Source organism: Vitreoscilla sp. C1 (assembly GCF_002951955.2).
Taxonomy (GTDB): domain Bacteria; phylum Pseudomonadota; class Gammaproteobacteria; order Burkholderiales; family Neisseriaceae; genus Vitreoscilla; species Vitreoscilla stercoraria.
In genome coordinates, this window is the sequence record NZ_CP019644.2 from 743,667 (window position 1) to 974,352 (window position 230,686).

215 protein-coding genes, 20 tRNA genes, 2 rRNA genes and 2 pseudogenes (2 of these 239 only partly in view) are annotated in these 230,686 nt (G+C 44.4%); 148 read left to right on the forward strand and 91 right to left on the reverse strand.

The window, feature by feature from the left end:
* The 4 genes from ADP71_RS03590 to ADP71_RS03605 all read left to right on the forward strand — a co-directional run.
* Positions 1-2,357 (forward strand): 23S ribosomal RNA (locus ADP71_RS03590); it begins 534 nt to the left of the window's first position.
* Between the two features lie 144 nt (positions 2,358-2,501).
* Positions 2,502-2,615 (forward strand): 5S ribosomal RNA (rrf, locus tag ADP71_RS03595).
* A 127-nt stretch (positions 2,616-2,742) separates the two neighbouring features.
* Positions 2,743-4,032, forward strand: a complete 1,290-nt coding sequence (gene brnQ, locus ADP71_RS03600) for a branched-chain amino acid transport system II carrier protein (protein ID WP_171460894.1) — start codon at positions 2,743-2,745, stop codon at positions 4,030-4,032.
* A 101-nt stretch (positions 4,033-4,133) separates the two neighbouring features.
* A complete protein-coding gene (locus tag ADP71_RS03605; RefSeq protein ID WP_019958348.1) occupies positions 4,134-4,685 on the forward strand; it encodes a DUF4822 domain-containing protein in 552 nt (183 codons plus the stop codon).
* A gap of 53 nt (positions 4,686-4,738) precedes the next feature.
* Here ADP71_RS03605 and prmB read toward each other — a convergent pair whose 3' ends face one another.
* Complete coding sequence (prmB, locus tag ADP71_RS03610; RefSeq protein ID WP_425316044.1) at positions 4,739-5,644, reverse strand: 50S ribosomal protein L3 N(5)-glutamine methyltransferase; 906 nt, start codon at positions 5,642-5,644, stop codon at positions 4,739-4,741.
* A gap of 188 nt (positions 5,645-5,832) precedes the next feature.
* Entirely contained in the window at positions 5,833-6,033 is a 201-nt protein-coding gene (locus tag ADP71_RS03615; protein WP_019958350.1) for a hypothetical protein, read from the reverse strand.
* Between ADP71_RS03615 and recG the strand changes: the two genes are divergently transcribed.
* Positions 6,032-8,071, forward strand: a complete 2,040-nt coding sequence (gene recG / locus ADP71_RS03620) for an ATP-dependent DNA helicase RecG (protein ID WP_171460895.1) — start codon at positions 6,032-6,034, stop codon at positions 8,069-8,071. The two genes, ADP71_RS03615 and recG, sit on opposite strands and share 2 nt — an antisense overlap.
* Positions 8,072-8,130: 59 nt before the next feature.
* Here recG and ADP71_RS03625 read toward each other — a convergent pair whose 3' ends face one another.
* The gene (locus ADP71_RS03625; protein ID WP_158667099.1) at positions 8,131-8,340 is read right to left on the reverse strand and encodes a hypothetical protein; all 210 of its coding nucleotides are present in this window, start codon (positions 8,338-8,340) and stop codon (positions 8,131-8,133) included.
* A 323-nt stretch (positions 8,341-8,663) separates the two neighbouring features.
* Here ADP71_RS03625 and rarD point away from each other — a divergent pair, with 323 nt between their 5' ends.
* Positions 8,664-9,611 carry an EamA family transporter RarD gene (gene rarD / locus ADP71_RS03630; RefSeq protein WP_019958353.1) on the forward strand — a complete coding sequence of 316 codons (948 nt, stop codon included), beginning with the start codon at positions 8,664-8,666 and terminating at the stop codon, positions 9,609-9,611.
* A 40-nt stretch (positions 9,612-9,651) separates the two neighbouring features.
* Here rarD and ADP71_RS03635 read toward each other — a convergent pair whose 3' ends face one another.
* The 9 genes from ADP71_RS03635 to ADP71_RS03675 form a co-directional block, all read right to left on the reverse strand.
* Complete coding sequence (locus ADP71_RS03635) at positions 9,652-10,038, reverse strand: hypothetical protein (RefSeq protein ID WP_019958354.1); 387 nt, start codon at positions 10,036-10,038, stop codon at positions 9,652-9,654.
* A 438-nt stretch (positions 10,039-10,476) separates the two neighbouring features.
* Positions 10,477-11,445: an SPFH domain-containing protein gene (locus tag ADP71_RS03640; RefSeq protein WP_019958356.1), complete on the reverse strand. Its 969-nt coding sequence runs from the start codon at positions 11,443-11,445 to the stop codon at positions 10,477-10,479.
* A gap of 68 nt (positions 11,446-11,513) precedes the next feature.
* Positions 11,514-11,942, reverse strand: coding sequence for an NfeD family protein (locus tag ADP71_RS03645; RefSeq protein WP_104931527.1), 429 nt, complete (start codon positions 11,940-11,942; stop codon positions 11,514-11,516).
* 152 nt (positions 11,943-12,094) lie between these two features.
* Complete coding sequence (locus ADP71_RS03650; RefSeq protein ID WP_019958358.1) at positions 12,095-13,033, reverse strand: MetQ/NlpA family ABC transporter substrate-binding protein; 939 nt, start codon at positions 13,031-13,033, stop codon at positions 12,095-12,097.
* Between the two features lie 24 nt (positions 13,034-13,057).
* Positions 13,058-13,729 (reverse strand): methionine ABC transporter permease, encoded by a 672-nt coding sequence (locus ADP71_RS03655; protein ID WP_019958359.1) that lies wholly within the window; start codon positions 13,727-13,729, stop codon positions 13,058-13,060.
* A 2-nt stretch (positions 13,730-13,731) separates the two neighbouring features.
* Positions 13,732-14,469 carry a methionine ABC transporter ATP-binding protein gene (locus ADP71_RS03660; protein WP_019958360.1) on the reverse strand — a complete coding sequence of 246 codons (738 nt, stop codon included), beginning with the start codon at positions 14,467-14,469 and terminating at the stop codon, positions 13,732-13,734.
* Positions 14,470-14,716: 247 nt separating this feature from the next.
* Positions 14,717-15,478 (reverse strand): endonuclease/exonuclease/phosphatase family protein, encoded by a 762-nt coding sequence (locus ADP71_RS03665; RefSeq protein WP_019958361.1) that lies wholly within the window; start codon positions 15,476-15,478, stop codon positions 14,717-14,719.
* A 130-nt stretch (positions 15,479-15,608) separates the two neighbouring features.
* Positions 15,609-16,079, reverse strand: a complete 471-nt coding sequence (nudB, locus tag ADP71_RS03670) for a dihydroneopterin triphosphate diphosphatase (protein ID WP_019958362.1) — start codon at positions 16,077-16,079, stop codon at positions 15,609-15,611.
* Positions 16,080-17,585: a mechanosensitive ion channel family protein gene (locus ADP71_RS03675; protein WP_019958363.1), complete on the reverse strand. Its 1,506-nt coding sequence runs from the start codon at positions 17,583-17,585 to the stop codon at positions 16,080-16,082.
* Positions 17,586-17,922: 337 nt separating this feature from the next.
* On the opposite strand from ADP71_RS03675, the gene rpsF reads away from it, so the two are divergent.
* The 8 genes from rpsF (at position 17,923) to recR (ending at position 23,362) form a co-directional block, all read left to right on the forward strand.
* The gene (gene rpsF, locus ADP71_RS03680) at positions 17,923-18,300 is read left to right on the forward strand and encodes a 30S ribosomal protein S6 (RefSeq protein ID WP_104931528.1); all 378 of its coding nucleotides are present in this window, start codon (positions 17,923-17,925) and stop codon (positions 18,298-18,300) included.
* Positions 18,301-18,597 carry a primosomal replication protein N gene (priB, locus tag ADP71_RS03685; RefSeq protein ID WP_019958365.1) on the forward strand — a complete coding sequence of 99 codons (297 nt, stop codon included), beginning with the start codon at positions 18,301-18,303 and terminating at the stop codon, positions 18,595-18,597. It abuts the gene before it with no gap.
* 5 nt (positions 18,598-18,602) lie between these two features.
* Positions 18,603-18,833: a 30S ribosomal protein S18 gene (rpsR, locus tag ADP71_RS03690; protein ID WP_019958366.1), complete on the forward strand. Its 231-nt coding sequence runs from the start codon at positions 18,603-18,605 to the stop codon at positions 18,831-18,833.
* Positions 18,834-18,853: 20 nt separating this feature from the next.
* The gene (gene rplI, locus ADP71_RS03695; RefSeq protein WP_019958367.1) at positions 18,854-19,306 is read left to right on the forward strand and encodes a 50S ribosomal protein L9; all 453 of its coding nucleotides are present in this window, start codon (positions 18,854-18,856) and stop codon (positions 19,304-19,306) included.
* 109 nt (positions 19,307-19,415) lie between these two features.
* Positions 19,416-20,489, forward strand: coding sequence for a lytic murein transglycosylase B (mltB, locus tag ADP71_RS03700; protein ID WP_019958368.1), 1,074 nt, complete (start codon positions 19,416-19,418; stop codon positions 20,487-20,489).
* A 3-nt stretch (positions 20,490-20,492) separates the two neighbouring features.
* A complete protein-coding gene (gene dnaX, locus ADP71_RS03705; RefSeq protein WP_171460896.1) occupies positions 20,493-22,382 on the forward strand; it encodes a DNA polymerase III subunit gamma/tau in 1,890 nt (629 codons plus the stop codon).
* A gap of 24 nt (positions 22,383-22,406) precedes the next feature.
* Positions 22,407-22,748, forward strand: coding sequence for a YbaB/EbfC family nucleoid-associated protein (locus ADP71_RS03710; RefSeq protein ID WP_019958370.1), 342 nt, complete (start codon positions 22,407-22,409; stop codon positions 22,746-22,748).
* 2 nt (positions 22,749-22,750) lie between these two features.
* On the forward strand, positions 22,751-23,362 hold the full coding sequence (gene recR / locus ADP71_RS03715) for a recombination mediator RecR (protein WP_443089126.1): 612 nt from the start codon (positions 22,751-22,753) through the stop codon (positions 23,360-23,362).
* 73 nt (positions 23,363-23,435) lie between these two features.
* On the opposite strand, the gene ADP71_RS03720 is transcribed toward recR, so the two are convergent.
* The 3 genes from ADP71_RS03720 to ADP71_RS03730 all read right to left on the reverse strand — a co-directional run bounded on the left by ADP71_RS03720 (position 23,436) and on the right by ADP71_RS03730 (position 24,951).
* Positions 23,436-23,981, reverse strand: a complete 546-nt coding sequence (locus ADP71_RS03720) for a lipocalin family protein (RefSeq protein WP_171460897.1) — start codon at positions 23,979-23,981, stop codon at positions 23,436-23,438.
* Positions 23,982-24,112: 131 nt separating this feature from the next.
* Positions 24,113-24,205 (reverse strand) — tRNA-Ser (locus ADP71_RS03725).
* 398 nt (positions 24,206-24,603) lie between these two features.
* The gene (locus ADP71_RS03730) at positions 24,604-24,951 is read right to left on the reverse strand and encodes a RidA family protein (protein ID WP_019958373.1); all 348 of its coding nucleotides are present in this window, start codon (positions 24,949-24,951) and stop codon (positions 24,604-24,606) included.
* Between the two features lie 50 nt (positions 24,952-25,001).
* Between ADP71_RS03730 and ybaK the strand changes: the two genes are divergently transcribed.
* The 4 genes from ybaK to ADP71_RS03750 all read left to right on the forward strand — a co-directional run bounded on the left by ybaK (position 25,002) and on the right by ADP71_RS03750 (position 30,103).
* Positions 25,002-25,487, forward strand: coding sequence for a Cys-tRNA(Pro) deacylase (ybaK, locus tag ADP71_RS03735; RefSeq protein ID WP_104931530.1), 486 nt, complete (start codon positions 25,002-25,004; stop codon positions 25,485-25,487).
* Between the two features lie 77 nt (positions 25,488-25,564).
* Positions 25,565-26,782 (forward strand): efflux RND transporter periplasmic adaptor subunit, encoded by a 1,218-nt coding sequence (locus tag ADP71_RS03740; RefSeq protein WP_237343037.1) that lies wholly within the window; start codon positions 25,565-25,567, stop codon positions 26,780-26,782.
* Positions 26,783-26,787: 5 nt separating this feature from the next.
* Entirely contained in the window at positions 26,788-28,725 is a 1,938-nt protein-coding gene (locus ADP71_RS03745; RefSeq protein ID WP_019958376.1) for a MacB family efflux pump subunit, read from the forward strand.
* Between the two features lies 1 nt (position 28,726).
* Positions 28,727-30,103, forward strand: a complete 1,377-nt coding sequence (locus ADP71_RS03750; RefSeq protein ID WP_026353556.1) for an efflux transporter outer membrane subunit — start codon at positions 28,727-28,729, stop codon at positions 30,101-30,103.
* Positions 30,104-30,194: 91 nt separating this feature from the next.
* Here ADP71_RS03750 and ADP71_RS03755 read toward each other — a convergent pair whose 3' ends face one another.
* Positions 30,195-30,482 (reverse strand): YchJ family protein, encoded by a 288-nt coding sequence (locus ADP71_RS03755; RefSeq protein ID WP_237343038.1) that lies wholly within the window; start codon positions 30,480-30,482, stop codon positions 30,195-30,197.
* Between the two features lie 253 nt (positions 30,483-30,735).
* Here ADP71_RS03755 and ADP71_RS03760 point away from each other — a divergent pair, with 253 nt between their 5' ends.
* Entirely contained in the window at positions 30,736-30,939 is a 204-nt protein-coding gene (locus ADP71_RS03760) for a hypothetical protein (RefSeq protein ID WP_155970476.1), read from the forward strand.
* 79 nt (positions 30,940-31,018) lie between these two features.
* The gene (locus tag ADP71_RS03765; protein WP_019958380.1) at positions 31,019-31,351 is read left to right on the forward strand and encodes a hypothetical protein; all 333 of its coding nucleotides are present in this window, start codon (positions 31,019-31,021) and stop codon (positions 31,349-31,351) included.
* A 159-nt stretch (positions 31,352-31,510) separates the two neighbouring features.
* Here ADP71_RS03765 and ADP71_RS03770 read toward each other — a convergent pair whose 3' ends face one another.
* The 6 genes from ADP71_RS03770 to ADP71_RS03795 form a co-directional block, all read right to left on the reverse strand.
* Positions 31,511-32,983, reverse strand: a complete 1,473-nt coding sequence (locus ADP71_RS03770) for an alanine/glycine:cation symporter family protein (RefSeq protein ID WP_019958381.1) — start codon at positions 32,981-32,983, stop codon at positions 31,511-31,513.
* A 740-nt stretch (positions 32,984-33,723) separates the two neighbouring features.
* Positions 33,724-34,305 carry a 1-acyl-sn-glycerol-3-phosphate acyltransferase gene (locus ADP71_RS03775; protein WP_104931533.1) on the reverse strand — a complete coding sequence of 194 codons (582 nt, stop codon included), beginning with the start codon at positions 34,303-34,305 and terminating at the stop codon, positions 33,724-33,726.
* A gap of 160 nt (positions 34,306-34,465) precedes the next feature.
* Positions 34,466-35,776, reverse strand: coding sequence for an NAD(P)/FAD-dependent oxidoreductase (locus ADP71_RS03780; protein ID WP_171460898.1), 1,311 nt, complete (start codon positions 35,774-35,776; stop codon positions 34,466-34,468).
* Between the two features lie 60 nt (positions 35,777-35,836).
* Positions 35,837-36,730 carry an ABC transporter permease subunit gene (locus ADP71_RS03785; protein WP_019958385.1) on the reverse strand — a complete coding sequence of 298 codons (894 nt, stop codon included), beginning with the start codon at positions 36,728-36,730 and terminating at the stop codon, positions 35,837-35,839.
* Positions 36,727-37,692, reverse strand: a complete 966-nt coding sequence (locus ADP71_RS03790; protein WP_019958386.1) for an ABC transporter permease subunit — start codon at positions 37,690-37,692, stop codon at positions 36,727-36,729. The genes ADP71_RS03785 and ADP71_RS03790 overlap by 4 nt, the downstream gene beginning before the upstream one ends.
* A gap of 10 nt (positions 37,693-37,702) precedes the next feature.
* The gene (locus tag ADP71_RS03795) at positions 37,703-38,824 is read right to left on the reverse strand and encodes an ABC transporter ATP-binding protein (RefSeq protein WP_019958387.1); all 1,122 of its coding nucleotides are present in this window, start codon (positions 38,822-38,824) and stop codon (positions 37,703-37,705) included.
* A gap of 395 nt (positions 38,825-39,219) precedes the next feature.
* Here ADP71_RS03795 and ADP71_RS03800 point away from each other — a divergent pair, with 395 nt between their 5' ends.
* From ADP71_RS03800 to ADP71_RS03835, 8 genes are all read left to right on the forward strand, one after another.
* Positions 39,220-40,377: a benzoate/H(+) symporter BenE family transporter gene (locus ADP71_RS03800; protein ID WP_171460899.1), complete on the forward strand. Its 1,158-nt coding sequence runs from the start codon at positions 39,220-39,222 to the stop codon at positions 40,375-40,377.
* Between the two features lie 72 nt (positions 40,378-40,449).
* On the forward strand, positions 40,450-41,031 hold the full coding sequence (locus ADP71_RS03805; protein ID WP_019958389.1) for a LemA family protein: 582 nt from the start codon (positions 40,450-40,452) through the stop codon (positions 41,029-41,031).
* 44 nt (positions 41,032-41,075) lie between these two features.
* The gene (locus ADP71_RS03810; protein WP_171460900.1) at positions 41,076-41,981 is read left to right on the forward strand and encodes a TPM domain-containing protein; all 906 of its coding nucleotides are present in this window, start codon (positions 41,076-41,078) and stop codon (positions 41,979-41,981) included.
* Complete coding sequence (locus ADP71_RS03815; RefSeq protein ID WP_019958391.1) at positions 41,981-42,496, forward strand: TPM domain-containing protein; 516 nt, start codon at positions 41,981-41,983, stop codon at positions 42,494-42,496. The genes ADP71_RS03810 and ADP71_RS03815 overlap by 1 nt, the downstream gene beginning before the upstream one ends.
* A gap of 84 nt (positions 42,497-42,580) precedes the next feature.
* Positions 42,581-43,885, forward strand: a complete 1,305-nt coding sequence (locus tag ADP71_RS03820) for a DUF445 domain-containing protein (RefSeq protein ID WP_104931538.1) — start codon at positions 42,581-42,583, stop codon at positions 43,883-43,885.
* Between the two features lie 149 nt (positions 43,886-44,034).
* On the forward strand, positions 44,035-47,151 hold the full coding sequence (locus ADP71_RS03825; protein WP_171460901.1) for an efflux RND transporter permease subunit: 3,117 nt from the start codon (positions 44,035-44,037) through the stop codon (positions 47,149-47,151).
* A gap of 54 nt (positions 47,152-47,205) precedes the next feature.
* Entirely contained in the window at positions 47,206-48,204 is a 999-nt protein-coding gene (gene bioB / locus ADP71_RS03830; protein ID WP_104931539.1) for a biotin synthase BioB, read from the forward strand.
* 49 nt (positions 48,205-48,253) lie between these two features.
* Complete coding sequence (locus tag ADP71_RS03835; protein ID WP_019958394.1) at positions 48,254-48,580, forward strand: DMT family transporter; 327 nt, start codon at positions 48,254-48,256, stop codon at positions 48,578-48,580.
* Positions 48,581-48,645: 65 nt separating this feature from the next.
* On the opposite strand, the gene ADP71_RS03840 is transcribed toward ADP71_RS03835, so the two are convergent.
* The 7 genes from ADP71_RS03840 to dapA form a co-directional block, all read right to left on the reverse strand.
* Complete coding sequence (locus tag ADP71_RS03840; RefSeq protein ID WP_171460902.1) at positions 48,646-49,128, reverse strand: copper resistance protein NlpE N-terminal domain-containing protein; 483 nt, start codon at positions 49,126-49,128, stop codon at positions 48,646-48,648.
* 133 nt (positions 49,129-49,261) lie between these two features.
* The gene (locus tag ADP71_RS03845) at positions 49,262-49,645 is read right to left on the reverse strand and encodes a RidA family protein (RefSeq protein ID WP_104931541.1); all 384 of its coding nucleotides are present in this window, start codon (positions 49,643-49,645) and stop codon (positions 49,262-49,264) included.
* 21 nt (positions 49,646-49,666) lie between these two features.
* The gene (hemW, locus tag ADP71_RS03850; protein WP_104931542.1) at positions 49,667-50,836 is read right to left on the reverse strand and encodes a radical SAM family heme chaperone HemW; all 1,170 of its coding nucleotides are present in this window, start codon (positions 50,834-50,836) and stop codon (positions 49,667-49,669) included.
* Positions 50,829-51,473, reverse strand: coding sequence for an RdgB/HAM1 family non-canonical purine NTP pyrophosphatase (gene rdgB, locus ADP71_RS03855; RefSeq protein ID WP_019958398.1), 645 nt, complete (start codon positions 51,471-51,473; stop codon positions 50,829-50,831). Before rdgB ends, hemW begins: the two co-directional genes overlap by 8 nt.
* Entirely contained in the window at positions 51,457-51,705 is a 249-nt protein-coding gene (locus ADP71_RS03860) for an NGO_0222 family membrane protein (RefSeq protein WP_019958399.1), read from the reverse strand. The genes rdgB and ADP71_RS03860 overlap by 17 nt, the downstream gene beginning before the upstream one ends.
* 49 nt (positions 51,706-51,754) lie before the next feature.
* Positions 51,755-52,870 carry an outer membrane protein assembly factor BamC gene (bamC, locus tag ADP71_RS03865; RefSeq protein WP_019958400.1) on the reverse strand — a complete coding sequence of 372 codons (1,116 nt, stop codon included), beginning with the start codon at positions 52,868-52,870 and terminating at the stop codon, positions 51,755-51,757.
* Positions 52,871-52,889: 19 nt separating this feature from the next.
* Positions 52,890-53,765: a 4-hydroxy-tetrahydrodipicolinate synthase gene (gene dapA, locus ADP71_RS03870; RefSeq protein WP_104931543.1), complete on the reverse strand. Its 876-nt coding sequence runs from the start codon at positions 53,763-53,765 to the stop codon at positions 52,890-52,892.
* 276 nt (positions 53,766-54,041) lie between these two features.
* Here dapA and ADP71_RS03875 point away from each other — a divergent pair, with 276 nt between their 5' ends.
* Together ADP71_RS03875 and ADP71_RS03880 are read left to right on the forward strand one after the other, a co-directional pair.
* Positions 54,042-55,670 (forward strand): ABC-F family ATPase, encoded by a 1,629-nt coding sequence (locus ADP71_RS03875; RefSeq protein ID WP_019958402.1) that lies wholly within the window; start codon positions 54,042-54,044, stop codon positions 55,668-55,670.
* Between the two features lie 62 nt (positions 55,671-55,732).
* Positions 55,733-56,539 (forward strand): siderophore-interacting protein, encoded by an 807-nt coding sequence (locus ADP71_RS03880; RefSeq protein ID WP_104931544.1) that lies wholly within the window; start codon positions 55,733-55,735, stop codon positions 56,537-56,539.
* Between the two features lie 75 nt (positions 56,540-56,614).
* Here the strand turns inward: ADP71_RS03880 and ADP71_RS03885 are convergent, their stop codons facing one another.
* Positions 56,615-57,259, reverse strand: a complete 645-nt coding sequence (locus ADP71_RS03885) for a ParA family protein (protein WP_216604034.1) — start codon at positions 57,257-57,259, stop codon at positions 56,615-56,617.
* 271 nt (positions 57,260-57,530) lie between these two features.
* On the opposite strand from ADP71_RS03885, the gene ADP71_RS03890 reads away from it, so the two are divergent.
* Genes ADP71_RS03890 through ADP71_RS03900 form a run of 3 tightly spaced genes read left to right on the forward strand, consistent with a single transcriptional unit; the run spans position 57,531 to position 59,365 of the window.
* Complete coding sequence (locus ADP71_RS03890) at positions 57,531-58,100, forward strand: mechanosensitive ion channel family protein (RefSeq protein WP_019958405.1); 570 nt, start codon at positions 57,531-57,533, stop codon at positions 58,098-58,100.
* Between the two features lie 34 nt (positions 58,101-58,134).
* Positions 58,135-59,103, forward strand: coding sequence for an agmatinase (gene speB / locus ADP71_RS03895; RefSeq protein WP_019958406.1), 969 nt, complete (start codon positions 58,135-58,137; stop codon positions 59,101-59,103).
* Between the two features lie 25 nt (positions 59,104-59,128).
* Positions 59,129-59,365: a hypothetical protein gene (locus ADP71_RS03900; RefSeq protein ID WP_019958407.1), complete on the forward strand. Its 237-nt coding sequence runs from the start codon at positions 59,129-59,131 to the stop codon at positions 59,363-59,365.
* On the opposite strand, the gene ADP71_RS03905 is transcribed toward ADP71_RS03900, so the two are convergent.
* The 3 genes from ADP71_RS03905 to ADP71_RS03915 form a co-directional block, all read right to left on the reverse strand.
* Entirely contained in the window at positions 59,352-60,143 is a 792-nt protein-coding gene (locus tag ADP71_RS03905; protein WP_158667106.1) for a TatD family hydrolase, read from the reverse strand. The two genes, ADP71_RS03900 and ADP71_RS03905, sit on opposite strands and share 14 nt — an antisense overlap.
* A 4-nt stretch (positions 60,144-60,147) precedes the next feature.
* The gene (locus ADP71_RS03910) at positions 60,148-60,573 is read right to left on the reverse strand and encodes a ProQ/FINO family protein (RefSeq protein WP_019958409.1); all 426 of its coding nucleotides are present in this window, start codon (positions 60,571-60,573) and stop codon (positions 60,148-60,150) included.
* Positions 60,574-60,733: 160 nt separating this feature from the next.
* Complete coding sequence (locus ADP71_RS03915) at positions 60,734-62,392, reverse strand: hypothetical protein (protein WP_171460903.1); 1,659 nt, start codon at positions 62,390-62,392, stop codon at positions 60,734-60,736.
* Positions 62,393-62,572: 180 nt separating this feature from the next.
* On the opposite strand from ADP71_RS03915, the gene ADP71_RS03920 reads away from it, so the two are divergent.
* The 3 genes from ADP71_RS03920 to dapC all read left to right on the forward strand — a co-directional run bounded on the left by ADP71_RS03920 (position 62,573) and on the right by dapC (position 65,236).
* A complete protein-coding gene (locus ADP71_RS03920; protein WP_019958412.1) occupies positions 62,573-63,193 on the forward strand; it encodes a flavin prenyltransferase UbiX in 621 nt (206 codons plus the stop codon).
* A gap of 315 nt (positions 63,194-63,508) precedes the next feature.
* Complete coding sequence (locus tag ADP71_RS03925) at positions 63,509-64,039, forward strand: hypothetical protein (RefSeq protein ID WP_019958413.1); 531 nt, start codon at positions 63,509-63,511, stop codon at positions 64,037-64,039.
* 6 nt (positions 64,040-64,045) lie between these two features.
* Entirely contained in the window at positions 64,046-65,236 is a 1,191-nt protein-coding gene (gene dapC / locus ADP71_RS03930) for a succinyldiaminopimelate transaminase (protein ID WP_171460904.1), read from the forward strand.
* Here dapC and ADP71_RS03935 read toward each other — a convergent pair.
* Positions 65,211-66,098, reverse strand: coding sequence for a LysR family transcriptional regulator (locus ADP71_RS03935; protein WP_171460905.1), 888 nt, complete (start codon positions 66,096-66,098; stop codon positions 65,211-65,213). The two genes, dapC and ADP71_RS03935, sit on opposite strands and share 26 nt — an antisense overlap.
* A 301-nt stretch (positions 66,099-66,399) precedes the next feature.
* On the opposite strand from ADP71_RS03935, the gene ADP71_RS03940 reads away from it, so the two are divergent.
* The 5 genes from ADP71_RS03940 (at position 66,400) to ADP71_RS03960 (ending at position 71,409) form a co-directional block, all read left to right on the forward strand.
* Positions 66,400-66,792 carry a DUF485 domain-containing protein gene (locus tag ADP71_RS03940; protein ID WP_171460906.1) on the forward strand — a complete coding sequence of 131 codons (393 nt, stop codon included), beginning with the start codon at positions 66,400-66,402 and terminating at the stop codon, positions 66,790-66,792.
* Complete coding sequence (locus ADP71_RS03945; RefSeq protein ID WP_019958417.1) at positions 66,793-68,475, forward strand: cation acetate symporter; 1,683 nt, start codon at positions 66,793-66,795, stop codon at positions 68,473-68,475. It begins immediately after the preceding gene.
* Between the two features lie 92 nt (positions 68,476-68,567).
* On the forward strand, positions 68,568-70,532 hold the full coding sequence (acs, locus tag ADP71_RS03950) for an acetate--CoA ligase (protein ID WP_171460907.1): 1,965 nt from the start codon (positions 68,568-68,570) through the stop codon (positions 70,530-70,532).
* Between the two features lie 109 nt (positions 70,533-70,641).
* Positions 70,642-70,950, forward strand: coding sequence for a hypothetical protein (locus tag ADP71_RS03955; RefSeq protein ID WP_019958419.1), 309 nt, complete (start codon positions 70,642-70,644; stop codon positions 70,948-70,950).
* Positions 70,951-70,998: 48 nt separating this feature from the next.
* On the forward strand, positions 70,999-71,409 hold the full coding sequence (locus ADP71_RS03960) for an HNH endonuclease (protein ID WP_019958420.1): 411 nt from the start codon (positions 70,999-71,001) through the stop codon (positions 71,407-71,409).
* A gap of 84 nt (positions 71,410-71,493) precedes the next feature.
* Here ADP71_RS03960 and ADP71_RS03965 read toward each other — a convergent pair whose 3' ends face one another.
* On the reverse strand, positions 71,494-71,997 hold the full coding sequence (locus ADP71_RS03965) for a tetratricopeptide repeat protein (RefSeq protein ID WP_019958421.1): 504 nt from the start codon (positions 71,995-71,997) through the stop codon (positions 71,494-71,496).
* A gap of 130 nt (positions 71,998-72,127) precedes the next feature.
* Here ADP71_RS03965 and ADP71_RS03970 point away from each other — a divergent pair, with 130 nt between their 5' ends.
* Positions 72,128-72,934 (forward strand): alpha/beta fold hydrolase, encoded by an 807-nt coding sequence (locus ADP71_RS03970; protein ID WP_019958422.1) that lies wholly within the window; start codon positions 72,128-72,130, stop codon positions 72,932-72,934.
* A gap of 413 nt (positions 72,935-73,347) precedes the next feature.
* Here ADP71_RS03970 and ADP71_RS03975 read toward each other — a convergent pair whose 3' ends face one another.
* The 4 genes from ADP71_RS03975 to ADP71_RS03990 form a co-directional block, all read right to left on the reverse strand.
* On the reverse strand, positions 73,348-73,692 hold the full coding sequence (locus ADP71_RS03975) for a zinc ribbon domain-containing protein YjdM (RefSeq protein ID WP_019958423.1): 345 nt from the start codon (positions 73,690-73,692) through the stop codon (positions 73,348-73,350).
* A gap of 127 nt (positions 73,693-73,819) precedes the next feature.
* Complete coding sequence (locus ADP71_RS03980; protein ID WP_019958424.1) at positions 73,820-75,457, reverse strand: acyl-CoA synthetase; 1,638 nt, start codon at positions 75,455-75,457, stop codon at positions 73,820-73,822.
* A gap of 426 nt (positions 75,458-75,883) precedes the next feature.
* Complete coding sequence (locus tag ADP71_RS03985) at positions 75,884-76,726, reverse strand: IS3 family transposase (protein ID WP_104931415.1); 843 nt, start codon at positions 76,724-76,726, stop codon at positions 75,884-75,886.
* A complete protein-coding gene (locus tag ADP71_RS03990; protein WP_104931416.1) occupies positions 76,702-77,016 on the reverse strand; it encodes a transposase in 315 nt (104 codons plus the stop codon). Before ADP71_RS03990 ends, ADP71_RS03985 begins: the two co-directional genes overlap by 25 nt.
* 413 nt (positions 77,017-77,429) lie before the next feature.
* Here ADP71_RS03990 and ADP71_RS03995 point away from each other — a divergent pair, with 413 nt between their 5' ends.
* The gene (locus ADP71_RS03995; RefSeq protein ID WP_019958425.1) at positions 77,430-78,347 is read left to right on the forward strand and encodes a LysR family transcriptional regulator; all 918 of its coding nucleotides are present in this window, start codon (positions 77,430-77,432) and stop codon (positions 78,345-78,347) included.
* A gap of 84 nt (positions 78,348-78,431) precedes the next feature.
* Here ADP71_RS03995 and ADP71_RS04000 read toward each other — a convergent pair whose 3' ends face one another.
* Complete coding sequence (locus ADP71_RS04000) at positions 78,432-79,727, reverse strand: replication-associated recombination protein A (RefSeq protein ID WP_104931550.1); 1,296 nt, start codon at positions 79,725-79,727, stop codon at positions 78,432-78,434.
* A gap of 315 nt (positions 79,728-80,042) precedes the next feature.
* Here ADP71_RS04000 and ADP71_RS04005 point away from each other — a divergent pair, with 315 nt between their 5' ends.
* From ADP71_RS04005 to ADP71_RS04050, 10 genes and pseudogenes are all read left to right on the forward strand, one after another.
* Positions 80,043-81,548 carry a succinate CoA transferase gene (locus ADP71_RS04005; protein ID WP_019958427.1) on the forward strand — a complete coding sequence of 502 codons (1,506 nt, stop codon included), beginning with the start codon at positions 80,043-80,045 and terminating at the stop codon, positions 81,546-81,548.
* A 125-nt stretch (positions 81,549-81,673) separates the two neighbouring features.
* A complete protein-coding gene (gene rfaQ / locus ADP71_RS04010; RefSeq protein ID WP_019958428.1) occupies positions 81,674-82,729 on the forward strand; it encodes a putative lipopolysaccharide heptosyltransferase III in 1,056 nt (351 codons plus the stop codon).
* 12 nt (positions 82,730-82,741) lie between these two features.
* Positions 82,742-83,137 (forward strand): hypothetical protein, encoded by a 396-nt coding sequence (locus tag ADP71_RS04015; RefSeq protein ID WP_019958429.1) that lies wholly within the window; start codon positions 82,742-82,744, stop codon positions 83,135-83,137.
* A gap of 8 nt (positions 83,138-83,145) precedes the next feature.
* Positions 83,146-84,561, forward strand: a complete 1,416-nt coding sequence (gene thrC / locus ADP71_RS04020) for a threonine synthase (RefSeq protein ID WP_171460908.1) — start codon at positions 83,146-83,148, stop codon at positions 84,559-84,561.
* A 138-nt stretch (positions 84,562-84,699) separates the two neighbouring features.
* On the forward strand, positions 84,700-86,472 hold the full coding sequence (gene msbA, locus ADP71_RS04025) for a lipid A export permease/ATP-binding protein MsbA (protein WP_171460909.1): 1,773 nt from the start codon (positions 84,700-84,702) through the stop codon (positions 86,470-86,472).
* Between the two features lie 43 nt (positions 86,473-86,515).
* The gene (locus ADP71_RS04030) at positions 86,516-87,292 is read left to right on the forward strand and encodes a ferredoxin--NADP reductase (RefSeq protein ID WP_019958432.1); all 777 of its coding nucleotides are present in this window, start codon (positions 86,516-86,518) and stop codon (positions 87,290-87,292) included.
* Positions 87,293-87,358: 66 nt separating this feature from the next.
* Positions 87,359-88,270, forward strand: coding sequence for a lysine exporter LysO family protein (locus ADP71_RS04035; protein ID WP_171460910.1), 912 nt, complete (start codon positions 87,359-87,361; stop codon positions 88,268-88,270).
* 89 nt (positions 88,271-88,359) lie between these two features.
* A pseudogene (locus ADP71_RS04040) lies at positions 88,360-88,839 on the forward strand (DeoR/GlpR family DNA-binding transcription regulator); the annotation flags it as partial.
* Between the two features lie 100 nt (positions 88,840-88,939).
* Positions 88,940-90,193 carry an IS256 family transposase gene (locus ADP71_RS04045; protein ID WP_104931213.1) on the forward strand — a complete coding sequence of 418 codons (1,254 nt, stop codon included), beginning with the start codon at positions 88,940-88,942 and terminating at the stop codon, positions 90,191-90,193.
* 22 nt (positions 90,194-90,215) lie between these two features.
* A pseudogene (locus tag ADP71_RS04050) lies at positions 90,216-90,530 on the forward strand (DeoR family transcriptional regulator); the annotation flags it as partial.
* Between the two features lie 93 nt (positions 90,531-90,623).
* Here the strand turns inward: ADP71_RS04050 and ADP71_RS04055 are convergent.
* The 3 genes from ADP71_RS04055 to ADP71_RS04065 all read right to left on the reverse strand — a co-directional run bounded on the left by ADP71_RS04055 (position 90,624) and on the right by ADP71_RS04065 (position 94,323).
* Positions 90,624-92,405 carry an ABC transporter ATP-binding protein gene (locus ADP71_RS04055; protein WP_171460912.1) on the reverse strand — a complete coding sequence of 594 codons (1,782 nt, stop codon included), beginning with the start codon at positions 92,403-92,405 and terminating at the stop codon, positions 90,624-90,626.
* Between the two features lie 102 nt (positions 92,406-92,507).
* Positions 92,508-92,771 (reverse strand): hypothetical protein, encoded by a 264-nt coding sequence (locus tag ADP71_RS04060; protein WP_019958436.1) that lies wholly within the window; start codon positions 92,769-92,771, stop codon positions 92,508-92,510.
* 133 nt (positions 92,772-92,904) lie between these two features.
* Complete coding sequence (locus ADP71_RS04065) at positions 92,905-94,323, reverse strand: DHA2 family efflux MFS transporter permease subunit (protein ID WP_019958437.1); 1,419 nt, start codon at positions 94,321-94,323, stop codon at positions 92,905-92,907.
* Between the two features lie 227 nt (positions 94,324-94,550).
* On the opposite strand from ADP71_RS04065, the gene putA reads away from it, so the two are divergent.
* From putA to ADP71_RS04085, 4 genes are all read left to right on the forward strand, one after another.
* On the forward strand, positions 94,551-98,135 hold the full coding sequence (putA, locus tag ADP71_RS04070; RefSeq protein WP_171460913.1) for a bifunctional proline dehydrogenase/L-glutamate gamma-semialdehyde dehydrogenase PutA: 3,585 nt from the start codon (positions 94,551-94,553) through the stop codon (positions 98,133-98,135).
* 500 nt (positions 98,136-98,635) lie between these two features.
* Positions 98,636-99,703: a tRNA (uridine(54)-C5)-methyltransferase TrmA gene (gene trmA, locus ADP71_RS04075; RefSeq protein ID WP_216604036.1), complete on the forward strand. Its 1,068-nt coding sequence runs from the start codon at positions 98,636-98,638 to the stop codon at positions 99,701-99,703.
* 19 nt (positions 99,704-99,722) lie between these two features.
* Positions 99,723-101,189: an anthranilate synthase component I gene (gene trpE / locus ADP71_RS04080; RefSeq protein ID WP_104931555.1), complete on the forward strand. Its 1,467-nt coding sequence runs from the start codon at positions 99,723-99,725 to the stop codon at positions 101,187-101,189.
* Between the two features lie 24 nt (positions 101,190-101,213).
* Entirely contained in the window at positions 101,214-102,080 is an 867-nt protein-coding gene (locus tag ADP71_RS04085) for an alpha/beta hydrolase (protein ID WP_171460915.1), read from the forward strand.
* Between the two features lie 76 nt (positions 102,081-102,156).
* On the opposite strand, the gene aroC is transcribed toward ADP71_RS04085, so the two are convergent.
* The 9 genes from aroC to ADP71_RS04130 all read right to left on the reverse strand — a co-directional run bounded on the left by aroC (position 102,157) and on the right by ADP71_RS04130 (position 112,622).
* Complete coding sequence (gene aroC, locus ADP71_RS04090; protein WP_104931558.1) at positions 102,157-103,251, reverse strand: chorismate synthase; 1,095 nt, start codon at positions 103,249-103,251, stop codon at positions 102,157-102,159.
* A gap of 44 nt (positions 103,252-103,295) precedes the next feature.
* Positions 103,296-103,826, reverse strand: coding sequence for a hypothetical protein (locus ADP71_RS04095; protein WP_019958443.1), 531 nt, complete (start codon positions 103,824-103,826; stop codon positions 103,296-103,298).
* Positions 103,827-103,846: 20 nt separating this feature from the next.
* Positions 103,847-104,698, reverse strand: coding sequence for a KPN_02809 family neutral zinc metallopeptidase (gene ypfJ, locus ADP71_RS04100; protein ID WP_019958444.1), 852 nt, complete (start codon positions 104,696-104,698; stop codon positions 103,847-103,849).
* A 172-nt stretch (positions 104,699-104,870) separates the two neighbouring features.
* Positions 104,871-105,833, reverse strand: a complete 963-nt coding sequence (miaA, locus tag ADP71_RS04105; RefSeq protein ID WP_019958445.1) for a tRNA (adenosine(37)-N6)-dimethylallyltransferase MiaA — start codon at positions 105,831-105,833, stop codon at positions 104,871-104,873.
* Between the two features lie 114 nt (positions 105,834-105,947).
* The gene (phbB, locus tag ADP71_RS04110) at positions 105,948-106,688 is read right to left on the reverse strand and encodes an acetoacetyl-CoA reductase (protein WP_104931560.1); all 741 of its coding nucleotides are present in this window, start codon (positions 106,686-106,688) and stop codon (positions 105,948-105,950) included.
* 34 nt (positions 106,689-106,722) lie between these two features.
* Entirely contained in the window at positions 106,723-108,261 is a 1,539-nt protein-coding gene (locus ADP71_RS04115) for a phospholipase D-like domain-containing protein (RefSeq protein WP_019958447.1), read from the reverse strand.
* A gap of 68 nt (positions 108,262-108,329) precedes the next feature.
* A complete protein-coding gene (mnmC, locus tag ADP71_RS04120) occupies positions 108,330-109,562 on the reverse strand; it encodes an FAD-dependent 5-carboxymethylaminomethyl-2-thiouridine(34) oxidoreductase MnmC (protein ID WP_104931563.1) in 1,233 nt (410 codons plus the stop codon).
* A complete protein-coding gene (locus ADP71_RS04125; RefSeq protein WP_019958449.1) occupies positions 109,559-111,670 on the reverse strand; it encodes an AsmA family protein in 2,112 nt (703 codons plus the stop codon). Before ADP71_RS04125 ends, mnmC begins: the two co-directional genes overlap by 4 nt.
* Positions 111,671-111,761: 91 nt before the next feature.
* Complete coding sequence (locus ADP71_RS04130) at positions 111,762-112,622, reverse strand: phosphoribosylaminoimidazolesuccinocarboxamide synthase (RefSeq protein WP_019958450.1); 861 nt, start codon at positions 112,620-112,622, stop codon at positions 111,762-111,764.
* Between ADP71_RS04130 and ADP71_RS04135 the strand changes: the two genes are divergently transcribed.
* From ADP71_RS04135 to ADP71_RS04155, 5 genes are all read left to right on the forward strand, one after another.
* Entirely contained in the window at positions 112,621-112,812 is a 192-nt protein-coding gene (locus tag ADP71_RS04135; RefSeq protein ID WP_104931567.1) for a hypothetical protein, read from the forward strand. The genes ADP71_RS04130 and ADP71_RS04135 overlap by 2 nt on opposite strands.
* The gene (gene thiL / locus ADP71_RS04140) at positions 112,809-113,762 is read left to right on the forward strand and encodes a thiamine-phosphate kinase (protein WP_019958452.1); all 954 of its coding nucleotides are present in this window, start codon (positions 112,809-112,811) and stop codon (positions 113,760-113,762) included. The genes ADP71_RS04135 and thiL overlap by 4 nt, the downstream gene beginning before the upstream one ends.
* Positions 113,746-114,249: a phosphatidylglycerophosphatase A family protein gene (locus tag ADP71_RS04145; RefSeq protein WP_019958453.1), complete on the forward strand. Its 504-nt coding sequence runs from the start codon at positions 113,746-113,748 to the stop codon at positions 114,247-114,249. Before thiL ends, ADP71_RS04145 begins: the two co-directional genes overlap by 17 nt.
* 5 nt (positions 114,250-114,254) lie before the next feature.
* Entirely contained in the window at positions 114,255-114,626 is a 372-nt protein-coding gene (apaG, locus tag ADP71_RS04150) for a Co2+/Mg2+ efflux protein ApaG (RefSeq protein ID WP_026353565.1), read from the forward strand.
* 81 nt (positions 114,627-114,707) lie between these two features.
* Positions 114,708-115,868, forward strand: coding sequence for an MFS transporter (locus ADP71_RS04155; RefSeq protein WP_171460916.1), 1,161 nt, complete (start codon positions 114,708-114,710; stop codon positions 115,866-115,868).
* A gap of 117 nt (positions 115,869-115,985) precedes the next feature.
* Here ADP71_RS04155 and ADP71_RS04160 read toward each other — a convergent pair whose 3' ends face one another.
* Positions 115,986-117,893: an aminotransferase class I/II-fold pyridoxal phosphate-dependent enzyme gene (locus ADP71_RS04160; protein WP_104931569.1), complete on the reverse strand. Its 1,908-nt coding sequence runs from the start codon at positions 117,891-117,893 to the stop codon at positions 115,986-115,988.
* 161 nt (positions 117,894-118,054) lie between these two features.
* Between ADP71_RS04160 and ADP71_RS04165 the strand changes: the two genes are divergently transcribed.
* The 4 genes from ADP71_RS04165 (at position 118,055) to ADP71_RS04180 (ending at position 118,471) form a co-directional block, all read left to right on the forward strand.
* A tRNA-Thr gene (locus ADP71_RS04165) sits at positions 118,055-118,130 on the forward strand.
* Positions 118,131-118,169: 39 nt separating this feature from the next.
* Positions 118,170-118,245, forward strand: a tRNA-Thr gene (locus tag ADP71_RS04170).
* Between the two features lie 37 nt (positions 118,246-118,282).
* Positions 118,283-118,358 (forward strand) — tRNA-Thr (locus ADP71_RS04175).
* Between the two features lie 37 nt (positions 118,359-118,395).
* Positions 118,396-118,471, forward strand: a tRNA-Thr gene (locus tag ADP71_RS04180).
* An 85-nt stretch (positions 118,472-118,556) separates the two neighbouring features.
* On the opposite strand, the gene ADP71_RS04185 is transcribed toward ADP71_RS04180, so the two are convergent.
* Positions 118,557-118,961, reverse strand: coding sequence for a hypothetical protein (locus ADP71_RS04185; RefSeq protein WP_019958457.1), 405 nt, complete (start codon positions 118,959-118,961; stop codon positions 118,557-118,559).
* A 245-nt stretch (positions 118,962-119,206) separates the two neighbouring features.
* Between ADP71_RS04185 and ADP71_RS04190 the strand changes: the two genes are divergently transcribed.
* Complete coding sequence (locus tag ADP71_RS04190; RefSeq protein WP_104931570.1) at positions 119,207-120,073, forward strand: chorismate mutase; 867 nt, start codon at positions 119,207-119,209, stop codon at positions 120,071-120,073.
* Between the two features lie 71 nt (positions 120,074-120,144).
* On the opposite strand, the gene ADP71_RS04195 is transcribed toward ADP71_RS04190, so the two are convergent.
* From ADP71_RS04195 to ADP71_RS04205, 3 genes are read right to left on the reverse strand one after another with little or no spacing between them, the layout of a single operon-like run.
* Positions 120,145-121,617 (reverse strand): efflux transporter outer membrane subunit, encoded by a 1,473-nt coding sequence (locus ADP71_RS04195; protein ID WP_104931571.1) that lies wholly within the window; start codon positions 121,615-121,617, stop codon positions 120,145-120,147.
* The gene (locus ADP71_RS04200; protein ID WP_171460917.1) at positions 121,610-124,945 is read right to left on the reverse strand and encodes an efflux RND transporter permease subunit; all 3,336 of its coding nucleotides are present in this window, start codon (positions 124,943-124,945) and stop codon (positions 121,610-121,612) included. The genes ADP71_RS04195 and ADP71_RS04200 overlap by 8 nt, the downstream gene beginning before the upstream one ends.
* Positions 124,946-124,957: 12 nt before the next feature.
* Entirely contained in the window at positions 124,958-126,232 is a 1,275-nt protein-coding gene (locus ADP71_RS04205; RefSeq protein WP_171460918.1) for an efflux RND transporter periplasmic adaptor subunit, read from the reverse strand.
* Positions 126,233-126,487: 255 nt separating this feature from the next.
* Between ADP71_RS04205 and ADP71_RS04210 the strand changes: the two genes are divergently transcribed.
* The 5 genes from ADP71_RS04210 to ADP71_RS04230 all read left to right on the forward strand — a co-directional run bounded on the left by ADP71_RS04210 (position 126,488) and on the right by ADP71_RS04230 (position 134,031).
* Positions 126,488-127,129, forward strand: coding sequence for a TetR family transcriptional regulator (locus ADP71_RS04210; RefSeq protein WP_019958463.1), 642 nt, complete (start codon positions 126,488-126,490; stop codon positions 127,127-127,129).
* Positions 127,130-127,246: 117 nt separating this feature from the next.
* On the forward strand, positions 127,247-128,158 hold the full coding sequence (locus tag ADP71_RS04215) for an AAA family ATPase (protein WP_019958464.1): 912 nt from the start codon (positions 127,247-127,249) through the stop codon (positions 128,156-128,158).
* Complete coding sequence (locus ADP71_RS04220; protein WP_019958465.1) at positions 128,142-129,095, forward strand: DUF58 domain-containing protein; 954 nt, start codon at positions 128,142-128,144, stop codon at positions 129,093-129,095. Before ADP71_RS04215 ends, ADP71_RS04220 begins: the two co-directional genes overlap by 17 nt.
* Positions 129,068-131,065, forward strand: a complete 1,998-nt coding sequence (locus ADP71_RS04225) for a transglutaminase family protein (RefSeq protein ID WP_155970488.1) — start codon at positions 129,068-129,070, stop codon at positions 131,063-131,065. The genes ADP71_RS04220 and ADP71_RS04225 overlap by 28 nt, the downstream gene beginning before the upstream one ends.
* Positions 131,066-131,091: 26 nt before the next feature.
* Entirely contained in the window at positions 131,092-134,031 is a 2,940-nt protein-coding gene (locus ADP71_RS04230; protein WP_171460919.1) for a hypothetical protein, read from the forward strand.
* Here the strand turns inward: ADP71_RS04230 and ADP71_RS04235 are convergent.
* Positions 134,028-134,882: an RnfABCDGE type electron transport complex subunit B gene (locus ADP71_RS04235; RefSeq protein ID WP_171460920.1), complete on the reverse strand. Its 855-nt coding sequence runs from the start codon at positions 134,880-134,882 to the stop codon at positions 134,028-134,030. The genes ADP71_RS04230 and ADP71_RS04235 overlap by 4 nt on opposite strands.
* Positions 134,883-135,089: 207 nt before the next feature.
* Here ADP71_RS04235 and ADP71_RS04240 point away from each other — a divergent pair, with 207 nt between their 5' ends.
* Positions 135,090-135,389 (forward strand): I78 family peptidase inhibitor, encoded by a 300-nt coding sequence (locus ADP71_RS04240; protein WP_019958469.1) that lies wholly within the window; start codon positions 135,090-135,092, stop codon positions 135,387-135,389.
* A 196-nt stretch (positions 135,390-135,585) separates the two neighbouring features.
* Here ADP71_RS04240 and glnA read toward each other — a convergent pair whose 3' ends face one another.
* Positions 135,586-137,004, reverse strand: a complete 1,419-nt coding sequence (glnA, locus tag ADP71_RS04245; RefSeq protein ID WP_171460921.1) for a type I glutamate--ammonia ligase — start codon at positions 137,002-137,004, stop codon at positions 135,586-135,588.
* Positions 137,005-137,262: 258 nt separating this feature from the next.
* Here glnA and aroE point away from each other — a divergent pair, with 258 nt between their 5' ends.
* Both aroE and mtgA read left to right on the forward strand, forming a co-directional pair.
* Positions 137,263-138,090 (forward strand): shikimate dehydrogenase, encoded by an 828-nt coding sequence (aroE, locus tag ADP71_RS04250; RefSeq protein ID WP_019958471.1) that lies wholly within the window; start codon positions 137,263-137,265, stop codon positions 138,088-138,090.
* Complete coding sequence (gene mtgA, locus ADP71_RS04255) at positions 138,075-138,812, forward strand: monofunctional biosynthetic peptidoglycan transglycosylase (protein WP_019958472.1); 738 nt, start codon at positions 138,075-138,077, stop codon at positions 138,810-138,812. Before aroE ends, mtgA begins: the two co-directional genes overlap by 16 nt.
* A 214-nt stretch (positions 138,813-139,026) precedes the next feature.
* On the opposite strand, the gene dapB is transcribed toward mtgA, so the two are convergent.
* Both dapB and ADP71_RS04265 read right to left on the reverse strand, forming a co-directional pair.
* Positions 139,027-139,839, reverse strand: a complete 813-nt coding sequence (dapB, locus tag ADP71_RS04260; protein WP_104931580.1) for a 4-hydroxy-tetrahydrodipicolinate reductase — start codon at positions 139,837-139,839, stop codon at positions 139,027-139,029.
* 86 nt (positions 139,840-139,925) lie between these two features.
* Entirely contained in the window at positions 139,926-140,285 is a 360-nt protein-coding gene (locus ADP71_RS04265) for an outer membrane protein assembly factor BamE (RefSeq protein WP_104931581.1), read from the reverse strand.
* Between the two features lie 152 nt (positions 140,286-140,437).
* Between ADP71_RS04265 and fur the strand changes: the two genes are divergently transcribed.
* From fur to dapD, 3 genes are read left to right on the forward strand one after another with little or no spacing between them, the layout of a single operon-like run.
* Positions 140,438-140,872, forward strand: a complete 435-nt coding sequence (gene fur, locus ADP71_RS04270) for a ferric iron uptake transcriptional regulator (protein WP_171460922.1) — start codon at positions 140,438-140,440, stop codon at positions 140,870-140,872.
* A gap of 2 nt (positions 140,873-140,874) precedes the next feature.
* Complete coding sequence (gene aat / locus ADP71_RS04275; RefSeq protein WP_104931583.1) at positions 140,875-141,606, forward strand: leucyl/phenylalanyl-tRNA--protein transferase; 732 nt, start codon at positions 140,875-140,877, stop codon at positions 141,604-141,606.
* A gap of 8 nt (positions 141,607-141,614) precedes the next feature.
* Entirely contained in the window at positions 141,615-142,436 is an 822-nt protein-coding gene (gene dapD, locus ADP71_RS04280) for a 2,3,4,5-tetrahydropyridine-2,6-dicarboxylate N-succinyltransferase (protein WP_104931584.1), read from the forward strand.
* An 89-nt stretch (positions 142,437-142,525) separates the two neighbouring features.
* On the opposite strand, the gene ADP71_RS04285 is transcribed toward dapD, so the two are convergent.
* Positions 142,526-143,632: a polyamine ABC transporter substrate-binding protein gene (locus ADP71_RS04285; protein WP_211206676.1), complete on the reverse strand. Its 1,107-nt coding sequence runs from the start codon at positions 143,630-143,632 to the stop codon at positions 142,526-142,528.
* A gap of 31 nt (positions 143,633-143,663) precedes the next feature.
* A complete protein-coding gene (locus ADP71_RS04290; RefSeq protein WP_040755798.1) occupies positions 143,664-145,058 on the reverse strand; it encodes an NAD(P)/FAD-dependent oxidoreductase in 1,395 nt (464 codons plus the stop codon).
* Positions 145,059-145,496: 438 nt separating this feature from the next.
* Between ADP71_RS04290 and trxC the strand changes: the two genes are divergently transcribed.
* The gene (trxC, locus tag ADP71_RS04295; RefSeq protein ID WP_425316043.1) at positions 145,497-145,934 is read left to right on the forward strand and encodes a thioredoxin TrxC; all 438 of its coding nucleotides are present in this window, start codon (positions 145,497-145,499) and stop codon (positions 145,932-145,934) included.
* A 314-nt stretch (positions 145,935-146,248) separates the two neighbouring features.
* Positions 146,249-146,659, forward strand: coding sequence for a hypothetical protein (locus ADP71_RS04300; protein WP_019958481.1), 411 nt, complete (start codon positions 146,249-146,251; stop codon positions 146,657-146,659).
* 100 nt (positions 146,660-146,759) lie between these two features.
* Here ADP71_RS04300 and ADP71_RS04305 read toward each other — a convergent pair whose 3' ends face one another.
* Positions 146,760-147,659 carry a pirin family protein gene (locus tag ADP71_RS04305; RefSeq protein ID WP_019958482.1) on the reverse strand — a complete coding sequence of 300 codons (900 nt, stop codon included), beginning with the start codon at positions 147,657-147,659 and terminating at the stop codon, positions 146,760-146,762.
* An 87-nt stretch (positions 147,660-147,746) separates the two neighbouring features.
* Here ADP71_RS04305 and ADP71_RS04310 point away from each other — a divergent pair, with 87 nt between their 5' ends.
* The 7 genes from ADP71_RS04310 (at position 147,747) to ADP71_RS04340 (ending at position 153,783) form a co-directional block, all read left to right on the forward strand.
* Complete coding sequence (locus ADP71_RS04310) at positions 147,747-148,295, forward strand: DUF924 family protein (RefSeq protein WP_019958483.1); 549 nt, start codon at positions 147,747-147,749, stop codon at positions 148,293-148,295.
* Between the two features lie 466 nt (positions 148,296-148,761).
* Entirely contained in the window at positions 148,762-150,543 is a 1,782-nt protein-coding gene (gene ilvB, locus ADP71_RS04315) for a biosynthetic-type acetolactate synthase large subunit (RefSeq protein ID WP_104931585.1), read from the forward strand.
* On the forward strand, positions 150,543-151,034 hold the full coding sequence (gene ilvN / locus ADP71_RS04320) for an acetolactate synthase small subunit (protein ID WP_104931586.1): 492 nt from the start codon (positions 150,543-150,545) through the stop codon (positions 151,032-151,034). Before ilvB ends, ilvN begins: the two co-directional genes overlap by 1 nt.
* Positions 151,035-151,124: 90 nt before the next feature.
* On the forward strand, positions 151,125-152,141 hold the full coding sequence (ilvC, locus tag ADP71_RS04325; RefSeq protein ID WP_104931587.1) for a ketol-acid reductoisomerase: 1,017 nt from the start codon (positions 151,125-151,127) through the stop codon (positions 152,139-152,141).
* 224 nt (positions 152,142-152,365) lie between these two features.
* Positions 152,366-152,518, forward strand: a complete 153-nt coding sequence (locus ADP71_RS04330) for a hypothetical protein (RefSeq protein ID WP_158667112.1) — start codon at positions 152,366-152,368, stop codon at positions 152,516-152,518.
* 233 nt (positions 152,519-152,751) lie between these two features.
* Positions 152,752-152,907: a hypothetical protein gene (locus ADP71_RS04335; RefSeq protein WP_158667113.1), complete on the forward strand. Its 156-nt coding sequence runs from the start codon at positions 152,752-152,754 to the stop codon at positions 152,905-152,907.
* A 159-nt stretch (positions 152,908-153,066) separates the two neighbouring features.
* Positions 153,067-153,783 carry a methyltransferase domain-containing protein gene (locus ADP71_RS04340; RefSeq protein ID WP_237343041.1) on the forward strand — a complete coding sequence of 239 codons (717 nt, stop codon included), beginning with the start codon at positions 153,067-153,069 and terminating at the stop codon, positions 153,781-153,783.
* A 128-nt stretch (positions 153,784-153,911) separates the two neighbouring features.
* On the opposite strand, the gene ADP71_RS04345 is transcribed toward ADP71_RS04340, so the two are convergent.
* Positions 153,912-154,514, reverse strand: coding sequence for a 2OG-Fe(II) oxygenase (locus ADP71_RS04345; RefSeq protein ID WP_104931589.1), 603 nt, complete (start codon positions 154,512-154,514; stop codon positions 153,912-153,914).
* 387 nt (positions 154,515-154,901) lie between these two features.
* Between ADP71_RS04345 and trmB the strand changes: the two genes are divergently transcribed.
* The 20 genes from trmB to ADP71_RS04445 all read left to right on the forward strand — a co-directional run bounded on the left by trmB (position 154,902) and on the right by ADP71_RS04445 (position 162,709).
* The gene (gene trmB, locus ADP71_RS04350) at positions 154,902-155,630 is read left to right on the forward strand and encodes a tRNA (guanosine(46)-N7)-methyltransferase TrmB (RefSeq protein WP_051083017.1); all 729 of its coding nucleotides are present in this window, start codon (positions 154,902-154,904) and stop codon (positions 155,628-155,630) included.
* Positions 155,631-156,032: 402 nt separating this feature from the next.
* Positions 156,033-157,742 (forward strand): proline--tRNA ligase, encoded by a 1,710-nt coding sequence (locus ADP71_RS04355; protein ID WP_104931590.1) that lies wholly within the window; start codon positions 156,033-156,035, stop codon positions 157,740-157,742.
* Between the two features lie 85 nt (positions 157,743-157,827).
* The gene (locus ADP71_RS04360) at positions 157,828-159,177 is read left to right on the forward strand and encodes a deoxyguanosinetriphosphate triphosphohydrolase (protein WP_171460923.1); all 1,350 of its coding nucleotides are present in this window, start codon (positions 157,828-157,830) and stop codon (positions 159,175-159,177) included.
* Between the two features lie 46 nt (positions 159,178-159,223).
* Complete coding sequence (locus ADP71_RS04365; protein WP_019958493.1) at positions 159,224-159,958, forward strand: pseudouridine synthase; 735 nt, start codon at positions 159,224-159,226, stop codon at positions 159,956-159,958.
* Positions 159,959-159,967: 9 nt separating this feature from the next.
* A complete protein-coding gene (locus ADP71_RS04370; RefSeq protein ID WP_104931591.1) occupies positions 159,968-160,624 on the forward strand; it encodes a hypothetical protein in 657 nt (218 codons plus the stop codon).
* Between the two features lies 1 nt (position 160,625).
* Positions 160,626-161,255, forward strand: coding sequence for a GTP cyclohydrolase II (gene ribA / locus ADP71_RS04375; RefSeq protein WP_019958495.1), 630 nt, complete (start codon positions 160,626-160,628; stop codon positions 161,253-161,255).
* A gap of 165 nt (positions 161,256-161,420) precedes the next feature.
* Positions 161,421-161,496: transfer RNA gene (locus ADP71_RS04380), tRNA-Val, on the forward strand.
* Positions 161,497-161,504: 8 nt separating this feature from the next.
* Positions 161,505-161,581 (forward strand) — tRNA-Asp (locus ADP71_RS04385).
* A gap of 27 nt (positions 161,582-161,608) precedes the next feature.
* A tRNA-Val gene (locus ADP71_RS04390) sits at positions 161,609-161,684 on the forward strand.
* A gap of 8 nt (positions 161,685-161,692) precedes the next feature.
* Positions 161,693-161,769 (forward strand) — tRNA-Asp (locus ADP71_RS04395).
* A 27-nt stretch (positions 161,770-161,796) separates the two neighbouring features.
* Positions 161,797-161,872 (forward strand) — tRNA-Val (locus tag ADP71_RS04400).
* A gap of 8 nt (positions 161,873-161,880) precedes the next feature.
* Positions 161,881-161,957, forward strand: a tRNA-Asp gene (locus tag ADP71_RS04405).
* 27 nt (positions 161,958-161,984) lie between these two features.
* Positions 161,985-162,060, forward strand: a tRNA-Val gene (locus tag ADP71_RS04410).
* Between the two features lie 8 nt (positions 162,061-162,068).
* A tRNA-Asp gene (locus ADP71_RS04415) sits at positions 162,069-162,145 on the forward strand.
* 27 nt (positions 162,146-162,172) lie between these two features.
* A tRNA-Val gene (locus ADP71_RS04420) sits at positions 162,173-162,248 on the forward strand.
* 8 nt (positions 162,249-162,256) lie between these two features.
* Positions 162,257-162,333 (forward strand) — tRNA-Asp (locus ADP71_RS04425).
* Positions 162,334-162,360: 27 nt separating this feature from the next.
* Positions 162,361-162,436, forward strand: a tRNA-Val gene (locus ADP71_RS04430).
* An 8-nt stretch (positions 162,437-162,444) separates the two neighbouring features.
* Positions 162,445-162,521 (forward strand) — tRNA-Asp (locus ADP71_RS04435).
* A gap of 27 nt (positions 162,522-162,548) precedes the next feature.
* Positions 162,549-162,624, forward strand: a tRNA-Val gene (locus ADP71_RS04440).
* A gap of 8 nt (positions 162,625-162,632) precedes the next feature.
* Positions 162,633-162,709, forward strand: a tRNA-Asp gene (locus tag ADP71_RS04445).
* A 120-nt stretch (positions 162,710-162,829) separates the two neighbouring features.
* On the opposite strand, the gene ADP71_RS04450 is transcribed toward ADP71_RS04445, so the two are convergent.
* From ADP71_RS04450 to ADP71_RS04460, 3 genes are all read right to left on the reverse strand, one after another.
* Positions 162,830-163,816, reverse strand: a complete 987-nt coding sequence (locus ADP71_RS04450) for an LLM class flavin-dependent oxidoreductase (RefSeq protein WP_171460924.1) — start codon at positions 163,814-163,816, stop codon at positions 162,830-162,832.
* An 81-nt stretch (positions 163,817-163,897) separates the two neighbouring features.
* Positions 163,898-165,025 carry a M14 family metallopeptidase gene (locus ADP71_RS04455; RefSeq protein WP_026353646.1) on the reverse strand — a complete coding sequence of 376 codons (1,128 nt, stop codon included), beginning with the start codon at positions 165,023-165,025 and terminating at the stop codon, positions 163,898-163,900.
* Positions 165,026-165,143: 118 nt separating this feature from the next.
* Positions 165,144-165,695, reverse strand: a complete 552-nt coding sequence (locus tag ADP71_RS04460) for a phasin family protein (RefSeq protein ID WP_019959000.1) — start codon at positions 165,693-165,695, stop codon at positions 165,144-165,146.
* A gap of 378 nt (positions 165,696-166,073) precedes the next feature.
* Here ADP71_RS04460 and phaR point away from each other — a divergent pair, with 378 nt between their 5' ends.
* The 5 genes from phaR to era all read left to right on the forward strand — a co-directional run bounded on the left by phaR (position 166,074) and on the right by era (position 171,326).
* A complete protein-coding gene (gene phaR / locus ADP71_RS04465; protein WP_171460925.1) occupies positions 166,074-166,562 on the forward strand; it encodes a polyhydroxyalkanoate synthesis repressor PhaR in 489 nt (162 codons plus the stop codon).
* 212 nt (positions 166,563-166,774) lie between these two features.
* Positions 166,775-168,568 (forward strand): translation elongation factor 4, encoded by a 1,794-nt coding sequence (gene lepA / locus ADP71_RS04470; RefSeq protein ID WP_019959002.1) that lies wholly within the window; start codon positions 166,775-166,777, stop codon positions 168,566-168,568.
* Between the two features lie 3 nt (positions 168,569-168,571).
* Positions 168,572-169,621 carry a signal peptidase I gene (gene lepB / locus ADP71_RS04475; protein WP_026353647.1) on the forward strand — a complete coding sequence of 350 codons (1,050 nt, stop codon included), beginning with the start codon at positions 168,572-168,574 and terminating at the stop codon, positions 169,619-169,621.
* A gap of 85 nt (positions 169,622-169,706) precedes the next feature.
* Positions 169,707-170,420: a ribonuclease III gene (gene rnc, locus ADP71_RS04480; RefSeq protein WP_019959004.1), complete on the forward strand. Its 714-nt coding sequence runs from the start codon at positions 169,707-169,709 to the stop codon at positions 170,418-170,420.
* The gene (gene era / locus ADP71_RS04485; RefSeq protein ID WP_019959005.1) at positions 170,421-171,326 is read left to right on the forward strand and encodes a GTPase Era; all 906 of its coding nucleotides are present in this window, start codon (positions 170,421-170,423) and stop codon (positions 171,324-171,326) included.
* 75 nt (positions 171,327-171,401) lie between these two features.
* On the opposite strand, the gene ADP71_RS04490 is transcribed toward era, so the two are convergent.
* The 6 genes from ADP71_RS04490 to ADP71_RS04515 all read right to left on the reverse strand — a co-directional run bounded on the left by ADP71_RS04490 (position 171,402) and on the right by ADP71_RS04515 (position 175,695).
* Positions 171,402-172,013, reverse strand: a complete 612-nt coding sequence (locus ADP71_RS04490) for an MlaC/ttg2D family ABC transporter substrate-binding protein (protein WP_104931594.1) — start codon at positions 172,011-172,013, stop codon at positions 171,402-171,404.
* A 104-nt stretch (positions 172,014-172,117) separates the two neighbouring features.
* Positions 172,118-173,437 (reverse strand): aminopeptidase P N-terminal domain-containing protein, encoded by a 1,320-nt coding sequence (locus tag ADP71_RS04495; RefSeq protein ID WP_019959007.1) that lies wholly within the window; start codon positions 173,435-173,437, stop codon positions 172,118-172,120.
* Positions 173,434-173,811, reverse strand: coding sequence for a VanZ family protein (locus ADP71_RS04500; RefSeq protein ID WP_171460926.1), 378 nt, complete (start codon positions 173,809-173,811; stop codon positions 173,434-173,436). The genes ADP71_RS04495 and ADP71_RS04500 overlap by 4 nt, the downstream gene beginning before the upstream one ends.
* Positions 173,808-174,020, reverse strand: coding sequence for a hypothetical protein (locus ADP71_RS04505; protein WP_026353648.1), 213 nt, complete (start codon positions 174,018-174,020; stop codon positions 173,808-173,810). The genes ADP71_RS04500 and ADP71_RS04505 overlap by 4 nt, the downstream gene beginning before the upstream one ends.
* A 65-nt stretch (positions 174,021-174,085) precedes the next feature.
* Positions 174,086-174,874, reverse strand: coding sequence for a DUF4377 domain-containing protein (locus ADP71_RS04510; RefSeq protein WP_019959010.1), 789 nt, complete (start codon positions 174,872-174,874; stop codon positions 174,086-174,088).
* Between the two features lie 95 nt (positions 174,875-174,969).
* On the reverse strand, positions 174,970-175,695 hold the full coding sequence (locus tag ADP71_RS04515; protein WP_019959011.1) for a YebC/PmpR family DNA-binding transcriptional regulator: 726 nt from the start codon (positions 175,693-175,695) through the stop codon (positions 174,970-174,972).
* 298 nt (positions 175,696-175,993) lie between these two features.
* On the opposite strand from ADP71_RS04515, the gene ADP71_RS04520 reads away from it, so the two are divergent.
* The 5 genes from ADP71_RS04520 (at position 175,994) to ADP71_RS04540 (ending at position 179,737) form a co-directional block, all read left to right on the forward strand.
* Positions 175,994-176,236, forward strand: coding sequence for a YdcH family protein (locus tag ADP71_RS04520; protein ID WP_019959012.1), 243 nt, complete (start codon positions 175,994-175,996; stop codon positions 176,234-176,236).
* Between the two features lie 397 nt (positions 176,237-176,633).
* A complete protein-coding gene (locus ADP71_RS04525) occupies positions 176,634-176,978 on the forward strand; it encodes a hypothetical protein (RefSeq protein ID WP_019959013.1) in 345 nt (114 codons plus the stop codon).
* A 183-nt stretch (positions 176,979-177,161) separates the two neighbouring features.
* Complete coding sequence (locus ADP71_RS04530; RefSeq protein ID WP_019959015.1) at positions 177,162-177,914, forward strand: metal ABC transporter ATP-binding protein; 753 nt, start codon at positions 177,162-177,164, stop codon at positions 177,912-177,914.
* Positions 177,915-178,781 carry a metal ABC transporter permease gene (locus ADP71_RS04535; protein ID WP_171460927.1) on the forward strand — a complete coding sequence of 289 codons (867 nt, stop codon included), beginning with the start codon at positions 177,915-177,917 and terminating at the stop codon, positions 178,779-178,781.
* Positions 178,778-179,737: a metal ABC transporter solute-binding protein, Zn/Mn family gene (locus tag ADP71_RS04540; RefSeq protein ID WP_171460928.1), complete on the forward strand. Its 960-nt coding sequence runs from the start codon at positions 178,778-178,780 to the stop codon at positions 179,735-179,737. Before ADP71_RS04535 ends, ADP71_RS04540 begins: the two co-directional genes overlap by 4 nt.
* Positions 179,738-179,798: 61 nt before the next feature.
* Here ADP71_RS04540 and hemF read toward each other — a convergent pair whose 3' ends face one another.
* Complete coding sequence (gene hemF, locus ADP71_RS04545) at positions 179,799-180,713, reverse strand: oxygen-dependent coproporphyrinogen oxidase (RefSeq protein ID WP_019959018.1); 915 nt, start codon at positions 180,711-180,713, stop codon at positions 179,799-179,801.
* Positions 180,714-180,963: 250 nt separating this feature from the next.
* On the opposite strand from hemF, the gene ADP71_RS04550 reads away from it, so the two are divergent.
* Complete coding sequence (locus tag ADP71_RS04550) at positions 180,964-182,238, forward strand: glycerate kinase type-2 family protein (RefSeq protein WP_019959019.1); 1,275 nt, start codon at positions 180,964-180,966, stop codon at positions 182,236-182,238.
* A 17-nt stretch (positions 182,239-182,255) separates the two neighbouring features.
* Positions 182,256-183,008 carry a hydroxyacylglutathione hydrolase gene (gloB, locus tag ADP71_RS04555; protein ID WP_026353650.1) on the forward strand — a complete coding sequence of 251 codons (753 nt, stop codon included), beginning with the start codon at positions 182,256-182,258 and terminating at the stop codon, positions 183,006-183,008.
* A 228-nt stretch (positions 183,009-183,236) separates the two neighbouring features.
* On the opposite strand, the gene ADP71_RS04560 is transcribed toward gloB, so the two are convergent.
* Complete coding sequence (locus ADP71_RS04560) at positions 183,237-183,782, reverse strand: NADPH-dependent FMN reductase (RefSeq protein WP_019959021.1); 546 nt, start codon at positions 183,780-183,782, stop codon at positions 183,237-183,239.
* 212 nt (positions 183,783-183,994) lie between these two features.
* Here ADP71_RS04560 and ADP71_RS04565 point away from each other — a divergent pair, with 212 nt between their 5' ends.
* On the forward strand, positions 183,995-184,498 hold the full coding sequence (locus tag ADP71_RS04565; RefSeq protein ID WP_155970549.1) for a hypothetical protein: 504 nt from the start codon (positions 183,995-183,997) through the stop codon (positions 184,496-184,498).
* 40 nt (positions 184,499-184,538) lie between these two features.
* On the opposite strand, the gene ADP71_RS04570 is transcribed toward ADP71_RS04565, so the two are convergent.
* Positions 184,539-184,622, reverse strand: a tRNA-Tyr gene (locus tag ADP71_RS04570).
* A 323-nt stretch (positions 184,623-184,945) separates the two neighbouring features.
* Between ADP71_RS04570 and gshB the strand changes: the two genes are divergently transcribed.
* The 3 genes from gshB to ADP71_RS04585 are packed head-to-tail and all read left to right on the forward strand — an operon-like array spanning position 184,946 to position 186,808.
* Entirely contained in the window at positions 184,946-185,899 is a 954-nt protein-coding gene (gene gshB, locus ADP71_RS04575; RefSeq protein ID WP_104932370.1) for a glutathione synthase, read from the forward strand.
* The gene (locus tag ADP71_RS04580; RefSeq protein ID WP_019959024.1) at positions 185,896-186,309 is read left to right on the forward strand and encodes a diacylglycerol kinase; all 414 of its coding nucleotides are present in this window, start codon (positions 185,896-185,898) and stop codon (positions 186,307-186,309) included. The genes gshB and ADP71_RS04580 overlap by 4 nt, the downstream gene beginning before the upstream one ends.
* A gap of 13 nt (positions 186,310-186,322) precedes the next feature.
* The gene (locus tag ADP71_RS04585) at positions 186,323-186,808 is read left to right on the forward strand and encodes a copper chaperone PCu(A)C (RefSeq protein ID WP_019959025.1); all 486 of its coding nucleotides are present in this window, start codon (positions 186,323-186,325) and stop codon (positions 186,806-186,808) included.
* Between the two features lie 15 nt (positions 186,809-186,823).
* On the opposite strand, the gene ADP71_RS04590 is transcribed toward ADP71_RS04585, so the two are convergent.
* Together ADP71_RS04590 and plsY are read right to left on the reverse strand one after the other, a co-directional pair.
* Positions 186,824-188,050, reverse strand: a complete 1,227-nt coding sequence (locus ADP71_RS04590; RefSeq protein ID WP_019959026.1) for a uracil-xanthine permease family protein — start codon at positions 188,048-188,050, stop codon at positions 186,824-186,826.
* A gap of 137 nt (positions 188,051-188,187) precedes the next feature.
* Positions 188,188-188,793 carry a glycerol-3-phosphate 1-O-acyltransferase PlsY gene (gene plsY, locus ADP71_RS04595; protein ID WP_026353651.1) on the reverse strand — a complete coding sequence of 202 codons (606 nt, stop codon included), beginning with the start codon at positions 188,791-188,793 and terminating at the stop codon, positions 188,188-188,190.
* Between the two features lie 63 nt (positions 188,794-188,856).
* Here plsY and ADP71_RS04600 point away from each other — a divergent pair, with 63 nt between their 5' ends.
* The 13 genes from ADP71_RS04600 (at position 188,857) to phnP (ending at position 199,191) form a co-directional block, all read left to right on the forward strand.
* Positions 188,857-189,204: a dihydroneopterin aldolase gene (locus ADP71_RS04600; RefSeq protein WP_019959028.1), complete on the forward strand. Its 348-nt coding sequence runs from the start codon at positions 188,857-188,859 to the stop codon at positions 189,202-189,204.
* Positions 189,205-189,521: 317 nt separating this feature from the next.
* Positions 189,522-190,328: a phosphonate ABC transporter ATP-binding protein gene (phnC, locus tag ADP71_RS04605; RefSeq protein WP_237343042.1), complete on the forward strand. Its 807-nt coding sequence runs from the start codon at positions 189,522-189,524 to the stop codon at positions 190,326-190,328.
* 30 nt (positions 190,329-190,358) lie between these two features.
* Positions 190,359-191,309, forward strand: coding sequence for a phosphonate ABC transporter substrate-binding protein (gene phnD, locus ADP71_RS04610; RefSeq protein ID WP_019959030.1), 951 nt, complete (start codon positions 190,359-190,361; stop codon positions 191,307-191,309).
* Positions 191,310-191,330: 21 nt separating this feature from the next.
* A complete protein-coding gene (phnE, locus tag ADP71_RS04615) occupies positions 191,331-192,119 on the forward strand; it encodes a phosphonate ABC transporter, permease protein PhnE (protein WP_104931599.1) in 789 nt (262 codons plus the stop codon).
* Positions 192,120-192,161: 42 nt separating this feature from the next.
* Positions 192,162-192,629: a phosphonate C-P lyase system protein PhnG gene (gene phnG, locus ADP71_RS04620; RefSeq protein WP_019959032.1), complete on the forward strand. Its 468-nt coding sequence runs from the start codon at positions 192,162-192,164 to the stop codon at positions 192,627-192,629.
* Positions 192,629-193,240 (forward strand): phosphonate C-P lyase system protein PhnH, encoded by a 612-nt coding sequence (gene phnH, locus ADP71_RS04625; RefSeq protein WP_019959033.1) that lies wholly within the window; start codon positions 192,629-192,631, stop codon positions 193,238-193,240. Before phnG ends, phnH begins: the two co-directional genes overlap by 1 nt.
* Positions 193,231-194,334: a carbon-phosphorus lyase complex subunit PhnI gene (locus ADP71_RS04630; protein WP_104931600.1), complete on the forward strand. Its 1,104-nt coding sequence runs from the start codon at positions 193,231-193,233 to the stop codon at positions 194,332-194,334. The genes phnH and ADP71_RS04630 overlap by 10 nt, the downstream gene beginning before the upstream one ends.
* Complete coding sequence (locus tag ADP71_RS04635; RefSeq protein ID WP_104931601.1) at positions 194,331-195,179, forward strand: alpha-D-ribose 1-methylphosphonate 5-phosphate C-P-lyase PhnJ; 849 nt, start codon at positions 194,331-194,333, stop codon at positions 195,177-195,179. The genes ADP71_RS04630 and ADP71_RS04635 overlap by 4 nt, the downstream gene beginning before the upstream one ends.
* A gap of 2 nt (positions 195,180-195,181) precedes the next feature.
* Positions 195,182-196,012 (forward strand): phosphonate C-P lyase system protein PhnK, encoded by an 831-nt coding sequence (gene phnK / locus ADP71_RS04640; protein WP_019959036.1) that lies wholly within the window; start codon positions 195,182-195,184, stop codon positions 196,010-196,012.
* 6 nt (positions 196,013-196,018) lie between these two features.
* On the forward strand, positions 196,019-196,729 hold the full coding sequence (phnL, locus tag ADP71_RS04645) for a phosphonate C-P lyase system protein PhnL (protein WP_104931602.1): 711 nt from the start codon (positions 196,019-196,021) through the stop codon (positions 196,727-196,729).
* Positions 196,719-197,861, forward strand: coding sequence for an alpha-D-ribose 1-methylphosphonate 5-triphosphate diphosphatase (phnM, locus tag ADP71_RS04650; protein WP_019959038.1), 1,143 nt, complete (start codon positions 196,719-196,721; stop codon positions 197,859-197,861). The genes phnL and phnM overlap by 11 nt, the downstream gene beginning before the upstream one ends.
* Complete coding sequence (locus ADP71_RS04655) at positions 197,861-198,433, forward strand: hypothetical protein (protein WP_019959039.1); 573 nt, start codon at positions 197,861-197,863, stop codon at positions 198,431-198,433. The genes phnM and ADP71_RS04655 overlap by 1 nt, the downstream gene beginning before the upstream one ends.
* Positions 198,430-199,191, forward strand: a complete 762-nt coding sequence (gene phnP / locus ADP71_RS04660; RefSeq protein WP_019959040.1) for a phosphonate metabolism protein PhnP — start codon at positions 198,430-198,432, stop codon at positions 199,189-199,191. Before ADP71_RS04655 ends, phnP begins: the two co-directional genes overlap by 4 nt.
* A gap of 45 nt (positions 199,192-199,236) precedes the next feature.
* Here the strand turns inward: phnP and ADP71_RS04665 are convergent, their stop codons facing one another.
* The 3 genes from ADP71_RS04665 to pncB form a co-directional block, all read right to left on the reverse strand.
* Positions 199,237-199,863: a TetR/AcrR family transcriptional regulator gene (locus ADP71_RS04665; protein ID WP_104931603.1), complete on the reverse strand. Its 627-nt coding sequence runs from the start codon at positions 199,861-199,863 to the stop codon at positions 199,237-199,239.
* A 176-nt stretch (positions 199,864-200,039) separates the two neighbouring features.
* Entirely contained in the window at positions 200,040-200,489 is a 450-nt protein-coding gene (locus ADP71_RS04670) for an META domain-containing protein (RefSeq protein WP_019959043.1), read from the reverse strand.
* 55 nt (positions 200,490-200,544) lie between these two features.
* The gene (gene pncB, locus ADP71_RS04675; RefSeq protein ID WP_216604038.1) at positions 200,545-201,759 is read right to left on the reverse strand and encodes a nicotinate phosphoribosyltransferase; all 1,215 of its coding nucleotides are present in this window, start codon (positions 201,757-201,759) and stop codon (positions 200,545-200,547) included.
* Between the two features lie 305 nt (positions 201,760-202,064).
* Here pncB and trhP point away from each other — a divergent pair, with 305 nt between their 5' ends.
* From trhP to argS, 4 genes are all read left to right on the forward strand, one after another.
* The gene (gene trhP, locus ADP71_RS04680) at positions 202,065-203,420 is read left to right on the forward strand and encodes a prephenate-dependent tRNA uridine(34) hydroxylase TrhP (protein WP_104931604.1); all 1,356 of its coding nucleotides are present in this window, start codon (positions 202,065-202,067) and stop codon (positions 203,418-203,420) included.
* 114 nt (positions 203,421-203,534) lie between these two features.
* Positions 203,535-204,941, forward strand: coding sequence for an amino acid permease (locus ADP71_RS04685; RefSeq protein WP_019959046.1), 1,407 nt, complete (start codon positions 203,535-203,537; stop codon positions 204,939-204,941).
* Between the two features lie 22 nt (positions 204,942-204,963).
* Positions 204,964-206,163 carry an MFS transporter gene (locus ADP71_RS04690; protein WP_211206685.1) on the forward strand — a complete coding sequence of 400 codons (1,200 nt, stop codon included), beginning with the start codon at positions 204,964-204,966 and terminating at the stop codon, positions 206,161-206,163.
* 57 nt (positions 206,164-206,220) lie between these two features.
* The gene (gene argS / locus ADP71_RS04695) at positions 206,221-207,948 is read left to right on the forward strand and encodes an arginine--tRNA ligase (protein ID WP_019959048.1); all 1,728 of its coding nucleotides are present in this window, start codon (positions 206,221-206,223) and stop codon (positions 207,946-207,948) included.
* A gap of 76 nt (positions 207,949-208,024) precedes the next feature.
* Here argS and ADP71_RS04700 read toward each other — a convergent pair whose 3' ends face one another.
* Positions 208,025-208,411: a lysozyme inhibitor LprI family protein gene (locus tag ADP71_RS04700; protein ID WP_019959049.1), complete on the reverse strand. Its 387-nt coding sequence runs from the start codon at positions 208,409-208,411 to the stop codon at positions 208,025-208,027.
* Between the two features lie 278 nt (positions 208,412-208,689).
* On the opposite strand from ADP71_RS04700, the gene ADP71_RS04705 reads away from it, so the two are divergent.
* The 4 genes from ADP71_RS04705 (at position 208,690) to ADP71_RS04720 (ending at position 211,754) form a co-directional block, all read left to right on the forward strand.
* A complete protein-coding gene (locus ADP71_RS04705; protein ID WP_104931605.1) occupies positions 208,690-209,139 on the forward strand; it encodes a tetratricopeptide repeat protein in 450 nt (149 codons plus the stop codon).
* 183 nt (positions 209,140-209,322) lie between these two features.
* Entirely contained in the window at positions 209,323-210,165 is an 843-nt protein-coding gene (ygiD, locus tag ADP71_RS04710; RefSeq protein WP_237343043.1) for a 4,5-DOPA dioxygenase extradiol, read from the forward strand.
* 167 nt (positions 210,166-210,332) lie between these two features.
* Positions 210,333-210,767, forward strand: a complete 435-nt coding sequence (locus ADP71_RS04715) for an OsmC family protein (protein WP_104931607.1) — start codon at positions 210,333-210,335, stop codon at positions 210,765-210,767.
* 42 nt (positions 210,768-210,809) lie between these two features.
* Positions 210,810-211,754 (forward strand): hypothetical protein, encoded by a 945-nt coding sequence (locus ADP71_RS04720; RefSeq protein ID WP_019959053.1) that lies wholly within the window; start codon positions 210,810-210,812, stop codon positions 211,752-211,754.
* A gap of 74 nt (positions 211,755-211,828) precedes the next feature.
* Here the strand turns inward: ADP71_RS04720 and ADP71_RS04725 are convergent, their stop codons facing one another.
* From ADP71_RS04725 to ADP71_RS04745, 5 genes are all read right to left on the reverse strand, one after another.
* Positions 211,829-212,809, reverse strand: coding sequence for a siderophore ABC transporter substrate-binding protein (locus ADP71_RS04725; RefSeq protein ID WP_019959054.1), 981 nt, complete (start codon positions 212,807-212,809; stop codon positions 211,829-211,831).
* 15 nt (positions 212,810-212,824) lie between these two features.
* Positions 212,825-213,589: an iron ABC transporter ATP-binding protein gene (locus tag ADP71_RS04730; RefSeq protein ID WP_019959055.1), complete on the reverse strand. Its 765-nt coding sequence runs from the start codon at positions 213,587-213,589 to the stop codon at positions 212,825-212,827.
* Positions 213,580-214,533 (reverse strand): iron chelate uptake ABC transporter family permease subunit, encoded by a 954-nt coding sequence (locus tag ADP71_RS04735; protein ID WP_019959056.1) that lies wholly within the window; start codon positions 214,531-214,533, stop codon positions 213,580-213,582. Before ADP71_RS04735 ends, ADP71_RS04730 begins: the two co-directional genes overlap by 10 nt.
* Positions 214,520-215,479 carry an ABC transporter permease gene (locus tag ADP71_RS04740; protein WP_019959057.1) on the reverse strand — a complete coding sequence of 320 codons (960 nt, stop codon included), beginning with the start codon at positions 215,477-215,479 and terminating at the stop codon, positions 214,520-214,522. The genes ADP71_RS04735 and ADP71_RS04740 overlap by 14 nt, the downstream gene beginning before the upstream one ends.
* A gap of 319 nt (positions 215,480-215,798) precedes the next feature.
* Positions 215,799-217,805: a TonB-dependent receptor domain-containing protein gene (locus ADP71_RS04745; RefSeq protein ID WP_171460929.1), complete on the reverse strand. Its 2,007-nt coding sequence runs from the start codon at positions 217,803-217,805 to the stop codon at positions 215,799-215,801.
* 210 nt (positions 217,806-218,015) lie between these two features.
* Between ADP71_RS04745 and ADP71_RS04750 the strand changes: the two genes are divergently transcribed.
* Entirely contained in the window at positions 218,016-218,801 is a 786-nt protein-coding gene (locus ADP71_RS04750; protein ID WP_104931611.1) for a hypothetical protein, read from the forward strand.
* A 234-nt stretch (positions 218,802-219,035) separates the two neighbouring features.
* Entirely contained in the window at positions 219,036-219,476 is a 441-nt protein-coding gene (gene vhb, locus ADP71_RS04755; RefSeq protein ID WP_019959060.1) for a hemoglobin Vhb, read from the forward strand.
* Between the two features lie 64 nt (positions 219,477-219,540).
* On the opposite strand, the gene uvrA is transcribed toward vhb, so the two are convergent.
* The gene (gene uvrA / locus ADP71_RS04760) at positions 219,541-222,387 is read right to left on the reverse strand and encodes an excinuclease ABC subunit UvrA (protein WP_171460930.1); all 2,847 of its coding nucleotides are present in this window, start codon (positions 222,385-222,387) and stop codon (positions 219,541-219,543) included.
* Positions 222,388-222,651: 264 nt separating this feature from the next.
* Here uvrA and ADP71_RS04765 point away from each other — a divergent pair, with 264 nt between their 5' ends.
* Entirely contained in the window at positions 222,652-223,788 is a 1,137-nt protein-coding gene (locus ADP71_RS04765) for an FRG domain-containing protein (protein ID WP_237343054.1), read from the forward strand.
* A gap of 85 nt (positions 223,789-223,873) precedes the next feature.
* On the opposite strand, the gene hrpA is transcribed toward ADP71_RS04765, so the two are convergent.
* The gene (gene hrpA / locus ADP71_RS04770; RefSeq protein ID WP_171460932.1) at positions 223,874-227,887 is read right to left on the reverse strand and encodes an ATP-dependent RNA helicase HrpA; all 4,014 of its coding nucleotides are present in this window, start codon (positions 227,885-227,887) and stop codon (positions 223,874-223,876) included.
* Between the two features lie 239 nt (positions 227,888-228,126).
* Between hrpA and ADP71_RS04775 the strand changes: the two genes are divergently transcribed.
* Positions 228,127-229,725: a vWA domain-containing protein gene (locus tag ADP71_RS04775; protein WP_019959065.1), complete on the forward strand. Its 1,599-nt coding sequence runs from the start codon at positions 228,127-228,129 to the stop codon at positions 229,723-229,725.
* A gap of 103 nt (positions 229,726-229,828) precedes the next feature.
* Here the strand turns inward: ADP71_RS04775 and ADP71_RS04780 are convergent, their stop codons facing one another.
* Positions 229,829-230,686, reverse strand: the 3' portion of a protein-coding gene (locus ADP71_RS04780) for an NAD(P)/FAD-dependent oxidoreductase (RefSeq protein ID WP_019959066.1). The gene runs 357 nt beyond the window's last position; only the last 858 of its 1,215 coding nucleotides appear in the window; its start codon lies off the right edge, out of view; its stop codon occupies positions 229,829-229,831.

A 230,686-nucleotide genomic window follows, 5' to 3' on the forward strand; every position in this document is an offset into this window, starting at 1 on the left:
GGAGCGGACTTGTTCCGTGACTGCGTACCTTTTGTATAATGGGTCAACGACTTACGTTCAGTAGCAAGGTTAACCGAATAGGGGAGCCGTAGAGAAATCGAGTCTTAATAGGGCGATTAGTTGCTGGGCGTAGACCCGAAACCAAGTGATCTATCCATGGCCAGGATGAAGTTGCCGTAACAGGTAATGGAGGTCCGAACCCACTAATGTTGCAAAATTAGGGGATGAGCTGTGGATAGGGGTGAAAGGCTAAACAAACTTGGAGATAGCTGGTTCTCCCCGAAAACTATTTAGGTAGTGCCTCGAGGTACACTCATGGGGGTAAAGCACTGTTATGGCTAGGGGGTTATTGCAACTTACCAACCCATGGCAAACTAAGAATACCATGAAGTGATTCCTCGGGAGACAGACATCGGGTGCTAACGTCCGGTGTCAAGAGGGAAACAACCCAGACCGCCAGCTAAGGTCCCAAATGATAGATTAAGTGGTAAACGAAGTGAGAAGGCCCAGACAGCTAGGATGTTGGCTTAGAAGCAGCCACCATTTAAAGAAAGCGTAATAGCTCACTAGTCGAGTCGTCTTGCGCGGAAGATGTAACGGGGCTCAAATCTATAACCGAAGCTGCGGATGTGCACTTAGTGCATGTGGTAGGGGAGCGTTCTGTAGGCCTGCGAAGGTGGATTGTGAAGTCTGCTGGAGGTATCAGAAGTGCGAATGTTGACATGAGTAGCGATAAAGGGGGTGAAAAGCCCCCTCGCCGAAAACCCAAGGTTTCCTACGCAACGTTCATCGGCGTAGGGTGAGTCGGCCCCTAAGGCGAGGCAGAGATGCGTAGTCGATGGGAAACAGGTTAATATTCCTGTACTTGATTTAAGTGCGATGTGGGGACGGAGAAGGTTAGGTCAGCAAACTGTTGGAATAGTTTGTTCAAGCCAGTAGGTGGAATTCTTAGGCAAATCCGGGAATTCATTCAACACCGAGAAGTGATAACGAGGTTCTACGGAACCGAAGTGACCGATACCACGCTTCCAGGAAAAGCCACTAAGCTTCAGCTTAAATCGAACCGTACCGCAAACCGACACAGGTGGGTGGGATGAAAATTCTAAGGCGCTTGAGAGAACTCGGGAGAAGGAACTCGGCAAATTGATACCGTAACTTCGGGAGAAGGTATGCCTGGTATTGTGAAGGATTTACTCCGTAAGCAACGCCAGGCCGCAGAGAATCGGTGGCTGCGACTGTTTATTAAAAACACAGCACTCTGCTAACACGAAAGTGGACGTATAGGGTGTGACGCCTGCCCGGTGCTGGAAGGTTAATTGAAGATGTGCAAGCATCGGATCGAAGCCCCAGTAAACGGCGGCCGTAACTATAACGGTCCTAAGGTAGCGAAATTCCTTGTCGGGTAAGTTCCGACCCGCACGAATGGCGTAACGATGGCCACACTGTCTCCTCCCGAGACTCAGCGAAGTTGAAATGGTTGTGAAGATGCAATCTACCCGCTGCTAGACGGAAAGACCCCGTGAACCTTTACTGTAGCTTTGCATTGGACTTTGAAGTCACTTGTGTAGGATAGGTGGGAGGCTTTGAAGCACAGACGCTAGTCTGTGTGGAGCCGTCCTTGAAATACCACCCTGGTGACTTTGAGGTTCTAACCCAGGTCCGTTATCCGGATCGGGGACCGTGCATGGTAGGCAGTTTGACTGGGGCGGTCTCCTCCCAAAGAGTAACGGAGGAGTTCGAAGGTTACCTAGGTCCGGTCGGAAATCGGACTGATAGTGCAATGGCAAAAGGTAGCTTAACTGCGAGACCAACAAGTCGAGCAGGTGCGAAAGCAGGACATAGTGATCCGGTGGTTCTGTATGGAAGGGCCATCGCTCAACGGATAAAAGGTACTCCGGGGATAACAGGCTGATTCCGCCCAAGAGTTCATATCGACGGCGGAGTTTGGCACCTCGATGTCGGCTCATCACATCCTGGGGCTGTAGTCGGTCCCAAGGGTATGGCTGTTCGCCATTTAAAGTGGTACGTGAGCTGGGTTTAAAACGTCGTGAGACAGTTTGGTCCCTATCTGCAGTGGGCGTTGGAAATTTGACGGGGGCTGCTCCTAGTACGAGAGGACCGGAGTGGACGAACCTCTGGTGTACCGGTTGTCACGCCAGTGGCATAGCCGGGTAGCTAAGTTCGGAAGAGATAAACGCTGAAAGCATCTAAGCGTGAAACTCGCCTGAAGATGAGATTTCCCTTGTGGTTTAACCACACTAAAGAGTCGTTCGAGACCAGGACGTTGATAGGTGGGGTGTGGAAGAGCGGTAACGCTTGAAGCTAACCCATACTAATTGCTCGTGAGGCTTGACTCTATCATTTGAAGAACTTCAATGATAATGCTTACTACATAAAGCATACAATTATTACCCAGTTGATTAAGATTGAAATAGACAGTATAATACAGCCCTATTTCAAAGCTCTGTAATACAGACGGCTTTCTGATTTTAAAGTTTATGTTTGACGACCATAGCGAGTTGGTCCCACGCCTTCCCATCCCGAACAGGACCGTGAAACGACTTAGCGCCGATGATAGTGTGGATTACCCATGTGAAAGTAGGTCATCGTCAAACGCCCCATTCTAAAGCCCTGATGCAAACGCATCAGGGCTTTATTCTATTTATTTTTTCAAATATTCATAATAAATAAAATATATATTGAAGATATTGAAGAGTTTTTTTAAATAACTGATTGTGCACCATGAAGAAAATATTACCTATAGGCTTTACTTTATTCGCACTGTTTTTTGGTGCGGGTAATTTAATTTTCCCTTTAAAATTGGGTTATGAAAGTGGTCCATATTTTTGGCCTGCATTGATTGGTTTTTTAATTACAGGGGTAGGTCTGCCTTTATTAGGTTTGATTGCAGGCTCTTTATCAGGTAAAAGTATTGCTGAAACCCTATCTGAACGTGTTCATCCGTGGTTTTCTGTGGTGTTTATGGTTGCCATTTATTTGACCATCGGCCCATTGTTTGCCATTCCTCGTACAGCCACTACTTCGTATGAAATTGGTTTGGTTCCAAGCTTTGGTTCATCACCATTGGGTTTGTTTTTGTTTGCCTTAGGTTTTTTTGCAGTGGTTTTGGCATTGAGTTTGAATCGCTCGAAAATGGTCGATATTATTGGCAAATGGTTGACACCTGCTTTATTAATCACCATTGCAATATTGTGTGCCACTGCATATTTCCAGTTTGATCAGGCAGTGTCTGATTCTACGCCTATATTTGTTGAACAATCACCTTGGGGAGTAGGCTTTTTAGAGGGTTACTTGACCTTAGATGCAATTGCAGCGATTGCATTTGCCATGATTGCTTTGTCTGCAGTGAAGGCTGTGGGTATTCATGATAAAAAAGATGTAGTACGTTATTGTTCATTGGCTGCCATCATTGCAGGTGTTGCTTTGGCTGCGGTGTATTTGGCTTTGGGTTGGGCTGGCAATCATTACCCAATTGATGCGGCAACCATGTCCCAAATTGAAGCTGATGGTACGCATTTAGGTGTATATTTATTGGTGAATATTGCCTCAGCGACATTTGGTGTTTTTGGTCCTATTTTGGTTGCCGTTATCGTATTGTTGGCTTGTTTGACAACGGCAATTGGCTTAGTCATTGCTGTTGCTGATTACTTCCATACTCAGTTTCCTGCGGTCTCTTATAAAGCTTATGTGTGGATTTTTACCATCATCAGTTTTGTGTTGGCGAACCAAGGTTTGGCACAAGTCATCAGTTTGTCCATTCCCGTATTGTTGATTTTATATCCAATCGGTATGACAGTGATTGTATTGTTATTGTTGCATCCAGTATTGAATTCTAGTCGCTGTGTGTATCAAGTCACGGTTGCTACAGCGGTAGTGGTGAGTTTGGTGAGTCAATTTGCACCAAATGTGGTGGCATCTTGGCCTATGGCTTCTGCTTCACTGGCTTGGTTATTGCCTGTGGTGGTGGTCTTTGTATTAGCGCAATCATTGAGTAAACTGATGAAGAAGTAAGCATTTGGCTTGATTGTGAACTTTTAAAGCGTTCTGGTTTCTTACAGGACGCTTTTTTATTGTTAAAGGCGCGACTGATGACCATAAACAGGAGTACAAAAATGAACAAATGGGCTAAAGCTTATATTTTAGGTTTAAGTTGTATGTTAGCGCTGGGTGCTTGTAGCAATGTACAAACCAAGGCGATTGAAACCAATGTGACTCAAGCAGATTTGAATCCTTATGAGCGTTGGGTACTGAAAACAGGGACTTGGGTGACTCGCAGTTTGACCAATGTGGACGGCCGTATGTACAGTGGCAAAGAAGAGGCTGTTGCTCGTTTGGCAGGTGTGACTCGTTTTTATAATAATGGTACGTTTCGTATGGTGACGATGGATACGTCTTTGACGTATGAAGGCAATTGGTCGATTTCCGATGATGGTAAGATTTTGACCTTAGTCGGACTGGGCACAGAAGGTCGTCCAGGTTTTCGCATTCAGTCTGAATTGTTAACACTCAATGATGTCGAGTTCAGTTATCGTACTTATCCTGATGCTAATAAACCTCGGCAATATGTGGATGTAAAAATGGCGCCTGCAAGTATTGCAGAGACCCGTATTTTGACCAGACAATCTTCGGTTAATCCGAACAGTTTTTCATCTAGCGCTAATTAAATACCTATGTAAAAGCGTCCTGTAAGAAGTTTACAGGACGCTTTGTAATGCGCCTATTCTTGACCTAATAATTGCTCACGGGTCAATAAGAAGACAAAACCATCGCCGCCACTGGTTTCCATCCACATGAATGGCAATTCAGGGTAAGCGGCTTCTAAGACTTCGCGATTGTGTCCCATTTCTACCAATAATACCCCATGAGGATTCAGGTATTTAGCGGCCTGTAATAATATTTGGCGTGTGGCATCCAAGCCGTCTTCGCCAGAGCCCAAAGCCATTTCTGGCTCATGTAAATATTCTTCAGGCAAAGCTTCAACGCTTTCAGCATCCACATAAGGTGGATTTGAAATAATCAAATCATATGTTTTGTCGATGCCTTCAAATAAATCAGTGTGTATCAATTGCACGCGATCTTCTAAGCCATAACGTTCGATATTAATTGCCGCCACTTCTAAGGCATCTAAGCTTAAATCGACCGCATCGACTTGTGCAGCAGGGTAGTGATGTGCCATTTGAATGGCCAAACAGCCACTGCCAGTACACAAGTCCAAAGCATTGTGTACCAATTCAGGGAATTCAATCCAATGTGCTAACGGCTCACCTAATAATTCATATATGAATGAACGAGGTATCAGAACACGTTCGTCGACATAAAAATCAAACTCGCCTTGGAATGCTTCATTGGTCAAATAAGCCAAAGGCTTGCGTGTATCGATGCGTTCTTGCGCCAAATCTAAAATGGCTTGCTTTTCTTCAGGTAACAATTTGGCATCATAGAAGGTGTCCAAAGTATCCATCGGCAAATTCAAACTGTGTAAAACCAAGTAAGCTGCCTCATCAAAAGCATTGTCATTGCCATGGCCATAGAATAAATCAGCAGCATTGAAGCGGCTGATTAAAAAACGAAACACATCTCGTACTGTGTGTAAGTGCTCAGCAGCAGAAGAGTACATATTCATCAACTTGGTTAATTTTTAGAAGTTCGTATTATAGCTGATGACAAGCTGAGACTCTATCTGAGATTGTTATCATCTTATTTAAATAAATGCAATACCTTTTAGGTTCCATAATTATGGTAATTTTTGTGTTATCTCAATGTTAATGACATGAAAATTAGGTATACTAAGGGCATAAAATTTGAATATCATCACAATCTATCATGTTGCCAAAGCAATGGGTTTTGTGAAAATAAGGGAAAAAAGCGCTCTAAGCAATTAGAGCGCTTTTTATTTATTAAAATTTGATTTTGATGCTTTTCAGAGCGCGTGTCATGCGTAAATGCTAACGCTGATGGCTTAGGCTCTATTATAATCTGAATGTCTTTTTTGATTTGAAAAGTGGTATCCATGCCAATTCCGACATTGACAGATTTGGGTGTTACCGACAAATGGCAGCAAAAGCTGGCCAAATTGCACATCCATAATGCATGGGATGCCATCTTGCACCTACCTTTGCGTTATGAAGATGAAACCAAAATTACAGCGATTGCTCACGCTAAAATCGGTGAGTCGGTGCAAGTAGAAGGGATTGTTTTACAGCAAGAAGTTCAATTTCGTCCTCGTAAGCAATTGTTGGTACACATTCAGGACGGTATGGGGGCGACTTTGTTTTTGCGCTTTCTTAACTTCTATCCCAGTCAGCAGCAGCAAATGGCCAAAGGACAACGCATTCGTGCATTGGGTGAAATCAAACACGGATTTTATGGCGATGAAATGATTCATCCTAAAATTCGTGCGGCAGAGGGGGCTGTTTTATCCGATACTTTAACGCCTGTTTATCCAACAGTCAGTGGCTTGACACAGCCGACTTTGCGTCGCTTTATACAAACGGCTTTGGAAAAAGTAGACTTGTCTGACACCTTACCTAAAGCCTTATTGCATCGTTTGAATTTACCTGATGTGGCTGCCAGTTTGCGTTTATTACATCAACCTCCATCCAGCATGAACAGTGCACAATTGCACAATGGTCATTTGCCTGCATGGCAACGTTTAAAATTTGACGAATTATTAGCACAACAATTGTCGATGAAGCTGGCTTATCAGCAGCGTTGCCAAGGTTCTGCCACACCTTTAATTGGTAATGGGCGTTATACACCCATTTTGTTAGAGGCATTGCCGTTTGCGTTGACTGCGGCACAGCAACGTGTGGTGCAAGAAATTGGGCAAGATTTGCAGCAAACCTATCCTATGCTCCGTTTGTTGCAGGGCGATGTGGGTAGCGGTAAAACGGTTGTGGCGGCATTAGCCGCGTTACATGCATTGGAAGCTGGGGCACAGGTCGCGATTATGGCTCCGACTGAAATTTTGGCGGAGCAACATTTTCAAAAATTCAAGCAATGGCTAGAGCCTATGGGTATTGAAGTGGGTTGGTTGGCGGGCAGTACGCGTAAAAAGGCCAAAGACCAAATCAAAACAAGTTTGGTTGATGGTTGTTTGCGCGTGGTGGTGGGAACGCATGCTTTGTTTCAGGACGATGTGGTTTTTGCGCAATTGGGTTTGGTGATTGTCGATGAGCAACACCGTTTTGGTGTAGGGCAGCGTTTGGCCTTGAAAAGCAAAGGTCAAGATGTGCATCAATTAATGATGTCTGCCACACCGATACCAAGAACTTTAGCCATGAGTTTTTTTGCAGATTTGGATGTGTCTATTATTGATGAATTGCCACCGAACCGAACACCCATCAAAACCAAATTGATTAATTCAGGGCGGCGTGCAGAAATTGAAGCTTTTGTTCGCCATACGATTAAGCAAGGGCATCAAGTATATTGGGTATGTCCTTTGATTGAGGAAAGTGAAACTTTACAGTTGCAAACTGCGGTAGACACGCATGTGCAGTTACAGGCCGCTTTTTCTGAATATGCCGTGGGTTTATTGCATGGTCGAATGAAAGCAGCAGACAAAGCCGCACAAATGGAAGTTTTCAAAGCCAATGAAATGCAGATTTTGGTGGCTACGACTGTCATTGAGGTGGGAGTCGATGTGCCAAACGCCAGTTTGATGGTGATAGAGCATGCTGAGCGTATGGGTTTGGCACAATTGCATCAGTTGCGTGGGCGTGTTGGGCGTGGACAAGCTGCTAGTGTCTGTGTGCTGATGTTTACTGAGCCTTTGAGCGATTTGGCTAAAGCCCGTTTGAAAGTGATGTATGAATATACCGATGGCTTTGAAATTGCCAGACAAGATTTGGCTATTCGTGGTCCTGGTGAGTTTTTAGGCGCCAAACAAAGCGGTGTGCCTTTACTAAGATTTGCTAATTTAGAAGATGATTTGGAGTTATTAGAGCAAGCGAGAGATGTTGCACAGTATTTAATTATGCATGATCAAAAAGTGGTTGAAACCCATTTAAATCGTTGGCTGGCCAGCCGTGAGGCATTTTTGGGTGTTTAGTAAAATTAATTTTATTCATATATCTGATATAAAAAAATAATTAAAATAAAGATGTGTTTTTATGCAGCAGCAATATTATTGTGACCTAAGTGATTCATAGCGACCATAAATGCATTTAAAAATATGATGCGCTCATCCGCTTCTAGTAACATAATCAGTTCTAAGCAATATTTTTTATTACCTTCATTTAAGCGTTTGATTTGTTTATAAATAATCTCTTGTAAGCTGAGTTCAGCTTGTTTACCTTGAGTTAATTGTAAGTGGTTCATGACATTATCCTCTAAGAGCTTTGGTATTGAGTGATTCTTTTGTTTGTATAGAGCAAAAGCCATGCCAAATTTTTTTATAATGGTTTTTTGATTTGAATCAAGATGTATAAATTCATTTGTGATAAATGATAAATGATTTTTAAGATTTAGAGTGAATATTTTGATATTGATTTAACAAAGGATAAACTACTGTTTAAGTGGCAATCATTGATGCATAAACCACACATTGATCAATAATTTTGTTTCGTATGGAAGAGACAGAATATTGTAGGCTCGACTCGGATATAATCGAAATCTTTGCTTGAAATAAAGGTTTTGAATTCATGGTGATTTCGCGTCGCGGTGTGGTGGCGGTGTTGACGGCCAATGTGTTGTTTGGTGTGATTTATTTATATGGTTCATTCATGCAACCTATGCTTGGAACCGATGTTTTTGCGTGGCGTATGGTGTCGATGTTAGTGGCATTAACAGCATTGATGTTTATGCTGAAAGCTTGGCCAGAAGCTAAGGCGTTTATTGTACGCATGAATGAAAAACCAGTGCAGTGGTTGTTGTTTTTACTGTCAACCGCAGTGGTGGCTGTGAATTTTTGGATATTTATGTGGGGACCTGTCAACGGCTACGGTATTGATGTAGCCTTAGGTTATTTTTTGTTACCATTGACGACTATTTTGATGGCTTTGATGGTGTTTGGTGAGAAATTAAACACTTGGCAAAAATGGGCGATTACATTTGCTGCGATGGGCGTAGGACATGAGTTGTGGGTGGCACAATCTTTGTCTTGGGTCGCGATGTTGTGTTGTTTGTCTTATCCTTTTTATTATGGTATTCGTCGGCATTTGGCAGTGCCTGCATTGGTGGGTTTGTGGTTGGATTTGGTGTTGATTGCACCAGTGGCCATGGTGTATTTGCTGGTATATTCGGATAGCTTTACTTTGTTGGCGGCACAATGGAAATTTATTCCTTTGATTGTCAGCTTGGGCATTATCAGTGCTTTGGCAATGTTTGGCTTGTTGTATGCCATGCGTGCATTGCCCATCACTTTGTTCAGCATGCTGACTTATGGTGAGCCTATTTTGCTATTTGTATTGGCCATCTTATTTATGGGTGCACCATTGACAATCGATGCGATGATGACTTATGGCATGATTTGGTTGGGTTTGTCTTTGATGATGTGGGACAGTTATTTGCAAATGCGCAAATCTACTGGCACAGAAACATTGAAAACCGATGAAGAAGATGATGATTCAGTCGTTGTGGGTTCTAATTGATTATCGAATACAGAAAATAATGGCGGTCTGAAAGCTGCCATTATTTTTTGATGGCAGCTGCAAAAGGTAAAATCCAGATACCTGAAGAGACTAAAGCCATTGTGCCTAAATAGCCACCAGGCAAAGGCAAATAATGGTAAGACAAAGCAAATAAAATGGTATAAATGAGCCAGATGATGTTCACGCTGCGCATATTGACCCATTTGTTATTATTCATGCCACAAAAACTACTGCCTAACCAGAATGCTTGCCAAGTGGTATCGAGTAATTGCCATGAGTTAGGTAATAAAGATGCGATAGCAATAGCACTTAATGTGGCACCCGCTGATGCTGCAACGGGCACGATTTGGTGGCGGTGAATGGCATAGTAACAGCCCAAATTGGCCAAAAATCCCAATAAAGCGATGCTTAAATAAGGTATAAGCATGAGTGTAATCCGATTAATAGACAACAAGTCATAAAAGCTTGCGTACCCAAACGCCCACCCAAACCGACCAAGTAGTGGTTGCTCAACAAGTAAATGCTGCTTGCCAGCATGGCTGCAATGATTAAAATATATGGTTCTTGTAAAGAGACATCCAGCGCGATGAAAGCACCGATATAAGCACAATCTAAAAACAATAAGCGGCTGATTGGGATAAAATTTAACAGTGATATTGGAATGATAAACCAAATCAATGCATTGAGAACGACGCAAGTAATGATATTGAGAGAAGTCAATAAGTGTAATTGGCGTGTGGACAAGCAAGCTATATAAATCAGTAAAGACAAAAGTCCAAATAGCCGCAACGATTGGACACGAGATAAATTAGATATCATGTAAATAAGTATAGCACGCCATAAGGCGTGCCAGTGGTTAAAATGCTTATGATTGAATAGATGAAGTCGTTTTTTGTCCTTGCACAATGTGCATGCCCGCACTGACCAAAGAGCCAATATCCGCCACGTTAGACGGCATGATCAATGTGGTGGATTCTTGAGCTAATTTACCAAATTGTTCCACATATTGTTCTGCAACTTTCAAATTCACCGCCTCCATACCACCGGGTTGACGTACTGCTTCGGCAATCAAATTGATGGATTTGGCTGTGGCTTCAGCGACCAATAACAATGCGTGTGCTTCACCTTCTGCTCGGTTAATTTGGGCGACTTTGTCGCCGTTAGATTCATTGACTGAAGCTTGGGCATCGCCTTCTGATTTTTTGATTTCAGCTTGACGTTGACCGTCTGCCAAGTTGATTTGTTCGATTTTACGACCTTCAGATTCGGCAATGCGTGCACGTTTTTCACGTTCGGCAGTAATTTGCTGCTGCATCGAGCGCAAAATTTCTTGCGGTGGCACCAAATCTTTGATTTCGTAACGCAAGACTTTCACGCCCCAAGACACAGCAGCTTCATCTAAAGCTGCCACCACAATACGATTAATGTCATCACGCTCTTCAAAAGTTTTGTCCAATTCCATACGACCAATCACAGAGCGCAGCGTGGTTTGTGCCAATTGGGTAATGGCTAAAATGTAGTTGCTGCTGCCATAAGATGCCAATTCAGGATCGGTCACTTGAAAATACAGGACGCCATCTACCGTTAATTGGGTGTTGTCACGTGTGATACACACTTGGCTAGGCACATCTAATGGAATTTCTTTCAAAGAATGGCGATACGCCAATTTGTCCATGACTGGTATTAAAAAGCGCAGACCAGGTTCTAAAACGGTATGAAATTGTCCCCAACGCTCGACCACAAATGCTTCTTGTTGTTGCACGACTTTGAAACTTTTGAGACCTAAAAAAACCACGACAGCCGCAATAATCAATAGAAAAATAGAGAAATCCATGTGCAACACTCCTTATGATGTAGAAGAGGGATAGAGGGTGATTGGATGATATTGGTATACAGACTTTATCATGGTGTTTGATGAACAGGTTCGATGAGTTGAATGTATAACAGATTGCCTTGGCGAGTATAAATATAAGCTGTTTGATTGGCTTCCGCCTCGCCTTCATTTAATTGTGCTTGCCAAGTGGTACCTCGGTATTTGACTTGATAAATTTGGTGATGCAAATGTTTTTCTATGATGACAGTTTGACCGATGTCCAAAGGTAAGTTAACGGCTTTGGTGCGTTGAGAGCGGTTTTTTTGAAAGCGGCGTGCCAAAGGAATGCCTAGCAAACACAAAACGGCAAACAAACTTAAATTAACGCTCAATGGTGTGCCAAACAGCCATTCGGTCAATCCTACACTGGCCAAAGCGGCAGCGACAACCAAGAGATAAAATGTTCCTATCATGACTTCTAACACAATCAAGACCACTGCTGCGATGAGCCAATACATGATTTCTCCTTTGTGATGGAAGTGACTTTATTTGAGTAGATTGTCGCATAAAATGAGCGATATGCGTTGATTTTCTCAATATCTTAATATTTTTTTTGCATAAACAAGCGTCCTGTAAATAGTTACAGGACGCTTGTTAGACCATATGGTTTTTATTGTGCTGCAGAAGCTGTTGATGCTGCTACTGGCGCAGCAGGGCCGCTGCCTGAAGCGCCATTGTTGGCAATATTCCATTCCACTGGATATTTATAACCTGCAAATTTGACCAAAGCGTATTTTTTGAACTCTTCAGATTTATAAGCATTCACAACATCTTGTGCCCATTTGCTGTCTTTATCTGCGGTACGGAATGCACCCCAGTTGACATAAGCATAGCTTGGCTCTTGGTACAAAGCTTCGGTCAATTTCATGCCGCTAGACATGGCATAGTTACCATTGACAATTGCAAAATCAACGTCTTGGCGTGAGCGTGGCAAGTTGGCCGCTTCCATTTCTACCAAATTGATTTTTTTGATGTTTTCAGCGATATCAGCTTTAGAAGCTTTTAAAGGATCAACATTGTCTTTCAATTTAATCCAGCCCAACTCGTTCAACATCACCAATGCGCGCGCAAAATTAGATGGGTCGTTAGGCACGGAAACAGTCGAACCTTCTTTGACATCGTTCAAAGAAGCCACTTTGCCTGGATACAAACCTAAAGGTGCGGTTGGCACTTGGAAACCTGTAACCAAATCCAATTTGTGTTCTGCAATGAAACTGTCAAAATAAGGTTTGTGTTGGAACACATTGACGTCTACCGCACCTTCAGCCAAAGCTTGGTTAGGAGTCACGTAGTCAGTGAATTCGGTTAAAGTGACTGTATAGCCTTCTTTTTCCAAAATCGGTTTGATGGACTCTTTCACCATATCACCAAAGTCGCCTACGGTCGTACCAATTTTGATGTCTTTTTTCTCAGTATCCACGCTCACAGAGCTGGCTGCGCCAGAAGCGGCAGCAGGTGCAGCTGGAGCGGCTTTTTCACCACCACAAGCGGCCAAAGCCAAAGTGATTAAAGCAGCGCTTACAGTCCAAGTTGTTTTCAAGCTCAACATCTTTTATTTCTCCTAAGTCACGTTTTAACGTTTGTTCAATGCTTTAGATAAACTGTTGCCAGCGGTTTGAATCACCACTACCAAGAATGTCAATAAAATCAATACTGCATACATCACTTCTGGCATGTAACGTTGGTGGCCATAGCGTATGCCCAAGTCACCAATACCACCACCACCAATCAAACCCGATGCAGCGCTTTCGCCCAATACGGCAATGATTAAAATGGTGACGCTTAAAACCAAACCTGAGCGGGCTTCATTCAGCAACACTTTGGTTACGATTTGGCGTGGTGGTGTGCCCATTGCTTCTGCCGCTTCAATCACACCGCGCGGTACTTCATTCAAATTTTGTTCTACCAGTCGCGCAAAATAGAAAATGGCGGCAAGACTTAAGGCCACGGAGGCGGCAAAAGGACCAAACGAAGTGCCGACAATGGCACGAGTCACTGGCATCAACGCAATCATCAAAATCACAAATGGGAAAGCACGCATAAAACTGATGATCCAGTTTAAGCTTTCATTTAAAAGGCGATTTTGAAATAATTGTCTGTCACCTGTTAAATACAACCACACACCCAAAGCACCACCTAAAATAATGCCAATACTAGAGGCGATGCTGACCATAATGGCCGTTTCTGTCATGGCTTTGATGAATTCTTCTCGCAAAGCCCACACGCTGTCCCAACCTGAACCCATAATCAATCCTCCCGTACCAATTCTTGACCCACAGGCGATTGTGGATACAATTGGTTGTTTTCCACATTCACCACTTCCACCAAATGACCATTGTCCAATAAGGCAACACGGTTACAAATACGGCGAATCACGCTCATTTCATGAGTCACGATAACGATGGTAACGTTAAAGCGTTGGTTGATGTCTTGTAGACACTCCAATACGCTGCGTGTGGTAATCGGGTCTAAAGCAGAAGTGGGTTCGTCTGCCAAAATGACGTGCGGACGAGGTGCCAAAGCGCGGGCAATGCCCACACGTTGTTTTTGACCACCTGATAATTGCGATGGGTATTTGTCTGAGTGTTCAGACAAGCCGACAATATTCAAACATTCTTGCACGCGTACATCGATGTCAGCTTTGCTCCAACCAGCTATTTCCAGAGGAAACGCGATGTTGTCGGCAATGCTGCGATTGGACAATAAATTGAATTGTTGAAACACCATGCCAATATTTTGACGGGCTTGGCGTAGGCCTGAAGCACTTAAAGCGGTTAAGTCGTGTTCATCAATGAGCACACGACCATTATCAGGACGCTCAAGCAAGTTGATGAGGCGCAATAAGGTGGATTTACCTGCACCAGAATAACCCATCAGGCCAAAAATTTCGCCTTGTTCAATGGTTAATGACAAAGGATGCACAGCATCGAACCAAGATTTATCACGGCGTTGAAACCGTTTGCTAACTTGGTCTAGAACTATCATGTTGACTCCAAAAATATAGCCCGTTGGGTAAGCAACGGGCTAAAGCAATTGAATTTGCGACACAAATTCAGTCGCTTTAGCAGTTTTAACGCCCGCAAGCTGAATTCAAATCGGCGTTTTAAAAAATTAGACCGATATTAAACAATGGTTAAGGTGTCTTCGTCAATTACCAATTTGTTCTAAGGGATACAATCAATGGTTATATCTTTAATGATATTCTTTAAGCATATCAGCAAAAAATAGCGTTTTAATCTGCAAATTTGGGTTTTAATACAGCGCTGATAGGAAGGTGATCAGACAAACCACTCCAAGGTTCTCCATCATGCACCACGGCTTTGACTACTTCTAAATGGCGCACATACAAACGGTCTAAACTCAAAACAGGCAGTTTGGCAGGGAAGGTTTTAGCCAAATGACCACAATGGCTGACATAGGCTTCGGTTAAACCCAAATGGTGGGCAATGAGGTGGTCGGATTTGAATTTCCAATCATTGAAATCCCCGCCTAAAATCAATGGCCAAGATGGGTCTATGGTATTTAAAACATAATCGGCAATGGCTTGGTATTGCTTGATGCGGTCGTGTTCCAATAAATTCAAATGTGCACACAAAACCACCAGCGGTTTGCTCCAATTGGGCGGATAAATTTCACAATGCAAAACGCCACGGTGTTCGAGGCGGTTAACGCTGATATTGACATTGTGTTTGGGGTCTAGAGGAAAGCGGCTTAAAACAGCATTGCCATGATGGCGATTGGGGTGGATGGCATTTTTGCCATAACTGCTGTTGAGCGATAAAAATTCACCAAAAAATTCATGTTGCGATTGATCGGGAAAATCATTGAATTGTAAAGTGCGTTGCAAATGTTGCCCTTGTACTTCTTGCAACAATAAAATATCTGGATTCAATTGCTTTAAGGCCGCTGCAATACCATTGACTTTGGCATAACGGTTCAAAGGCGACATGCCTTTGTGTATGTTGTAAGTGGTGACGGTGAAAGTATCGCTCATAGCTTGCCTATTGAGAATGGTAAATACTGCTGTGCGTTCGCGCTGAAAATATAAAACATGGCATTGATTGGCATCATCACGTTGGTTTGATATGAAAGCGTCCTGTAAACATTTTACAGGACGCTTTGGATTATTGTGACACCTTATTTTTGCCTTGTTGGATTAATGCGGCAATGGCTTGTTGGTTAGAAGGCGAATAAGCCATGCTTAAAGCTGTGTCGGCATCGACCCATTGGTAGGCGCTGTGTTCGCGTGGGGCAATGGTGATGGTGGCGTTTGGAGCGATATTGACTGAAAAAACATGTTCGGTATTGGTGCGGACATTGGGTGCATAACGATACCAATATTCAGGGTAAATATCATAATCATAGCTTAAATGCCAATCGTCTATGTCCGATGCACTTAAACAGACACCTGTTTCTTCGCACAATTCTCGTACTGCTGTTTGCAGCGGGGTTTCATCCGTTTCCAAGCTGCCGGTAACCGATTGCCAAAATAAAGGATTGTCGCTGCGTTGCAATAATAAAAATTGTTGGTATTGATGGTGGATGACCACCAATACCGATACAGGCCGCTTGAAGGGTTTTGGGGTGGGATTCATTTATTCTTTCGGTGCCTCAGGTTTTTGTTGGATGGCGGCAGGCTCATTGGAAATGGCACTTTCTTTAGAAGTGGGAATAGACACTTTTTGCATCAATTCCAATTCATGTTCATTGTCTTTGACAATGCGCACTTCGCGTTGAGGATAAGGAAATTGAATATTAGCGGCATGAAATTGTTGCCAAACATCCAATAAAATATTGGAATTTAATGCGCCAAAACCATTTTCAGGGTCTTTTACCCAAAAGCCGACATTTAAATTAATGCCGTTTTCTCCAAAATTCACCACAGTGGCCGATGCCTCACCTTCGACACGCTCTTGTTTTTCGACAGCATGTTTTAAAATATTCAAAGCTTCGACCACATTGGTGTCGTAAGTGACTTGAATCGGAATCGAGCGCCACAAAGATTTGCCACTGAAAGATTCGTTAATCACCATGCTGGCGATGAAATTCTCATTAGGCACCAAGGCTTCCGCACCATCGGAATTTTTCACAACAGTATAGCGGGTGGTGATGCGTGTGACATAGCCTGTGAAGTTGTTGACATTGATACGATCGCCCACACGCACCGAACGGTCAAATAAAACAATAAAACCAGATACATAATTACTAGCGACTTTTTGTAAACCAAAGCCCAAGCCTACACCCAACGCACCACCAAATACGGACAAAATGGTTAAATCAATGCCGACCAAAGGCAGGGCAATTAAAAACGACAACACAATTAAAAAGGCTTTGGCAATATTGGACAATGCAATGCGCAAACTCATGTCCATACGCGTGAAGCCCATCAAGCGGTTTTCCAATATTTTGGCCAACCACATCGCCAAAACCATGATGATGGCGAGCCATAAAAGACCATTGAATATATTAAATAAACTCAAGCTGTTTTCGCCCACGCTGAGTTTGATGCTTTGCGTCCAATTGATGGCCACTTCGGTGATGCCTGTAATCCACATCAGGAACAATACCCAAACGGTGGATGAAAAAATGGTTTCGTAGCGTGGACCAAAAAATTTTAAGGGTAAGGTAAAGTGCAATATCGCCGCAATCAGACGAATCATCCCCATCCAAGCTGCCGCGATGATGATAAGACCAAACCACAATAATTGATGGTTAAAATATTCACCGACTTTGAGAACGATGGAGGCGGTCATGCCTAACAATAACGGCCATGCAAGTCGATTGGCCAAATGTCGGAAAAAACTGATTTTAACGGGACCTGCTTGCCCTACATTGGCATCGTTAAGGTGTTTTTTTTGTGCGCGGTCGATTAAAAAATAACCTAGAAACATCAAAGCAGCTGCACACAGAAATTCAATCCAGCCGTGAGTGGAACTCAAGCTGCGCTCAATCAATTGACTGGTCCAATCTCTTCTGGCGATAGAAGAGGTGAATAAATCAAAAATACCCCATTCGCTGATTTGTCGGGTGATTTCACCGAGTTGTTCCGGAATATTTTCAATATTTTCTTGTAAAGTAGGAGGGGTATTGGGTTCAGCCATGTGTAGAATGCCTTTGAGATACGGTAAAACTGGGTCAAAACCAACTAGGAGAGGGCAAAGCCATCGCTGTTGGGAAATGAAACATACATCATTTTAGCAGTGTTTAACCAGGTTCTGTTTGAGGAGCTAGCCAATTAACACAGGCTTACAGGACGCTTTGATAATCAGGTTTGGACAAAGTTCGAGACAAATTGGGTATCAAATAGGGCGAATAGGTCAATTTTATGTGTTCAAGTCTTGTGTTAATTGAGAAGGGGCGCTATAATTTTCGGCTTTACTAACCTTGCCCGCTGCTGAAACGCATGGAAGCGGGATTAAATAGCCACAAGGAGTTAACATGCGTCATTACGAAATCGTGTTTATCGTTCATCCAGATCAAAGCGAACAAGTACCTGCGATGGTTGAGCGTTACAAAAACATGGTGACTGAAGCCTCTGGCGTCATTCACCGTTTGGAAGACTGGGGTCGTCGTCAATTGGCTTACCCAATCGACAAAATCCACAAAGCTCACTACGTTTTGATGAACATCGAAGCGACTCCAGCTGTTGTAGAAGAAATCGAAACTGCTTTCCGTTTCAACGATGCTGTATTGCGTCATTTGACCATCAAAACCAAACACGCTGTGACTGAAGCATCTCCAATGATGAAAGAAGAAAAAGCGAAGAATTTGTTGGACACTTCAGCTAAAACTGAATCTGAGTCTTCTGAAGCGTAAGTGTTCAATCAGCTGACGCTCAGTGCCGAAGTGGGTGAGGCTGCTGATATTCGATATACCCCTGCGGGTATACCGATTTTGATGATGAAGTTAACGCATCAATCCCAGCAGCAAGAAATGGACATCTTAAGACAAGTGACTTGTGAAATAGATGCCAAAATCACCGGCGACATGGCATTGAAATGGCAAAATTCAGTTGGTCAAGTTGTTGAAGTTCAAGGTTTCTTGGCCAAACGCAGTTTGAAAAACAACCAATTGGTTTTGCACATACAACATATTGAAATGAAAAAAGGTTAACGACAATGGCTCGTAATACATTCAAACGTAAAAAATTCTGCCGTTTCTCGGCTGAAGGCATCAAAGAAGTAGATTACAAAGCAGTAGATATCTTGAAAGATTTTGTTGCTGAAAATGGCAAAATCATTCCAGCTCGTATCACTGGTACTAAAGCTAACTACCAACGTCAGTTGTCAACTGCTGTGAAACGTGCTCGTTTCTTGGCTTTGTTGGCTTACACTGATCAACATAAATAAGAATAAAAAGGAATTTAAACATGCAAATTATTCTTCTTGAAAAAGTTGGTAACTTAGGTGGTTTGGGCGATGTAGTAACTGTTAAAAACGGTTATGCTCGTAACTTTTTGATTCCTACTGGTAAAGCTCGTCGTGCTAATGCAGCTAACTTGGCTGAATTTGAAGCTCGTCGCGCTGAATTGGAAGCAAAACAAGCTGAAATCTTGGCTGCTGCTCAAACTGCTCAAGCTCAAATCGACGGTAAAGAATTCACCGTTGAGCAAAAAGCAGGTGTTGATGGCCGTTTGTTCGGTTCAGTAACCAATGCTGACATCGCTGAAGCGATTACTGCTGCTGGTGTTGAAGTGGCTCGTTCAACTGTACGTTTGCCAAACGGCCCATTAAAAGCGGTTGGTGAGTACGAAGTTGAAGTGGCTTTGCACCATGATGCTGTTGCAACTGTAAAAATCATCGTAGCGCCTTTGGCTGCGTAATTTTATTGTTGTGAATTCAAGGCTGCCTGATGATTCAGGCAGCCTTGTTGTTTGTTTGGCGGGCAGATTTTGGTACACTGTCTGACAAGAATGTCTGAAGGTTAATCCGATGAAAAAAATTGCAATTTTAGTCTCTTTGTTGGCCTTGGCTGCTTGTGCGCCAAGAGCAGTCGAAACCACGCAAAGTGGTTCAACTGTCAAACCAGCCCCTCAAATAAACCAACAGCCTGAAATTTTTTCAACGGTGACGTATCCCGCAGGCACTTCATTTTTAAGCCGTCCTGATGTACAGCGTTATATTGACCGCAAAGTCGCATCAGGTCAGTTTTCACGCGAGGAAATGGAAGCATTTTTCGCCAATGTGGAAAACAAACCCAATATTATCAGTATTATGGACAAGCCAGGTACTTCGCGCCCATGGTATGAGTTTCGTAAAAACAATGTCGCTGGCAATCGCATTTCTGGCGGCGTCAAATATTGGAATGCCAACGAATATGCAGTCACGCAGGCCAGCCGTGTATATGGTGTAGCGCCTGAAATATTGGTGGCGATTGTCGGTATTGAAACCAACTATGCCAGCAATATGGGCTCGTTCCGCACAGCTGATGCCTTGGTGACGTTGGCGTTTAATTATCCACGTCGTGCAGAATTTTTCCGCAAAGAGTTGGATGAATTTTTATTGATGGCGCATGAAGAGCGCCGCGATATGTTCACCTTTAAAGGCAGTTATGCAGGCGCAATGGGTGTGCCGCAATTTATGCCGTCTAGTTTCCGAAAATGGGCAATCGATGCCGATCATGATGGTCAGCGTGATATTTGGAATAACCAGCAAGATGTGATGGCATCTGTCGCTAATTACATGAAACAACATGGTTGGAAAACGGGTGGTAAGATTTCTGTACCCGTAACTTTCCAAATGACCGAAGCCTTGCAAGCCAAATTGGATGAAAACACTCAGTTAACTCACACTGTTGGTGATTTTAAGCGTTTGGGCATGTCTGTTCAGGACGCTTCTGTGTCTGATAATGAAAAAGCGTTTTTATACCGTTTGGAAGTGGCACCGGGTCAATACGATTATTATTTGGGTTTGAACAATTTTTATACCATTTGGCAGTATAACCACAGCCGTTTGTATGTTTCAGCAGTGAAAGAAATTGCTGAAACTGTGGCTCGGAGTCGTTAATCGGTGGCTTATCAAGTTTTAGCCCGTAAGTGGCGTCCGAAAAAATTTGCCGATTTGGTGGGTCAAGAGCATGTGGTCGGGGCTTTGCGCAATGCTTTGGCGCAAGGTCGTTTGCATCATGCTTATTTGCTCACGGGTACGCGCGGTGTGGGCAAGACCACTATCGCTCGTATTTTGGCAAAAAGTCTGAATTGTGAACATCCCAATCAAGGTGAGCCTTGTGGCGAATGTGGGCAATGCGTGCAAATCGATACAGGCCGCCATGTGGATGTGGTGGAAATTGATGCGGCATCGAATACGGGTATTGATAACATCCGTGAAGTCTTAGAAAACGCCCAATATGCGCCAAGTATGGGGCGTTACAAAGTTTACATCATCGACGAAGTACACATGTTGTCTAAGTCGGCTTTCAATGCGATGTTGAAGACTTTGGAAGAGCCGCCTGAGCATGTTAAATTCATTTTAGCGACTACCGATCCGCAAAAAGTACCCGTAACGGTATTGAGCCGCTGCTTGCAATTTGTGCTGCGCAATATGACGCCGCAACAAGTGTTGAGCCATTTGCAATATGTTTTAGAGCACGAACATATTGCCTATCAAGGCGATGCTTTGAATTTGTTGTCGCGCGCTGCCAATGGTTCTATGCGTGATGCTTTGAGTTTATTAGACCAAGCCATTGCCTTGGGCAGTGGCCAAGTACAAGAGGCGACGGTTCGCCAAATGCTCGGAGCGGTCGATCGCCAATTTGTTTATGCGTTATTAGAAGTATTGGCTCAGGGCAATGCGCAAGCTTTGATGCAGCAAGTGCAAGCGATTTTGAGCGAAGGTGCGGGTTTTGCACAAGTATTGCAAGAAATGGCCTTGGTGTTACAGCAAGTGGCGATGGTGCAATTGTTGCCTAGCAGTGTGAATGAGTTACAGGACGCTGTGGCGTTGCAATATTTGGCGCAGCAAATGAGTCCTGAGCAAGTACAATTGTTTTACCAATGCACCATTCATGGTAAAAAAGATTTGCCTTTGGCGCCAGACGAACAAGCAGGCGTGATGATGACGATGTTGCGCATGTTGGCGCTGCGTCCGTTGGGCATGAATGATGTTAAAACCACGCAACAAGTGGTTGTGCCTAATCAGACCGCCGTTCAGATTGAAGCTGCTGTGCCTGAGGTGGTAGCGGAAGTTGAGCCTGTAGCGTTTGCGACACCTGCAACTCATGTCCATGCGGTATCTGTGGTTGAGGCAAAAGCGCCTAGCCCAGAAACTGCAACGATGCCAACATCTTTACAGGCCGCTTTAGAGCCTGATATGGATGAAGTCAACAGCATGTTGAGCGATAGCCATGAGGACAGACCGTGGGAAGACATGTCGTGGCATGAGACGCAAATAGAGTCTGTGCAGGCAGCTGATACACCGCCTTGGGAGGATGAGCGTCCTGTAAAAAAGTCTGAAACAGTAGAAATGGTTGAAGTTGTGGCCACTACACCTGTATTGGCTTTAAATGCAGACAATTGGCCCCATATCGTTCAACATATCGCTCCGCAATTAAGTGTTGCGCGTATGTTGGCACAACATGCCGCTTTTATTGGCTTTGATGACAGCAGTGCCCAATTGCAATTGCAAATTGCCCAAGGTGGTAAATTGATAGAAGAGCGTCCTTATATTGCCAAATTGGCGGAGGTATTGAGCGCTTATTGTGGGCGTGCGATTCATGTGGTGTTGCAAGATTGGCAAGACACAGCGGAAACGCCGCATGCCATGGCATTGCGGCAAGAACAAGAAGCTATTGCACAGGGTTTGGCGATTTTGGCACAAGATGCGACAGCACAACAATTAAGTACTTTGTTTGAGGGCAATTGGTTGCCTGAGAGCGTTCATTTGAAATCGTCATCTCATTAACAGATGACTTGAAGGAGTTAGAGTATGTTTGGTAAAGCAGGTATCGCTGGTTTGATGAAGCAAGCGCAGCAAATGCAAGACAAGATGAAACAAGCCCAAGCTGAATTGGGCAATGTGGAAGTAGAAGGCGAAGCGGGCGCTGGTTTGGTGAAAGTGACCATGACTTGCCATTATGGTGTGAAGCGTTTGAACATTGACCCATCTTTGTTGAGCGATGCGGCTGATGACAAAGAAATGTTGGAAGATTTGATTGCTGCTGCTGTGAACGATGCGGTGCGCAAAGCGGAAGCGACCACACAAGAACGCATGTCTAAATATACCCAAGGTTTGAATTTGCCTGCGGGTATGGGTGATTTCTTTAAGTAAGCATTATGGCCCAACAGGATGCGTTTTCACGTTTGATTGAAGCGTTGAAAGTTCTGCCCAATGTCGGCCCTAAGACAGCACAGCGCATGGCGTACCAATTGTTGCAAAACAATCGGGACGGTGCGCTGTTCTTGCAACAGGCTTTGGCAGATGCTTTGAGCGCCGTACAACATTGTCGCTGGTGCAATACTTTGTGCGAGGGAGAGGTGTGCGCTTTGTGTAGCGACACCAATAGACGCAGCGATGTCTTGATGATTGTGCATCATCCTGTGGATGTGGCAAGCATGGAGGCGGCACATTGTCACGATGGTCTGTATTTTGTGTTGATGGGCATGGTCAATCCAACGCAAGGCATGGATTTGAAAAACATTGCCATAGCCCCATTGGTAGAGCGTTTGAAACACAGCCACATTAATGAAATCATCATTGCGACCAATTTTACCGCTGAAGGCGATGCGACCGCTTATGTCTTGCATCAATTGTTGAAGGATTTGCCATATAAAATCACTCGTTTGGCACGAGGCATGCCTTTGGGTGGTGAATTAGAGTATGTGGATGCAGGGACTTTGGCGCAAGCTGTGTATGAGCGGCGCCATTTAAATCAAGACAATTAATGTCTATACAATACGCGTGAGGCGATTGAAAGCGTCCTGTAATCTTTACAGGACGCTTTGTTATGTGACGATATCAGTCTTGTTGCGTCCACACCAAACGGTTCAAATCATAACCTGATTGTTGCGCAAAGTTGAGGTATTTTTGTTTGACTGAATCAGGCATGGTTTTTTCACGCGATAACAGCCACATATAGTCATTGTTTTCGCCAAAAATCAGCGCATAGCGGTAATCGGGATCCAATTGAACCACATTGTATTCTGAATAAAATGGACCAAAGAAAGACACTTTCAAAGCGCCATTGTTTGCATTGCCATTGGATTTGGCTTTGCCAATACTTTGCTTGCGTTCCAAAGTGGTGATGTCGCTACCTTGATTATCGACTTGAATGCTGCCATCGTTTTGTAAAGTGTAATCTGCGGTAACATTTTTAAGATTTTTTTGCCATTTGAAGTCAAACCGAGCCACTTCATACCATTTGCCCATATAACGCTGGACATCAAAATCCTCTACGGCCAAGGTTTTGAAATCTGTTTTTTGCCTGTTGGTTTGTGTGGATTGGCAAGCACTTAATCCAATGAAAGCCACTGTTGCAATGAGAATGAAAGTAGGAAGTTTCATGGTGACACCTTTATCGTCTGTGATATAGATGGAGTGTGCGAGCGTGAAATAATTTCGTTGTCAGGATAAATTGTAGTGGAAAGAACATATGTAAAAAAGCCTCTTGATTTCTCAAGAGGCTTTTTAAATCTTGGCGGAGAACGAGGGATTCGAACCCTCGATACAGGTTTTGCCCGTATGCACCCTTAGCAGGGGTGTGCCTTCGACCACTCGGCCAGTTCTCCATGTCGCTGTTGGTATTTGCCGTCAGGACAGGTATGCATAATAAGCATTTGCGCCATTTGCGTCAAGTGCTGTGTTGATTTAATTTAAGTGAATGTATTTAACTTACTCATAAATAAAAGAATTAAATTTTAATATTTTGCCATTTTAACGCTTTAAACACTGTGAATTTTGGATAATTGACAGGCGGAGCATGATTGGATTGGACAGAAAATCACAAATAAAGTGTTTTGGCTTGTCAAAATAGCTTCATCATAAGCAATATTGGAGCTGGCTTTGAAAATGGGCGGCTTGAATAGCATTGGTAAATGTATTGGATGAAGTGCCTAATGTTGCATAATCACAAAAAAGCGTCCTGTAAAGATTACAGGACGCTTTAAAATGTGCTGCTCAATGAGTATTAAGCCACAGCCGATAATTTGATTTCAACCAACCATTCAGGATTGGCCAATTGCGCTTGTACGCAAGCACGAGCTGGTGCATGACCTTCAGGAATCCACGCATCCCATGCACGGTTCATCGCATCAAAGTTGGCCAAGTCGGTGATGAACAAAGTGGCTTCCACCAATTTGGTTTTGTCTGAGCCGAAATGTGCTAACAATTCATCTACTTGGCGTAAGATGTCAGCCGTTTGTGCTTCAGCATCTTGTACGGTGATGGTGGGTACTTGGCCTGCCAAGAAAATGAAACCATTGGCTTGAACGGCTTCAGATAAACGGTGATTGGTGATGTGACGTTGAATGCTCATACAATAACTCCTTACAATAGGAGCTTGATATTAGCAGATGAAAGCAGCATATGGCGAAAAATGATTATCCTGTGACACAAGCCGTGCGATTTTTGCGCAGCAAACAAGTCATATTTACCCCACATTTATACGATTATGAAGAACGAGGCGGAACGGCACATTCGGCAGCTTGTTTGGGTGTAGACGAACACATTGTCATTAAGACAATTGTATGTGAGAACGAAAAAAAACAAGGTTTAATCGTGTTGATGCATGGTGACAAACACATTTCCACACGTCAATTGGCACGCGAATTGGGTATGAAACACATTGAACCAGCAGATTCTAAGCACGCGAACAAATGGACGGGTTATTTGGTCGGAGGGACAAGCCCGTTTGGCAGTAAAATGGTTTTGCCTGTGTATGTGGAGGCGAGTATTTTGGATTTGGATACGATTTATATCAATGGTGGCAAACGTGGATTTTTGGTGGCGATGCAAGCGCAAGACTTGGCAGTTTTGAACCCCCAAGCGGTGAATGTGGCGGTGGATGCTTGAAACTGAGGGCTTACTAAGTTTACGCTAAGTTTGCTGAGGCATAATCACAGTCGACGAGATGCGCCCATGCTGGGTGCATGATGACAAATCAAATAGGTTTCTTTGCGATGAAGAAAAAAATCAAATGGTTGGTGTTAGCAGTGCTGATTGTGGCAGGTGTTGCGGCGTATTTTTTGTGGTTCAATCAACCTGAAAAAGTGGAATACATTACAGAGCCAGTACAAAAAGGCAATGTTAGTATGACGGTCAATGCCACAGGTGTGGTATCGGCGGCGCAAAAAGTGACGGTGGGTGCACAGGCTTCAGGACAAATTAAAAATTTGTACATCAAAGTGGGTGATGAAGTGCAAAAAGGCGATTTGATTGCACAAATTGATCCGACCACGCAGCAAAATACCTTACAAACGCGTCGCGCGGAATTGTCAGCACAAACGGCACAATTGGAAAATCAGAAAATCCAATTGGAAATTGCCACCAAGCAATACAAACGTGAGCAAAGCTTGTTGGCTGAAGACGCCAGTTCGGCTGAAGCCGTGGAAAATGCCAAAGATGCGTGGTCGGCAGCCAAAGCCGCAGTGAAACAAACCGAAGCATCAATGAAGCAAACCAATATTGCGATTAATACAGCGGAAGTGGAATTGGGCTATACCAAAATCATTGCACCGTTTACAGGGACGGTGGTGTCGGTGCCTGTGGAGGAAGGGCAAACAGTCAATGCCAATCAAACCACGCCGACGATTGCGGAAATCGCCGATTTAAGTCAAATGGAAGTGAAGTTGGAAATTGCTGAGGGTGATATTACCAAAGTGGCGGCAGGCATGCCTGTTGAATATACGATTTTATCGGAACCGACTGCCAAATTCAAAACCACTTTGCAATCCATTGATCCGGGTTTGACCAGTTTGACCGATGGCAATTATTCTGAAACTTCTAGCAGTGATGCTGCGGTGTATTATTATGCCAAATTATTGGTACCCAATGAAGAGGGCAAATTGCGCATTGGTATGACCACGCAAAACACCATCATTGCTCAAGAAGTCAAAGATGTATCGGTAGTGCCAACCATGGCTGTACGCAATATCAAAGGCAAAAAAATAGTCCGTGTGCTTAAAAAAGACAATGAAGTTGTCGAAACCGAAGTACAAACTGGTTTGAATGATGGTTTGAACATAGAAATCAAAAGCGGCCTGAAAGAGGGCGATTTGGTGGTAATGGGCAGCATGAATGCTTCTGAGAAATCCCAAGCCGTTGCACAAGGACAAAATCGTCGTCCTAGCGGCATGGGTCCGAGGTAAGCAGCATGGCGATGATTGAAATCAAAAACCTCAACAAATATTTTGGTGAGGGTGACAATCGGGTACAAATTCTCAAAGACATCAATGTGTCTATTGAACAAGGTGATTTCATTGCGATTATTGGACAATCAGGTTCAGGAAAATCGACGTTGATGAATGCCATTGGTTGCTTAGATACGCCTACTTCAGGCTCGTATCAAGTGGATGGCATTGAAACTTTGAATATGGAAGCCGATGATTTGGCGGCTTTGCGACGCAAAAAATTTGGTTTTATTTTTCAGCGTTACAATTTGCTGTCGAGTTTGTCGGCACGTGACAACGTGGCTTTGCCTGCGGTGTATGCGGGAGTCGATGAGAGTGAGCGCAATGAGCGGGCTGTAAAACTCTTGACTGATTTGGGCTTGGGAGATAAAACTGACCACAAGCCAAGTGAATTGTCTGGCGGTCAGCAACAGCGGGTATCGATTGCACGAGCATTGATGAATGGTGGTGAAATCATCTTAGCCGATGAGCCTACAGGCGCATTGGATTCTGCTTCTGGTGTGATGGTGATGGGCATTTTGCAAGAATTGTATGCCAAAGGTCATACCATTGTCTTGGTGACACATGACCCTAAGATTGCTGATTATGCCAATCGTGTTATTGAAATCAAAGATGGCATCATCATTTCTGATATCAGTAAACAAACAGTCAAAACCCAAACAGCTGAGCCTAAATTAAAAGAAAAGTCCACATTTGGTTTTTACAAAGACCAAGTCATGGAAGCGTTCAAAATGGCGGTTCAGGCGATTGTGGCGCATAAAATGCGTTCGTTGTTGACCATGTTGGGCATCATTATTGGTATTGCTTCGGTGGTGTCGGTGGTGGCGTTGGGGCAAGGCTCTCAACAACAAATTTTGAATAATATTTCTTCTATGGGTACCAATACCATTTCCATTTATCCGGGCAGTGGTTTTGGTGATCGTACCAGCAACCGTATCAGAACTTTGAATGTGGCCGATGCACAAGCTTTGGCGGGACAATCGTATGTAGACAGCGTGACACCGAGCATGTCTTCTAGTGGTTTATTGGTGTTTGGAAACAAATCTTTGAATGCTTCTTTAACGGGTGCTGGATCACAGTTTTTTGATGTCAATGGTAAAAAATTGGCCGCAGGACGCTTTTTTACTGAAGACGATGTGCGCAATAATGAATCTGTCGTGGTCATCGACCCTAATACTGTCAAACAGTTATTTGGCGAAGGAGAGCGACCTTTGGGCAAAGTGATTTTGTTTAAAAATGTGCCTTTAAAAGTGATTGGTATTACTGAGGCGGACACAGGTTTTGGTGGTGCGAGTGAGAACTTGAATTTGTGGACACCATACACCACGATGATGAACAAAATCACTGGCGCACGCCACATTGGCTCGATTACTGTCAAAATCAAAGATGACATTTCCACTCAAGTAGCAGAACAAAGCATTACCGCTTTGATAGAAGCACGTCATGGTAAAAAAGATTTTTATACCCGCAACAGCGATTCCATCAAACAAACCATTGAATCGACCACAGGCACGATGACGATGTTGATTTCCAGCATTGCATTGATTTCTTTGGTGGTCGGTGGGATTGGTGTGATGAATATTATGTTGGTGTCGGTGACTGAACGTACCAAAGAAATTGGTGTGCGTATGGCGATTGGTGCGCGACAAATGAATATCTTGTCACAATTTTTGATTGAAGCGGTATTGATTTGTTTGTTGGGCGGCTTGATTGGCATTGCTTTGTCCGCAGGCATTAGTTTTATGTTCAATCAATTTGTCGAAAACTTCCCGATGAGTTTGTCCAGTAGCTCCATTATTTTAGCATTGGCTTGCTCTACCATTATTGGTGTGGCATTTGGTTTTATGCCCGCACGCAATGCTTCCAAATTGAATCCGATAGATGCTTTGGCACATGATTAATATGCAAAAATTTTCTCGTTTACAGGCCGCTTGTGCGGCAGCCTCGATGGCTTTGTTTTTAAGTGCTTGCCAAACAGCACAAATGCCTGCTCCAACCACAGTGAAAGCTGCGGTGGCATGGCAAGAAGATGTGGCAGCGCAATATTCGGTGGATGAAGCGTGGTGGCAACAATACCAAGACACGCAATTAAACCAATTGGTCGATGCGGCGCTGCGCAATAATGTGGATTTGCAACAAGCGGCTTTGACCGTACGTCAAGCCATGTATCAGGCTAATGCCGAAGGGGCGGGTTTGTTGCCATCGGTTTCGGGCAGTTTGTCAGGCTCGACTTCTAAAAATATCAAAGAAGGTGGTTCAAGTGGTCGCAGCTATGGCGGTCAGTTGGGTGTGAGTTATGAAATTGATTTGTGGCAGCGTTTGCGTGACAGTGCGGATGCCAAAGTATGGCAATTTCGTGCGACAGAAGCCGATTTGGCGACCGCTCGCTTGAGCTTGATTAACAGTACAGTCAATACGTATTTTGAATTGGTGTATTTACAGGCCGCTATTGATCATGCGCAAAACAACATTCGCTCTTATCAACAATTGTTGAATATTAGTAACAGTAAATACCGTCATGGCAAAGTGGCATCCATTGAGCCTGCACAAGCTCAGCAAGCTTTGAGCAATGCTGAGGCAAGTTTGCTGAATTTACAAAGCCAACAGCAAGCCGCTGAACAAACTTTGCGCACATTGCTTCATCTTAAGCCCAATCAAGCTTGGAATCTGAATGTGGCCAAGCTAGACCAAATCAAGGCTTTGGGGGTGAATACCCATGTGCCTTTAAGTGTCTTGGCCAATCGTCCTGATTTGCGTGCAGCCGAATACCAATTGCGTGCTTCATACAAAGATTGGGCAGCGATGCAAAAATCAGTGTATCCAAGTGTGACATTGGGTGCGAATTTGTCCTCATCGTCTAGAAACATAGGACAAGCTTTGAATGTGCCGATTTTAGGTGGCAATGTGGGTATTTCGTTGCCATTTTTAAATTGGAATGAACTTAAATGGAATATTCGTATTTCAGAAGTGCAATATCAAAGCCAATTATTGGCGTTTGAACAAAGCATCAACCAAGCTTTGAATGAAGTCGATGGTTTGTATTTTGCTTATCAACAAGCCTTGCAAACTGAAAAAAATACCGCTGCCAAATTGGCAGCTGAGGCCAAAATCAGACACTATTACCAAACCCGTTATGAGCGAGGTGCGGCTGAATTCAAAGACCATATCAATGCACAATCTTCTTACGACAGTGCTTATTTGGATTGGTTAAACAGTCGTTATGTGAGATTGCAGGCTGAAAATAAGGTCTATCAATCGATGGCTGGCTATTATCGTTAAGCAATGATACGCAAAATACAGTAGAAATAAAAAGCATTACAATATGATTTTGTAATGCTTTTTGATATTATTTCATCATATTGATTATTCTTTAATAATCGCCATCAATATAAAACCATTGTCCATATTCTTGGATAAATGAGCTGCATTCATGCATTTTAAAGGCCTTGCCATTGACTTTATAGCGGGCACTGAATGTCACTTGAGCGTGGGTTTCATCCGATTGTGTATGAGAATGAACGGTTAATCCTATCCACTTGGTAGGTTCAAAATCCAATTGCATAGGACGGGTAGATGGATGCCAAGTCTGTAATAGGTATTCTTGGTTTTCCATGACATAAGCGGTATATCTGGAACGCATTAATATTTCTGCATTCATCGGTATTTGTTTTTGATCAATATAAAGCCCACAACAATGAGGATATTCTAAATTAGTGTCTTTTTGACAAGGGCAGTGGGTATGGTGTGATTTTTGGCTCATTGATCAACTCGCTTAAATAATAAATCTTATTATAAATTTTTTTATATCAGGGCGTACTGGTTTTAAGGTCAGATTCATTGTGCAAGATGGTATTGTAGGTAGGCATTAAATATATTTTTTGGTAATAAGGGGATTAAAGATGGAATGGGGGATGTATACGTTGACAATGGCTGATAAGGAACGTTTGAAAGATTATGCTTTAAAGCTAATTGGTACTGATAAGGTTAATACCAAAGAGCAGTTGTATACAAGAATTCGTACAGTGGCAAAATTATTGAGTGATATTAATGAAACCCAAGTGAAAGAGATGCATGGGTCAGCCGTAGCCAGCTCGCGTACTGACAAACCTAGATAAATAATTTTTAAGATGCCATATAGGTAGATTGATATAGCATACGATTTTGTTATTCATTGACCAATACTAAGGAAATAACATGCAAAAATATATTTTGATGAGTATGACTATGATGCTTTGTGGTCATGTGGCTTGGGCGAGCCCTTTATCTAATTTTGGTAAGCAAGCGTGTTTGGATGCGGTGAATGGAAAAATATCAGGATTTGACAGTGCACAATATCGAAAAAATCTTGCAGAAGATGGTTTGAGTCGGGACGAGTTTTGCCGCTGTACAGGGACTCATTTTGAAAACAATGCACTGTATCAAATGCCATTATTGCAGCAAGCCCAAAATGAACAAGAAGAAGCGCAAGTTATGGCGGATATTTTAAAAACCAATATGGCAGGTTGTTTTGTATCGCGTGGTGGCTAACGCGATTGCTTGACAGAGGAATATTGAAAGCGTCCTGTAGTGTTTACAGGGCGCTTTGTGATGATATACAAATCGTATATTGAATCTTGCCACATGCCTCTATATAACAAAACACCTGAGAAGTCTCAGGTGTTTTTTAGTCTGGCAAACGGATGAAAATCACTGTTTGTTGCGGAACTCTTCACCAATTTCTTTCCAGATTGGCGCATTGTCCACGCCGTTTTCTTCTGGAACATAGATTGGATCTTTACCTTGTGCTTTTTGACGTTCATAGTCTTTCAAAGCGGCGATGGCTGGTTTTTGCAAAATCAAGATGGCAATCAAGTTCAACCATGCCATCAAGCCTACGCCCACGTCACCCAAGGCCCAAGCCAAGTCTGCACTTTTGATACAACCAAATACCACCATGACAATCATCGCCAATTTCAAAACTTGCATCAAAAGAGAGCGCAATTTGGCATTGTTTTTAACCAAGTAAGAAATGTTGGTTTCTGCAATGTAGTAGTACGCAATGATGGTGGTGAAAGCGAAGAACAACAAAGCAAAGGCCACAAACAATGAACCAAAACCTGGCAATACGCTTTCCATTGCCGTTTGCGTATAGCCTGCACCTGTCACACCTGGTACACCATGGTGTAAGAACACACCTTCATTGACTGGGTCTTGTGTGTTGTACATGCCAGTGATGATCAACATGAAGCCTGTTGCAGAGCATACCAATAAAGTGTCTACATACACAGAGAATGCTTGCACCAAACCTTGTTTTGCAGGGTGAGATACGTTCGCAGCACCTGCAGGATGAGGGCCTGTACCTTGACCGGCTTCGTTTGAGTAAACACCGCGTTTCACGCCCCATTCAACGGCCAAACCTAATACTGCACCAAAAGCGGCTTCTGCTCCGAACGCTGATTTGAAAATCAAAGCCAATACATTTGGTAATTCACCGATGTTCATGATAACAATCACCAACGCGATGATGATGTAAGCCAATGCCATAAAAGGTACAACGATTTCGGCAAATTTGGCAATGCGTTTGACACCACCAAAAATGATGAAGCCTAAAATGACTGCTAAAATAGCAGCAGTGACCGCAGTATCAACGCCTATAGCGTTGTTAATGGCTCCAGCAATAGAGTTGGCTTGAATGCCGGGTAATAACACACCACAGGCTAAAATGGCAGAAAAAGCAAATATGATGGCATATATTTTACCAAAACCTTTGTTTTTAAAACCTTTTTCGATATAGAAAGCCGGGCCGCCACGGAATTGACCATCATGACGTTCTTTGTAAATCTGTGCTAAGGCTGACTCAATATAAGCAGTACTTGCACCTAGGAATGCCACCGCCCACATCCAAAACAAAGCACCAGGACCGCCGAAAGTAATGGCTGCTGCCACGCCTGCAATATTACCTGTACCGACACGACCTGCCAAAGCCATGGTCAAGGCTTGGAATGATGACACACCTGCATCAGAACTTTTACCGTCCATCATTAAGCGCAACATGCCAAAAAAATGTCGCACCTGCGCAAAGCGGGTACGAATGGAAAAGTAAAGGCCAATGAGCAAACAACCGTAAATCAACGGCAAGCTCCAAATCAGCCCATTGAGAAAATCAACAATTGCTTGCATAAATCTGACTCCTTGAAGTATGTAATGGCGACTACTTTTTTAATTGTGACATTGATCCGTGATACAACTGATAATTTACAAGCTCATTGTAAAGTCATATTTACAAAAATTAAAACATATTTTTTCATGTTTTTACGTATAACGAAATTATGTGCCAATTATTTGGATTTTTGTTAAATTTAAAACTATAAATATTGCATGAGTGGTTGTGATTCAGCAATTTTTTGCCAATTTAATCATTTAATTGTTTAAAAGCGACATATATTAATAATTTTATAATTTTATTCTATATTTTTTATAAAAATTAATATTTATTAGGTTAATTTATATTAATTATGAATTTTTAATTCAAATTAATTTTTTTGTCATTTTTCGTATGTGTGTTTTGTTTGGTTGTCAGCATGGTTTTTAATTTAGTGTTAATATTTTTTGTCAAAATCATGTCTTTAAATATTTATCTTAATAAAAAGTGACTTATAAGATTATTATGAGATTTTAAATTTTAAATTTGATATTAATAAGTGAGTTTGTGATTTTTAGATGATGGATGGTGTGAATACGGTAAGTCGTTTTTAGAACATTTTTTCTATGTTAATAAAATAATGGGTCTAAGCTATTAAAAAATGATATTTAAGCCTAATAGCAGCAGATTGTGGCTTAATGACAGTGTTTACCATAAATAAAGCGCCATTAAGGCGCTGAGTCAAGATAACCGTAGAGTGATGGCTCTGTGATGCATTTTAAGGCTTGTAGCGTTGGTCTATGCTGAAACACTCAGGATATTTGGGATGGATATTTTGGTAAAAAGCCATGATTTCGCGCATATCGGCTTCAAAGTCCCCGCTTGGATAAATGATTTTACCCACGCCTGCAATTTTCTTTTCATAATCCATATATGCCAAAGCAATTGGTACACCTGCACCGATTGCCACGTAGTAAAAACCAGTTTTCCAATTTTCTTGGCGCGCGCGCGTGGCTTCTGGTGTCACCAACATACATAATTTGGGATGTTCTTGAAACAAGTTAATCATCACTTGTACCATGCTGGGACGTTCTTCGCCAGCTTGCTTGGGACGGCGATCGATGCCAATACCACCTAATGCACGGATGAATGGACCCATCGGGAATTTCATATAGCTGTCTTTGATGGTGATGCGCACGTTGATGCCCATGGCTTTTAAAGTGAGGCGAGCGTACAAAGCATCCCAATTGCTGGTGTGAGGCGCAGCAAGCATCACACATTGTTGAATGTCGCTTGGAAATTGATTGTCGATAGACCAGCCTAAGGCTTTAACACTGCTTGCTGCAAGAGATTCTAACATCGGCAAATACCACTAAAAAAGACGCCAATTGTAGCAAAATTGCGATTTTTTTGTTTTGGTTTATCGGCAAAACAATATGAAATATAGATTGAGAGAGTTTCTTTTAAAATAAGCGTCCTGTAACTTTTACAGGACGCTTGAGCAGCATTGCATCATAAGTTTATTGTAAACAATCTTTTAAACGATACCAACCCATACCCAAAACCAAAGACGGTGTTCTAAAGACAGGACCGCCGGGGAAACTGCGATGTGAAATGCGACTGAAAGCATTCAAACGTTCCGTATTGCCCAAGATGTTTTCTGCGGCCATTTGTCCTGCCAAACCTGTTAATGCCACGCCATGACCTGAAAAGCCTTGTAAAAAAGTGAGGTTGGGGGCAAGTTGACCAAAATGCGGTGCGCGGTTCATGGTGATGTCGACAAAGCCGCCCCAAGCGTAATCGATTTTGACATCGGCCAAATGTGGAAATACCCGCAACATGTCGCTGCGCATGGCGTTGGCCAAATCTTTTGGCGTTTGTCCTGAATAGCTGACTTTGCCACCAAACAACAAACGTGTGTCACCGCTCAAGCGGTAATAATCCAATACAAAATTGGTGTCACACACTGCCATATTGTTGGTAATCACATCTTGGCTGCGTGCACCCAAAGGCTCTGTGGCGATGACATAAGTGCCTACGGGCATGATTTTGTCGGACAAGGTTTTTAAGTATTCAGATTGTTTCAGGACGCCTGCAAACACATTGCAAGCCAAAACCACATGTTTGGCTAAAACTTCGCCTTGCGCGGTTTTAATCAGCCATTTGTCGCCTTGCGGTTGAAAATCGGTGACAAAGGATTGTTCAAAGATGTGTACGCCATGTTCAGCGGCAGCTTTTGCCAAACCCAAACAATAATTCAATGGGTGAATATGCCCTGAATCGGTGTCAAATACACCCCCTACATAACGATCGCTTTTGAGATGTTGTTTGAGTTGTGCGCGGGTTTGTTCTTGATAACCCGTATAACCATAGTTTTGACGCATATACTCGCTGTATTCAAGCAAAGCATCGAGTTTTTTGGGGCTGACGGCAACTGAAGCATAACCACGTTGCCAATTGCAATCGATTTGGTAATCTTGTACTTGTTTTTCAACCAAATTGACCGCATCAACCGACCATTGCCACATTTTTTGTGCGGTCTCTAAACCCAATTGATGGTGTAAAAATTCCATTTCGCATGCGTAAGAGGTGATGACTTGACCACCATTGCGTCCTGAAGCGCCAAAACCAATGCGTGCAGCTTCTAAAACAGCCACGTTTTGCCCTGCTTGCACCAAAGGCAAAGCCGTTCCAATTCCAGCCAAGCCGCCACCAATGATGCAAGTATCAACTTCGATTTTTTCTGTTAGGGTGGGGTATTGCTGGTGCAAAGTGCGTGTGGCGGCATAATAAGAATCAACGTGTTCAGCTTGTGCAGGAGAGGTCAACATAAATAAGCCTTTAAAATAGAAAAAGCCCTGTATCGGTTGATACAGGGCGCATGAGTCCAATCAAGCAGTTTTCTTTTCTTGCTCTGCTACTTGGCGATAAGCATTGGCCATTTCACGCTCACGGCGTGTGGTTTGGCGCATCATCAACCAATTGAGCAAAATCACAATCGTACCAACAATGGCAATCATGATGGTTGCCAAGGCGTTCATTTGTGGATCCAAACCCAATTTGATTTTGGAGAAAATCACTTGTGGCAAGGTGGAAGAACCTGGACCTGACAAGAATGAAGTGATGACCACATCATCTAAAGACAAGGTCACGCCCAATAAAAAGCCCGAAGCCAAAGCAGGTGCAATCAATGGCAAAGTAATCAAAAAGAAGATTTTAAATGGACGTGCGCCCAAGTCCATCGCCGCATCTTCTAAGTTTTGATCCAATTCCATCAAGCGGGCTCGAATGACGACTGTGACATAAGCCAAACACAAAGTGGTGTGTCCCAACCAAATGGTGAATAAGCCGCGGTCAAAATACAACCATTCTAAAGCAGGTGTTGATTGCAACAACATTTGCACTTGAATAATCAAGAGCAACATCGATAAGCCTGTAATCACATCAGGCATCACCATCGGTGCTGAAACCATACCAGCAAACAAGGTAGAGCCTTTAAAACGCTTAATTCGTGCCAAAGCATAAGCGGCCAAAGTTCCCAAGATGACTGCTGCCAAAGACGAGAAGGCTGCCAATTTAACCGATAACCACGCGGCGTTTAAAATGACATCGTTTTGCATCAAAGTGCCATACCATTTGGTTGAAAAGCCGCCCCAAATGGTCACCAATTTGGAATCATTGAACGAGTACACCACCAAAATAATCAATGGAATATACAAGAACAATAAGCCTAAAAACAACGATGCTTTCAAGAACCAAGAGAGTTTTCCTGTGCTCGCACTCATACAGATTCTCCCTCAATTTCACGGTTTTCATAATGGTGGAAGATGGCAATCGGTACCACTAACAGCAATACCATAATGACCGCCACGGCTGATGCCAAAGGCCAGTTGTTTTGGTCAAAGAACGCTTGCCACAACACTTTACCAATCATTAAATTTTCAGGACCACCGACCAATTCTGGAATCACATATTCACCCACCGATGGAATAAATACCAACATCGAGCCTGCAATGATACCAACTTTGGACAAAGGCAAAGTGATGGTCAAAAACGCTTTGATAGGAGAGGCGCCCAAATCATTGGCCGCTTCCAATAAACGTCCATCCAGTTTTAACAATTGTGTGTATAAAGGCAAAATCATGAATGGCAAATAAGCGTATACCATCACCAAAATCAATGAAAATTGGTTGTAAAACAAATCCAACGGTGCATTGATGATGCCTAATTTTTGCAACCAAGTATTCACCAAGCCTGTGGTACTTAAAATGCCCATCCACGCATAAACACGCAATAAAAACGATGTCCAAAATGGCAACATGATGAGTAATAACACGCCATTGCGAATGTCTTCACGCATGCGTGAAATCGCGTAAGCAATCGGGTAACCAAAAATCAAACACAAAATGGTTACAATGACTGCGGTTTTCAAAGACGACCAATACGTTTGTAAGTAAATATTGTCGCCATTGCCTGAATGAAATGGATTCAAAATTTGCATCAATGAAGAGCCAAAATCTTTGAAGATGTCAGCGTAATTCATATAAGACGCTTGAACAATGACACGTCCCATATCGCTGTCAGTGGTGACCAATGGCGTATAAGGTGGAATGGCAATTTCTTGCTCGGCGAAACTGATTTTGAAAACAATCAAAAAGGGAATCAAAAATAAAATCAACAGCCACACATAAGGCACGGCAATGACAAACCAGCGACCTAATGCGCTGCTTATATTGAGTGGCTTCATGACGCAGCTCCTAACGGGTTAATGGTACAGGCAAATTGTCGCGCCAAGTCACATATACGGTTTCATCCCAAGTGGGTGCAGTTTCATCTGCCAGATACCAACGAGAAGAAGCAACAGTGGCTTTGATGACTTTGCCGCTAGGCAACAACACATGGAAAATAGCGAAACTGCCCAAATAAGCAATTTCTTTGACCTTGCCTTCAGCCCAGTTAAAGTCTGCTGTTGGTTTATTGCGTGTTAAACCCACATCTTCAGGACGCAAGCTGACCCAAATGTCTTGGTCGCTAGGACCTGTAATGCCATGACCTAAGCGAATTGGGTGGGCTAAATCAGGGCTGTTGATGATGCAATAATCTGGTGCATCTTCGACCACTTCGCCAGCAATGATGTTGGTTTCACCAATAAATTCAGCCGTAAATCGGCTGTTTGGGTAATCGTAAATTTCGCTTGGTGTTCCGACTTGGCGAAGTTTACCGTCCGACATGATGGCAATTCTGGTTGCCATTGTCATGGCTTCTTCTTGGTCATGCGTCACCATAATACAGGTCGCACCGACTTGCTCTAAGGTGTTGACCAACTCTAATTGGGTTTGTTGGCGCAATTTTTTGTCCAATGCACCCAAGGGTTCATCCAATAACAATAATTTTGGACGTTTGGCCAAAGAGCGTGCCAAAGCAATACGCTGTTGTTGACCGCCAGATAATTGATGCGGTTTGCGTTTGGCGTATTTGGTCATTTGTACCAATTTCAACATGTCTTCGACGCGCGCATCGATTTCACCTTTGGCCATTTTGTCTTGCTTTAAGCCAAAAGCAATGTTTTGTTCTACTGTCATGTGTGGAAACAAGGCATAGCTTTGAAACATCATGTTGATTGGGCGCTCGTAGGGTGCTTGGTAAGTCACGTCCAAGCCGTCCAGTAAGATTTTACCTGCGCTTGGCTTTTCCATACCTGCTAACATGCGCAGCAAAGTGGATTTACCACTGCCTGAGCTGCCTAATAATGCAAAAATTTCGTTGCGTTCAATGTTCAGGTCTACATGATCAACAGCGAGGTTGTCGCCGAATTTTTTTACCAACCCTTGTATTTGTAAATACGGTTGTTTGGTGGTTTGAGTGACAGTATCGGTCATAATCGGGCCATGCTCCAGTTTATGCGTCAATGACAAAGTAATAAATTTAAACAATCAAAAGATGCTTGTCTTGCTCGTTATCATATATTCTATATATGTTTTCAGAGCGGATTGTATGCGACCCCGCTAGACAGGGCAATGCACAAATCCCAATCGTTTGGCTAAATAAAGCGCTTAAAAATCACCACCATTAAAAAGTTGAATAATATGAAAACATTATCAAACAGCTTCTGTAAATCACAATACACGAAATTTATGCTTATTTGCCAATGAAATCGGTGTTGCGTAGCACAATGACCACAAGCCAAACCACATCTTGAATGATTTGGTATTTGTGTTCAAATTGACTAAAAAATATAGGATTGAAATAGAGGCGTATGACTGGGTTAAATAATATGGTTGGAAAACCGTCACATTGGGCAGCAGCGGTGTCGATGATGATTGTGTCGTGGGGCAGTGCCGTTGTCATTATTTTTCAGGCCGCTCAAGCTTTGGATGCCACAGAGGCTCAAACGGCATCTTGGTTGACCATCATTGCTTTGAGCAGCGGTGTGTTGAGCATGGCATTGTCTTGGCGTTATCAAACACCAATTTATATTGCTTGGTCGACGCCCGGTGCTGCGATGATAGCATTGACCACTGATATCGCTTTGTCGGATGCCATTGGTGCGATGATATTTGCGGGCTTACTGAATGTGGTTTTAGGGGTCAGTGGCTTGTTTGCATGGATGGTCAAACACATTCCAGCGAGCATTGCTTCAGCGATGCTGGCGGGTATTTTGATTGGTTTTGGTACCAATGTTTTTGTCAGTATGCAAACGGATTTGATTTTGGTTGCCTTGATGTTGTTCGCGTTTTTAATCAGTAAAGCGTATGCGCCTAAATACAGTTTGTTGTGGATGTTGGCTTTGGGTTGTGTTTATGCCTATTGCAGCGGTCATTTCACAGTGGATGCTGTGCAATGGCAATGGCCAGCATTGCAATGGATTGATCCTACTTTCAATTGGCAAACGATTATCAGTTTGGGTATTCCCTTATTTTTGGTGACTTTAAGCACACAATACATTCCGGGGGTAGCGGTATTGCATGCACATGGTTACAGGCCGCCTGTATCTCCCATTATTGGCAGTACAGGACTGGCAACGGTTTTATTGGCACCTTTTGGCTTGTTCATGTCTAATTTAGCGGCTATCAGTGCCGCCATTTGTATGGGAAATGATGTGGATGAGCGGCCTGAAAAACGTTATCAAGCTGTGATGATTCATGGTGTGTTGAGCTTGGGCTTGGCGGCGATGGGTGCGATGGTGGTGGTGGTGTTTGGCGCTTTACCTAAAGCGTTGTTGGTGACATTGGCGGGTATGGCCATTTTGGGCACTTTGACCGACAATTTGGTGACCGCCATGAGTGATGCAAGGGTCAGAGATGCGGCAATATTGACTTTATTGGCATCGGCTTCAGGCATACAATTGTTTGGTATCAGCAGTGCGTTTTGGGGCTTGCTCATCGGCATGAGCGTCTACCATTTTAATATTAGAGTGGCTTTAAAAAAATGAGCTTGGCATTGAAATAATCGGTATGATGTTGGGCTTAATAACGGCCAGCGTATTTTGAAAAAGGATAAAAAAATGATCAAACAATGGGCAGCGGCGGTATTGATCGCCATCAGTTTGTCAGGTTGTGGCTACAACACCATGCAAAGCCAAGATGAGGCAGCCAATGCCGCTTGGGCGGATGTGTTGAACCAATACCAACGCCGTGCAGATTTAATTCCGAATTTGGTTGCGACGGTACAAGGCTATGCCAAACACGAACAAGAGGTGTTGACTGAAGTTACCGAAGCGCGTGCCAAAGTCGGTCAAGTGCCAGTGAGTGCGGATATGGCCAATAACCCAGAACAACTGAAGGCTTTTAGCGATGCACAAGGTCAATTGACAGGGGCTTTGTCGCGTTTGATGGTGGTGGTGGAAAAATACCCTGATTTAAAAGCCAATACCAATTTCTTGGATTTGCAAAAGCAATTGGAAGGTACAGAAAACCGCATTTCTGTGTCGCGCAATACGTATATTGCATCTATTCAAGCTTATAACACCACAGTACGCACGTTTCCGAATAATTTGACTGCCAAGGTTTTTGGTATGACCGTGCGTCCGAATTTTAGTGTTGAAAACGAAAAAGCCATCAGCACTGCGCCGAAAGTGGCATTTTAAAGTTGCGGACAATTTATTGGTTCTCTTGGACAATAGGGTACAACATGGCACAAATCATGGATGTCAGAGTGTGGCAACAAGGCTGGGTACGGCTTTTTTTGAGCGTCTGTTTAGTGATGGTGATGCCTTGGGCTTGGGCAGACAATTTGCAACCCATACCTGATTTAACAGGTCCTGTGATTGATCAAGCCCAAATCATGTCGCCTGAAAGGCGTGAGCAATTGAACCAAGAGTTGCGCCAATATACACGCGAAAAAGGCAGTCAGGTGGTGGTGTTAACTGTCAATACTACGGCGCCTGAGGATGTGTTTTCTTATGGCATCCGTGTCGTTCAAGCTTGGAAATTGGGACGTGCGCAAGAGCAAGATGGGGTGTTATTGCTGATTGCCAAAGACGACCGCAACAATCAAATTTTGGTGGGACGTGGTTTGGAAGGGGCAATTACCGATGTGGATGCGCACCGTATTTTAAGCGAAGTGGTGCGCCCACAATTTCAACAAGACAATTTTGACCAAGGTATTGTCGATGCTGTTGCCAAAATCCAAGGCTTGATTGCAGGTGAGGCTTTGCCTGAAGCGAGTATGGAAGAGAGCTTTGGGTCTACTTGGGATATTTTGTTGGCCTTGTTGTTGCCTTTGTTAATTTTTACCACTGTGATGAAGAAAATATTTGGCAAACAATGGGGCAGCTTGCTCAGTGCAGTTTTGGTTGTCGGTTTGCTAAGTTTGTTTGAGCTCAGTTGGTTGCTGTTGTTGGCAGTGAGTGCGGGCGTATATTTGTTCAGTATTTTGGTGAATGTGAATTTGGCCAATAGCGGTGGCGGTGGTTGGCATGGTGACAGCGGCGGTTGGCATGATAGCGGTAGCAGTGGTGGCGGTTGGAGTAGTAGCGACAGTTATAGTGGTGGTGGCGGTGGCTTCAGTGGTGGTGGTGCTTCGGGAGATTGGTAATGCACACAACAAATCGTTTTCAACGTTTGTGGCGTCATGCCACAGCATCTCATAAAAAATGGCAACAACAGTTTCCCAAGTCGCTTTTAACACGCATTGAAACCTTGATTGCGGCGTCTGAACCAAAACATTTGGGTCAAATACGGGTGGTGATTGAAAACAATATGCCTTTGTCCGATGTGTGGGCGAACGTGTCACCACGTGAGCGAGCATGGCAATGTTTTGGTGAATTGGGCGTATGGGATACGGAATACAATACAGGTGTGTTGCTGTATATTGGTTGGAGCGATCGTGCTTTGGAAATTGTGGCCGACCGGGGCATCGCTCGCCAAGTGGATGAGCAAGTTTGGCAAAAAATTTGCCAACAATTGTCACAAGCTTTTGTCGCGCAACAATTTGAAACGGGTACTGAAACCGCGTTGCAACAATTGACCGATGTCTTGCAAGCACACATTCCACGCGATGGCAGCCATATAGCGGACAATGAACTGAGTGATGAAGTGGTGGTTCGTTAAACATTTACAGGACGCTGTGATAAGCGTCCTGTAAAGTTTCAGATAACTGTTACAATAGCGATTCATGAATACCATGGCACCCACATGAAGTACGATGCAGCCACACCAGAAGCCCGTTTGAAAAAAGCCCGTACCATTGCCACATCTTTATTGGTTTTGGCGGCGATTATCTTTGTCATCAGCACCTTATTGTTGAAGCAATATCCGTGGCTTGCGTATGTGAAAGCGTTTTCAGAGGCGGCGATGGTGGGTGCTTTGGCAGATTGGTTCGCTGTGGTGGCATTGTTTCGGCATCCTTTGGGCTTGCCGATTCCGCACACGGCGATTTTGCCAAAAAACCAAGAGCGAATTGCCGATAATTTGGGGCAATTCATCCAAAATAATTTTTTAGACCAAAAAGCGATTGCCAAAAAAGTGTATTTTTTAGAACCCAGCCGCAAAGGTTTGGATTGGCTGTCTAAGCCAGAAAACCAAGCTTTCATTGCGCCATTCATTGTGAAGCAGATTCCTGCTTTGCTCAAATCTGTCAAACCAGAACAAATGGCACTGTTTTTAGGGCAATTGCTACAACGCCAATATGATGGCAAAAGCATAGGCACCACTTTGGCGCAAATGCTGAGCATGTTGCAAGCCAATGGTTACCATCACATTGCTTTGGTAGGTGTGTTGGAGCAAATTCGAGCATGGTTGAAAAATGAGCACACGCGAACATTGCTTGAAGACAATATCAATGCGTGGGCAGCCAAAATCAAAAGTGACAGCCCATCCAAATGGGACAAATTGGTTGCTGCTTTCAAAGGCAGTGCGGTCGAAATGGTGGATGGTTGGGTCGCGCGCAAAGTGCTCGATTGGGCGGATGATTATTGCCAAGAAGTCATCAACAACGATGACCATGCGATGCACCAAAGTATGGACCGCAAAGTCAGCCAATTGGTGTGGGCTTTGCAGCATTCAGACATCATGCACCGTCGCTTAAATCAAGTCAAAGATGGTTTGATTGAATCCGAAGCGGTACAAGGTTTTATTCAACATTCATGGCAAGGTTTGCAAAATTGGGCGCAAGAAGACGCCGAGAAAAACGATTCGATGTTGATGCAACAAGTGTTGAAAGTGTTGAATCAAATGTTGATTCAAGGCGCGGCACAGCCTGAAGTGTTGAGACGTTTTGATGCGCAATTATCATTGTGGGTGCGCGAATTGGTGGAGCAATACAAATTCAAAGTGTCTGATTATGTGGCCGATAAAGTCAAATCTTGGGACAGCGAGGAGTTGGTGGAAAAATTAGAGCTTAGCGTGGGTAAGGATTTACAATATATTCGCATCAATGGCACTTTGGTGGGTGGTTTGGTGGGATTGATCATTCACACCGTATCGGTTTGGCTCAGCTAATGAGGCGTCCTGTAAGTATTTGGTATAAAAATTTGGTAAAAATACGATTAGCCATGATGATGTAAATGAGAATAGGTTACAATTGGTGACAAACAGTCGTGTGTTGGCGGCTTGTTATTTTCTCATTTCATGAAACGACACGATTGATTATGGCTTTATTTTTCATCAAAAGACCGGTTTTTGCGTGGGTATTGGCAATTTTTATCACATTTGCAGGTGCCCTTTCTATTTTCTCATTGCCTTTAGAGCAATATCCCGACATCGCACCACCACGAATTTCTATTTCCGCCAACTACAATGGCGCCTCTGCTGAAACGGTTAATGACTCAGTTGTACAAGTGATAGAGCAGCGTCTCAAAGGCTTAGACAACTTGATGTACATGCAGTCAACCAGTGATTCTTCAGGACGCGCACGCATCACTTTAACTTTCTCTCCGGGCATCGATATCGATATTGCCCAAGTGCAAGTACAAAACATGTTACAACAAGCCGTTCCGCGCTTGCCTGAATCGGTGCAAAGCCAAGGCGTGACCGTGACCAAAGGTGGCCAAGACAGCTTGATGACCTTGGTGTTCACATCGGACGACCCTAAAGTGAGCAAAGTCGACATAGGCGATTATTTGTCGAGCAATGTCAACGATGTGATTGCTCGAATCGATGGCGTGGCGGAAGTTGAGCTTTATGGCAGTCCTTATGCCATGCGAGTGTGGTTAGACCCCAACCGTTTAGAACAATACCAATTGATGCCATCGGATGTCAGTGCTGCGATTAATGTGCAGAACAATCAAGTTTCTGCTGGCCAATTAGGACAATTGCCATCGCTGGCTGAGCAAATGTTGAACGTGCCCATTCAAGCACGTACCAAATTGCAAACAGTCGACCAATTTGAAAACATCATTTTAAAAAGCAAGCCAGATGGTTCTGTGGTGACAATTAAAGATGTTGGGCGTGTGGTTTTGGGTGCAGAATCTGAAAACGTCCAAACCAAAATTAATGGTCAAACGGGCGCATCAGTAGGCATTATTTTGGCAGATGGTGCCAATGCTTTGGATGCATCGGACGCCATCATGCAAAAAATTCAAGCATTGGAACCCAATTTTCCTTTGGGTATGAAAACATATGTCAGCCAAGACTCGACGCCTTTTGTGCGTGCTTCTGTCAATGCGGTAATCAAAACCTTGTTGGAAGCCATCGTTTTGGTGGTGGTGGTGATGTATGTGTTCTTGCAAAATTGGCGCGCCACTTTGATTCCGACTATTGCCGTGCCTGTGGTATTGATGGGAACATTTGGCGTGTTGGCGCTGTTTGGTTATTCCATCAATACGTTGACCATGTTTGCTTTGGTGTTGGCAATTGGCTTGTTGGTTGATGATGCGATTGTGGTGGTGGAAAATGTGGAGCGGGTGATGCATGAAGAGGGTTTAGATGCCAAAGCTGCCACGCAAAAATCCATGCAAGAAATTTCATCGGCTTTGATTGGTGTGGGCATGACTTTGTCGGCAGTATTTGTACCGATGGCATTTTTCCCCGGCTCAACAGGTGTGATTTATCGTCAATTTGCAGTGACCATCATTGCTGCGATGGCGTTTTCGGTACTGGTGGCGTTAACGCTGACACCTGCCATGTGCGCGACCATGCTCAAAGCCAAAGCACATTCGCATCATTCTTATGGTTTGTTTGGACGCTTTTTCATATGGTTCAATCGCATGTTTCACAATGTGTCTGTGCGTTATCAAACGATTGTTCAGGCATTGCTGCAGCGCTCTAAACTGATGTTTGCCGCATTTGTCAGTATTTTAGCCTTGTGTGCAGGGCTCTTTTGGTATTTGCCATCTTCGTTTTTACCGGAAGAAGACCAAGGCTCTTTGAGTGTGAACATCACTTTGCCCGCAGGTGCAACCGATGTCCGTGTGCAGCGCGTTGTGTCTGAAGTCAGTACTTATTTGGAAGCGCAGCCTGAAGTGGAATTGGTACATGCCATTACTGGTTTGGGCGGCAATCAAGGTTCGGCTCGTTTGTATGCCCGTTTGAAGTCTTGGGATGAACGTACAGGCAAAGACCAATCGGCTTCTGCTTTGGAGCAACGTGTTAGCCGTGAATTGAAAAAACGCAGCGATGCCAAAATTTTTGTCAGCTTGCCATCGACAGTGCGAGGTTTGGGCTCAGCAACGGGCGTGAGTTTTGTGATTAAAGACATGAATGGTGGGGGCTATGAAGCTTTGGTCGCGGCGAAAGACCAATTCATTGCGTTGAGCCAACAAAGCCCATATTTGCGCGGTGTGCGTGCGACCAACCAAGATGACCGTACCCAATTGCAAGTGATTTTTGATGATCAAAAAGCCGTTGCCCATCAAATTAACACACAAGATGTGAATCGTTTGCTCAGTGAAGCTTTGGGTGGCTCTTACGTGAATGACTTCATTCACAATGGCCGTATCAAACGGGTTTACATTCAAGCCGATGCACAGTATCGCATGGCGCCTGAAGACATTGGGCAATGGAAAGTACGCAATGCCTTGGGACAAATGATTCCTTTGTCGACTTTTACCCATTTAGAATGGACGCTTGCACCGCCACAATTGATGCGTTTCAATGGCAATTTGTCTATGGAAATGATGGGCAATATTGGTGAGGGCGTGAGTTCGGGTGAGGCGATGGCAGAAGTGGTTCGCATCATGGCGCAATTGCCTAATGGTTTTGATTTTGAATGGATAGGCGGCTCTTTAGAAGAGCAAAAAGCAGGCAGCCAAGCGCCATTGTTGTATGCCTTGTCGATTGTATTTGTGTTTTTATGTTTGGCGGCTTTGTATGAAAGTTGGAGCATTCCATTGGCCGTGATTTTAGCGGCGGCTTTGGGTATTTTAGGTGCGCTGCTGGCAACGTTTGTGCGTGGCTTACATAATGATGTATTCTTTCAAGTCGGTTTGTTAACCACTGTGGGATTGGCGGCAAAAAATGCCATTTTGATTGTAGAATTTGCCGTGCAATTGCAAGAACGTGGTATGAAACTGTGGGAGGCAACAACCGAAGCTGCCCGCTTGCGTTTGCGTCCCATCATCATGACTTCGCTGGCGTTTGGCTTGGGTGTGTTGCCTTTAGCAATCAGCACAGGACCAGGGGCTGCCAGTCGCATTGCTATTGGTACAGCGGTTTTAGGGGGTACGGTAGTTTCTACCCTATTAGGCTTATTGTTTGTGCCTTTGTTTTTTGTGTGGATCAGAAGTCTAATCAAGCGTCCTGAAAGCAAGGTGTCTTCGTCATCATAATCATTTGGATACTGAGCTTGGACTTATTTTGAATGAACAGAGGAAGTGTGGTCAATGCAGTCTGAAGTGAAATTACATTTGCAGTCTCCAGCTCATTTTCATGCCCGTGCGCAATATTGGCGGGTGTGTGAAGTGGAATCATTGTATGACTTGCCGTTCATGGATTTGGTGTTTCGTGCCGCGCAAGTGCATCGTGAACATTTCAATCCCAATGAAATTCAATTGTCCAGTTTGTTATCCATCAAAACTGGGGGTTGCCCTGAGGACTGTGCTTATTGCCCTCAGTCTGCACATCACGATACTGGCTTAGAAAAACAAGCTTTTTTGCCTGTGGATGATGTGGTGGCCAAAGCCAAAATTGCCAAAGAACGCGGTGCAAGCCGTTTTTGTATGGGCGCAGCGTGGCGCGGACCACACCAACGAGACATGTCGCGATTGACCGAGATGATTGCAGCGGTCAAAGCTTTGGGTTTGGAAACATGTGGGACGTTTGGGTTGCTCAAAGAAGATATGGCGGCGCAGTTACAAGCCGCAGGTTTGGATTATTACAACCACAATTTGGACACCGCGCCAGATAAATATGCTGATATTATTTCCACTCGCCAATACGAAGACCGTTTGGATACCTTAGGGCAAGTCAGACATTCGGGTATGAAAGTGTGTTGTGGTGGGATTATTGGTATGCAAGAAATGCGCAAAGACCGTGCGGGCTTGTTAGCCAGTTTGGCCAATTTAGAGCCGCAGCCTGAATCGGTACCGATTAATCAATTGGTCAAAGTCGAAGGCGTGCCATTGGCGGACGCTGACGATTTGGATTGGACCGAATTTGTGCGCACCATTGCTGTGGCACGCATCATCATGCCAACAAGTTATGTGCGTTTGTCGGCAGGTCGCAGTGGCATGTCAGAATCCACACAAGCTTTGTGTTTTATGGCGGGCGCCAATTCTATTTTTTATGGCGATGTATTGTTGACCACAGAAAATCCTGCGGACGATGTGGACAGAATATTGATGGACAAATTGGATTTGCAGCCACAAACCAGAACTGAGTGATGTTGGCAGCAAACAAGATAATCTGTAAACGCAAATCATGGAGCAAACAATGGCATGGGTATTATTGACAGTGGCAATCATCGCTGAAGTGATTGCGACTTCGGCTTTGAAAGCCTCCAATGGCTTTAGCAATTTGTGGCCATCGATTTTGGCGGTTGTTGGCTATTGTGTGTCGTTTTACTTTTTGTCTTTGACGATGAAAACCTTGCCTACAGGTGTGATTTATGCCATTTGGTCGGGCATGGGCATTGTCTTGATTTCAGCGGTGGCGTGGGTTTTTTTCAAACAACGCTTGGATTTACCTGCTTTGCTGGGCATGGGCTTGATTTTGGCGGGCGTCATTGTCATTCAATTGTTTTCTAAAGCAGGACATTGATTTTATCTTGCTAAAGCCATCAAAAAGCGTCCTGTAAACGTTTACAGGACGCTTTTTGATGGTGCTTAATAGGCTTTGATTTGTGCAATGCGATAACTTCGCTCATTCGACAATGGCGCACCTGTTTGTCGGTTGCGAGCTTCGGCATAGCCTTCACCAATGAAAAAAATGCGTTGCGCCGCTTGAGCATCAAGGCGAATGAGTGAAGGTTGTCTGGCATCGAATTCAAAGCGTCCTGTAAATTGTTGTTGGTGATGAATTCGATTTTCGGTGAGATGTTGTTCTTGTAAATGATAGGTTTTGTCAGGGCGCAGTTCCAAATCAATGCGGATGGAATCACACTCAGGACAAGGAATGTGACCGACATATAAACCTGCCCAATCCAAGCTGTTTTCTGCGGTGTCACCTGTCATGGAATAGGCAAGGTGTTCACGCATGTGGTCGTGGTCTTGGTGGCGGGCGTGATTGGCGGCGATTTGGGCATGGGTGCGGTATTGGCAGGCGGCTAAAAAGAAGCTGCAAGCCAGTGCAAAAGACAAGGTTTTCATGGCTTCTTCTCACAAAGATAAGCATTCATTTAAACCCAAATCATAGTCAAAAGTTCGATGGTTTGCAGCTGCTTATAAAAAAGTGTCCTGTAAAGTTTACAGGACGCTTATTGTATGCAAAATCAATGGCTGATTATTCTAAAACCAAAATCGCTTCCGCTTCAACCAACACGCCTTTAGGCAAGCTAGACACGCCAACAGCGGCACGAGCTGGATAAGGTTGGTTCATGTATTTGGCCATGGTTTCGTTGAAAGTGGCAAAGTTAGACAAGTCGGTCAAGTAAGCATTCACTTTCACCACTTGGTCAAACGTGCCGCCAGCCGCTTCAATGACTGCTGCCAAGTTTTTGAACACTTGTTCGGTTTGTTCTGCAAAGCCGCCTTCAACCACTTCACCGGTTGCTGGAACCAAAGGGATTTGACCTGAAATCCAAACAGTGTTGCCAGCGCGAACGGCTTGAGAATAAGCACCGATGGCTGCAGGGGCATTTTCAGTGTGAATGATTTGTTTGCTCATGTTCATTCCTTTAAAAAGGGATTATAAAAATAACTGCAATAAGTCGTTTAAAAAGCGCTGCCCCAATGGCGTTGCTTGCAAACGTGTAGGGTTGGCTTCTAGCAAGCCTTGTTCGGTGGCTTGCTTGAGGGCATGGGCGATTGTACCAAAGTTTAAGCCTGTGCGTTCGGTGTACAAATGACTGGGTACACCTTGTTGTAAGCGCAAAGCATTCATCATAAACTCAAACGGCAAAGCGGCTTTGTCGATTGCGTCACGTTTGGTTGTAGAACCGTCTTTGATGCCATTGAAATAATCTTTGGGATGGCGCACACGCACAGTGCGCTCAATGCGGTCGTGGTAAGAAATCTTGCCATGTGCACCTGCGCCAATGCCGATGTAGTCGCCAAACTGCCAATAATTGACATTGTGGCGTGCCATTTTACCATCGCGCTGAAACGCTGATGTTTCATAACGTGTAAACCCATGTTCAAACAAAGCACCATGCACCGCTTCTTCAATGTCAATCAAATGATCGTCATCAGGCATGTTCGCAGGCGGCGTATGGCCAAAAGCGGTGTTAGGCTCTAGTGTCAATTGGTAGGCGGAAATGTGTGGCGCACCCAAAGCCATTGCCGTATTCACATCGTTTAAAGCTTGGGCTATGCTTTGATTGGGCAAGGCATACATCAAATCAATATTGATGCGTTCAAACAGTTTCAAAGCGGCTTCGATGGCAGTCTTGGCTTGTTTGTCATCGTGAATGCGCCCTAGGATTTTTAAATGTTCAGGGTGAAAACTTTGCACGCCCAAAGACAAACGATTGATGCCAGCATCGGCAAAACCTGCAAAACGTTCTTGTTCAAACGTGCCTGGATTGGCTTCCATCGTGATTTCAGCCGTTGGCAACACTTTGATACGCGCGCGCACGCCTGCTAGCAAACGGTCAATAGAAGCGGCCTGAAACACGCTTGGTGTGCCACCACCGATGAAAATCGTTTCTACTGAACGACCCCAAACGTAAGGCAATTCTTGTTCTAAGTCTTGCAACAAAGCATCGACATACGCATCTTCTGGTAAAGCGGCACCTGAAAACTGGTGTGAATTGAAATCACAATACGGACATTTTTGTACGCACCAAGGTGTGTGTATGTACAAAGACAAAGGCGGCAGGGCTTTCAGGCCGCTGCCTAAAGGGTGAAACTCAATCATTGAAAAACGCTTTTTCTGGAACATCCAAACCGTGGAAATGGTATAACTCATCCATTTTTTGCATCAAAGCCAACATCGCACGACCACGATGGCTGATGCGATTTTTCAAAGTAGTCGATACTTCTGCGGCAGTTTGTTTGTATTCGGTGACTAAAAAATGAGGGTCGTAGCCAAAGCCATTTTCGCCTTGGGCTTCTTCTTGCCAACAGCCTTCCCACACGCCATCAACAATAATCGGTTGTGGGTCTTCAGGTGAGCGCACCAACACCAACACGCAAGCATACCAAACGTTTTTGTTGCTGTGTTCGCGCAAAGCTTCAGACAGTTTGGCATTGTTATCCAAATCGCTTTTGTGTTCGCCTGCATAGCGGGCTGAAAACACGCCCGGTGCACCATTCAAAGCGGCAGCACAAATGCCTGAATCATCCGCTAAAGCTGGGCGTCCTGTAAGCGCACTGGCATGGCGGGCTTTGGCCAACGCATTTTCCACAAACGTATGGTATGGTTCAGGGCAATCGGGCACATCAAATTGGCTTTGTGGCAATACGGTGATGCCATAAGGTTCAAAAAAAGCTTTGAACTCACGCAATTTGCCGGCATTGTTGCTGGCCAAAACGATTTCATTGTGATTGAGCATTTTGATTTTCCTTTTGCTTGCGTGCCATCGCTTGCAATTGCTTGTGGCGCACAAATAACATGAAACTGCCGATTTGACACAACATGGCGATGAAGGCGGCAATAAAACACACCATTGCCATGCGTTGGCCATCGTGCGTCCACAAATAAGCCGCTGTCACCATCAACAGTGCAAATAAAATGGTGAACAATAAAACGGCCAATAAAGCGCGTCTAAGTGGATTGATTTTCATAAAGTTAAAAAAGGCAGCATGACGCTGCCTTGTATTTCTGGGTTAAGAATTAACGCAATTCCGTTTGCAAACGGCTCAAAATTTGGCTCAAATCGCTGCCTTGATACGGTGAGCCTTGACGGTCTAAGACTACTAAGCGATCACCACCTTCAATGGCAGTTAATTTGACAACCAAGTTTTCACGTGCAGGTGCTGCTGCTTTGGCTTTGCTGCCAAACATGCGTTTGAGCATGCCAGGTTTTTCAGTGCTGACGGCTTCGCTTTCGGCTGAAGTCGGTTGCACAATATAAATGCGTTGTGATGGTTCAATGTCACGAACGGTTAAACCGACACGATCTAAAGCCAAGCCAATGCGGCGCCAATTGCGTTCAGCATCGCCACGCACAATCAAGCTTTTACCCTCGATGCGTGCAAACTCTTGAATGGGATTGGTTTGAGTTTGTTCTAATTGCTGTTTGATTTGGGCTTCATTTTGACCAAAACGGTGCATGAAGCGACCTAAAAATGCCGCTTCCAAATTCACATCGCTGTTGCGAGGCTGCCATACCGTGTTGTCTTTGTTACGGCTGTTATAAACTTCTTCCATGCCTTTGTGAACAAATGCCACACGGATGCCCTTGTCAGTGCGCTCCATGCGAGAAATGAATTTGTCACGCTCAGAAGTTGAATAAATGCTACCCAAGCCGACTTTTTCTAACAAGAAGCGGAAACCATCATTGGGCAGCTTGGCACGGTTTTCAGCCCAATCGGTTTCCATAAAGCCAATGGCAGGCTCTTCGTTGCCGATGGTGAAGCCCATTTCTTGCCAGAAAACTTTCAGTTGAGGCCAGATTTCTTGAGCATTGACGCCATCCATCACCAACCAGCGTTGAGCACCATCGCTGACCATATGGACATTGGCCACTTGTGCCAAAATGCGTGAGTCAGCTTGAGTGGTTTGGCCTTGGCTGCGATTTAAGTCGCTGGCACGAACTGCACCAGAACCGGTTGGAATGACATAGCGGTCACCTTGATTGGGATTGGTTAAATCAGGTGGCACATCTAAGCGAACTTGGTTTGCTTTGACGGTCGATTCATATTTTAATGTGTCTTTGTTGCTATTTGAGCAAGCCGTTAAACTCAATAATACAGTCGCTGCGACAGTCAGTTGTATGGTTTTTTTCATCTATGCCTCTAAATTGGGATTAAATTAAACCAGCTTCTTGCATGGCCGCACGTACTTTCTCTTCGCCTACCGTGGTCATTGGCAAGATAGGCAAACGCACATGAGATTCAATAATGTTCAATTGAGCCATCGCCCATTTGGCAGGTGCAGGGCTGGCTTCGCAGAACATGTCCACATGCAATGATTGCAATGGATTGTTCAATTGACGTGCTTTGATGACATCGCCTTCTAAAGCGGCTTGGCACATATCGCTGAACTCACGCGGTGCAACATTGGCACAGACGCTGATGATGCCATCGCCACCACACAATAAAAATGCTAAGGCGCTAGAATCATCGCCTGAGTACAAAGCAAAGCCTTCAGGTGCACGTTTGATCAAATCACAAGCACGGCCAATATCGCCTGAAGCTTCTTTGACACCCACGATATTGTCAATTTCTGCCAAACGTAAAATGGTGTCATTGCTCATATCTACTACTGTGCGTCCTGGAACATTATAAATGATCATAGGAATGGCAGCCGCTTGTGCAATGGCTTTGAAATGTTGGTAAATGCCTTCTTGTGAAGGTTTGTTGTAATAAGGAACCACTGACAAAGTGTAATCTGCACCCAAACGTTCACATTCTTTAGACAAATGAATCGCTTCTGCAGTGTTGTTGGCGCCTGCACCAGCAATGATAGGGATGCGTTTATTGGCGTGCTTGACTGCGCATTCTACCACAGCCAAATGCTCTTCCATGCTCAATGTGGCAGTTTCACCAGTGGTGCCTACTGGGACGATGGCTTGAGTACCATTGTCAATGTGCCAATCAATCAAGGTTTTAAAACGTTCAAAATCCACTGCACCATCTGCATGCATCGGGGTAACGATGGCAACAATACTGCCTTTAATCATGTTGTAAGCCTTATAACAACCAAATAATGGGGTTAGAAACAATCGAATTGATAAAATAAATGTGGGCAATTGTAGCGTATTTTTGAATCTTGCCACACATTCAAAGCATTATTAATGGTTTAAGTTAAGTTAAAAAACACAAGAACTTTGCTTAAACAGTTGATTTATTTTATCTAAGAAGCATACGTCAAAACACCTATATACCGCAATATTCAGATATAACGTGGTAAAATACGCCGTTATATTGATTAACCGTTTTTTGAAGGACACTCTCACGTGATCAGCACGAATAATTTGACCATGCAGTTTGGCGCTAAGCCCTTGTTTGAAAATGTATCGGTGAAGTTTGGCGAAGGCAATCGCTATGGTCTTATCGGTGCCAATGGCTCTGGTAAGTCTACTTTTATGAAAATCTTGGGTGGCGATTTAGAGGCGACCGGCGGTGAGGTGGCCATTGAAAACGGTGCTCGTTTGGGTAAATTGCGCCAAGATCAGTTTGCTTATGAAGACATGCGCGTGTTGGATGTGGTGATGATGGGTCACACTGAAATGTGGGCTGCCATGACCGAGCGCGATGCCATTTATGCCAATATGGAAGCGACCGAAGACGATTACATGCACGCGGCTGAGTTAGAGGGCAAGTTTGCCGAATACGATGGCTATACCGCAGAAGCGCGTGCGGGTGCATTGCTTTCAGGTGTGGGCATTGAAGAAGCATTGCACAATACAACCATGAGCGAAGTGGCTCCTGGCTTTAAATTGCGTGTGTTGTTGGCGCAAGCTTTGTTTTCTAAGCCTGATGTATTGTTGTTGGATGAGCCGACCAATAACTTGGACATCAACACCATTCGTTGGTTGGAAGATGTATTGAACCAATACGAATCGACCATGATTATTATTTCGCATGACCGCCACTTTTTGAACGAAGTGTGTACACACACTGCGGACGTCGATTATGGCACAGTGACGGTTTACCCAGGTAATTACGACGAATACATGTTGGCAAGTGCCCAATCTCGGGAACGCGCGATGAAAGACAATGCCAAAGCCAAAGAAAAATTGCAAGAATTGCAAGAGTTTGTGGCGCGTTTTTCAGCCAACAAATCCAAAGCCCGTCAAGCGACTTCTCGTTTGAAACAAGCAGATAAGATTAAAGATGAAATGGTCGAAGTGAAACCTTCTACCCGTCAAAATCCATTTATCCGCTTTGAAGTAGACGAAAAAGCCAAGCTACACCGCCATGCCGTAGAGCTAGATGGCGTGAGCAAGGCATTTGATAAAACCTTGTTTAACAAAGTCAACTTTATTATGGAAGCGGGCGAGCGTTTGGCGATTATCGGCCCTAACGGTGCGGGTAAATCGACTTTGCTCAAATTGTTGGCAGGTGCGTTTGATGAAGAATATGCAGATGGTGTGACACCTGATGCAGGTATCATTAAATGGGCGGAAAAAGCCAATATCGGTTACTACCCACAAGACCATGAAAAAGACTTTGATACCAATGATGACTTGACTTCGTGGATGCGTGAATGGGGTTTAGAAGGCGATGACGAACAAGTGATTCGTGGTACTTTAGGTCGCTTGCTGTTTGGTAGCAATGATGTGACCAAAAACGTGCGCGTGTTGTCAGGTGGTGAAAAAGGTCGCATGTTGTATGGCAAATTGATTTTGCAAAAACCCAATGTCTTAATCATGGATGAGCCGACCAACCACATGGACATGGAAAGCATCGAGTCTTTGAACATGGCTTTGGAAAAATTCCCAGGCACGTTGATTTTTGTATCGCATGACCGTCAATTTGTGAGCTCTTTGGCGACACAAATTTTGGAATTAGACGGTGAAGGTGGTCACGATTACTTCATGGGTGATTACGAAACCTATTTGTCTAAAAAAGGCATCGTGTAAGTTTTGCCCAAAGCGTCCTGTAACATGTTTACAGGACGCTTTTTAAGAAAGCTGAGGTGAGAATGATTAGCACTAAAAATAAGCCGCAACGCATCCGTTACGATATCAAAATTCGCCGTTTGCAAGTGGCTAAAATTGAAGATTTAAGCCAAAGTCTGCGTGCCATTACCTTTACTGGTGAGGCTTTGGACACGTTTCAAAGCGATGGCTTTGATGACCATATCAAAGTATTTTTTCCCAATGCCGATGGTCAATTGGTATTGCCACAAATTGGTGAGCGTGGCGTGGCGTATCCTGAGGGCGTGGAAAAACCTGCGGTGCGTGAATACACGCCGACCGGCATTGATTTGGTCGGTCAAACTTTGCGTTTAGAGTTTGCCATACATGATGCAGGTCCTGCGACCACATGGGCGAAAAATGTGCAGTTAGGACAAGAAATCGCCATTGCAGGTCCTCGTGGTGCTTTGGTTTTGTCAATGGAAGTGAATCATTATGTGTTGGTAGGCGATGAAACAGCGTTGCCTGCGATTCGCCGCCGCTTGAGCGAGTTGCCACAAGGCAGTACTGCGTATGTATTTGCTGAAATCAACAGCGAAGCAGACGAAGTGCCTTTGCCAAGTGCGGCTGATGTGAAAGTCGTGTGGGCGTATCGTCGTGGTGCTGCGGCGACCAGTGCGCACTTTTTGTTAGAGCAAGTTCAGCAAGCGACTTTGCCAACGGATGATGTGCAAGTATGGATTGGCTGTGAGCGTGAGCAAGTGCGTGCTTTGCGTGAGTGGTTTTGGAACAATGGTTGGGACAAAGACGATGTCAAACATGCCAGCTATTGGAACAAAGGCACGGCGGCTTATCATGAGCCGCATGATTGATACCATCGAATGACTTCGATGATAAGCGTCCTGTCAATCTTACAGGACGCTTTTTTGTGGCCCAAACAAGAGACATCAAGCGTCCTGTAACAATTTATTCAATAAAGGTTGCCATTGCGCTTGAATGTCGGTGTATTGTTTTTGTGGCTTATCGAATAAGGCCAAGCCTTGTTGCGCCAATTGGTCGTAACAGCTGCGTTCTAAAATCAAAGCGGCAGGTATTTGCTCGATTTGTTGGAAAAAGGCTTTGATTTGCTCGGCACTGTGGGTATTGGGGCGCAAACGGTTGCCCAACAATAAAATCTGCACTTTGCCTTTGCGAATGCGCTTGATGTCTTTCAAATGTTTTAAAAAGCGTTTGGTGCTGTCGATGTCAAAGACAGACGGTTGCAAAGGTGTGACAATGGCATGGCTTTCACTGATTAATTGTTCGGCATGCTCGCCTGATAAAGCACCGGGCGCATCGACTATCAAATAATCCAAATTTTCAGGCGCATGACCAATAGATTTTTCATTGCGCCAATCCACCGCCACAATTTTAGCCGCGCTTTCAGGACGGTATTTGAGCCATTGCAAAGACGATTTTTGAGGATCGGCATCGGCAATTCCGATGCGCAAGCCTTGTTGAGCGAAAGCCGAGGCTAAGGTAATGGCGGTCATGGTTTTGCCACAGCCACCTTTTAAATTTGCTACCAAAATCGTTTTCATGCGCAAACTCATGTTTTTGTCATTAATAAAGCAAGAGTAGCATTGATTGAAGCTGTCAAGCCAGTGGGCTGTCTGTTTTCTTGCAAGGGGATGTGACATCTTTTGGATTTGTCGTAGCCAAGAATGTGTTCAAAACAGCGTCATCAGACGGTCATTGATTTCATGACAAATGTGTCGAGTCGATTGATGGCGAATGCCAATATTGGGATTTAATTTGTTTAAGGCTTGAAAAAGCAGTTGCCATTAGTCTCAGCTTTGCTATGATGCGCCGCAAGGAGCGAGTATGGAAATATTAAAACAACAATTTCCCATGTGGGTGCAAGATGGGTTATTGGTATTAGAGGTGGCCATCATTGTATTGCTTGCATGGTTGCTGCGTCGTGGTTTTCGCAAGGTCGCTGACCGTTTGGTCAAGCGTCATGATATGCCCATTGATATTTTAGTACCTTTGAAAACCATCGCAGGTTGGGTAATTTTTGTCGTTGCGTTGCTGATGATATTAGAGCGTTTGGGCGTTTCTGGACAAGTGTTGTGGACGGCCATTACAGGTTTTACCGCGGTAGCGGCGGTGGCGTTTTTTGCGGCATGGAGCGTGTTGTCCAATACATTTTGCGCCTTTTTGATTTTCACCACCCAACCTTTTCGCATTGGTGACGAATTGGAAATTTTAGATGCTTCTGACAAAATCGGCATACATGGGCGGGTGATTTCGATTCATTTGCTTTATACTGTTTTGCAAGAAATGGGGCGTGAAGATGGGCGTTATACTTTGATTCAAGTGCCTAATAGCGCCTTTTTTCAAAAAACAATTCGTCGTTGGAAAAGCGGCAATGACATGGATCCCAGCATTTGACTGGGATGTTCAGGAACACTGAGAAGGACAGATGATGTCAGAAAAAATTTATGGTGATGCGGCGTTTCGCCGTCAAGGTTTGTTTGGTTCCGCCACGGAGATGACTTACAGTGGCGCTTTGAGCTTTATGCGTCGCAATTATTCACGTGATTTGACCGATGTGGATGTGGTGGTGTCGGGCGTGCCTTTGGATTTGGCCACGACATTTCGCTCTGGTGCACGTTTGGGTCCTGCGGCAATTCGTGCTGCCAGTGTGCAATTGGCTGAATTGTTATTATTTCCGTGGGGTTTTGATCCGTTTGATGATTTGGCGGTGATTGATTATGGCGATTGTTTTTTCGATGCGCACAATCCTTGGACGATTCATGATTCTATCGTAGAACATGCACGCGGTATTATTCAGAACAGCAACGCCAAAATGTTGACTTTCGGTGGCGATCATTACATCACATATCCATTATTGAAAGCACATGCTGAAAAATATGGCAAACCTTTGTCATTGTTGCATTTTGATGCCCATTGCGATACTTGGCCTGATCCTGATGCGGATTCATTGAACCATGGTACCATGTTTTACAAAGCGATTCAGGACGGTTTAATCGATCCGAAAACTTCCGCACAAGTGGGCATACGCACATGGAACAGCGATTTTATGGGCATGAATATGTTGTTTGCACCATGGGTGAATGAAAACGGCATCGACAAAACTGTGGAGCGCATTTACGAAGTGGTGGGCGATAATCCGGTTTACATTACGTTTGACATTGACTGTTTGGATCCCGCTTTCGCACCAGGCACAGGCACGCCAGTAGCGGGCGGTTTGAACAGCCATACGGCTTTGGGGATTTTGCGCAAATTGGAAAACCTAAATATTGTCGGTGCCGATGTGGTGGAGGTATCTCCCGCGTATGACCAAAGCGAAATTACTGCGATTGCAGCGGCACACGTTGCGGCGGATTTGTTGTGTGTGATGCGCAATCGAAAAGTGGCAGGCAAACTGTAATGGCGGCTGATTAAGCACAAGTGATATGGCCAAAAAGAAGCGTCCTGTAAACTTACAGGACGCTTCTTTAAAATGGACTTATTGTGAAACCAAAATTGGCGGCGGCGCATCAATGGCATGGCTGCGCATCACTTTGCGCTCGCTGGCATTGTATTTGTTTGGACCAGAAGGACTGTTTTTAGAGCTGCATGCGGTCAAAGCCAAAGCACAAACAAGTAATCCAAATAAGGTTTTCATGGTGGTATCTTTCAAAAAGATGTAAGAGGTCGTCTTGCTAAAACTGCGTGCACGTTCTGACTGCTATTTTGGGCGATGGTTTGCCAAGAAACTTGATAGAAGTCTGCCAAAATTTGAGCCACTAGCAAGGTATTTGCAGGTTCATTATATTCTTTAGACATATTTTGAAATGGCATATAAGGGGCATCGGTTTCAACAACATAATCTTGCGAATTTAAATGGGGTAACAATTGGTAAATTTTTTTGGCATTGGGCTTGAGTAAGACTGAGCCAAGCCCCAATTTGAACCCCAATTGCAACCAAGGTCTGGCTTGTTGTATGTTACCTGAATAAGCATGTAAGAAACCACCCTGTTGAAAACCTATTTTTTTGATGCTGTGCAACATAATATCCAGTGATGCACGATGATGGAGAATGACAGGGCGTTGGTATGTTTGCGCCAAGTACAATTGCGCTTCAAAAAAGTCAATTTGCTGTTGTTTGTGGGCGTCAGATAAATGTTTGTTGCCAAAATCCAAACCAATTTCACCGACCAATGCTTGTGGCTGCGTGAGTAAGATGGATTCTAGATTTTGGAGGGTAATGTGTAAGTCTGCTTCGGCTATAAAAAATGGATGGACGCCAAAAGCAGGTGTGACACATGCATAGCGCTCACACAATTGTAGCTGTTTGTCAAAATCGGCAAGATGGCTACATGGGACAATAAAATGATGTACAGCAGACGCAAAAGCTGCCTGAATGATTTCAGGCAGCTTTTGCCATAAAGGCGTATCTAATAAATGACAGTGGCTGTCTATTAACACATCTTTATGCTTGGATGATGTCATCTTGCACAACTTCAACAGAAGCTGTGAGTGTTTCAGCCGTAGCAACATCCTCAGCAGGCTTGGTGCTTTGCATGCAAGGGTGGCTTTGAGCAATTTTTTGCTCTTCAGCAGTCACTTCACCTTTGAAACGACTATTTAAGTCAAAGCGTTTACCACCACGGGCTAAAGCTTTGATATAGCGTGGGCGACGGCAATGGTTAGCCAATACACGAGCAATCAAAGTCGCATCAAACTGTGGTAAAGCCGCGATCAAGTCTTGATCGATGCCGACAGCCAATGGCTTAAATTTTTTGAATACATCGTATTTTTCATAGATATGAATACCAATCATATCTGTTTGTTTCTTTTTGCTCATTGTTTGCACAGCTGCTTTTAATGCTGCGCCAATGCTTGTTTCGTTTTGCATGTTTGCTTCAGTCCTTACCGCATCAAGACAATGACGGCCTGATTATAGATTTAAGCAGTGCCGTCTGAATTCAATGACTGCATCTTAACCGATTTTAACGGCATGAGCAAAAAAACTCGCTTGCTCTTGCTGTTTGAATCCATTAATGACAGCGTTAATATTAATTGGATTTTTTGTTGCTATTGCTTTTTGATGTTGTTTTGTTTGTATTTTTTGTCTGTGTTTTAGCGTTATTGGTTTTAGCAGTTTTGTTATTGTCTGCTGATTTGGTATTGTTGTTTTTATTGTTTTGTACTGCGTTTTTTTTGTTGGTGTTGGCTTTTTGGTTATCTTCTTTAACATTTTTAGCATTGTTTTTAGTGGCAGCATTGGTACGGCTGTTCTTTTGGGTAGTAACTTTTTTGTTATCAACAGGCTTTTTAGTGGCTTTGCTGGCATTGGCCTTATTGGTTGTTGATTTATTAACTGTTGTTTTTGGGTTGGTAGTCACTTTTTTATTTTGTGCTTTGTTAGAAGTTGCTTTGTTGCTGGTTGCTTTATTGTTCGTGGTTTTGCTAGTGGTTGTTTTTTTGCTTGCAACTGTTTTGCTGGTTGCTTTTTTGCTTACTGCTGTTTTGTTGGTGTCTTTGTTATTGGTCGTGGCTTTTTGAGCAGATTGTTGGCTGCGAGTGGCTTTTTTGTTGTCTACAATGGCTTTGCTGCTGTTGGATTTGGTACTTGATTTTTTCGTTGTGTTGGCAGCGGTTTGTGTAGTGGCTTTTTTAGCAGTGTTTGTGTTGGTTGTTGTGCGTTTGGCAGTGCTGCTGGTTGTGGTGCTATTTGTACGTGTTGCAGAGGTGTTCGCTGCGGTTGTGGTGCGAGTAGGTGTGTTGCTGGCTATGGCAACACGGTTGTTGCTTATATTGGTAGTTACTGTGCGAGTAGGGGTCGCTGGTACGGCTGAACGATGGTTGTTGTTCAACTGTTGGGTGTTGTTTGAGCTGCTCAATGCTTTGGCTGCCAACGGTGCTGCAACCATGGCAGCAGTCAATGGCGCGACAATATTCATATCATCTTGCGTTAATTCGGTATTGTTATTCCAATTGCTTGGTGTTGCGCTACTGTGTTGAGCTGCTGCGATGCTTGGATGAGATGGCGTTTGAGTAGGCGTGTTGATAGCAGCCACTTGTGGTGTGTTCACGACACGAGGTGCCGTCACTGTTGTGGTTTGTACATTGGCATTGTTGCGTGTGTCTACCCAAGCGTTATTGGTACCATCTTGCGTTCGTGCGACGAAATTAATATTATTATTAGCAGGGCGAGCCGCTGCCATTTGGGTGCTGGCTGTTTTAGACGGTGGAACAATTTGCGCCACAGTCGAGGTTTTGCCTTGACCACATTTACTTGGCAATTGTTGCCATGCACGCGACAATAAATTGCCATTGCCATACAGTTTGATTTCACTGCTAGAACCTCTGCCAATCACATCCATGGTGATGCCTTCGGTTTGTGTGAATGGATTAATCAAGCCTACGCTGTGATTGTTGTCGGTATAGACTTTGTGATTGATGAATTCTGCTGGCAATTTGAATTCTGTCGCCAATTTTTGGCGCAAACAACTGGAAGTGTCTGCGACGCTGTGATTGGACTGGGTCGTGCTGTGGGGATTTTCGACACGGCTCGGCATGGTTTTGTGATTCATCGCATTGACGCCACCGATTCGAGTGCTTTCATTCGTATTGGATTGAAGCGTTGAGTTCGTTGACATGGGCGTGGGTACGGCGGTACAAGCAGACAAACATGCCAACACTGCGCTGACCAACAGACGACGTACGAACATAAGCACTTCCTGAGTTAAGAATGAAAAAACACTTCATTGTAACCAATTTGTGATTAAAGGTTCACCTGTTTAATGAAAAATAAATGCAAATATTGATTAAAAATTGACCCATCTCACGATAAGTTTGGGTGCAGGACGCTTATTCGGTACAATTAAGGTTTTACAGGACGCTTAAAATTGATGATGCTCTCTACCCCGATTCAAACTGTCACTTTGGGTTTAACTGGCGCTTCCGGCATGCCATATGGCATTCGTTTATTAGAATGTTTGCTGCGTTATGGTAAAACTGTGTGGTTGGTGTATTCGCAAGCTGCACAAATTGTGGCACAACAAGAAATGGGTTTGCAATTGCCATCATCACCGTCTGCATGTGAAAAAATGTTGCATGAGCGCTATGGTGTGGATGCGTCTCGTTTGCGGGTGTTCGGTCAAAATCAATGGTCAGCGCCACCTGCTTCGGGTACGCATGTTGCCGATGCGATGGTGGTATGTCCTGCTACGATGGGGATGGTCGCAGCCATCGCTTATGGCACTTCAGACCACTTGCTTGAGCGCGCGGCTGATGTGTGCATTAAAGAGGGACGTCCGTTGATCATTGTGCCGCGAGAAGCCCCATTTTCGGCGCTACATTTGGAAAATCTATTGAAATTGGCTCGTTTGGGCGTCTGTGTGTTGCCGCCATCTCCCGGTTTCTACCAGCACCCGAAAACCATTGAAGACATTATTGACTTTGTGGTGGCTCGTATTTTGGATCAATTGCGCATTGAGCATGATTTGCTGCCACGTTGGGGTGAGGAATAAGTGGAGGGCTTGCGGCAATTATTAGAGTTGCTGTGGCGTTTTGTGTCATGGATTATGTGGCTATTGGAAAAGTTGGCAGGTTAGATTTGACAACATTCAATCATATGGGTTAGTGTAATAAACATGAATACTTTGATGTCTGTGAATGTTTCTTTTGCTTACTATTGGTACCGCTCAAATACAGCGGCGCTTCGTGGTGCATGACAGATTCACATTCAAACACGATAAAAACAGCCGCTCACATTGAGGCGGCTTTTTTTATATCCACAGTGAACGCCTCAATCAAGCAAATCTCAAAAGCAAGGAAGGCGTATCATGAATACCGTAGCAATGTTAAAACTTACCCATACTCAAGTTGAACCTGTGCAAACCATTTGCTTGGTGGTCGATGGCAACAGCCATGCCACCCAATTGCTCAATCCTGCGGTACCTGAACATGGCTTGCTGGTCAGCGAAGCTTTGTTACCATTGATTCGCACGGTGGCGATGATGATGGCAAGTTTGCGCTTGGACTTTACAGGCCGCATGCAAGAGCATATTACGGATGAAGCCGATTGGTTTGCAGCGCGTTTATTGGTTTTGGGTGTCAAACAATTTCATTTGGATGTGTCTTTATTGCCGATGCTGCAAACGGCCAATGCCCGAGCGCAGGCATTTGCTGAAATTCATGGTCTGCCTTTTCAGGCCGCTGGCATGAAAATGAGTTTGCATGCAGGTCGTGCCAACAATGTTTTGTTGATGGACTTGCCTGCCGATACTTTGGCACAAAATATGGGTTTGCTTGCAAATAGTTTGGCGTTGAAACACAAAATTTCGTTACAATCGCATTTTTGTCATTTTTTGTAAGCCACTATGAACCCATTCATGCAGCAATTGAATCCATACCCTTTTGCGCGCTTGCGTGCATTGATGCGCGATGTGCAAGTTTCTGAGCATTTGAACCCTATCATGTTGCAAATTGGTGAGCCCAAGCACGCCACACCACAAGTGATACAGGACGCTTTGGTGCAAAATTTGGATGGTTTGTCTAAATATCCAGCCAGCAAAGGCATCGATGCGTTGCGTGAATCATGCAGTGCTTGGCTCAAGCGTCGTTATGATATTTTGGTAGATGCCAACACGCAGATTTTGCCAGTTAATGGCAGTCGTGAGGCTTTGTTTTCATTTGTGCAAGTGGTTTTGGATGCGCAAAGTGTTGAGAAACCTGTGGTCATCAGTCCCAATCCGTTTTATCAAATCTATGAAGGCGCCACTTTTCTAGCAGGCGGTGAAGTGGAGTATGTCAATTGTGAGGCGCCTAATTTCATGCCCGATTGGAAAACGATTGATACCGCGACATGGCAGCGCACGCAATTGGTATTTGTGTGCAGTCCTGGCAATCCATCGGGCGCGGTGATGCAATTGGAAGATTGGCAAGAATTGTTTGCCTTGCAAGACCAATATGGTTTTGTGATTGCTTCGGATGAATGTTATTCCGAGATTTATTTTGGCGACAATGCGCCTTTGGGCAGTTTACAGGCCGCTTCGATGTTGGGTCGTTCTTGGGATGATTTGGTGATGTTCACCAGTTTGTCTAAGCGTTCTAATGTGCCTGGTTTGCGTTCGGGCTTTGTGGCGGGCGATGCCAAATGGATGGCGGCATTCTTGGAATACCGTACTTATCACGGCAGCGCGATGGGCATTTCTGTGCAACACGCAAGCATTGCTGCTTGGAACGATGAAAAACACGTTGAAGAAAACCGTGCTTTGTACCAACAAAAATTTGAGCAAGTGGTGGCTTTGTTACAGGACGCTTATGAAGTCAGCATTCCTGATGCTTCGTTTTATATCTGGTTAAAAGTACCTGATGGCGACGATGCTCGTTTTGCCCAACGCTTGTGGGCAGAACAAGCCGTACAAGTTCTACCAGGACATTTGTTGGCACGAGATACGGTTCATGGCAATCCTGGTGCAGGTTATATCCGCATTGCTTTGGTCGCCAATGTGGATGAATGCGTAGAGGCAGCCAAACGTTTGCTTACATTTGCTCAATCCTTTGCGTGACTTTGGCCAAAGTGTGTTTCCAAGCTTCAATAATGGGATCTTGTTCTAAATCTATGGCATAGATAAAAGACAACATTTCAGTCAATTGAATTTCAGGCAAGCGCACAATCGCATCACGTTGAGCATGAACATCTAAATAATGACTCGGTAGCAATGCCACACCGTGACCTGCTTCAACCAAGTTTAATAAAGCGTACATATCATCGCATTGTAAGGCGGTAGTGGGAGTGACTTTCCATTGCCGCCAAATTTTTTGGGTAAAGCGGGTGAGGGCAGAGAATGCAGACAAGCTAATCCATGGCAATTGTTGCATGGCTTTTTGGTTATTTTCAAAATGCCCCAACCATTTTTGAGCCATGACGACTTCAAATTTGAGTGGCATGATGTCGACGGTGTGCACATTGCGATAAGGATTATCCCCTACAAAAAAACCACCCGTTAATTCTCTTTGTTTGACTTGATTCAAGATAATTCCGCTCAAACCCAAGCTGAAGCTTTGGTGAATGTGTGGAAATTCGGTTTGCAATATCCCCACACATTCGGTCAAAAAAGGAACGGGTAACATTTGAATGATGCCGACTTTGGATTGCAGATGAAAATCATTTTTGATGCTTTGGGCAAAAGAATCTAGATGGTGCATTTGTTGTAACATGGTTTCGGCTCTAGGCAATAAAACTTTGCCTGCGCTGGTCAAACTCATGCCTTGGGCATTGCGATCGAAAAGCTGTACGTCTAAATTTTTTTCCAATGCCTTGATTTGGGCTGAAACAGCAGGTTGAGACAAATGCAAGGTTTCAGCTGCTTTCGTCAAATTTTGTTGGTGTGCGACAGCCACAAAGCTTTTGAGTTGATTTAAATCCACAGCTTATTTCCCCTTACAGTGGTCAATGCTTCATTATGGATAAGTTTTATGATTTTTAACAAGAATTTTTTGTTTGTAAGTCTGATTTTTTGCGTTAGCACAAAAGAAATTAAAAAGATTTGGGGATTTTGAAAAAAATACCTCAGTGATTATTTGTATTAAATGATTGAAAATAAACACTTATTGCGATGCATCATAATTTCAACAAATCCAAGCCATCCAAAAAAAAAATTATGCGCCATGTAAATCGGGCTTTACATTTCTCACTGTGCGAAACCAACCACGTACAAAGGAGAGAAAAATGGAGAAAAATATTGCACGGCAAGTGCTTGAAAATCCAAAGTTTCAAAAGATGGCCAAAACCAAGAGTATGTATTGCTGGAGTTATTCGGCTTTGATGTTTGTCATTTATGTGATTTTCATCATGTATATGGGACACCAGGATTTTCATCATGTATATGGGACACCAGTTTCAGAAGGCAGTACCACTACTGTGGGTATTTATGTGGGTTTGTTTGTCATTTTATTTGCCATTGCTATTACGGGTGTGTATGTGCGTCAAGCCAATGGTCCACTAGAAGTGATTACACAAGATGTGGTGAGTGAAGTATTGAACAATACCAAAACCGATTCAGCTTCTAAAAATGCAGCCAGTGATACTGATGCTGTGAATGCTGCGGCAAAGGAGGCATAAATGACTCAATATAAAAAATATGCATTGTATGGCTTGTTGGCGTTGACAGGGGCGTTTGCGCAAGCAGATGCCTTGACAGGGGAAGTCAAAAAACAATCGGTGAATATGTCTGCCATCATCATGTTTTTCATTTTCGTTGCGGCGACTTTGTACATCACATTTTGGGCAGCCAAGCAAAACAAATCGACCAAAGACTTTTATACCGCAGGTGGTGGTATCTCAGGCTTTAAAAATGGTTTGGCGATTGCCGGTGACTACATGTCAGCAGCTTCGTTCTTGGGTATTTCTGCGATGGTATATACCACAGGTTATGACGGTTTGATTTATTCAACGGGTTTCTTGGTGGGTTGGCCTATTGTATTGTTCTTGATTGCAGAGCGTTTGCGCAATTTGGGTAAATACACCTTTGCCGATGTGGCCGCTTACCGCTTAAAACAAAAACCTGTGCGCTTGTTCGCTGCCTCAGGCACTTTGTTGGTAGTCATCATTTACTTGATTGCTCAGATGGTTGGCGCAGGCAAATTGATCCAATTGTTGTTCGGTTTGGATTACATGTATGCGGTAATGATTGTGGGCGTGTTGATGGTGATGTATGTATTGTTCGGTGGTATGTTGGCAACGACATGGGTACAAATCATCAAAGCAGTGATGTTATTGTCTGGTGCAACGTTCATGGCTTTGATGGTTTTGAAAGTCGCCAATTTTAGCCCAGAAGTAATGTTCACTGAAGCGGTTGCAGTACATCCTAAAGGTGACGACATCATGTCTCCGGGTGGTTTGGTGAAAAACCCAATCGACGCTTTGTCTTTAGGCTTGGCTTTGATGTTCGGTACGGCTGGTTTGCCACACATCTTGATGCGCTTCTTTACCGTTAAAGATGCCAAACAAGCGCGTAAATCTGTTTTTGTTGCAACGGGTTTCATCGGTTACTTCTACATTTTAACATTCATCATCGGTTTTGGCGCGATCATGTTTTTGACCAAAAACCCGAACTTCTTTGAAGAAATCACCAAAGACGGTGCACCTGTGATGCAAATGATTGGTGGTACCAACATGGCGGCGGTACATTTGTCTCAAGCTGTGGGTGGTGACTTGTTCATGGGCTTCATTTCTGCGGTGGCGTTTGCAACAATTTTGGCGGTAGTTGCAGGTTTGACTTTGTCAGGTGCTTCTGCTGTGAGCCATGACTTGTATGCAACTGTGATTAAAAAAGGTCAAGCCACTCAAGCGGAAGAATTGAAAATGTCTCGTTTGACCACTTTGGTATTGGGTGTGTTGGCGATTTTCTTGGGCATTGCTTTTGAAAACCAAAACGTGGCTTACATGGTGGGCTTGGCGTTTGCCTTGGCAGCTTCAGGTAACTTCCCAATCTTGGTGTTGTCAATGTTCTGGAAAGGCTTGACCACTCGTGGTGCGGTTGTTGGTGGTTTCTCAGGTTTGTTGGTTGCCGCTTTGTTGATCGTGTTGGGACCAACTGTATGGGTATCTGTGTTGCACCATGATGCACCAATTTTCCCTTACGGTAACCCTGCTATCTTCACCATTCCATTGGCATTCATCATGGCTTGGATTGTGTCTGTGACGGATAACTCAGCTCAAGCAGTACAAGACCGTGCAGGCTTTGAAGCACAATATGTACGTTCAATGACGGGTATCGGTATCACGGATGCTTCAGATCATTAAAAAAGATGGTTATTAATTGGCAGTAAATAGGTTCAGGACGGCTAACACAGCGTCCTGAAACAAAATAAGAAAATGCAACGGAGAATCAAATCATGGCAGCAATCGAATCGGTATTAAAAGAAAATCGTGTGTTTGAACCATCAGAAGCGTTTCAAAGCACCGCTAATGTGAGTGGCATGGCCGCTTACAACGCTTTGTGTGAGAAAGCCAACCAAGACTACGAAGGTTTTTGGGGCGATTTGGCACAAGAGATGATTACTTGGAAAAAGCCATTTACACAAGTTTTAGATGAAAGCAATGCGCCATTTTACAAATGGTTTGCTGATGGTGATTTGAATATTTCTTACAATTGCTTGGATCGTCATTTGGCTGACAAAGCCAATAAAACGGCCATTATTTATGAAAAAGACGATGGTTCTTCTGAAAACATCACTTACCAACAATTGTATGAGCGTGTGTGTCAGTTTGCCAATGGTTTGAAATCTTTGGGCGTGGGCAAAGGCGATCGCGTGATTATTTACATGCCGATGGTTCCAGATGCTGTGGTGGCGATGCAAGCGTGTGCGCGCATTGGTGCGATTCATTCTGTGGTGTTTGGTGGTTTCTCAGCAGGTGCGGTCAAAGACCGTGTACAGGACGCTGCTGCCAAAATCATCATCACTGCCAATGAAAGCGTTCGTGGCGGTAAAAGTGCCCCATTGAAAGTGACCGTAGACGAAGCTTTGAAAGATGGCGATTGCCCAAGCATTGAAAAAGTGATTGTGTTTGCCCGCACTGACAAAGAAGTGGCGTTTGACGCGGCACGCGATATTTGGTGGCACGATTTGATTGCCAATCAGGCCAGCGAATGTGAACCTGAATGGATGAATGCAGAAGATACTTTGTTTGTTTTGTACACCTCAGGCAGTACGGGCAAACCAAAAGGCGTACAACACAGTATTGCAGGTTATTTATTGGGCGCGATGTTGTCTTTGAAATGGGTTTTTGACCACAAACCAGACGATGTATTCTGGTGTACGGCTGACGTAGGTTGGATTACCGGTCACACTTACATTGCTTATGGTCCTTTGGCTTGGGGCGCGACACAAATCGTGTTTGAAGGTGTGCCAACTTATCCTAATGCAGGCCGCTTCTGGGAAAGCGTAGAAAAACACAAAGTGACCACATTCTACACCGCACCAACCGCGATTCGTTCATTGATTAAATTGGGTGCAGATTTGCCTAATCAATACGATTTGTCTAGCTTGCGTTTGTTGGGTTCTGTGGGTGAGCCTATCAATCCTGAAGCGTGGATGTGGTATTACGAAACTGTTGGTCGCAGCGAGTGCCCGATTGTGGATACGTGGTGGCAGACAGAAACAGGCTCTAACATGATTGCGCCTTTGCCTGGTGCGGTTGCCATCAAACCAGGTTCTTGTACTTTGCCATTGCCGGGTATTATGGTAGACATTGTGGATGAATCAGGTGCATCGGTTGACCAAAGCAACGGTGGTTTCTTGGTCATCAAACGTCCATTCCCATCTTTGTTGCGCACGGTTTGGGGCGATGACGAACGCTTTAAAAATACGTATTTCCCAGAAGAATTGGGCGGTAATTTGTATTTGGCAGGCGACTCGGCACACCGTGATGAAAACGGTTATGTATGGATTATGGGTCGTATTGACGATGTATTGAATGTTTCAGGTCACCGTTTGGGTACGATGGAAATCGAATCGGCTTTGGTAGCCAATCCATTGGTAGCAGAAGCTGCGGTGGTGGGCAAGCCACACGATGTCAAAGGCGAAGCGGTGGTGGCGTTTGTGATTTTGAAAGGCGATCGTCCAGAAGGTGAAGATGCCAAACGCATTGCGCAAGAGTTGAAGAGCTGGGTGGCGCATGAAATTGGCAAAATCGCACAACCTGATGACATTCGTTTTGGCGACAATTTGCCGAAAACCCGCTCAGGCAAAATCATGCGTCGTTTGTTGCGCACTTTGGCCAAAGGCGAAGAAATCACCGCCGATACTTCTACTTTGGAAAACCCACAAGTTTTGGAACAATTAAAACAAAGCGTGTGATGGCTTGTTAAAAGCAATTTAAGCGTCCTGTAAAATTGACAGGACGCTTTTTTTATTTTATTCAATATTTATGATATATGTATAGAATAACCATCATGAAATAGAATCCATGGGTAAAATTTTAACTGAACACATTCATTTGGCGTATGAGTTAGGGAAAAAAGTATTTTCAAAATACATGACTTTGACACAAGCTGCTAGTGAGTTGGTTCATATTGGTATGAATAAAAAATCGGCTGAAATGTATGTGACATTTTATTTGTGTTTGCGACGTGGCTCGGTTGCGACAAGAGATATTAATTTAGAAGCATTGAATTATTTTTTAAATAGGATTTTACAAGAAGAAACTACGGAAAATTTTGCCGTGGCAATGAAAAGTTTTAAAAGCCATATTGATTGGTATGAAAATGAGTTTTAAAAGCCGGTAATAGGACGATTAAAAATTTACCGCCAATTTGAAGCTTATTTGCCTCAGCCGACTATTTTGTATTTTGATGAACAAGACTCATCGGTGTCATCAGAACCACCAGAGGTGCTTTATCTAGAAGGTGCTCGCAAAACCATCACCGTCAACGCTTATGAGCGCCATTCCAAAGCCCGCCAAGCTTGTTTGGATCATTATGGTTATCAATGCCAAGTTTGTGGTTTTGATTTTGAACGGCAATATGGTGCGATTGGCAAAAACTTTATTCATGTTCATCATCGTGAAGATTTGGCGTGTATTGAGGCCGAATACCAAGTCAATCCGATGGTAGATTTGGTACCTGTTTGTCCTAATTGTCATGCCATGTTGCATCAAAAAAAGCCTGCATATTCCATTGATGAATTGAAAGTCATATTGAAACAGCATGATTCAATGGCAAACTTATCTGAATGATAAGCGTCCTGTAATGTTTACAGGATGCTTGCTAGGTTGAACTATATATAAAATGGGTATGTAAATTGAATGAGTTAGCATGGATTAACAATTGGGTATTTGTTTTAAAAACTTCAAGCTCAATTGCGTATTTTCATGTTGTTGTCCCAATACTTTTAAGCGTCCTGAATAAGCTTGTTGCATGTGTTCACATGCTAATTTGTTTTGATTGCCCGACAATAAAATCACTGCCAAATTGTGCCTGCTCAATAAGGTCAATGCATCAAGCATTCCTAAATATTGCTCTCGTAAGGACAAAGCTTCGCTCAAAGCGTAATAAGCGTCCTGTAAATTTCTTTGATGCATGTATGCCACACCCAAATTATTCAAAGTAGCCGCCCGATTGATTTGGGTTTTGGCATCGGTAGCAGTCAAATCAGGTAAAGCTTGTTGGTACAAACTGATGGCTTGCTGGTATTGACCTTGTTGTGCCAACGCAAAGCCTTGATTGTTCAAATGGACACCGCGTTGTTGATTGGGTGAGGCGATGCTCAATGGAAGGAAACACAGCATCATTAAAATCAATATGGTATGGTTTTTAATATTCATGGCATATTCCAAATGATTTATAAGAGTCGTTAAAAATTTTGAATCTGTGTATCTTAATACATATAGATTAATCAAACAGCTTGTCCGATGATTGGTTTAAACCATCCCTGATATTTTTAGAGACGAATGCATGCAATCCAAAATTTACTTCGCCCACGCCAATGGCATTCCTGCTGCGGTATATCAAAGTCTGTGGCAATGTTTACAGGACACGTATCAAGTGTCTTATTTGCCGATAGTGGGCATGAATGCGGCATATCCTGTGAGCTTGCATTGGGAGGCTTTGGTGGATGAGGTTTTGGAAGACATGCAGCAAAGATATGGAAACGAAGCTGTGATTGGAGTGGGGCATTCGTTTGGGGCTTTGTTGTTGTGGCGTTGTGCTTTCAAGCGTCCTGAAAGGTTTACGCAATTGGTGTTAATGGATCCGCCGATTATGATGGGTATGCGTGCGATGGTGTTTGAGCCGTTGCAGTATTTTAAATTGAAAATGGCCGACAAATTTTCGCCAGCTGGTGTGACTTTGCGGCGGCGGGATACATGGCAGCATCGGGACGAGGCGTATCAATCTTTGCGCCACAATCGCTTGTTTCAACATTTTGAAGAGGCTTGTTTTGCCGATTATATGCAACATGGTTTGGTGGCGACTGGTGTCGATGAGACGGTGACTTTGCGCATTCCCAAGCGGCTTGAAGCAGAAATTTTTCGGCAATTTCCTGTGTATTGGTGGCGCAAACCTTCTGTGGCATTGAATCTGCCAGTACATTTGTTGGCGGCAAGTGGTGGTTTGTTTTACCAACAAGGGCACACGACGGCATTCACACGCAAATTTGGCATCCAGCAAACTGTGGTGCAAGGTGGGCACATGTTTCCGTTAGAGCAAGTGGCGCACACGGCAGATTTGTTGCGACAAATTTTATGCCAAAAATCTGCATGAATGAGTGGGGACGGTTGGGATGATAGTGTTTTGTCATCATCAAAAAGGATGAAAATGTGTTTGGATGAAAATGGATATTGATTTCCAATAAAAGCGTCCTGTAAACCTTACAGGACGCTTTCGTCATGCATATCAATTAATCCATAGACATTATATTGCTATCTTTAGTCTTCAACATTCAGGTCAATGGCGCATTAACAGCATTTATTCAGGTTTAATTGTGGCTGTTAAACGATGAAGCCAGAAGCATTTTCGCTAAAAAATGACATTTCGTGAAATGAAGATGTCTTCTGAAAACATACATGCAAAACCAATATTTTTATTCTATCAGATGGCGATGTGAGCAGCGAATTTGCTGCTCGTACAGTTTCAAATGAAAAAATCGTATCAGGTGTTTTCATTTGAAACTGCAATTAGGCTTTTTTGACAAATTCTGATTTCAATTTCATCGCACCGATGCCATCAATGCGGCAATCGATATTGTGACCGTCGGCAGCATCAGGCAACAAGCGAATGGTTTTGACTTTGGTGCCGACTTTGACCACAGACGAAGAGCCTTTGATTTTCAAATCTTTGATGACGGTGACGCTGTCGCCATCTTGTAAAACATTGCCATTGGCATCTTTGCTGATGGTGGTTTCTTCGTTGGTAACTGCTTCATTGGCTGACCATTCGTGGGCGCATTCAGGACAAATGAATAAGGTGCCATCTTCGTATGTGTATTCAGATTGGCAGTGCGGGCAAGCAGGTAAAGACATGGTTGGCTTTCTTAAATCAAGTGAGAAAGTGCGCATGATAGCACAAGACATTTATGAGCTTGTGCGCATGGCTTAAAAGCGTCCTGTAAAGTTTACAGGACGCTTTTTTAAGATGTTTTAATGACAATTATGGTGTAGTAGCGGCTTCAACGATGGCTTTGGCTTGGTTGCGCAGCGCAAATTTTTGGATTTTACCCGTTGAAGTTTTTGGAATGTCGCTGAAAGAAAAATGTTTTGGGACTTTGTAACGCGCCAAATGTTCACGGCAATATTCGCGCAAGGCTTCTACCGTCAAATCCACACCATCGCGCAATTCGACAAACGCAAACGGCACTTCGCCCCATTTTTCGTCTCCCACTGCCACCACAGCGCAACTTAACACTTGTGGGTGTTTGTAAATCACGTCTTCCACTTCAATGGATGAAATGTTTTCACCGCCTGAAATGATGATGTCTTTGCTACGGTCTTTGATTTGCACATAACCATCAGGATGTACCACGCCCAAATCGCCCGTATGAAACCAACCATCGGCAAAGGCTTCTTGGGTGGCACGCGGATTTTTCAAATAACCTTTCATGACAATATTGCCACGGAACATCAATTCTCCAATGCTCACGCCATCGTGTGGCACAGCTTCCATTGTAATGGGGTCTAAGACGCTTAAGCCGTCCTGTAAATGTGAGCGCACACCTTGACGCGCGTTTTGTGCCGCACGGCCTGAAATGTCCAAATCCAGCCACTCAGGACGCTGCACACACACAGAAGCAGGGCCATATACTTCGGTTAAACCGTATACATGGGTGATTTCAAAATCCATTTTTTCCATCGCTGCCAAAACCGCTTCAGGCGGTGCAGCACCTGCAATCGAACCTTTGACCAAATGTGTCACGCCTTGTTTGAGTTCATCAGGCGCATTGGCCAAACCCGCATGCACTATCGGTGCGGCGCTGTAATGAGTCACGCCAAACGTTTTGATGAGCTCAAAACACACTTTAGGGTCAAAACGACGCAAACACACGTTGACACCTGCACGAGCGGCAATCGTCCACGGGAAACACCAACCGTTACAATGGAACATTGGCAAAGTCCACAAATAGACAGGGAATTTGGGCATGTCCCAATCCATAATATTGGACAAAGAATTCATCATCGCGCCACGATGGTGATAAACCACGCCTTTAGGGTCGCCTGTGGTGCCTGAAGTGTAGTTCAGCGCGATCGCATCCCATTCGTTTTCAGGCAAAACCCAATTGTTCAAATCTTCGGCAGTATTCAAAAACGTTTCGTATTCAATATGGCCGTAATCGTCTTCTTCAGGACCCAATAAATCATTGACTTGAATCACATACAAATCGGGCATGGCTTGTTTAATGGCAGCCACTTCGCTGGCAAATTCAGTGTCGGCAATTAAAACTTTGGCTTCGCCGTGTTGCAAACAAAAAATCATCGCCTCGACATCCAAGCGGATGTTCAAAGTACACAATACACCACCAGACATCGGCACGCCAAAATGTGCTTCGACCATAGCAGGCGTATTCGGTAGCAATACAGCCACTGTGGTGTTGCGACTGACACCTTGTTGGCGCAAAGCCGCTGCCAATTGGCAGCAACGGTGGTGAGTATCACGCCAATTTTGACGCAAGCTGCCATGCACAATGGCCAATTGGTCGCCATAAACTTCAGCCGCACGCAATAAATGGTCAATGGGGGTCAACGCAGCGTAGTTAGCGGTTTGCTGGGTCAAATCGGTATCAAAATCTGCCATATTTTATCCTTTGTCGAATGATTTTATTTTTGGGACTGTGAATCAGACTTACATCATTGTTTTTTTATTATTAATAATGATTTTGAAACGCTTGTCAATTGCTAAATGAAACATAAATCATATGAATTCAATGTAATGTAAATATTTATTATAAATAATTCTATATTTTGTATTTAATTTAAGTTTTTATTTTATAAATATGATAAATTTTGATATAAATTTAATTTAGAGTATGATTGTTAATGTGAATTTATATTCATTTTTTGTTGACATTGTTTTGAACTCGGTTAAAACAAATTAGGTTGTTAATTTGAGAATTACTGATTTCTGATGGGCAAGATGTGGATATGTGTGCCACAAAAATATGATGAGTCGCTTATTGCAGTTGTTTGAATACGTGTAATGACCTAGCACTTTCTGCACAAGTCACAAGCTTAATCGATAGACTTCAGTAGGAGTTTTCATACCCAATGCCTGATGAGGTCTTCGTTCATTGTAAAACTGTATCCAATCGCTCAATACACGATTGGCATGTTGCAAACTCTCAAAGCGGTAGCGATGAACGCATTGCTCTTTAATGGTGCGAATCAATCTTTCCACCATGCCGTTTTGCTGTGGGCAATGCGGTGTGATGAATTCTTGCTGCAAACCATAACTGCTCACCAACGCAGTATATTTGCGACTGGTAAACACCAAACCATTGTCTGAACGCAATAAGAAACGTTCAGGCACCTTGCCCAAACAGCGAAAGCGGCTGATCAAAGCGTGTTCCAATGCACTCACAGCCGTACTGGCTTTACCAGTTTTGGAAAGTTGCCAGCCCAATAATTCACGGGTATGGCAATCCATTACCAAAGCCAGACTGAGCCAACCATCTTTACCACCCCAAACCCGACACAAATCTGTAGACCAACGTTGATTTGGCTCCTGTGCTTTGGATGGCACCGCTTGAATCCGAGGTCTGCGACCGACTGAGCGTTTACGTACTTGCCAACCTTTGAGCTGAAACACACGTTGGACAGTGTTTTTATTCATACTCAGCAAAGCAGCAACCGTCCTGTAACCAAATGATGGTTGTTCTTCAATCAATTGTTTAATCGGTTCTGAATAGCATTCTTTTACCACTGGCTGTTTGCGATGTGGTCGGTAATACACTGAACGACGAGCCACACCAAACCAAGCACACAAGCGGCTGATGCTGACGTGAACACCATCAGATGCAAACTGTTCATGCAAACGCCAAATCAGTTCTCGTCCCGCTCCAACCATTCCTCCAACTTTTTTCGCGCACGCAGCTCCAACATCGCTTCACCATAAGCGGCCTGTAATTGGTGAATTTGCTTTTCGTATTGCTGACGCACATCACGAGGTTTGGCTCGCAAAGCGTTTTCCATACCTTCTTTAGCTTGATCAACCCAGCTTTCCAATTCAGATGGCGTTAAATCAAATTGCCGAGAAGCTTCGGCTACCGTGGTCTTACCTTGGATGATTTCCAATACCAATGCACTCTTGCGTTTGGCACTCCAACGTTTGTTTTCATCACTCATTTGGCTACTCATTTTAGTATCTCCTAGATGGAATAATACCTGAGCAGAAATTTAGTGGGTCATTACATACGTTTCTTCATAATTTGAAAAATTTATGATAAAAGTTTGAATTTAAGTTATATTTTTATCTAGAAGTACAGAGAATATTTTCTGGTGTGAAAGTATGGCAATGATGATAGTGATACTTCATTGAAAGATATTTTCAGATTGCATATATAATATGCAAATTAAATTTTTAATTTGTACAGACAACTGTATTTTGATGACATTTTCATGGTGTTTTGGGAGTCAGAGATGCGTGTCATCGTGATCAAACATCCTCATTTTGCTTGAGGCAAATGAAAATTTGCTAATTTTGAAGATACAATATGATTCAAAATGGTAGACCTTTGTTGGAATAGGTTGACCAAGAAAAAGGTGATGGGATGGATACGTTAAAAGCGATACAAGTGTTTGTAGAGATACATCAACAAGGCAGTTTGACCAAGGCAGCGGAGAAATTGATGTTGTCTCGGGCGATGGTATCGCGGTATTTAGAGTTTTTAGAAAATCGTTTTGGTGCCCGATTGATGCAGCGCAATACCCGCCGAGTGTCATTGACTCAAGCTGGGGAAGAGGCGTTAGGGTATTGTTTGACGATTTTAGAGCAGGAAAAAAAGCTGCAACAATTGAATGCCGATGCTCAAATACAAGGGGTGTTGCGTATCAGTGCAGGGCATTTTATGGCTCGTGCGTATTTGTTGGATGCGATTGTGGCGTTTCAAAAAACAGCACCATATGTGGCTTTTGATGTGTTGTCACAAGAGCAGATGGTGGATTTGATTGCCAATCATGTGGATGTGGCGGTACGTGTGAGCGCACATGAAACCGATGGATATGAAACCTTGGTTTTGGGTCAAGTAGAGCCATGGTTGGTTGCCACACCGACTTATTTACAACAAGCTCATCCGTTGAATCACCCTGAGCAATTGCTGTTACATTCATGTTTAGTGCATTCGTATTTGTCACAAAAAGTTTGGCCTTTGACGCAAAAAGGCGGACAAGTGCGTGAATATAAGCTTAATAAGGTATTTCAATCCAATGATGTGTATGTCTTGTTAGAAATGGCTTTGCGCCACAAAGGCATTGGTATGTTACCTATGGATTTGGTGGCGGCAGATGTGGCTACAGGACGCTTGGTGCGGGTTTTGGCAGATTATGATTTGCCAACTTATCAAGTCATGGCGGTCTTTGTATCTCAAAACCACATTCCTTTGATGCTGAAAAAATTTTTGGATTTTTTGCCTTTATTTTTTACCCAACAACAAAAAGCCATTCAGCAACGTGCACACAATATGGCATAAATGTTGGTGGCGTTGGCTCAAAAGCCAAAAGCATCCATACCAAGCCCAACCATACCAGTTGGGCTTTGTGGTTTGTGTGGAATCTTAAGCTTGTTCATCCAAGCTTTTGAGCCATTGTAGTTTCTCTCTCAATTTGATTTCTAAGCCACGCTCGACCGGTTGGTAAAATTCAGGTTCAGCGATACCGTCTGGCATATACGTTTCACCCGCAGCATAAGCATGTGGTTCATCGTGTGCGTAGCGATAAGCATGACCATAACCCATTTGTTGCATCAATTTGGTTGGCGCATTGCGCAAATGTATTGGCACTTCACGCGTGGGTTCTTGAGCAACAAATTGGCGTGCTTGTTTGTATGCCACATAACCTGCATTGCTTTTGGGTGCGGCGGCCAAATACAGGACGGCTTGTGCCAAAGCCAACTCGCCTTCGGGGCTGCCCAATCGTTCGTATGTGGTGGCGGCATCGTTGGCCAATTGCATGGCGCGCGGGTCTGCCAAGCCTATGTCTTCCCAAGCCATGCGCACAATGCGTCGTGACAAATACGCCATGTCTGCGCCGCCATCTGCCATGCGTGTGAACCAATACAAAGCCGCATTTGGGTGTGAGCCACGCACGGATTTGTGTAAGGCAGAAATTTGTTCGTAAAAAGAATCGCCGCCTTTGTCAAAACGGCGCAATTGGCTGCCTAAGCATTGGCTGAGAAAAGTCGGGTCTATTTGGGTACTTGCTTGGGCTAAAGCGGCCTGTAAACTTTGTTCTAATAGATTTAAAAAGCGTCTGCCATCGCCATCTGCCATGTGTACCAATGTTTCTTGGGCCTCTTGAGTTATGGAGATATTTTGGTATTCAGGCAAAGCCAATGCTTTGTGTGCCAAAACCTGTAAATCTTCAGAACAGAGTGAGTGTAAGGTATACACTTGAGCACGGCTTAACAACGCAGGATTGACTTCAAACGATGGATTTTCTGTGGTGGCACCAATGAAAGTTAATAAGCCGCTTTCAACATATGGCAAAAATGCATCTTGTTGTGATTTGTTAAAACGATGTACTTCATCGACAAATAAAATGGTGATTTGCCCACGTTGTAAAGCCATTTGCGCTTGTTCCACCGCCAAGCGTATGTCTTTGACACCGCTTAAAACAGCAGACAATGGCAAAAATTGCGCTTGGAAGCTTTGTGCAAAAATGCGTGCCAACGTGGTTTTGCCCACTCCGGGTGGTCCCCATAACAACATAGAGTGTGGTTTGCCGCTTTGAACGGCCGTGTGCAAAGGCTTTCCTGCTGCCAATAAATGTTGTTGACCCACCACATCAGATAATTTTTGTGGACGCAAGCGTTCTGCCAATGGTGGTAGGGGTGTTGAAGCAAACAAATCCATAACATCACGCCAAAATTGAATAAAGGCTTTTATCATAACACTGTGTTGGTCGAAAAGCGGGCTTTATGGTCTTTGCATTATGGTTGAATTAAGTGGTTTGTTACGTATGATTTTTTATGTGGATGAGGCAACAATTAACATATGTATTATTAAATAAGTTAATAGTTATTGTGCAGAGCAACATTTGAAATGCTTGATATATTTTGATTTAAACGCTATGTTTGCATCCGATTAGATGGAAATGGACCTGATTTTAAGTAAAATCACTCCCACATTAAATCCAGTTATGAATAAGTAAATTAAAAGAGGAACGACATGACTCAAGAACGCATTAAAGTAGCATCTTTATTAGACAAAGTGATGAGCGCAGCAGAAGCGGCACAGTTGTTTGAAGACGGCATGGTAGTCGGTTCTAGTGGTTTTACCAAAGCAGGCGACAGTAAAGAAGTTTTGCCTGCATTTGCAGATCGTGTCGCAGCTGGTGAAAAAGTTCAAATCACCTTGTTAACAGGTGCTTCTTTGGGTCATGGTACCGATGGTAAATTGGCAGCAGCGGGTGCTTTGAAAAAACGCATGCCTTTCCAAGTAGATGCCACTTTGCGCGGCAAAATCAACCAAGGTGAGATTTTGTACTTGGATCAACATTTGTCTGAAGCAGCCGAATTGTTGCACAACGGTTTCATGAAATTAGACTTGGCTGTTTTGGAAGTCGCTGGTATTGAAAAAGATGGCAGCTTGATTCCAACCACTTCTGTGGGTAACAGTGCCAGCTTCGCAGCTTTGGCTGACAAAGTGATTTTGGAAGTGAACGAATCGGTACCATTAGATGTTTTGGGTATTCACGACATTTATATGGCTGAAAGCTACCCATACCGCAACGTGATTCCTGTGGTCGCTGCGGACAACAAAATTGGTCGCCGCACCATTCCTTTGGACATCAGTAAAGTTGTGGCGATTGTGCGCACGAGCAAACATGACAGTCCAGCGGACATCGCTGCACCTGATGCAAAAACCACTGCCATTGCTGGCCACATCTTGAAATTCTTGGAAGCGGAAGTGGAAGCGGAACGCTTGACCGAGCGTTTGTTGCCGTTGCAAGCGGGTATTGGTAAAGTTGCCAATGCAGTCTTGACTGGCTTTAAAGACTCTAACTTCAAACACTTGACGATGTTCTCTGAAGTATTGCAAGACTCCACTTTTGATTTGATTGATGCCGGTGTGATGGATTTTGCTTCTGCGTCTTCAATCACCGTTTCTGCTGAATGTTACGACCGTGTGATGAATAATTTGGATGCTTACCGTGACAAAATGGTGTTGCGTCCACAAAACATTTCTAACACACCAGGTTTGATTCGTCGTTTGGGCGTGATTGCCATCAACACAGCGATTGAGTTTGACATTTACGGTAACGTGAACTCAACCCACATCAGCGGTAGCCGTTTGATGAATGGTATTGGCGGTTCAGGTGACTTTGCGCGCAATGCTTACTTGTCGATTTTTGTGACGCAAGCGGCATCTAAAGAAAACAAAATCTCGCATGTGTTGCCAATGGTTTCTCACGTTGACCACACCGAGCACGACGTGGACATCTTGGTGACTGATGTTGGTTTGGCAGATTTGCGCGGCTTGGCGCCACGTGAACGCGCGATTGAAATCATCAACAACTGTGTACACGAAGACTACCGTGAAGAGTTGAAAACTTACTTTGAGCGCGCTTGTGCTGAAGTAGGCGGTCAAACACCACATTTGTTGGGCGAAGCATTCGCTTGGCACATTCGTTTGGCAGAAACCGGCTCTATGAAAAAAACGGTGACTGCATAAGCGGTCATCGGTGATGGAATCAAGCGTCCTGTAAGTTTACAGGACGCTTTTTTATTGCTTTGCTGGCATGGTTTTGTAATCGGATTGGGTTATAATTGCGCCTTTATTTCTGAAGGTGGCGGCGCATGGCCAAGCGGTATCTCATCATCAAATTAAGGCACCATGGCGATGTATTGCTCATCACACCTGTGATTGCGGCTTTGAAGGCGCGCGAGCCTGATTGTGTGATTGATGTGGTGATTTACAAAGAAACCCGCGACATGCTGGCGGCACATCCTGATATTCATCATATTCACCTCATTGACCGTTCATGGAAAAAACAAGGCATCAAAGCGCAAATAGGGCATGAATGGGCGCTGCTTAAAAGTGTGAAGCAAAGTCGATATGATGTGGTGGTGTGTTTGGCAGACCAATGGCGTGCGGCTTTGCTGGCCAAAGCCAGTGGTGCGGCCAAACGCATTGGCATTGCGTATCCGTATCGAGATGGCAAAATGTGGCGGGTGTGTTTGACAGATGTGGTGCCTGAATTGGATTCTCATCATCATATTGTCGAACAAAATTTATTGGCATTAAAACCTTTGGGCATTGAGCCGACGGCGCGTGTGCCGTTGAAAATGGCGTACCACGCTGATGATTGGCAACAAGTAGAGGCTTTATTACAAGCGCAAGGCTGGCAAGGCGAGGATTATGTGGTGGTGCATCCGGGTTCGCGTTGGTTTTTCAAGTGTTGGGATGACGATAAAATGACGGCTGTCATCCAAAAATTATTGAATCAAGGCAAAACAGTGGTGTTGAGCGCGGCACCTGATGAGCGTGAATTGGCGATGTTGCAAAACATTCAATCGCAATTGAATGTGCTTACAGGACGCTTGTTGGTGATGGCGGGCAATATGAATTTGCGCCAATTGGGCGCTCTGATTGACCATGCTACATTATTCATTGGTGTGGATTCGGTGCCTATGCACATGGCAGCGGCCACGCAAACGCCTGGTGTGGCTTTGTTTGGACCGACTTTTATTCAGCGTTGGCGACCTTGGACGGACAAAGCTAGCGTGGTGTATGCCGCCGATTTTGGCGATTTGCCGCATCCGAACAGCATTGATGTCAATACCAAAGAACGTTATTTGAGCGCCATTCCTGTGGACGCGGTGTGGCAGGCGATTGAACAACAGTCTACTTAAGGATTTAGCACGATGAAACATATTATTACTGCAACTGTTTTGGCTTTGACTTTGGCGGCATGTGCCGGTGGCACAACGGGTTTGGGTTATGGCAACACAGGCAGTACAGGCAATACTAATGCTGCGAGCGGCTTGGGCAAAACTTTGGTTCAAAGCTATGCACGCAACCAATGTTCGGTAGAATTGAACAAGCGTCAAGAATGGCGTTTGATGGCATTGGCGGTGAGTGCTGACAAACAAGCACAGTGGGAAGAGCAAATTTGTGGTTGTGTTTCAGAAGAAGCACCGAACAGCGTGACGGTTTATGATTTGACCCAAGCGGCAGTCAATCCTCAAGCGCGTACTGAAATTGTGGCCAATGCGGTGACCAAAACCGTATCGTCTTGTTTGAATCGTTTAGTGAAATAAGGATTATCATGCAATACCAAAGTACCCGTGGCGAAAGCCCATTGCGTTCATTTAGCCAAGTATTGTTGATGGGTTTGGCACCCGATGGCGGTTTGATGATGCCAACGAGTTATCCAAAAATTTCGACCGAGACCTTGACCCAATGGCGCAGTTTGTCTTATGCCCAATTGGCATTTGAAGTGATGAGCTTGTTCATTGACGACATTCCTAGCGAAGATTTGCGTGTGATGCTTGAGCGCACTTATACCGAAGAAGTGTTTGGTACGGCCGATATCACGCCTGTGCGCCGCTTACAGGACGGTTTATTGGTACAAGAATTGTCTAACGGTCCAACTTTGGCATTCAAAGACATGGCGATGCAATTTTTGGGTCAAGTATTTGAATATGTTTTGGCACGCGAAAACAAAACTTTGAACATTTTGGGCGCAACCAGTGGCGATACTGGTTCTGCAGCAGAATACGCGATGCGCGGCAAACAAGGCATTAATGTGTTCATGCTTTCGCCTGAAGGCAAAATGAGTGCGTTCCAACGTGCGCAAATGTTCAGTTTGGCCGATGAAAATATTCACAATATTGCTGTGAATGGTTTGTTTGACGATTGCCAAGACATCATCAAAGCGGTGCAAGCGGATGCCGAATTCAAACAAAAATATGCCATTGGTACAGTCAATTCGATTAACTGGGCGCGCATTGTGGCGCAAGTGGTGTATTACGTGCGCGGTTATTTGGCAGCGACCACCAGCAACGATGAAAAAGTGTCGTTCTGTGTGCCGTCAGGCAATTTTGGCAATGTGTGTGCAGGTCACATTGCGCGCCAAATGGGTTTGCCGATTGAACGCTTGATTGTGGCGACCAATGAAAACGATGTGTTGGACGAATTCTTCAAAACTGGCGCTTACCGTCCACGCACTTCTGACAACACTTTCATCACATCCAGTCCATCTATGGACATTTCCAAAGCGTCTAATTTTGAGCGTTTTGTGTTCGATTTGGTCGGTCAAGATGGCGAAAAAGTGCGCCAATTGTGGGCAGGTGTAAACAGTGGTGAAGGTTTTGATTTGGCAGACCAATTGGCCCAAGTACATGGTCAATACGGCTTCGCTTCAGGCTCATCCACTCACCAAGACCGTTTGGATACAATGAAAGCGGTGCATGCTGCAGGCGATGGCTTTGTCGATCCGCACACCGCTGACGGCATCAAAGTGGCGCGCCAAGTGCGTTTGGACGGTGAAACCATCATTTGTTTGGAAACGGCTTTGGCGACCAAATTTGATGAAACCGTGCGTGAGGCTTTGGGCAACGATGTGGTGATTCCACGTCCTGAGGCTTTGAGTGGTTTGGAAGATTTGCCGCAACGAGTGACGGTGATTGACAACAATGCCGAAGTGGTTAAAGACATCATTCGCCAAGCTGTGACCGCATAATATGCAACATTAACGGTATTTAACTCAAAGCGTCCTGTAAACCTTTACAGGACGCTTTTGTATGTCCAGCGGCAGATTGTGATGAAAGCCGTTTTCGCTTACAATAGCTCCCTTTATTTGCTTGGACTGTCGCCTCTTATGGCCTCAAATTCAAAACCAGAGTCGACCTTGTCGGGCTGGGAGTTGTACAAACGAATTTTCCCTTATTTGCGTCATTATTGGCTGTTGTTCGTGGTGTCTTTGGTGGCCATGGCCATTGCTGCGGCCACTGAGCCTGCATTTGTCGCATTGCTCAAACCCTTGATTGACGAAGGCTTCGTGGGTAAAAATGCCGAAGCCATGCAATGGATTCCATTTGCCATCATTGGTTTGTTTGTGTTGCGCGGTGTGACCAGTTTTATCAATGAATATGCCACCTCGCTATTGGCTGGCACGTTGGTGAAAAAAATGCGCGAAGAGTTGTTCGACAAATTGTTGGATTTGCCGATGGCGTATTATGCCGACCATCAAAGCGGTCGCATGATTTCACGCATTACCAATGATGTGACGCAAATTTCCAATGCTGGTTTTAACATCATCACCGTCACCGTCAAAGACGGTGTGACGATTTTGGGTTTGCTCGGTTGGTTGGTTTATACCGATTGGCAATTGACGTTAATCATGTTTGTGTTATTGCCGACGGTGGCCGTGTGTGTGCGTTTTGTCAGCAAGCGTTTGCGCAAACTCTCACGCAAAAACCAACAATACATGGGTGAAATGACGCAAGCTTTGAGCGAATCGGTGCATGCGGCAAAAGTGGTGAAAGTGTATGGTGGTCAAGCGCAAGAGCGTGTGCGTTTTGGTCGTACGATTACCGAAGTCTTGAATACCAAGGTCAAACAAAGCATTACGTCGTCTTTGAATACGGGCATTACGCAATTAATCATTGCCGTGGCATTGTCGATTATTTTGTATTTTGCCGCAGAACGTGCGCGCAGCAATGCGTTTACCGCAGGTGATTTTTTATCTTATTTGTCGGCCATGTTGATGTTGTTTGCACCATTCAAACGCATTACCAATATGTCACAAACTTTGCAATTGGGTTTGGCGGCGGCAGAAAGTGTGTTTGCCTTTTTGGATGAAAAAGGCGAACCCAATCATGGCACAAAAACTTTAACCAGTTTGCAGCAAGGCATCACTTTGCGTGATGTGGTGTTTCGTTACACAGGTGCCGAGCGCAATGCTATTAATGGTTTGAATTTGGACATTCAAGCGGGCAAAGTGGTGGCTTTGGTGGGTGCATCAGGTTGTGGCAAAACCACCTTGGCGAACATGTTGTCGCGCTTTTTGATTGCCGATTCAGGCCGCATTGAGTTCGATGGCGTGGAAATCAATGATTTGGATTTGCGCTCTTTGCGCAGTCAAATTGCTTTGGTTAGCCAAGATGTGGTCTTGTTCAATGGCTCGATTTTGGAAAATATTGCGTATGGCGAATTGGCGACACACAGCCGTGAAGCCGTAGAAAAAGCGGCGAAAATGGCCAATGCGTGGCAATTTATCGAAAAATTACCGCAAGGCTTGGACACCTTGATTGGTGAAAATGGCACCAAACTATCAGGTGGTCAGCGTCAACGCATCGCGATTGCCCGCGCTTTGCTCAAAAATGCGCCGATTTTGATTTTGGACGAAGCCACCAGTGCTTTGGACAATGAATCAGAGCGCTTGGTACAGGCCGCTTTGGAACAATTAATGCAAGCGCGTACCACGATTGTGATTGCCCACCGTTTGTCCACCATCGAACAAGCAGATTTGATTGTGGTGATGGATCACGGCGAAGTGGTCGAGCAAGGTACACACAGCGAATTATTACAACAACAAGGTCGTTATGCGCATTTGCATTCGGCTCAATTAATACATCATAAACAAACTTAATTATTCATCTTGATTTATCAGATTTCACTGAAGGAAGCAATAAATGGCAGCATTTAACAGCATGAAGGTTTTGTCAGTACACCACTGGACCGATGCTTATTTCTCATTCACTTGCGAGCGTGACGAAAGCTTGCGTTTTGAAAACGGCCAATTTGTGATGGTTGGTTTGGAAGTCGATGGCAAGCCATTGATGCGTGCTTACAGTGTGGCTTCGGCAAACTGGGAAGAGCATTTGGAATTTTTCAGTATCAAAGTACAGGACGGTCCTTTGACCAGCCGTTTGCAGCATTTGCAAGTGGGCGATGAGGTTTTAATCAGCAAAAAACCAACCGGTACTTTGATTGCCAGCGATTTGAATCCTGGTAAAAACCTGTATTTGTTGTCAACTGGCACAGGCTTGGCTCCATTTTTGAGCGTGACCAAAGACCCTGAAATCTTGGAACAATACGAAAAAGTCATTTTGGTTCACGGCGTACGCTACAAAAAAGACTTGGCTTATTTCGATCATTTTACTCAAGAATTGCCTAACCATGAGCATTTGGGTGATTTGGTCAAAGAAAAATTGATTTACTACCCAATCGTGTCACGCGAAGAATTTCCAGCACGTGGTCACATGACTGATTTGATGCGTTCAGGCAAACTGTTCGAAGACATTGGCTTACCATTCATGAATCCTGAAACTGACCGCGCGATGTTGTGTGGCGGCCCTGGCATGTTAAAAGATGTGGCAGCGATGTTAGATGAGTTTGGTCTTCAAGTGTCACCGAAAACAGGCGTGCGTGGTGATTATGTGATTGAGCGTGCGTTTGTCGAGAAGTAATCTGTTTAGATTGAACTAGTAGCAACCGATGCAGTTTCGAATGTCAGAATGAAAAGGAAGATGTAGATGTTGGATTTGGTGTTGTGGATATTGTTGCCCTTGTGTGTTGGCTTTTGTATCAGAATACACCATACCAAGCAGTTAAACTTCATCAATGGGTCTTTGACTTACATCGTCTATCTGATTTTGATTCTCATCGGCATAGAGCTGGCGCAAGTGGACAATCTTGGCAAAGAGCTGGGATTCATCCTCGGCGTCAGCTGTTTGTTTTTGGTCGTGAATGTGGTGTGCAATGTTTTGGCTGTGATGCTCATAGACTGGAAATTTCCCTTGCGTTTGCGCTCGCAACAAAATGGTACATCTTTGTCATTGAGTCATGCCCTGCTAGGCAGCCTGAAGCAAATGGCTTGTGTGGCGGCAGGCTTTGTCTTAGCAAAATTATTAGCGGGCATGTGGATGCCCCCTCATATGAGTATCAGTGTGGCTTTGGCAGCATTGTTGTTTTTGATTGGTGTGCAATTGCGCAGCACTGGTATCAGTGTCAAACGGGTATTTTTTAACCGCCGTGGCGTGGTCGCAGCTATTTTCATTGTGTTCAGTTCTGCTGTTGCCAGTGTCATTTTAAGTTGGATTTTGAACATTCCATTGAGTCAAGCATTGGCCATCAGTTCGGGTTGGGGTTGGTATTCTTTGTCGGGCATTATCATGACTGATGCTTATGGTGCTGTTTGGGGCAGCGTGGCTTTGGTCAATGATTTGGGGCGTGAATTTGTGGCTTTGGCATGTATCCCTATTTTGATGGCACGCACGCCAACAGCCGCCGTGGCCTTAGGTGGCGTGACCTCTTTAGACTTTACTTTGCCCACTATTCAAAAATCAGGTGGGGTAGAAATGGTGCCGTTAGCCATCAGCTTTGGTTTCATTATGAATGTTATCTCCCCGATTTTAATGGCTTTTTTTGCGCATGCGAAATTCTAAAAATAACATTTTTGGTGAATAACTTGCGCACTATCGAACATTTTGGCACAATTTAACATTCTGTTTTGATACTGAAAAGTGACCCTATAATGACTTTGCGTTCCCCGCGTCATGAAAAAATCGTTGCCTTAGTGCGCGATAGTGGTTTTATGCCGATTGAAGAATTGGCGAAAGTATTGGATGTCACCCCACAAACCATACGCCGTGACATCAATCAATTGTGTGAAGACAATATTTTGCGTCGCTACCATGGCGGTGCGGCTTTAGGCAGCAGCGTGGACAATGAGGATTACAGCGCCCGCAAAGACCGCAACCAAAGCGAAAAATCGCATATTGCCGATTTGATTGCCGCACACATTCCTGAAAATGCTTCTTTGTTTATGAGCATCGGTACAACGATTGAAGCCGTGGCACAAGCGTTGGTGAATACGCACAAAAATTTGTGCATTATCACCAATAATATTCATGTGGCATCTATCATGTCGTCACGACCTGATTACCAAATCATGATTACTTCAGGCGTGGTGCGTGCCAGTGATGGCGGTATTACGGGTGTGGCCACTTTGGATTGAGCTATAGTCATTTCTGGTGTATGACGAACAAATGAAGAAGGCGTATCCTGTTGATTGATTTCCGACCAAAGATTTCAACCAACAAAAGGAATACGCCATGACTGATTCTAACCCAAATGCATTCGTACAACCACAGCAAACATTCAATGACCCATTGACCGATTTGCTGCGTCAGGGAGCCAGGGAGTTGATTGCCAAAGCAGTTGAAACCGAATTGCAGATTTTGCTGGAGCAACACTCACCCAAGAAACTTCCCGATGGTCGCCAAGCATTGGTCAGAAATGGTTATTTGCCGGAACGAACAGTGCAGACTGGCATTGGTGATGTACAGGTGAAAGTGCCGAAGGTACGAGATCGCAGTGGTGACGGTGTGTGTTTCAACAGTCAATTGTTGCCGCCTTATTTGAAACGTACCAAAAGCATCGAAGAATTGCTGCCATGGCTGTATTTGAAAGGCATTTCCACAGGTGACCACCAACAAGCTTTGGCGGCTGTATTGGGAGAGCAGGCCAAAGGCTTGTCAGCCAATACCATCAGTCGTTTGAAGCAACATTGGACGGACGAACATCGGCAATGGAGCCAGCGGGATTTAAAGGGCAAACGCTATGTGTATTGGTGGGCCGATGGCATTTACAGCAATGTGCGATTGGACGATAGACTGTGTTTGCTGGTCATCATTGGTGTGACTGATCAAGGACATAAAGAGTTGGTGGCGGTTGAAGATGGTTATCGGGAATCTGAAGTCAGTTGGTCAGAAGTGTTGATAGGCTTGCGTTTGAGGGGTTTGGAAACCAGTCCAAAATTGGCGGTCGGCGATGGTGCGTTGGGCTTTTGGAATGCCATGGCCAAGTCTTATCCAGACACCAAACATCAGCGCTGTTGGGTGCACAAAACGGCCAATGTGTTGGCAGCCGTACCCAAATCGGTACAAGGCAAATTGCGAGAGGCTTTGAAAGAAATTTGGATGGCCGAAACCAAAGAAAGTGCAGAACAAGCCTTCAAACAAACAGTGGCTCGCTTTGGTGACAAATACCCCAAAGCCATTAACAAACTGGTGAAGGATGAAGAAGAGTTATTGGCATTCTATGACTTTCCAAATGTGCATTGGACGCACATCCGCACCACCAACCCGATTGAATCCACGTTTGCTACCGTACGATTGCGTAGTAAGCGGGCTAAAAACTGCGGTTCCAGAGAAACCACTTTGGCGATGGTGTACAAATTATTGGAAACGGCCCAAAAGCGTTGGCGCCGGATTCAAGGATTCAACTTATTGACCTTGGTGGTCAACAACGTCATCTTCAAAGATGGCAAGCAGGAAGACGAGCAATCAACAGAGAAAGCGGCCTGAATGCCATACACCAGATTTGACAATAACTCCTTTGGATTTTATCAATCAGTTTAAAGTGGATTATGCCATTTTGAGCGCAGCAAGCGTGGAGCCAGATGGTTCTTTGTTGGATTTCGATTACAAAGAAGTCAGCGTGGCACAGGCGATGATGCAAAATGCCCGTCAGACAGTGTTGGCAGTAGACCATACGAAGTTTGGTCGCAATGCTTTGGTGCGCATGGGTGATATTTGCGAATTTGATGCGGTGTTTACCGATTTTACGCCAAGCGATACTTTACAGCGCCGTTTACAAGAAGCAGGTGTGCAATGGCATTTGGCAGAGCGTGAAGAAGACTGAAATACGGTAAGCTGTTTTCATTAAAAAGCGTCCTGTAACTTTACAGGACGCTTTTTTACATGTCATTTAGATGTGAATTGGGTGCGAAGCCTGTTAATCCTCCAAAGTTTTGGCGATTTTGTCTATGTTCAGGCTTTTGGCCATGGCATCGAAAATGCGTTTGTAAGCACCGTGTTGATGGTACAAATCTTCATGAGTACCGTGTTCGACAACGCGCCCATTTTCCATCACATAAGTGTAATCGGCATCGATGATTTGCGAGAGGCTGTGCGAAATCATCACCACTGTGCGGCCTTGTTTGATGGCATCCAGCGATTGTTTGATTTGTTCGGTGGCAATGGCATCCAAACTGGCGGTCGGTTCATCTAGAAAAATAATCGGTGGATTTTTTAAAAACATGCGCGCCAAGGCAATGCGTTGTTGTTGTCCGCCTGAAAGCATGGTGGCATCGTTTTGATAAGCATCCTGTAACAATAAAATTTGTTCGTGTATCGAAGCTTGTTTGGCTGCTTGTATGACATCTTCGTCGGTAGCATCGGTTTTGCCATAACGGATATTGTCGGCAATACTGCCTTGGAAAATGTGGTTTTTCTGTAATACCAAGCCAATGTGTTCACGCAAATAAGCGGTGTGCATGTCCAAACTGTCCACGCCATCGATGATAATGCTGCCTGAATCGGGCGCATAGAATTTGTCTAGTAAACTGATGAGTGTGGATTTGCCTGCACCAGACAAGCCAACAATAGCTGTAATTTGATTGGGACGGATGTGCATGTTAATGTTTTTCAGGGCTTTGTGACCATTGGGATAAGTAAAATCCACATTTTGCAGTATAAAGTCGCCTGTCAATGGCGTTGGTTTGAGTGTGCCTTGCGGTTCAATTTGATTGTCGGCTTCTAGAATTTTGAAAAAGCTTTCTGAATACACCAAGGCATCATTAACCTCATCGTAAATGCGGTGCAAAGAACGAATCGGTGCTGATACATTGTTAAACAGCAAGACATGGTACATGATCATGCCTATGGTCATTTGACCGTCTAAAACCAAAAACGAAGTCATCAAAATGATGCATACCACGCCGATTTGTTCAATCAAGGTTTTGCCGCCATCAAATAAAAATGCCAATTGACGCGTACGCATTTGGTTGAGCGTCAATTGGTGTTGTAAAGCCAATTGCTTTTGTGCTTCGATGTGTTCGCGGTTGAAGGATTTGATGACGGTAATGGATTGAATGATGCTCAAAATACCTTGGCTTTTTTGTTCACGACTGTCCCGAAAAGCACGGCGCCAATCGCCTAATTTTTGGGCTTGCAAATACGTGACCCAAAAATAAATCGGCACCGTCACCAAACCAATAAGCCCAACCCATATATTGGCGTAAAACATCAAGCCTAAGGCAATGATGGCACTGGTGAACAAAGGCAAAATATCAATGAAAAAAATTTGAACCAAACGGGTTAACGACCCGATACCTCGGTCGATGCGGGTTTGTAATTTGCCTGCTTGGTGGTCTTCGGCAGTAAAAAAAGCCACGCGGTAACGCAAGAATTTTTCGATAATGCCTTGCGACAAGTCTTGTGATACCAAAATACGCAGTTTTTCACCATAGTATTTTTGCCCAAACCCGATGGCAGCACTCAAAACCTCTTTGCCCAATAAAACCATGCTGATGACGATTAATAAACGTGTGCCTTCGTGTAAACCACCGCCGCTGTCTAGGATTTGGCTGATGTGGTCGACCGCATATTTTAACGTGATGGCATTGACTTGGGCGATGAATGCTGCAACCAAAGTCAACAATAAAGTCGCCACAACCAATAAGCGATAAGGGCGGACAAAGGGGCGAATTTTGTGGAACAATTGCCATAGATTCATGTGGTCATCTCAATATTGCGCAGAATAAAGACCATTGTAATGAAAATAATCAGCATCAAAAACGCCTTTTGAAGGAAGTAGACGTTTTTGATGTAGATAGCATTAAGAATGTATGGCTTGAATAATCGTTGCATACAAGCCTAAGCTGAAAACCAATAGCAAAGTAAAGCAGAACATTAAAAAGGTGAAAATAATATACGCCTTACAAAAATTGGATTTGCTCGTTGGAATGTTTTTGTCGAAAGCCCATACAAACATCATGATGATGTTGACCAAAGGAATGGCAAAAATCAGCAACATGATAATCCATTCTTTGACGCTGATGGCGACTTCGGCTTGGGAGTCTTGGGTGGTAAGCTGGTTCATTGCATGGGACTTTATTTAGAATGTTAAGTAGCTTGGTGAATCAAGACTGCCAAATGGTTCCGAATCAATATACTTAAAATCCTGTGTTGGTGTTGAAAAGCGTCCTGTAAAGGTTTATAGGACGCTTTTGGGTTTAATGCCGATGTGCCAAGCCATCGCCATCGCGGTAGTGTAAGCGGTGAAACACCAAGCTTGAGAGGATGGTAATGATGCCGATGCTGATGAAAGTATATTGAAACGCCAATTGGGTATTGCCTTGAGTCAGGATTTCATGGTTTTGATAAAAGCGTAAAATCAACGAGCCCAAAGCAATGCCAAACCCCATCGCCAATTGTTGGTTGACTGCCATCAGACTGTTGCCGCTGGTGTTTTGGTATTTGCGCAAATCGGCTAAAGTCAAAGTATTCATGGAAGCAAATTGGATGGAGCTGCAGGCGCCTAAAATGAAAAAATGGGCTATCAGCAGCCATTTAGGGCTCGTGGGTGTGTGGCAAGCGACCAAAGCCATCAAGATGCCAACCATCACCGTATTGCTCATCAAAATTTTGCGATAACCAAAAGTTCTGAGCAAACGCTGCAAGATGGGCTTGGTCATCATGGCGGCGATGGCCATTGGTGCAATCATCCAGCCAGCTTCACTAGGAGCGTAGCCAAATGAAATTTGTAACAGCAAAGGCAAGAGCAGTGGAATGGCGCTGACACCCAAGCGGGTGAACAAATTGCCATTGAGACCAATGCGAAACGTGCGCACGGACAAAAGGCTCAATGGATAAATGGCGTTTTGGTGGTTTAAGGCGTAGCGGTAATAGCTGTAAAACAAAGCCGAACCCAAACACAAGGTGAATAAGGCAAAAGGCAACGAAGTTGTGCCCATGAATTCTAGACCGATGGTCAGAAAAAACGCAGCACTGCCAAACAACATGATACCGAGTAAATCGATGCGGGTAGTAGGTTCAATATAATTGGGCATGAAACGCCAAGCGGCGACAAAACACACCATGCATACGGGAATGTTGATGAGAAAAATCCAATGCCAAGACACCACTTCAACCAAATAACCACCGACCAAAGGTCCCATAATCGGTGCCATGAGTGCGGGCATGATGGCGTAATTCAAGGCTTTGACCAAATCGGCTTTGTCAAAAGATTTAATCAGTGCCAAGCGTGCAATCGGTGTCAACATCGCACCGCCCACGCCTTGTATCACCCGTGCCAATACCAACATAGACAGCGTGGGTGCTAAAGCGCATAAAATAGAGCCCAATCCAAACAAGGTGATGGCCAATAAAAAAATGCGTTGCGTGCCTATTTTGTCGCTTAAGTAACCACTGATAGGCGTGAGCAATGCCAATGTCAATGTATACGCTACCAATACCGATTGCATGTTCAAAGGCGAGGTGTGTAAATCAGCGGCAATTTGCGGCAACGCGGTATTTAAAATCGTGGTATCAAGCATTTGCATGAAAATCGCCATGGCCAACAACAAAGGCAAATATTTTCGAAAATTGGCAGGCGGTTCTTTGGGCAAAGACAAAATGGCAAAAGGATTCATAAACAACAAGCGACCTGTAAAACAAGAAGACAGATTGTAATGCCAAGTGTGCTTAGTAGACAGTGTATCTGCAAAATGACTGTTATTTGTTCGCTAGACGAAACCTTATGTCATAGCCATTGACACCGATGTCATTTTTGAGCAATGTTAGCGTTTTGCAGGCACAATTTTGGATTTTTGTAGTTAAAACATATTTCAAGAATACGACACCATAGGAGTACGACCCGATGTTTGATTTTGCCAAAGAGCAAACGCCACTACGCCAGAATATGACCGTTTTATATCGTGAGGATGAAGCACTTGTAGTCAATCGTTTGGCTAACGAGTTGGATTTTTCTGAGCAGGCTACCAAAATTGAAGCTTGGGCCAGAGGTTTGATTACGGAAGTTCGTGCCAAACGCCAAAAAATGGCGGGTGTCGATGCTTTGATGCATGAGTTCAGTTTGTCGAGCGAAGAAGGGGTGGCGTTGATGTGTTTGGCAGAAGCTTTGCTGCGCGTGCCAGACAAACACACTCAAACATTGCTCATTCGTGACAAATTGTCTCGTGGGGATTGGAAAAGCCATGTGGGACAAGGTTCTTCTTTGTTTGTGAATGCGGCAGCTTGGGGTTTGTTGTTAACCGGCAAAATGACGCAACCTGCTACGGAACAAAGTCTGAGCAGTGCCTTAAACCGCATGATCAGCAAAGGCGGTGAGTCGATGATACGCAAAGGTATGGATTATGCTATGCGTATGTTGGGTCAGCAATTTGTCACAGGGCAAACCATTGACGAAGCTTTGAAAAACGGTGTGGAACGTGAAGGCAAAGGTTATCGCTTCTCGTTTGATATGCTCGGTGAAGCGGCGATGACGCAATTGGATGCCGAGCGTTATTACCAAGATTATATCAATGCCATTCATGCCATTGGTCGCCAAAGTTTGGGGCGTGATGTGTATGACAGCAATGGTATTTCGGTGAAGTTGTCGGCATTGCACCCACGTTACCACCGCAACCAACACGCACGGGTGATGAAAGAATTGCTGCCTAAGGTCAAATATTTGTATGTGCTTGCCAAGCAATACAATATTGGTTTGAACATTGATGCAGAAGAATCTTATCGTTTGGACATTTCTTTGGATTTGCTCGAAGCGATTGCGTTGGATGAAGATTTAAAAGGGTTTGAAGGCATTGGTTTTGTGGTGCAAGCCTACCAAAAACGTTGTCCTGCGGTGTTGGACTTTATTATTGATTTGGCACGTCGTTCCGGCCACCGCTTCATGATTCGTTTGGTCAAAGGCGCGTATTGGGACAGCGAAATCAAATTGGCGCAAGTAGAAGGCTTGGAAGGCTATCCAGTTTACACGCGCAAAGTACACACTGATGTGGCGTATTTGGCGTGTGCGCAAAAATTATTGGGCGCTACCGATGTCGTTTTCCCACAATTTGCTTCGCACAATGCTTACACTGTGGCGGCAATACGCAGTTTGGGTGGTGACAAAGACTTTGAATTCCAATGTTTGCATGGCATGGGCGAAACTTTGTACGACCAAGTGGTCGGTGAAAACAATTGGGGCCGCCGTGTGCGCATTTATGCACCTGTGGGCACGCACGAAACCTTATTGGCATATTTGGTGCGCCGTTTGTTGGAAAACGGTGCCAACTCTTCTTTTGTGAATCAAATTGTCGATGAAACCATAGACATTGATTCTTTGGTGCAAAATCCTTTATTACAAGTGGCGCAAACCGGTGGCTTGCCACATCCTGCGATTGCGTTGCCAGCGGCCATTTATGGCAATGGTCGTGTGAATTCTCGTGGCTTGGATTTGAGCAATGAAGCGCAATTGTTGCAGTTACAGGATGCTTTGAATCAAGAAGCCCAAAAAACGCACCATATAGCATCTATTACCGCTGAAGAAGTGGCGCACCATCCTGCCCATCCTGTATTGAATCCAGCCAATCACCATGAAGTGATAGGTGAAGTATCGTTTATCAAAGTGGAAGCTGTCGCCGATGTGATTCAAGATGCGATTCAAGCGCAATTTGTATGGCAAGGCAAATCGGCAGCCGAGCGTTCTAAAGTCTTGCGCGCTACCGCAGACTTATTAGAAGCCAATCAAAATGTGTTGTTGTATTTGGCCATTAAGGAGGCGGGCAAAACATTAACCAATGCCGTCGGTGAGATTCGCGAAGCGGTGGATTTTTGTCGCTATTATGCCCAACAAACCGAAGAGTTTTTACCACAACACGCCAAATCTCGTGGGGTGATGGTGGCGATTAGTCCGTGGAATTTTCCATTGGCGATTTTTGTGGGTCAGGTGGTGGCGGCTTTGGCAGCAGGCAATGTGGTTATCGCCAAACCTGCTGAGCAGACTTCGTTGATTGCCCACGCGGCAGTGACGTTGATGTTGGCCGCTGGCGTGCCAGACGGTGCGGTGCAATTGGTTTTGGGTGAAGGCGATGTGGGTGCGGCTTTGACTGCGGATGAGCGGGTTGAAGGTGTGTTGTTTACAGGTTCGACTGAAGTGGCTCAATTGATTAACCGCGGTTTGGCCAAACGCGAAGACATGCCTTTGTTATTGGCTGAAACAGGCGGCCAAAATGCGATGATTGTTGACAGTACGGCTTTGCCTGAGCAAGTGGTACAAGACGTGTTGTTGTCGGCATTTGATTCGGCAGGACAACGTTGTTCGGCATTGCGGATTTTATGTTTACAGGACGATATTGCTGACCGTGTGATTACAATGCTCAAAGGCGGCCTGAAAGAATTGCGTATTGGCAATCCTGCGCAATTGAATGTCGACATTGGACCTGTGATTGACGAAGAGGCGCAACAGCGTTTATTGGCTTACATCGACAGCAAACGCAGTGTGGCAACGCAAGTGACACAATGGTCGATTGCACCAGAATTGGCAGCACAAGGCACGTTTGTACCGCCAACGATTTTGGAATTGAAACACTTAGGCGATTTGAGCCAAGAAGTATTTGGTCCTGTGTTGCATGTGGTGCGTTTTAAAGCCCATCAGTTAGACCAATTGATTGACCAAATCAACCAACAAAACTACGCTTTGACTCACGGCATACACAGTCGTATCGATGGTCAAATTGAATACATTGCCAGCCGTATTGAAGCGGGCAATGTGTATGTTAATCGCAATATTGTTGGGGCAGTTGTGGGCGTGCAGCCATTTGGTGGTCACCATCAATCAGGTACAGGCCCGAAAGCAGGCGGTCCGTTTTATTTACAACGCTTGAGCTTGACCAATCCATGGCGTTTGCCTGAAGGCAGCGAAGTGGGGCAAGCGGCGGTGAATGTGAATGAACAAGCGCAGAAATTGGGCATTACGGTGGATGAGCGCATGACGTGGCAAGCGCATGTCACTTGTGTGTTGAACAGCTTGCCATGTAGCAGTGGTATTTTGCTCAAAGGTCCTACCGGTGAAACCAATAGCTTGAATTGGCATGTACCAAAACACGTGTTAATTGATGGTGGTGATGAGTTGAGTGTGGCCGCTTTGGCGGCGGTATTACAAGCATCGGGCAGCCAAGTGTTTTTGAGTGCCAACCATCGTGCTGCCTCGCGTTTGGCCAAAATGGGTGTGAAAACCTTGTCTGAGGCGGAAATGGGCAGCAAGCCAATTGATGTGTGTGTTGGTTTGAGCAAAGTCGATGTGGCTTTGAAAACCTTGTTGGCCAAGCGTTCTGGTGCTTTGGTCAAATGGGTCGATTTGTCGCAAGGCTTGGATGTGGCGCCTTTATTGCATGAAGTCAGCCGCAGCACCAATACTGCCGCGGCAGGTGGCAATGCTGCTTTGATGACTTTACAGCAGTAAACCATCTGAAGTGAAAAGGCGTCCTGTAAACTTTTACAGGACGCCTTTTTCATATAAAAACAAAGCCGCCAATGCTGGCGGCAGGTTGGATTAATAATCTGTACTGCTTGGTACAGGTAAATCTTGCGCTTTTTTCATGGCGCGGTAAACGCTCAATCGACGACGATGTTGCATATGGCTTGTCCTTTCTTTAGGTGTTGCTGTTTTCTGTGGATCAAGCAGAATCAAAGATGAATATTCCGTTTTTCGGTTGGAATCACACTCTAACAAGGTAGAAACATTATAACGGTTTCAAGGGTTAACTGCCGTTAAGGTGTTAACGGATGATGCTTTTATGGAATAAAAATAATGCTTAAGAATAATTTTTTTTGAGTATTTTGATGCAAGTATATGTTTTTAGCAGGATGGACATTTTCAAGAATTGGTGTCAAAAATCCATTTATATTTGGTTCAGTACTTGGGCAGCTAGTATAATCGTCTTCTTTCAGTTTTAAACAGGAATGCCTACGGTGTTGCAACAACATGCCCAACAATTACAACAGTTTTTAGCCCCTCATTATCAAGGCGAAGTCGAGATGTTTGCCTCGCCTAGCGATGCGTATCGCATACGCTCAGAATTTCGGGTGTGGCACCAAGATGGCAAACCACATTATGCCGTTTACGATACCACTGACGGCAAGCGTCAAATCCAATTGATTGAAACATGGCCGATCGTGCACGAATCAATCGCCCAAGTGATGCCACGCTTGATGGCGGCGGTGACAGGCAATGATGTTTTGACGCACAAATGGTTTCAAGTGGAATTTTTGGCGACCTTAAGCGGTGAAATGTTGATTACCTTGGTGTATCACCGCGCTTTAGATGCTGCTTGGGAAGAAGCGGCGCGTGCTTTGGAACAAGAGTTGAATGTCAATATCATTGGACGCAGTCGCAAGCAAAAAATCGTTTTGAGCCGTGATTATGTGACTGAAGAGTTGAATGTGAACGGCCAAAAATACCGTTACCGTCAAATCGAAGGCGGTTTCACGCAGCCGAATGCTTGGGTGTGCGAAAAAATGTTGGCGTGGGCAGTCAATGCCGCAGGACAAAACGAGCGTGATTTGCTGGAATTGTATTGCGGTAATGGCAATTTTACGCTGCCTTTGTCACGTTGCTTTAGAAAAGTGTTGGCAACTGAAATTTCCAAAACCTCGGTTGCTGCGGCGCAGTGGAGCATTGAGGAAAACGCTTGCAATAATATCGCCATTGCCCGTTTGTCGGCAGAAGAATTGACCGAGGCAATGAGTGGTGAGCGTGAATTTCGCCGCTTGCAAGAAGCGGGTATCGACTTGAAACAATATGACATTTCAACCGTTTTTGTTGATCCACCGCGTGCAGGCATTGATGACGATACCTTGAAGTTGTTGCAAGGCTTTGAGCGCATCATTTATATTTCATGTAATCCGAATACTTTGGCCGACAATTTGCAAATTTTGACGCAAACCCACCAAGTGGTGTCTGCGGCGGTATTCGACCAATTCCCACACACCCATCACGTAGAAGCGGGTGTGTTGCTCGAACGAATCTAAGCGTCCTGAAAGTGTATTTATGCTGACATTGCCACAATATCAAGATTTGGTAGCACAAGGTTACAACCGTATTCCATTGGTACAAGAATTATTGGCCGATTTGGACACACCGTTGTCTTTGTATTTGAAATTGGCAAACCAGCCTTACAGCTATTTGCTGGAGTCTGTGGAAGGGGGCGAGCGTTTTGGGCGTTATTCTTTCATCGGCTTGCCTTGTCATACCTACTTGAAAGTCAATGCTTGGCAAACGCAAGTGTTTGAACAGCATCAATTGGTGGAAACGCACGATGGCAATCCTTTGGATTTCATTGATGCGTACATGACGCGTTTCAAAACCCCTGAAATTCCCAACTTACCACGTTTTACAGGCGGCTTGGCAGGTTATATGGGTTATGAAATTAACCGTTATGTTGAAAGTCGTTTGGGTCATTATGCTGACAATGACCCGATTGGCGCGCCTGACATTGTGTTGATGTTGTCGCAAGAATTGGCAGTCATTGACAATTTGGCAGGCAAAATCCATTTGATTGTGTATGCCAATGCTGAAAACAGCGAAGGCTACCAACAAGCGCGTGCACGCTTGGAAGATTTGCGCATTCAATTGCGCCAAAGTGCGGTATTGCCTTTGTCTTTGGGTGCACCTAAAACCGAGCCTGTGAGCGAATTGAGCCAAGCTGAATTTGAGGGCATGGTTGAAAAAGTGCGTGAATACATTTTGGATGGCGATTGCATGCAAGTGGTGCCATCGCGCCGCATGAGCATGCCGTTTACCGAAAAACCGATTAATTTGTACCGAGCGTTGCGCACTTTGAACCCATCGCCATATTTGTTTTATTACCATATGGACGATTGCTTTATTGTCGGCTCATCGCCTGAAATTTTGGTGCGTCGCGAAGGTGAGGTGGTGACGGTGCGTCCGATTGCAGGCACACGCAAACGTGGCGCGAACAAGGCAGAAGATGCGGCTTTGGCGCAGGATTTGCAGCAAGACGCCAAAGAAGTGGCTGAACACGTGATGTTGATTGATTTGGGGCGCAATGATGTCGGACGCATTGCCCAAGTCGGTCAAGTGACGGTGTCGGATACGATGGTGATTGAAAAATATTCGCATGTGATGCACATGGTTTCCAATGTAGAAGGCGTCCTGAAACCGAATACGTCCAATATGGATGTATTGAAAGCCACTTTCCCAGCGGGTACTTTGTCGGGTGCGCCAAAAATTCGCGCGATGCAAATCATCGAAGAACTCGAGCCATCCAAACGCGGCATTTATGGTGGTGCGGTTGGTTATTTGGGATTCAGTGGTGATATGGATTGGGCGATTGCCATTCGCACTGCGGTGATTCGCAATGATACGTTGTATGTGCAAGCGGGTGCAGGTGTGGTGGCCGATTCGGTGCCTGAATTAGAATGGCAAGAAACCACCAATAAAGCGATGGCGGTTGTGAAAGCGGCACACATGGTGCAAGAGGGTTTGGATAAATAATCAACATAGGGGAGCATATTGAATATGGAAATTGAATATTCTAATGTTGTAAATCCTCATTCTGAATCACTATCAGAGCAAAATTGGCCATTGACAGTAAAAGATGGATATGTGGAATGCAAGCGGCATGTACCCAATGTTGTGCGCGCTGCACCGCCGATTTTATTTTTACACGGGATTTTTGTAGGCGCTTGGTGTTGGCAGCATTTTTTGAAAGATTTTGCTGAACATGGTTACGATGCTTGGGCCATCAGTTTTCGAGGACATGGGCATAGTAGCCGCGATGGTGAGTTTGGCCTGAATGATTTTGTGCTGGATGCGCAAGCGGCAGTCGATGAAATCAAACGCGTGACAGGACAGATGCCGCTGGTTGTCGGACATTCTATGGGTGGTTTGGTATTGCAACGTTTGATGTTGACCCGCCAATTGGCTGGCGCGGTTTTGATGTGTGCTATGCCGCCGCAAGGCTTGTTGCCTTTGGCTGTGGGCAATTGGTGTTTGCGCCCGCTGCAAATGTTAGAGTTGGGTCAATTGATGTTGACACAGCAAGCTATCAATGCTGAACAGTTACAGTTTGGCATGTTTGCGCAACCGATTGAGGCTGAGCGATTGCAAGATTATGCCAAGCAAACCGTGGTGGAAGCACCACGTTTGTGGAGCGATTTGATGCAAGGGGCAATGTATACGCCTTGGTTAAAAAATTGTCCGATGGCATTGGTTGCTGCCAGCAATGATACTTTGGTGCCGCCAGCCATCACACAAATGACAGCCATGAGTTATAGTGTTTCAATACATTGGCTCGATGGTTTTGGTCATGGGGTGATGTTAGAGCGAGATTGGCAAAAAGCGGCAGCGTGTGTGCGTGGTGTGATTCACAAAATGCATGCTTAAGCTGTGTTTGCATTAAAAAGCGTCCTGTAAATATTTACAGGACGCTTGTTTATAGGGATGGGAATCCAGCCATATCTTACAAATTTTCAATATCTGGTGTGCTCACGCTGACATCGGCGTTTTGCGCACGATGGCGCAAAGCATGATCCATCAACACCAAAGCGAGCATCGCTTCGGCAATTGGTGCGGCACGCAAGCCTACGCAAGGGTCGTGGCGGCCATGAGTGGCCAATTGTACTGATTCGCCATGCATATTGATGGATTCACGCTCAGTGGCAATTGAGCTGGTCGGTTTGATCGCGATGTTGACACGAATGTCTTGACCTGTTGAAATGCCACCCAAAATGCCGCCTGAATGGTTGGTTTTGAAACCTGTTGGGGTCAACTCGTCACCATGCACGCTGCCGCGTTGTGCAACCACGCCAAAACCATCGCCAATTTCCACACCTTTCACCGCATTGATGCCCATCATGGCATGGGCGATGTCGGCATCCAAACGGTCAAATACAGGCTCACCCAAACCCACAGGAATATTGCGTGCGTGGATGGTCAATTTGGCACCAACCGAATCCAAAGATTTGCGGATGCTGTCCATATAGCTTTCTAATTCGGTAATTTGGCTTTCATTGGCAGCAAAAAATGGATTGTCGTGAATGTGGGTTTCGCTTTCAAAGGCAATTTCTTTTTCGCCCACTTGCGTCACATAAGCGACGATTTCAGTGCCAAACTGTTCGCGCAACCATTTTTTGGCAATCGCACCAGCTGCCACACGAGCTGCCGTTTCGCGCGCTGAGCTGCGACCACCACCACGATAATCGCGAATACCATATTTATGCCAATAAGTATAATCGGCATGACCTGGGCGGAACGATTCGGCGATGTTGCCATAGTCTTTGCTGCGTTGGTCGGTATTGCGAATGAGCAAGGCAATCGGTGTGCCAGTGGTTTTGCCTTCAAACACACCTGATAAAATTTCCACTTCATCGGCTTCGCGGCGTTGAGTCACATGGCGGCTGGTGCCAGGTTTGCGTTTGTCCAAATCAGGTTGGATGTCGGCTTCTGACAGTTCTAATAGTGGTGGGCAGCCGTCAATGATGCAGCCTAAGGCTTTGCCGTGGCTTTCGCCGAAAGTGGTGATGGTGAAGATTTGACCGAAAGTATTGCCTGGCATGGTGTGTCTTTTCTTTTCTAAGGAAGGTATTAAAAAATACAAAATCAGCGTATAGCGTGGCCGTTGACATTCCAATATTGTGCGCTGATCAAACGTTGGTTCAGTAGCTCGCGTTTGGAGGCCAATTGACCATTTTCATGGTAAGTGTACAAAGTGCCGCTAGGGGGCAGGGAGTCAAATTGGTAAACTTCGTTTTGATTGAGCAACATCGGTTCATTGTATTTGCGACCTGAGTCGTAATAAAAATCTTGCACCAAAGATTGTGCGCCTTGTTTGCCTAAAAGTTTGCGGTAAAAACCGCCGCGAACAGGTTGGGTACTGGCACGGTGGTGGTCGATGTCGGCAGCAAAATAGCTGATGACTTGTTCTTCTTGGATGTGGATGCCTGATTTTTCAGGGTTATTGCCGCTACCGATGATGGCGCGAATGGGGATATTGATGCCCGTGCCAAAGTGGACACCGCCACCACTGCCACCGCTTAGACCAAAACCCAAGCCAATATCGGCAGGATTGATTTGGCAAGCGCTTAAAGACAAACTTAAAGCCAAAGGCAAACCATATTGTTTGAGATTCATAAAATGTCTTTCAGGCCGCTTTAGCCAAAAGTATTGCATTGGTCAGGGTCACCGCTTTTGAAGCCGCGATTGAACCATTGCATGCGTTGTGCTGATGTGCCGTGGGTGAAGCTATCGGGTACGACATGACCTTGACCTTGTTGTTGCAAACGGTCGTCTCCAATGGCGGCTGCCGTGTCCATTGCTTCTTGTACATCACCCATTTCAAGCAAGCCTTTTTGGTCCACATAATGACCCCAAACCCCCGCAAAACAATCGGCCTGTAATTCTTGTTTGACCGACAATTGATTGGCTTTTTTCTCGCTCAAACGTTCTTGTTGACGAGCCACTTTTTCATTGATACCCAATAAGTGTTGCACATGGTGCCCCACTTCATGTGCCACCACATACGCAAAGGCAAAATCACCTTGGGCGCCTAAGTCTTTCATATCATCGTAAAATGACAAGTCGATGTAAATTTTTTCATCAGCTGGGCAATAAAAGGGACCTGTGGCCGACGTGCCTTTGCCGCAAGCGGTGGAAGTGGCATTGCGGTATAAGACCAATTTTGGCTCACGGTAATAAGCATCGTGGTGTTTGAAATACGCGCCCCATGAATCTTCGGTAGACGCTAAAACCATGCCAGTTAAACCACGCAAATCCGCTTCTTGTTGAGATTCTTGTACGGGTGCATTTTGGCTGATGGTGGTGGTTTCTTGTTTGTCTAATACACCTACTTCATCGCTCAAGTCGACATCGAATAAAAAATAGCCAATTAAAATGATGACGATGCCGGTAATGCTTAAACCGCCGCGGCCACCACCACCACCGCCAGAGCTATTGCCACGGCGGTCTTCGATGTTATTGCTTTGTCTTTGTCCCTTCCAACGCATGGTGGTTTCCCTTGTAAGCAGTAGGTGAAATTGTACCCAAATTGTGTGACTTTGTGCATTTTGCCTGCTGATTGTTGCACAATATCTAGGGCAAATATGATTTGGCTTTGATGCAAGCATCAACCAGAAAATTCTGTTTTTTTTACAGATTAAAATCTTATTTCGATTGTTTTTAGCCCATTGATGGCAATTTATGGGTGTTGGTGAAGTGGTGGACGACTTCAGGTAAAACTGTTTGGGTCAAATCTTGGCATTGATAAGGATCCAAGCTTTGGTCAGCTGGAATCTTGCGCAACCAAGTTAATTGGCGTTTGGCCAGTTGGCGCGTGGCAATAATACCCAGTTCGCGCATTTGTTCGGCATTGACAGCACCTTGCAAATAATCCCACACTTGGCGATAACCGACGCAGCGCATAGACGGTAAATCAGAGTGCAAATCAGGGTATTTTTGTTGTAACGCTTGGACTTCTTGCACAAAGCCGTCCTGTAACATGGTATCAAAGCGTTGGGCAATGCTTTGGTGTAAACGGGCGCGCTCTTCGGGAATCAAAGTGATGGTGTGTAAGTTCAAAGCATGGGTGTCATTGTCTTGCGACAACCATTGGCTCATCGGTTTGCCGCTGATTAAATACACTTCCAAAGCCCGTTCTATGCGTTGGCTGTCGTTAGGGCTTAAACGTGCAGCGGTTATTGGGTCAGCGTCCTGTAAACGTTGGTATAAAGATGCCAAGCCATGTTCTGCTTTGTCTTGTGCCAATTGGGCGCGAATGTCGGTATTGGCGCTAGGCAATTGGTTAAAGCCTTGGCTCAAAGCTTGGTAATACATCATCGTGCCGCCCACAATGACAGGCAAACGGTTGCGAGCATGAATTTCTGCAACCAAACGCACGGTGTCTTGTACAAAATCGGCGGCGCAATACACAGTCAAAGGGCTGATGATGTCAATTAAATGATGCGGCACGCTCGCCATTTCGGCTTGGCTGGGTTTGGCGGTGCCGATATTCATGTCTTGGTACACCAAAGCAGAATCGAGGCTGATGATTTCGATGGGCAAATGGTTTGCCAATTCCAAAGCCAAACGGGTTTTACCAGAAGCAGTTGGACCGAGTATGGCCACAGCGCGAGAATCAGACATGTCACAGCAATCAAATATTCATAAATAGCCGCTATTATAACGGTTGTCTTGCTAACGATGGCAGCCAAATGCAAAAAGCGGCCTGTAAAGCCGCTTTTTTAACTTACAGGACGCTTATTTCATGTGTTGGCCGCCATTGATGGCAATATTGCTGCCGGTAATGAAGCCTGCTGCTTCGCTGGCCAAATAGTCTACCAAACTGGCAATTTCCTCAGGTTTGCCCAAGCGACCTACCGGAATTTGCGCGATGATTTGGTTGCGGATGTTTTCATCGACTGCCATCACCATCTCCGTGGCAATATAGCCTGGTGAAATGGTGTTCACCGTCACGCCTTTTTTCGCCACTTCTTGCGCCAAAGCCATGCTAAAACCGTGCATGCCTGCTTTGGCAGCAGAATAATTGGTTTGACCAAACTGACCTTTTTGACCATTGATAGACGAAATGTTGATAATGCGACCAAATCCAGCATTGGTCATATCATCGACAACGGCTTTGGATAAATTAAATACCGAATTCAAATTGGTATTGATCACGTCTTGCCATTGTTCGTAAGTCATTTTGCGCAAAGTGCCGTCTTTGGTAATGCCCGCATTGTTTACCAAAACGCTCACCGAGGCACCCAAATCTTGTTTGATATTGGCAACCAATTGTTGCGCTTGTTCAAAATCACACACGTCGCATTGATATGCTTTGGCTTTGATGCCTTGCTCTTGCATTTGCTCTAACCACGCCTCATCGCGTCCTGTACGCATGAAAGTGCTGACCACAGTATAGCCAGCCTTGCCCAATTGCGTACAAATTGCTTGTCCGATACCACCCATACCACCTGTTACCAATGCGATTTTGTCTGTCATTTGTGTCACTCCTCTTATTGTTAAATATGAATTGCTAATCAGACTGCTTGTGATTTTGCGCCTTCGATTGACGGCGCAAGTGACGCAATCCATTGACTGCATGAATGGTGATGGAACCACCACCAATGAGCAGTAAAAAGATTACGGGGTAAATCAAAATCTGAGGTACAAAATAAAGCAACACACACAGCAGCAGTAAAGTTAGACCAATGCTTAAATAAGCCCAAGCTTCATTGTCATCCACTTCGCGCGAACCACGGATGACAGAGTCCAACGAGCTACCGAATTGCGCCATTTGATGCAATGCTTTTTGGCGGTGTGAGTGGTTAAATGGATCTTTCAAATGGTTATAGTTATATTTGGTTTTTTGCCTTTCTTTGGCCAAGCGCGCTTGGCATTGTTCGTTTAATACGACTTCTGTACTGTTTTCTAAATCTTGAATAAAACAATGTTTTAAATATTCAATGGTCGCAGCATTTTCAATGGCGACATCCAATTCACGGTTGGAAAACCAACTGGAAAAATTCAAATTGGTGGAACCAACGCGTGCCCACATGTCGTCTACAATCGCCATTTTGGCATGAACCATAGAGCCATTCCATTCAAACACGCGTGCGCCTGCTTCGAGTAAAGCTCGATATTGTGTGCGTGATACTGTCCCAATCCATTTGATGTCAGAAGTGCTCGGCACCAAAATACGCACATCCACGCCATCACGAGCGGCATTGATTAAGGCTTGACTGTACATGCGTGTGGGCATGAAATACGCATCGGTAATCCACAACGTTTTTTCTGCCATACTTACTGCCAATAAGTCCAAACGCATCATATTGGCATTGGTACCTGTGGTGGCAATCAAGCGGGCGTTCGCATGCGAAAACAGATTATGGGCGCTGGCGTGAGAAGTAGGGATGTCAATATGAGTCGCTGGCGTCAGCAAGATTGATGGCTGCTGTAAACCCATGGCTTGCCACGTGTCTAAAAAAGCGTTCAAAACATCTTGGACAATCGCACCTTGTAATTTTAAACCCGTATCACGCCATGCATTGATGTTGGTTTGAGGGTTGCCATTCCATTGATTTGAAATACACAAACCACTGACAAAAGCGGTGTGATGGTCGATGATGAAGGATTTGCGGTGGTTGCGGCTTAATAAAGTGATGCCAGTACCTAGGCTTAATGGATTGTAAGCATGAATGTGTGCGCCAGCTTGAATCAATGATTTGAAAAAGCCTTTGTAATGTGCGCCGATGCTGCCTACCCAGTCGTAAATCAAAAACACTTGTACACCAGCTTGCAAGCGTTCTAACAACACATCTCGTACTTGTTGACCGAAAATATCGGTAGCAAAAATGTACATTTCAATGCAAATGCTGTGCTTGGCTTGTTGTAAAGCTTCTATCCATGCGGGAAAATTTTCACGACTGTCTAATAAGCAAGTAATGTCATTATCGTATGCCAAAGCCGCACTAGAGGATCGTAAAAACACCTGCTCGATGCGTCTATTGATGGTATCGGCATCGGTTATTTGCTGAGCAACAGTGTTTTGTACATGGAGATGTGTACTTGGCATGAATCAATCAATCTGGCGTAATCAATGAAATTTCATCATACCTTGCCGTTTGTAAAGCTGAAAGAGCTTTAAAATGCGGATTGACCGTAAATCAGTTGGCGGATGGGCAAGCGATTAGGGTGTAAAGCGTCCTGTAAAGGCTGAGGTAAAATATCGGTTTCTTGACACAAACGTCGAGCCAAGCTTTCCGCACAGATAGGAGCAGTCACCATGCCACGGGTACCGTGAGCAGTATTTATCCATAAATTGGGATAATATGGGCATTTTGCTTCAATCAAGTAGTGCTTATCTTGAGAAAGTTTTGCATAAGTGTGTTGCATGGCTCTGGCATCGCTTAGCGGACCCAAAATGGGTAAATGGTCTATGCTGTCTGCTCTAATTGAAGCGCGCCCTTGTATTTGTTGCGTTGCACAAACATCGGCTAGCTGCGGTGACAATTGTTGCAAACCATTCAAATTGTGTTGGTGTTCTGCCACACGAAACTGAATATCTTCGTCATTGAAGACAAAACTGGCACCAAAAGTATGGCGATTTTGAAAAGCAGGGGTCAAATAATGTTGGCCTGTGATGGCGTGAGGAATGTGAATAGCCGCGTGGCTGTCTGCATAAGCCACTTGCCCACGAATGCGGCGTAAGTTTAAACATTGGGTTTGGGTAAAGACATCGCTGTGGTTGCCAGAGCAAATGATTAAATGGGAGGCTTGAAAACAGTCGTTGTTTGTATGCACTTGCCATTGCGGGTGTTGCCAATCAAAATGATGGACTTTTTGATGGGTGTGAACATGAATATTGGGGTGTTGTAATAAGGCTTGCACCCACAAAGGCGGGCTGACCCAAGCGCCCTGTGGCCACCACAAGCCTTGTTGCTCTTGCCATATAGATGAGCGCTGAGCGGTACAGTTTTGCCAATTCTCTATGGCGATGTAATGGCTTTGCAGCAATTTTTGCTGGTGCTGATATTCTTTGTCATCGAAAGCCCATTGGAATAAACCACAATCATCCCAAAAAGCTTTATCAGGAAAATGATGCTGTAAGTGTGACAAGGCAAAGGGGAAAGCCAAACGCAACAATTGATTTTGAGCCGTATCAGCTGCAGTGATTTTGGCATACAGTAAGCCTTGATGGTTGCCAGAAGCACCGCTGGCGGCTTCGGCTGCATCTAATACCGTGACCTCAATGCCACGTTTTGCCAAAGCATATGCCGTACTTGCACCTGCAATGCCTGCGCCAATAATGATGACATGTTTAACGGGGTTCGCAGGTGGTGGCGTGAGCCATGTTTTGATGACAGGACGGCTCATGGTTTTTCAGGGAGCTTGAATTCCGGCATTTGCCACAATTGCCATTGCTTGCGTAGTGCATTGCGCACTGCATTGGATTTGTCTGTGGAGTTGGTCAAGCCTTGAGTCAAACCTTGATAGTCCAAAGCAAAATTAGGCTGTTGAATTGGTCCGCTGATGCGCACTGGTAATTTGCTGCCCAATACATCTTGACCTAGTTTGAGCTGGTAATCCAATTTATTATTAGGCAAATGGTATTTGCCGCTACCTTGTAGCTGCAAACCCATAGGTAGATTTAAATCCACCGTTTTGGTATAAAACACGCCGTCGGCAATCAAGCTTTGAGATTTGAATACGTCAAATGTGGTGTGCGCTTGATCGTCTAAAGTCAATTGCATGTTTGGATTGCCATCGACCTGTAAAAAATTGTCCAATGCGATGCCTTGAAACATACCATCTTTGATATCAAAGCGTAAATCACCATTGAGCTGGCTTTGTATGTCATCCCAATGTGCCCCGCTGGTTTGCAGATTGACGCTTAAATTGCCTGTGCCGCTTAAACGAGAATAATCGCGCCAATGTTGCAACCATGGTTGGATTTGCATTTGTTGCACATCCATTTGCAATTGATTAGGTGTTTTGACATCACGTGGAATCAGTAAAGACGCATTTAAGTGACCACCATAAGCATTAGCTTGTACTTGGGTGAGGGACAATAAATCTCGATTCAAAGCCAGTTTGGCGGTAACATTGCTTAATTGCATTTGGTTGCTGCGCAAATTGGCAATGTCTAGGTTGCCATTAAGCTGCCATTGCTCGGGTAAGTTTGCCCAAGTTTGTACCCATTGTTGTACTTGCTGCTCCATTTTTTGGAGGCTTTTGCTTGGATTGTCTATTAAATTAAAATCAGAGCGGGTATCGAACCAATCTTGGTAACGATCTAATTCCAATTGTTGGGCAAGTACATTTAATTGCCATTTTTCAGGTGACTCTCCAAGCAAATCAATTTGCACTGCATCATTGTCCATTTGACCTTTCCATTGCAATTGCCATTGATCATGGATATTGCCTGAAACATTGAGCAGGCCTTCTGTGCGGAACAAACCACTATTGGTCAAATTGGCATCGGATTGGCGACTGCTGATATGCCAATTGTCTAGACTAAATGCGCCGCTGTTGTGCGCACTTATGTGCCCCGCTGCTTTGATAGAAAAAGTGTCTTCTGCATGCTTGAGCAAAATGTCGATGCTACTGCCATCGTTTTTAAAGTGACGGCTGCTCAACTCCGTGGGGTTGAGTTTGATGGTCGCAGTGGCCAAGGTATTGTGACTTTGTTGCCATTGTAATACGCCGTTGGTCTGATTGACATACCAAATTTTTTGCCAATAGGCTTGTGGTATGCTCAATTGTGCCGTGAAAGTATTGTTGGCATCTTGACCTTTGATTTGGATGTTTTGGAACTCATTGCGGTGCTCTAACCACTTGTGTTCAAACTGACCTGTGGCCAGCCATGTCACTGCTCCAATGTGGGGCAATTGGTTGTCTAATTGAATGCGCACATTGTTGCTTTTGAAACCTGTGGCGGTTTTTTGCAACTGTCCTTGCAAATTCACATGCTGTTTTCCGAGCAAGTTACTGTTCCAATTAAACCCTAAATGCAGCTGGCTGTTGGTGTTCTGCCAATCTTGCACCGAAGCATTGATGTTGTGTAAATGGTATTGATGTTCTGTTTCTTGTACTTTTAAGATGCCATCTACAATATTCAAATCATTGAAAATTTGTGCACTTTGAGGCGATTGATAAAAATCATCCATGTCCCAGCTGTTGTTAGGCAGTCTGGTTAAAGTCAGTTGGGGTTGCAATACATGAAAGCTTTGGATATGAGGGTGACCGAGCAGACTGCGCCACGCCAAATGGATATCTAATTGCTTGATGTGTAGTTGCGTGTTGTGAGAATCAGGATAGGTAATGTTGATGTTGTTTAAAGTCACGCTCGGGTAAGGCAACCAACCTTTGTTGCTGATGCTGCCAATGTGGACAGTACGTCCAGTTGGCATGGCTTTTTGCAAAGAGGTACGAATACGCTCATCGCTGAGGCCCCAAATGGAAATAGCATAACCGATGGACATAATAATAACCCATGCAAGGCTACACCAAAAAACCAATTGGAGCCAAAATTTACCCGAGTGTAACTTCTTAATCATGCGAGCTGCGAAAGGCTTACTTGGTTAACAAGTGCAAAGCTTCTTCGTATTTGGCAACCGTTTTGGCAATCACATCAGCAGGCACTTGTGGTGCGGGTGCTTGTTTGTTCCAACCCGATGCTTCCAACCAGTCGCGTACAAATTGTTTGTCAAAAGAAGGAGGATTGGTGCCAACTGCATATTCATCTGCTGGCCAAAAACGGCTAGAATCAGGCGTCAAAACCTCATCCATCAAGACCAACGTACCGTTTTCATCAGTACCAAACTCAAATTTGGTATCGCAAATGATGATGCCGCGAGTGGCTGCATAATCAGCGGCTTTTTTGTACAAGGCAATCGCTTTTTCTTTCACTTCATTGGCCAAATCTGCACCAATGATTTGTGCAGCTTCGTCAAACGAAATGTTTTCGTCATGTTCGCCTACCGCCGCTTTGGTAGAAGGGGTGAACACCACTTCTGGCAATTGTTGCGCTTGTTGCAAGCCTGCTGGCAAATCGATGCCGCACAATTTGCCTGTTTGTTGGTAATCTTTCCAGCCGCTGCCTGTCAAATAACCGCGTACAATTGCTTCGATTTTGATAGGGGTCAATTTTTTGACCACCACAGCACGCTTATCCAATACACGAGCTTGTTCTTCAGGCAAAACGTCGTATACAGTTTGTCCGATGAATTGGTTAGGCATGATGTCTTTTAAGTAATCAAACCAAAAATTAGAAATTTGGGTCAAAATTTCACCTTTGGTTGGAATTGGGTCATCTAAAATCACATCAAAAGCCGATAAACGGTCTGTAGCGACCATCAACATACGTTGATCGTCGATAGCATATAAGTCACGAACCTTACCGGAATAAATTTTTTCTAAGTCAATGGCGCTCATGGTGGTCTCTTTACCAAGCTTTGTCATACAAAAAGGAGCCGAGATTATAGCCCTTTTTGCAGGTTTAGCGTGGGAATGCAGTACAATGTTTACCAAAGCTGACATTTATATGGCATATTTTACTTTTAAAAACAAGCACTTTCCTGTTTTTGTGGCAGGTTTGTTAGCAAGAATTTTAGGTGGCAAATGAAAGAATTTGATTTTATTAAGCAGTATTTGGTGAACCGTCAAAGTCAAGATGGGCAGTTGGTGTTGGGAATTGGTGATGATGCCGCCATTATTCGCCCTGATACGAGCCATGATATTCATATCAGCAGTGACATGTTAATTGGCGGTCGCCACTTTTTTACCGATGTCAGTGCAGCGGATTTGGCGTACAAAGTTTTGGCGGTGAATTTGTCTGACATGGCTGCCATGGGCGCAACGCCTAAATGGGCTTTGCTGAGCGTTGCAGTGCCGCAATTGCAAGAAGATTGGGTGCAAGATTTTTGCGACAGTTTGTTTGCTTTGGCAGACGAATATGGTGTGAATATCATTGGCGGTGATACCACGCAAGGGCCGTGGGCATTCAATGTCACCATTATGGGACAAACGCCTCAAGGCTTGGGCTTGCGTCGTGATGCGGCGCAAGTAGGTGATGATATTTGGGTTACAGGACGCTTAGGGTTGGCTTGCGCGGCTTTGTTTGATCATTGGCAAGAGGTGCAATTGGATATGGATGTGTTTGCTGAATGTGAAGCGGCTCGTTTGCGTCCGCGTCCGCGCGTGGCTTTGGGACAACACCTAGTGTCTTTGGCGCATGCGGCACAAGATGTTTCTGATGGCTTTGCGCAAGATTTGGCGCACATTTTGAAAGCTTCTGGTGTCGGAGCCGTTATCAATGTCGATGCTTTGCCAACTTTGCCTGCATTAAAACACCACGAACAATGGCAACATTGGGTGTGTGCCGGTGGAGATGATTATGAATTGGTGTTTACTGCACCGAAGCATCAACGCCAAGCGATTTTACAGGCCGCTCAAACCACACAAACAGCGGTTTCTTTGGTAGGTGTCATTACTGAGCAGACTGATTTGATGTTGTTAGACTCAGACGGTGAAGCAGTGACATTAGAACAATGGGGGTTTGATCATTTTGAATAATCCAATCAAACCCACTTTGGCATGGTTATTAGAAAAACCCATTTGTTTTTTAGGTTTTGGTTTTGGCTCAGGCTTGGCGCCTGTGGCACCGGGAACATTTGGTACCTTGCCTGCTCTACCTATTGCAGCGTTGTTATTGGTCTTGGGCTTAGGACCATGGGGTTTAACCATTTTATCGGTGTTGTTGTTTTTTGTCGGTATTGGCATTTGTGATTACACCGAAAAAGCCCTCGGTACCCAAGATTATGGTGGCATTGTTTGGGATGAAATTGTGGCCATGATGTTGGTTTTAGCATGGACACCCACAGGTTTTTGGTGGTGGGTCTTGGCATTTGCCTTATTTCGTTTTTTTGATGCAGTCAAGCCTTGGCCCATTCGATTTTTTGATGCCAAAGTGCATGGTGGGTTTGGCATCATGTTAGATGATGTGATTGCAGCTGGCTTTGCTTTGGTGGTTTTGGCAATCATACGGTGGATATTAGGATGAAACACATGGTGAGCGAAATTATGGTGGTGGTGGAACCACGTTTTTTGCCAGAATACAGTGACATGGTGCACGATGAATACGTGTTTGCATACCATATTGTGATTGAAAATCGAGGCTATGAAACGGTGACGCTAAAACGCCGTTTTTGGCGCATTACCGATGCCATGGGTCGTATCGATGAAATAGAAGGAGAAGGTGTGGTTGGTGAAACACCGACTTTGGCGCCAGACGACGAATTTGATTACACCAGCAGCGCCCGTTTGCACACGCCTTGGGGTGAAATGATTGGACATTATGAATTTGAAACTGCCAGCGGTGAGCGGTTTCAAGTGCCGATTCCACGCTTTACTTTGAGTGCCAATGTGACTTTGCAATAACTGTTTATTTTTTATTGTTAATTTTGAAATAATCTACTCAATGTGAGACAATGAAGACTGTTTACTTGACGGCTATTCATTGTGTTGAAAAAATCTTGGCTCAGTTTGGACATGGTGGCATTGTTTGCCAGCGTGTCCATTGTTGGTTTGAGCACTGGCTTGACCATTCCCCTTGTGACTTTGTTATTGAATCAAAAAGGCTTGGCCTCTGATTGGCTTGGTATTGCTGCGGCGATGCCAGCTATTGGCATGTTGTTGGCATCTTTAATCAGCCACCGCTTGGCCAAAAAAGTGTCTAACAAAATCTTATTGCTTTGTGCCTCAGGCATGAGTGCCATCAGTATTTTGGCTTTGGGTTTTACCGATTCATTAACATGGTTATTGGCATGGCGCTTTGTGATGGGTTTTGGTTGTGGCTTGTTGGTGGTTTTGGGTGAGACGTGGGTGAATGTGATTTCCACGCCAAGATGGCGTGGCCGTGTGGTCGCTGCTTATGCCACGATGTATACCATTTGCCAAGTGGCAGGACCCAGCATCTTAGCATGGTTTGGCTCAAATGCTGTTTGGCCTATTTGGATTGCGTTTGCGCTCAATGCAATGGGTTTTGCTTTGTTGTTACCGTCCAAATGTGATATGAATTTGGATACCGATTCTCATCACAGTTTGTCGCCATGGAAAGTCATTGCGTATGTGCCTGCGATTATTTTAGCTATTTTTACGTTTGCCTTTTTTGATACGGCGATGTTGGCTTTGCTGCCGCTATATGGCTTGCAATATGGCTTGAGTGAGCAAATCGCTGTTTTGGCTGTGAGTGTGTTGTTTATTGGCGATGCGGTGTTTCAAATGCCGTTGGGATGGCTAGCAGACAAATTGGGTGCTGCACGGGTTCATGTGGGCAGCGCCGCAGTATTTGTCGTGAGCTTATTGTGTTTGCCTTGGGTGATGGGCAGTGGGTTGTTGTGGGTGATGTTGGTCATTATGGGTGCGAGTGCTGGCGGTTTGTATACTTTGGGCTTGATTCGTGTGGGCGGTCATTTTCAAGGACAGGATTTAATTGCTGCCAATGCCGCTATTGGTATCGTGTGGGGCATAGGCAGTTTGGCAGGACCATTGCTTAGCAATGCGTTGATGGGTGCTGTGGGCAGCAATGGTTTGTTATATGGCTTGGTGGCGTTGACGTTGGGCTTTTTGTGGTGCAGCCGTTTGCCGCAAAGCAAAGCGATTGCTTTACAAGAGGTATGATGTTGTAAGCGCTGTATTCAATTGACTCATGGTTTATTGATTGTTTAGCCGCAATGAAGAGTATAAAGCGTCCTGTAAATATTTACAGGACGCTTTTAATTTATTGACAAGATGAAACTAGGTTTGTAGTGCCAGCTGTTCTGCTTCGGTCAACACACGAATGTGCGCATGTTTGCCATGACCAATCAAACCATGGGTTTCAATCGGTTTGTCTTGGCTTAAAATATTGGCCAAGTATTTGACGATTTCAGCGGTAATGATTTGTCCTGGCACCAACACGGGAATGCCCGGTGGATAAGGTACGATTTGATCGCAACAGACTTTGCCTATCAATTGTTGGTGGGCTTTTTTGTCTTTGATTAAGGGGAGTCGCTCACCATCACAATAAAACGCATCGCGTGGCAAACATGCCAATTGTGAAAAATGCGGCACTTGTAAATCCCATTTTTGCCATTTCTTTTTGAGTTTTTTCTTTTTAGGAGCTTCTTGTGCCAATGTATTCAAAGCATGAATCAGGCGCATGGTTTTTTCAGCAGTGGTGCCGATAGTGACCAATAAACTGATGGTGGCAAACGTGGATTTTTCCACTTGAATGTGAAAACGCTCAAACAAAATGTCTTGTATTTGGTCGCCACTGTAACCACTTAAGCGGGTGTCAATGGTGATTTTGGTGGGGTCTAGACGAATGCCGTCTTGGGTTAAAGATTCAGGCAACAAATCTTCCAATTGCAAGACCCGAAAAACGCCTGTTTGATTGATGCGTTCGTGCAAAACTTGCACCAATTGCAAAGCGCGCGATAATAGGCCGTAGCCTTCCATCACCATTTGCTGACGAGCGACGTCGAGGCTGGCCAAAATGCTGTATTGCGGGCTGGTTGAGGCGTGCATATTGAAGGTTTCACGCAGCAAATGTGGGTCAAAATCAGGGTCATTGACATGTACCATACTCGCTTGCGAAAAAGCAGACATGGTTTTATGGGTCGATTGGGTCACATAATCGGCACCACATTCCAAAGCCGTTGGTCTAAAAGTAGGGTGGAAACGGGCAAAGCCATACCAAGCTTCATCGATGATGACTTTGATACCGCGTGCATGAGCGGCCTGTATGATGGGTTGTAAGTCGTAACACAAGCCATCGTAAGTTGAGCTGGTCAAAATCAAAGCTTTGGCATTGGGATGTGTTTGGATGGCTTGTAAAATCGATTGCAATGGCACTGGAGCAAACAATCCCAAGGCATTGTTGATGGCACTGTCTAAATAGACCGGTTTGGCACCTGATAAAATCACGCCATGGTGCACAGATTTGTGACAATTGCGATCGAGTAGCAACACGTTACCCGGTGTGAGCAAGCTTTGTAAAATCACTTTGTTGGCAGTAGATGAGCCATTGGTGGCAAAATAAGTGTGTTGGGCACCAAATGCTTGTGCTGCCAAATCTTGCGCTTCTTGTATTACGCCTTCAGGATGCAATAAAGAATCCAATGCCAAAACCGAAACTGACAAATCCGCTTGCCACATCGATTGTCCGACAAAATGGTAAAAATCGCTGCCCCAAGCCGATTGGCGTAAAGAATCGCCATTGGAGTGACCGGGGGTATGCCATGAGTCGGCGTGTTTGGATAAATAAGATTTCAGTGCAGAGAAAAATGGTGTGGCCGCTTTGGCTTGTAAATGCGAGCATACTTGGGCAAGCAGCAAATCGGTGGCATTTTTGGCGTAAGTCAATACGGGCCACAAATGAAAGCGTTCGTTTTTCTTTTGTTGGTAGTCCCATAAGAATACGGACAACTCGCTGCGCCAATTTTCAGACAAATAAGCGTCCTGTAAGCTTTGTAATTGTGCCAAAGTCAAGCTGTTGGCATCTAAAATCAAAGCTTGTAAACGTGGGTCGACCAAGGCGGTTTCCCACTCTGTGATGGCATAATTGTCAAACACCACCATCATCGGTTCGGCCAATTGCATTTGATTGGCAATATGGCTTTGTCCATTTTTACTCAATACCGCGACACTGCACAATGCACTCATGTGACACTCCTTGTAAGCGATGCTTCATTTTGCCTTATTTTAAGCAGATAAGTGAGAATTAAATTCTTTTTAAAATCACTAAATTGAAAAAAAGTTGCGATAATAAAGTGTTTCAATGCTTGTCAAAGTGTGAATAATTCTGCATAATTCAACCCTCTTTTGCCGGTATAGCTCAGTTGGTAGAGCAGTTGACTTGTAATCAAAAGGTCCCGAGTTCGACTCTTGGTGCCGGCACCAAAAGAACCCATGCTACTTAGGGTATAAATCAGTAGTAACGCCGGTATAGCTCAGTTGGTAGAGCAGTTGACTTGTAATCAAAAGGTCCCGAGTTCGACTCTTGGTGCCGGCACCAAAAACCCATACTACTCAGGGTATAAATCAGTAGTGACGCCGGTATAGCTCAGTTGGTAGAGCAGTTGACTTGTAATCAAAAGGTCCCGAGTTCGACTCTTGGTGCCGGCACCAAAAACCCATGCTACTAAGGGTATAAACCAGTAGTGACGCCGGTATAGCTCAGTTGGTAGAGCAGTTGACTTGTAATCAAAAGGTCCCGAGTTCGACTCTTGGTGCCGGCACCAAATAATAAAAAGCCCCAATCAAAAGATTGGGGCTTTTTACATGAGTGGGTTTAATGGCGCCATGGTTCAAAAATCAAACTGTCGTTTAGGGAGCCAATTCGGTGAGATTGGGAATGGCACGACGCAATGCTGTCCAACCCATGCCCAAGCTGGTGCGTTGGGTGGTGATGAGAATGGCTAGAATATCGGGTTTGTCAGGTAAAATAGCCATGAAATGGAACGTACCATCCGTTGTCATTTGGATTTCTTTAATGGCATTGTTGGCAGGCTTTTTGCGCTGATCGCTTAACATGGCTTCAACGGTTTTGACGGTTTTACCTCGAAACATGTCTACCGCAGCAGAAGATACGGCATCCAAATAACTTTGGTCAAAATGTGGCACTTGGTGGTATACCGATAATGGCAAGCCTGTAGACAAATCTACAACAGCCATGGCAATAGTGCCCTGAACTTCGTTATAAATATCTTGGCAGATTTGATTCAAACTCATAAGAACTCCTTTGTAGAGAGGTTGTTGCCTGAGATGTAACGGTTGGGTGGACGACTGTCACTGGTTTGAATTCAACAATCTTTCATGGGATATTAAGCCCAATAGATTTTTAATGATTTGATTTGGATTTATGATTGTAGACTATATCTTATTTGTCATGGTGATTTTTCAGTTCATTGGCATATCTTTAATCCAAAAACTGATTGTTGGTATATGATAAAGGTTCCCGTTTTAAGAGAAAAAATATGATTATTGTGATGCAGCCACAAGCTGCTGCTGAAGCCATTGAGCAAGTGGTTCAATATTTGCATAAGGCTGGTTTGCGTGAACACATTTCTGTGGGTGCGGAGCGTGTGATCATTGGAGCGGTGGGCGATGAGCGTGTTTTGGATGCGCGCGTGTTAGAGCAATTGCCACAAGTAGAGCGTGCGGTGCGCATTGTCCATGACTGGCGCATCATCAGCCGTGAAGCACAGCCCAATGACAGTGTGTATGTGAGTTTTGGTGTGTTTTTGGGGCAAGAGTTGTTGAATTTGGACATCAAGCGTCCTGAAAACAGTGCTGTGGCATATTTAGACCCATTTTATATCCCTCACAGTCCTTATCAAGCACAGACCACGATTTCTGAAACGCAATTGAGTCGACAATTGGTAGAGCAAGTGGCATCTTGGCATCAGCAGTACAAGCCTGTGATGGTGCGTGTGCGTGATTTGCGCCAATTGGATGATGTGTTGGCAGCGCAAGCTGACATGATTTATGTTGGTGGCGAATGGCTAGAGAGCCGTGTGATGCAGCAAGAAATAGGCCGTTTGAATGTGCCAGTGGTGGTGTGCAAAGACAAGCACCATACTTTGGAACAATGGTTGGTGGCGGCAGAACGTGTGGCGATGCATGGCAATCATCAATTGATTTTGGGGGAAGCTGGGACTTTGAATATTCAAGCCAAACAGTCTTACCGTTTGGATATTGAAGCCATTGCGCAAGCGGTCAAATATACCCATTTGCCTGTGTTGGCGAATGTCACTCGATTGGGCTATGGCGTTTTAAGCCAAGCGCAGTTGGGACAATTGGCGGCAGTCGCAGGCGCTAAAATCGTGTTACAGGACGCTTAAATCCGCTATTTTGATGGCGCAGATGCAAAAATGCCACCTTTTAAAGGGTGGCATTTGTCATGACAAAAACATTATGGTTGGCTGTTTTGTATCGTAGGCACTTGACCGTCGCTATACGCTTTCAGGCCGCCTCCTAAGGTGCGATACAAATCTACATGGCTGTTGAGCCATTGTTGTTGCACTGCCAATAAGTTCATTTGTGCAGCATAGCTTTGGCGTTGTGAATCTAATAGTGCCAAAGAATCGGTAATGCCTCGGTCGTGACGCATTTGCATTAAGCGGTTGCGATCGACTTCAGCGGCAGTGCTTTTGCTTTGAGACGCATATTGCGCTTTCAGTGTTGCATTGGCTGCCAAAACATCCGAAACATCTTGAAACGCATTTTGCACCGCTTTTTCATAATTGACGATGCTGATTTCTTTGCGCACTTTCACCAAATCCAAACCTGCTTTGGTCGCACCCCAGTTGAAAATTGGCCAACTGATTTGTGGCATGAATGACCAAGTTCGGTTCGGTCCTGTGAACAAACCGTCCAAAGATGTGCTGCCTGAACCTATGCTGCCTGTCAGACTAATGGATGGGAAAAATGCCGCTCGCGCTGCGCCAATATCGGCATTGGCAGACTTCAATTGGTATTCTGCTTGGCGAATATCAGGACGATACAGCAACATTTCCGAAGGCAAACTAGCAGGCAAACTGTCGTAAGCAAACTGCTGCGTCAAGTTGCTGGCAGCTGCCAACTGGCTAGGGTAATTGCCGCCGACCAAAGTCACCAAAGCATTGCGTGCTTGTTCTCGTGCGCGCAGTTGTGCTTGGTAATCGGCTTTGGCAGACTCAACCAAGGTTTCTGCTTGGCGCAAATCAATTTTAGATGACACACCATGTTGATAACGCAGCGAAGCCAAACGCAAACTTTTCTCGCGGCTTTCCATCACGCCTTGCGATACTTTCATGGCTTCATTGGCAAAGCGTTCAGCATAATAGGCTTTGGCGACGGTGGCTACCAAGCTGATTTGTGCCGCATCACGCGCTTCACGACTAGAGAAATATTGATTCAAAGCCGAATCGCTCAAGCTTTTGATTTTGCCCCATAAGTCCAATTCAAACGACGCAACACCCAAGCCCACACTGTAACTTTGGCTAATGGCATCGCTGTTTTGACCGCGCAAGTCGGCAGCAGAACGTGAACGGTTTTTGCTGCCATTGACATTCAAGCCAGGGAAACGCTCTGAGTTTTGAATACGAAACTGTTTTTCAACCGATTCAACATTCAAAGCTGCCAGACGTAAATCTTTGTTGTTTTCCAACGCTAGGCCAATTAATTGCTTCAGCTGAGCATCGGTAAAATACGCTTGCCAACCCAAATCATAAGCACGAATTTGGGCATGGTTGGTATTGTTGTAACGGAACTGTGCGTCTTCTGAGAAAACTTCAGGCTGTTGGTATTTTGGTGCCATGCTACAAGCTGACAATACCATCGCAGCAGCGATGGTGATTGTCAAACCAGACAATTTGGCACCAATGGTTTTGCGACCATTAGTCATGTTTGTCCTCGTTTTCTTTTGCTTTGTTTTTACGGTATTCTGCCCACAACTCGGTTTTGATTTCTTGTTTCAAGGCATTGCGATCTTCTTCACTCAAAGAGGCTTCCACTTTGTTGACATAATGGTCACACATCTCTTGATCGACACCAGCTGCATTGGCATGTGCCATGTCGCGTTCTTGTTGGCGGCTAGATTGCTTGAACAAACTGCGCACTACCAAATAAAACACAGGTACAAATAAAACTGACAAAACTGTACCAATGGTCATGCCCCAGAATACGCCTGTACCGATGGCACGTTGGCTCGCTGAGCTGGCACCTGAAGCAAAGAACAAAGGTACCACACCTAAGATAAAGGCAAACGATGTCATCAAGATAGGGCGGAAACGCAAATGGGCGGCTGCCAATGCAGCTTGTGCCGCACTCTTGCCTTGTGCTTGCAAGTCTTTGGCAAACTCAATAATCAAGATGGCATTTTTCGCCGACAAGCCAATTACGGTAATCAAAGCGACCTGAAAATACACGTCATTGTTGAATGAGTAAATAGAGCTTGCTGATGTCATACCACGACCCCAAACACCTAAAACCGTACCCAATAAGCCCAAAGGTACCACCAAAATCACGGCTAAAGGAATGCTCCAACTTTCGTATAAAGCCGCCAAACACAAGAAAATGGCCAAGATAGAGAAAGCATACAAATACACGGCTTGATTGCCCGCGGCTTTTTCTTCTTTAGAAGCACCTGTCCATTCATAACCGAAACCAGTACCCAAGTCTGAAGCCAAACGTTCCATTTCTGCCATGGCTTCACCAGTACTGTAACCGACTGCAGGTTCACCTGTGATTTTCATCGCAGGATAACCATTGTATTGCACCACTTGCATTGCACCTGAAATCCAGTTGGCAGTCGCAAAAGTAGACAAAGGTACGGCAACACCTTGGTTGTTGATGACACTGATGGCCAAAATGTCTTCAGGCTGCATACGCGAATCAGGTTTGGCTTGTACGACCACACGCTGCATACGACCTTGGTTAGGGAAGTCATTGGCATACGTTGAGCCGATTGCTGTTGAAAGAGCAGCATTGATGTTGGCAAAAGGCACACCTTGAGCATTGGCAGCATCACGGTCGATGTCGATACGCAATTGAGGGGCATCTTCTAAGCCTTCAGCACGAAGCGACTGAGGATTGAAAACAGGGCTTTGACGTGCTGCCATCAACAATTTGTTGCGAGCTTCTACCAATGCCAAATGACCATGACTACCACGGTCTTGTAAACGGAAGCTAAAACCGTTACCTGTGCCTAAAGCTGGAATGGCAGGCAAGGTTAAGGCAATCACCACACCGTCTTTGACTTGTTGCATCATAGTGCCAGTGATTTTGCCTGCAATCGAATTGGCATCTTGGCCTGGCGCTGAACGCTCGGACCAGTCCGTTAAAGTCAAGAAACTCATACCCATATTCTGACCTTGACCTGCAAAGCTAAAGCCTGCTACTGTCACGGTTTCAGCAACTTCGGGTAAATTCATGACGAAGTTTTCGTAAGTCTTGACTGTTTCCATGGTTCGATCAGTCGTAGCACCTGGTGGCAATTGGATGATACTCAAAGCCACCCCTTGGTCTTCTGTGGGTAAGAAACCAGTCGGAATGCGTGCTAATACGAACAAAGATACGCCAATTAAAGCGGCATAAATCACCAACATGCGGCCTGAACGGCGCAATAACTTACCGACAAAACCTTCATAACGCTTGGCATTGATGTCAAATTTTTGGTTAAACCAATTGAAAAATTTGCCAAAAAAGCCTTTTTTAACATGGTGGTCTGGGTCAACTGGTTTTAATAAAGTAGCGCACAAAGCAGGTGTCAAAGACAAAGCTAAGAATGCTGAGAAAACAATTGAAACTGCCATCACCAATGAAAATTGACGGTAAATATTACCTGTAATACCTGTGAAAAATGCCATCGGAATGAATACCGATACCAAAACCACGGTAATACCTACCACTGCGCCTTGGATTTGACCCATGGCTTTTTTGGTGGCATCTAATGGTGATAAATGCTCTTCTGCCATGATGCGCTCGACGTTTTCGACCACAACAATGGCATCATCGACCACAATACCAATGACTAAAACCATTGCAAACATGCTTAAAACGTTGATAGACATGCCAGCATATTGCATGATGGCAAAAGCACCCAGCAAGGCAATCGGCACAACAAGAGTCGGAATCAAGGTATAGCGGATATTTTGTAAGAAAATGAACATCACGATGAATACCAAAATCATGGCTTCAATCAAGGTATGTATCACTTTTTCAATCGAGATACCGACGAATAAAGAGCTGTCGTAAGGCACTTTCCATTGCACACCTTCTGGGAAGAATGGCGCCAGTTCATCCATTTTGGCACGGATGGCATCAGATGTGGCCACAGCATTGCCTGAAGGGGATAATTGAATACCAATACCTGCCGCAGGTTTGCCATTCAATCGTGCTTCAGTACTGTAGTCTTGTTGACCCAACTCGACTTTCGCGACATCTTTCAAGCGTACAGTAGAACCATTGCTGTTGGCGCGTAAAACAATGTTTTCAAATGCTTCTACTGTGCTCAATTGACCTGGAACAGTAATGGTGGCACTGATGGTTTGGTTGTTACCTGATGGTTTATCGCCCAAAGTGCCTGGTGCTACTTGGGCATTTTGAGAGCGAATCGCAGCATTGACTTCGTTAATCGACAGATTTAAGCCTTGAAGTTTGGCTGGATCAATCCAAACACGCATTGCCCGCTCTGAACCAAACACTTGTACGTTGCCGACACCTTCAATCCGTTGCAATTCAGGTTGTACGTTACGTGCAATATAGTCTAGCGTGTCGCTCACGGGGGTTTTGCCGCTTTCGTCATACAACATTAAGAACATCAAGAAGTTAGATGTTGATTTGCTGACGGTAACACCGACTTGTTTGACCGCTTCGGGTAGACGTGATTCTGCTTGTGCCAAACGGTTTTGAACGTTGACTTGGGCAATGTCTTCATCGATGCCAGGTTTAAAAGTGATGGTCAAAGAACCTGTGCCATTGGATGTGGCAGAAGATTCCATATAGTCCATGCCCTCTAGACCATTCATTTGTCTTTCGATAATCGACAATACCGAGTCTTGCAAGGTTTGTGCATCAGCACCAGCGTACGCCACACTCAATTGAATGGTTGGTGGCGTGACTTGAGGGTATTGTTCAACAGGTAGGCTGCGTATGCCTAATAAACCTGCTAATACAATGAAAATGGAGACCACCCATGCAAAAATGGGGCGGTCAATAAAAAACTTAGACATGTTGACCGTCCTTTATGATGCAGCCGCTTGGCTGGCCGCTACAGGTGCTGAGCTTGGTGTTGGCGCAGAAGCGGGAGCGGCTTGTGGTGTAGTGGTTGCTTTGCTTGGATCTTTCCATGGTTGGGTTTGAACAGTTTTGGCTTGTGTCATACCCACTACCGCCATGCCATCGACAATGATTTTGTCGCCTGGTTTCAAACCATCGGTCACAACCCAATAACTGCCTTGTGAGCGAGAAATTTTGACAGGGCGTGGAGCAAATGAGCCATCGGCATTGGCAATCAAAACGATGTCAGCTTGGCTACCACGGGTCACAGCTTGTTGTGGTACTAAAGTGGCATTGGCAATCTCTGCTTGTGGCACTTTCACACGCACATACATGCCTGGCAATAATAAATTGTCAGGGTTAGGCACTTCTGCTCGCAAAGACATTTGACCTGTATCTTGGTCTACTGTCACATCTGTAAACAACAAGCGGCCTTTAAGCGGATACTCGCTGCCATCTTCCAATAAAATAGTGACTTCTGGATTACCATTAATCATGGAAATTTCACCATTAGCCATGGCTTGGCGCAATTTGATGATGTCACCTGTGGCTTGGGTCAAATTGACGTACAAAGTAGAGGTTTGTTGAATGGTTGCCAAAACAGTGGCATCACCTTGACCGACCAAAGCACCTTCTGTCACATCAGCTTTACTAATATGACCTGAAATAGGTGCTGTCACATAAGCATAATTCACATTGATTTGAGCGGTTTTAATTGCGGCTTTGGCTGCTTGTACTTGAGCACGTCCCAAACGCTGTTGGGCGATAGCGGCATCGTATTCTTGTTTGCTGATAGCACCTTCGGCTACCAATGGTGCATAACGTGCCACATCGGCATTGGCCTTAGCTAAGTTTGCTTCTGCAGTGGCCAATTGTGCTTTGGCTGTGTCCAATTGTGCCAAATATGGGGCATTGTCAATTTGGAACAAAGGCTGACCTGCTTTGACATAACTGCCTTCAGTAAACAGGCGTTTTAAAACGATGCCTGCAACGCGTGCACGAACTTGTGCAGTGCGACTGGCTTCCAAGCGACCTGGCAATTCATTGGTAATGGCTACTGTACCTGGTTCAACTGTGAACACAGAGACTGTCGGCGGCGGTGGCGTTTGGCCAGCAGCGCCACCTGGACCTTGTTTTTCACCACCGCAAGCGGCCAATGCTGTGGTCACAATCAAAGCAAGAATGCAGGCTTTAAACCGTTTTGGTTTGGAAGCATGTGTCAGTGGTTTTACGAACGACATGTGATGTTCCCTTTGATGGAAAAGAAATCTTGTTGGAAATGGATAATTCAATCAGCTTTTTGAACTAAGACAAAGCAAATGTTAATATCATGGCAATTTGCGATTATACATACATTGATGTATGTTCAGTCAATGGGCATTTTACAGAGCTTGACTTTTGGTGTGTCAGCCTTGCAAGTATAGATTTTGGTGAGGCTGTGGTATAAAAGTTCCAAATGATTAAATTGTTAATTATTTGAGAAGAATGAGAAAAAAATGAGAAGAAGCAAACAAGCAGCGGCAGAAACCAAATTGCAATTGATTGAAGCGGCCTGTAAGGTGTTTTATCGAGAGGGCGTGGCGAAGGCAACTTTGGAACAAATTGCCCGTGAAGCAGGGGTGACACGTGGTGCGTTGTATTGGCATTTTAACAACAAAGCCGATATTCTTGATGCGGTATTCCAAACCGTCATGCCACAGTTGCATGAATTGGATGATTGTTTGAGCCAAATGCAAGGGGATGAGTATTGGCATGCATTGGAGGCTTATTATGTGGGATTTTTTGAGCGCTTAGAACAAAATTTATTATTGCGTCAGTTTTGTACAGTGGTGCATTTAAAATGCGAAATGACTGAAAACAATGCTCAAGTTGTGTCTTTGCTCGCCCGTTATCGATATTCTTGGGAAGATCGCATTGAAGTCATCATGCAACAAGCCGTGGTGGTTGGTGCTTTACCTAAGAATACCGATGTGCCTAAGACGGTTGCGGTGTTCAAAAGTTATTTGGTCGGTGCCATGGTCAATTATTTAAGCGATATTGAGCAAGGACGCGTATCTTTGTCTGTGTCTATCCCCAGTTTACAATTACAATATATCTTTCGCATATTAAAACAAATGCCTTTGTTACAAGCGTCCTGAAAGCATTTATGTTTAAATGTTGAATCAAAATGGCTGCTTGTGAACATAAACATCCGCATTTTTAGAGATGTTTTTTCAAATATGTATGTTAAATCAATGATAAAAAGGCAAGATTGAATGAATCCTGCATTACAAACCATACAAAAACAATTGAACAGTCTGATTTTGGGTAAAAATTCGACTTTGGATTTGGTCTTAACATGTGTGTTGGCACGTGGTCATTTGTTGTTAGAAGATGTACCCGGTGTGGGTAAAACCACATTGGCGACGGGTTTGGCGAATGTGTTGGGATTGAGTTATCAGCGTGTGCAGTTTACCAATGACATGTTGCCATCGGATTTATTGGGTGTGAATGTGTTTCAGCCGCAAGAATCTCAATTCAAATTCCATCAAGGTCCTGTGTTCAACCAATTTTTATTGGCAGATGAAATCAATCGGGCGTCTCCCAAAGTGCAATCGGCTTTGTTAGAGGCGATGGAAGAGGGGCAAGTGTCGGTAGATGGCACCACATATATGTTGCCCAAGCCTTTTATGGTCATCGCCACGCAAAATCCAACCGAACAATTGGGAACGTTTCCCTTGCCTGAAAGCCAATTAGACCGATTTATGATGCGTGTGTCTTTGGGCTATCCTGCTGAGCAAGCCGAAAAATACTTGTATTTGCATGGCGACCGCCGCCAATTGCTACCTAAGTTACAGGCCGCTTTGAATGGCGAGCAGTTGCAAGCTTTGCAGCAGCAAGTTCAACAAGTACAAGTGAGTGAAGCTTTGGCCGATTATGCATATCGCTTGGTTCAAGAAACCCGCAAATTGGGGCTTTTTGTATTGGGCTTGAGTCCACGGTCAGGTTTGGCGGTGATTGCAGCGGCCAAGGCATGGGCGTTTTTGCAATCGCGTCAATTTGTGATTCCAGAAGATGTGCAGGCTGTTTTTCCATCGGTAGCCAATCACCGTTTGCGCTCATTGCAAAGCAATGTGACCGTTGATCAATTGTTACAGAAAATCATACAACATGTGGTCGTGGCCTAGAATCAAACGGCAAAAAATCATTTTGGATGTACAAGAACCTGTTTCTTGGCACCATATTTCTGTACGCCCGACACAATTGGGCATCAATTTATGGTTGATTGCCGCCGCTACATGGCTAGCTGCGCTCAATTACTCGGTCAATTTGGCGTATGGCTTGTCTTTTTGGATAGTCAGCGCCATGGGCGTGGCTTCTTTATTGAGTATACGCCAACTTTTGGGCTTGCGTTTGCGCTTGGATTTGCCTGATGAAGTGTTTGTGGGCGAGTCGGGCGTGGTGAATGTGAATTTGCTTGCCGAGGATTTGCGCAATCGACGCTTGATTGTGCGTATGGTTAATGAAGACACTATCAAACAAAGTTTGAGCAAAGAAGATTTGAATGTGTTACACACCCATTCCAATCATTTGCGTCAAACACATTTGAGTGTCGCGACCACGCATCGTGGTTATCAAAGCATTCCGCATTTGCAATTAATCAGTACGGCGCCATTTGGATTGTTAGAAGTGTCGGTGGTGTGTGAATGTACTGAAACATTCATTGTGTATCCTGCACCGATGGAACACACTGTTGTTCTTACAGGACGCCCTAGCAGCGAAGAGGCGGGCACTCAAAGACAACAAGGCGGCGATGAGGTGGCGTATTTGAAGCAATTTGTGGATGGGTATTCCTTACAAACCATTGCGTGGAAGCAATATGCCAAAACGGGTCAATTGTTGAGCAAACATTTTGAATATCCCACTGCCAGCTTGCCTGATGTCATTTCTTATAAAGATTATCCCAATGTTCATGCTACCGATCAATTGGCGTCTATGTTGTGCTATCGAGTGTTGCAACAACATCAATTGCAAAAACCATTTGTCTTAGAATTGCCTCATTTGACCATCTTGCCACAAGCCAAGCAGCGCAGTTTGTGTTTGAATGCATTGGCGGTGATGTAATGGCGATTTTAGCGCATTGGCAGTTACAACAGCCGACCAGTAAATATGCCCAAGTGGCTGCATTGCTCACTTTGTTGTGGATTGCTTTTCCTTTGTTGTTGCAATTGCCTATGGGCGTGGGCATCTTTTTTGGCTTGTTGTTTGGCATTCGTTTGGTGTTGACCAGTTTGGGTATTGGTGGCATACCGACTTGGCTGAATATTGTGTTATTGATTGCAGCAGGTTTGGCGGTATATGTGCAATTGCAAACCTTGTTTGGTCAGCAAGGTGGCGTGGCGTTGCTGTTGTTGATGGTGGTGATCAAATCGTTTGAAGGTCAAAGTACGCGAGACTGGCAAGTTTTATTGGTGGCCAGTTTGTTTTTGGTGGTGGGCGGCTTGCTGTTTCAACAAACTTTGCAAATAGGCGTGTGGCTTTTGTGTGCTGTGAGCATGATTTTTGGCAGTTTGTGTTTGCTCAATGGTTTGTCGTGGCGTGAAGCATGGCGCAATACTTTGTTGAGTTTAGGGCTGTCTATTCCTTTGATGGTAGTATTGTTTTTGACCATGCCTCGTTTTTCGGAGCCATTATGGCGTTTGCCAGTGCAATCTCCCGCTGCCAAAACTGGCCTTTCTACTGAATTGACTTTGGGTGATATGGCTTCGGTCATTGAATCCAATGAGTTGGCTTTCAATGTGACATTTGAAGAGACGTTTCTCCCAAAACTGCGTCAAATGTATTGGCGTACGATGGTGATGAATGATTTTGATGGCAATACTTGGCATGCCAATACAGGCCGCACCTTAGCGCAAGAAACCTTCTTGGAAAATGTGGCTCCAGCTAAAGTGGCTTATGTCATGACACTGCATGATTTTCAAGGACATATTCCAGCTTTACAGCAAGTGGTATCTTGGGATGAAAGTATTTTTTTACGTGAAAATCAAGTGGTCACGGCTAAAAGACGTTATTCGCAATTGCGACAAGTGAGCATGCAAAGTGTCGTGAGCGATCGCATTGGTGAACGTTTGAGTTCGTATCAAATCAAGCGTTGGACAGAGTTGCCTGAGCAGTCCAATTTAAAAACCATCGCATTGGCCCAAAGTTGGAAAAATCAAGGCTTGAGTGATGAGCAATTGATTCAAAAAGCACTGCGTTATTATCAAGAACAAAAGTTTCAATACAGTTTAAGTCCGGGTAAATTAGAACAAAACCGTCAACAAGTAGACCAATTTTTATTTGATACCAAAGTCGGTTTTTGTGAGCATTATGCTACTTCCTTTGTCATTTTAATGCGTGCCGCTGGCATACCTGCTCGTGTGGTCACTGGGTATTTGGGTGGCAGTTTTAATGAAACAGGACAGTTTTGGCAAGTGCGGGGTAAGGAAGCACATGCTTGGGCTGAGGTTTGGCTAGAACAAGAGCAAGCTTGGGTGAGAGTGGATCCTACCAGTTCTGTTTCAGCTTCACGAATTGACGATGGTATCAATGCTGCGTTGCCTGAAAATATGAGTCAAATTGAAGGCAATTGGCCTGCACCATTGCAACGTTGGTTGGCGACATCGCAATATTATTGGCAACAATGGGTAGTCAATTATGATGCAAACAATCAAAAAGCCTTGTTTTCGAATTTAGGCAGTGGCGTGTTTGCTGTGGTAAAAGGGTTGTTGGTATGGGTGTTGGTATTATTATTGACACTGGGACCGATTGTTTGGTGGTGGCGACGACAATATCGACAACAAATTGATCCATTAGAAGCAGGTTTTTTATTGATTAAACACCATTTCATGGAAGATGAACATGAAGACAAATGGCGTATCGGAGCGTTGGAATTACAAGATTGGCTCAAACAACACCAATTGCTAACCGAACAATGGCAATTATTGTTACAGCAATATACACACTGGCGTTATGACCCTTCGAGTCAGGCATCAGAAGATGAATTGTGGCATTGGTATGCACAAGTCAAAAAACAATTGAAACACAGCCGTTAGGGAACAATGACTGTAAGGGAATACAAATGAATCATATTTATATTGGTCTAGGCGATGCCGCTAAAGAAGCATTGGGTGATTTTTATCAACTGTATAAAAGCAGTACGGTTGATAAAAGTTCGTCACTGCATGCGGAGTTTTTAACCGTTACCGATGTGGAACAGCAAAAATTGTATTTGTTTGATAATTTGCCTGAAAATACAGTAGAAGTGAATTATCAGATTCAATCCATTACCGTTGAGCCACCTACCATTCGCGATGCATTGATGTTTTTGCGCGACCATCGTTGGTTGAAAATGGATGCCGAAGAGCAAGTATTTTGGGCCTCTTTGATTGATTCTAATTCAGAAGACATTGAAAAATTGCCTCGGCGTGTGATTCGCCTGAATTTGGCAGCCGCTTTAGAACAATTGTTGAATCAAATTCATGCTGCGTATTTGCGTTTGCAAAGCAAATACGATGATGAAGGCTTGGCGTTACATTTGTTGGTGGATGTCTCGAACGAATGGGTGAAAGCCATTTTGAGTGATGTTGTGGTGCAATTGCGCCAGCATTATCCTTCCTTGTTTTGCCGCTTGAGCGTATTTGTATTGTTGCCACCTAATTTCAGCGTGACCAAGATGGAGCCTACAGAAAGTGCTTCGTTGTACGCCACATTTGTGGAGCTCAATGCTTTATTAAATAACCATTGGTTGCCTGAAAATTTATTGAATATTTTGCCTTTGAGTGAAGATGGCAATTGGGTCAATGCGTGTTATTTGGTGGAGCGAGACAATGAACAATACGATGTTTCTGGCTTGAGTGCTTTATTGCTACGCAAATCTTTTGTCAAAGATACGGTATGGCAAGGCTTGTTTTCAGACGAATATGCTCATTATGAAAATGGGCAAAGGGTGAAAAAACCCAATTTTGTCAGTTTTGGTATGTTGCGTTTGTCGGTTACGGTGGATTATCCAACCGAGTATTATAAAAAGCTGTTTACCGTCCAAGTTTTGAATGCCTTATTGTTTGCCAATTGGCAAGAGGGCATTGGTTTTATTGCTGATGACAATTACGAAACCCGACAAGAGTTTGTCAGCCAACTAGATTACATGATGCGAGAGTGGTGTTTGGACTCGGATTATTTGCGTCTGAACAAATTGATGACCAATGACCAATCGAAATTGCATCCTAAATGGGCTTCGGTCGAAATGGAGTGGGAGCGCAATCGTGAAGAGCGTTTAGACTCTTTGAGCGATGTGTCTTCTTCTGAACGTTCCGATGTTTTGTTGAAAAAATACCAAGACTTTTACCAAGACCGTTTCCGTTTAAAAGGTGTAGACAATTTCTACGAATTGGAATGGACCGAAAGCCGCTTGGATGCATTGGCGTTTAAATTGGTCAGCAATATTGAAAAATCGCTGATTGCCCAATGGTGGAACTATGAGCGTGGCTTGGCAGATTTACCAGCGATGGTTTTGTCTGTCATGGATTATCTGGAACACCAAAGCAAGGCTTTAGAAGAGGAGCGCGAAGAGCATGAGCAAAAAGAAGCCAAACACATGGCTCAATATCAACGCTTGGCAACCGAAAAAGCCGATAACAAAACTTTATTTCGTTTGTTCGGTACCGATCGCAATGAGTTGGGTGAATTAGATGACCAATTGTATGCAATTTTTACCGCCCGAACTCACATTCAATCTTTGTTGTTTGCCCGTCGATTGTTTGAACGTTTGTATGACAAGCTAGATCAATTGCATGATCAAATCAGTGAGATTTTCAATCATTTGGTCACTGTACGCGATCGTTATGCCAAAATTTTGCAGCAAATTGACCAAATTTCAGCCAAAGGCACGTGGGTTTCACATCAACGTGATACGCATATTCAGCAAGTGTCTTTGAATGTGTATTTGGAAATTGAAAAAATGCGTGATCAGATTTTTGCACAACCTTTTGAAATCAAAAGCTTTGTGAAAAAATTCAAAAGCCAATTGCGCGATCAATTCTCACAACATGCCAATTTCAATATTTTCAATGAGCATTTGGGTCAAAAAGAATTTGGTATGTCATTGGATAAAATTTCCGATGGTTATGCAGAGCATTTGGATTTTTTATTATCAGGTAAAAACAAGCGTCCTGAAACCAGTGAGTTGATTACAGCGGCAGTCAATCTCACACCTCAGCGCAAGATGAACCAGTTTACTGAATTTCTGCAAAAAGTAGTCAGCATTAACCAACCACATAGTTACGTGCCCAGTCTTACCCCACATTTAGCACATGTTTTTGACCAAGACTCAAAATTTTTTGCACCAGAATGGGTGAAAGATACCAGCTCTCAGCCTGTGTTAGACCAATTGTTAAAAGCAGGACAGTTGACAATGGCAGATGTCAAACCTGCGCAGTCTTTAAGCAACTATTTGGACTTAATCAGTGTCTATCATTTGAATGTCAAAACATGGCCGGCCATGACACATTTGGCCAGTATGTATCAAAACAGCTTGAGTGAATATGACAATATCAAACGGGCATTTTTTCAGCTTCATTCAGAACACCGTTTGGTCAGTTGGATGGAGCATGCGTTGATTGATCCAGAATACAGTGCAGAAGCGATACGTCGAATTTTGATTAAAGCCTATGCTTTGAATATCATTGATTTTGAAGTGGATGGTTTTAAAGTCATGTTGACCAAAAATGAAAATGGTCAAGTGTTGACCGTTGATGGTTGGGTGTCATTGGTGACTTTGTTAGACAATATTAAATTGGCAGACATTGCACTTTTGGAACGTGTGTTACAAACCAGCGATGTGGCGAAAAACCTCAATGTTTCTTTCCAAAGCAAATTAGAACAATTGTTATACCAATTGAAGCAAGCATTTTTTGCTTTGGATGACGATGACGATGATGAGGATGATGGGGAATGGGCAGTCGCTGGTATGTTTGTGGCGTGGCAGCGTTCTACCCAAAAAGTATTGAATGAATTGAGTTAATTTTTGTTGGCTTTGCGGCGTTTTTTTTGCTCTCGCAGCAATTTAATCGCTGCTTGTTTTTCTGTTTCTGAGCCAAACTCAATATCACGCATGGCTTGGCGTATGGCAGCGGCATCCATAGCGGCCTGAACTTGGGTTTCTACGTGTTCATCTTGATTGTATACCTGAACTTTTTTCTGTGCTTGGGCATTGGCTGAGGCTTTGGCAATCAGAGCAAAAGGGTCGAATGCCGCTTTGGCAATAGGTTTGGTTTGGCTTGGAGTTTGCGCTGCTTGAGCATCTGCTTTGGCTTTGAGCATGGCTTCACGTTTGGCAACACGTTCGGCTTGCTTGCGTGCCTCTAATTTTTCCAAGCGTTGATTGCGTTTTTCAAAACGGATTTTTGCATGTGCTGCCGCTTGTTGCGCTGACCCGTTTGGTTCGGGTGTGATGCGTGGCAAATACGCATCGTTCACCGCCACCAAATCAATACAATCCACAGGGCAAGGTGGTACGCATAAGCCGCAGCCAGTACATTCGTTGGCAATCACATCGTGCATCCATTTGGTTGCGCCAACAATGGCATCCACAGGACATGCTTTGATACAAGCGGTACAGCCGATACAAATATTTTCATCAATCACTGCCAAAACTTTGGGTGCATCGGTTTTTTCGATGTCTGCAGGTTCCAGTATGGCAGTGTGCAGAAGTTCGGCCAATGCCACAATCGTCGTACGACCGCCAGGAGGACACAAATTGATGGTTGCTTCTTGTTGAGATAAGGCTTGGGCGTAAGGCGCACAACCTGGATAACCGCACTGACCACATTGGGTTTGCGGTAATAAGGTTTCAATTTGTTGTGCGCTGACCATGAGCGAAATCCTCTAAACATCGTTTTCAAAAAGGCAGCCATTGTAACACAGCCATGAAGCCTCTGTTTTGTCAGCACAGATGAGATTTACAGGCCGCTTGAAACAAGGATGTTCATAAACTATTTATGGGCTTGAGAGTCTGTATAACTGGTTGTTAGAAGAAAAACAAACCATCAATCACCGTATCATCATGGTAAGGAGTTCAAAATGAAATTAAAAATGGGATGGGCATTGTTATTGGCACTGGGTTTGGGTGCATGTGCGCAAAACAATCAGCCTGAAACCAAGCCCGCACCACAAGTGAACAAACAATGTGAAGCGGCTTTGGCCATGCGCTTGGTCGGTCAAGATGATTGGCCAGATGCACGCATTAAAGAATTTACCCGTGCTCAAACGGTGCGCAAAGTGGGACCAAATCAAGCAGTCACAGCAGATTATCGCTCTGAACGCGTGACAATTGTCGTTGATCCTGCAACCAAAAAAATCATTCGCGCCGCTTGTGGTTAAGGCGTGTTGTGGGCATGAGTATTGCCAACAGCATTGGATGTGAAATGAAATCAGGGCATGCCTTAAGTATTGATAATGACAAGCGTCCTGTAAACTTTTACAGGACGCTTGTGTGATTGAAATCGTTTGAAAATAAAGCGGATTAAAAAACCGCCTTTCAACAAGGCGGTTTGGAAATAAGGGTAACCGTATCGAATTACAAGCTGTAATACATTTCAAATTCGATTGGATGTGGCGCCATTTGGATGCGACGTACGTCGTCTGTTTTGAAGGCGATGTAGCTTTCAATCCAATCTGCGCTGAATACACCACCGCGAGTCAAGAACTCGTGGTCTGCTTTCAATGCATTCAATGCTTCGTCCAAAGATGCGCAAACTGTTGGGATCAATGCATCTTCTTCTGGCGGCAAGTCGTATAAGTTTTTGTCAGCTGGATCGCCCGGATGGATTTTGTTTTGGATACCATCTAAGCCTGCCATCAACAAAGCCGCAAATGCCAAGTATGGGTTAGCGGTAGGATCTGGGAAACGCGCTTCAATACGGCGAGCTTTGGCGCTGGCAACGTGAGGAATGCGGATAGACGCAGAGCGGTTTTTCGCAGAGTAAGCCAATTTGATTGGCGCTTCAAAATGAGGCACCAAACGGCGGTATGAGTTGGTTGACGGATTGGTAATGGCATTCAAAGCTTTGGCATGTTTGATGATGCCGCCGATGTAATACAAAGCCATATCGCTCAAACCAGCATAGCCATCGCCTGCGAACATGTTTTGGCCGTCTTTCCAAATCGATTGGTGAACGTGCATGCCAGAACCGTTGTCGCCCATGATCGGTTTAGGCATGAAAGTCGCTGTTTTGCCAAAGTTATGCGCCACGTTTTGAATCACGTATTTCATGTCTTGGGTTTGGTCGGCACGGTGAACCAAAGTGCTGAATTTGGTACCGATTTCCATTTGACCAGCAGTCGCCACTTCGTGGTGATGCACTTCTACAGGAATGCCCAAAGCTTCCAAAGTCAAACACATCGCAGAGCGCAAGTCTTGTCCTGAATCCACAGGTGCTACTGGGAAGTAACCGCCTTTAACCGTAGGACGGTGGCCTGTGTTTTGACCATCATAGCTTTCGCCGCTAGACCAAGCTGCTTCTTCTGAATGGATTTTGAAGCGGGTGCCTTGCATGGTGGTTTCCCATTCAACACCGTCAAAAATGAAGAATTCAGGTTCTGGACCAAAGAAAGCTGTGTCGCCAAGACCTGTTGATTTCAAGTAAGCTTCAGCACGTTTGGCAATAGAACGTGGGTCGCGGTCATAACCTTGACCATTTGCAGGGTCAATCACGTCACATGTGATGACAACTGTTGGGTGGTCGTAAAATGGATCGATGAAAGCAGTGCTGGCATCAGGACGCAACAACATGTCTGAAGCTTGAATGCCTTTCCAACCGCCAATGGATGAGCCGTCGAAAGCTTGGCCATTTTCAAACCATTCTTCGCCATCTTCTAAAACCACGTGTGCAGGCACACTCACGTGTTGTTGTTTACCTTTGGTGTCGGTGAAGCGTAAATCAACGAACTTGACATCATTTTGTTCAATGAGGTCCAAGACATTTTGGACAGACATAGCAGCTCCTTTAAAAGCAATGCGAAAGAAAGAGTGGATAGTTCAATGCAAGTGAAACGATTGTGCCACATTTCTATTATTAAAAGAATGTGGCAATGCAAAAAAATAAACAATAAATGAACAATAATGGACAAATAATTGAGTTTTTTATAAAAATAGTTTTGCATTTTCATTTATACTCAAAAAGGAACTTTTTGCACATTGGATAAAATAAGCATAATATGCTTTTCTTGTTACATCATTGACCTACTTATGAATATGCAAACAAAACCACGTTATGCTGTTTTTGGCCATCCAATCGCTCACAGCCGTTCACCTGAAATCCATTTGGCTTTTGCATTGCAAGAGCAAGTACATATCAGTTATGACAAAATTTTGTTACCCATAGAGGGTTTTTCCCAAGGTGTGGCTGCCGAGATACAGGCTGGTTTACAAGGTGCAAATGTCACTGTGCCATTCAAATTAGATGCTTGTGAATTTGCTGATGAATTGAGCGTGCGTGCGCAATTGGCAGGTGCGGTGAATACATTGGTGGTGCGTGACGATGGCAGCGTTTATGGTGACAATTCCGATGGTTTAGGCTTGATGAATGACATTGAAAAACAATATGGCGTGTCTTTGCAAGACTTGTCCGTATTGGTTGTGGGAGCAGGTGGTGCGGTGCGTGGCATCTTACAGCCTTTGTTGGAAAGAAATCCCAAAGCAGTCAGCGTTGCCAATCGAACAGTGTCTAAAGCGCAAGAATTGGCACACATTTTGGACATCGAGGCTTTGAGTTTACAGGACGCTTCTTTGCGTCAATTTGACATCATCATTAATGGTACGTCTAGCGGCTTATCTGACCAAGCCCCTGATTTGGCTTTGGCGGCGTTTGAGCAATGTCAATTGGCTTATGACATGGTGTATGGAGCTAAGCCAACGGCATTTATGGATTTGGCGCGTCAAGGTGGCGCCAAGCAAGCTGCGGATGGTTTGGGAATGTTGGTGGGTCAAGCTGCGGTGTCGTATCAATGGTGGCGTGGTTTTCAGCCGCAAACAGAATCAGTATTGCAATCATTAAGAGCCAGCTTATGTTCAAAAGCTTAAAAATGGTATTGGCATTGATTTTAGGTGTCGTATTGGTATTCCAATGTTACGCTTATGGCAGCATTTTATTTTGGCGTGCGTTTGCACCAGATGCCACCAGTTTTATGCGTACTCGGGCGGCGCAATATCCTAATGAAAATATCCAATATGATTGGAAAAATTACGATGGAATTAGCGTTAATTTGAAACAAGCGGTGATTGCTTCGGAAGATGCAGCATTTTCCAATCACGATGGCTTTGATTGGCGTGGCATCGAAAATGCCATCAAGCGCAATGAAAAAGCAGGTGAAATCAAAGCGGGCGGTTCAACCATTTCACAGCAATTGGCGAAGAATTTGTTTTTGTGGGAAGGCAAATCGTATGTTCGCAAAGCTGAAGAAGCTGTGATTACCTTGATGATGGAAGCGACGACAGACAAAGAGCGGATTTTTGAAATATATTTGAATGTGATTGAATGGGGACCGAATGTGTTTGGCGCAGAGGCGGCGGCACAATACCATTTCCAAAAATCAGCCCGCAGTTTGAGTAAGCAACAAGCGGCGCGTTTGGCGGCAATGATTCCTCGCCCACGTTATTACAGTGAGCATCCCAAAGACAAGCGTTTGCGCAACAAAACCAATATTATTTTACGCCGCATGGGTGCATCGGAATTGCCAGAAAACGATCCTGTGTTTCAAGGTTTGAATTTGCCTAAATTGCGCAATATGCCCAGCAATTCGTAATCGCTAACATTGTGGCATCAACCAACAAGCGTCCTGTAAGAAATGGTAATCCGCCGTTGTTTATGGGAATGTTGTTATTGTGTAAAGCCGAGTTGATTCATTCAAAAATGTAGGTTTGTTTTTTGATATTTTTGAATCGTTTTTTAAATTAAAAGCCAATCGTCAAGATTGGCTTTTGTTGTAATCTAAGTGACAATCATCAATCGATTGAAACTTACCAGCGCAAGTTTAAAACATCTTGCATGTCATACAAAGCTTTAGGTTGGTCTTTGAGCCAAGCGGCGGCACGCACAGCGCCATTGGCAAAAGTCAAGCGGCTAGAAGCTTTGTGAGTGACTTCCACGCGCTCGCCATCGGCTGCAAACAAGACGGTATGGTCGCCGACGATATCGCCACCGCGCACTGTGGCAAAACCGATTTTGCCCGCTTCACGTTCGCCTGTAATGCCTTCACGTGCATACACAGCCACATCTTTCAAATCTTGACCAATGGCATCGGCCAAAACTTCACCCATGCGCAAAGCGGTGCCAGAAGGGGCATCCACTTTGTGGCGGTGGTGTGCTTCGATGACTTCAATGTCAAAGCCTTCGTTCAATACTTGTGCGGCTTTGTGGATTAAGGCAAATGTTAAATTCACTCCGACGCTGTAATTGGCGGCAAACACAATGCCGATTTTGGCAGCGGCTTCGGCAATTTTGGCTTTGCCTGCGTCATCAAAACCCGTAGTGCCAATAATCATGGCTTTGTTTTGTGCCACACAAGCATCTAAATATTTTAAAGTCGATTCAGGACGGCTAAAATCAATCAACACATCGCTGACTGCCAAAACCGCATCGGTATCGGCACAAATTTTAACGCCTGTTTCCAAGCCTAAAGTAAAACCTGCATCCAAGCCCAAAGCAGGTGATTGGTCGTGTTCTAAAGCACCTGATAAACGGCATTGCGGGTGGTCGTGGATGGCTTGTACCAAAGCACGACCCATACGACCATTGGCGCCAACGATGGCAATATTCAATAACTCAGACATATTTTTTCTTTTTTAACTAACAAACTGTGGGCATCGCATGTCATGGCATGGAAGCCATCTACATGCGTTGGAAACTGACAGGACGCTTATTGGTCGTTGGTTTTTTCGGCAGGGTTTAAAGCAGAACCTTCTGCACGACTTAACACATCACCATCAAAATACACGGTTAAATTGTGATTTTCTTGAGTGATGCCGTTGCGAGTCACTGCAAATTGGTAATCCCAACGGTTGGCGTGGAAAGCGGAACGAATGCTAGGGGTGCCCAATAACAAACGCACTTGCTCGCGTGTCATGCCAGCTTGCAATTGCGCCAGACGTTGTGGATCTAGCTCATTGCCTTGTTCAACTTTCAATTTATATGATGGAAAATTGGAAACACGCTCAGATGAACAAGCGCTCAAACCCAAGGCAGCTACGGCTAAAGTTAGGACAATGTATTTATTCACTCGATTACCTCGGTTCAGTAATGAAAAAATTGTGACAGGATGAGGGTCGTGCAGATGGCCTACTATGAAGCTGATTTACCGCTGCAATCGCGGTGGGCAACCATCCAGAAAGTAGGTATTATAGCGGCTTATGACATCAAGTGGGAATCATCATGGATCACAATAACAACATTGCCCAATTAAAAGACAGCGGTTTGAAAGTTACCGGCCCACGTTTGAAAATTTTGGATTTGTTTGAACAAAATCCAGATGCACATTTGAGTGCTGAAGACATTTACCGTTTGCTATTGGAAGATGACAGCGACATTGGCGTCGCCACCATTTACCGTGTGTTGACACAATTTGAACAAGCTGAAATTTTAATCCGTCATCATTTTGAGACAGGTAAAGCAGTATACGAGCTCAATCGTGGCGGTCATCACGATCACATTGTATGTGTTAAATGTAACAGTGTGATTGAGTTTTTTGATGAACGCATCGAAACCATTCAAGAGCAAATTGCACAGGAAAATGGTTTTCGCATTGTTGACCACTCTTTGTACATGTATGGCGTGTGTCCTGAATGTCAGGCTAAAGCCAAAAAATAATCATGCAATTGTCTTACTTGAACGACGACATTCAGTCTTGGCCTGATTTGACCATCGCCCAACAGCAGCGCGATGGTTTGGTGGCCATTGGTGGCGATTTGAGTGTAGAGCGTTTGCTTGCCGCGTACCAACGCGGCATTTTTCCGTGGTATAGCGATGGTCAACCGATTTGTTGGTGGGCTTTGGCACCACGCATGGTTTTGCGTCCTGAAAACTTGCACATTGGTCGCTCTTTGGCCAAAAACGTGCGCAATCGTCGCTATGCTGTCACCGTCAATCAACAGTTTCAAGCCGTTTTAAGCGCTTGTGCGAATGTGCCACGAGAAGGACAAGACGGCACTTGGTTGACAGCCGAATTGCAATGGGCATTAACACAAATGTTCCGTCAAGGACATGCGCATAGCTTTGAATATTGGCAACAATCTGCACAAGATGCCAGCCAATGGCAGCTCATGGGCGGACTGTATGGCATTCAAATCGGACGGGTGTTTTATGGTGAGTCGATGTTTGCCTTAACAGGCGATGCTTCAAAAATCGCTTTTGTCCACGCCGTAAAGTATTTACAATCTTGCGGCATCGAATTGATCGATTGCCAAATGCACACACACCATTTGGCCAGATTTGGCGCTTTGGAAATCGAATTTGCAGATTTTCAGGACGCTTTAAACCTTTATTGCCAACAACAGTTGCAACAAGAAATGGTTGCAGGCGTGTTGGTCAATCAAATCAACTAGGGAGCATCATGTCTAATTTACAAACCACCATTGAACAAGCTTTTGAAAACCGTGCTGACATCACACCTGCCACAGCACCTGCTGATGTGAAAGCAGCTGTGGACGAAGTGATTGCCCAATTGAACACTGGCGCATTGCGTTGTGCTGAAAAAATCGACGGCGCTTGGGTGGTGAACGAGTGGGTGAAAAAAGCGGTTTTGTTGTCTTTCCGTTTGAATGACAACAAAGTATTGAACGATGGCGTGAACCAATATTTTGACAAAGTGCCAACGCGTTTCGATGCTTACACTGATGAAGATTTCCGCAATGGTGGCTTCCGTGTGGTACCAGGTGCGGTTGCTCGTACGGGTTCTTTCATTGGTAAAAACGTGGTGTTGATGCCTTCTTATGTCAACATTGGTGCTTTCGTTGATGAAGGCACGATGGTCGATACTTGGGCGACTGTTGGTTCTTGCGCACAAATCGGTAAAAACGTGCATTTGTCAGGCGGCGTGGGCATTGGTGGTGTGTTAGAGCCTTTGCAAGCGAGTCCAACCATCATTGAAGACAATTGCTTTATTGGTGCCCGTTCGGAAATCGTGGAAGGCGTGATTGTTGAAGCGGGTTCTGTGATTTCTATGGGCGTTTACATCGGTCAATCTACTAAAATTTTGGATCGTGAAACCGGTGAAATCACTTACGGTCGCATTCCAGCAGGCTCGGTGGTTGTGTCTGGTTCTTTGCCTAGCAAAGACGGCAGCCACAGCTTGTATTGTGCAGTGATTGTGAAAAAAGTGGATGCACAAACTCGCAGCAAAACCAGCGTGAACGAATTGTTGCGCGGCATTTAATTTGTTTTGATTTTTGAAAACAAACAACAAGCGCCCTGTAAGTTTTATAGGGCGCTTGTTTTGTATGGTACGAAACTCTTCAACCTAAATTATTTGGCCAGCCAAGCGTTAAAGCGTGGAATCAACTCTTCTGAGTGGTCACCCCAAAATGCTGCGTTAAATGGCAATGCTTGTTCCATATTGGCTGCAAATGTTGGTAATTCAGTTGCATATTTTTCAGGTACGTTGGCCGCCGCTTGCTTGTTTGGTAAGCCATAAGCCATGAACTCTGGTAATTTCACTTGGTTTTCTGGCAAACTTGCGAACGAAATGAAATCCATAGCGGCTTCTTTGTTTGCCGCACCTTTTAAAATCGCCCAGCTGTCAATCGAGTACATGCTGCCTGGCCAAACGATTTTGAAATTGGTGCCTTCTGTGCGGTTCAAGCCGGCGACACGACCATTGTAAACCGATGCCATAGAGACTTCGCCTGAGGCCAATAATTGCAAAGGTTGTGCGCCAGATTCCCACCACAGCACATGCGGTTTGATTTCATCCAACTTTTTGAATGCACGTGCTACGCCTTCTTCGCTTGCCAAAACCTCATACACTTTGTCTTGTGGTACGCCGTCAGCCATCAAAGCAAATTCCAACGTGTAAGTAGGGGTTTTGCGCAGTGAGCGTTTGCCTGGGAATTTCTTCACATCCCAAAAGTCCGCCCAAGAAGTCGGGCCACTTTGAATTTTGTTGCCATCGTAAGCAATGACTGAAGACACAACAATGGCGCCCACGCCACAATCGTTTACTGCAGTTGGCAAATAAGCGTCTTTTCCACCGAGTTTGTCCCAATCCAAAGGCTCTAACAAACCATCTTCACAAGCCGATGCCAAAGTCGCACCTTCTACTTGAACCACATCCCAGTTTGGGTTGCCCGATTGCACTTTTGCTTGTAACACACCATAACCGCCATCGTAGTTTTCATCCAAAACCGATTTGCCCAGTTTCTCTGAAAACGGTTTGAAATAGACTTCACGCTGAGCATCCTGGTAAGTGCCACCCCAAGAAGCGATGGTCAAATCGCGTGTCTTATTGCTGGTGCTCGATGTGCTGCTGGCTTCTGGTATAGGTGTGCTAGAAGGCTCTGCGGGCGGATTGTTACAAGCGCTCAAAGCAATCAAAGCGCTGCAAATGGTGATTAACATCGGTTTCAAATGCATCAAAAAACTCCGTGTGTGGTTGAAGCTGTTTTTAGTTAAGTCCACAAATTTTGTAGGCAATGCTTGCCAATGCGGTGGTTTGAGGTTGTTGTTTTCGGTATTCGATTTGATCGGCCCAACCGAGCATGCGGTACATGCTGTGGATGCCTATCCAACGAAATGGCTCTGTTTCCCATGTGGGATTTTGAAAATTGTTCCAAGGCAAGCGTTCCAGCTCGCTTTGTTGCTGCAGAACTTTGGTGGCCATGTGGCGAGCGGCCAAATTTGTGCCTGCTACGCCATGGCCTGCAAAGCCATAAACGTGACCGACTTGGGTGTTGGGGCTCAGGCTGACGCTGGCACACCAATCGCGTGTCACGCCCAAAGAGCCTTTCCATGCATGCGCAATTGCAATGGGGTATTCTGGAAATACCGCTGCCAATTTGTGTTGCAATTGAGCGATGGTGGCGTTGTCCAAATGGCCATGGCCTGCATCAACTGAATTGAATTGATAAGGCGCGCCGCGGCCGCCAAAGACAATTCGATCATCGCGTGTGCGTTGGGCATAGAAAAATTGGTGTGATTGGTCGTTCAAAAGGTATTTTTGTGTCCAGCCAAAGCGTTGCCAAAAAGCTTCTGGTAACACTTCTGTGGTGATGATGGATGAATTGACCGGAATGATTTTGCGGTTTTTGAGCAAAGCGTCGCTGTAGCCTTCGGTACAGCTGACAACGTAATTGGCCGACACTTTTTGACCTTGGACTTGAACGTGTTGTTTGCCAAAAGCTGTAACAGGGCTGTTTTCAAAAATTTTGACCCCTCGTGTGCGCAAACAATCACGCAAACCAAACGCCAATTTCGCAGGCTGAATGCGTGCGCCATGTTTGAATAACAATGCGGCTTTGACATTGTTACTGTTCAAATGCGTTTGTGCTTGGGTTTGATTCAAATACTCAATTTCGTCTTGTGGATAGCCAAATTGGTGGTCGTGCTGCTTTAATTTATGTAAGCGCGTGGCTTGTGCAGGGTTCATGGCGATCGTTAACAAACCACCTTCATGCAAATCACAATCGATATTTTCTTTTTGGCAAACTTGTCTGACTTCGGCTATGGTGGCGGTCACTTGTTGTTGGAAAAACACGATGTTTTCTTGGCTGATACCTGCCTTGAGCATTTTGGAGACAATGCCTGGCATGTGAGGCGAAAGCCAGCCGCCATTGCGTCCAGATGCGCCATAAGCCACTTGTTGGGCTTCAAAAATGGCAATATTCCAATGAGGTTGGGCTTGGTTTAAATAATACGCCAACCACAAACCAGTGAAACCAGCACCAATAATCACAACATCAAAATGTTGGTGCACTTGTGCATCAAAAGTTTGGGCATTGGCATTAAATGCAGTGTGTTCTGGTAAAGATTTGACCCAAAAAGAAATGTTGTTGTGTGACATGGTTTTGGTCTTCAAAGAATAAAAAAGATTGGTATTGGTTTTAAATGCATAAGTCATTAAGATAGGCGTATGGTATTTGAAAAATCAATGAATTTTTACAAATAATTTGAAATTGGAATGGTTAATAAAGTTAAATAATATCTGAATGTTAAATATGAAAATATTATTTTTTTAATATTGAATAGAAAAATTTTCTTTGCTATATCAAACATTATTTTGGAATCAGATGTGGGTATGAGTTTGAAATTTTTCGAATGAATTTATTGAAAATAACAGCCAATTTGTTTCAATGTTTTTTTGTGAAAAAATTGAAACAATTTTTATTTTTAGTAAAAATAAAAATAAAAATAAAAATCAAATTGGCCTTGAGTCTTATTTGGGCAAACAGTGCGTGGGAAAACTACGATAATATTGGTTTGAAAATTGCCAAGGAGAAAAATGATGTCCGAGAACATACATGTGGTGTGCCCACATTGCCATTCAACCAACCGTGTGCCCACGCAGCGCTTAAATCAAGAGGCCAAATGCGGACATTGCCAAGATGTTTTATTAATCGAAAAATCGGTTGCTTTGGATGCTGCATCATTTGAGCGTCATGTTGGGCGCAGTCAATTGCCGGTGGTAGTGGATTTTTGGGCACCGTGGTGTGGGCCATGTCGCTCGATGGCACCTGCTTTTGAAGAGGCGGCAGACCGTTTGTTGGGTATCGCGCAATTGGCGAAACTGGATACCGAGGCGCATCCACAAGCGGCCGCACCTTACCATATCCGCAGCATTCCGACGATGGTGGTGTTTATCGAGGGTAAGGAAGTGGCTCGTGTCTCTGGCGCTATGAGTGCTGCACAAATTGAGCAATGGGTGCAGTCGGTGTTGTAGCGCGGGTTAGAATGGTGTTCTAAGCGTCCTGTACGGTGCGACAGGGCGTTTTTTTATGTATTGATGGTTTTTTGGCATTGTAAATGCTCATTTGTTGATTTAAATGCTTTCCAATAGATGAATAATAGGTATTTAATATACTGTTTTAATTGGTGAAGTTATTTATTTTGGGATTTTTTATACAAGATGAAGCAACAATTTGATGTCATAGTCATCTGAGAAAAATAAGATTCTCATGCAATGAGAATATAGATAAGCAGTATCAATTCTATTTCGATAGACCATAAAAACAAAAATATGAGGAGTGAAAAGACATGTATTTGTTGAAAGCCAAATCTCAAAGTAATAATGTTTCCATACAATTAGCGGCATACAAAAATTACGATAGCATTGTGGAAATTTTTGATGCAGAAGCAGTGGTTGCCGCTCAAAAAAATGACAATGCACAGGTTTTAAAATTGGCAAAAAAGCACAAATTGGCTTTTGCTTTGTACCATCCTGAGGTCATAGAAGTAGAACATGATTTGTCGCAAATGTTAGATGGCCGCATGCGCAGCCATGGCAAAATTCTGTATTTGCGTCCCGAGCAAAAAGAGTCTTGGGCTGCTTCAGGTTGGCTAGAGCGTTTTATGGACCAAGGCGCGGTGGTTTTTGAAGGAGATTATGAGGCTCAATGTTTGGATTTGGTGCGTTATAATATGTGTTGGGGTGGGAGTTTTGAGTAATGTATTGAGGATGTTTTAAAACAGCCGTTGCATCATGCTAATGAAAATCCGCTTTCACCACCTCCATGACATCAATCATGAAGATGGTATAAAAACAATATTAAGAACGTGGTCCGCTGGCTTTTAAGGTGCCATTAATGAGCGGTGCTTGTAACCAGCCATCACCTAATAGGCTTAAATTGCCAAAGCGTTCGCTTTGATTTTGCCAATCTTCACGTGCTTGTTCGATTTCTGCTTGCGTACGTGCCACCAAATTCCACCATACAATCAATTCTTCTTGCATCGGTTCACCACCAATGAGCAATACTCGGCTATTGGCTGGTAAATGAACATTCACTTCAGTTTGACCTTTAGGCAAATAAACCAAGACTGACGCATCGCAATCGGTTTGTTCTATGCTGAAGTTGCCTTCTAATGCCATCAAACCATATTCAAAATCAGGATTCAAAGGCAAAGTCACCTGATGGGTTTGTTGGCTTAGGATATCTACTGCGATCAAAGGCGTGTGAACTTTGACGCTAGAGGTCTGTCCTTGCCATGAGCCCACCAAAATCGTTTGCGTGGATTCATCTGTTTTTATGGCAAGCAAATTGGGATAGTTTTCAAATGCAGCAGGCATGTTTTTATGGCTGTCAGGCAAGGCTATCCACAATTGAGCTGAATGCAAGCGTCCTGTAGGGTTCAAGCTTATTTCAGTATGGGCAATGCCATTGCCTGCAGTCATTAAGTTGATTTGACCTGCTTGAATGGTTTGATGGTAGCCTAAGCTGTCTTTGTGTTCGATTTCACCTTCTATCATCCAAGTAAACGTCTGCAAGCCAATATGAGGATGGGAGTGTACATGCAATTGTTCTGCACGAGTGACTTGTACGGGACCTAAATGGTCTAGGAAAATCCACGCACCAATACGGCGCAACGCACGTTGTGGTAAGCCGCGCAGAATTTCAAAACCTGGGCTTAATTCGGTTTTGGCTTGGTTTAACACTTCAAATTGAGTCATGAGGTCACCTTTTGGGTAAAATAAGCATCAAGCAAGCTTATCACAAGCTGCAATCAGGTTGTATCTGACACGAATAAGGAGAGAACAATGAAATTGGCATCAATACAGGAAGTATTGGCTTTTTGGTTGGATGAGTTGAGTTCTGAGCAGCGTTTTAGCAAAGATTCAGATGTCGATGAACACATTCGTGAGCGTTTTTGGGAAACTTGGAAAGCGGCAACTGCAGGCGAGTTGTGGTCTTGGCGAGACAGCTTGCAAGGACGCTTGGCGGAAATCATTGTGCTAGACCAATTCAGCCGCAATTTGTGGCGTGAAGATTGCCGTGCTTTCGATCAAGATGGTATGGCTTTGGTTTTGTGCCAAGAAATGTTGCGCCAAGAAGGGTTTGCTGATTTGAGTGAAACGGAGAAACAATTTGCTTTGTTACCGATGATGCATTCTGAATCGCTCATCATACAGGACGCTTCTTTACCATTGTTTAAGCAACATACCAATGACAATACTTTGGATTTTGCGCAGCGACACCGTGATATTGTGGCAGAGTTTGGGCGTTTTCCTCATCGTAACTTTGTTTTAGGTCGACCATCTAGCATGCAAGAGGTGGAGTTTTTACAAAAACCTGGGTCTTCATTTTAGAAAATAGTGAATCATATCAATTTTATAGATTAGATTGGATGCGGCCTGTAAAGCTAATGTCATTAGCAAGCAGGCTTTTATTTTATTGGCATGTAATTGATTTTATTTACAATTGTTAATATGAATTAATTTTTTTTATAAAACAAGATTAAAATATATTAATTTCCGTGTATGTGAAAATTAAATTCTAATTTATGACATTAATAAGCAATATTTAAGATAATTTGTTTATAAGTGAAGTAATTGGACATTTTGTTGCCTTGTTTTTCGTGTTGCGATGCAGTATCTTAAGCGTTGTTCTGTTGTTCAAACCCACAACGTCTATTTTGAATGATTGTGTGAATGGATTGTCATGACTTAAGTATTGTCACGTACCAAAAATCGTCGTCAATATTGGGTGCTTTTTACAAGCCTTGTATGAAATCGTTCATGCCTTTTGGAATACTCGTATTATTAAGAGGTGTTTATGCAATTATCAGGTGCACAGATTGTTGTGCAATCTCTCATCGCTGAAGGCGTAGAATACGTTTTTGGCTATCCTGGTGGCGCAGTTCTTGAAATTTACGATGCCATCTATCAGCAAGATAAATTCCGTCATATTTTGGTTCGACACGAGCAAGCTGCCGTACATGCTGCCGATGCTTTTGCACGCTCTAGTAGCTCAGGCAAAGCTGGTGTTGCGTTAGTGACTTCAGGTCCTGGTGCAACCAATGCCATTACAGGTATTGCCACAGCGTATACCGATTCGATTCCATTGGTGGTGCTTTCAGGTCAAGTGGGTACGCCTGCCATTGGTTCTGATGCATTCCAAGAAGTTGATATGGTGGGTGTGAGCCGTCCTTGCGTCAAACACAATTTTTTGGTGACTGACATCGCAGATTTGGCAGAAACCATTAAAAAAGCATTCTATATTGCGGAGTCTGGTCGTCCCGGTCCTGTTGTGGTCGATATTCCAAAAGACATCACGCAAGCGATGGCAAAATTCAGCTATCCTGAAGAAGTGTTCATTCGCTCGTATCAGCCTGCAACCAAAGGCCATACTGGTCAAATCAAAAAAGCTTTGCAAGTATTGGCAGGTGCCAAGCGCCCATTGGTTTATTTCGGTGGTGGCGTGGTATTGGGCAATGCTTCAAACGAATTGACTGAATTTGTGAAGTTATTGGGTGCACCAACAACGGGCACTTTGATGGGTTTGGGCGCTTACGATTCTACCGATCGCCAATTCATTGGTATGTTGGGCATGCATGGTCGCTATGAAGCGAACTTGGCGATGCAAGAAGCCGATGTGGTGATTGCCATTGGTGCGCGATTTGACGACCGTGTGATTTCGGTACCAAGCAAATTTTTGGCCACACCTAAAAAAATCATTCACATAGACGTCGATCCATCGAGCATTGCCAAGCGCGTGAAAGTGAACGTGCCGATTGTGGGCGATGTGAAACTGGTATTGCAAGAGATGATTGCGCTTTGGAAAGAGCAAGAATTGATGTTGCAACCCGCGGCTTTGGAAAAATGGTGGAAAACCGTTGAGGCTTGGCGTTCACGCGATTGCTTGTATTTTGATCAAGGCGACGATGTGATTTTGCCACAATATGTGGTGAGCACTTTGGCACGTTTGACCAATAATGAAGCGATTGTGACGTCCGATGTGGGTCAGCATCAAATGTATGCTGCGCAATATTATCCGTTTACCCGCACACGCCAATGGATGAATTCAGGCGGCTTGGGCACGATGGGCGTGGGTTTGCCGTATGCGATGGGTGCCAAATTAGCGAACCCTGAGCAAGATGTTTGCTGTATCACGGGCGAAGGCTCGATTCAGATGAACATTCAAGAATTGTCGACTTGCTACCAATACCGTATTCCTGTGAAAGTGATTAACTTGAACAACGGTTATTTGGGCATGGTACGCCAATGGCAAGAATTCTATTACCACGACCGTTATTCTGAGTCTTACATGGATTCATTGCCTGATTTTGTGAAATTGGCAGAAGCTTACGGCCATGTGGGCATGCGCATTGAAAAACCAAGCGATGTAGAAGGTGCTTTGAAAGAAGCATTGGCACTGAAAGACCGAATGGTATTCATGGATTTCATTACCGATAGAAAACAAAATGTCTTCCCTATGGTAGGCAATGGTAAAGGCTTGAACGAAATGGTTCTGCCACCGCACATGCGTGAAACCATTGCAGATTCTGACGTGAACGATGTTCACGATCGTGATTACGACACTCGGAGCGTGCCATAATGAGACATATTTTATCGATTTTGATGGAAAACGAATCAGGTGCGATGAGCCGTGTGATTGGTTTGTTTTCTGCTCGTGGTTACAACATTGACTCTTTGTCAGTGGCGATGACCGAAGACCCAACTTTGTCACGCATGACGATTTCAACGCGCGGTGATGAAGAAGTGATTGAACAAATCACCAAACAATTGAATAAATTGATTGAAGTGGTCAAAGTCATCGACTTGAACGATTCGCATTTTGTTGAGCGTGAATTGATGTTGGTGAAAGTGCGTGCTGTGGGCAAAGACCGTGATGAATTCTTGCGTTTGGCAGAGATTTACCGTGGTCGTGTGGTGGATGTCAGTGAGCGTACTTATACCATCGAAGTGACGGGCACCACTGAAAAATTGGATTCTTTTGTTCAGGCTTTGCCAAAAAGTTTGATTTTGGAAACCGTCCGCACTGGTGCCGCTGGCATCGGTCGTGGTGAAAGAATGTTGCGCATCTGAATCGCGACACATAAAACATAGATACTTAGGTGTTCTTAAACCTTACAGAACGCCTTTAACAATACCATTTTTGGAATTTAAGGAAATAAAATGAAAGTTTTTTACGATAAAGATGCTGACTTGTCTTTGATTAAGGGTAAAACTGTTGCGATTATTGGTTACGGTTCACAAGGCCATGCACACGCTCAAAACTTGAAAGATTCAGGTGTGAACGTGGTTGTGGGTTTGCGCAAAGATGGCGTGTCTTGGAAAAAAGCTGAAAATGCAGGTCACAATGTTAAAGAAGTGGCTGAGGCGACTGCTGCTGCTGACGTGGTGATGATTTTGTTGCCTGACGAAAGCCAACCTGCTGTTTACCGTGATTCTATCGCACCTAACTTGAAAGAAGGCGCTGCATTGGCTTTCGCTCATGGCTTTAACATTCATTACAACCAAATCGTGCCACCTAAAAATGTTGACGTGATCATGGTTGCGCCTAAAGGCCCAGGCCACACTGTTCGCAGCGAATACTTGAAAGGCGGCGGTGTACCATCTTTGATCGCGGTTTACCAAGACAACACCGGTCGCGCTCGTGACATCGCTTTGTCTTACGCAGCGGCTAACGGCGGCACCAAAGGCGGCGTGATTGAAACCAATTTCCGTGAAGAAACCGAAACTGACTTGTTCGGTGAACAAGCGGTATTGTGTGGTGGCGCGGTTGAATTGGTGAAATGTGGCTTCGAAACTTTGGTTGAAGCGGGCTACGCACCTGAAATGGCTTACTTTGAGTGCTTGCACGAATTGAAATTGATTGTAGATTTGATGTACGAAGGCGGTATCGCGAACATGAACTACTCAATTTCTAACAATGCTGAGTATGGCGAATACGTAACTGGCGTGGAAGTGGTGACTTCTGAAACCAAAGCTGCGATGAAAAAAGCTTTGTACCGCATTCAGTCTGGTGAATACGCGAAAATGTTCATCAACGAAGGCCAATTGAACTACCCTTCAATGACCGCTCGTCGTCGCATGAACGCAGAACACCAAATTGAAATCGTCGGCAAACAATTGCGCGACATGATGCCTTGGATTGCTAAAAACAAATTGGTTGACCAAGAGAAAAACTAATTTAATTTTTTAATTGAATTGTGATTTTGAAAGCGTCCTGTAAAAGTTTACAGGACGCTTTTTTGTATGGATGGAGTAGGGTTGGTTATGGTTTTTGAAATATTTTTTGGTGCAAGAAATTGCTGTATAGTCAGTACATATGTTAATTTAAAAAAACAAGTGCTTATATGAGCGGATGGTTGGCTTTAGATTGAAGCAGTCATACACAGCATTAGGAGATTGGGATGAATGATTTTGATGCAGACGAATATGAAGATGACTCAAGTGATAGTCGTGATGTGGAAGACATGTTTGTGATGTGTGGTGGTGATATGGCAGATGGTATGGACGAAGAAGAGATGAGGGATTGGATAGATAGGCAAATGCCTGATAGCTGATTTTAAATCATGCAAGCGTCCTGTAAATCATTACAGGACGCTTTTTTTGTGTTTTTCAATTTTTAATTGAATTAAATATGTTTAATTTCAATTGTATCTGGATATTTTTTTGAGCTATCTCAATCAATGTTGGAAATGCGTCCTGTAATCTTGAACCAGTTTTTTAATTTACATGTCATTAAGGTTTGTCAAATCAAGGTGTGGTTGTCGCCAACATTGAAAAGGAGCCTGAAATGGATGGGGTGCAATTGAATGACTTTGAGTATGAAGATGAGTATGACGACGAATATGATTTAGGTGATTTGGTGGTCATTTGTGGCGGTGATATCGCCCAAATGAGTCCACAAGAGATGGAAAATTGGTTGGAAAGGCAGTTGCTTAATGGTTAAATTTAATGACAAACGTCCTGTAATATTATTACAGGACGTTTGTCATTGGTATTATTGTATTTTTTTTAAATACATTGTTTAATTTTATGATATTTGATTGGAATGAATGGGATTTTTTTTTGTCAATGGCATATGATATTTGATAAAAAGGATGAAACCATGCACCCAACAGCCATGCAAAACGCAGAGATTTTTTTTAAAACCTACGCCGCTTCATTTGATGGGCAAATTAAAAGAGTGGTTGAAATTGGCTCGCAAGATGTCAATGGCTCTCTTAAAACTCATGTGCCTATGGATTTTGAATATGTGGGCGTGGATTTTGTCGCAGGCAAGGGTGTGGATGTGGTATTAGATGATCCTTATAGCTTGCCTTTTGAAGATGAAATGGCGGATATCGTCATCAGCAGTTCTTGTTTTGAACATTCGGAAATGTTTTGGTTGGTGTTTTTAGAGGTGATGCGCATTTTAAAGCCACACGGTTTGTTTTATTTGAATGCGCCGTCAAATGGTGTGGTACATCGTTATCCTGTCGATTGTTGGCGATTTTATCCTGATAGTGGGCATGCTTTGGTGACTTGGGCCAGACGCAACCACATTCCTGCGGTATTGTTAGAGTCTTATACAAGCAAACAAGCTGTGGCTCAAACTTTGTTTGCAGCTGAGGATTGGAATGATTTTGTGGCTGTTTTTTTAAAAAATGGCGAGCACATTCATCAATACCCCAATCGAATTTTGCATACCAAACAAGATGTTTACAATGGCATTTCTCAATGGGAGGGTGCGTGGCATGAATATGAGATTTCGGCTTTGACTGAAGACCAATTAAAATTGCAAAAAATGCAAAATGCATTATATAGTCAACATATTGCCTTTTAATATCTTAATACTCCAAAGTCAAAATCAAAAAAGCGTCCGATTACAGGACGCTTTTTGGCATTGAAATAAGATGTTTGGCATCAAAATGCAGGTCGCTGTGCGACATCGGTATGAGTGGCGGCATGGTGTTACCAAATGGTTTGGTCGTTGCGCAGCCATGCGGTGATGGACAAACGTTGTTGTTGTGCCAATTGAACCTCGTGCAGTAAGTCACTTTGGAATAAGGCAATGCGGTTGGGTTTGGGTATGAGAGTATGCCAAACGTCATTTTTGTCTTTGAAATGCAATTGACCTCCCCAATCTTCTTCCCATGTTTCATGCAAATAATACACGGTGGAAATGACACGACCATTTTTGCCATGAGGATTGTCACGGTGTAAGGCGTAAAATTCGCCAGTGTGATAGCAGGCAAAATGCGCTTCAACGTCATTGATGCCCAAAAAAAATGCCCGATTCAATGCATCGGACAATATTTTTAAGGTGTGGATGTGCTGTTGAGCGATTTCCAATTGGGTATCAATCCATAAAATGTGGTCGCTGCGAATGTGACTTTGCACGCCGCTTTGAATGCCAGCATCGCGAAATTTTTGTAAATTGTCCATGCATTCGTTCAAGACTTGATGTGCAAATGCAGCAGGATAAGCATTGTCAATCACGCTGAATCCGTGTTGAGCCAAATCATCTAGGATTTGCTCTACATTCCAAGTGATGGGTAGGTCTAAAATTTCCATGAAAGAGTCGATTTTCCAATAGAGAGTTAAAAAAGGTGCGCCATCATATAGGAACTTTTGGGTAAGATAAATAAAAAAATGTGCTTGGTCATGATTGAGATTTGTCAGGTATTTAAACGCTTGCTATGGCAAGTGATTTTTTCAAAAATACAGCATACAAGCGGCCTGTAAATGAATGTTGTCAGGTGATTGAAATGCTGATTGGGTGATTTTGATGGGAAATGGGATGGGATGTGGTGTGTGTTGCGATGTTTCAAATAATGGTGTGCCAATGGCAAAGTCATACTAGATGTGTGCGCAATTGAAATTTAAGCGGCCTGTAAGCCCGACAGGACGTTTAAATTTTGTATAATGGCAATCTTTGAAATGATTGCAGTGATACAGCCCATGAGCGAACAAGAATCTGAAAAACAATACCAAACCTCTGACATTGACAATGAAGTGAGTCACAAACGTGGCATACGCAGTTATGTTTTGCGCCAAGGTCACATGAGTGATGCGCAAAAAGCGGCGATGTCTGAAGGTTTGCCAAAATATGGCATCGAATACCAGCCTGAATTCATTGATTTGAACGCCGTATTCGGTCGTGACAATGACAAAATCTTTGAAATCGGTTTTGGTATGGGAACGGCGACAGCTCACATTGCGAAGGTTTTGCCTGAAAAAGACTTTGTGGCGATTGATGTGCATGCGCCGGGTGTGGGTAATTTGTTGAAATTGATTGAAGAAAACGAATTAAGCAATTTGAAAGTGATGCGCTACGATGCCGTTGAAGTGGTGAACAATATGTTGCCTGATGGTTCTTTGGCTGGTATCCATGTCTTTTTTCCAGACCCTTGGCATAAAAAACGCCACAATAAACGCCGCTTGATTCAAACGCCATTTGTGATGCAATTGTTGCCAAAATTGAAAATCGGTGGCTATATTCATTTGGCGACCGATTGGGAAGAATATGCAGTGCAAATGTTGGAAGTATTGTCAGGCATTGATGCTTTGCAAAACACTGCCACGGATTATGCACCAACCCCTGAATACCGTCCTGAAACCAAATTTGAAGCTCGTGGCAAACGTTTGGGTCATGGTGTGTGGGATTTGGTGTTTACCCGAGTTAAATAGCAGATATTAATGAATTTTTAGTAAAAATGCTCGATGCATGTTTGTAGTGACCACATTGGGCATTGCCTAGCACCATCATCGCCGATGGTGTAACTCACCAAAATATTGTCCACATAGCCTGTGGATAAATATGTAGATAAGTTGTGGGTAGAGCGTAAAAATACAGTAAAATCAAGCTTGGCAGCATGATTGCTTAAATAATAGACAATTTTTTAATATTGTTTAAAATCAAATACTTAATAATGTCAAGAGACTTGTGTGACAAATTGTGGTTACCATGTGACCATAGTAAGACAGGTTTTGAATATTTTGGATAAAGCCTGATTTGTCAAGCGGTGGATAACAAACAAAACTCTTGGTGGATGGATAGTAAAGCACGCTGTAACGTGCAGAAAGAAAACAATGAAAGCCAGTCAATTTTTTATTTCGACTTTAAAAGAAGCACCAGCAGAAGCAGAATTGCCGAGTCACCAACTGATGTTGCGTGCAGGTTTGATTAAGCGTGTGGCGTCAGGTTTGTATACATGGATGCCGATGGGCGTGCGTGTAATGCGCAAAGTTGAAGCGATTGTGCGCGAAGAAATGAATGCAGCGGGTTCAATTGAATTGGTGATGCCTGCGATACAACCTGCTGAATTGTGGCAAGAGTCTGGTCGTTGGGAATTTTACGGCAAAGAATTATTGCGTTTGCAAGACCGTCATGGTCGTGATTTTTGCGTGGGTCCGACCCATGAAGAAGTGATTACCGATGCCGTGCGCAGCGAAATCAAATCTTACAAACAATTGCCAAAAAACTTTTACCAAGTACAAACCAAATTCCGTGACGAAGTGCGTCCGCGTTTTGGTGTGATGCGTGCGCGTGAATTTGTGATGAAAGATGCGTATTCTTTCCATGCTGATTTTGATTCATTAAAAGCCACTTACAATGTGATGTACCAAGCGTATTGCAATATTTTTGACCGTTTGGGTTTGGATTATCGTCCTGTGGCAGCGGACACAGGCAGTATTGGTGGCACAGGTTCGCATGAGTTTCAAGTATTGGCTTCCAGTGGCGAAGATGTGATTGCTTACAGCACAGGTTCTGATTACGCAGCCAATATTGAATTGGCACCGACTTTGCGTCAAGAAGGCACACGTGCACAAGCGAGCCAAGAATTGACCAAAATCCATACCCCGAACACCAAAACCATTCAAGCTTTGGTTGAGTTTTTGAATGTACCGATTGAAAAAACGGTGAAGTCGATTGTGGTAGAAGGTGAAGAAGAAGGCTCATTGGTATTGTTGTTGTTGCGTGGCGACCATGCATTCAATGACATCAAAGCAGAAAAATTGGCAGGCGTGAAATCGCCATTGACCATGGCAACGCCTGCAGCCATCAAAGATGCGTTTGGTGCCAATGGTGGTTCTTTGGGCCCTGTGGGCTTTACAGGCCGCGTGTATGCCGATTATGCGATTGAATTGTTGAATGATACTGTTGTGGGTGCGAACGAAGACGACTACCACTACACAGGCTTTAATTTTGGTCGTGATGCAGCTGAGCCTGAGTTTGTGGATTTGCGCAATGTCATCGAAGGCGACGCCAGTCCTGATGGTCAAGGTGTGTTGAAATTGGTACGTGGTATTGAAGTGGGTCATGTATTCCAATTGCGTACTAAATATGCAGAAGCGATGAAAGCGACCTTCTTAGACCAAAATGGTAAATCCCAAGTGATGGAAATGGGTTGTTATGGTATTGGTATCACGCGCATTGTCGCTGCGGCGATTGAGCAAAACAACGACGAGCGTGGCATCATTTGGACCAATTCAATGGCACCATTCCAAGCGGTGATTGTGCCAATGAATTACAAAAAATCTGAAGCGGTACGTGAAGCGGCGGATGCATTGTATGCACAATTGAAAGCTGAGGGCGTGGATGTGTTGCTGGACGACCGTGATGAGCGTGCGGGCGTGTTGTTGAATGATTCTGAATTGCTCGGCATTCCACATCGCATCGTTATTGGTGACCGTGGTTTGAAAGCGGGCGAGGTAGAATACCAAGCGCGTCGCGACAATGAATCGCAAACAGTGGCAGTGGACGTTATTGCAGCAAAAGTATTGGATGCATTGAAATAAGTGATGTAGCTGATTGACAGGACGCTTTTGCCAAGGGTGAAAGCGTCCTGTACTATTATGTGGCGCCCTTTAATAAGGAATGTTTATGACAATGAATTGGCAACAGCTGCTCAGCGCACAACGTTTTAAGCAAATCGATGGCGAGGTGATGCCTACGCGCACCCCTTCTACTCAAGAAGGCATCGATGCGCTGCGCACAGATTTTCACATCGATTACGATCGTGTGGTGTTTTCAGGTGCATTTCGGCGTTTGGGTCGCAAAACCCAAGTGCATCCGTTTGCGGAAAACGATTTGACACACAATCGATTGACTCACAGCGTGGAAGTGGCCAGTGTGGGGCGTAGCATCGGCAATCGTGTCGGAGCGATGCTGGCGCATGGTGGGTTTTTGCCTGCTAACTACACGCCTCAAGACATCGGTGGCGTGGTTCAGGTCGCTTGTTTGGCGCATGATTTGGGCAATCCACCGTTTGGACACACTGGTGAAGATGCATTGCGCGATTGGTTTCGCAATCCGCAACATGCGCATTATTTGGCACCTTTGAGTGCTGCCGAGCGTTGTGATTTACAAACTTATGAAGGCAATGCCCACAGTTTGCGCACAGTTTCTGCTTTAGAAATGTATCGCCATCGTGGCGGCATGCGTTTGACCGCTGCAACAATAGGAACTTTGCTCAAATACCCTTGGACGAGTTCTGAACCCAATATGGGACAACATAAATTCAATGTTTATCAAGCTGAGTTGCCGTATGTGCGCCGTGTGGCGGATGAATTGGGCTTGATATCTGTGAACACTGACCGTTGGGTGCGACATCCTTTGTCGTATTTGATGGAAGCGGCAGATGACATTTGTTATGCCTTATTGGATTTGGAAGATGCGGTTGAAATTGGTTTGCTGTCGGATTTGCAAGTGGAGGCGATTTTGTCGAAATTGACGTTTGTTGAATCTACTTGGCAAGCGCAATCGGCACGCCAAAAATGTGCCATGTTGCGTGGCGTGGCGGTGGGTCGGGCGGTGGAAGACGTTGCCAATACTTTTATGTTGCATCAGCAAGAATTATTAGCAGGCGCATTTCAAGGCAAAGATTTGTTGGCATTTTGTTCTAATGAGGTGCGAGATACTTTGGAAGTGGCCAAAGAAGCAGCACGCCAGTATATTTTCCGACATCCGAGCAAATTGATGAATGAAATTGCAGCATTTCCTTGTTTGGGACAAATTTTGGAATTGTTATTGCCTGCGGTATTGGCTTATGTGGTGGAAAGAAAAGTCAGCCACAGACAATCTTTGGTCTTGGAATTGTTAAAAGAAGACCCTATTTTAGAAACAGACAGCGTTTATCAAGCCTATATGAAAGTGTTGGATTTTGTCGGTGGCATGACCGACAATGCCGCAGCCAAAATGGCCCGCGAAATATCTGGCATCAGTATGGTGTAAGCGTCCTGTAAACATTGACAACGCCGTGAGGCGAGGAAAGTAAGAGATGGAATTAGAATCGATGCGTTTGTCCAAACGCATGGCACAATTGGGTTTGTGTTCACGCCGTGAAGCAGATACGTATATTGAACAAGGTTTGGTGAAGGTCAATGGTGTGGTGGCAATATTGGGACAGAAAGTTACCGAAGCCGATCGCATTGATTTGGCCAAGCAAGCCCACGAAGCACAAGCGGAACGTGTGACCATATTGCTCAATAAGCCTGTCGGCTTTGTATCGGGTTCACCTGAAAAAGAATACCGTGCTGCCATTGAGTTGATTACTGCGCAAAACCACTGGAGCGAGGATACCAGTCGCCGCACGTTCAAACCATTTATGCTCAAAGGTTTGGCTCCTGCAGGCCGCTTGGACATTGATTCAACGGGTTTGTTGGTGTTGACACAAGACGGTCGTGTGGCCAAGCATTTGATTGGTGAAGACAGTCGCACTGACAAAGAGTATTTGGTGCGTGTGCGCGGTCAAATTCAGCCTAATGGTTTGGCTTTGCTCAATCATGGTTTGAGTTTGGATGGCGAGGCGTTAAAACCTGCACGTGTGACATGGCAAAACGAAGACCAATTGCGCTTTATTTTGCGCCAAGGTAAAAAACGCCAAATTCGCCGCATGTGTGAATTGGTAGGCTTGCGAGTGGTAGGTTTGAAACGCATTCGTATTGGCCAAATCAAATTGGGTAATTTACCGCAAGGTCAATGGCGTTTTGTACGTCCTGAAGAACAGTTTTAAGGTGGCGTGATGAGTCAAAATTTAATCAAAGATTATTTGCGCACCCAAGGAATCAAATTGCCAATTGAGATGGTGCAAGTGGCGTATTTGACTTTGGGTACGGTTTACAACGTTGCTGAAGTCAAGGATTTGCCAGCAAACCTATGGCAAGACACGACACATGATTTTGATGCGGTTTCTGTTTTGGAGCAATCTGGGATTCACAACGATTTTTTGCGTTCGGTATATGCTGTTTTGGATTCCACTTTCCAGCGCTATCCAGCCAAAGTAGCTTTGTATGTGGTGCAGCCTGAAGTAGAAGGTTTGGTTTTGAACCGTTTTTGGCACAATGGCATGAATATGCCACAAAGTTTGAATGCTGCTGAGCATGGGCAATGCTTGCTGCATCGTGTGGCGCAAACAGGTTGGGGTCAGTTGATTGACGATGCTCAGCGCTGGGTCAATATCAGTGAAATGAGTGCTGAAGAGAGCCATTTGGGCTTGAGCCAAATGTTGTGGCCGTTGACCACGCCCAGTGGTGCGGTTTTGGGTGTTTTGTATGTGACCTCGCCAGAAGTGGCTGCGTTTGATGAAAATGCACAAGCTTGGTGGTTGGGTGCGGCTTTGACGGTAGCTGATGCTTTGTACAATGTATTTCCGCCTGTGGGCGCAGATTTAGAGGATTAATATGATTTATCAACCTGAAATCAAACCCAATCAACCACAAAATGATATCGAAGTGCGTCATGTTGCTACTTGTCGTTTGCCAACTGAATGGGGCGAATTTCAAATGCATGGATTTGAAGAAGTCATCAGTGGTCAAGACCATGTGGCTTTGACCATGGGTGATGTCAATCATGGTGAGCCCGTTTTAACGCGTGTTCATTCTGAGTGTTTGACAGGTGATGCTTTGTTTTCGCAACGTTGTGATTGTGGTCCACAATTACAGGCCGCTATGCAAGCGATACAAGCCCAAGGTCGTGGCTGTATTGTGTATTTGCGTCAAGAAGGTCGCGGCATAGGCTTAATCAATAAAATTCGTGCTTATCAATTGCAAGATCAAGGCATGGATACCGTTGAAGCGAATGTGGCTTTGGGCTTGCCTGTGGATGCCCGTAATTTTGTGCTGGCTCGCAATATATTGCGTTTTTTACATATTACCGATATTACATTAATGACCAACAATCCACAAAAGGTAGAAACTTTACAGGACGCTGGTATCAATGTGGTGGCGCGTGAGCCATTGATTGTGGGTTTGAATCGTGAAAACGAAGCTTATTTGCAAACCAAACACGATAAATTGGGACACATGTTGTAATAGAATTGGGGCGTGTTCACTCGGTGTTGATTGGATTTTAGATAAAATCAAAACTTTTTTTCTTTATGGAACAATCCTATTGGAAAATACTTTGTTTTGATGCTTGCGGCAAATCGGTTCCTATGTTTTAATACGCCCTCTAAACGAATTGCATGAAGCAACTCGGGGTGATTAGCTCAGTTGGTAGAGCGTCTGCCTTACAAGCAGAATGTCGGCGGTTCGACTCCGTCATCACCCACCAAGAAATTAGCGGTGGTAGCTCAGTTGGTTAGAGTATCGGCCTGTCACGCCGAGGGTCGCGGGTTCGAGTCCCGTCCGCCGCGCCAAAATAGCGAAGCAGTGATGTAGTACATGGGTGATTAGCTCAGTTGGTAGAGCGTCTGCCTTACAAGCAGAATGTCGGCGGTTCGACTCCGTCATCACCCACCAAGAAATTAGCGGTGGTAGCTCAGTTGGTTAGAGTATCGGCCTGTCACGCCGAGGGTCGCGGGTTCGAGTCCCGTCCGCCGCGCCAGAATAGCGAAGCAGTGATGTAGTACATGGGTGATTAGCTCAGTTGGTAGAGCGTCTGCCTTACAAGCAGAATGTCGGCGGTTCGACTCCGTCATCACCCACCAAGAAATTAGCGGTGGTAGCTCAGTTGGTTAGAGTATCGGCCTGTCACGCCGAGGGTCGCGGGTTCGAGTCCCGTCCGCCGCGCCAGAATAGCGAAGCAGTGATGTAGTACATGGGTGATTAGCTCAGTTGGTAGAGCGTCTGCCTTACAAGCAGAATGTCGGCGGTTCGACTCCGTCATCACCCACCAAGAAATTAGCGGTGGTAGCTCAGTTGGTTAGAGTATCGGCCTGTCACGCCGAGGGTCGCGGGTTCGAGTCCCGTCCGCCGCGCCAGAATAGCGAAGCAGTGATGTAGTACATGGGTGATTAGCTCAGTTGGTAGAGCGTCTGCCTTACAAGCAGAATGTCGGCGGTTCGACTCCGTCATCACCCACCAAGAAATTAGCGGTGGTAGCTCAGTTGGTTAGAGTATCGGCCTGTCACGCCGAGGGTCGCGGGTTCGAGTCCCGTCCGCCGCGCCAGAATAGCGAAGCAGTGATGTAGTACATGGGTGATTAGCTCAGTTGGTAGAGCGTCTGCCTTACAAGCAGAATGTCGGCGGTTCGACTCCGTCATCACCCACCAAGAAATTAGCGGTGGTAGCTCAGTTGGTTAGAGTATCGGCCTGTCACGCCGAGGGTCGCGGGTTCGAGTCCCGTCCGCCGCGCCAGAATAGCGAAGCAGTGATGTAGTACATGGGTGATTAGCTCAGTTGGTAGAGCGTCTGCCTTACAAGCAGAATGTCGGCGGTTCGACTCCGTCATCACCCACCAAGAAATTAGCGGTGGTAGCTCAGTTGGTTAGAGTATCGGCCTGTCACGCCGAGGGTCGCGGGTTCGAGTCCCGTCCGCCGCGCCAGAAAATAAAAAAGCACTTACTATGATAGTAGGTGCTTTTTTATTGATATATTTTAATACCATGATAAAAGCGTCCTGTAAATTATAGGACGCTTTTATCATGGTATTGAATGCAAAGAGATTAATCCAAATTCAATGTTTTGAATTGATGTAAGGTATACAGACGAATATTTTGATCATGAATCAATTGGGTAATAATCAGTTCATCAGGTTGATATTCTTTTCTAAAAAGATCTAATTGCATTTGTACGGTTTCAGTGGTGCCGATAAAAGAACAGGACAAACTGTGCATCACAGACAGTTTTTCCGATTCAGACCAAATGGCTTGAATGTTTTCAATAGGTTTGGGAATTTGGGTGTGTATGCTGCGACGGGTGTTTAAAAATGCTTGTTGTAAAGACGAAAAATGATATTGTGCTTCCTCATGGCTATCGGCAATGATGACATTGACTGCAAGCATCACGTAGGGTTTGGCCAAATGTTTGGATGGTTTGAAGTTTTGGCGGTATAAATATAATGCTTGCGGCAATAATTGTGGTGCAAAATGAGAGGCAAACGCATACGGTAAGCCCAAATGTGCTGCCAAATTTGCCCCATAAGTGCTAGAGCCTAAAATCCAAATAGGTATATGTGTGCCGACACCAGGAATGGCTTGTACATGAGAGTGTCCCGGATTGTCGAAGTAATTGAGCATGTCGACGACTTCATCTGCAAAATGTTCTTCTTCATGTAAATGGTGGTGACGGCGCATGGCTCGGATGGTGGTGGGGTCGCTACCGGGGGCTCGCCCTAATCCCAAATCAATACGATCGCCAAACAAGGTGTTTAAAGTGCCAAATTGTTCTGCAATGGCCAAAGGGGCGTGGTTGGGTAACATAATGCCGCCAGCGCCAATGCGAATATGTTGGGTATGGTGGCCGATGTGGCACAACAAAACAGAGGTGGCAGCAGAGGCAATGCCGGGCATATTGTGGTGTTCTGCAAACCAAATGCGTTTGTAGCCTAAGGCCTCAGCATTTTGGGCCAAAACCACGCTATTGTGAAAGCTCTCGGCAATGGATGAGCCGATACCAACTGGGCTTAAGTCTAAAACTGAAACTGGCAACATCCGCATTCCTTTATCATGATGTAATCATTGATTCAGTATAAGCGCAATGGTTGCCAGTCGTCAGTTTGCAGACAGAAAGTTTTAACGGAGTGTTGGTAATACCGCTAAAATAGGGCTTAACATGGCTTCGCCTAAACGCAAAGAGCGTTGACCATTCCAGCCAAAATCAACATCAGGTAAGTTGTGATTGTCTTTGAATGGCATTTCCAAAGTATAAGCCAAGCATTCGAAAGTATGACCGACATAAGACGTCGCCAATGTCATGTTGGCATCGCCAAATTGGTCTACTTCATAACCATATTCAGTTTGAAAGTCTGGACTTGCTGCCAACAAAGCTTTTTTGAATTCATTTTCCAAGCCTTGAATGCGGGCATTGTAAGAGGGTACGCCTTCTGTTCCCGCTACAAAGACATAAGGAATGGCTTCATCACCATGAATGTCTAAGAACAAGTCTACACCGATTTCGTGCATTTTTTCACGTACATAATACACTTCAGGGCTGGATTCGATGCTTGGATTGCCCCATTCGCGATTCAAATTGGCACCCGCGGCATTGGTGCGCAAATTGCCCAAAGCCGAACCATCTGGATTCATGTTCGGTACGATATAGAAGGTGGCACTGTCTAATAAGGTACGCGAAGTGGGGTCTTGGCTATCGAGTAAACGTGACAATAAGCCTTCAATAAACCATTCTGCCATGGTTTCACCAGGATGTTGGCGTGCGGTAATCCACACTTTCAGGTCGCTGGCTGCTTGGTTACCGATGGTCAATAAGTTGATGTCACGACCTTGCACTGTTGAGCCTAAGTCATCGATTTGACACAAACCGCTGCCTTGCGCTTGACCCAATAGATTCAAGTGTTGCTCGCTGGAATAAGGCTCAAAATACGCAAAATAAATGCTGTTAGACAAAGGTGTGTATTCAATGATTAATTGACCATTTTCATAGCGTGTTGGGACACGAAACCAATTGACACGGTCGTAAGAAGCCACAGCTTCGTATTCTTCCCAACCCTCTGGATAAGCCGCTTCTGACGCGTCTTCAATGGTTAAAATACAATGTTCATAGCCTGCGCCTTGCAAACGGAAATAAAACCATTGTTTGAATTCGGAGGCATTGTCAGGGCGCAAGCGCAAGCGAATATTTTCAAAATTATCCGCTGCCATTACGGTAATGGCACCGGCATCAAATTGGGTACTGATTTTCATGGTAAATGCTTTCGTTTTTGAAGCAATCATTGTAGCGCAAACTGTTATAAGCGTCCTGTAAAACAAAAATGCCTTTTCATATTGAAAAGGCATTGTGTCCATTTATTGATACTGTCAATTAGTTTTGATTGCCAGCATTTTTTACGGCTTCAGCAGTCGCTTTTTGGGTTTGTTTAACCGTTTCAGCAACATTGCGTTGTACTTCTTTAGCCGTATTTTGCAACGAGCTTACAGTTTGTTGTGAAGTTTGGAACGCCGCTTGAATGCGGTCAAAAAATGGTTGCGCTTGTTCAGGTGCTGCCGCTTTCAAAGCATCTAATTGGATTTTGATGCTTTCTTGGGTTGATTCCAATTGGCTTTCAGCCAATTTTTGGGTATTTTGTTGTACTTCTTCAGACCATTTGTACAAAGCTTGCAAATGCTCAGTCAATTGTGAGTTTTGTGAATTGGCCCATTGAGTGACTTCTTTGGTTTTTTCTTGTGGATTACCAGGTGTTTTGAAAAAAGATTCAGCGATTTGTGAATTTTGTTCAAAAGATTTTTTGGTATATTCTAAATTCAAACGGAACAACTCTTCTGTAGATTTCAAAGCCAAAGCAGTTGCTTCGTTCAATTTTGCCAATGCTTCCAAGCTGCTTTTGCTAAAAGTTTCATTCAAATTGTTAGACATGGTATTTCTCCCGGGTTTGTAGGTGAATTATGGTAAAAAAAGATGATTCATCGACTTCTTTTGTATTGACTCTTTCAAAACCCATCCAGTGTGTGTTTTACCGCGGTTGCCAAGTTACAAGATGGAAAGTAACATGCTGTTATCAAGGATGAGTGCTTGATGGGTGGATATTACTATGTTGCACTGCAAAATATCAATCTTAAAATCTAAGTATTTAATACAATTTATAAAATTTGCAACAAATTTCCTATTTGGTATATTTAATATGCAGATTATTTCAATAAAAAAAGGCTTTTAGGTTTTTTGTGCACTGCAAAAATATTCAAATTTGGTTTTGCAGTACCGCTAATTAGAATAAAAAATCAATAAGGAGAATGTATGTCTAAAGAAGTGCGTTTGATTAAGAAATATCCTAATCGCCGTTTGTATTATGATACGGCTATCAGTGGCTATATTACGGTAGCCGATGTCAAACAAATGATCATTGATTATGTAGAAATTCAAGTGGTGGATGCCAAAACGGGCGCAGACTTGACCAGACAAGTGTTATTGCAAATTTTATTGGAAGAAGAGGCAGGTGGTTCGCCTATTTTCAATAATATGATGTTGTTCCAATTTATTCGCATGTATGGACAAGCTTCTCAGTCTGTATTTGCCCCATTTATGGAGCAAAACATGAAATTGTTCCATGACTGGCAAAAAGTAGCACAAGAAACCGCGCCTGCAGGCAATGCTTCTTGGTTAAAACCTTTTTCAGGTGGCTTACAATCGAATGCAGGCTTGTTGCAATGGCAGCAATCATTACAGCAACAAACTGTGCAGTTTTGGCAAAATATGGGTGTGATGCCTAAAGAAGAAAAATCTTAAGCAAAGCTAAAAATCATTTTTTACATGCTGTCAAAGCCCATATGCGTAGGCAGCTTGTTGCTTGTGATAGCTTTGTACAGGCTTTCAGTGCATATTTGGCTTGAATGGGTTAAAATAAGACCCTTTGCTTGCAATAATCAATGACAGGCGCAAGGCCTGTCATTGATTTTATGGCTACGATAAACTTTTTAAAGACCGCGTTTTTGGACGATATGAAACACATTCGAAATTTCTCTATTATTGCCCACATCGATCACGGCAAATCGACTTTGGCTGACCGATTCATTCAATACTGTGGTGGCTTAGACATGCGCGAAATGAGTTCGCAAGTGCTTGACTCTATGGACATTGAAAAAGAGCGCGGTATTACTATTAAAGCGCAAACGGCTGCGTTGAATTACAAAGCCCGTGATGGTGAAGTTTACCAATTGAATTTGATTGACACTCCAGGACATGTGGATTTCTCTTATGAGGTGTCTCGCTCTTTGTCTGCTTGTGAAGGTGCGTTGTTGGTTGTGGATGCATCTCAAGGTGTGGAAGCGCAAACCGTTGCCAATTGCTATACCGCCATTGATTTGGGTGTGGAAGTGGTGCCTGTATTGAACAAAATTGACTTGCCAGCAGCGGAACCTGAGCGTGTGGCGCAAGAAATTGAAGAAATCATTGGCATTGATGCTATGGATGCGGTGACTTGTTCAGCCAAAAGCGGCATCGGCATTGAAGATGTATTAGAAGAAGTGGTTAAAAAAGTGCCGCCACCTGTGGGCGATGTGGATGCGCCTTTAAAAGCATTGATTGTCGATTCTTGGTTTGACAATTATGTGGGCGTGGTGATGTTGATTCGCGTGATTGATGGCTCTTTAAAACTGAAAGACAAAGTACAATTCATGTCGACCAAATCAGAAACTTTGGTTGAGCAATTGGGTGTGTTTACGCCAAAATCGGTACAGAAAAAACAATTGTCAGCAGGTGAAGTGGGCTTTTTGATTACAGGTATCAAAGAGTTACAGGCCGCTAAAGTGGGCGATACCGTCACCTTGGCAGCCCGCCCTGCTGAGAAGGCTTTAGAAGGCTTTAAAGAGGTGCAGTCGCAAGTATTTGCGGGCTTGTATCCTGTGGAAAGCCATGATTACGATGCTTTGCGTGATGCTTTGGAAAAATTGCAGTTGAACGATGCTTCATTGAAATTTGAGCCAGAAGTATCACAAGCTTTGGGTTTTGGTTTCCGTTGTGGTTTCTTGGGTTTGTTGCACTTAGAAATCATTCAAGAGCGTTTAGAACGTGAATTTGACATGGATTTGATTACCACTGCACCAACGGTAATTTACGAAGTGTTGATGAAGTCTGGCGAAAAAATTGAAGTAGAAAATCCATCTAAATTGCCAGATGTGGGTTTGATTGATACCGTGTTTGAACCAATTATTACTGCAACGATTTTAGTACCGCAAGAATATGTGGGTGCGGTGATGACTTTGTGTAATCAAAAACGTGGTATCCAAAAAAACATGCAATATATGGGCCGTCAAGTGATGTTGACGTATGATTTGCCTATGAATGAAGTGGTGATGGACTTCTTTGACAAATTGAAATCAACTTCACGCGGTTATGCTTCTTTGGATTATGAATTCAAGGAATTTCAAGCGGCAGATTTGATTAAATTGGACATCATGGTCAATGGTGAAAAAGTCGATGCTTTGAGTTTGATTGTGCACCGCGCCAATGCAGTGTATCGTGGTCGTGAGTTGGCATCAAAAATGCGTGAATTGATTCCACGCCAAATGTTTGACATTGCGGTACAAGCGTCTATTGGCAGCCAAATCATTGCACGCGAAACGGTAAAAGCTTTGCGTAAAAATGTTTTGGCCAAGTGTTACGGTGGCGACATTTCGCGTAAGAAAAAATTGTTGGAAAAACAAAAAGCTGGTAAACGTCGCATGAAACAAGTAGGCAATGTGGAAATTCCACAAACTGCGTTCTTGGCGATTTTACAGGTCGGAGATAAGTAATCGATGAGTGAACGTTTGCTCTATATGGCAGTGGCTGCATTTGTAGTCGGATTGGTATTGTTGTTAAGCAGTAATAAACAGCGTCAAGACAATGGTGAATGGTCCAATCCTTTGCAATGGGGCTATTTGTTGATGATGATTGGTGTGTTTGGCGTTTTGGCCAAATACTTGTCGTTTACAGCAGTATTGTTGGTATTTGTAGCCTTTACAGGTGTGGTTTGGGGCGTAAGCAAATGGATTTTCCGCCAAGCCAGCCAAGAATTGGCACAACAAAGGTCGTTGCCTGATGATAAGGCCACGCGCAAAGCCATACAGCAGCAAGCGTATGAAGGGAAAGTCGGTCATTTTGTTGACTATATGAGTGGCTTTTTCCCCATCATTGCGATTGTATTTGTATTAAGAACCTTTATTGCAGAACCATTTCAAATTCCATCTAGTTCGATGCGTCCTGGCTTGGTGGTGGGTGATTTTATTTTAGTCAATAAATTCACTTATGGTATTCGCATGCCTGTAAGCAATGAAGTAGTCATTCCTATGAATCCGATTGCACATGGCGATGTGGTGGTGTTTGCGTATCCTGAAAATGAAAGTGTTAGCTTTGTGAAGCGCATTGTGGCTTTACCAGGGGATACCATCGAATACCGCCATAAAAAATTGATTGTCAATGGCCAAGAAGTACCGCAAAAAGTTTTGGGTCAGGAAGAGTATATTGAAAATACACCTATGGGTGCCATCACATTGGAGCCAGAGATTTTGGATGAACAATGGGGCAGTCATCAATACCAAGTGTATCAATTGCCAGAGGCTGCACCGTTTAACCCTCAAGTGGTGCGTGAGTACATGAGAAACAACCCAGCTTGTCAATACGAAGGTTTTGAGTCGTTCACATGTAAAGTACCGCAGGGTCAATATTTTGCTATGGGCGATAACCGCGATAACAGTGATGACAGCCGTTATTGGGGTTTTGTTTCTGATCGCCATATTGTGGGTAAAGCCTTTTTTGTGTGGATGAACTTTGGTGATTTCTCACGTATTGGCACACACATTAAATGATTGTTAAAACTGTGATTCAGCAGGCTGCTTTTTAGGCAGCTTGTTGTTTTTCATGGTAAGTTTCCACCTTCACTAAGGAATGAGCATGAGCTTGTCTGTGCAACGCAATCAAGAGATTGAGCGTTTGCAAAAAAAATTGGGTTACCGTTTTAAACGAGTGGAATTGTTACATAAGGCTTTGACACATCGAAGTTATGGAGCGAAAAACAATGAACGTTTGGAGTTTATCGGTGATTCAATTTTGAATTATACGGTTGCCAAAATGTTATTTTTGACTTTTCCTGACATGACTGAAGGCGAGTTGTCACGTTTGCGTGCCAATTTGGTCAATCAAGACACTTTGGCTGATATTGCCACTGAGTTGAATGTGGGCGATTGTTTGTTTTTAGGTGTGGGTGAACTGAAAAGTGGTGGTTTTCGCCGCCCCTCGATTTTAGCCGATGCTATGGAAGCCATGTTTGCTGCAGTCAGCTTTGATGCTAATTTTGATGAAGCAGAACATGTGGTGACATTGTTGTTCCAAAATCGTATCCGCAATATTGATTTGCGCAATCATGGCAAAGATGCCAAAACTTTATTACAAGAAGCTTTACAAGCACGCCGCTTGCCATTACCTAAATACCGCATTGAAGACCAATTTGGTGAAGCGCACGAGCAAACGTTTGTGATAGTGTGTGATTTGGGTGAGTTGGGGTTCCAATGTAAAGCCCAAGCCCATAGCCGTCGTTTGGCGGAACAAGCAGCTGCCAAAGAAGCTCTTAATTATGTTGAAAAAAAATGTTCCTTTAAAAGGCCATAAATGAATTTAGAATCAGAAAATACCGATTACCGTTGCGGTTTTGTTGCCATTGTAGGTCGTCCGAATGTGGGCAAATCCACGTTGATGAACCATTTGATTGGTCAAAAAATCAGTATTACCAGTAAAAAAGCCCAGACCACGCGCCATAAAGTGACGGGTATTTATACCGATGACACCGCACAATTGGTGTTTGTCGACACACCTGGCTATCAAACTTACCATCGCAATGCGTTGAACGATAGATTGAATCAAAATGTGACCGAAGCGGTACATGGCGTGGATGTAATTGTGTTTGTGATTGAAGCATTGCGCTTTACCGATGCAGACCGTACCGTGCTTGAACAATTGCCAAAACACACGCCAGTGGTGTTTGTGGTGAACAAATTGGACAAAGCCAAAGACCGTATGGTTTTGGCAGAATTCATTGCCAATGCTGAAAAAGAATATCAGTTTGCGGCAACTGAAGTGGTCAGTGCCAAACATGGTCAACGCATTGGTCAATTGATTGAATTGCTCAAACCTATGTTGCCTCATTCTGAAGCGATGTATCCAGAAGACATGGTGACAGACAAATCCAGTCGTTTCTTGGCAATGGAAATTGTGCGTGAAAAATTGTTCCGCTATTTAGGCGAAGAATTGCCGTATGCGATGAATGTGGAAGTGGAACAATTTGAAATTGATCCAGAAACAGGCATGTACAGCATTTATATTGCGGTTTTGGTCGATCGTGACAATCAAAAAGCGATTGTCATTGGCAAAAGTGGCGAGCGTTTGAAAAAGATATCTACCGAAGCACGTGTGGATATGGAAACCTTGTTTGATGCCAAAGTCTTCTTAAAAGTATGGATTAAAGTCAAATCAGGCTGGGCGGATGACATTCGCTTTTTGAATGAATTGGGCTTATAAGGTTTTTTAAGTATTGGAAAAATACAGGACGCTGGTGTTAATCAGCGTCCTGTAATTTTTGATGTAAACCAATGACTATTTAACGGCAATGGTTTTATTGCGCAAGGCTTGAATCAAACCATCAATACCTTGTTTTTGAATGACTTCACCAAATTGATTGCGGTAAATGGTGACCACGCTGGCACCTTCTACGTTGATATTGTAAATCTTCCAAGTATTACCAGATTTGTACATTTGGTAATCTACGGCATAAGATTTGTTTTTATTGTTCAAAATTTGCGTATACACACGGGCTTGAGTGGTAGTATTGTCGCTGCTATTGCGCGGTAATACGGTAATTTTGGCATTTTGTGCTGCCAGTAATGCGGTATTGGCATATACAGAAATCATCATGTCTTTGAATGCAGCGATGAAATCTTGTTTTTGTTGCGTTGTGAATTGGCGCCAAGGCTGACCCACAGACAAAGCAGCAATGCGTTGGTAATCCAAATGGCGGTCGGCATACACATTCAAGCGTTGGATTTTCTGCGGATTGTTTAAACTGTTGTCATTGATGATGGCCATAATGGCATTGGTATTTTGTTGCATTTGTAACTGTGCAGGATGGGTTAAGTTATTGGCCTGCGCCAATTGTATGCTGAAAAATACACATAAAATCATCCAACAAGATTGCCACCAAGTTTTCATTTTCAAATGCCTTTTGTCAAATAATGCTTAAATAAGAGATTCAAAGTCCGCATTAAGTTTAACAATATCTCAAATTGAATGCGGACAGATATACAGGACGCTTATTAAGTATTCATTAAAGCTTCTATATCGCTGATTTCTTTAGGGGTGTCGTGGGTGTATATTTCGGCACCTGTGTCAGTGATGCGAATATTGTCTTCAATGCGGATGCCAATGCCATGAAACTCAGCAGGGATGTCATCTGCGGCATTGATGTACAAACCCGGCTCAATGGTGGTACACATGTTTTCGGCCAGTAAGCGGTGTTGACCATGTTCAAAACGCCCACCGACATCATGCACATCCAAACCAATCCAATGACCCAAGCCATGCATGTAAAAGCGGCGATATGCCAAGCTTTCAATATTGCCATCGACTGAGCCGTGTAACAGTTTCAAGTCAATCAAGCCTTGCACCAAAATTTTCAAAGCCACATCGTTGACATCATGCCAATAAATGCCTGCATGAGTAGCGGCAATGGCTTGTTTGTTGGCTTCTAAAACAATCTCGTAAACCGCTTTTTGCGCACCATTAAAGCGACCATTAGCAGGGAATGTTCGCGTAATATCGCCTGCGTAATATTCGTATTCAGCCCCCGCATCAATCAAAATCAAATGCCCGTCCTGTAACACATCTTTGTTTTCGACATAATGCAAAGTGCACGCATTTTTACCGCTTGCCACTATGCTATTGTATGCCGGTGAGCGGGCATTGTTTTTCATGAAATGGTATAAAATTTCCGCTTCGAGCTGGTACTCTTTCATGCCGACTTTGGCCGTTTGCATGGCAATATTGTGTGCTTGAGCGCTGAGTTTGGCGGCATGGCGCAACAAACCGATTTCATGTTCGTCTTTGATCAAGCGCATTGGGTCTAGGATTTGTGCCAAATCCGACATTTGGTGTGCTGGGGTGATGATGTCTTGGCTGATCATGCGTTGACCCGCTTGATTGCACAGTTTGCGCCATATGGCTAAAATGTCTTGGTCTGGTACGCCGTCGTGTTGCCACAAAGCATATAAGGTTTGACTGTGTTTCAAAGTGTCCTGTAAATGGTTTTGCCATTGTGTGTGCACATCAAAAGTTTCAAAACCGAAGACCTCCGCTGCATATTCAGGACCAAAACGATAGCCGACCCAAGTTTCCATTTCAAAATCTTTGGGGCGACACAGCAACATAGATTGGCGTTTGTTGCCATCTAAAATCATGACTGCTTCAGGTTCAGTGAAGCCACTTAAGTAATAAAAATAACTGTCTTGGCGATAAGGATATTCGGTGTCATTGCTGCGAGTGCGTTCAGGTGCCGCAAACAAAATGGCGACATTCCGACCAATGGCATCGTAAACCCGTTCACGGCGTGCTTGGTAAATGCTGGCATCAAAACTCATGGTTGTGGTTCTTTCATCAAACGTTGACGGTGTTGGCTTAAAATATAACCTATGGCAAGTGCGCAAAAAGCGCCTAAAATATCTGCCAATGCATCGAATACATCAGCTGAGCGGCTAGGCAATTGGCTTTGTATTAACTCACTGACGATGGCCCAAACAATGGCAATCATGCACCAAAACAATATGGGCATGGGACGATTTTGCGCGCTATATGCCCGTACAATCAACCAAAATTGACCAAAAAATAAGGAAAAATGTACGAATTTGTCAAAATGGAGAAACAAAGGCACTATGTCAAGATGAGGCGGACGCACAAACAAGCCGTAAGCGGTCAGAATGAACCATGCGATGGCAAACATCACAAAGCGATTCATGCGGGTGTTTCCTCATCCAGCCATTGTTGGCACATATGGGACAAACGTTCGAATTTGCCACCGCGTTGTTTTAAAATATCACGGCATTGTTCGATTTCGGCATAAGAAGGAGCTTGGTCGATTTCGCATTCTTCTAGGAAAAATTGCAATATTTCTGCTACGCTGCCTGCCGCTTCTTCTTGGCAAGCTTGAATCAATACATCTGACATGATAATGCCCATTCTTAAAATGGCTTATTGTAGCAGCATGAGAATGGGCATGGATATGATAGGCTTTATTTCACAGAACCCGACATCACAACTAAGTCTAAAACATAAGCATATTTGCTGCTATCAGCAGGTGGATTCTGCACTTCGTAACGTTTGACACGCAAAATGTTCTCGGTGTTGGGTCTATGGGTATAGCCTTCAATCGGGCTGTAAAACAAGGACCACTCTGGTGCGATATAAGTTTGTAAACCTTGTTGGTCATAACGCACTTCTTTGACTTGTAAACATGACATATTGCGGTTGCCATCATTACATGTCTTGGTTTGATGAGATACTTTTAAAAATAGGGTTTCACCTTGGGAGCCGTATTTGGTTTCTGCGGTAGCTTGACCTTGAAAACGCAATATTTGACCTTGTTGATTTTTCAATGTTAATACTGGACTAGAGCCATTTTGGTCAATATCATAATGTATATTCTGTTGTCCAAAAAATCCTGCTAAAGCACGGTCTTGTTCAGCACGTTTACTATCGCAGCCCATCATCGTACTGCGCAAATGGTTACTTTGGATGTTTTCACCATTGATTTGGTAAGTACCGCCCATACGATTGCAAGAACCATAGATGTTAAACAAAGATTCATTGTGAAAATCCAATTGCGCTTTAGGCGTGGTTTCACCTGCATAAAAAGCAGTCAAGGTTTGTTGCTTGGCATCGGTTGCTGTTTGCAATTGCCAATGGTATTTTTTTAATACATCGGTATTTTGGCTCATATCGGGACTCGCAGTATTGGCGCATGCAGCCAAAGATAAGGCTGTGGCAGTCAAAGCGGACAAACGAAATAAGGTTTTTTTCATACAGGTAAATCCCTCAAAAAAATAAGGACAGTTTCAATCTGTCCTTATTTAAATGCATTTGAGTTATTAAGCCAAGTGTATTGACATAATCTGACTCAATCTAACTCGATAACAGCAGAAGTGTAGACATCTTGAACATCGTCCAAGTCTTCTAAGGCATCCAATAATTTTTGCATCTTAATGGCATCGTCGCCTGTCAAGACGGCTTCGTTTTGTGCGCGCATGGTCACTTCACCGTCTACAGGGCTAAAACCTGCAGCTTCCAAAGCCGCTTTCACTGTAGCATGTTCATATGGGTCGGTAATGACTTCAATTGCACCGTCTTCGTCGGTAATCACATCTTCCGCACCAGCTTCTAAAGCCGCTTCCATCAATGCATCTTCATCCACTTCGGTGAAGACCAAATAACCTTGATGTTTAAAATTAAAAGCCACGCTGCCATCAGTGCCTAAATTGCCACCATTTTTGCTGAATGCATGACGCACATCAGCAACAGTACGGGTTTTGTTATCGGTTAAGCAGTCTACCATCACCGCCGCACCGCCAATACCGTAACCTTCGTAACGCAATTCAATGTATTCCACGCCTTCTAAGTTACCTGTACCTTTGTCGATAGCGCGTTGGATATTGTCTTTAGGCATGTTGGCATCAACGGCTTTGTCCACGGCCAAGCGCAAACGAGGATTAGAGTTAGGGTCACCACCGCCCATTCTAGCGGCAACTGTGATTTCTTTGATCACACGAGTAAAAATTTTGCCACGTTTGGCATCTTGGCGTTCTTTTTTGTGTTTGATGTTCGCCCACTTACTGTGTCCTGCCATTTTGTGTCCTTACTTGATTGTTTTGGTCGATTAATAAAAATTTAATCGCTTATTCTATCATGGCTTCTAGATGCCTTGAAACGGGCGTTGCACTTGAATGAATGAAAAATTATCTGATTTTTTGTACCGCTAGGAGCCGTGTTAATGTTGTGTAAACTAAGTTAAAAATTGGCATTTTTTGAAAAATAATCTTGTATATTTATTTTTAAGTTGATGTAATGTAAAAGATTCTTAATCGCACAAACCAACGTATTTTTATGTTAGTCTAAACATAAATAACAAGGCAGGGAGGGGTGTAATGTTTCCAGAGTTTCGTGATTTGACCATACAATTGAGAAATGAAGATCCTGATTTTTCCTTGATTTACCAGCAGCATCAGCAACTAGATGACCAAATCAAGCTATTGTGCAACGATTCCAAAGCAGCAACAGGATTGGATTTAGAGGCATTGAAAAAGCAGAAGCTGCAACTCAAAGATCAGATGTACCGCTATTTAAAGGACGCATCTACTCAATCTGCGGCAAACACACTCGGTGAATGAGTTTTGACGTTTTGACACATGACTTTGATGGAGGGATATGCTGACAAACGATGATGACAATCAATCTACACAGTTACTCACCATAAACTTGGTTTATGGCATGAATGGCGTGGCTTGGCTTGTAAAAATAGGCATACATTACATGTTATTGAAACATTCAAGGAACCAAACCTGCATTGCCAGATGAAATTTTTCAAGTGAGGCATACATCCCAAGGCTGCTAATAGCAGCCTTTTGTTCGTTTAGACGTTGTAAAAAGGTTGTATTTTTGTATATATATTGGTTGATTTAAAAATCCTTTTGTTGTCAGAAGATGAAGATGTTAAAATTTGTGCATCGCACAAATGAGGCGATTGACTGTTTGAATTGACAGCCATAACCATGAAAGGAAGACAACATGAGTGCGAATCAGGAAATGTGGCGTTTTTGGCAAACCAGCATGCAAATGGCAGTCGAAATACCTTTGGTAGTGAGTCAGCGTATGTGGTTGTTTAGTCAGCCTTGGGACAATCAAACCATGGCTGAATACCAATTGATGTTCACAGAAAAAGCCGAAGGCTTTACCGAGGCATGGCAAACTTGGGCGAATGTATCGGTGTATCAAAATCAATGGTTGCTGACACAACCTGCTACAAGTCAACATTATGAACATTTAATCAAACAATCTTTGCAATCTGTGAATCAAACTTTAAAGCCTTTGAGCCAACGTGTACATGACAACCATGCTCGCTTAGGTCTATAAATGGCATTTGTTGCCGTCTCATGCTTGAGTGGATGTAATGTTATATAGTATCATTTGAATCTCTTTCAAATGAATATCATTTATCCATGTCATCTTTGCTTTTAACCAGTTTGAATTTGCGCTTAATCTTGGCTGCCGTGATTGTGGCATTCATTTGGTCATTGTTTGTTTGGGCTGTGTAATATGCCCATTCATGTTCAAAATTTGACGGTCAGTTATCGTCACCATCCAGCCATCCATCATATTAATTTGCAATTTGAGCAAGCTCAGTCGTATGCTATTTTTGGTCCCAATGGTGCGGGTAAATCGACATTGCTTAAAGCTTTAATGGGCTTGGTGAAAACCGATACGGGTAAAGTCACATTTGAAAATCTCAAACGTGCAGACATTGCGTATTTGCCGCAACAGTCAGAAGTTGATCGCACACAGCCGATGACGGTATTTGAATTAGCGGCAATGGGATTGTGGTATGAGATTGGTTTTTTTGGTCGAGTGACAGCAGCGCAAAAACAACGCGTACAGGCCGCTTTAGAGCGTGTAAATTTGGGCGGTGTGGCACAAAAAAACATTGGCGCTTTGTCTAATGGGCAGTTTCAACGGGTATTGTTTGCGCGGATGTTGGTGCAAAAAGCTCAGTTTTTATTGCTCGATGAACCTTTTAATGCGGTGGATGCTGCCACGACTTCTGCTTTGCTGGATGTATTGCAAGAATGTTTGCAGCAAGGCAAAACTGTGATTGCGGTATTGCATGATTATGAGCAAGTGCGGGCGAATTTTGCCAATACAGTGATGATTGCGCGCGAAGTGATTGCGTGTGGTGCGACGACAGATGTGTTGACTGAAAAAAATTTACAAACAGCGTTTGCCACTTTGCAGCAGACCGGTTTAAGCAATCAATGGTGTCAAACCACGCCAACAACAGCGGTGGAAAAATAAATGTGGGATGTTTTTATTGCGCCATTTACTGAATTTCAGTTTATGCGTGCGGCTTTGGTATCGGTGTGTTTTTTGGCATTGAGCGCGGCACCTGTGGGTGTATTTTTGGTTTTGCGGCGCATGAGTTTGATGGGGGATGCGTTGAGTCATGCGGTTTTGCCCGGTGCTGCCGCAGGCTATATGGTTGCTGGCTTGAGTGTGCCTGCCATGAGTTTGGGTGGTTTTATTGCTGGCGTCTTAATGGCGATTTTAGCCGGTTTGGTCAGCCGGTTTACCACATTGAAAGAAGATGCTTCTTTTGCCGCTTTTTATTTGAGCAGCTTGGCTTTGGGCGTGTTGATGGTCAGCCGCAGTGGTAATAATGTTGATTTGTTGAATTTATTGTTTGGTTCGATTCTAGGCATTGATGCTGCCTCACTGGCTTTGATTGCAGGTGTGGCAAGCGTCACAGTCATTGCTTTGGCGGTGATGTACAGGCCGCTGGTGATGGAAAGCATCGACCCATTGTTTTTGCGCTCGGTCGGCGGCAAGGGCTCATGGTGGCACTTATTATTGATGTTGTTGGTGGTTTTGAACTTGGTTGCAGGATTTCAGGCTTTGGGCACATTGATGTCTGTGGGGTTGATGATGTTGCCTGCCATTAGTGCGCGTTTGTGGTCGCAGCGTTTGGGCATGATTTTAAGCATCAGCGCATTGGTGGCGTTGGTGTGTGGTTATTTGGGTTTGTTGTTGTCATTTTATGTGGAAATTCCTTCCGGACCTGCCATTATTTTATTGTGTGGCATGGTGTATTTGGTGTCGGTGTTTTTGGGAACAGAGGGTGGTTTGATTGCGCAGTGGATGCGTGGTCGCCATAAAAAAGCATGAAAAAATTATGGTGTTGTGGCCTAGCGGCTTTGTTGTGGCAATCGGTGGCACAAGCGCAAGATGTGCCACAAGTCATGACCAGTTTCAGTATTTTACACAGTGTTACCGCTGATTTGGCAGGTCAAAACCATGTCAATGTGAACACTTTAATTGGTCGCAATCAAAACAGCCATGGTCATCAATTGCGTGCTTCTGATGTGCAAAATCTGCAAAACAGCCAATTGATTGTGTTCAATGGTTTGGGTTTTGAGTCGGCGGCATTGCAGCGTGCGGCTAAAAATACCCAAGTGCCGATAGTGGAAGCTGCGGCAGGGTTGGATGGTTTGTTACAGGCCGATGCAGAACATGAGCATCATGACCATGCGCATGAAACAGAAGTCGAACATGCCGCACATGCGCATGAACATCAGCATGAGTCCATTTCGGCAAACCATACGGGTTTAGACCCACATGTGTGGCTAGACCCATTGAAAATGCCAGCTTATACCCGCAATATTACCCAAGCTTTGATAAAGCAACAGCCTGAAAACAGTTTGTATTATGGTTTGCGTTGGCAGATGTACCAATTGAAATTGGCAGGCTTACATGGTGAAAATGCTTACCAATTGGCAAGTATTCCTGTGGCTAAGCGCAAAGTATTGACCAGTCATGCGGCTTTTGGTTATATGGGTCAGCGTTATCAAATTGAATTTTTTGCTCCTGTGGGCGGAGGGCATGAAGCGGAAGCTTCGGCCAAAACCTTGGTGGATTTGATTCGGCAAGTGAAAACCCAGCACATTCAAGCGGTGTTTGTGGAAAATATTGCCGATGAGCGATTGCTCAAACAATTGACCCAAGAAACGGGATTGAGCATACAAGGGACGCTGTATTCAGATGCTTTGGCAGACGATGCGCCAGATTATTTTGCTTTGTACCGCCACAATGTTAAGGTATTGCGGCAAGCTTTGCAGTCTTAAATGAACTGGTGAATGAGCGTCCTGTAACCGTTTACAGGACGCTTTTTTGTGCGCTAGCTGTTTACACTTCAAACGGTTCGTTAAGCCAATCACGTGGTTGTAAAAAATCGGTCAATTGTGCTTCAGCCGAGCCTGCTTCAGGTGTGTATTGGTATTCAAAACGCACCAATGGCGGCATAGACATTAAGATGGACTCGGTACGTCCACCACTTTGTAAGCCAAAATGTGTGCCACGGTCCCATACCAAATTGAATTCTACATAACGACCGCGACGGTACAATTGGAATTGGCGTTCACGTTCACCATATGGCGTGTCTTTGCGGCGTTCCACAATCGGAATATACGCATCGGTAAAGCCCATGCCCACAGCTTGCATGTATTTAAAGCAAGTGTGAAAATCCCATTCGTTCAAATCATCAAAGAACAAACCACCGACACCACGGGTTTCCTTGCGGTGTTTTAAATAGAAATAATCGTCACACCATTTTTTGTGTTTGGCATACACATCATCACCAAAAGCATTGCAAATGATGTTTGCCACTTCATGCCAATGCACAATATCGGCTTTGAATGGGTAAAACGGGGTTAAATCCAAACCGCCACCAAACCACCAAACGGCTTCTTGACCTTCAGGATAAGCAAAAAAACAGCGCACATTGGCGTGGCTTGTTGGTATATAGGGATTTTTAGGATGGATGACCAACGACACACCCATGGCTTCCCAAGCCACGCCTGCCAATTCAGGACGGTGAGCGGTGGCCGATGCGGGTAAGCTATCGCCTTTAACATGCGAGAAATTGACGCCTGCTTGCTCAAACACGGCCCCATCTTTTAAAACACGGGTAATGCCTGTGCCTAATTGACTTTGCCAAACATCGGTGATGAATTGGGCTTCACCGTCTGATTGTTCCAATTCCTGGCAAATGTGAGCTTGTAAGCTGTGTAAAAATTCAATGACTTGTTCCGAAGCGCTCATGGGTGGTATTCCTGATAAATGGTCAAGATGTACAAAGCCTTATGGTTTGGCTTGCCATCATTTTTTAGATAATGCTCATTATATCTAATAATATATAAACAGATACTACACAAATTCTATGATATGGTAATAATTATGCCATTTTATTACAAACCATGGTTTTGAAAAGGCAGAATAAATGGTATTCGATGTAATGAAAATGTTGAAGCTGACTCATGAAGATTTAGGATAAAAATATGGGAGAAGTTTGATGTATGCCAAAGAAGCAAAACAATTTTTAAATTTGTGTGTAGAGCAAGCGTTACAGGCCGCTTCTTGTGTCAATCAGCTCTACGAGTATTTGCCCAAACAAGCGCCTAAAGGCAAGGTTGTGGTGGTGGGTGCTGGCAAAGCAGCGGCGGCGATGGCAGCGGAATTGGAGCGAGTTTGGCCTTATGCTGATGTGGCATTGAATGGTTTGGTCATTACCCGTTATGGGCATGGTTGCGCCACGCAATGTATTGAAGTGGTCGAAGCCTCTCATCCTGTGCCCGATCATGCAGGGCAAGTGGCGGCGCAGCGTATTTTGGACAGCGTACAAAACTTACAGGCCGATGATTTGGTGATTGCTTTGATGTCAGGTGGGGCTTCGTCTTTGCTTGCTTTGCCTGTGGCGGGAATCAGCTTGGAAGACAAACGCGCTGTGAACAAAGCTTTGCTCAATAGTGGTGCGCCTATTGAGGCGATGAACGCCGTTCGCAAGCATTTGTCTGCCATTAAAGGCGGTCGTTTGGCGCAAGCGGCTTATCCTGCACAAATATTGACTTTGGCCATATCGGATGTGGTGGGCGATGATTTGAGTGTGATTGGCTCAGGTCCTACGGTGGCAGATGCCACGACATTTCAAGAAGTGCATCAAATCATAGCGCAATACAATATTGCGTTACCTGCCAATATCCAGACGTATTTAGCCCAAGCCAATGCTGATTTGGAAACGCCTAAAACATTGGAAAACAGTCAAGCCCATGTGATGATTACACCCAATCAAGTGTGTGAATCGGTGGCGATGTGGGCAAAAAATCAAAATGTGGATGTGTGGTATTTGGGCGATCAAATCAGTGGCGAGTCCAAAGAGGTGGCATTGGTGATGGCGGGTATTGCCAAACACATACAAGCGAGTAAAGCAGCAAATTCTAAACCTGTATTGTTGTTGTCAGGTGGAGAAACCACTGTAACGGTGAAAAATCCACATGGCAAAGGTGGGCGCAATACAGTATTTTTGTTGGCTTTGCTGTTGGCTTTGAAAGGACAAAAAGGCATTCATGCGTTGGCGATTGATACCGATGGCATTGATGGCAGCGAAGACAATGCTGGTGCATGGATGGACGAGGCCAGTTATCAAGCGGCACAAGCAGCTGGGCTTGATGGTGTGGCATTATTGGCGCAAGATTGTGCGTATGATTTTTTTCAACAACTAGACCAATTAATCATCACCACACCGACACGTACCAATGTCAATGACTTTCGCGCGATTTTAATCACTTGATTGGGACAACAGACATGATGACGATAACCCCCATTCCCGCTTTTAATGACAATTATATTTGGCTCATGCAAGCAAACGAACAAGCTGTGTGCGTCGACCCTGGCGAAGCTGCACCTGTGTTGGCGTATTTGCAACAACATCGCTTGTCATTGCACAGTATTTTGATTACCCATCACCATAGAGACCACATAGGTGGCGTGGCAGATTTACAAGAGGCATTTCCCGATGCCATCATTTATGGTCCTGAGGATATTGCTTGTGTGACACAGGCAATGCAAGAAGGTGATGTGTTAGATGTTTTGGGTGAGCCTGTTGTGGTTTGGGAAGTTCCGGGACATACGCATAACCATATCGCTTATTTGTTGACCATCCACGGAACCGCTGCGCCACATGTATTTTGTGGCGATACTTTATTTAGCGCAGGATGTGGACGGGTATTTTGTGGCACGATAGAGCAATTGCAACACAGTTTGGCACGTTTTCAGAGCTTGCCTGATGCCACTTTGTTTTATCCTGCTCACGAATACACTGCCAGCAATTTGCGTTTTGCCTTGAGCGTTGAGCCTGATAATCAAGCTGCTATTGCCGCTTTAGCAGTGGCAACCGACACGCCTACTTTACCTGTGACTTTGGCGCATGAAAAAGCCATCAATCCATTTTTGCGCTTAGACAGCGAGCAAATTCAACAACAAGTAGCGCTACAAGGCATGAGTATGATTAATGATGCGGCTGTATTTGCGTCATTGCGCCAATTGAAAAATCAATTTTAGTAGATGTAATGGTGGTATGAAAAGCGTCCTGTAACGTTTACAGGACGCTTTTGTTGGTGTAGAAGTGGTCAAATTGGTTTTTAAATTATGCTTAAAGTAACATAATGCATTTAGAAGTCATTTCATATTCATCCATTGAAATATCCACTGATGGATTCTGATGAATTGAAAAAGCCACTGTTTATCAGTGGCTTGACACATAAAATATCAGTTTAAACTGAAAAGGATTTAGTTCGCAGCGTCAGCAGTTTCTAAAGCTTGTACAAAAGTCGCCAATTTTTCCGCCACAATTGCTTGAATTTCCTCATTCACAATTACGCCTTCTTGGAAATTGTTTTGGAAGCTTGGCAAAGAATAGCTTGCTACCACTTCACCTTTGGCAAAACCAAAATATTTCAAGCCCACTTCCATGACATTACCACCGCCAAAACCGCCTGGAGAAGTTGACAATACCAACATTTTTTTGCCTTCTAAGAACGTCATATTGATGCGTGATACCCAATCCAAAATATTTTTGAATGCAGTATTAAAGTTCAAATTGTGTTCGGCCAAAGAAATAATAATGCCATCAGCGGCGTTGATTTCATCTAAGAAAGCTTGTGCTTGAGCTGGAAAGCCGTCTGCTTGGCGCTCTACGCTGTAAATCGGCATTTCAAAATCATTCAAGTCTAAAATACGAACTTGATGGTTTTCTATTTCACCTGCGACAAATGTTGCCAATTTTTGATTGATGGATTGCTTACTATTGCTTGCACCGAATGCCACGATGTTCATGTTTTTTCCTTATGCGGATGTGGGATATTAAAATGAAGTTGGCATTATAAGGAATGGTTCGCCGTCCTGAAAATAGTTAATTTGGCAACAATCATTAATTGAAAAGAAATCATATGGTATTTTAGATGCAAGACAAAAGCATATTGCTTGAATTTAAAAGAGATATTGCTCAAAATGATGAGGCGCAGATGGTCAATCAAAAGGAGCCAGCAATGGTAGGAAAATATTGGGGTTTGATGGTGTGTTTGAGCTTTACATCGCTGTATGTGCAAGGTCAAAGTGTGACAGTGCAACAATTACTCAGTCAAAAGGGGATGTCTTGCGATGTGGATAATAGCCATTTATTGCATTTGACGATGGGTGCTGTGGCATATGATGAGGGGTTTACATACCAGTTTATGCCGAGCAAGCAAACTTTGAAAGTCAAAGGGGTAAATTACACAGGCATACAAGCGGCGGAAGTTTTGAAAAGTGTCAATGGGCAACAATTGGCTTTGGGTGTGAATGTGGAGCGGTTTGGTTTGTATGTTAATCGAGTGGCTTTGAACGTGGTGTCGTCGCCTTATGAGAGTGTTGGTTATTATTGGGTGGCAGAAGGCAGTCCTGCGAAAAACCGTGCGGCTTTGAATGCCTTGTTTGGTCAGGGCAGTTGGCAAGACTATGTGAGTACAACGGGCGCTGGCAATACCCGAGTATCTTGTACCATTGCGGGATAAACGGCCAAAAAAAAGCTGCCAATAGGCAGATAGTGTTCTGTGGTGGAGGGAGAAGGATTCGAACCTTCGAAGCTTTCGCAAGAGATTTACAGTCTCCCCCCTTTGGCCGCTCGGGAATCCCTCCACATCAGAAGTCGAATAATATAGTAAGCCTGAGTGGGTGTCAAATCCAATCAGGCTAATTTTTGAATATTTTTCATATATTATTGATTTAAAAATAAAACCATTTTCAAATAAAATGTTCGATTAAACTATTTTGAATGGATCATGGTTGGTCAACGTGGTTTTGCCAGTCGAAAATAGGGATGTGGTCTTGCGTTAGAATAGGTTAAGCAGGGTAAACTGCCTCAAAACACCGCCTAGAGCCATTTATTTGGAATGATTTTGGCTGCGATAAGCACAATAGCGGTGCTACAATGGCTCAAAACTTTACAGGACGCTCAATCAATGAACATTTTATTCATTGCCGATGACATGGCAACATTCAAAGTTTACAAAGACACCACCTATGTGATGATGCGCGAAGCGGCTCAACGCGGTCATCAATTGTTTCATTGTTACAGTGAAGACTTGTTCATTGCCGATGGCTTGGTCAAAGCACGGGTGCGTGGGTTTGAGTTTTTAGGCGCCACTCATGACAACGATCATGCGTGGTTTGATTATCAAGACCCACAAATATTGGCTTTGAATGAGTTGAATGCAGTTATCATGCGCACAGATCCGCCATTTAATATGCAATATTTGTATGCCACACAATTGTTAACCATGGCAGCGGAGCAAGGTGCAAGCGTCCTGAACAGTGGACAGGCGATGCGTGATTTCAACGAAAAATTGGCGATTTTGAATTTTTCTGAATTTACAGCGCCGACTTTGGTGACGACATCGAGTGCGCAAGTACGTGAATTTTTAGCCGAACATGGCGACATCATTGTCAAACCATTGGACGGCATGGGCGGTATGGGCATTTTCCGTATTCGGCCAGACGATGCCAATATTGGCGCGATTTTGGAAACTTTGTTATTGGGCGACAAACGCACCATCATGGCGCAGCGTTACATTCCTGAAATTGTGCAAGGCGACAAACGTGTGTTGGTCATCAATGGCAAACCGTTGCCATATGCTTTGGCACGTATTCCACAAAATGGTGAAACGCGTGGCAATTTGGCAGCAGGCGGAAAAGGTGTGGCGCAAGAGATGAGTGCGCGTGACATGGAAATTGCTGAAGCTTTGGCACCAGAATTGATGCGCCGCGGCATTGTGTTGGCGGGTTTGGATATTATTGGTGATTATTTGACCGAAGTGAATGTCACCAGTCCGACAGGTTTCCAAGAAATCATGAAGCAAAAAGGCTTGGATGTGGCGGCATTGTTCATTGATGCAGTTGAGGCACATGCAAAATGAATGATGACAAGCGTCCTGTAAGTTATGCAGAACAGATCAAAGGCACAACAGGCTTAAAACGCATTATCAATGCTTGTGGTTATTCTAAAGATGGCTTACAGGCCGCTTGTGAAGAGCAAGGCTTTCGGCAATTGTTGTGGTTGAATGCGGCATTGGTAATCGGTTTGTTGATTTTGAACTTTGGTTTGAATACCAAGCTGATTTTATTGGGTGCGTCATTTTTGACTTTGATTGTCGAGTTGTTCAATACCGCCATTGAAGCGGCGGTAGACCACACCTCGCTGGACAAGCATCCATTGGCAAAACGAGCGAAAGACACGGGCTCAGCGGCACAGACTTTGGCTTTGTTGTTGTTGGCATGTGTTTGGACAATGGCTTTGTGGCGCGATTATGTGTCATTTTGGTTTTAATGAGAGAGAATAAATGTTGAAAAAATGGATGGCGGCAGCCGTTTTGGTGGCAATCAGTGCCAGTGCACAAGCTCAAGTGGTGGCAGATGCCGCTTGGTCACGGATGACAGCAGCAACAGCGCCTACGGGCGTGGTATTTATGCAATTACACAATACGGGTAAAGAAGCGGATGCGTTGGTGTCTGCGACCACACCGGTGGCGAAAAAAGTGGAGTTACACAATCATATCCATGACAATGGTGTGATGCGCATGCGCCAAGTGGCTCAAATTGAGGTGGCAGCAGAGGGTCATGTGACTTTACAACCGGGTGGCTTGCATGTGATGTTGATGGGTTTGAAACAACCGTTGAAATTGCAACAAACGTTTCCGTTGGTGTTGAAATATGCATCAGGTCGCAGCCAAACGGTGACAGTGACGGTGAACAACGGCGAAGGCATGGTGTCGACGCATCAAAAAAATGGTGCCCATTCTCAGAATGAGCACCACAATCACCATTGATAATAGGGTTTTAGATTAGGATTGAACCTCATCGACTTCAGGTCGGTGAGGAATAATCATATTCAAAATGATGGCCAATACCGCACACAAGCCCACGCCAGCGAAGCTGAAGCTGCCAATTTGCACCAACATACCGCCCACGCCTGTGGTCAAAACGGTGCTGACAATCACCAAATTCTTCGGATTCATCAAATCCACTTTGGCATCAATCAAAGTTTTTAAGCCTAAAGACGCGATTGTACCAAACAACAAAATCATGATACCACCCATGACAGGCATTGGGATAGACGCCAATAAAGCGTTGAATTTACCAAAAAATGCCATGCACACCGCAAAAATCGCTGCCCAAGTCATAATCACTGGATTGCCATTTTTGGTAATCATCACCGCACCTGTGACTTCGCCATAAGTGGTAACAGGAGGGCCACCAATCAAGCCTGCAAAACACACGCCCAAACCGTCGCCTGCCAAGGTTTTGTCCAAGCCCGGATTTTTAGTATAGTCTTTGCCTGTCACCTTGCCGACTGCCATGATGCCGCCGATGTGTTCAATGGCTGGGGCAATCGCCACCGGCAACATGAACAAAGCCGCTTGCCAATTGATTTCAGGTGTGTGGAACACAGGAACCGCAAACCAAGGCGCTGCGGCGATTTTATCCAAATCCACCAAACCCATGAAACATGCCAATACATAACCTGAAGCCACGCCAATTAAAATCGGTACCAAGCGCATCATGCCTTTGGCGTAAACGGTTACTACTGTGGTGACTGCGAAGGTGAAGCCTGCCAAAATCAACGATTGCGTGTAATCCACCACTTGGTTGCCGCCTGCTTTGCCCATCGCCATTTCACTGGCAACCATCGCAACAGACAAGCCAATCACCATAATCACAGGGCCAATCACCACCGGTGGCAGCAATTTGTTGACCGCTTCAATGCCGCCAAAGCGAATCATTAACGCAAAAATGAAATACATGAAGCCGGCACAAAACAGACCGAACATGGTCGCACCCATGCCCCAAGTTTGGATGGAATAGATGATAGGTGCAATGAATGCAAACGATGAGCCCAAAAAAATCGGCACTTGTCGTTTCGTGATGAGTTGAAACAACAAGGTGCCGACACCTGCTCCTAATAATGCCATGGCAGGGTTCAAACCCGTTAACAGGGGAACCAATACCAAGGCGCCAAAGGCGACAAATAAAATTTGCGCACCTGAGACAGCCAGCTTAAGCTGATGCATGCGACGTATCCTTAAAAAATTTTAATTTAAATTAACATGCGAATTATCGCAGTTTTTAGTCATTATTTCAGCAAGCAATTGCAATAAAGCGTCCTGTAAACTTTACAGGACGCTTGGAAGCTGCTGGAAAACAGTGATTATGGCTGTTTTTGACCGATTTTGCTTTCTTTGCCCGAAAGCAAATTTTGGATGTTGCTTTTGTGGCGATACAACACCAATACCGCAATGGCAATCACCGCCACTGACCAACTCGTTTCATCCATAAAATAAAACGACAGCACAGGGCTTAACACGGTAGCGACCAAAGCGGCCAATGAAGAGATTTTCAAACCAAAAGCCATGATTAACCACACCATGGTGCAAATCAATGCCACCGGCCAGCTCAATGCATACAACACGCCCACAGCCGTAGCGACACCTTTACCGCCTTTGAAGCCAAAAAAGATGGGCCACATATGCCCCACCAATACCGCTACTGACACATAAGCGACTGTGGTGGTGGTAATAGAGCCTGCATCCCATAAGTATTTGGCAATCAACACCGCGACCAAGCCTTTTAAAGCATCGCCAAGCAAAGTCAACACCGCTGCTTTTTTCTTGCCGCTGCGCAACACATTGGTTGCTCCCGGATTGCCCGAGCCATAGCTGCGTGGGTCGGCCATGCCCATGGACTTGGATACAATCACTGCAAAAGACAGTGAGCCCAGCAAATAAGCCATTACTATGACCAAAATATCTACAATACCCATCGATTTTTCACTAAAATGCCAAAACAAAAATTTTACGCTGAGAAAGATGTACAGACAATGGATATCATTTTTTTAAATGGCATGGGTGTGGAAACTTTGGTGGGCGTGTTTGAGTGGGAACGCCAAAAAAAGCAAAAATTGATGCTAGATGTGACAGTCGGTATGGCATCCAATGAGAACCGCCAAGATGATTTGGGCAATACCATTTCTTACGCAGACATTGCCCATTTGGTGCGTGATGATTTGCAAGGACAACAATTTCAATTGTTAGAAACGGTGGCAGAACACACGGCTCAATTGATTTTGGCGCAAACTGGCGTGTTAGAAGTGACGGTGAAAGTGGTGAAACCGGGGATTTTGAGTGGGATTAAAGAAGTGGGCATTCAAATTACCCGTCAAAAATAGTCTGCCATGATGGTGGTGTGAAGGTTTTTTTATATGCAATAAGCGTCCTGTAAAGGTTTTACAGGACGCTTATTTTTTTGTTTTTTTGTCATATCAATATGATTTTTTAATCATTAAAAATTGTGTCTTTTTAAAAAATATCATGGGTTTGATGGGTATTTAGAGTGTGAGCACCCAATATTTTTTGAGCTTCTGAGCCTTTGTATTGGGTTATTTACTCATGTTGATTGTCATATAAATTTCAAAAAACTGACATTGAGATGTCATGAAGTCATTTTATTCTTGCCCTCGTTTTAATGAACACAGAGCAAGCAGCCATGCAGACAATTCAAATTGATCGTTTGAACAAACATTTTGGTAAAAAACAAGTTTTATTTGATATCAATTTGTCATTCGAGCGCAATCAAATGGTGGCGTTGATTGGTCCATCAGGATCGGGTAAGTCCACTTTATTACGTCATGTCAATGGCTTGAATATAGCGGCAGAAGGTGACATTCGCATTAATGGATTGGCTTTATTGTCCAAAGGTCGTCTGTCTAAAAATGTGCGGCAACAACGTGCCAAAATTGGTTTTATCTTCCAGCAGTTCAATTTGGTCAATCGTTTATCTGTTATTGATAATGTTTTGATTGGGGCATTGGGTCGCCTGCCAAAATGGCGCGCTTATAGCCGTACATTTACCGAAGCTGAAAAACGACAAGCGTTGCTCTGTTTGGAACGAGTGGGGTTGGTGGATTTGGCTTTGCAGCGAGCTTCTACATTGTCTGGTGGTCAGCAACAACGTGTGGCGATTGCCAAAACTTTGATGCAGCAAGCAGACATCATTTTGGCAGACGAGCCGATTGCATCGCTTGATCCCGAGTCCGCCAAAATTGTCATGAATACCTTACAAAACATTCATCAAGAAGATGGCAAAACCGTCATCGTGACTTTGCATCAAGTTGATTATGCCCATCGTTATTGCCCACGAACGGTGGCTTTGAAACAAGGCGTGGTGCAGTTTGATGATGCCACCACGCTTTTGAGCAATGCATTTTTAAATCAATTGTACGGTAGTGAGGCCCAATTGGAAGAAGTGACTGAAGCTTCCACCAGTTTTGCCAATGTCGTTTTATCTCAGTAATCATATTTTAGTGTCATCAAGGGAAACGCAATGAGTATTCAAACATTACAAAAATGGGTTGGTTTGTCAGTTATGGCGATGGGTTTGGCCGCTTGTGGTGGCAAAACACCAGAAACCAGCGACACCGCAGAGCAAGCCAAAGCCATCAAAGATGCCACAGGAATTCCAAAAGTGGTGCAGTTCGGCATTATCAATACCGAGTCTTCACAAAATTTGCGCAGTACTTGGGAGCCATTTTTAGCAGAAATGAGCCAAAAAACGGGTTTGGACATCAAGCCATTTTTTGCTTCAGATTATGCTGGTGTGATTCAAGCGATGCGTTTTCAAAAAATTGATTTGGCTTGGTATGGCAATAAATCTGCGATGGAAGCGGTAGACCGTGCCAATGGCGAAGTGTTTGCGCAAACGGTGAACAATGATGGTACCACAGGTTATCACAGCCTAATGATTGTCAATATCGACAGCCCTTATATGACCGAGCAAGACGTCTTAAAAAATGCTTCTAAATTGACGTTTGGCAATGGCGACCCTAATTCCACTTCAGGCAACTTGGTGCCAGGGTATTACGTGTTTGCTAAAAATGGTGTCGATTCAAGTACCGCTTTCAAACGCACTTTGAATGCCAATCACGAAAGCAATGCGATGGCGGTGGCGAATAAACAAGTGGATGTGGCGACTTTCAACTCTGAAGGTTGGGCATTTATGGAACAAAAAAATCCTGACATTGTGAAGAAATTGAAAATTGTATGGACTTCGCCTGAAATTCCATCCGATCCATTGGTGTGGCGCAAAGACATGGATGATGAAGTCAAAATCAAATTGAAAGATTTCTTCTTAAGCTATGGCAGCACGCCAGAAGAGAAAAAGATTTTGGATGATTTGGGTTGGAGCAAATTCAAAGATTCTAACAACGACCAATTAAAACCCATTCGTGAATTGGAAGCGTTTAAAAAACAAGCAGCAGAGAAAAAAGCAGCATAATTTTTAGGATATCAAAAGCAAATGAATCAAATGCAAATCCCAGCAGCAAAAAATCATAGAACCAAATGGTTGAATACTTTGATTTGGGGTGTGGTGTTGGCTGTCATAACCTTGGCTTGGAATGGCAGCGAAATGGCACCACTGAAGTTGGTGGCTGATGCGGGCAATATGTGGCAATTGGTGAGCGATTTCTTCCCACCGGATTTCTCACAATGGCGTTCCTATTTGGACGAAATGATTATTACTGTTTACATCGGCATTTGGGGCACATTTTTGGCCATTATTTGTGCCGTGCCTTTGGGTTTGATGTGTGCGGAAAACATTGCTCCGAAATGGTTGTGCCAAATCACCCGTCGCGCGATGGATGCGTTGCGCTCTATCAATGAAATGGTGTTTGCGATGATATTTGTCGCAGCGGTTGGCTTAGGACCTTTTCCGGGCGTGTTGGCGCTGTTTTTACACAGTACGGGTACTTTGGCGAAGCTGTTTTCTGAGGCGGTCGAAGCGATTGAGCCAGGCCCCGTCGAAGGTGTGCGTGCTACTGGTGCCGATAAAATGGGTGAAATCATTTATGGCGTGTTGCCACAAGTGATGCCGCTGTGGATTTCTTATTCACTGTACCGTTTTGAATCAAATGTGCGCTCGGCAACGGTTGTGGGCATGGTCGGAGCAGGTGGTATTGGTGTGTTGTTGTGGGAAAACTTGCGCGGTTTCGATTTCCCAAGCACATGCGCCATCATGATTATCATCATCGTCACTGTCAGCATCATCGACACCGTATCGCAATATTTACGTAAACGTTTTATTTAGTTGTATTTCACAGTCATCGTTGAAAAGTCAGAAAGAAAAATCATGTATTTGTCTTCTAGCGTCCAATTGCCTACCGAGCCACAAGCATTGCGTCAATTTTGCTTGCAAGTATTGGCTCATCAAGCGGCGCATTTGTCTGAATTTGAGTCGGATTTGACCGCCATGGAATATGAATGGATACGCCAGCCTGAAGTCGGCATGGTCATGGTCAAAGGCAGAACCGAAGGTCAGGGCGCCCCATTTGCCCTAGGTGAAACCACGGTGAGCCGTTGTGTGTTGCGTTTGCAAACAGGTCAAACGGGTTTTGGTTATGTTTTGGGTCGCAACAAGCAACAAGCGACTTGGATTGCATTGGCAGATGCCCATTTGCAAACCGAGCAACAAGATTATTGGTTAAGCCATTTGATTGAGCCTTTGGCAAAACGATGGCGTGAGCAACAACAGCAACACACCCAACAAGTTGCTGCATCCAAAGTGGATTTTTTCACCATGGTGCGAGGAGAAGATTGATGCAAACAGATTTGATTGCGGGCTTCAAACAGCCAGTACAGGACGCTCAAAACGTGTTTCGTACCACATTGCAAGCTTTGAGCGAACCGGGTTTGTGGCAAGAATTGGCTTTACAGGACGCTTTGGATGGTTTGAATGCGGCCTCTTGGTCGATTTTACAAGCGATGTTAGACAGCGATACGTGTTTGTACATTGCACCAGAATTGCAAACGGACAAAATGCTGCAAAACGTGTTGTTTCATTGTGCTTGTGTCGTGGTGAATGATGTTGCTGAAGCTGATTTTTTGGTGGTGACTGCTGCCATGGCGCAAAACATGGATTGGCGCCAACTCAAGCGTGGTAGCGAGCGTTCGCCTGAGCAATCAGCGACGATGTTGGTGCAATTGGATGACAATGAAAATAGCCACGAGATGGCAACTATTTGGCAAGGATCGGGCATTTTGAATCATCGTTCAGTGAGTTTGCCCATAGACAAAGCGTTTTGTTTGCAACGAGCCAGTGCTTTGTCGTTTCCATTGGGTGTGGACGTGGTATTCACGCAGGAAAATTCATTAATGGGTTTGCCGCGCACGACCCAAGTGCAGTTTGAAGGAGTGGCAATATGTATGTAGCCGTAAAAGGCGGTGAGCAAGCGATTGTCGCCGCACACCAATTGTTGGCGCAGTATCGTCGAGGTGATGCGTCTTTGCCTGAATTGACCGTAGCGCAAATACAGCAACAATTGCCATTGGCGGTGGCGCGAGTGATGACAGAAGGTTCTTTGTACGACCGAGAATTGGCAGCTTTGGCCATCAAACAAGCAGCAGGCGACATTACCGAAGCGATTTTCTTGTTGCGTGCTTACAGGACGACTTTGCCACGCTTTGGTGACAGCGTGCCGTTACAAACCGATCAAATGCTGATTTCTCGCCGTGTTTCTGCCATTTACAAAGACGTACCCGGAGGTCAGATTTTGGGTCCGACTTTTGATTATACCCATCGCTTGTTGGATTTTGCGTTGCTTGCAGAAGGTGAACCTGTTTCTTTAGAGCGTCCTGTAAGCGAAGAAGCCGTAGACATGAATTGCATGCCAGTGATGTCTTTGTTGGAGCGTGAAGGTTTGATGAAGCAAGCCAATACGCAAGACGATGGCGGTCAGGATTTGACGCGCCATGCAACAGAATTTCCGATGAAACGCTCGGAGCGTTTGCAAACTTTGGCACGAGGCGATGAAGGCTTTTTGATGTCTTTGGCGTATTCCACTCAGCGTGGTTATGGTCGCAATCATCCATTTGTGGGCGAGATTCGCATCGGTGAAGTGGAGATTTTGTTCACGCCAGCGGAATTGGGCTTTGAGATTGTTCTGGGTGCGCTGGAAGTGACCGAATGCGAGATGTTGACGCAATTTGTCAAAGACGAAGCCACCGATGAGGTGGTGTTTACGCGTGGCTATGGCTTGGCGTTTGGTCATGCCGAACACAAAACCATGGCGATGGCTTTGGTCGATCGGGCTTTGTGTGCAGAAGATTATCAAGAGGAAATCGAGTCACCTGCTCAAGAGCAAGAATTTGTCTTGGCACATTGTGACAATGTCAGTGCAGTGGGTTTTGTGTCGCATTTGAAATTGCCGCATTACGTTGATTTCCAATCTGAATTGGAATTGATACACAAAATTCACCGCAAACAAGCCACTTCACACAATCAAGCCACAAAGGCAGACGCATGAACACCCATCAAGATTACAATTTTGCTTATTTGGATGAACAAACCAAACGCATGATACGCCGCGGCTTGCTCAAAGCCATTGCCATTCCTGGATATCAAGTGCCTTTTGGCGGGCGTGAAATGCCATTGCCTTATGGTTGGGGAACGGGTGGTATTCAAGTGACGGCAAGTATTTTGGGTCAGAGTGATGTGTTGAAAGTCATAGACCAAGGTGCGGATGACACGACCAATGCCGTATCCATTCGCCAATTTTTTGCCAAAACCGCAGGTGTTGCGACCACCACGCACACATCTGAGGCCACTGTGATTCAAACGCGCCACCGCATTCCTGAGCAAGCTTTGACTTCAGGCCAAGTGATGGTGTTTCAAGTGCCGATTCCTGAGCCTTTGCGTTTTATTGAGCCATCGGAAACCGAAACGCAAACCATGCACGCTTTGAAAGACTATGGCGTGATGAACATCAAACTGTATGAAGACATTGCCAAATTCGGTTACATCGCGACCGCTTATGCTTACCCTGTACGAGTGAATGAGCATTACATCATGGATCCGTCGCCCATTCCCAAGTTTGACAATCCAAAATTGAATCTGAGTCCTGCTTTGATGTTGTTTGGTGCAGGTCGCGAGAAGCGTTTGTATGCTTTGCCGCCTTATACACAAGTGGCGAGTTTGGACTTTGAAGACCATCCATTTGACATTCCAACGTGGGATGAGCCTTGTGCCATTTGCGGCAGCAGCCACACTTATTTGGATGAAGTGGTGATGGATGACGAGGGCACACGCATGTTCGTGTGTTCGGACACCGATTATTGTGAGCAACAGTCTGTATTGAAAGAGAAAAATTGAGCATGAATACCCATGTTGATTCTGTGAGCCCACAAGCGGCTTGGAACAGTACAGAAACCGAAACGCAAGCTTTGTTGCGTGTGCGTGGTTTGACCAAATTGTATGGCCCCAATCAAGGTTGCCAAAATGTGAATTTTGACCTGTATCCCGGCGAAGTTTTGGGGATTGTGGGTGAGTCTGGTTCAGGCAAATCGACTTTGTTGTCTTTGCTTTCAGGCCGTATCTTACCCAATGATGGTGAGTTGATTTACATTCATGGTAATGGCGAACCAGTGGATGTTTATGATTGTAGCGAAGCTGCGCGTCGTCAATTGTTGCGTACTGAATGGGGGTTTGTTGAGCAACATGCTCGCGATGGTTTGCGCATGAATGTGTCGGCAGGCGCGAATGTGAGCGAGCGTTTGATGGCACAAGGTGTGCGTCATTATGGTTTTTTGCATGAATCGGCCAAAGAATGGATGACGCAAGTGGAAATCGATGCAGCGCGCATCAACGATTTGCCACGCACGTTTTCAGGCGGCATGCAACAGCGCTTACAAATAGCGCGCAATTTGATTTCCAAGCCACGCTTGGTATTTATGGATGAACCAACGAGTTCATTGGATGTGTCGGTGCAGGCGAAATTGTTAGATTTAATCCGCTCGCTCGTACGCCAATACAATTTGTCCATCATTTTGGTGACGCATGATTTGGCGGTAGCGCGTTTGCTCGCGGATCGATTGCTGGTGATGCAAAAATCGCGTGTGGTTGAAAGCGGATTGACCGACCAAATTTTGGACGATCCGCAACATCCTTACACACAATTGTTGGTTTCTTCGATTTTACAGGCTTGATTTGACATGACAGACGTACGCATACAGGCACAAAACCTGAGTAAACAATTTATTTTGCACCAACAAAACGGTGTGCAATTGGACGTATTGCAGCAATTGAATTTCACTGCCAAAAGTGGCGAATGCTTGATTTTTTCAGGCCGCTCAGGCAGTGGCAAATCGACTTTATTGAAAATGATTTATGGCAATTATTTGGCAACGGGTGGCAGCTTACAAGTCAAACAAGGCGATACATGGGTAGAAATGGTCGGCGCTGACCCTCGCAGCGTGGTGCAATTGCGCCGCCATACCATCGGTTATGTGAGCCAATTTTTGAAAACCATTCCTCGAGTGTCGACTTTGAATGTGGTGATGGAACCTGCTTTAGAGCGTGGCTGGAGCGAAGACGCTGCACGAAAACGTGCAGAAGACTTGCTTAGCCGCTTGAACATTCCAAGTCGTTTGTGGGCTTTGGCACCGAGCACGTTTTCAGGTGGTGAGCAGCAGCGCGTGAACATTGCCCGTGGATTTATGGTGGATTGGGATGTGTTGTTGTTGGACGAGCCAACGGCGTCGTTGGATGAAACCAATCGCCAAGTGGTGGTGGATTTGATGCAAGAAGCCAAAGCCAAAGGTGCGGCGATGGTCGGCATTTTTCATGACCAAACCGTACGCCAAGCCATCGGTGACAAACAATTTAACGTCTCTGCCAATGAGGTTTCTAGCCATGTCCAATGAGCAAATTTTAAGCAATGTCAAGATGGTGTTGGCCGATGAAGTGGTTTGGGGTTCGATGTTTTTACAGGACGGTGTCATCAAAGCCATAGATACTTCATTGTCGACTTTGCCGCAAGCGCAAGATTTTGGCGGGGATTATGTGATTCCCGGTTTGGTAGAATTGCATACCGATAATTTGGAAAAATTCATGAATCCCCGCCCAAGTGTGAATTGGCCGTCTATGTCGGCGGTGATTGGACATGACAGCCAAATGATTGCGTCGGGCATTACAACGGTATTTGATGCTTTGGCTGTTGGTGACATCAGCCCTAAGGGCGACCGTTTGACCAACTTAAAACCCATGCTTGACGCAATTACTGCCAGTCAACAAGAGGGTTTAACGCGAGCGGAGCACAAAATCCATTTGCGTTGTGAGGTGGCACATCCAAGCACGTATGAGCGTTTCATGGCGCTCAAAGACAATCAGCATTTGGGTTTGGTTTCCATCATGGACCATTCACCAGGTCAGCGCCAATTTGCCAAAATTGAAAAATACCGCGAGTATTATCAAGGTAAATATGGTTTGACCGATGCACAAATGGACGATTTTTCAGAGTTACAGGTCGCTAATGCACAAAAATACAGTCAACCCAATCGTTTGTCGATTACCGAATTTTGCCGTGAATACGATTTGGCATTGGCAAGCCATGATGATGCCACGGCAGCACATGTGGACGAATCGGTGGGTTTGGGGATGGAAATTGCCGAATTCCCAACCACAGAGGAAGCTGCTCGTTTGTCGCATCAACAAGGCTTGAAAGTGTTGATGGGTGCGCCTAATGTGGTGCGTGGAGGCTCACATTCAGGCAATATTTCGGCACATTATTTGGCGCAATTGGGCTTATTGGATATTTTATCGAGCGATTATTATCCAAACAGTTTGTTACAGGCCGCTTTCATGTTAACGCAAGAGCATATTGGCTATACTTTGCCGCAAGCGATACGCACGGTCAGCAAAAACCCTGCTCAATCGGTGCATTTATATGATCGAGGCGAAATTGCGGTGGGTCAGATTGCCGATTTGGTGCATGTTAAACACCAAAATTTGCCGTTGGTACAGCAAGTTTGGAAGAGCGGAAAGCGGGTATTTTGATGGGAAAAGGGCGTTTGATTTATTTGATGGGTGCTTCAGGTTCAGGCAAAGACACATTGATTGCTCAGTTAAAAAATCATTTGTCTGAAGCGGTTTATGTTCCACGTCGTTATATCACGCGTCCTGTAAATGAAACGCAGCTAGAACAACATGTTTACATGCCGCTTGAGGCATTTACAGCGGCAAAACATGAGGGTTTGTTTGCGTTTCATTGGCAGGCAAATGGTTACCAATATGCCATTTGTCAAGAAATCCACACCGCTTTGGATGCTGGGAAAATGGTTTTAATCAATGGCTCGCGTGAACATTTTCAGGCTTTGGATGACGCTTGGAAAAATGTGTGTGTACCCGTTTATTTGGCAGTCAGCGCTGAGGTGCAAACGGCGCGTTTGCTCGGTCGAGGTCGAGAAAATTTGGCGCAAATTGAGGCCAGAGTAGCACGCTCGGTGGCGATGTTGCAGCATTTGCCTGATGAATGTGTGGTGTTGGATGCCAATCAATCGGTACCAGCGGTATACCAACAGTTTATGGAGCACATGCAGCAATTGGCATTGTTGGAGACGGCAGCATGATGTCTTTGACTTTGCTGGGAACGGGAGATGCTGCGCAAATTCCCGTTTATGGTTGTGAATGTTTCATATGCATGCGGGCACAAGCCATTAAAATTTATCGCCGTTTGCCATGTTCGGCTTTATTGGAAGTCAATGGGCACAAATTGCTCATTGACAGTGGCTTAACTGATTTGGCGGAGCGTTTCCCTAAGGGGACGTTGAAACATATTTTGCAAACGCATTACCATGCCGATCATGTACAAGGCTTGTTGCATTTGCGTTGGGGCGTGGGCGAATCCATACAAGTATTGGGGCCGCATGATGATGAGGGTTTTGCCGATTTATTGAAACATTCTGGTATTTTGGATTTTTCAAAGCGTTTGGCGCATGGTGATGCTTGGCAATGGCAGAATGTGATCGTTACCGCTTTGGCAATGAACCATTCCAAACCTACTTTGGGTTATTTGTTTGACAATGGTAACAGCAAAGTGGCTTATTTGACCGATACGGTAGGATTGCCTGATGAGACATTGGCTTATTTGAGTGGTGTGCATTTGGATGCTTTGGTGATTGATTGTGCATATCCACCACAAGCGAAAACGCCTCGCAATCACAATGATTTTAATATGGTGCAATATTTGGCAACGGTATTAAGCTGTAAAGAAATGATTTTGACGCACATTGGTCATGCTATGGATGAATGGGTTGCCCATTTACAAGAACCATTGCCACCTAAATTTGTCTTGGCACACGATGGCATGCAACGGCATTTTGCTTGAAGCATGAATGATAAAAAATGCTGCTTTCAAGGCAGCATTTTTATTTTATGGCTGTGGCTGTTTACACACGGCATTGACACAAAAATCGGCAATCCACGATGCCAAACGCACTTTGTCATGTATGGTTTCGGTGCTGGGTGTGACAGGGCTGATAACGCCTTCGAGCATGGAACCGACAATGCATGCACAAGTGGTGTCGACATCGTCAATGGCAAAGGTTTTTTCAGCCATTCCTAGCAATAATAAAGTTTTAAAAGTATTGGACAATAAGCGGCGACAGCGCAAACGTTCACCTTCAATATAAGTGTCTACGGGTTCGGCAATGAAGGCATACGCCAAATGGGGACCACTCAAAGCCCGACAAACAAATGTCATGACGGCACTGCGCAATTTGTGCACCACATCTTCGTCTTGACGCGCGATGATGGCATTTAAAATGTCGACTTCTTGTTGATTTGCTTGCGCCAAAATTTCCACCAGCAATTCGTGTTTGTTAGGATAATAACGGTAAATTAAACCTGTTGAAACACCCGCTTCCTCTGCAATGGCCACCATTTGAGCTTCTTTAAAACCGCCTTTGGCTACCAAAGTCCGAGCGGCCTGAAAAATGGCTTTTTTATTTTGTTCCAAGCGCGCTTGCATGGTCGAAGAGCGTTTGTAAGTGGTCGTCATGGATACGGCTTTCTGTAAAACGAAATGAAGTAAAGTGCTCATTGTAATATGGTTGATTTAAGATGCTCAATGCCAAATGCACGTTTCAAATATCATTTCAGGCGGACATAAGGATAAAGCGTCCTGTAAAGCTTACAGGACGCTTTAATAGCATGAAAATAGTATATGCAAATCAATTATAAATAAATGCGTTGCCAGACAGCCAACACTTGCTTGTGTTGGTCTAACCATTGCATGCTGTCTTCGGAAGACATGCGATAATATTGGGTTTGTTGCAGCAAATGGTGCAGCGATGAAGCTTCATCAACATTGGCGCAGACGATATCGCGTTGCTCAATGTTTTGAAAGTGCAAGACAGTTGCGCTACTGCGATAATGTCCTAATAAGCGTGAGCAAGGCGCGGCCAAGCTGAATTCTTGGCGCGTGATGCGCAAACTGATGCGATAGCGCAATTGGCTCATATCAAACTCATTGGGCGCGGTCATGTCTACCAAAGACCATTCGCCTTTGGCTTGGGTCATGGGTATGGCAGGTGGCGTTGAAGTTTCAAGTGGAACGCTTTGGCAAGCGCTCAAACCCAATATCAATATCATGCTCAAACATAAATATTTCAAACCATTTAACATTACAAGCGTCCTGTAAACCAATAGATATCGACACACTGCATCGCTTTAGGATGCTTTATGCTTCTGGCAAACCAAATACTTGACGCAAATAAGCCAAGAAAGTGTCGTTGTCGGTCATGGTTTTGCCGGGGGTGTCGGAAATTTTGGCAACCGATTGACCGTTGCACAAGACCAATTTCAACACAATATTCAAAGTCACATGCCCCAAATCATTGGTTAAATTGGTGCCAATGCCAAAGCTGGTTTTGAAGCGGTCTTTGAAATATTGATGCAAAGCCCAAGATTTTTCCAAATCCAAACCATCGCTGAACGTCAGCATTTTGGTGCGTGAATCGATACGCAATTTTTGGTAATGGGCATACGCTTTGTCGCCCCATTCGTATGGGTCGCCTGAATCATGGCGCAAACCGTCAAACAACTTGGCAAAATACAAGTCAAAATCGTTTAAAAACGCATCCATGCCGACTACATCGGTCAACGCGATACCCAAGTCACCGCGGTATTCGTGCACCCAACTTTCCAAAGCCGCTTTTTGAAAATCACGCAAACGCACATTGTTCAAAGCTTGAAATGCTTGCATGAATTCGTGTGCCATGGTGCCAATCGGTGTGATGCCCAATTCTTTGGCGATATGCACATTGGAAGTACCACGTAAAATGCGCGGAGCAGCGGCATGTAAGGTTTGAATCACATGTTTTTGCCACGCATAGCTGTAACGGCGGCGGGTACCAAAATCGGAAATTAAAAATGGCGGCTCACCATCGCCTTGTATCTGGTCGTATTGGCGCAATAATTCGGCTTTGGCTTGCAGGCGACGTTCACCTTCTGCCAACACTTCAGGCGTTTCCAAACGGCGGAAATACAATTCGTTGACAATGGCCAACACGAAAATTTCAAAAAACATCGCTTGTATCATCGGACCTTCTACAATGATGTCTAAGCGGTTTTCAGCGTCAACAGAAGTTTTGATAAAGCGCCGTTTTAGACGAAACAACTCTAAATAATCGACAAAATCGCTTTTGATAAAACGCATCGAGCGCAAATAATCCAATTGGTCTTGGGTGAAACTCAACTCACACAATATGTCCAATTCTTGGTCTAACTCGGCTTTGATTTCATGCAAAGGGTAGGCAATGTTGTCATAATTGCGGCAACGAAAATGATAGACGCTGTGGGTTTGTGGAAATTGATGTAACACCGTTTGTAACATGGTGAATTTGTACAAATCGGTATCCAATAAAGATTGGATGATGACAGGACGCGTATTCATATTGCTCATGCAGTCGTGGGTTTTGATAAACAAGGACATTAAAGCATGCTTTGTCTGGCTTGTGTGTGTTTTGGGCGGTATTTGTACTCAAATACCGTATTTGTGTGAACTTTGTTTTGAAATTTAAATAACATAAGTGGTTGATATTTTTTGTAAATTGATTTTTTAAACTAGGGTGTAAATTGACCTAAAAGTCAAAAAAGCGCATAATTTATTATTAAGCCGTGCCCTTAGGGGCTTTATTTATTTGTGCGCTGAGCGGCTGTTTGCTTTGGCGCTGAACACACATCACAAGACCCACAAACATGAAATCACCTGAATTACTGTTGCCTGCTGGCGGTTTAGAGCGCATGCGTACCGCTTTTGATTACGGTGCCGATGCGGTGTATGCCGGTCAACCGCGTTACAGCTTGCGTGCGCGCAATAATGAGTTTTCAAAATTATCAGAATTGCAACAAGGTATCGCAGAAGCTCACGCTCGTGGCAAAAAATTCTTCTTGGCCAGCAATATTTTGCCGCACAATTCTAAGTTGAAAACTTACTTAGATGATATGGCACCCATCATGGAAATGAATCCTGATGCGTTGATTATGGCCGATCCTGGTTTGATTATGAAAGTCAAAGACCGTTGGCCTGATGCGGTGATTCACTTGTCAGTACAAGCGAATACTACCAACTATTGGGGCGTGCAGTTCTGGGAAAAAATCGGCGTAGAGCGCATTATTTTGTCGCGCGAATTGTCTATGGACGAAATCGCTGAAATTCGCCAAGAATGTCCAGACATGGAACTGGAAGTATTTGTACACGGTGCTTTGTGTATTGCTTATTCAGGCCGCTGCTTATTGTCAGGTTATTTTAACCGTCGTGATCCGAACCAAGGCACGTGCACCAATGCTTGCCGTTGGGATTACAAAGTACACGATACTGAAAACGATGCCGCAGGCGATGTACAACGCTTGGATGGTTTCAATTTCCATGGTGACAAAGAAGAAGCCGACAGCATGTTCCAAGGCATCAATGGCCAAGTGCGCCATCCTGCTGCGGACAAAGTATTCTTGATTGAAGAGTCTAATCGTCCTGGTGAATTGATGCCGATTATGGAAGACGAACACGGCACTTACATCATGAACTCCAAAGATTTGCGTGCGATTGAACAAGTGCGCAAATTGGCTGAAATTGGTGTGGATTCGTTGAAGGTAGAAGGCCGTACCAAGTCTATGTATTACGTGGCTCGTGTGGCGCAGTCTTACCGCAAAGCGATTGACGATGCGGTTGCAGGTCGCCCATTTGATTTGGGCTTGCTCGCTGAGCTTGATGGTTTGGCCAACCGTGGTTATACGCCAGGCTTTTTGGAACGCCACCAAACCCAAGAATACCAAAACTATTTGAATGGTCATTCTTTGGCAAAACAAAGTCAATATGTTGGCAATGTGATTGATGTGGATGCTGAAGGTTGGGCAACGGTTGAGGTGAAAAACAAGTTCTCTGTGGGGGATAAAATCGAAGTCATTCACCCGCAAGGCAACCAAACAGTGGTGTTAGAAACCATCGAACGCAAAGGTGAACGTGTCGATGTGGCGCCAGGCAATGGCATTCAAGTGCGCATTCCAAATATGCAAGGCAAAGACAAAGCTTTGCTTGCTCGCATCATTTCTTCTTAAATTAGGAAAAATAATCAGGCTGCCGAGTTTCGGCAGCCTGATTTTGCTTTAAATATGCAGAATAATCAAAATAATACAGAATTAAAAAGGCATCTCCAAGCGCGACATTTGTCGATGATTGCCATTGGGGGTTGTATTGGTACGGGTTTGTTTATGGCCAGTGGTGAAGCCATTCACAGTGCAGGTCCGGGTGGGGCATTGTTTGCTTATGCTGCCATTGGTTTGATGGTGTATTTTTTAATGACTTCTTTGGGTGAAATGGCGACATATTTGCCTGTCGCAGGGTCATTTAGCACGTATGCCAGCCGTTTTGTCGATCCTTCTTTGGGCTTTGCATTGGGTTGGAATTATTGGTTTAACTGGGTGATTACGATTGCCGTTGATATTTCGATTGCCGCTTTGGTGATTTCTTATTGGGAACCGATGCAATTCATGCCTTCTTGGGCTTGGAGCTTATTGTTTTTGGCGGTCATCATAGGGTTGAATACGTTGTCGGTGCGGGTGTATGGTGAATCAGAATTTTGGTTTGCTTTGATCAAAGTGGTGACGGTGGTCGTATTTTTAGCTGTGGGTTTGTTGACTATTTTTGGCATTTTGGGTGGCGAATATGTCGGCTTTCAAAACTTCACCATAGGTGATGCACCTTTCTTGGGCGATGGCTTCAGTGGCCAATTTTTAACGGCTTTGGGTGTGTTTTTGATTGCAGGTTTTTCATTCCAAGGCACCGAGTTGATTGGCGTGGCAGCAGGCGAATCAGAAGACCCACAAACCAATATCCCTAAAGCCATCAAACAAGTGTTTTGGCGTATTTTGATTTTTTACATTTTAGCGATTTTGGTGATTGGTTTGCTGATTCCTTATACCAGTCCGCAATTGTTAGGCGCGAATTTGGATGAAATTGCCAAATCGCCATTCACGTTGGTATTTGAAAAAGCGGGTTGGGCGTTTGCTGCGGCATTGATGAATGCGGTGATTTTGACTTCGATTTTATCGGCAGGCAATTCGGGTATGTATGCTTCTACTCGCATGTTATATGCCATGGGTAAAGATGGCATGGCTTACAAAACGTTTGCCAAAACCAACCAAGACGGCAACCCTTTGTGGGCATTGGCTTTGACCAGTGTGGTGGTGATGGTGATTTTTGGCATTGAATTGAGCAATGACCAAGCATACCAATACATTTTGGCCGCTTCTGGTTTGACTGGCTTTATCGCGTGGTTAGGTATTGCCATCAGCCATTACCGTTTCCGTCGTGCTTATGTCTTGCAAGGCAAAGATGTGAACGAATTGGTGTACAAAGCCAAATGGTTTCCGATGGGTCCTTTGCTTGCTTTGGTGTTGTGTGTGTTGGTGATTGCAGGACAAGACACCGATTTGCTGTTACATGGCAAAGTCGATTGGAGCGCGATGCTGATTACCTATATGGGCGTGCCGATTTTCTTAGCATTTTTCCTTTATCACAAATTCCGTTACAAAACCCGTCTGATTGCATTAAAAGACGTGGATTTGAAACAAGATTGATGGGATGAAAAGGTCAGAATATATGAGTGACGTGATATCGCCGAATATGGCTAGCTATCGTTTGTGGACACGGCATTTCATTGCTGCTGGCCTCATTAATTTTGCTTTGATTTTGGTATTTTACTTATTGCTGGTGGTTATTACGGTTTATTCGCAACAAGCATACCAAGCTAGCCTCAGCATGGGCGGCCTGATTACAGGTTTGTTCATTGTGGGGGCTTTGGTTGGGCGTTTGAGCATAGGCAGTTTAATGCCTAAAATGGGTTTAAAACCAACTTTGATGTTGGGTTTGAGTGGCTTTGCATTGGCGAGCTTGTTGTATTTTATCAAAATCAACATTGAGTTGTTGTTATTGACCCGCTTTGCCCAAGGCTTCATGGTGGGCGTGTCCAGTACGGCTATCGGCACGTGGGCAGCTCAAATCATACCCGCAGCACGCAAAGGCGAGGGCATCAGTTATTTTGGCATGAGCAGCACTTTGGCTACGGCCATTGGACCGTTTGTGGGCATTACATTGATGCAATACTCAAGCTTTAATGTGTTATTCGGTTTGTGTACGGCCATTTCTGTGGCGATTTGGGTTTTGGCATTTATCATGCCTATGCCTGCTTTGCACCAATCTAAAACCCAGCAAGTCTCTCACGGTTTTAACATCAATAAATATTTTGAAGTCAAAGCATTGCCTGTGTTTTGGGTTTTGATGTTGATTTCTTTGAGTTATGCCAGCGTGTTGGCATTCATTAATTTGTATGCCACAGAGCAAGACTTACTCAACACTGCCAAATGGTTTTTCTTGGTCTATGCTTTGGCGGTATTGGTGTCTAGACCGTTTACAGGCCGCTTGTTAGACAGCCATGGTGCCAATGCCGTTATGTATCCCGCATTCATTTTGTTTGCATTGGGTTTGGGCTTATTGAGTCAAGCAGACAATGGTATGATGTTGCTTGGCAGCGCGGTGTTAATGGGTTTGGGCTTTGGCAATATGCAATCGAGCACCCAAGCGATCATCGTGCGCATGGCAGAGCCACACCGCATCGGTGTTGCCACCACCACTTTTTTCATCGCCATGGAAATTGGCTTGGGCTTTGGACCGTTTGTATTGGGTTTGTTGTTGCCGTTCACAGGGTTTCAATACTTGTATGTGATGATGGCGATTTTGGTCTTAATCAGCATGTTTTTATACCATGTGGGACCGAGCAAACGCGAACGCCAAAGCCATTGATTATTGGATTTTTGACAAACCTTCCCTTCAGGGCGATTGCCCTAAGCAAAGAAAAATATGAATTTACATCAAACCGTATCTCAAGTGGTTCAGGACGCTTTCAACCAAGCTGGCTTGAACGAAGACGCGATTTTATTGCAGCCTGCGGGCAAGCCTGAATTTGGTGATTACCAAGTCAATGGTGTGATGGGGGCGGCCAAACGCCGCAAAACCAATCCGCGCGACTTGGCAACGCAAGTGGCGGCTTTTTTGGCTGCCAAACAAGACATTGTTGCATCGGCTGAAGTGGCAGGTCCGGGCTTTATCAATTTGCGTTTGAACAGTGCTTTTTTGAATCAAGCCTTACAGGCCGCTTTGAACGATGACAATTTAAATATCGTGCCTGTGGCGAACCCACAAACCATCGTCATTGATTATTCTTCGCCTAATTTGGCTAAGGAAATGCACGTTGGTCATTTGCGCTCAACCATCATCGGCGACAGCTTGAACCGTATTTTGACGCGTTTGGGTCACAAAGTGATTGCCCAAAACCATGTGGGTGATTGGGGTACGCAGTTTGGTATGTTGGTGGCGTATTTGGTCGAACAGCAAAAAACGGGCGATGCGGATATGGCTTTGTCTGATTTGGAAGGCTTTTACCGTGGCGCGAAAGTGCGTTTTGACGAAGATGAAGACTTTGCCAATTTGTCGCGCGATTATGTGGTGAAATTGCAAAGCGGTGACGACGCGGTTTTGGATTTGTGGCGTCAATTTGTCGCGTCTTCTATGGAGCATGCTGAAGAAGTGTATGCCAAATTGGGCGTTTTGCTCACGCCTGACGATGTCATCGGTGAGTCGGCGTATAACAATGATTTGCAGCCTGTCGTGGATGATTTGATGGCGCGCGGTTTGGCGGTGGCGTCTAATGGCGCTAAAGTGGTGTTTTTGCCTGAATTCAAAAACAAAGAAGGCGATGATGCCGCTTACATCGTGCAAAAAGCAGGTGGTGGTTTCTTGTATTCTACGACTGATTTGGCGACCATTCGCCATTCTGTGAGCGAATTCAATGCCGACCGTTTGTTATACGTGGTCGATGCGCGTCAGGCTTTGCATTTCCAACAATTGTTCACCACCGCGCGCAAAGCAGGTTATTTGCCTGAACACGTGGCGGCTGAACACATTGCGTTTGGTACGATGATGGGTGAAGACGGTAAACCGTTCAAAACCCGTGATGGTGGTACGGTCAAATTGATGGACTTGTTAAAAGAAGCCGAAGAGCGTGCGACGGCTTTGGTCAAATCTAAAAATACCGATTTGGCAGACGATGCTGCGGCACACATTGGTCATACGGTTGGTATTGGTGCCGTGAAATATGCCGATTTGGCCAAATCTCGCACATCAGACTATATTTTCAATTGGTCAACAATGTTGTCATTTGAAGGCAATACCGCACCATATTTGCAATATGCATATACTCGTGTACAAAGTGTGTTGCGCAAAGCGGCCGAGCAAAATGTGGCTGCGGGTCAAGTGCAAGTGGAAGCGTTTGCTGAGCAACAGTTGGCATTGGCATTGTTGCAATTTGAAGATGTGTTGACGCAAGTGGCGGACAGCGCTTACCCACATCATTTGGCAAGCTATTTATACAACGTAGCCACTTTATTCAGTCGTTTTTACGAGCAATGTCCGATTTTGAAAGCTGAGGGTGAGGTGTTGGCTTCTCGTTTGGCTTTGGCTCAATTGACTGGTCAAACCTTGAAGCAAGGCTTGGATTTGTTGGGCATTGAGGTATTGGACGTGATGTAAGCATTTATATGGCTTCAAAGCATAGAAAGTCATGAATCAAGCGGCCTGTAAATGTTTTACAGGCCGCTTGATGGTTTTAAAAACGCTTGTTTTTTTGCAACCATACACGCATGGTGAGCGCGCGTTCTTCGGTCCAATCAGCAAAACACGCATCACCAATTTGACCTGCACTGACCACCGCCTTGGCGACCAATTCATGGCAAACGTCATCGCGCTCTTGTAACCAAGCACGTTGTATTTGGCGCAAGGATTTTTGGCCTGTTTTGGATTGTTTTTTTAGCAAGGCTTGGTAGCTTTGGTTGAGGATACGGTCAAAATGTTGGTGTCGGATTTGGTTACATCTTTGCGCATCTTGAGCATATTGGGCTTTGGCATAGCATTCGGGGTCGTAAGTGGGTTGGGTATACGCTACTGCGCTGATTGTCATCAAAGCACCAATGAACCATACAGAAGTGAATTTCATACAAAACCTCTTGTGTCTTAAAATGGTTAGCCGCCTGACCAAAATACCATGCTGCAAGCTTAAATACTCAGTGTCAATGTGAAAAATTTGATTGTCTATTAAAATGATTACGATTGATTTTATCAAGATTTTTTAATTTATGGCTGAATTTTCAATTAAATAGGGTTATAATGCATTTAATTTAGATATTAATATTAATTTATTTATAAAAAGCGCTAACAGGCGCTTTTTTGTATTTTTAGGACAGTGTTGTGCATTTAAATCACGGGTTTTTGCTCATGTGTGTCAGTTATATTTTAATCATGTCTTCGCCTGCGGTGAAACTTCCCAATATTTCCGAATGGTTTGGAGAAGTGGCTGCTGTGCCTGAGCGCAATGATCGCAGCGTGCTCAATCCAAATAATTTTTACCGTGGTGAGGCGAATGTGGACAATCAAACATTGTTTTTGCACCAGCAACGTTATGCTCAATATGGCGATGCCCAAGCGCAATATAAATTAGGTATGGCGTATGAGCATGGTTTGGGTGTGGGTGTGGATGTGCAGCAGGCTTTGGCATGGTATGAAAAAAGTGCGGCACAATCGTTCCGTGCGGCACAATTGCGTTTGGCTTATGCTTATTATGATGGCAGCTTGGGTTTGAGTGCCAATGTGTTGCGTGCACAAGATTGGTTTGGTGAGGCTGGGGTACCTGATTGGTATCCCACTCGTTTAAGTCAAATGCATTGAGTCATTGATAAGATATTTTTGAAGCAGATTGTGATGAACAGAGTCTGCTTTTTATCGCCTGTCAGTCAAAGAAGGGGTTAATGGTTTCTTAGTTGGAAACGATTTGTCGCTGTATGGTGTCTGTTTTATTGGGCATGCTTGTTTTAAAATGAAGACATTCCATGATTGATGAAAGACACTGACATGAACAACTTACATGATTTATACCAAATGGGTCGCCATTTACCTGATACCGAAACCATGCCTGTGTTTTTCTTTGGTCATGGTACGCCGATGAATGCGTTGGAATTGAATGAATTTACACGTCAATGGCGACAAATTGGTGCCAATTTGCCTAAGCCTGCTGCGATTTTGGCCATTTCAGCGCATTGGCTGACACAAGGCGGCACCGCTGTTACCGCGATGAATCAGCCGCAAACCATTCATGATTTTGGTGGTTTTCCGAAAGCATTGTTTGACATGCAATATCCTGCTTTAGGACATGCCGGTTTGGTACAAGCAACCATTCAAAACATCAGTCTGACAAAAGTGCACGAAGACATGGAATGGGGTTTGGACCATGGGACTTGGAGTGTGTTGACGCATGTGTTTCCTGAGGCGGATGTGCCTGTGGTGCAATTGAGCATTGATTATAGCCAAAATGGCGCTTATCACATTGCTTTGGGTAAGCAATTGGCGGCTTTGCGTCGCAAAGGCGTATTGATTGTTGCCAGTGGCAATATGGTGCACAACTTGCGCATGATGAGCCGCACCGCACAATTGGATGAGGCTTTTGGTTTTGATTGGGCTTGGGAAGCGAACGATGTGTTCAAAGATTTGATTGTGCAGCGTGAGTATGAACGCCTAGCTAATTGGCAAAATTTGGGCGAGGCGGTGCGTTTGGCGATTCCGACACCAGACCATTATTATCCGATGCTATACGCTTTGGGTTTGCAAGAAGCGAATGATGAATTGAGTTTCTTTAATGACAAAGCGGTGATGGGTTCGTTGACGATGACATCGTTTAGGCTTGATGCTCGAGTTTGATATTGCAAATGATTTTAAGCGTCCTGTAAAGTTTACAGGACGCTTTTTTGTGGTGTTTATATCAATTTGAGATGGATAAAATACCGCTTAAAACACCTTGACTTGACTTATCTAGGATATGGAAATTATGGTGTACACATTCTAAACCCATAATGAGGGAGAAAAACATGACACATTCCGTCCAAGCACAATTATTGCAAGAAGCGTATCGCGTGCAATTGAGCAATGGTCAACATCAATGGTGGGTGGATGAGCCTGAGAATTTAGGTGGTGGCAATACAGCACCGAGCCCGATGGAAATATTGTTGTCGGCATTGGGTTCGTGTACGGCGGTGACTCTGAAAATGTATGCCGAGCACAAAGGTTGGGATGTACAAGATGTGCAAGTGGATTTGAGTTTGGTAGAAGCCGATAAAACGCAGCCTAAGCAAGCCCGTTTGATTGTGCGTCAGCTGCATATTACTGGCAATTTGGACGAGGCACAAAAAGCACGTTTGTTCAAAGTGGCTGAATCGTGTCCTGTGCACAAATTGTTGGTAGGTGAGATTCAGATTCAGACCATTTTGGAAGATGGCTTTGAAGGTTTAAAGCAAGCGACTTAAGCATTTACAGGCCGCTCATCAGGGTTTTGCAGAGGAACAACCATGAACAATATCATCAATATCCGTTCTTTGAGCAAACGTTGGTATCGTTATTGGCATCCATCGGAATGGCACCACAACGATAAAATTTGGCGTTATGTGGACATCCAACGCGATGAGCAAGGGCGTTTGTGCGAGATTTCTTGTTTGGGACAAGTGGTGGAACAAATTTCTTGGCAGACATTGCAAACTCGGCAGCAGCGGGAGTTGGTCATTGTGGGCAGCGGTTTATCTGCATTGAAAATCAATTGGGATATGTTGGTTGATGTGGATGTGTTGATGGTCAATGGGGCGGTGAGTTTGCTGGATGGACGGCCACACATTCAATGTCATTATTATATGGTGATTGATCAAGGTTTTGTCCAAGATCAAATGGCTTTGATGCAGCCGATTTTACAGCGGCCTGAAGTGGTGTTCATCACCACTGTATTTTGTTTGAATAAAGTGTATGAGTTGCTTGGGCGTGATGGTGTTAAGGCGCAAATATGTATTTTGGAAGAAAGACAAAAGCCGGTTTACCAAGCTAAGCCCAGTGCTGAGATGTTGTACCAAGACAGTTTGCTTCATCCTGAACAATTGTATTGGCAAGCACATACTGCGATTGGTTTTGGTTTGGATATACAACGTGGCTTTGTGGGTGGTGGGACGGTGGTGTATCCCGCGTTGCAATGGGCTGCGGCGATGGCTTATCGGCGGGTTTTTTTGGCAGGCGTGGACATGAAACATTTTCATCAGCCCCGTTTTTATGAAACCGAACACAACCGTTTGCCCACCAAATTGGATGCGGATTTCAAAACAGTGATTGAACCTTCTTTTGCTTTGGCGGCAGTGTTGTTGCAAGCAAAAGGCATAGAGTGTTTGAATTTGTGTGTAGACAGTGGTTTGGGGGATGATATTTTCCAGCGTGTGGATGGGAATCACTATTGTGCCACCTCTATTGCCGCTTAGTTCTTTGTAAAATGGTCTTAAAAAAGCGTCCTGTAAATATTTACAGGACGCTTTTTTTGCTGCAAAACAGTGAATTATTTCACCACGTTTTGCACTTCAACAATCATTTCTTGCATTGCATTCAAACCGCCGTTCATCAAATACCAATTGTTGGTATTCAAATACACGATTTTACCGTCTTTAAACGCTTTGCTTTGTTTGATGATGTCATTGTTCATCGCCGCTTCTGCGCCGCCTGTTTTACCTGTTACAGATGCAGCACGGTCTAACACGAATAAGTAGTCAGGATTTTTTTCGGTGATGAATTCATAAGAAATGCTTTGGCCGTGGGTGCCGACTTTGATGCTAGGGTCAACAGGTGTGAAACCCATTTTTTCATGAATCAAACCAAAGCGAGAACCTGCACCAAAAGCCATTAATTTGTCGTTGTTGACCAACACAATCAAAGCGGTTTTGCCTTGGGTTTTGGCGGCAATTTCAGAAACTTGAGTCTCTAAAGTTTGCAATTTTTGTTCTGCTTCTGCTGTTTTGCCAACCACTTTAGCAATATTCAAAGTTTGCTCTTTGAAGCTAGGCCAGTAATTGGCCGTATCGATGTGGTATTGGTAGGTTGGGGCAATTTGTTTGAAGCTGTCGTTTTGTTTTTCCAAACGGTCAGCGCTGATAATCAATTCAGGTTGGTTGGATGCCAAAGTTTCCAAATTGATGTTGTTGACCGCACCAAAATCGATGTATTTGCCATTTTTAAAGCTGTCCAAGCTCGATGGTACATTCGATGCCAATGGCAAACCGATGATTTTGTCGGTAGCGCCCAAAGCCATCAATGTGTCGATGGTGGTGTAATCCAATGCGGCGATGCGTGCTACGTTGGCAGGCACAAGCGTTGTACCCAATTTACCTTGCAATTGAATTTGCTGTGCGGATGCCGTGTTGCTGGCGGTTGCTGGTGCAGAAGCTGCTGCAGTAGTATTCGCAGTTTGTTCGGTGTTGCCGCCGCAAGCACTCAAAGCGACAGCGACTGTGGCTGCCAATAAAGCAGGAATCAAGCGTTTCATTTATTCAATCCTTTGTTAAGCAATAAAATACAAACCCAAACGGTGTTCGTCGATTTGATGCACAGGCATGTGAAAGCCAAAAATGGCTTCCAATTGTTCGCTGCTCATCAATTGTTCTGAGGTGCCTGAAAAGACCAAACGGCCTTGTTGCATGGCGAAAATGTGGTCGGAATAAACGGAGGCAAAATTGATGTCGTGAATCACCACTACCACGGTTTTGCCTTTGTCACGGCACAATTGATGCAACACGCGCATGATTTGCGCTGAGTGTTTCATGTCCAAATTGTTTAAAGGTTCATCGAGCAAGATGTATTCTGTGTCTTGTGCCAATACCATCGCAATGAACGCGCGTTGGCGTTGGCCGCCAGACAATTCATTCAAATAACGTGTGCGCAATTCACCCAAATCCATATAAGCAATCGCCTCATCAATGAAACGCTTGTCTTCGGCATTCAGGATGCCTTGAGAATAGGGAAAACGACCAAACGCCACCAAATCTTCCACCGTCAAACGCAAACCCACATGATTACTTTGTTTTAAAATCGCCAATTTGCGGGCAATCTCACGGCTGTGAATGTGGCTGATGTCGGCACCATCGAGCAAAATTTTGCCCGAATCGGCGCTGAGCAAGCGACTCATCATGCCCAATACGGTAGATTTGCCCGCACCATTGGGGCCAATAAATGATGTTACCTTGCCTTTGGGAATGGACAGGCTGACATCGTCAACCACGGTTTTGTCGCCGTAGCGTTTGTTTAAATGGGAAATGTCTATTGCCATTGTTTATTCGCTTTTAAAAGCAACCAGAAGAAATACACGCCACCGACAAAATTGATGATGACATCCAACTCAGTTTTTAAATTCAAGCCGTGAAACACGATGCTTTGACCGACTGCCAACACGCACACGCTGACCAAAATCATGGCGGGAAATAAGATGCGATGGCGAAAAGTGGGCAGCCATTGTAATGTTAAATTCAAGACTAATAAGCCAAAAAAGAACATAGGCCCTACCAACGACGTCGCAGTAGCCAGCAAGATGGCCATCAAAATCATCACTTTTTTGCTGAATGATTCGTAAGCAATGCCTAAGTTGATGGCAGTATCACGACCTAAAGTTAGCACATCGAGTTGTCGTGATAAGCTGAAACTGTATAGCGTAATGGGAATGACGATGGCCGCTGCCAAAGTCAAAACAGTGGTATCCACACGATTGAAACTGGCAAAACCTGCGTCTTGCGCAATTTGAAATTCGCTTGGATCCATCAACATGCCTAAAAACATATTGCTGCTGGAAAACAGCGACATGCAAATCATGCCGACCAATAACAAGAAAAAGACGTTCTCTTTGCCTTCTTTGAAGAACATTTGGTATAAGAGCAAGGCAAAGCCTACCAAAGTCAAACAGCCAAACACAAATTGTGCGACCACATTCATACTCATTAAGGCGCTGGCACCAAAAAAGAACACAAAAGCGGTTTTGGCCAAGACGTATAAAAATTCCAAGCCTAGCGATGACGGTGTGACAATGCGATTATTGGAAACGGCATGAAACAATAATGTTGCCACGCCCAAAGCCATGCCAGTGATGACCATGGCTGCGATGGTTTTGAGGCGCAATTGCACCACAAATGGCGTCATTTGTGTGTTGTTCCAGAAGAAATAGCCTGCTAAAACCACAGCGGTGAGTATGAGCAAGCCGATTAAACGTTTAGATTCCGCCATGACGGTACCTCTTGAGTAACATGGCTAAGAATACAGCGCTGCCAATCACGCCCATCATCAAGCTGACTGAAATTTCATAGGGATAAATCACCACCCGACCAATGATGTCACACACCAATACCAACAAAGCACCCACCACCGCTGTATGCGGCAAAGTCAGCTTCAAATTATCGCCCAAATACAAAGCCACCAAATTGGGAACAATCAAGCCCAAAAACGGAATGGAGCCGACTGTGACGATGACCACTGCGGTGACAATGGACACCAATGCCAAACCCAAATTGAGTGTGCGTTTGTAATTCAAACCCAAATTGGTCGCAAAGTCTTCGCCCATACCTGCCAGTACAAAACGTTGTGCATACAAATAAGCAAAAATCAAAGCAGGTACGCTTAAAAACAAGGTTTCGTAGCGACCGCTCAAAACGCTGGAAAAGTCGCCTTGTAGCCAAGCATTGATGTTTTGCAGCAAATCAAATTGCAAGGCAAAAAATACCGTAATAGCGCTGATGATGTTACCAAACATCATGCCAACCAAAGGCACAAAAACTGTATCACGGTGTTTTAAGGTGTTTAAAATGGCCATGAAAATCAAAGCACCGACGAAGGTAGTGGCGATTGCCAAAGATGTTTGCAACCAGCCTGTGGCAGCGGGTAACATAATTAAGGCGAGTAAGACACCGAACCTTGCCGAATCTTCTAAGCCTGCGGTGGTGGGCGAGACAAAGCGGTTGCGGCTTAAACTTTGTAAAATCAAACCAGAAACGCTTAAGCTTGCGCCTGCAATGAGAATGGACAATAAGCGTGGCAAGCGGCTTTGGGTGAATAAAAGCCAATCTTCAGGCCGCCCCGCCAGCAAACCCGATAAGCTGACATTGCCCACACCAATGAAAATGGATGTTATGCCAAGTAAGAAGGTAAGCGGAAGTAAAAAACGCAGTTTCAACATGGTTTGCCCTTAACTCGACTTGTACCAAGCCGCTAATGTGGGCAAATGAATCGCAGTGAAAATCAAGATAGCCTCAATAGATGAACCCGAACTGTGCGTGAACATTGAGCGGGGCAATAACAGATAATGAAAACAATCTGAATATCAAAGCCTTGTATTGGGCTCAATGGTCGCTGCGTGGATAGGGCTGGTTTCTAATTAATAATCGTTCTCATTATAGCGCAGCTTTGCCGCTTAGCCTAGACAAGAAATAAATCAAATCAGTATTGTTTCAATGTTTACAGGACGCTTGAAGCGTCCTGTAAACATTGTGGCTTACTTAAAAGCGATAAGACACGGTGGCTTTGATATTGCGACCCATTTCATAGTCGGTCAATGGATTCAAAGGGTCTTGTTGGCGTGCGCTTTGTGAGACATAGAATTTGTCAAACACATTGTACACACCCAAGCTTGTTTCCAAGCCTTTGAAGCTGCCGCTTTGTGGTTTCCAATGCACGCTGATGTCGCTGATGCCGTAACCGGGTTTTTCTGCATTGTAGCTGGTGTAACGGCGTTGGAAGGTTGAATCCCATTGTGCGCTGATGCCTGTGCCAATCCAGTCATATGCCAAAGACACATTCCATTTGGCACCCATGTCGCGGCCAATGGCGGTGTTGTTGGCAGAAATGCCATCATACAAATCAATGTCAGATTTGCTAAAACCAACACTTGTGCGCCAGTTTTCGTAACGGTAACGTGCGCTCGCTTCAAAACCTGTGATGTCGCCTGAGCCGATATTTTTGCGGTCTAAGCTGTTGCGTGGACCTGAAACCGAGATGATGTTGTCGTAGTTGGCTTGGAAGTATTTCACCTGCAAACTCAAATCGTCGTCACCCAATAATTGGCTTTTGCTGTATGACAAGCCGATTTCTTTGTTTTTGCCTTTTTCCGCTTCCAAAGTGTTCAAATCGGTGTTGTTGGCATAAGACAAGAACATGGCGTTCATTGTGTCAGGTGCGCGGAACAAGTCGGTGTAAGAAGCGTAAGCTTTCAGGCCGTTGTCAAATTGGTAAGCAATTTCCAATGCTTTGCTGACATTGTCATAGTCACGAGAGCCGCTCACAGGGTTTTCTAAACGGTAATGGTCGTAACGCAAACCCGGTGTCACGCTGAAATTGCCCACATTCAAACGGTCTTCGACATACACAGAATGCAAGCGTCCGCTTTCGCCTTGGCTGATTTTGCCCGTGTAAGCATCTTGTTTTTGGTTTTCAGTGTCAAAAAACTCATAACCGACACGCATGTTGTGATTGACTGAGCCTGTATCGAAAACCGATGTGTTGGTCAAGGTGCCGCCAACGGTTTCAATTTCCAATTTGGACAACCAATTTAAAGCACTCACGCCAACGTATTTTTGGGCATCTTTACCGTTATTCAATTGGATTTTGGTGCGATAAATCTTCGCTTCCAAATCGATCCATTCGTTGGCAGCTGGATTGTAAGCATAGCCCAAGGTTTGGGTGTCGCGGGTGTATTCTTGATCAATCAAAGGGTTGAATTGATTGCTGTTCAAATCATTGTGTGGAAATTCCATGCGCGCAGGATACAGGCCGCTCAAATCATTGCGTTCGGCTGACACCGTGATTTTTTGTTCAGGCGTGATGTTCCAGCCCGCTTTAATCAAATAATCGATTTCTTCGCCATCGCCGCCTAAAGGACGGTTGTCGCCTGATTCACCCAAATTCATCGATTTGTAGTTGACATAACCCAATACGTCGGTGTTGTCTGTTGGGCGACCAAAGAGCATGACTGAGTTTTGCCATTGGTTATTATTGGTGGCGTAGCTGGATTTGACTTTGCCGCCAAAGCGTTCTTCATTGTTCAATAAATCTTCAGCGCTGACGGTGGTAAATTGTACCGCCCCGCCCAAAGCACCCATGCCCGCAGACACCGAATGACTGCCAACATCCACGTTCACACGTTTGATCAAATCGGTATCAATTAAGGTGCGGCCATTGTGATGGAAAATGGTGCCCAATTGGCGCGCGCCATCGACGGTGATATTCAAACCTGTTTCGCCAACGCCGCGCACTTGGATTTGCTGGTTCATGTTGTTGGTGCCACCGACGTAAACACCGGGAATGTCACGCAATACATCACGAATGCTGTCGGCTTGGCGCACGCTGACTTTATCGCTGTTGATTTGTGAAGGCGATTGATTGGCCGTGACAGTGATAGCACCTAAATCGGTATCGTTGTCAGAGGCGGCATCGTTTGCATAAACAGAAGTGCTTAAGCCTAAAATTAAAAATGCGATGGGGCGCAAAGAAGTAGAGAAACGGGACATGGTCGGACAAACTTGTTTGGGAATCAAAAGAGGACATTATTCTAATACAGATGATAATAATTTTCATTTTAAAAAATTGATAGTGTGTATAAATGGTTTCAAAATGTTGTGACTCAGCTGGTTTGTTGACACGAATAACTGCCGATGGGAACGTTTCAATGTTATATTCGTCATGCGTATTGTATATAGGTGACGGATAAGGGCGGCAAGTTGGTTAATTTTTATCATTTATTGGGCGTGGGTGTGTATGCACCAACTGAAACCATCGCAACCATGATTAAGCTCAAACGCTTGCAAAACCAAATACCTGTGGAGGTATTGGATAAGGCAGAGGTGTGGTTGCTCAATACGGATATGCGTCAGCGTTATGACAGCAAACTGCGTCAAAAACAGCCTGATGTCTTTATGCAAACGGCAGCAACTTCACGCCAAACACCATCGCAAGCGGTGTTGGAGCGTCCTGTCAATGCGCAAGCGGCCAAACCACGAAAAGTAGGGCGTTGGTATTTGTTAGGATTGATTGTTGTGCTGGCTGCGTTGTGGTATGCGTTCACATCGCCATTATTGGGTTTGGTGACACCTGCGTCTTGGCAAGCTATCGGGCTGAAAGAATTACAAACCGAGGCGCAATGGCATCGCACGCCACAAGCTTTGTATTTGACTGAGCAACAGCATGAGCCGCAATGGTTGTGGGTATGGCAACAAGATGGCAGCTTGGCTTTGATGCCTTTGGAGCATCAAACGACAGTTTGTGCGGCAGAGCAAACCGAATGTCGCATTACCGTTCAATTGGGTGATGAGAAACCTCAAACTTATCCTGTTCAAGCGACCGAACACACATGGAAGTTGCAATCGCCTGCCGATACAGTGGCTTTGTCATTGCGTTTGCAACAAGAGCAGCGCATGACCATTACTTGGCAAGACCAAGAGCGACCTGCGGTGTTTCAGGCCGCTGTGTTTCCAAGTGAGTTTTTGGTGGATGGCGCCACTCAATAAATGGTCATTGTGAGCATGATGTCAAAACGCCCATTAAGGGCGTTTTTTATAGCAGCAACATAAATAGTTTCAGCCATTAAATTCAATGTGAAAAAGCTTACAGGACGCTGGGGTTAAAAGTATTTGAGTTTTGATGTGGATTAAGTTTTAAGAGGCAATAAAGATTATAATAAGTGCTGCTACACCATACTGATGTATGGCAAAACCATAATAATGAACTTAAGGAAGACCCTCATGTTAGACCAGCAAACCATTAACATCATCAAAGCCACTGTTCCTGTATTGAAGGAGCATGGCGTTACCATTACCACGACTTTTTATAAAAACTTGTTTGCCAAACACCCTGAAGTACGTCCTTTGTTTGATATGGGTCGCCAAGAATCTTTGGAGCAGCCTAAGGCTTTGGCGATGACGGTATTGGCGGCAGCGCAAAACATTGAAAATTTGCCAGCTATTTTGCCTGCGGTCAAAAAAATTGCAGTCAAACATTGTCAAGCAGGCGTGGCAGCAGCGCATTATCCGATTGTCGGTCAAGAATTGTTGGGTGCGATTAAAGAAGTATTGGGCGATGCCGCAACCGATGACATTTTGGACGCGTGGGGCAAGGCTTATGGCGTGATTGCAGATGTGTTTATTCAAGTGGAAGCAGATTTGTACGCTCAAGCGGTTGAATAAAGTTTCAGGCCGCTTTCAGGACATAAAAAACGCACCATAAGGTGCGTTTTTTTACGTCTGATATTTACACAGCAGCAGTTTGGCTGTTGGCCAAAACTTGGGACAAATATTGCCCTGTGTAAGAGCCCGCCGTTGCTGCGACGTCTTCAGGTGTGCCTTGGGCAATGATGCGTCCGCCACCATCGCCACCTTCAGGACCCAAATCAATGATGTAATCGGCGGTTTTGATGACATCTAAATTGTGTTCGATGATGACGATGCTGTTGCCTTTGCCTTTTAAGCGTGTGATAACTTCTAGCAATAAAGCGATGTCGGCAAAATGCAAACCTGTGGTTGGTTCATCCAAAATGTACAAAGTGCGGCCTGTATCGCGTTTGGACAATTCCAATGCCAATTTCACCCGTTGCGCTTCACCGCCTGATAATGTGGTCGCGCTTTGACCCAAACGCACATAACTCAAACCCACATCCATCAAAGTTTGTAATTTGCGTGATAAGGTGGGAACGGCTTCAAAAAAAGCATGCGCTTCGGCAACCGTCATTTCCAATACTTGGTGAATGTTTTTGCCTTTGTACAAAATTTCCAAAGTTTCACGGTTGTAGCGTTTGCCGTGGCAAACCTCACACGGTACATACACATCGGGCAAGAAATGCATCTCTACTTTTAAAACGCCATCGCCTTGACACGCTTCGCAGCGGCCGCCTTTGACGTTGAACGAGAAGCGACCGACGTTGTAACCGCGTTCACGTGAAACAGGCACGCCTGCAAACAATTCACGAATCGGTGTGAATACACCTGTATAGGTTGCAGGGTTGGAGCGGGGCGTGCGTCCAATTGGGCTTTGGTCGACATTGATGACTTTGTCCAATTGCTCCAAGCCTTGAATCTCGGTATAAGGCGATGGCTCGTCTTTGGTGGCACGGTTCAAATCACGCGCGGCGATTTTGGCCAAAGTATCGTTGATCAAAGTCGATTTGCCGCTGCCTGACACGCCAGTGATGCACGTCATCAAACCTAAGGGCAATTCCAAAGTCACATCTTTTAAGTTGTTGCCCGAAGCACCTTTCAATACCAACATGCGTTCTGCATCTTTGGGCGTGCGCTGTGCCGGAATGTAAATCGCTTCTTTGCCGCTTAAATAGCGTCCTGTAATCGATTGCTCGCATGCGGCGATTTTTTCAGGTGTATCGGCAATCAGTACCGCGCCGCCCAATTCACCTGCGCCAGGACCCATATCCACCACATAATCGGCCGCACGAATGGCATCTTCGTCATGTTCGACCACAATCACACTGTTGCCCAAATCACGCAAATGTTTGAGCGTGCCAAGCAAACGGTCGTTGTCACGTTGGTGCAAACCAATAGACGGCTCATCCAAGACGTACATCACGCCAGTTAAACCCGAACCGATTTGGCTGGCCAAGCGAATGCGCTGCGCTTCGCCGCCTGATAAGGTTTCAGCAGAGCGGGCGAGTGACAAATAATTCAAGCCGACATTGATTAAAAAGCCTAAGCGTTCGGTGATTTCCTTCAAGACTTTTTCGGCAATTTGCTGTTTGTTGCCGCCCAAATCCAAGTTTTGGAAAAAATCCAAAGTTTTGCTCAAAGGCCATGCGCTGATATGGTGTAAATTTTCGCCACCGACATACACAAAGCGGGCTTCTTTGCGCAAACGTGCGCCGCCACAAGTGGTACAAGCGCGGAAGCTTTGGTATTTGGCCAATTCTTCACGCACCGTTTGCGAATCGGTTTCACGGTAACGGCGTTCTAAATTGGGAATCACGCCTTCAAAAGCGTGGCTGCGGTTGAATGTTGTGCCTTTGTCATTTAAATATTTGAATTCAATGACTTCTTTTCCTGAGCCATATAACACCGCTTTTTGGGTGGTTTTAGGCAAATCTTCCCAAGGTGTATTGATGTCAAAATCATAATGCTTGGCCAAAGACACAATCATTTGATGGTAAAACTGATTGCGTTTGTCCCAACCTTTGATAGCACCTGCTGCCAAAGACAATTCCGGATGAATGACCACTGCCTCTTCATCGAAATACATCATTGTCCCTAAGCCATCACAAGTGGGGCAGGCACCAACAGGATTATTGAAACTGAATAAGCGTGGCTCCAACTCCATCAAGCTGTAAGCACATTTCGGACAAGCAAATTGCGCTGAAAACCAATGTTCAACATCGGTGTCCATTTCCAAAGCCAATACCCGATCGCTACCATGGCGCAATGCTGTTTCGATGCTTTCAGCCAAGCGTTGTTGCATATCAGGACGCACTTTGATGCGGTCTATCACCACATCAATATGGTGTTTTTGATTTTTATTCAGGACGGGCAATTCATCGTCTAAAGAATAAGTGGTGCCATCAATGCGCACACGCGTGAAGCCTTGCACGCGCAAATCATTGAACAGTTCGACAAATTCGCCTTTGCGTCCTGAAACCGCAGGTGCCAACAACATGATTTTGGTGTCTTCAGGCAATGCCAAAATACTGTCGACCATTTGCGAAACGGTTTGGCTAGACAAGGCGATATCATGCTCAGGACAATGTGGTGTGCCAACACGAGCAAACAACAAGCGCAAATAGTCGTGGATTTCGGTGACAGTACCAACAGTCGAGCGTGGATTGTGCGAAGTGGATTTTTGTTCGATGGAGATTGCAGGCGAGAGGCCTTCAATCAAGTCCACATCGGGTTTGTCCATCATTTGCAAAAACTGACGCGCATAAGACGACAAACTCTCGACATAGCGGCGTTGGCCTTCGGCATACAAAGTATCAAACGCCAGTGAGGACTTGCCACTGCCCGATAAGCCTGTGATGACCACCAATTGGTGGCGTGGAATGTCCAAGTCGATGTTTTTTAAGTTGTGCGTGCGTGCGCCGCGTATGCGGATGTAGTCGGTCATGGCGTGACGTTTCTGTCCTAGGGGAAACCGAACATTATAGCATTTTTTGCTTTGGTTTTAGAGGGCTAAAGTGTTTTTATTGGTTATGAATCTGAAGCTTTTAAAGTATCTAGCAAATCTTTACAGGACGCTTGGTTGATTGAGTTGGTACAAGATAAAAAATGACAATATACTGAATGCAGTCAAAATAGAGGGAAATCATTCACCATGCAAGAAGACAATCAATATATTCATATAGAAGAAGTTAAAAGTGTTTCTGACTATATGAAGTATTTGGAAAAATTAGACATTCAAGCTTCTGAAACCTTGTGTTTTCGAGGCAGTGGCGATGCATCATGGGAAAATATTCCGTCTATTTACCGTGATGAAAAATTCATTTCAAATGAAGACCACATTTACTATGACATGCTGTCCCGTTGTTCTGATGATTTCAAGCATTGTGACAACACGTTTGACAACTTGGTCATGATGCAACATTACGGCGTGCCAACACGCTTATTGGACATTACAGAAAATCCATTGGTGGCGTTGTATTTTGCGTGTGCTGATGATGAAAAAGTGAATGCGGATGCTAAGGTAGATATTTTTAAAATTGACAATTCTGCAATCAAACGCCATGACAGCGATACAGTGGCGATGTTGGCGAATTTGGTGAAAATGCCGAGTGATTTTGATTTGGAGGAAATGAAATTTTTTTTAGAGATAAAAATTTTAAGCAAGCGACAGGATTTTGACCAGATAGAGATGGGTCAATTAGTGTCTTGTTTAAGTAAAATCCAATACAGAATTGAGTCGCGTATTGATGAAGAAAAATCGATATTAAATGATTCATATGGAGAATATATTCCTGATGAATACATTAATTTTCTTGAATGTTATCAAAGGCAAATCTCACAATTTTTAGAAAAAGCAATCAGTCGCAGCGGTGATGATTTTTTTCAATTTTTAAATGAGATTAATGAGTTTATTAAAGGTTTTTACCTTACGCAAGACTCTAATGGCTTGTTTAATTATGCTAAACAAAAGGCAAGGTTTTTAAAGTATCAACATTTTATTCAATCTGAAAAGCCTTATTTTAATGGTGATTTAATGCAACCGAATGACTTAAGTAAAGTGATTTGTGTCAAACCCAAGCAAGACAATCCACACATCATCCGCCAAAGTGGTGCATTTTTCATATTTGGTGTGGGCAGTCGGATGCATAATAAATTGACCACGCCTAATATTCCTGTAGATTATCTGTATCGACAAAACGGTAAAAAAGTCACCATTCACATTCCAAAAGATAGCAAAGTTACTATCATCAAACAATTAGAAGCCCTTGCCATTTCCGCAGGCACTTTGTTTACCGATATCGACAAAGTCGCCGCAGACATTAAAAACAAATACCGTACCCAATAAAATCAAGCGTCCTGTAAACCCTTTACAGGACGCTTGTTTATCTTTCAAACCCAAATGAATGAGTCAATTGAAGTTTACAGGACGCTTATTTCACCACGCGCGTTAATTCGCTCCACAGTTTTTGCAAACGCTTCACCGACACAGGATAAGGCGTTTTCAGTTCTTGGGCGAACAAAGACACACGCAATTCTTCGATGTGCCAACGGAATTGTTGCAATGCAGGGTTGATGTCTTGATTGTTGCGCTTTAACGCATCCAGATGTTGTTGCCATTGTTGGGTTAAGGCTTGAATATCCCGCTCACGCTCGGCATCGCGCGCCATATTGGCGCTGTATTTGTCCATGCGCAAATTCATGGCTTTCAAATAGCGCGCCAAATGTGGCCATTGGCTCCAAGGCGTTTGGCTGGCAAAACCATCGTAAATCAAGCTGTTTAATTGCGTTTGCAAAACATGTTTCAAAGGGTGTTTTTGCAAACGTTGTATTAAGGGCGCATATTCTTGTGCCACATCCAACAAATATTGGTTCAAAGCCTCTTTTACCGCAGGCAAACGGCTGCGCGCGCGTTTGATTTGCTCTTTGAAATCTTTTTCGTCCCGCGGCAAATCATCATCGCCAATAAACGCCCGTTGGCAAACAGCGCGAGTGATGTCTTCACGCAAAGCATCCACACCCAAATGTTTGAGCAACATCGCCACTTGCGTGAACGAGGCCAAACCTTTGTTCAAATCTTTGATATGTTCTTTTAATTGGCGGCTCATCAATGCAATCACACCATCAAAATGCGCTTGTTCGGCAGCCAAAGCGGTGTCGAACAATTTCAAGGCAATGCTGGCATCGCTTTGTATTTGCAAGCCTAAAAAGCCGGTCAATTGTTGTTTGCCACGGGCAAATTTAATCGAATCGGGTAGTTTGCCAATGGTCCAATTGGTGATATGTTCTTTTTCAAATTCGTTGGCGTTGTCGCTAAAAGTGATTGCAGCGGCGTGACCGAGTTTTTGTTGCAAAGCGAGCCAATCTCGACCTATGCCCAATTCTTGCCCGCCATCGTCAATCACGCGAATATTGAAATAACAATGGTTTGGTAATTCAGTTTGTGCCCACGCATCAAAATCAATTTGTTCTAAAATACGCACATCGCCCGCCTCACGCACGATAAATTGTGCCAATTGCGGCAAAATTGCTTCGTTTTGATTCGGTTCTCGTGCCAAAAAGCGGGTGATAAAATCAGGCACAGGCACGCACACGCGTCGCACTTGCTTAGGCAAAGCCTTAATCAATAATTGCAATTTTTCACGTATCAAACCTGCAACCAACCATTCCAATTGCACCGCATCCAAACGATTGAGTACAGGCAAAGGTACCGTCATGGTCACGCCGTCCAAAATATGGTGCGGCTCAAAGCGATAAGTCAATTTGAATGCGCCGTCCGCAGTTTTGTAGGTTTTGGGAAATTGCGCATCGGTAATGTGAGAAGCGGAATGCTGCATCAAATCATCACGGCTTAAATACAAACTTTGCTCATCGCCATATTGTTTGAGCCATGCATGAAAAGAGGCGGCATCGACAATGGGATACGTTTTTTTGCCGCTGACATATGTTTCAGGAATGTGTTGCTCATAAAAATCAAACAACACTTCATCGTCCACCAACACGTCTTGGCGGCGTGATTTGTGCTCCAAATCGGCAATGTCTTTGATAAGTTTGGCATTGTGTTTGAAAAAAGCGTCCTGAAAGTTCGCGTCTTGCGCCACCAAAGCACCTCGAATGAACAATTCACGCGCTTCTTGTGGTGCGATACGCCCGTAGCTGACCAAACGGCGCGGCAACACAGTCAAACCGTACAAAGTCACGCGTTCGGAGGCCAACACTTCGCCACGCTCTTTGGACCAATGAGGCTCAAAATAGTGTTTTTTGACCAAATGTGGCGCTTCGATTTCGATCCATTCTGGATTGATTTTCGCCACATCACGCGCATACAGCTTGGTCGTTTCGGTCAATTCCGCCGCCATCACCCATTTTGGTTTGGCTTTGAACAAATTGGAGGCTGGGAACAAATGAAAACGGCTGCCACGCGCGCCTTGATACTCGTGGCTTTCAGGCGATTTCAAACCCACTTGCGCAATCAAACCTGTGAGCAAAGCACGGTGGATTTGGTCATAACTGGCTTCCGCGCCGCCGTGTTGCAACATTTTGTGTTGCGTTTTGGCGTCGACTGCATGTTCATTTTTATTGGTTTTATAAGCAGGTTTGTGACTTCTGTCAGGAGCGGCCTGAATGTTAATGGTTTTATCGCTGTGCACCATTTCTTTGGGCAATAAATCCAAATCACGGGCAGTTTGTTGTAATTGTTGGTGCAGTTCACGCCATTCACGCATGCGTGGCACACTCAAAAAGTGTTGCTGCAAAATTTGCATGGTTTGCTTGTAAGATTTTTGTGCACGCGTGCTTTGGAAAAATTCCCACAAATACAAATACGATAAAAAATCGGATTCTTTGTCTTTGAAGCGTTCGTGCATTTTATCTGCCGCTTCACGGGCTTCAAACGGGCGTTCGCGTGGGTCTTGTATCGACAAAGCCGACACAATAATCAGCATTTCCGGCATACAATTGAGGCGTTTGGCTGCAAGCATCATGCGTGCGATTTTGGGGTCGACAGGCAGTTTTGCCATTTGTTCGCCCAACTTGGTCAAGCGGTTGTTTTCACCCACTGCACCCAATTCCAATAACACCTGAAAACCATCGTTAATATAACGTTGATCGGGCGCTTGCAAAAATGGAAACGCTGCCACATCGCCCAAATTCAAGCTGACCATGCGCAAAATCACCGCTGCCAAATTGGAGCGCAGAATTTCCGGATCGGTATATTCAGAACGGGTATTGAAATCTTCTTCAGAATATAAGCGTATCGCCACACCTGCGGCAACCCGTCCACAGCGTCCTGCACGTTGGCGTGCGGCCGCTTGAGAAATTTTTTCCACATGCAATTGTTCAACTTTGGCGCGCGCTGAATAGCGTTTGACCCTTGCCAAACCTGTGTCGACCACAAAGCGGATGCCCGGTACAGTGAGCGATGTTTCAGCGATATTGGTGGCTAAAATCACCCGACGACGTTGACCGTTGGGATGGAAAATTTGGTGTTGCTCTTGCGCAGACAAACGTGCAAACAAAGGCAATACATCTAAGTTGCGGCGATTGCCTTTGCGCAAGGCTTCGGCTGCTTCGCGGATGTCTTTTTCACCTGCTAAAAACACCAAAATGTCGCCATCTCCCAAACGGCACAATTCGTCCACCGCATCGACAATGCCATCCATCAGCGTCATGTCTTCTTCGTCTTCGTTGGCATCGTCGCCCAGCGGCCTGTAACGCATTTCAATCGGGAATGTGCGGCCTGAAACCTCAATCACAGGGGCTTTTTTACCGTTGATGGCAAAGTGTTCGGCAAAGCGTTCTGAATCGATGGTGGCTGAGGTGATGATGATTTTCAAATCAGGGCGGCGCGGCAACAAATTTTTCAAATAGCCGAGCAAAAAATCAATGTTGAGGCTGCGTTCGTGCGCTTCGTCAATGATGATAGTGTCATACTGGGTCAAGTAGCGATCGGTTTGGGTTTCGGCGAGCATAATGCCGTCGGTCATCAATTTGATGTGGCTTTCAGGACGGGTTTTGTCGTTAAAACGCACTTTGTAACCGACTGCTTGGCCAATTTCCGAACCCAATTCTTCAGCAATGCGTTCTGCCACTGCACGCGCAGCCAAACGACGCGGTTGCGTGTGACCAATCAAACCTGCCACGCCACGACCCAATTGCAAACAAATTTTTGGCAATTGTGTGGTTTTGCCTGAACCCGTTTCACCTGCCACAATCACCACTTGATGCTTAGCAATGGCGGCTTTGATGTCGTCCAATTTGTCATGTACGGGCAAATTTCCCGTATAACTTGGCTTAGGCAAAGTGGCGAGACGTGCCAAAAAGCGTTCGTGCGACCGTGCGTATTTTTGTTCTACTGCGGCTTGTCCACCAAATTTTTCAGGGTGTTTACAAGCTTGCTGTAAAAAATGACGGTCGCGGCTGAGGGTTTGTTTCAAATCAAATGACATAAGGTGGCTTATTGCTATTAAGGCTGGATAGATGGGGATTAGGTGGCACAATTCAAAGCACCGACAACACATTTGCTATTTTAACCGTTGTCATCCAATTTGTCTGTGTTGTTGTGTGAGCTTTGGGTTTTGAAATTTGGGTGAAATGACCGTGAAATCATTGGAGATGTGGCTTTTAAGGTTTATATTCTATACAACACATATCCCAATCACCTTTTTAAATTTAAAGGAGTGGCAGCATGCATATCAAAATATCATCGTTTTTGGTGGTCAGTGCGTTATTAAGTGGTTGTGGTGGCAACCCTGCACATCAGCTATCCACATCAGCGCAATCTGAAACCATGGCTCGTAACTTGGCACCACAAGCGATTCATGCTGCTGCCGCACCTTATATGCCAGAAGTGGCAACCGCATCGGTTCAAGACACCGAACGTTATGGTGAATTGGTAGACAATCCTGTTAAAGAGGTCAGTCGCGAGCCCATTTCCACTTTCAGTGCCGATGTGGACACAGGTTCTTATGCCAATGTGCGGCGTTTTTTAAACCAAGGACAATTGCCGCCAAAAGATGCTGTGCGAATGGAAGAATTGATCAATTATTTTCCATTGGATGCCAAATTGACGGCACACAAACCACATCCTTTTGCGTTGGAAACGGAAGTGGTGGATTCGCCTTGGTTACAGGACGCTAAAGTGTTGCGCATCGTGATGCAAGCACAAGAGCAGAAAAAAGAAGCCATGCCGCCTGCCAATTTGGTATTTTTGGTCGATGTGTCAGGCTCAATGGATGACAACAACAAATTGCCGTTGGTGAAGCAAACTTTGCGTTTGTTGACCGAGCAATTGCGACCGCAAGACAAAGTGACTTTGGTGGCGTATGCCAGTGGCACACAAGTTCACATCAGTGGTGCCAATGGTCGGGATAAAAACGACTTGCTCAAAGCGATAGACCAATTGCGTGCCAGTGGCAGTACGGCTGGAGCGGACGCGATGGAGGTGGCGTACAAACAAGCGCAAAAACACCATATTAAAGACGGCATCAATCGCATTTTGATGATGACAGATGGCGACTTTAATGTGGGTACGGTGGATTTTAATACCTTAAAAAGCCGTGTCGAGCAGCAGCGTAAAAGTGGCGTGTCTTTGACCACTTTGGGTTTTGGTACGGGCAATTACAATGAGCATTTGATGGAACAAATGGCCGATGCTGGTGATGGCAATTACGCTTATATTGACAATGAAAAAGAGGCCAAAAAAGTGTTGCAACAGCAGTTGACCTCGACTTTGTCGACAGTGGCATCTGATGTCAAAATTCAAGTGGAATTCAATCCTGCCACGGTGTCACAATACCGCTTGATTGGTTATGAAAACCGTTTGCTCAAGCAAGAAGATTTTAATAATGACAACAAAGATGCAGGTGACATTGGTGCAGGGCATACGGTGACGGCTTTGTATGAGTTTGTGCCACAAGGCGTCAAAGGTTGGCTCAATACTTCGCGCTATCAAAACCCTGCGCCATCCCAAGGCGATAAAGCAGAATATGCCCATGTGAATGTGCGTTACAAACCAGTGGGAAAATCCACCAGCGTGTTGCTAAGCCGTCCTGTACTCGTGAGCAGCAAAGCCTTAGCACAAGCCAGCAACGACACCCGTTTTACCATTGCGGTGGCCACTTATGGACAATTGTTGCGTGGCGGTGACATGGTGGGCAAACGCACATGGTCGGATGCGTCTACATGGGCGAAAGAGGCTAAAGGCAAGGATGAGTTTGGTTTGCGCCAAGAATTGGTGGAATTGATTGGCAGGGCGCAAAATTTATCTGCCAACCAAGCCAATTGAAATCAGCCTTCATCATCTTAAGGCCGTATATAATATGTATTTGAAATAGCAAACAACAAGCGTCCTGTAAATATTTACAGGCCGTTTGTTGCAGATTAAAAGCTTATTGGGCGGCAATGGCTTGGGCAGCCAAAAAGCCGGTTGTCCACGCATTTTGGAAGTTAAAGCCGCCAGTGATGGCATCGATGTCCAAGACTTCGCCTGTGAAATACAGATTTTCATGCAATTTGCTTTGCATGGTTTTGAAGTTGATTTGTTTCAAAGCCATGCCACCTGCGGTGACAAATTCTTCCTTGAAAATGCTTTTGCCATGGATTTGAAACGTGCATTGCGTCATTTGTTCGGCCAATTGTTGCAATTGTTTTTTGTTGGCGTCTGCCCAAATTAAGGTTTCGGCAATGCCAGATGCTTGCACCAAGCTGTGCCACAAGCGGTTAGGAATGTGGTGTTGTGGGTATTTGCTGATGGTTTTTTTCGGATGCTCTTGTTTGAATGCCAACAATTCTTCGATGATTTCATCATGTGTATATTCTGCCGTCCAATTAACAACCAACTCAAATTGATAATTCACATCGGCCAACGCCCGCGCGCCCCAAGCCGACAAGCGCAAAATCGCAGGACCGCTCATGCCCCAATGGGTAATCAACAATGGACCTTTCGCTTGCAAGTTTTGCCCTTTGATTTTGACATTGACTGGGTTGGCAGCCACGCCCATTAAGTCTTGCAAGCGTTTGTCTTTGGTATTGAACGTGAACAAAGATGGCACAGGTGGCACAATGTCATGTTCCAATGTCGCCATCATTTCCCACACTTTGGGATTGCTGCCTGTGGCGACCACCACCTTTTGGGCGCTGAACAAGCCTTTATTGCTCATCAATTGCCACACGCCTTCTTGTTGGTACAGACTGTGAACGGTGGTGCTGGTTAATACTTGTGCGTTTTGAGTCGCTTTAATCAAGCA

Excerpts from the sequence above, each read along its gene's own strand:
- ADP71_RS03845 (WP_104931541.1), bottom strand. The coding sequence starts at position 49,645 with ATGAGCAAACAAATCATTCACACTGAAAATGCCCCTGCAGCCATCGGT.
- ilvN (WP_104931586.1), top strand. The coding sequence starts at position 150,543 with ATGAGACATATTTTATCGATTTTGATGGAAAACGAATCAGGTGCGATG.
- ADP71_RS03835 (WP_019958394.1), top strand. The coding sequence starts at position 48,254 with ATGGCATGGGTATTATTGACAGTGGCAATCATCGCTGAAGTGATTGCG.
- phnC (WP_237343042.1), top strand. The coding sequence starts at position 189,522 with ATGCAGACAATTCAAATTGATCGTTTGAACAAACATTTTGGTAAAAAA.
- gshB (WP_104932370.1), top strand. The coding sequence starts at position 184,946 with ATGAACATTTTATTCATTGCCGATGACATGGCAACATTCAAAGTTTAC.
- era (WP_019959005.1), top strand. The coding sequence starts at position 170,421 with ATGAATTTAGAATCAGAAAATACCGATTACCGTTGCGGTTTTGTTGCC.
- ADP71_RS04240 (WP_019958469.1), top strand. The coding sequence starts at position 135,090 with ATGAAATTAAAAATGGGATGGGCATTGTTATTGGCACTGGGTTTGGGT.
- ADP71_RS03730 (WP_019958373.1), bottom strand. The coding sequence starts at position 24,951 with ATGAGCATTCAACGTCACATCACCAATCACCGTTTATCTGAAGCCGTT.
- ADP71_RS04055 (WP_171460912.1), bottom strand. The coding sequence starts at position 92,405 with ATGAATCTATGGCAATTGTTCCACAAAATTCGCCCCTTTGTCCGCCCT.
- phaR (WP_171460925.1), top strand. The coding sequence starts at position 166,074 with ATGTCTAAAGAAGTGCGTTTGATTAAGAAATATCCTAATCGCCGTTTG.
- phnH (WP_019959033.1), top strand. The coding sequence starts at position 192,629 with ATGCAAACAGATTTGATTGCGGGCTTCAAACAGCCAGTACAGGACGCT.
- ADP71_RS04355 (WP_104931590.1), top strand. The coding sequence starts at position 156,033 with ATGAAAGCCAGTCAATTTTTTATTTCGACTTTAAAAGAAGCACCAGCA.
- ADP71_RS04190 (WP_104931570.1), top strand. The coding sequence starts at position 119,207 with ATGATTATTGTGATGCAGCCACAAGCTGCTGCTGAAGCCATTGAGCAA.
- dapD (WP_104931584.1), top strand. The coding sequence starts at position 141,615 with ATGTCTAATTTACAAACCACCATTGAACAAGCTTTTGAAAACCGTGCT.
- ADP71_RS04510 (WP_019959010.1), bottom strand. The coding sequence starts at position 174,874 with ATGAAAAAAACCTTATTTCGTTTGTCCGCTTTGACTGCCACAGCCTTA.
- trxC (WP_425316043.1), top strand. The coding sequence starts at position 145,497 with ATGATGTCCGAGAACATACATGTGGTGTGCCCACATTGCCATTCAACC.
- aroE (WP_019958471.1), top strand. The coding sequence starts at position 137,263 with ATGCAAACAAAACCACGTTATGCTGTTTTTGGCCATCCAATCGCTCAC.
- ADP71_RS03645 (WP_104931527.1), bottom strand. The coding sequence starts at position 11,942 with ATGTATTGGCTCATCGCAGCAGTGGTCTTGATTGTGTTAGAAGTCATG.
- ADP71_RS03800 (WP_171460899.1), top strand. The coding sequence starts at position 39,220 with ATGGTTGGAAAACCGTCACATTGGGCAGCAGCGGTGTCGATGATGATT.
- aroC (WP_104931558.1), bottom strand. The coding sequence starts at position 103,251 with ATGCCAGGCAATACTTTCGGTCAAATCTTCACCATCACCACTTTCGGC.
- rpsF (WP_104931528.1), top strand. The coding sequence starts at position 17,923 with ATGCGTCATTACGAAATCGTGTTTATCGTTCATCCAGATCAAAGCGAA.
- mtgA (WP_019958472.1), top strand. The coding sequence starts at position 138,075 with ATGTTCAAAAGCTTAAAAATGGTATTGGCATTGATTTTAGGTGTCGTA.
- ADP71_RS03755 (WP_237343038.1), bottom strand. The coding sequence starts at position 30,482 with ATGAATGCAGAAATATTAATGCGTTCCAGATATACCGCTTATGTCATG.
- ypfJ (WP_019958444.1), bottom strand. The coding sequence starts at position 104,698 with ATGCGTTGGAAGGGACAAAGACAAAGCAATAACATCGAAGACCGCCGT.
- ADP71_RS04330 (WP_158667112.1), top strand. The coding sequence starts at position 152,366 with ATGAATGATTTTGATGCAGACGAATATGAAGATGACTCAAGTGATAGT.
- ADP71_RS04720 (WP_019959053.1), top strand. The coding sequence starts at position 210,810 with ATGAACAATATCATCAATATCCGTTCTTTGAGCAAACGTTGGTATCGT.
- ADP71_RS04580 (WP_019959024.1), top strand. The coding sequence starts at position 185,896 with ATGAATGATGACAAGCGTCCTGTAAGTTATGCAGAACAGATCAAAGGC.
- ADP71_RS04670 (WP_019959043.1), bottom strand. The coding sequence starts at position 200,489 with ATGTTAAATGGTTTGAAATATTTATGTTTGAGCATGATATTGATATTG.
- rdgB (WP_019958398.1), bottom strand. The coding sequence starts at position 51,473 with ATGCTCAATCACAATGAAATCGTTTTGGCCAGCAACAATGCCGGCAAA.
- ADP71_RS04630 (WP_104931600.1), top strand. The coding sequence starts at position 193,231 with ATGTATGTAGCCGTAAAAGGCGGTGAGCAAGCGATTGTCGCCGCACAC.
- ADP71_RS03795 (WP_019958387.1), bottom strand. The coding sequence starts at position 38,824 with ATGACCGATACTGTCACTCAAACCACCAAACAACCGTATTTACAAATA.
- phnM (WP_019959038.1), top strand. The coding sequence starts at position 196,719 with ATGTCCAATGAGCAAATTTTAAGCAATGTCAAGATGGTGTTGGCCGAT.
- ADP71_RS03635 (WP_019958354.1), bottom strand. The coding sequence starts at position 10,038 with ATGCTTATACCTTATTTAAGCATCGCTTTATTGGGATTTTTGGCCAAT.
- ADP71_RS03785 (WP_019958385.1), bottom strand. The coding sequence starts at position 36,730 with ATGAGTGCGAGCACAGGAAAACTCTCTTGGTTCTTGAAAGCATCGTTG.
- ADP71_RS03920 (WP_019958412.1), top strand. The coding sequence starts at position 62,573 with ATGATGCTCTCTACCCCGATTCAAACTGTCACTTTGGGTTTAACTGGC.
- ADP71_RS04725 (WP_019959054.1), bottom strand. The coding sequence starts at position 212,809 with ATGAAACGCTTGATTCCTGCTTTATTGGCAGCCACAGTCGCTGTCGCT.
- ADP71_RS04085 (WP_171460915.1), top strand. The coding sequence starts at position 101,214 with ATGGAAATTGAATATTCTAATGTTGTAAATCCTCATTCTGAATCACTA.
- ADP71_RS03775 (WP_104931533.1), bottom strand. The coding sequence starts at position 34,305 with ATGTTAGAATCTCTTGCAGCAAGCAGTGTTAAAGCCTTAGGCTGGTCT.
- phnP (WP_019959040.1), top strand. The coding sequence starts at position 198,430 with ATGATGTCTTTGACTTTGCTGGGAACGGGAGATGCTGCGCAAATTCCC.
- ADP71_RS04005 (WP_019958427.1), top strand. The coding sequence starts at position 80,043 with ATGACTCAAGAACGCATTAAAGTAGCATCTTTATTAGACAAAGTGATG.
- ADP71_RS04200 (WP_171460917.1), bottom strand. The coding sequence starts at position 124,945 with ATGTCTAAGTTTTTTATTGACCGCCCCATTTTTGCATGGGTGGTCTCC.
- rplI (WP_019958367.1), top strand. The coding sequence starts at position 18,854 with ATGCAAATTATTCTTCTTGAAAAAGTTGGTAACTTAGGTGGTTTGGGC.
- trmA (WP_216604036.1), top strand. The coding sequence starts at position 98,636 with ATGCCTACGGTGTTGCAACAACATGCCCAACAATTACAACAGTTTTTA.
- thrC (WP_171460908.1), top strand. The coding sequence starts at position 83,146 with ATGCAATACCAAAGTACCCGTGGCGAAAGCCCATTGCGTTCATTTAGC.
- apaG (WP_026353565.1), top strand. The coding sequence starts at position 114,255 with ATGGTGAGCGAAATTATGGTGGTGGTGGAACCACGTTTTTTGCCAGAA.
- ADP71_RS04535 (WP_171460927.1), top strand. The coding sequence starts at position 177,915 with ATGTGGGATGTTTTTATTGCGCCATTTACTGAATTTCAGTTTATGCGT.
- ADP71_RS03915 (WP_171460903.1), bottom strand. The coding sequence starts at position 62,392 with ATGTTCGTACGTCGTCTGTTGGTCAGCGCAGTGTTGGCATGTTTGTCT.
- ADP71_RS04685 (WP_019959046.1), top strand. The coding sequence starts at position 203,535 with ATGATTGCCATTGGGGGTTGTATTGGTACGGGTTTGTTTATGGCCAGT.
- ADP71_RS04655 (WP_019959039.1), top strand. The coding sequence starts at position 197,861 with ATGGGAAAAGGGCGTTTGATTTATTTGATGGGTGCTTCAGGTTCAGGC.
- ADP71_RS04745 (WP_171460929.1), bottom strand. The coding sequence starts at position 217,805 with ATGTCCCGTTTCTCTACTTCTTTGCGCCCCATCGCATTTTTAATTTTA.
- phnL (WP_104931602.1), top strand. The coding sequence starts at position 196,019 with ATGACAGACGTACGCATACAGGCACAAAACCTGAGTAAACAATTTATT.
- ADP71_RS04305 (WP_019958482.1), bottom strand. The coding sequence starts at position 147,659 with ATGACTCAATTTGAAGTGTTAAACCAAGCCAAAACCGAATTAAGCCCA.
- ADP71_RS04060 (WP_019958436.1), bottom strand. The coding sequence starts at position 92,771 with ATGAACCAGCTTACCACCCAAGACTCCCAAGCCGAAGTCGCCATCAGC.
- ADP71_RS03615 (WP_019958350.1), bottom strand. The coding sequence starts at position 6,033 with ATGGATACCACTTTTCAAATCAAAAAAGACATTCAGATTATAATAGAG.
- ADP71_RS04495 (WP_019959007.1), bottom strand. The coding sequence starts at position 173,437 with ATGAGTTTTGATGCCAGCATTTACCAAGCACGCCGTGAACGGGTTTAC.
- pncB (WP_216604038.1), bottom strand. The coding sequence starts at position 201,759 with ATGAATACGCGTCCTGTCATCATCCAATCTTTATTGGATACCGATTTG.
- ADP71_RS03925 (WP_019958413.1), top strand. The coding sequence starts at position 63,509 with ATGAATACCGTAGCAATGTTAAAACTTACCCATACTCAAGTTGAACCT.
- ADP71_RS04130 (WP_019958450.1), bottom strand. The coding sequence starts at position 112,622 with ATGAGCGCCATTGACTTAGAAAAAATTTATTCCGGTAAGGTTCGTGAC.
- ygiD (WP_237343043.1), top strand. The coding sequence starts at position 209,323 with ATGAACAACTTACATGATTTATACCAAATGGGTCGCCATTTACCTGAT.
- ilvC (WP_104931587.1), top strand. The coding sequence starts at position 151,125 with ATGAAAGTTTTTTACGATAAAGATGCTGACTTGTCTTTGATTAAGGGT.
- phnD (WP_019959030.1), top strand. The coding sequence starts at position 190,359 with ATGAGTATTCAAACATTACAAAAATGGGTTGGTTTGTCAGTTATGGCG.
- nudB (WP_019958362.1), bottom strand. The coding sequence starts at position 16,079 with ATGAATCCCACCCCAAAACCCTTCAAGCGGCCTGTATCGGTATTGGTG.
- ADP71_RS04000 (WP_104931550.1), bottom strand. The coding sequence starts at position 79,727 with ATGGATTTGTTTGCTTCAACACCCCTACCACCATTGGCAGAACGCTTG.
- rfaQ (WP_019958428.1), top strand. The coding sequence starts at position 81,674 with ATGGCCAAGCGGTATCTCATCATCAAATTAAGGCACCATGGCGATGTA.
- hemF (WP_019959018.1), bottom strand. The coding sequence starts at position 180,713 with ATGAGCGCTTCGGAACAAGTCATTGAATTTTTACACAGCTTACAAGCT.
- ADP71_RS03840 (WP_171460902.1), bottom strand. The coding sequence starts at position 49,128 with ATGAAAACCTTGTCTTTTGCACTGGCTTGCAGCTTCTTTTTAGCCGCC.
- ADP71_RS03625 (WP_158667099.1), bottom strand. The coding sequence starts at position 8,340 with ATGAACCACTTACAATTAACTCAAGGTAAACAAGCTGAACTCAGCTTA.
- ADP71_RS03955 (WP_019958419.1), top strand. The coding sequence starts at position 70,642 with ATGGGTAAAATTTTAACTGAACACATTCATTTGGCGTATGAGTTAGGG.
- dapA (WP_104931543.1), bottom strand. The coding sequence starts at position 53,765 with ATGATTAAAGGCAGTATTGTTGCCATCGTTACCCCGATGCATGCAGAT.
- ADP71_RS04115 (WP_019958447.1), bottom strand. The coding sequence starts at position 108,261 with ATGCCAAGTACACATCTCCATGTACAAAACACTGTTGCTCAGCAAATA.
- ADP71_RS04285 (WP_211206676.1), bottom strand. The coding sequence starts at position 143,632 with ATGCATTTGAAACCGATGTTAATCACCATTTGCAGCGCTTTGATTGCT.
- ADP71_RS03910 (WP_019958409.1), bottom strand. The coding sequence starts at position 60,573 with ATGCAAAACGAAACAAGCATTGGCGCAGCATTAAAAGCAGCTGTGCAA.
- miaA (WP_019958445.1), bottom strand. The coding sequence starts at position 105,833 with ATGTCTGATTCTCGCGCTGTGGCCATACTCGGTCCAACTGCTTCTGGT.
- rpsR (WP_019958366.1), top strand. The coding sequence starts at position 18,603 with ATGGCTCGTAATACATTCAAACGTAAAAAATTCTGCCGTTTCTCGGCT.
- ADP71_RS04030 (WP_019958432.1), top strand. The coding sequence starts at position 86,516 with ATGGCAGCATTTAACAGCATGAAGGTTTTGTCAGTACACCACTGGACC.
- ADP71_RS04015 (WP_019958429.1), top strand. The coding sequence starts at position 82,742 with ATGAAACATATTATTACTGCAACTGTTTTGGCTTTGACTTTGGCGGCA.
- ADP71_RS04765 (WP_237343054.1), top strand. The coding sequence starts at position 222,652 with ATGAAGTATTTGGAAAAATTAGACATTCAAGCTTCTGAAACCTTGTGT.
- ADP71_RS03810 (WP_171460900.1), top strand. The coding sequence starts at position 41,076 with ATGGCACAAATCATGGATGTCAGAGTGTGGCAACAAGGCTGGGTACGG.
- uvrA (WP_171460930.1), bottom strand. The coding sequence starts at position 222,387 with ATGACCGACTACATCCGCATACGCGGCGCACGCACGCACAACTTAAAA.
- ADP71_RS04505 (WP_026353648.1), bottom strand. The coding sequence starts at position 174,020 with ATGTCAGATGTATTGATTCAAGCTTGCCAAGAAGAAGCGGCAGGCAGC.
- ADP71_RS04520 (WP_019959012.1), top strand. The coding sequence starts at position 175,994 with ATGTTTCCAGAGTTTCGTGATTTGACCATACAATTGAGAAATGAAGAT.
- ADP71_RS03760 (WP_155970476.1), top strand. The coding sequence starts at position 30,736 with ATGTATACGTTGACAATGGCTGATAAGGAACGTTTGAAAGATTATGCT.
- ADP71_RS03990 (WP_104931416.1), bottom strand. The coding sequence starts at position 77,016 with ATGAGTAGCCAAATGAGTGATGAAAACAAACGTTGGAGTGCCAAACGC.
- ADP71_RS04735 (WP_019959056.1), bottom strand. The coding sequence starts at position 214,533 with ATGGCGGAATCTAAACGTTTAATCGGCTTGCTCATACTCACCGCTGTG.
- ADP71_RS04775 (WP_019959065.1), top strand. The coding sequence starts at position 228,127 with ATGCATATCAAAATATCATCGTTTTTGGTGGTCAGTGCGTTATTAAGT.
- ADP71_RS04345 (WP_104931589.1), bottom strand. The coding sequence starts at position 154,514 with ATGGAAATTTTAGACCTACCCATCACTTGGAATGTAGAGCAAATCCTA.
- ADP71_RS04585 (WP_019959025.1), top strand. The coding sequence starts at position 186,323 with ATGTTGAAAAAATGGATGGCGGCAGCCGTTTTGGTGGCAATCAGTGCC.
- bioB (WP_104931539.1), top strand. The coding sequence starts at position 47,206 with ATGCAGTCTGAAGTGAAATTACATTTGCAGTCTCCAGCTCATTTTCAT.
- ADP71_RS03640 (WP_019958356.1), bottom strand. The coding sequence starts at position 11,445 with ATGGATTTCTCTATTTTTCTATTGATTATTGCGGCTGTCGTGGTTTTT.
- phbB (WP_104931560.1), bottom strand. The coding sequence starts at position 106,688 with ATGACAGACAAAATCGCATTGGTAACAGGTGGTATGGGTGGTATCGGA.
- msbA (WP_171460909.1), top strand. The coding sequence starts at position 84,700 with ATGGCCTCAAATTCAAAACCAGAGTCGACCTTGTCGGGCTGGGAGTTG.
- ADP71_RS03745 (WP_019958376.1), top strand. The coding sequence starts at position 26,788 with ATGGCGATGATTGAAATCAAAAACCTCAACAAATATTTTGGTGAGGGT.
- ADP71_RS04730 (WP_019959055.1), bottom strand. The coding sequence starts at position 213,589 with ATGGCAATAGACATTTCCCATTTAAACAAACGCTACGGCGACAAAACC.
- ADP71_RS04705 (WP_104931605.1), top strand. The coding sequence starts at position 208,690 with ATGTGTGTCAGTTATATTTTAATCATGTCTTCGCCTGCGGTGAAACTT.
- ADP71_RS04135 (WP_104931567.1), top strand. The coding sequence starts at position 112,621 with ATGGTGGTCTCTTTACCAAGCTTTGTCATACAAAAAGGAGCCGAGATT.
- ybaK (WP_104931530.1), top strand. The coding sequence starts at position 25,002 with ATGGCGAAAAATGATTATCCTGTGACACAAGCCGTGCGATTTTTGCGC.
- ADP71_RS03975 (WP_019958423.1), bottom strand. The coding sequence starts at position 73,692 with ATGTCTTTACCTGCTTGCCCGCACTGCCAATCTGAATACACATACGAA.
- lepA (WP_019959002.1), top strand. The coding sequence starts at position 166,775 with ATGAAACACATTCGAAATTTCTCTATTATTGCCCACATCGATCACGGC.
- ADP71_RS04530 (WP_019959015.1), top strand. The coding sequence starts at position 177,162 with ATGCCCATTCATGTTCAAAATTTGACGGTCAGTTATCGTCACCATCCA.
- ADP71_RS04185 (WP_019958457.1), bottom strand. The coding sequence starts at position 118,961 with ATGAGTTTGAATCAAATCTGCCAAGATATTTATAACGAAGTTCAGGGC.
- ADP71_RS04230 (WP_171460919.1), top strand. The coding sequence starts at position 131,092 with ATGAATCATATTTATATTGGTCTAGGCGATGCCGCTAAAGAAGCATTG.
- ribA (WP_019958495.1), top strand. The coding sequence starts at position 160,626 with ATGATTTATCAACCTGAAATCAAACCCAATCAACCACAAAATGATATC.
- thiL (WP_019958452.1), top strand. The coding sequence starts at position 112,809 with ATGAAAGAATTTGATTTTATTAAGCAGTATTTGGTGAACCGTCAAAGT.
- ADP71_RS04210 (WP_019958463.1), top strand. The coding sequence starts at position 126,488 with ATGAGAAGAAGCAAACAAGCAGCGGCAGAAACCAAATTGCAATTGATT.
- mnmC (WP_104931563.1), bottom strand. The coding sequence starts at position 109,562 with ATGAGCCGTCCTGTCATCAAAACATGGCTCACGCCACCACCTGCGAAC.
- ADP71_RS03820 (WP_104931538.1), top strand. The coding sequence starts at position 42,581 with ATGAAGTACGATGCAGCCACACCAGAAGCCCGTTTGAAAAAAGCCCGT.
- prmB (WP_425316044.1), bottom strand. The coding sequence starts at position 5,644 with ATGAATATGTACTCTTCTGCTGCTGAGCACTTACACACAGTACGAGAT.
- ADP71_RS03885 (WP_216604034.1), bottom strand. The coding sequence starts at position 57,259 with ATGAGTTTGCGCATGAAAACGATTTTGGTAGCAAATTTAAAAGGTGGC.
- ADP71_RS04690 (WP_211206685.1), top strand. The coding sequence starts at position 204,964 with ATGAGTGACGTGATATCGCCGAATATGGCTAGCTATCGTTTGTGGACA.
- ADP71_RS04095 (WP_019958443.1), bottom strand. The coding sequence starts at position 103,826 with ATGAATCTCAAACAATATGGTTTGCCTTTGGCTTTAAGTTTGTCTTTA.
- ADP71_RS03740 (WP_237343037.1), top strand. The coding sequence starts at position 25,565 with ATGATGACAAATCAAATAGGTTTCTTTGCGATGAAGAAAAAAATCAAA.
- ADP71_RS03880 (WP_104931544.1), top strand. The coding sequence starts at position 55,733 with ATGATTAGCACTAAAAATAAGCCGCAACGCATCCGTTACGATATCAAA.
- ilvB (WP_104931585.1), top strand. The coding sequence starts at position 148,762 with ATGCAATTATCAGGTGCACAGATTGTTGTGCAATCTCTCATCGCTGAA.
- ADP71_RS04340 (WP_237343041.1), top strand. The coding sequence starts at position 153,067 with ATGCACCCAACAGCCATGCAAAACGCAGAGATTTTTTTTAAAACCTAC.
- ADP71_RS04370 (WP_104931591.1), top strand. The coding sequence starts at position 159,968 with ATGAGTCAAAATTTAATCAAAGATTATTTGCGCACCCAAGGAATCAAA.
- dapB (WP_104931580.1), bottom strand. The coding sequence starts at position 139,839 with ATGTCTGAGTTATTGAATATTGCCATCGTTGGCGCCAATGGTCGTATG.
- ADP71_RS04455 (WP_026353646.1), bottom strand. The coding sequence starts at position 165,025 with ATGAAAATCAGTACCCAATTTGATGCCGGTGCCATTACCGTAATGGCA.
- ADP71_RS04045 (WP_104931213.1), top strand. The coding sequence starts at position 88,940 with ATGACTGATTCTAACCCAAATGCATTCGTACAACCACAGCAAACATTC.
- ADP71_RS03825 (WP_171460901.1), top strand. The coding sequence starts at position 44,035 with ATGGCTTTATTTTTCATCAAAAGACCGGTTTTTGCGTGGGTATTGGCA.
- vhb (WP_019959060.1), top strand. The coding sequence starts at position 219,036 with ATGTTAGACCAGCAAACCATTAACATCATCAAAGCCACTGTTCCTGTA.
- ADP71_RS04565 (WP_155970549.1), top strand. The coding sequence starts at position 183,995 with ATGGTAGGAAAATATTGGGGTTTGATGGTGTGTTTGAGCTTTACATCG.
- ADP71_RS04590 (WP_019959026.1), bottom strand. The coding sequence starts at position 188,050 with ATGCATCAGCTTAAGCTGGCTGTCTCAGGTGCGCAAATTTTATTTGTC.
- putA (WP_171460913.1), top strand. The coding sequence starts at position 94,551 with ATGTTTGATTTTGCCAAAGAGCAAACGCCACTACGCCAGAATATGACC.
- ADP71_RS03650 (WP_019958358.1), bottom strand. The coding sequence starts at position 13,033 with ATGTTGAGCTTGAAAACAACTTGGACTGTAAGCGCTGCTTTAATCACT.
- argS (WP_019959048.1), top strand. The coding sequence starts at position 206,221 with ATGAATTTACATCAAACCGTATCTCAAGTGGTTCAGGACGCTTTCAAC.
- ADP71_RS04065 (WP_019958437.1), bottom strand. The coding sequence starts at position 94,323 with ATGAATCCTTTTGCCATTTTGTCTTTGCCCAAAGAACCGCCTGCCAAT.
- ADP71_RS03720 (WP_171460897.1), bottom strand. The coding sequence starts at position 23,981 with ATGAAACTTCCTACTTTCATTCTCATTGCAACAGTGGCTTTCATTGGA.
- ADP71_RS04500 (WP_171460926.1), bottom strand. The coding sequence starts at position 173,811 with ATGAATCGCTTTGTGATGTTTGCCATCGCATGGTTCATTCTGACCGCT.
- fur (WP_171460922.1), top strand. The coding sequence starts at position 140,438 with ATGGATCACAATAACAACATTGCCCAATTAAAAGACAGCGGTTTGAAA.
- ADP71_RS04195 (WP_104931571.1), bottom strand. The coding sequence starts at position 121,617 with ATGACTAATGGTCGCAAAACCATTGGTGCCAAATTGTCTGGTTTGACA.
- ADP71_RS04300 (WP_019958481.1), top strand. The coding sequence starts at position 146,249 with ATGTATTTGTTGAAAGCCAAATCTCAAAGTAATAATGTTTCCATACAA.
- ADP71_RS03780 (WP_171460898.1), bottom strand. The coding sequence starts at position 35,776 with ATGTTGACCTCTCCTGCACAAGCTGAACACGTTGATTCTTATTATGCC.
- ADP71_RS04335 (WP_158667113.1), top strand. The coding sequence starts at position 152,752 with ATGGATGGGGTGCAATTGAATGACTTTGAGTATGAAGATGAGTATGAC.
- phnK (WP_019959036.1), top strand. The coding sequence starts at position 195,182 with ATGAATACCCATGTTGATTCTGTGAGCCCACAAGCGGCTTGGAACAGT.
- ADP71_RS04205 (WP_171460918.1), bottom strand. The coding sequence starts at position 126,232 with ATGTCGTTCGTAAAACCACTGACACATGCTTCCAAACCAAAACGGTTT.
- ADP71_RS04665 (WP_104931603.1), bottom strand. The coding sequence starts at position 199,863 with ATGACGACCACTTACAAACGCTCTTCGACCATGCAAGCGCGCTTGGAA.
- rnc (WP_019959004.1), top strand. The coding sequence starts at position 169,707 with ATGAGCTTGTCTGTGCAACGCAATCAAGAGATTGAGCGTTTGCAAAAA.
- ADP71_RS04635 (WP_104931601.1), top strand. The coding sequence starts at position 194,331 with ATGAACACCCATCAAGATTACAATTTTGCTTATTTGGATGAACAAACC.
- ADP71_RS03660 (WP_019958360.1), bottom strand. The coding sequence starts at position 14,469 with ATGATAGTTCTAGACCAAGTTAGCAAACGGTTTCAACGCCGTGATAAA.
- ADP71_RS03815 (WP_019958391.1), top strand. The coding sequence starts at position 41,981 with ATGCACACAACAAATCGTTTTCAACGTTTGTGGCGTCATGCCACAGCA.
- ADP71_RS04310 (WP_019958483.1), top strand. The coding sequence starts at position 147,747 with ATGAAATTGGCATCAATACAGGAAGTATTGGCTTTTTGGTTGGATGAG.
- ADP71_RS04700 (WP_019959049.1), bottom strand. The coding sequence starts at position 208,411 with ATGAAATTCACTTCTGTATGGTTCATTGGTGCTTTGATGACAATCAGC.
- trmB (WP_051083017.1), top strand. The coding sequence starts at position 154,902 with ATGAGCGAACAAGAATCTGAAAAACAATACCAAACCTCTGACATTGAC.
- ADP71_RS04125 (WP_019958449.1), bottom strand. The coding sequence starts at position 111,670 with ATGTCCATCGGTTATGCTATTTCCATTTGGGGCCTCAGCGATGAGCGT.
- ADP71_RS03790 (WP_019958386.1), bottom strand. The coding sequence starts at position 37,692 with ATGAAGCCACTCAATATAAGCAGCGCATTAGGTCGCTGGTTTGTCATT.
- rarD (WP_019958353.1), top strand. The coding sequence starts at position 8,664 with ATGGTGATTTCGCGTCGCGGTGTGGTGGCGGTGTTGACGGCCAATGTG.
- trpE (WP_104931555.1), top strand. The coding sequence starts at position 99,723 with ATGCTGACATTGCCACAATATCAAGATTTGGTAGCACAAGGTTACAAC.
- ADP71_RS04290 (WP_040755798.1), bottom strand. The coding sequence starts at position 145,058 with ATGTCACACAACAACATTTCTTTTTGGGTCAAATCTTTACCAGAACAC.
- ADP71_RS04600 (WP_019959028.1), top strand. The coding sequence starts at position 188,857 with ATGGATATCATTTTTTTAAATGGCATGGGTGTGGAAACTTTGGTGGGC.
- ADP71_RS04215 (WP_019958464.1), top strand. The coding sequence starts at position 127,247 with ATGAATCCTGCATTACAAACCATACAAAAACAATTGAACAGTCTGATT.
- recG (WP_171460895.1), top strand. The coding sequence starts at position 6,032 with ATGCCAATTCCGACATTGACAGATTTGGGTGTTACCGACAAATGGCAG.
- ADP71_RS03860 (WP_019958399.1), bottom strand. The coding sequence starts at position 51,705 with ATGAAAATCAATCCACTTAGACGCGCTTTATTGGCCGTTTTATTGTTC.
- ADP71_RS04365 (WP_019958493.1), top strand. The coding sequence starts at position 159,224 with ATGGAATTAGAATCGATGCGTTTGTCCAAACGCATGGCACAATTGGGT.
- ADP71_RS03665 (WP_019958361.1), bottom strand. The coding sequence starts at position 15,478 with ATGAGCGATACTTTCACCGTCACCACTTACAACATACACAAAGGCATG.
- dapC (WP_171460904.1), top strand. The coding sequence starts at position 64,046 with ATGAACCCATTCATGCAGCAATTGAATCCATACCCTTTTGCGCGCTTG.
- ADP71_RS04715 (WP_104931607.1), top strand. The coding sequence starts at position 210,333 with ATGACACATTCCGTCCAAGCACAATTATTGCAAGAAGCGTATCGCGTG.
- ADP71_RS03750 (WP_026353556.1), top strand. The coding sequence starts at position 28,727 with ATGCAAAAATTTTCTCGTTTACAGGCCGCTTGTGCGGCAGCCTCGATG.
- ADP71_RS03765 (WP_019958380.1), top strand. The coding sequence starts at position 31,019 with ATGCAAAAATATATTTTGATGAGTATGACTATGATGCTTTGTGGTCAT.
- ADP71_RS04235 (WP_171460920.1), bottom strand. The coding sequence starts at position 134,882 with ATGGTCAGCGCACAACAAATTGAAACCTTATTACCGCAAACCCAATGT.
- ADP71_RS04360 (WP_171460923.1), top strand. The coding sequence starts at position 157,828 with ATGACAATGAATTGGCAACAGCTGCTCAGCGCACAACGTTTTAAGCAA.
- glnA (WP_171460921.1), bottom strand. The coding sequence starts at position 137,004 with ATGTCTGTCCAAAATGTCTTGGACCTCATTGAACAAAATGATGTCAAG.
- bamC (WP_019958400.1), bottom strand. The coding sequence starts at position 52,870 with ATGAAAAAAACCATACAACTGACTGTCGCAGCGACTGTATTATTGAGT.
- ADP71_RS04540 (WP_171460928.1), top strand. The coding sequence starts at position 178,778 with ATGAAAAAATTATGGTGTTGTGGCCTAGCGGCTTTGTTGTGGCAATCG.
- ADP71_RS03970 (WP_019958422.1), top strand. The coding sequence starts at position 72,128 with ATGCAATCCAAAATTTACTTCGCCCACGCCAATGGCATTCCTGCTGCG.
- ADP71_RS04560 (WP_019959021.1), bottom strand. The coding sequence starts at position 183,782 with ATGAACATCGTGGCATTCGGTGCAAGCAATAGTAAGCAATCCATCAAT.
- ADP71_RS04550 (WP_019959019.1), top strand. The coding sequence starts at position 180,964 with ATGTATGCCAAAGAAGCAAAACAATTTTTAAATTTGTGTGTAGAGCAA.
- acs (WP_171460907.1), top strand. The coding sequence starts at position 68,568 with ATGGCAGCAATCGAATCGGTATTAAAAGAAAATCGTGTGTTTGAACCA.
- mltB (WP_019958368.1), top strand. The coding sequence starts at position 19,416 with ATGAAAAAAATTGCAATTTTAGTCTCTTTGTTGGCCTTGGCTGCTTGT.
- ADP71_RS03770 (WP_019958381.1), bottom strand. The coding sequence starts at position 32,983 with ATGCAAGCAATTGTTGATTTTCTCAATGGGCTGATTTGGAGCTTGCCG.
- ADP71_RS03890 (WP_019958405.1), top strand. The coding sequence starts at position 57,531 with ATGGAAATATTAAAACAACAATTTCCCATGTGGGTGCAAGATGGGTTA.
- ADP71_RS03805 (WP_019958389.1), top strand. The coding sequence starts at position 40,450 with ATGATCAAACAATGGGCAGCGGCGGTATTGATCGCCATCAGTTTGTCA.
- ADP71_RS03605 (WP_019958348.1), top strand. The coding sequence starts at position 4,134 with ATGAACAAATGGGCTAAAGCTTATATTTTAGGTTTAAGTTGTATGTTA.
- ADP71_RS04160 (WP_104931569.1), bottom strand. The coding sequence starts at position 117,893 with ATGAGTGCATTGTGCAGTGTCGCGGTATTGAGTAAAAATGGACAAAGC.
- ADP71_RS03710 (WP_019958370.1), top strand. The coding sequence starts at position 22,407 with ATGTTTGGTAAAGCAGGTATCGCTGGTTTGATGAAGCAAGCGCAGCAA.
- ADP71_RS03945 (WP_019958417.1), top strand. The coding sequence starts at position 66,793 with ATGACTCAATATAAAAAATATGCATTGTATGGCTTGTTGGCGTTGACA.
- ADP71_RS03965 (WP_019958421.1), bottom strand. The coding sequence starts at position 71,997 with ATGAATATTAAAAACCATACCATATTGATTTTAATGATGCTGTGTTTC.
- ADP71_RS03985 (WP_104931415.1), bottom strand. The coding sequence starts at position 76,726 with ATGGTTGGAGCGGGACGAGAACTGATTTGGCGTTTGCATGAACAGTTT.
- gloB (WP_026353650.1), top strand. The coding sequence starts at position 182,256 with ATGACGATAACCCCCATTCCCGCTTTTAATGACAATTATATTTGGCTC.
- ADP71_RS03980 (WP_019958424.1), bottom strand. The coding sequence starts at position 75,457 with ATGGCAGATTTTGATACCGATTTGACCCAGCAAACCGCTAACTACGCT.
- ADP71_RS04740 (WP_019959057.1), bottom strand. The coding sequence starts at position 215,479 with ATGTTGAAACTGCGTTTTTTACTTCCGCTTACCTTCTTACTTGGCATA.
- ADP71_RS04460 (WP_019959000.1), bottom strand. The coding sequence starts at position 165,695 with ATGTCTAACAATTTGAATGAAACTTTTAGCAAAAGCAGCTTGGAAGCA.
- ADP71_RS03995 (WP_019958425.1), top strand. The coding sequence starts at position 77,430 with ATGGATACGTTAAAAGCGATACAAGTGTTTGTAGAGATACATCAACAA.
- ADP71_RS03940 (WP_171460906.1), top strand. The coding sequence starts at position 66,400 with ATGGAGAAAAATATTGCACGGCAAGTGCTTGAAAATCCAAAGTTTCAA.
- ADP71_RS03675 (WP_019958363.1), bottom strand. The coding sequence starts at position 17,585 with ATGGCTGAACCCAATACCCCTCCTACTTTACAAGAAAATATTGAAAAT.
- hemW (WP_104931542.1), bottom strand. The coding sequence starts at position 50,836 with ATGATTGAGTTTCACCCTTTAGGCAGCGGCCTGAAAGCCCTGCCGCCT.
- ADP71_RS04450 (WP_171460924.1), bottom strand. The coding sequence starts at position 163,816 with ATGTTGCCAGTTTCAGTTTTAGACTTAAGCCCAGTTGGTATCGGCTCA.
- phnG (WP_019959032.1), top strand. The coding sequence starts at position 192,162 with ATGTATTTGTCTTCTAGCGTCCAATTGCCTACCGAGCCACAAGCATTG.
- trhP (WP_104931604.1), top strand. The coding sequence starts at position 202,065 with ATGAAATCACCTGAATTACTGTTGCCTGCTGGCGGTTTAGAGCGCATG.
- phnE (WP_104931599.1), top strand. The coding sequence starts at position 191,331 with ATGAATCAAATGCAAATCCCAGCAGCAAAAAATCATAGAACCAAATGG.
- hrpA (WP_171460932.1), bottom strand. The coding sequence starts at position 227,887 with ATGTCATTTGATTTGAAACAAACCCTCAGCCGCGACCGTCATTTTTTA.
- ADP71_RS04525 (WP_019959013.1), top strand. The coding sequence starts at position 176,634 with ATGAGTGCGAATCAGGAAATGTGGCGTTTTTGGCAAACCAGCATGCAA.
- ADP71_RS04035 (WP_171460910.1), top strand. The coding sequence starts at position 87,359 with ATGTTGGATTTGGTGTTGTGGATATTGTTGCCCTTGTGTGTTGGCTTT.
- ADP71_RS04515 (WP_019959011.1), bottom strand. The coding sequence starts at position 175,695 with ATGGCAGGACACAGTAAGTGGGCGAACATCAAACACAAAAAAGAACGC.
- lepB (WP_026353647.1), top strand. The coding sequence starts at position 168,572 with ATGAGTGAACGTTTGCTCTATATGGCAGTGGCTGCATTTGTAGTCGGA.
- ADP71_RS04220 (WP_019958465.1), top strand. The coding sequence starts at position 128,142 with ATGTGGTCGTGGCCTAGAATCAAACGGCAAAAAATCATTTTGGATGTA.
- ADP71_RS04490 (WP_104931594.1), bottom strand. The coding sequence starts at position 172,013 with ATGAAAACTTGGTGGCAATCTTGTTGGATGATTTTATGTGTATTTTTC.
- speB (WP_019958406.1), top strand. The coding sequence starts at position 58,135 with ATGTCAGAAAAAATTTATGGTGATGCGGCGTTTCGCCGTCAAGGTTTG.
- aat (WP_104931583.1), top strand. The coding sequence starts at position 140,875 with ATGCAATTGTCTTACTTGAACGACGACATTCAGTCTTGGCCTGATTTG.
- brnQ (WP_171460894.1), top strand. The coding sequence starts at position 2,743 with ATGAAGAAAATATTACCTATAGGCTTTACTTTATTCGCACTGTTTTTT.
- ADP71_RS03655 (WP_019958359.1), bottom strand. The coding sequence starts at position 13,729 with ATGGGTTCAGGTTGGGACAGCGTGTGGGCTTTGCGAGAAGAATTCATC.
- ADP71_RS03900 (WP_019958407.1), top strand. The coding sequence starts at position 59,129 with ATGGCCAAAAAGAAGCGTCCTGTAAACTTACAGGACGCTTCTTTAAAA.